The organism is Pseudoxanthomonas sp. F11 (assembly GCF_037046485.1).
Classification (GTDB): Bacteria; Pseudomonadota; Gammaproteobacteria; order Xanthomonadales; family Xanthomonadaceae; genus Pseudoxanthomonas_A.
Genome location: NZ_JBANLZ010000001.1, coordinates 1,014,785 through 1,199,560 on the forward strand (window position 1 = coordinate 1,014,785; position 184,776 = coordinate 1,199,560).

A 184,776-nucleotide genomic window follows, 5' to 3' on the forward strand; every position below is an offset into this window, starting at 1 on the left:
TCGCGTTCGTGTTCTCGGCCGAGCTGTCGCCGTCGCTGGCTACGCTGCCGGCCGGCTGGAGCTGTGCGGCACCGGAAGTCTCCGCGGGCACCACCCGCGTGGCCTGCACCGTGCCGTCGCTGGCGGTCGGTGACGAAGCGACGTTCGTGGTCGATGCCATCGTGCCTGCCAGCGCCGCGGGCGCCACGCTCGGCCTGGGCGTGTCGGCCAACTCCACCGTGCTCGACCCGGCCAACGGCGACAACACCGCTGCCGTCTCGGTGGCCGTGGCCACGCTGCCGCAGACCCGCGCCGACCTGTCGGTGCAGCTGCTCGGTGCCGCCCTGCCGCTGCGTCGCGGCACCATCGCCACGCTGCTGGTGCCGGTGCGCAACGCCGGGCCGGATGCGGCCGAGCAGGTGACGGTGCGACTGAGCAGCAACGTCGATGCCCGCTACGCTGCCGTCGCCGCGCCCCGCGGCTGGTCCTGCACCCGCGTGCAGGACACTCCGGAAGGCGCCGCCGCCGACTGCAGCCGCAGCGGTGCCATGCCGCGCGGCGTGCAGACGCTGGCCTTCGCGCTGGTGGTGCCGGGCAAGCCCAAGCGCGGTACCGCGCTGGAGTTCGACGCCACCGTCAGCAGCACGACGACGGACCCGAACCCGGCCAACAACCACGATCGGCTGGTCCAGCGCATCCGCTGAACTTTCCCGCCATCAGGAGGGTCGACAGGGGCGCGGGCAACCGCGCCCTTTGTCGTTTGCGCAGGCCGCGACGTGCATCACGTCCGTGCGCAGGCGGTCTGCCGCCGCACGACAGTCGCCCAAGCCGCTGTTTCAGCACCGGTTTCACCACGGGGCCCGCGCCATCCACCCCCGTCTTGTTGCATTGCACGACAGCTGCTGGACGCCCAGCTCCTAAAATTACATTTGAAACCAATTCCGCCGGCCGACGAGAACACCGTCCAGATGAGCATCGCCGCAAGCTTCGAGATCGAATACCTCCAGTACCTGGGCCCCGACGGCACCCTGGTACGCAACGACCTGCCCGAGGCCGGGCGCGACGTCGCCCGCCTGCGCGAGCTGTTCAAGCAGATGCTGTTCGTGCGCACCTTCGACACCAAGGCCATCGCCCTGCAGCGCACCGGCAAGCTGGGCACCTACGCCGCCTGCCTGGGCCACGAGGCCACCCACGTCGGCATCGGCGCCTCGATGCGCCCGGGCGATGTCTACGCACCCAGCTACCGCGAGTACGGCGCCATGTTCATGCGCGGGGTGAAGCCGCGCGACGTGCTGATGTACTGGGGCGGCGACGAGCGCGGCAGCGATTTCGACCGCGACAGCGATGCACGCAACGATTTCCCCTTCTGCGTGCCGATTTCCACGCAATGCCTGCATGCCGCCGGTGCGGCGCTGTCGTTCAAGCTGCGCAAGCAGCCGCACATCGCGGTGGCGACCTGCGGCGATGGCGGTTCGTCGAAGACCGACTTCTACGCCGCCCTGAATTCCGCCGGCGCCTACGAACTGCCGCTGGTGCTGGGCGTGATCAACAACGGCTGGGCGATCTCCGTGCCGCGCAGCGCGCAGACCGGTGCGCAGACGCTGGCGCAGAAAGGCCTGGCCGGCGGCCTGCACTGCCTGCAGGTGGACGGCAACGACCTGATCGCCGTGCTCGAAGGCATGCGCCGTGCCAGCGAGCGCGCCCGCAAGGGCCAGGGCGGCACGGTGATCGAGTTCGTCACCTACCGCCTGTCCGACCACACCACGGCCGATGATGCGCGCCGCTACCGTGACGACGCCGAAGTGAAGGCCGGCTGGGAACGCGAACCGATGACGCGCCTGCGCACCTGGCTGACCGCGCAGGGGGCCTGGAGCGAGGCCGACGAGGCCGCGTGGAAGGACGAGTGCGGTGCGCGCGTGGACGAGGAGGTCAACGCCTACCTCAACACGCCGGTGCAGCCGGTCGAGGCGATGTTCGACTACCTGTACGCCGATCCGCCGCCGGAACTGTTGCAGCAACGCGCCGCCGCGATCGCCGCGGAGGGCCGCCCATGAGCACTGTGATGAAGCCTGATAACAAGACTGTGGGAGCGACGTCGGTCGCGAAACACGACGCCGTGGCCACCCCCACCGCCATCACCCTGATCGAAGCCATTACCCAGGCGCTGGCCTGGGAGATCGCCCACGATGAGTCCGTGCTGGTGCTGGGCGAGGATGTGGGCGTGAACGGCGGCGTGTTCCGCGCCACCGCCGGCCTGCAGCAGAAGTTCGGCCCCGAACGCGTGCTCGACACGCCGCTGGACGAGACCACCATCGCCGGCCTGACCATCGGCCTCGCCGCGCAAGGCATGAAGCCCGTGGCCGAAGCGCAGTTCGACGGCTTCGTCTACCCGATGGTCGACCACATCATCTGCCACGCCGCCCGCCTGCGCACCCGCACGCGCGGCCGCCTGCACTGCCCGATGGTGCTGCGCGTGCCATGGGGCGGCGGCATCCGCGCGCCGGAGCACCACAGCGAGGCCAACGAGGCCATCTTCACCAACGTCCCCGGGCTGCGCGTGGTGATGCCGTCCTCGCCGCAGCGCGCCTACGGCCTGCTGCTGGCGGCGATCCGCGACCCGGACCCGGTCATCTACATGGAGCCCAAGCGCATCTACCGCCAGTACAAGGAAGTGGTCGCCGACGACGGCGAAGCGCTGCCGCTGGACGTGTGCTTCGTGCTGCGCGACGGCACCGACGTGACCCTGGTGACCTGGGGCGCTCAGGTCAAGGAGGCGCTGGAAGCCGCCGACAAGCTGGCCGGCGAAGGCATCAGCGCAGAAGTCATCGACGTGGCCACGCTGCGTCCGCTCGACTTCGACACCATCGCCGAATCGGTGGCCAAGACCGGCCGCTGCGTGATCGTGCACGAAGCGCCGCGCACCGCCGGCTTCGGCGCCGAGATCGCCGCCCGCCTGGCCGAGCACTCCATGTACGACCTGCTGGCCCCGGTCGAGCGCGTCACCGGCTACGACACCCACATTCCGCTGTTCCGCCTGGAAATGAAGTACCTGCCCAGCGTCGACAAGATCGTCGCCGCGGCCAAGCGGGCGATGGCGGCCGGCTGATGCGGGCCGGCGACACCGTCGCCCTCCAACACGAACTGGGCGACTGGTGGTGGTGCACGCATGCGGACGGCCGCAGCGGCTGGCTGCCGGCGCGCGACCTTGACCTGATCAACGATACGATTACCGAAGAGACATCCGAATGAGCGAGAGCAAGACCTTCCACCTTCCCGACCTGGGCGAAGGCCTCCCGGACGCGACCATCGTCGAGTGGTTCGTCAAGGAAGGCGACGTGATCCGCCTGGACGAACCGCTGGTGTCGATGGAGACCGCCAAGGCCGTGGTCGAAGTGCCGTCCCCGGTCTCCGGCAGGGTGGTAAAGCTGGCCGGTGCCGCGGGCGATGTCGTCGTCACCGGCAGCATGCTGGCCGTATTCGAGCCCGACGCCAACTTGCCGCAACGCGCGGAAGGCCAGGACACCGGCCATCACCACGGTCCGCCGAAGTCCACCGTGGGAGCGACGTCAGTCGCGAACCCTACGCCCGATGCAGCCTCTATCGCGACTGACGTCGCTCCCACGGATGCCGAAGCCGACGCCGGCACCGTGGTCGGTGCCATGCAGTCGTCCAATGCCGTGCACACCGAACAGGCGATCGCCGTCGGCGGCGTCAAGGCCATGCCGGCCGTGCGCGCGATGGCGAAGAAGCTGGGCGTGGATCTGTCGCGCGTGCGCGCCAGCGGCGCCGACGGCGCAGTGACGATGCAGGACGTGAAACAGGCCGCCGCAGACGGGTCCGCGCGCGGCGCCACGGCCGCCGCACCCGCACGCACCACCGCGCCGGTCGCCGCGGCGGCACCGGTCGCGAACCCGCAGCGCACTACACTGTCCGCCACCGGCAAGCCGATGCGCACGCAGCCGCCGGGCGTGTCCGTCAGCGGCCAGCCCGAACAGCTCAAGGGCGTGCGCCGGAACATGGCGCGCGTGATGGCCGATGCGCACGCCAAGGTCGTGCCGACCACGCTCAGCGACGACGCCGACATCCACGCCTGGACGCCCGGCAACGACATGACCGCCCGCCTGGTCCGCGCCATCGTGCGCGCCTGCAAGACAGTGCCGGCGATGAATGCGTGGTTCGACGGCGACAAGCTGACCCGCACGCTGCATCCGCACGTGGACATCGGCATCGCCGTGGACACCGACGACGGCCTGTTCGTGCCCGCGCTGCGCAATGCGGACCTGCTGGACGCGGGCAGCGTGCGCGAAAGCATCAACCGGCTGCGCGCGCAGGTGGAAGACCGCAGCATTCCGCCGTCCGAGCTGACCGGCTACACGATCTCGCTGAGCAACTTCGGCATGTTCGCCGGCCGCTACGCGACTCCGGTGGTGGTACCGCCGTGCGTGGCCATCGTCGCCGCCGGCCGCGCCCGCCACCAGGTCACCCCGGTGATGGGCGGCTTCGAATCGCACAAGGTCATCCCGCTGTCGGTGACCTTCGACCACCGCGCCTGCACGGGCGGCGAAGCCGCGCGCTTCCTGAAGGCGCTGATCGACGACCTGGCCTTGCCCAGCTGACCTTCGGCGAGGGTGCAGGATCCACCTCCCTTGTAGGAGCGCCCCATGGGCGCGAGGCTTTCGTCGCTGCGCCAAGGGTAGAAGCGTCGCCCCCATGGGGCGCTCCTACAAACGAACCATGACGATGGAGACTTCGCATGAGCCACCGCAGCCGTCTGGCCGGATTCATCATCGACAGCCAGGTCGACGACCTGCCCGCCGCCTCCGCGTTCTGGAGCGCCGCGCTCGGACTGAAGGTCACGCACCCGGATGACGGCGATCTTGGCATCTACGACAAGTTCGAACCCGGCCCGGGCGGCCTGCACATCGAAGTGCAGAAGGTGAAGCACGAGGCGCGCGTGCATCTGGACATCGAGACCGACGACATCGACGCCGAAGTCGCGAGGCTGGAGGCACTGGGCGCCAAGCGCGTGCAGCATGTGCGCAACCGCTGGTGGGTGATGGAAGCCCCCACCGGGCATCGGTTCTGCGTGGTGCCGATGGATGAGGACAGCACGCGAAGCGAGCCCAACCGCTGGCCCTGACCACCTTCAGTGCGCGAGCACGGCTTCTTCTTTCCAGAAGGCCAGCAGGCGCGTCAGACCCGAGGATGCAGCGGACTCGTCTTCCAGCCACGGAATCTCGCGACGCCAATGCGATTGGCTGAGCTGCTGCACCAGCGTCTGCGGTGCGGTGGCGAAGCCCATGTGCCAGCGCTGGAACAGGCGCTTTTCCACCCTGCCCTGCTCAAGGATCTCCAGCCGATGGTGCTGGCTGGCGCGCTCGATGCGGACGTAGATCTGCTCCACGTCCGCGCGCGTTCCTTCCAGGTACTGCACGAAGCGCTGACCGCCCTGCAGGAGTGCGCCGGTCACGTGGGCCAGCTCGTTCGCCACGCGCGCATCCAGCAGCAACCGGTCGAGATCATGCGCATCCAGCGGACGCGTGGCCTGGCTCTGATAGACCAGGGCGTGAAGAGGGGCCACAGACGTTCCGTTGTCGCGAAAGGAAGCGAAGCATAGCGCAGCGGATCACATGAACGGCGTGCGCCCGCGCCGCTATTTTCGTTCAGTCTCGCTGCGCTCGCGCACGGCCTTGAATTCTGAACCGTTCAGCCAGCGGGGCCATGCATCGCTGTCCGCGATCTCACGGCCAAGCGCGTACAGCAGCGCCACATCCTGCGCCTGGCCGCGGGCGTCCCACGACGATGTCCAGGCATCGCACGGCTGGTGATAACAGCGGGCGAAGTAGGCATCGCGCAGCGCCTTTCCGCCCGCGACACCGCCATCGATTCGGTCGAGTCCCGCGCCCACGGTGATCGCGGGAACACCGGCGCGCGCGAAGGCGAAGTGGTCCGCGCGGTAGAAGAAGCCGGCTTCCAGGTTGGGATCCGGTGAGTACGTGCGCCCGTGGGCTTCCGCCACGCGTTTCAGGTCGTTTTCCAGCGACACGCGACCGTGGCCCCAGGAGGCGATATCACGCGTAGGACCATCGGGGCTGAGCATTTCGATGTTCAGCACGGCCGCGGTCTTGGCCAGTGGCACGAGTGGATTCGCCGCGTAGAACGTCGCGCCCTGCAGACCCTTCTCTTCGGCCGTCAGCGCCATGAACAGTACGGTCCGCCGCGGCCGCGGCCCGGCGGCGAACACGCGGGCCAGTTCCATCACCGCCGCGACACCGGTGGCGTTGTCGACGGCGCCGTGGCGGACCGTATCGCCTGACCCGTCGGGCTCGCCGACGCCGAACGCATCCCAGTGCGCGGAATAGATGACGGCCTCATCGGGGCGCCGCGCCCCCTCCAGCCGGCCGATGACGTTCCGGGTGACCACCTGATCGCGCCCGACGTCGAACGCGGCGGACAATGTGGCGTCGCCGAGCGGCACAGGGGTGAACGCTTTGGTCTGCGCGCGACGCTTCTCCACTTCGAAGTCCAGCCCCGCACGCTTGAACAGCGACACGGCCAGATCGCGCTGCATCCAGCCCCGCAGCAACGTGTGGTACGTCGCCGCGTCGGGACGCGGGATGTCGAACACCGGCGACAGCCCCGAGGCGCGCACCGTCGCCCACCCGTAGGCGGCGGGCGCGGTCTCGTGCACGATCAGCACGCCCGCGGCGCCCTGGCGCGCGAGCTCCTCGTACTTGTAGGTCCAGCGTCCGTAGTAGGTCACGGCGCGCCCTTCGAACGCGCCCGGTGCGTCGGCCTCGAAATCGGGATCGTTGACCAGCACCACGGCGACCTTGCCTTTCAGGTCGGCGCCCTTGTAATCGTCCCAACCGCGTTCGGGTGCGGTGATGCCATAGCCGACGAACACCAGGGGCGCGTCCACCAGCGCGACACGATCGACCGGGCTCAGGCTCTGCAGCACCACGTCATCACCGTTGGTCAGCGTCTGCGTTTCGCCACCGATGCGCAGCGATGCGTTTACCGCGCCCTCCACCTGCGCACGCACCAGCGGCACGTCCTGGGTCCAGGTGCCCCGTTCGCCACCGGGCTGAACCCCGGCCTTCTTCAGCTCGTCCACCACGTAGGCGATCGTCTTCTCTTCACCGGGCGTGGCCGGTGCCCGGCCTTCGAACGCGTCCGAGGCCAGCACGCGCACATGCCGCGAGAGATGGTCGGGGTTGATGCCTCCACCCGGGATGTCGGCGGCGAAGGCGGGAAGGAAGCCCAGCGGCAGGAGCAGAAAAGGAACGGCGCGTTTCATGGACTCCACCTCATTCTATCAGCGCCCCGAGTCTAAAGGATCGCTGTAGACCCAGCGCCTCACGGCCGCCCACGATCCAGCCACACGCCCAGGCCTTGGGCATTGAGTTCGATGTCCATCGCAAGCAGGCGCAGTACGTCCTCGTCTGCCAGCGGCACCTGCTGGGCATGGGCGCGCTCGAGGTACAGCGCCGACAACGCGGCGGCGATGCAGCGATGGCGATCCGCGCGCCCGTCGCAGGCATCGGCAATGGCCACCATCGCATCGATCTGTTCGTACAGCGACTGCGCCAGGCGCGGCACATCGGATACGGGCCCGTAATGGGTCAGGTACATGGCCTCGGGCGCTCGATCGACCATGCGCGCAATGCTGGCCTTCAGCGCCTCGGGTTCGAACTGCACCGGTGTGGTCGTGGGCAGGATGAAGGCACCTTGCGGTCCGTCCAGCTCGCGATACGAGAGCCCGAACGTGTCCCCGGTGAACCAGCTGCGGCTGCGCGCGTCCCAGATGCAGTGATGGTGGCGCGCATGGCCCGGCGTATCGATGCACTCCAGCGCGCGACCCGCCAGCATCACCGTCTCCCCGTCCTCCACCACGCGCACGCGCGCCTCCGACACGGGTTGGAGGGTGCCGTAGCTGCGCTGCATCTCCTCTTCGCCATAGACGGCGGTGGCGCCGGCGATGAGCTTTTCCGGATCGATGAGGTGCGGCGCGGCGCGCGGATGCGCGACCAGGGTGGCGTTCGGCAGCTGCTGCATCAGCAAGCCGGCCCCGCCCGCATGGTCCAGGTGCACATGGGTGACGATGAGCAGGTCGACGTCCGCGGGCGTGATGCCCGCGTGCTGCACGGCCGCCAACAGGTGCGGGACCGAATGATTCGTGCCGCAATCGACGAATGCACCCCGCCCGTCCTCGACGATCAGGTAGGCGGCGTCGAAATGGTCCCGCTGGAACGCGGTGTCGATGGTGTGGATGCCGTGGAGGCTCATCCGCGGGCCTGTGTGGGGACGGATGGACCGATTCTAGTCCCGGCGTCGCGCTGGCACGACCCGCCTTTGGTGGAACACGCCGTCCTCGCGGCTCAGCCGCGCGACAGCCACCAGCCGCGTAGCGGTACCGCCAGTGTCAGCACGAACAGGAAAGCACCGTACGCCACCAGCGTGGCCAGCACCTGTTTCCAGATCGCGCCCGTGCCGACGTCGGACGCGCCCAGCGCATAACCCCACTGCATGCCGATGAAGCTGAGCACGAAGGCCACCGCCAGCGCCGCGAGATCGAAGCCCTTGCGGCGTGCGGTGCGCGGCTGGCGCGGGAACAGCCAGTACAACGATCCCAGCAACAGGAACCACGGCAGGAACAGGACGACCGCCAGGTACGGCATGACTCAGGCCTCCGCGGCGCGCAACGCGGCCAACGCCGCAAGCACGTCGCCGGCGGGGACCTGCAGCACGATCTCCGGCGTCTCCATCGCATCGGCCTGCTCGGCCTGCTTCAGCACGCCGATCAGCTTGCCGGCATCCTTCGGCGAATCGAAGCCGTTGCTCTGCACCAGCACGTTGCCCTCGGCGTCCGTGAGCTTGAAGTAGAAGCGGCCGTCGGTATCGCGATACTGCTTGAACGCCGGCAGCGCGGCTTTCGATGCCGTGGCCTTCGCCTCGACCACCGGTTGCTGCGAGAGGTCGCGCAGGCCCACCGCATGGCGCAGCTCGGCCAACAGCGGCGTGGCATAGCGCTCGCGCAGGCGACGGGCGCCATCGCGCAGGATGGCTTCGATGTCGGCCGGCTTGGCCATCAGCGCTTCGTACTTCTCGCGCAGCGGGGCGATTTCCGCATCGATGCGCTCGAACAGCTGCTGCTTGGCGTCGCCCCAGCTGATGCCGTCGGCGAACTTCTGCGCGAACGCGCGCGTTTCCTCGGCGCTGCCGAAGGCCTGGTACAGCTGGAACAGCGCCGAACCCTCGGTATCCTTCGGCTCGCCGGGGCCGCGCGAGTCGGTCAGGATGGAGAACACCAGCTTCTTCAGTTCCTCGCGCGGCGCGAACAGCGGGATGGTGTTGTGGTAGCTCTTGCTCATCTTGCGCCCGTCCAGGCCGGGCAGCGTGGCCACGTTGTCGTCCACCAGCGCCTCCGGCAGGGTGAAGTACGCCTTGCCGTACACATGGTTGAAGCGCTGGCCGAAGTCGCGCGCCATCTCGATGTGCTGGATCTGGTCGCGACCCACCGGCACCTGGTGCGCGTTGAAGATCAGGATGTCCGCGGCCATCAACACCGGGTACATGAACAGCCCGGCGGTCACGCCGGCATCGTCGTCCTCGCCCTCGGCGCGGTTCTTGTCCACCGCCGCCTTGTAGGCATGCGCGCGGTTGAGGATGCCCTTGCCCGCCACGCAGGTCAGGAACCAGGTCAACTCGGTGATTTCGGGCACGTCGCTCTGGCGGTAGAACCAGACCTTGTCCGGCTCCAGGCCACAGGCCAGCCAGGTCGCCGCGATCTCCAGCGTGGAGCGCTGGGTGCGCGCCGGGTCCTGGGCCTTGATCAGGCTGTGCAGGTCGGCCAGGAAGTAGAAGCTCTCCGTGTCCGCGGCACGGCTGGCGGCCACGGCGGGGCGCACCGCACCCACGTAGTTGCCCAGATGCGGGGTGCCCGAGGTGGTGATGCCGGTAAGAACGCGGGTGGTCATGTGCGAAGCGGGGGAATGCGGGAAAGCGGCCAGTTTACCGGCTGAGGCCAGGCGATGCCGGGAGCGGCCCTGCGACAAGGCGTCGCAGGCGCGGCCCACTGGCGGCTTAACCGGCGCAGGCATCGCCGTTCCAGGCAACCCCACTGCCACCGACGATCCGTTCCCAGCATCGTCCCCACCTGGAGAACGGACATGCTGCATCGTTTCCTTGCTTCCCTGGCCACGCTGGCGTTGCTCGCCGCGTGCGCTCCCGCCCACGCGCGCCCGCTGGTCGATGTCGCCGTGGTCGATCGCGACAGCGGCCAATGGCTGCAGCAGTATCCGCACCGGGGCGACCTCTGGGTCGCGGGTACGCCGGGCCACCGCTACGGTGTCCGCCTGACCAATACCACCGGCGAACGCGTGCTGGTGGTGCTGTCGGTCGATGGCGTCAACACGATCACCGGCCAGACAGCGCACCCGTCGCAGGCCGGCTACGTGCTGGAACCCTGGCAGACCGCGGAGATCACCGGCTGGCGCAAGTCATTGGACGATGTGGCGCAGTTCGTGTTCACCGATCTCCGCGACAGCTACGCCACGCGCACGGGACGGCCGCGGAATGTGGGCGTCATCGGCGTGGCCGCCTTCCGCGAGGCCCGCACCTACCAGTATCCGTCCCATGGAGCGCCCCCCATTGCCCGTGGCAGCAGGGAGAAGCGCGCGGAATCCGCTGCGCCCGCCGCGTCTGCAGGGAGCATCGTCGCGGACGAGTCCGTGCACCAGCAGAGCATCGGCACGGGTCACGGAAGCCGCGAGTGGTCCCCGACATCGCGCACCGGATTCGAACGCGCAACCCACCAGCCGGAGCAGATCAGCGAACTGCGCTACGACGAACGCCGCCGCCTGGTGGCGATGGGCATCCTGCCACATCGAAACAGCCCCGCCTGGCGCAGTGGTGCGCCGCGCGCATTCCCCGGCGGCTTCGTGGCCGATCCGCCAGGCCGGCACTGATCCGCACGAAGACGGGCCGCCCAAAGGCGGCCCGTCGGGCTCGGTCCGAGCCGCAAGCATCCGCTTGCGGCTTAGTGCTTGAACGTGTTGTCGGACCGCAGGGAGCGCTGGAAATCCTCGACTTCCGTATGCGCGCGATCACGGTCGTAGCCGTAGCGCTCCTGCAAGCGGCCCTCCAGATATTCGGCATTGCCTTGGGCCACCTTGAAATCGTCGTCGGTCAGATCGCCCCACTTGGCCTGGATCCTGCCCTTCAGCTGCTTCCAATTGCCGGCGATGATGTCCTGGTTCATGGCGTTTCCTCTTCGTGTTTCGCGGCAGGGGGTTGCCGCATGTGCAGAGTCGCAGGCCATGCGTTCCCATCCGATCAAGTGCGCGTCAACGCGCCATTAGAAGACGCTGAACGGTTCAGCAGCATGACGACGCGCGGGACGATGGACGCGCGCTGAAAAAAAACGGGCCGCGATGCGGCCCGTCGATTCGCGGGAAGCCGCGGGTCACTTGCCCGAAGATTCCTCGACCTTCTCGCCGACCTTCTGCACGTCCTTGCCGAACCCCTTGACGGTGTTGCAGCCGGACAGCACGGCGATGGAGAACAGGGACAACATCATCAACGCGACCAAACGCTTCATGGGCGACTCCTGTGGACGGTATTCACGGCCTGCGGCCGGCGGTCCGCACCGGACCGGCCGCGCAGTCTGATTCAACCATACTGGCTGGCGCCTGACCATGCAGGAACGAGGAAGGGCCGGGGTCACCCCCGGCCCTTCCTGAGGCTGGCGCGGATGAAGCGTCAGGCCGGCCGGATCAGCACTTGCCGTCCTTGCAGTCCTGCGCCTTGTCTTCGACCTTCTCGCCGACCTTCTGCACGTCCTTGCCGGCGCCGGCCACGGTGTTGCAACCGGATAGGACGGCCGTCGAGAACAGGGCCAGCATCAGCAGGGTCATCGCACGCTTCATGGGTCTTCTCCTTGGTGGATAGCGGTGCCGTCGCGGGTGCGTCCCACTCCGCGGCGGCGTGTGCGTCCACCTTCGACGCGGCGCCGTATAGGGCGCGTGAAGCCCGAAGCGACCCGTTCAGTCGCAGTTTTCCTGCCCCGCCCGCGTCAGTCGCGCATCAGCGTGGATTTGCCAAACAGGCTTTCCACCAGGTCCACCGTGAGCTTGGCCGTGCGGTTGCGCCGGTCCAGGACGGGATTGAGCTCGACGATGTCCAGCGAGCCCATCAGGCCGGTGTCGGCGATCATCTCCATCACCAGCTGCGCCTCGCGGTAGTTAGGACCGCCGGGTACCGTGGTGCCCACGCCCGGCGCGATGCTGGGGTCCAGGAAATCCACGTCGAAGCTGACGTGCAGGTGGGTGTCGGCGTCCACACCTTCCAGCGCCGCTTCCACGGTGCGCTTCATGCCGACCTCGTCGATGTAGCGCATGTCGTACACGTCGACCCTGTGGTCCTTGATCAGCTTCTTTTCTTCCGGATCGACCGAACGGATACCGATCTGCCGGACCATGGACGGGGTGATGGCCGGGGCGTCGCCGCCGAGTTTCGTCAACGCATCCGGGCCTATGCCGCACAGACAGGCCACGGGCATCCCGTGGATGTTGCCCGACGGGGTCACTTCGCTGGTGTTGAAGTCCGAGTGCGCGTCCAGCCAAAGCACGCGCAGCTTCCTGCCGGCCTGGCGGCAGTGCCGGGCCACGGCGGTGATCGACCCCATCGCCAGGCAGTGGTCGCCGCCCATCATGATCGGCAGGCGTCCACGTGCCAGTTCGGCCGCCGTCGCGTCCATGACGGCGCGGTTCCAGGCCACGACTTCATCCAGATGGCGATAGCCGTCCACCGGCCCGGTCCACGGATTGGCCGGCCCCTGCACGTTGCCGGTGTCGATCACGTCCACGCCGCGCGCCGCCAGCGCCTCGCCCAGACCGGCGATGCGCAGCGCGTCAGGTCCCATGCGCGCACCGCGATGACCGGCACCGACATCGGTGGGCACGCCGATCAGGGACACGGGAGGGAAGGCTCGACTCATGGACACGTCCTGCGGAAAACAGGCGCATAGTCTAAGCGGTAGGCGATGACGGCCCTGTGGCATCGCAGCACGCAGAGCGTGATGGGCAGGGAATGGTGCCGCTTATCCGAATCGAACGGATGACCTACCGCTTACAAGGCGGTTGCTCTACCAGCTGAGCTAAAGCGGCATGGGTGCCAATTCTAGCGCAGCGCGGCGCAGTCGAGCGGCTGGGGCGCGCCGCTGGACGCGCGCCGCGCCATTGCGGCGCCGTCCGCGCCCTCGGCCGCACCGGCATCGAGCCACCAGAGGCTGGTGCCTGCACGCCCGACCGGCTGCAGCAGGGCCGCGAAACCGCCGGCCTGCAGGTCGGCGACGCGACGCTCGGCCGCTTCACGACTGCGATAACGGCCGAGCGCGATGCCGTTGGCTTGTTCCCCCTGCCGCACGACCAGGAAGTCGTCGAATCCCGCCGCGCCGATACGGGCGGCGATGGCCTGCGCCTCTTCAAGCGAAGCGGCAGGCGGCATCACCACCTGGTAGCCGTTGGCGCTCGTAGCCGGCGCTTCGCGCAGTTGCGCACGCAGCAGCTGGGCGCCGAGCGTTTGGCGCGCCTGGTTGGCCGCAGCCTCGCTGGTGTAGGGCCCCAGGCTGAAGCACGTGCCCAGGGCGACGGGCGATACCGCATCGCGCGCTTGCGACACCGGCGCCTGCGTCGACATCGACGGGGCCTCATGCACCAGTTGCAGGCGGGCCACACCGGCGGGCAGTGCGGGCTCTGCTGGCGGCGTGGGCGCGGGACGGGTCAGCCACCAGGCGGCGGCTCCCAGGTTCAACACCACCAACAGGACGATCAGGGCGCGGATCAGCATGCCGCGATTCTAGCCGCGCTCAGCCGTCGGCACCGAGCCGTGCCCAGAGGGCCACGCCTTCCAGCACCAGCGAAGGCGCAAGCAGGGCGTGGTCCAGGCGCGAGGCCAGCTCCCCTGCGCCGCCGCCATGCAGCAGCAACGCGGGGCGCTCGCCCAGCCGCTGTTCGGCCTGCGCCAGGCTACGTTCGATCAATCCCAGCGCCGCCCCCTCGCAGCCGGACGCTAACGCATCGCGGGTGTCGGCGGCGAATTCCAGATAGTCGCCCCCGTGGGCCGGCAGCTGCGCCGCCGCCTGCTGCAGCGCCTCGCGCATCAGCCGGGGCGAGGGCGCGATGCGCCCCCCGTGATGAAGACCCTGCGCGTCCAGCAGGTCGATGGTCACCGCGGTGCCCACGCCGACCACCAGCCAGGCACGCGTGCCGCGCGCACGCGCAGCCAGCAAGGCCAGGAACCGGTCTACACCCAAGCGCGCGGGATCGGCATAGGCGATACGCACCCCCGCCAGCGTCGGCTGCGTACGCACGAGGGAGATGCAGCCGAAACGGCGGGTCAGCCAGTCCACCGCCGCCGCCGTGCGCGCTGGCGACGCGACGCTGGCCAGGATCGCGGAGGCCGCTTCGCCGGTGACCGCGGCGGGAACGGCGTCATCGAGTGCGGCGGCGACATCGTCGCCATAACCGAACGCCCGCACCTGGCCCAGCCGACCGCCCGCCTGCAGCGGCGCGCATTTCACCCGGGAGTTGCCCAGGTCGAATACCCACTGCGTCATGAGGCCCTCACGCTGACATCGCCCGCATGCACCCGGCGCAAGGCCTGCCCCATGCGCACACACAGCGCGCCATCCTCGCCGATGCCGTCGGCGATACCGTGCTCGTCGCCCTGCGCGCCATGCACGGTCACGGTGCGCCCCGCCAGCACATCGAGCGCGGCGTACCGCGCCAGGAAGGGCGACAGACCCGCGTCGTCGAACAGGTCCAGCGCCGGCAGCAAGGCATCCAGCAGGCAGGCGGCCAGCGCGTTGCGCGATGGCGCATCCACGCCCAGGCGCGCGAGATCGGTCCAGGCCTGGTCGATCGTGGCGGCGAAGTCGGGAGGCATGCGCACATTCAGGCCGACGCCGATCACCGCGCGCGCCGGCCCGGCATGCTCGCCCCCGCCTTCCACCAGGATGCCGCCCAGCTTGGCGCCACCGGCCAGCAGATCGTTGGGCCACTTCACGCCGACGCCGTCGTAGCCCGCCTGCCGGAGCGCTTCGGCGACGGCCACACCGACCACCAGACTCAGGCCGCCCAACCGTGCGAGGCCGCCGGAAAACTGCCGGGACACCGAGAGGTACAGGTTCGCCGCGATCGGCGATGCCCAGTGGCGGCCGCGGCGTCCGCGCCCGCCGGTCTGCTGTTCGGCCAGCAACACCGCCGCGCCCTGCGCGGGCGCCTTGCGGCGCAGGAGTTCGCTGTTGGTGGAGTCCAGCGACCATGCCACTTCGAGGGCCGACAACGAACCTGCCTGCCGCATCCGCGCAAGAATGCGTTCCGATTCCAGCAGTTCGACCGGCGCCGCGAGGGCGTAGCCCCGACCCGGCCGCGCATCGATGCGTACGCCACCCTCGCGCAGGGTTTCGATGCGCTTCCATACCGCTGCGCGCGTCTGCCCGACGGCACGTGCGAGCGCATCGCCGGAGACCGGTCCTTCTGCAAGACGCACCAGCAGGTCGCGCTCGCCGCTCATGCGCGACGGCGCCAGAAGCGCACGCGCTCGAAGCGCGACTCGGTGCCCGCACGCAGACGCTGCACGTTGGCGCGATGGGTGAACAGCACCAGCAGCGCCGCCACTGCCGCGAAGGCCTGCGTGGCGCCATCCGCTCTCAGCCACACGGCCAGCGGCAGCAGGCAGGCCGTGGCGATGATGGAGGCAAGCCCGACGTAACCGCTGGCGACCAGCACGCACACCCACACCAGGAACAACGGCAATAACGCGACCGGCCAGAGGACCGCCACACCGCCCAGCACCGTGCCCACGCCCTTGCCGCCGCGGAAGCCGTGCCAGATCGGCCACACGTGGCCCAGCGCGGCCGCCAGAACGGCCAGCCACGCGACCGCGCGCACGGGCAGCACGCCATCCACCGGCGCGAACCGCAGCGCGAGCCACGCCGCCAGCGCCCCCTTGCCGATGTCGATCAGCACCACACCCAGGGCGAACTTCGCGCCCTGGGTACGGAATGCATTGGTGCCACCCGCGTTGCCGCTGCCCTGCGTGCGGATGTCCACGCCACGCAGGCGGCCCAGCGTGAGGCTGCCGGATACCGAACCGAGCAGGTAGGCGAAGAGGATCAGGAGGGCGACGACGAGCATGACCTCCATTATGGGCTACGCGGGACGGATGGCTCAGTCGGCGGGCGCAGGCTGGACGGCCACGATCAGGGCCCCCCGACCGGCATGTGCGCCGATGGCCGCGCCGGTCTCCACCAGGCGATCCTCGCGGATATCCAGACGCGTGCGCAGTGCGACCAGCAGGCGCTCCGCCTCCGCTCGCGCATCGCAATGGCCCACGATCAGTCGCCAGCGCCGGCCGCCTGGCAATGCCCGTGCGACGCGCCGAGCGAACGCTTCCGGCGCGTTCGCTCGCGTCGGCAGCAGGCCGGCCACGACCATGCGGCCGTCCGTACTCATCTTCGCCATCGGGGTCAGCGCCGTCAGGCGTGCGATCGGCGCGGCCCAGCGCGGGATGCGGCCGCCACGCACCGCGTGCGAGATGTCCGGCGCGATCGCCCACATCCGCGTCAGCGGGCGCAGGCGCTCCAGTTCGGCCACCACCTCGCTCTCGCCCTGCCCCTGTGCGGCGAGTTCCGCCGCGCGCCAGACCAGCAACGCCTGCCCGCACGCGGCATTGACGGTATCGAAGACACGTACCCGGCCGGCCGGATCGCGGCCGGCCGCATGCTCGCCCGACTGCAGCGTGCCGGACAGCGCGCGCGACAGGCCCACGTACAACACGCGCGGGTGGTGCGCGAGCGCGAGTTCGAACTGCCGGCGGAAGTCGCCGGGCGGCGGCTGGCTGGTCCGGGGCAGTTGGCGCGACTGCGCCATGCGCCGGTAGAAATCCGCCGTGGAGAGCCCCACCTTGTCCAGGTAGTCGCGTCCGTCCAGGTCCACGCGCGCGGGCACCACGCCGATGGCGTAGCGCTCGGCGATGTCCTCCGGCAGGTCGGCCGCGCTGTCGGTGACGATCACCAGCGACTGGCGCAATGCCGCGGCGGCCTGCTGGCGGACCATGTCGTCGGCCTTCATGCCTTCGACCCGGCCCTGCGCCGCGCAGGCGTCGAACAATGCCTGCGGCGATCCCGTGTGCGCATGCACGCGCAACCGGGATGCGCCGCCTGCGATCACGATGGAGTCCGCGCCCACCGCTTCCAGTGAGGTGCGAAGACGTTCCCGGTCCAGGCTTTCGCCCAGCAGCAGGCATTCGGTGCACCAGCGACGCGCCGGATCGATGTCGTGGTCATGACCGAGCGGATCGGTGGCATCGTTCGCGGCCGGCGGAGCGCTGCCACGCATGCGCACGGCGCGGGGCCCTCCCTCGACGAACTCGGCGATGCCTTCCAGCAGGTCGACGAATCCCTGCGCACCCGCGTCCACCACGCCCGCCTTCTGCAGCAGCGCCATCTGCCGTGGGGTGTCGGCCAGCGCGCGGCGCGCACGGTCCAGCGCGCGTGCGAAGCCGCTGCGCGTATCGGCCGGGGCATCGACCTCGCCCGCGGCGGCCTCCAGTTCGTCGGCGAACGCCGAGATGACGCTGAGGATGGTGCCTTCCACCGGCTGCGCCAGGGCCTGACGGGCGCTCTGCGCGCCCTGGCGGACGGCCGCGGCGAGCGAGCGGCTGTCCAGCTCCGGCAGGGTCCGCACGCGCTCGGCCACCCCATACAGGAACTGCGCCAGGATCGCGCCGGAGTTGCCGCGCGCACCGTCGATGGCGTCGTTGCCGACGCGGCTGAGCAGGTCGCCGGCGTGCTGGCTGGGTCGGCTGAGCGCCCCGTTCAGCACGCTGCCCAGGGTCGATGCGAGGTTGTTGCCGGTGTCGCCGTCGGCCACGGGGAACACGTTGATGCGGTTCAGTCCGTCGCGCGCGGCGATGACCCGCCTGGCGCCGGCGATCAGCGCCAAGCGCAGGGCAGGTGCGGTGAGGGGGCGGTTCTGGGGTTCGGGCATGCGCGCAGTCTGCCGCAAGCGGTCCGACTCGGCTGCTGCGTCGCAGCAGCCGATACCGGCTTTTCCTCGATCCGTCGCCGCAGGCCCGCGTTTCGTCGCACGGCACGGGCCGATGGGTGCCGGCGGGTACCATTCAGGCTATAGTCGGCGGTGTTCTCTGGCCGCTGTCCCCGACCGACAGGAGTCCCTCCGATGCTTCGCGCCAGCCTTGCCCTGATGCTTCTCGGTGCCTCGGCGGCCGTGCTCGCCCAGAACGGCCGCGGCATCGCCAACGATGCATCCACCAGTTGCCAGGACCTCAGCGACCGCGCGGTCGCCGAGCGCACGGCAGACGCCATGCCGGCCGCGCCGGATGCGCGCCGGGCGCGTGCCGCGGCGGTCCGCAACAAATACGCCGCCCCTGCCGCCGTGCTGTCCCCGTCCCCGCGCGGAGGCGGCGACGACGAGACGCCGCTGCCACGCAGTCGTGGTTCGAAGTGGCACAGCTTCCTGCCGGGCATGTTCCGCTGACGCGGACGGCAACACCCGGTGATCGGCCTGCTGCGCCGCCTGCGGCGCCCCGCCCCGTCCGTTGACGAAACCCTCTGGCGCGCCCTGCGCGCCGGAACGCCCTGGGTGTCGGCGCTCGACGACGCCCGCGCCGATCGCCTGCGCGGGCTGGCCGCACGCTTCCTCCACCAGAAGACGATCACGCCACTGGCCGGGCTGGACCTGGACGACGCGCAGCGGCTGCAACTGGCGGCGCTGTGCTGCCTGCCCCTGCTGGAGTTCGGCGAAGCGGGACTGCGCGGCTGGTCGCAACTGATCGTCTACCCGGACGCCTTCCGCGTACGGCGCACGCACACCGATGCGGCCGGCGTCCTGCACGAATGGGAGGACGACCTGGCGGGCGAAGCCTGGGACCAGGGGCCGCTGATCCTGTCCTGGGCCGACGTGCAGGCCGATCTGGCCGAGCCCGATGCGGGCTTCTGCGTGGCCGTGCACGAGATGGCGCACAAGCTGGACGTGCTGGACGGCGAACTCGATGGCACGCCGCCGCTTCCCGACGCCTGGCACGGCCGATGGGCACGCGACTTCCAGCGCGCCTACGACGACTTCTGCATGCAGGTGGACCTGGGACGCGAGACCGCGATCGATCCGTATGCCGCCGAAGCGCCCGAGGAGTTCTTCGCGGTGGTCACCGAGTACCACTTCTCGGCCCCGGACGTGCTGGCCGCATCGATGCCGGACGTAGCCGCACACCTGCGCAGGTTCTACGGCCCTTCGCCGTTCGCCCGCTGATCGACGGCACCGCTCGGGCGATCGACTACAGGCCCGGCGGCAGCCGGACCTCGAAGCGGGCGCCGCCCAGTTCGTCCGAACGCTTCACCTGCAGTTCGCCGCGGTAGTCTCGGATCAGGTCCTGCACGATCGATAGGCCGATGCCGTGCCCCTGCACGCGTTCGTCGCCGCGCACGCCACGCTGAAGCACCTTGGCCACGTCCTCCTCGGCGATGCCGGGGCCGTCGTCGTCCACCGCCAGGAACAGGCCCGCACGCCGTTGCGGCGCGGTAGCACCCACCTCCACCGTCAGCAGCACCCGCGAGCGCGCCCACTTGAAGGCATTCTCCAGCAGGTTGCCGATCAGCTCCTGCAGGTCGCCGGTCTCGCCGTGGAAGCGCGCGCGCGGGTCGATCTCGAACTCGCAGATCACGCCCTTGGACGCGTAGACCTTCTCCAGGCCGCGCACGATCTCTTCGGCGTGGGGCTCGATCTCGACCGCCGCCGAGAACAGTTTGTGGCCACTGGAAGCCGCGCGCGCCAGCTGGTACGACACCAGGTTGTTCATCCGCTTGAGCTGCACATCCAGCTCCTGCCGCAACGCCTCCGGATCGGTGGTGTTGTCCAGCTGCGTGCGCAGCACCGCGATGGGCGTCTTCAGGCTGTGCGCCAGGTCGGCCAGGGTGTTGCGCTGGCGCTCCAGGTTCTCGCGCTCGCTCTCGATGAAGGCGTTGATGCTGTCGGTCAGCGGCTCCAGCTCGCGCGGATGGCTTTCGGTCATCCCGGACAGTTCGCCGCGCTGCACGCGGCTGAGTTCGAAGATCACGCGCCGCAGCGGACGCAGGCTCCAGCGCAGCACCAGCATCTGCAGCAGCAGCAGGATGACGCCTGCGCCGCCCAGATAGACCCACAGCGAGCCGCGGAACACGCGGATCTGCGCGCTCAGCGCCTGTGCGTCCTCCAGGATGTAGATGCTGTAGGGGATTTCGGCGTGCTGGTGGGTCGCCGGCCATGCGTAACCCACGCCGTACCGGTAGGCCTGGCTCTCGCTGCCGTCGGCGCGGCGGATCGGCAACGGCCCCTCGAACGATTCCTCCAGCGCGCCCAACAGCTGCGGCACCGGCAGCTCGGGGCCGAGCGTGGAATTGGATCCCCACGGCGGCACGCCCTGCAGCACCACCTGCGCATACATGCCGCTGTCGGGCATGTCGAAACGCGGATCGGGCGTGTTGTACGGCGGGATCAGCGTGCCGTTGCGGCCGAACTCCACCTTGTCGGTGTAGTACAGCGCGTAACTCTTCAGGCGCTGGCGCAGGTTGTCTTCGGCGGTGTCCACGAAGGCGCGGTCCAGCGCGTAACCGGCGAGGGCGAGGAACGCCAGCAGCGCCAGACTGGCCGCCAGCAACTGGCGTGCACGCAACGAGCGCGGCCGCCACCCGTCGAACCGGTCACGGCCGACGGGGGCGGAAGCTGCGGCGCCGGAGGGGGGCGCGGGCATCAAGTGCAGGCGATGCCGGCGCGGTGCATCAGCCTTCGCCGCTGCGCGGGATGGCGAAGCGGTAGCCGCGGCCGCGCACGGTCTCGATCGGCTTCAGTTCGCCGTCCGGGTCCAGCTTCTTGCGCAGGCGGCCGATGAAGACTTCCAGCACGTTGGAATCGCGGTCGAAGTCCTGCTGGTAGATGTGCTCGGTCAGGTCGGCTTTCGAGACCAGTTCGCCCGCATGCATCATCAGGTATTCGAGCACCTTGTACTCGTAGCTGGTCAGGTCCACGTTGCTGCCGTTGACGCTGACGGTCTGCGCCGCCAGATCGAGGGCGACCGGACCGCATTCCAGGGTGGGCTTGCTCCAACCGGCAGCGCGCCGCAACAGCGCGTTGACGCGGGCCAGCAGTTCCTCGACATGGAACGGCTTCACCAGATAGTCGTCGGCGCCCTGCTTCAAGCCTTCCACCTTGTCCTGCCAGCTGCTGCGCGCGGTCAGGATGAGCACCGGGAATTTCTTGCCCTCGTCGCGCAGGGCCTTGATCAGCTCCATGCCCGACATCTTCGGCAGGCCGAGGTCGATGATGCCCACGTCGAACGGCACTTCGCGACCCATGTACAGACCTTCCTCGCCGTCCTGGGCCGCGTCCACCGCGAAGCCTTCGCGCTTCAGGCGCGCGGCAAGGGTTTCACGCAGGGGGGCTTCGTCTTCGACCAGCAGGATACGCATGGACTCTCCTTGGAATGCGGCGCGGCGCCAGGCCGCGCGGGACGTGCTCGTGTGAGCCGTGATTCTACGTAAGACTACGGGCGCGGGGGGTTATCGCCGCGTGGAGGCGGGGTCATGTCACGCCGCGGATGCGTCGGCGCATCGGCACCGCGTCGGGCGGGGCCGGCATCGTCCATGACACGTACCCGTCCGCGGTCGTCCACGTACTTCACCCGGTTGATCTCGCGACCGTCGTACTGCATGCGTTCGACGCTCAGCACCTGCCCCCCGGTTTCGTTGCGTACGCGCCGCACCGAGTCGGACATCGACGAACGATGCGCGCGCTCTTCGGCCCGCGGGAACGCCCGCTCGCGCGAGGGCGGGCCACCCTGCTCATCCTGCGCCCACGCACTCGCGGCTCCAGCGACGGAAACCAGGGCGGCCAGGGCGACAGCGGCAAGAACGGGAGTACGAAAGCGCATAACGGAATCGTAACGGAACTGGGATCGCGAAACTGAACGAAGCCCGAAACCGCCTCTGTGGATATGGAGGCAGAGTCTTGGCGCCCGGCGGTGAATCCGTTCTGAATTTATCCACAGCCCGGAGGGCCCCATTCAGGCAGCTGAATGGTCAGAAAATCTCGGCCACACAACACCTTAGCGACCCGCCGCCGGCCTCGATCGCCTCCAGCGGTACGCTGCGGACCGCGAAGCCCGCGCCCTCTTCCAGCTGGCGGCGGGACGCCTCCGCGAGGCGGTGGTGGGCCCGCCGGCTCATCCACACCGACCGGTCCGTCAGGGCGATCGCATTACCGGCGAAGGCCGCCTGCTCGGCCGGCGACAACGCCACGACATGCGGCCCGTACAGCGCATGCAGGGCGCGGGAGACATCGCCCTGCAGCGCGTGCGGACACACCAGGGCCGCCCGGCCGGCCAGCACGGCGAGCAGCACGTTGGTGTGGTACTCGCCGGGCGCCAGGTCGAACATCAGCGTGACACGCAGCCCGAACGCCGCATGCATCAGCGCCGCACCGGCTTCGTCGCAGCGCTCGGACAGGCCGCAGAAGCCGATGCCGCGCGCGCGGTCGATGACCAGCGCACCGGTCAGCTCGCAGGGGTGCGGCTGGCCGGACAGGTCGGTCTCCGCATAGCCCAGCAGGTCGCGGAAGTAACCCCGGATGTCCGGCCGTACCGCTTCCCGCTGGCGTACGGGATGGCGCATGCGGCCGACGATCAGCCGTGGCTCGCCATCGACGCGCGCGGTGGCGAACACGTTGTTGGGGAACACCGCATCCGGCGTGGCCTCGCTGCCCGGGAAGCAGACCACGGGCAGTTCCTGCGACAGCGCGCGATGCAGCGCATGGTGCTCGCGCAACGCGGCGTCCGCGTCGAACGCCCCCGGGTCGGCCATGTAGCGGTTGTCCTGCGCCGACTGCTCCGCCCGGACGAAACCGTCCGGCGACACGAGGAACGCCGCCCGCGCCGTCGCGGGGCCAAAGTCCGGCTTCAACGTGCACGCAACGGCGATGAAAGCGTCGATGTCGCGCGTGATCATCGCTCAGGCCGCAGGCCGCAGTTCGCGTTGGGTCGCCGCCAGCGCCTGCTCCACCAGCGACCAGTCCGCACCAGGCTTGTGTGCGCCTTCGCTGAGGATCTGCCGGAACGCGCGACCGCCCGGTTGTGCATGGAACAGGCCCAGCACATGACGGGTCAGGTGCTTCAGTGCCACACCCTTCGCGAGTTGGGTTTCGACGTAGGGGCGCCATGCGCGCAGCAGGTCCGCGCGCGGCGCGGGCTCGCCACCGAACAGCGAAGCCTGCATCGCGTGCAGCACGTAGGGCTCGTGGTACGCCGCGCGGCCGATCATCACGCCATCGCTGTGCTGGAGGTGCTCGTGCACCTGCGCGGTCGTGGTGATGCCGCCGTTGATCGCCACCGTCAGTTCCGGTCGTTCGCGCTTGAGCCGGTAGGCCCAGTCGTAGCGCAGCGGCGGGATCTCGCGGTTCTCCTTCGGTGACAGGCCCTGCAACCAGGCCTTGCGCGCGTGCACGAAGAAGACGTTGCAGCCGGTGGCCGCCACGGTATCGATGAAGGCGAGGAAGAGGTCGTAGTCCTCCTGCTCGTCCACGCCCAAGCGGCACTTCACGGTGACAGGGATGTCGACGGCATCGATCATCGCCGCCACGCACTCGGCCACCAGCGCGGGCTCCTTCATCAGGCAGGCACCGAAACGCCCCGCCTGCACGCGGTCGGACGGACAGCCGACATTGAGGTTCACCTCATCGTAGCCCCAGTCCTGGGCGATGCGCGCGGCCTGCGCCAGGTGCGCCGGCTCGCTGCCGCCCAGCTGCACGGCGACGGGGTGCTCCACGGTATCGAAGGCCAGCAGCCGATCACGGTCGCCATGGATCACCGCCTGCGCGTGCACCATCTCGGTATACAGGCGCGCGTTCGGCGCCAGCAGCCGGTGGAACACGCGGCAATGCGTGTCCGTCCAGTCCATCATCGGGGCGACGGACAGGCGCAGGGCGTCGTGGGGAATCGGGGGGGACGTCATGTGCGCATTGTAGCGTGGGGCTCTCGACCCCTACTCCCGCCCAATGGATCTCCATGCCATCCCTGGCTAGGCCAAACACGATCCAAGGCAGCGTGGACGTGGCCGCGCGGGTGCTCGATGAAGGCACGCCGCTGATCCAGGCGGTGCGTTCGCGCAACCTGGACACGGTCGACGTCTTACTCAAGCTCGGCGCTGATCCCGATAGGGCATCCCTCGGCGAGGGTAATCCCCTGATCGTCGCACCCCGGCTGGGGCTGCAGCCGGAGGTTGAACGGCTGGTCGCGGCCGGCGCGGACGTGAATCGCGTCGTGACCTACGACGAAACACCGCTGATCAATGCCGCGCGGGCTGATCATCTGCCAACGGCCCACTATCTCGTACAGCACGGCGCCAACGTCAATCTGGGTGTGGAGGCGGACGGCTGGCTGGGGCGCTGGCGCCCGCCGTTGAATCAGGCGATGGATCCGGCGATAGGCGCGTATTTGGTTGAACAGGGCGCCACTGCTGCGCGGCATTGAGCGTGAGCTGCCGTTCGACCAGTCGGTGGCGCGCCCATGACCGAGCCGACGCCCACACCCGGGCCACGTTGTCGTCGGTCGTCTCACCCCGTTAGAAACACAGCCTCACCTGATGCTTCTACATGCAGTCCAGCGTGTTGGGGTGCGCAAGCTCACCCCAACCTATGGCCCTCTTTACCCGAAACCTATCGACTTGAGTTCGCCAGTGAGCCACGAGAGCCGCATCTACTATCCATATTCATGCCATTCCTGTATCTGAGCAGCAGCCTATCCTGTGCCGTCAACTTCGTGGCTGCCTCCTCGACCTTTGCGCCGCGCTCGACAAAACTCTTGATCTGGATTCCCACAAGTTTCTTTAGTTCTGAAGGCTGCTCATCGAGCGTCTCGAAGACCATTAGCTGTGCATTCGACCCAATGCTGTTTACAACGCTGATCGGAATGTCCCCGCAGTACACTTCCATGGGCCCAGTGAGATCATCGGCCACAAAGAACTTCAACCCAGCGATCTTCTCAGCTTTGGCCGCATCAACGACCTTTCTGTTGGTGATAGAAAGCTCACTTTCTTCTACGTCGCTCACTGTATATAGCGTAGCCGGGATGTTTGCAGAGGCAAGCAGCATATACAAGAATACACACATGAAAGCCGCAGCCGCTAACAACATGAATCCTCGTTTTCTCATTTTAGGGCTCTCGGATCAATATTTCCATTCTGGATGTGCGACGCCCCAACGACATTAGAATGCCACAGAGAGAAGTAGCCCCATCCTGATATGTAGTTGAAAACCTCCCACCCTTTGCTTCGGCTGTATCCAAACCCATGCGTAGTTAACCTGACCGCACTCCCATCCTGCCATAGCCGATTCACTACGGCCCCTGAGTGTAGCCAATGGTCAGATGTTGTGACGTTGATCATGTAGTAGGAGCCGTCTTTAGCGTAGAAGGACGAGTGATAAATTGGGTTATTAAATAGCAACACGGAGTACCCCTGCTCAACCCCGCCAATTCTCGGAGCGGAACCAGGCTCCGCTATGGATGCAAGGCTCGCCACATTGCAACCAGGGCCTGCCAAACAAGGTGTTGAGGTAATTTCATACTCGTGGAATGTGGGGTCATTCTTATCATAGTCATTTATATCTGGAGAGGCTCTAGGTCGATTCATCATCTGCTGGCGCGACGGCTGCTGCCCTTCCTTACCATCATCACTGCCGGACGGTTGATCATTGACTGGAATGACTGCCTTGCATCTCGCCCGATGTTTGTCACACAGCGAACCCGAGTTCTTGGATTGACGACCATCCGGATCCACAAACTTGTACGGATTGTCATTGGCGTAACGGTAACGATTGAACTGTCCAACAGGTGCGCCATAAGCAGTTACCGGGTCTACACTTAGAAAGGCCCCCACCTGCGGATCGTAATACCGCTGCTGCATGTACGTCAGGCCGGTAGCCCCATCCTGCACATGCCCCGTGTAGCCGATGCCCTGATAGGTCGGCTTGCCTATGATGGCGCCGTAAGGCTCGTAATCGTTGCGCTCGATGACCGTGCCGGCCTGGTTGGTGACCGCGACCGGGCTGCCTAGTGCGTCGGTGTGATGGAACTTTGTCGAGTACACGTTGGTGACGATGTGACGGTCCCGACTCGCGACAATGCTGCCGGCAAGATAGATGTGTTCGGTCGCCTTCTGAACATTCGGGCGATAGTTCTCCTCATACATCACCTGCCCTGCGTTGGAGTACATCGAGAGGATGCTCTGCGTGCTTGCCACTTCCCAGGCAAGCACCCGCCGACCATGGCCGTCATAGCGGTAGTTCTCCTTGTTGACGACCGAACGCAGGCGGTTGCCGTAGTCGAACTGGTAGGCCTGGCTGTTCTTGGTTGCTAGATTGCCCTGGGGGTCGTACTCCAAGCCAACAATGCTGGCGCCAGCACTATTCTTGATGTTGGTCAGACGGTTCTGCGTGTTGTACACGTACTGCGCGTAATCCTTCACGCCGCCCAGCTTCCAGGATGTCATGTTGTCCAGGGCGTTGTACGTGAATCGGTGCCAGTGGTCGCCACCAAACATGGCAGAACCTGCGGCGGCAAGGCGATCCAGACCGTCATATTCCATCAGCCGATACTTGGGAGCACTGCCCGGAATCATGTCGGGCACGTGATCGTAGATCTGGTTCACGTTGCCGTTGGCGTCATAGCGATAGCTGAAGTCCATCGCCAGACCGCTCGCCGTGACCCGGTCCGGAAGTTGCCGCGCATTTTGCGCCATCGAATGGATCAGACCGTTCGCGTAAGTGAACTGCTTGAGTGCCCCATTCGGGTAGTACGTGGCACCGTGCACATAGCTATAGCCAGTCTGATCACTGGCACGAGTCGCCTGCCCCAACGCGTTGGGGCCGTAGCTGATCACCAGACCTGTGGGGTAGGTCTGCGTGGACAGACTGCCATTGCTGTCGTAGCCGTAGCCTATTCCCCACGTATACCAGCCCAACTGGGTTGAACTTTCCCCGGTAAGCATCCTGCGCTTGTTGTAAGCGTAGGTGTTCTCCACGATGCCGGCATTCAGCCCATCATTGTGTGTGGTGATCTTGTAAGGCAAGCCGTCCGGCCAGTACTGCCACGTCTGGTTGCCGCTTCCACCGGGGAATGCCAGATCCTGCAAGCGATTGCGATTGTTGTAGACTCGATCACTCCGTCTGGCAGCCACGGCCGTCGTCGTGCCATTCGGCTCGCAAGCCTGACCTGTGGGGAGACCGGAGGAGGACCACTTCAGGTTGCCCGCCGTGTCGTACCCCATCAGCGTGGTGCCGGTCTCAGGCTCTTCGGAACGGCACAGCTCCTGGTAGTCGTTGTAGCCATAGTGCCGGTCGACGAACAGGCTGCCATCTGCATTGCGCTTGCGGATGCGCAGCGGCTTTCCGAACACATCCCGATGAATTTCAGTAACGCTGGTGTCCGCTCCCGCGGATTGAGTGACACCCGTCGGGCTGTCGTAGCTCGGCTGATCGTAAGCTTGGTATTCGGTGATCGTGGTGTAGTTGCGCGGATTGGTGACGTGGGTCTGGAACCCTGGCGCGTAGGTCGTGGTCGTGTTGAGCAAGCCGAGTTCGCTGTCTTGCGACGACACCTTTACGCGGCCCAGCGCGTCGTACGCGGTCCAGATCCCCGTGGTCAGCGCGTCGGTCGTGCCCGGATACGAGGCGAACGTCACCCGACCCTCGTGGTCGTACGTGAAGCGCTGGAAGCGTTTAGTCAGCGTCTCGGTCGTGCCGTTCGTGGCGTCCAACTCTTTCGTTACCGACGGTCGCCACAGCGCATCAAAGTATGTGATCTTCTGATGGTTGCCGGTGGTAACCGTCTGCCGCCAATGCCCTGCGGGGATGCCGTATTCGGCCGCCCCGACCTTTACGAACGACAACACGGTCTGATTCCACGCCGATGTATCGCAGACGCCGGGGTTCGTCTCCGATGTTTGGGTGACCAGATTCACGCGTCCCATCGTGTCGTAGCCGTAGCAGGTCTTGCCGCCCGCTGCGCTGGTGACCGAAATAACCCAGCCCTGGGCATTGACTGCCGCGCTCTCGACTGCGCCGTCGGCATACTGAATGGTGCGGGGAATGCCGCGATACCAGTCCGCCAGCGTGGTGACATTGTTGTTGCCGTCCTTGACCGTCGCCAATGTGCCATCGGCGTAGTAGGTCGCGCTCTGGGCAAGTTTGCCCGGTGTCGCCGCAGTTCCCGGCCCATACCTCCGTAGTGGCAGGGCGGTCGTCGTGTCGTAGTCCGTCCTGAACTCAACGACACCCGTATTGATATTCGTACTGGACACCTGTTGGCCCAGTACCCAGCTGCTCAGATTGTCGTGGTAGACGATCTGATCGGTACGGGTGTAGGTCTGTGCCAGCGCCGGATACGAGGTCGAGGCGGCAATCGCCAGCACCATCGCACCACCTACTGCTCTCGGCGTGGTTGCGGAATTCCTGGTAAAGATCAGCTTCACTGCATTGTCCTTGTGAAGACGCCAACGGACGGGATGAGCGTTTCATCGCGCGGGAACGGATGCGTCGAAACGCCCCGCTCGAGCAGATCAAGGTTCGAACCCGCCGCCCCCGGATCCGGAGATGCTCACGACCTTCTCTGCGGAGTAGGCACTGCAGACCTCAGGTGTGCAGGCCGCGATCCTGAAACGATGCGTGCCCGCAGTATGGGCGAGCACGTTCGTGCTCAGATTCGGGCCGTTGTAGTTGATGTTGATCGATGCCGTGCCCCATCTGCGCTCCAGCACGTAAGTCGTCGCCCCTGCGACCGCCGTCCAGCTCATCACGAAGGAAGTTCCTTTCTGAGCGATGGATGGGCCCGACAGGACGGGGATGGCGGGTGGCGTGGGCGGGACTGGCGGCGGAGGCGGCTCCGGGAACGGCGGCAGCGGCGTTTCGGGCCCCGTGAAGCGCGATACGTTCGTAGGCCGTGCGAAGGCATCGAACGCATTGACCTGATAGGTGAAACGGGTGGCTTGCTGGTCGATGGTCTTCTTGATCAGCGGACGAGGGAACGCCCCCTGGTATCCGTCCCCGTTCATCCTCCTGCTTGAACCGTGCCAGGCAGGGTATGCCTGGTCGGTGCCGCTGAGATCGTACGTATAGGCGACGCGTCTCAGGACGTTCTCCGGCGACGTGCCGGACTCCTCGCGCAGCAGCTTTCCTTCGTTGTAGAGATAGGTATTGCCGAAATAGTAACGGTGCCATTCGCCATTGGGTCCGGTGACCACGGTGACGCTTGGCGTCGCACAGCTGTCCGATGTACACGGCGGCAGCGAGCAATCGTAGTTGTCCCAGTCGCAGACCGGGTACATCCGGGTCGTCCCTGGATAGCGATACACGCTGACGTTGGGGGAGTAGGCATAGTTCCAGACGGCGGTATCGATCCCCGGACCAGACACCTGCTTCTGGACAAGCGTCAGACTGTTCGCCGAAATGGCAAAAAGGTTCAGATCGTCGTTCGTATTGTTGCCACTTCCGAGCGGCGCCCCCACCGGCGTCGTCGTCACTCGATGGCATGCCAAGGGAACATGGCTACGCCCATGTTCCTGAATGTTGACACTGAATTCACCCGTTGCACCTGAAGGGTGGATGATGGTTCCTGTGAAGGTCTGCGTGTAGTTGAGAGGTGTCTCTACAGCGCGACAGGACCTGAGCGGCTCGTCAAACGCGGCTTCGTTGTACTTGATTTCCGCGTCGGTGAAGGGCGCGAACTGGATGCTCCAGGCGCTCCCATCAGGCAAGGTGACCGCGCTGAGAGAGCGTCTCCCACTGGGTACGGTCACATAGCTGTAGCTCCATGTCCGAGCACCGTCCGTGATGCTTGAAATCGTGCTACCCGAATACGTCACGACGATCTGGCGGCCATCGCTGCCCGTGATACCGGTAAGCTTGGCGGGCGCATTCCACGCGTTGCCGTATGTGTAGGTGACATAGTTGCCGAAGCGGTCTTCCACGCGCGTCGCGTACAGCGCATTCCGCCTGCGCTGCTGTATCGCATACATCGGGCTCCCACCCGAGATGTTGACCTGGTTGCCCTTCATCGAGGTTTCGAAGAATTGGGCCATCCAGTCGTACCAGACTCGGGTGCCGTCCGGCAGGATGGCGAGGAACCCCTGCCCCGTGCCGTTCTTGATGCTGGTCAGGCAACTCAGGTGGACGGTGCCGCTCTCGGTGACCCACGGATAGGGGCCTCCCGTCGTTGGCCGGGTTATGCCGTCTCGTGCAGCGAGCAGGTCGCCCCCTCCTCCGCCCGGGAGTGCAATGCTCAGGCCCTGCCAGTAGTCGGAATAGATGTAGCCGTTGGGAGGAAGGGGAGGAAGGGCGGTGCTGGAACACCGGTTCCCAGGCGCTGCACCCGGAACGACCCAATCCGTCGTGAACACTCCCGAAATGTTGGGCAGGTTGACCTCCCAGTCGGCCAACATCTCATCCGTCGCGGTGTCCTTCCTGTTCTTGACGGAATAGCTTCGGGAGAACGCGACTTCGAGGCCGTTGTTACCCGGCAGACTAAGGTCAGTCGCATTGAACGACAGCGCGCCATTGGACAGGCTGACCGCGTCCCCGGCGAAGTTGGGTCCCAAGCCCGCGACACTCTGGGACGACTTCAGTCGGTCTTCGACCGTCTGCCATGAGAACCGTCCACTGGACTGCGCATATACGACTATCGGATGGGCGGCCACCAGCAGTAGGGTCGCGACGAAGATCCGTCTCATGATCCAGTCCTTAAAGTGAGTTGAGCAGCGGTCCACACACGCGCATCCGGCTGAGCCGGAGAAGCAAGCCCCAAGTCCCCAAATTCCCGGCCAGGTTTCGCCCGGCTTCGATACAGAGCCGATGGTGGTCCCCTACGGCGTCCGACGTTACGCGTTTGCTCGCGCCGCGTGAAGTCCTGCGCGCAGGTAAATGCATGAAGCGAAAACACTCCGCGTAGGCCAACCGCACTGGCCGCGTTATCCGCATCGATCGGACCAACCGCAACTTGCCGTACTGCATGGTGGTCTTCGCGCTCAACTCACCCGAAAGGATCAGTGGGAATGGCGATACGCCGCCATTGCAACGTGATCCACGCTCACTCCCGCACAACAAACCTCAATCCCACCCCCGGCTCCGTCGCGATATACCTTGGCGCCGTCGCGTCATCACCCAGCTTCTGGCGCAACTTGCCCACCAGGATGCGGAGGTAATGCGTGTCGTCCTGATGGTCCGGACCCCAGAGTTCGCGCAGCAGTTGCGGTTGGGTGACCACGCGGCCGGCGTGCTGCAGCAGCAGCGCGAGCAGGGCGAACTCCTTGCGACTCAGCGCCACCGGCTCGCCGTCCAGCGTCACTTCGCGGCGGCCGAGGTCGACGTGCAGGTGGCCGTCGTCGAACAGCGGCATCGCCGTATCCGCCGGGACGATGCGCGCGCGCAGCAGGCCGCGGATGCGCGCCATCAGTTCCTGCACGCCGAAAGGCTTGGTGACGTAGTCGTTGGCGCCACCGTCGAGTGCGGCGACCTTCTCGGCTTCGCCATCGCGCACCGTCAGCATGATGACCGGCACCTGCGACCACTGGCGCAACTCGCCCAGCACCTCGTGGCCGTCGAGGTCCGGCAGGCCGATGTCGAGAACGACCAGGTCGGCGCCGTGCGCCGCCAGCTCGGCCAGGCCGGCGCGCCCGCTTTCGGCCGTCGCCACCACGTAACCCTGCGCACGCAGGCTGATGTCGAGGAAGCGCCGGATCTGCGGCTCGTCGTCGATCACCAGGATGCGGGGCGGCGGTGCGGATGCGGGCGGTGGCGCGGTGTACGTCAAGCCGGTTCCTAGGCGGGGGTGAGCAACGGCAGGGTAATCCGGATCACCGTGCCGCGACCATCGGGCCCCGGCAACGCCTGCACGCTGCCGCCGTGTGCGCCCACCATGCCCTGGCAGATCGCGAGCCCCAGGCCGGTGCCCTGACGACCGCGGTCGCCGCGCTCCACGCTGTAGAACATGTCGAAGATGCGCGCGCGTTCGTCTTCCGGAATGCCTGGCCCACGGTCGCTCACGTCGATGCGCAGCACGCCGTCGATGAGCTTCGCATCGATCCGCACCGGTTCATCCGGCGGCGAGAACTTGGCGGCGTTCTCCAGCACGTTGAACACCGCCTGCTCGATCAGCGCCGGATGCACCCAGATCGCCGGCAGGTCCGGCGCCACCGTGGTCTGCACGCGCACCTCCGGCTGGTAGCGCTGCAGGCGCTGCACCGCCGAGCCCAGCAGTTCGTCCACGCCGATCCAGTCGCGGTTGAGCGTCAACCCGCTATGGCCGAGTCGCGTCATGTCGAGCAGGTTCTGGATGTAGCGGTCCAGCCGCTCGCCTTCCTGCTGGATGGTCTCCAGCAGAGCGCGCCGGTCGTCTCCGCCCATCGCGTCCCAATAACTGGCCAGGCTGCTGGCCGAGCCGATCATCGAGGCCAAGGGCGAACGCAGGTCGTGCGAGACCGACGACAGCAGCGCCGAACGCAGGCGTTCGGTCTCGCCACCGACGCGCGCGTCTTCCAGTTCGGCCACCAGGCGCGTGCGCACGACCGCCTGCGCAATGTCCTCGGCCATCGCCTCGGCCAGGCGGCGCTGTTCCGGCAGAAGGCGCGCCTCGTCGTCGAAGCGCAGTCCCAGCACGCCCAGGCTGCCGCGATCGCCGCGCAGCGGCAGGAACCAGCGCCCCGCGCCAGCCAGCGTGTCGGTATGGCGCCCGGTAGGCTGGCCATGCTGCTGCGCCCAGTCGGCGGCGGCGCGATCGATCTCGCTCAACGCGACGCCGTCCGGTTCCTCCCGCCCCTGCACCCGCAGCCACGCCTCGGCCGACAACGCGCGCGCCAGCGCCTTGCGACCCGCTGCCAACACCTGCCCCAGATCCGCTGCACCGGCCAGGTCGCGGCCCAGCGCTTGCAACGCAGTGGCCTGCGCATTGGCCGCGCGCAACGCCACCACCTGCATGCGCAGGCGCGAGGCCAGGCGCCCGGCGACCAGCGCCGCCACCAGGAACAGGAACACCGTGGTCACGCCCTGCCGCGCGCCGATGTTGAAAGTGAAGCGCGGCTCGATGAAGAAGAAGTTGTACGCCAGGAAGCTCAGAAGCGCGGCCACCACCGCCGCCGTCATGCGCGTGCGCGCCGCCACCAGCACCACCGCGACGATGAACACCATCGACAGATCGTCCAGGCCGACCCAGCGCTCCGCGACCGCCGCCACGCCGACCGCCAGCATCGACGCCATCAAGGCGAAGGCCAGATCGTGCCGGCCCAACAGGTCCCAGGGCCGCAGGCCTCCGCGGCGCGCGCGGGCCCGGGCCTCCGGCGTGCTGATGATGACCAGTTCGTAGTGCGCGCCACGCTGCAGCAGTTGCTGGGTCAGGGTGCGGTTGAACATGCGCGCCACGGGCCGCTCGCGCGTGCGCCCCAGCACCAGCGTGGAGGCGCCGTTCTGGGTGGCGTGGTCGAGCAGTGCGTCGGCGATACGCGTGCCGCGCAGCACGTCGGTCTCCGCGCCCAGCCGGCGCGCGAGCGCGAACGCCTGGTCGATTTCGCGCTGGCGTACCTCGTCCACCGTATCGGACACCTGGACCGTCACCACGCTCCACGGTGCGTCGCGACGCTCGGCGATGCGGCGTGCCGCGCGCACCAGGTACTCGGACTGGCCTAGACCGTCGATCGCCACCAGCACGCGCCGGCGCAGCGGCATGCCTGGCAGTCCGCGCGCCGCCTGGTCCTCGCGCAGGTCGGCGTCGACGCGGTCGGCCGCGGTCTGCATGGCCAACTCGCGCAACGCGATCAGGTTGGACGGCGAGAAGAACGCCTGCAGCGCCTGCGATGCCTGTTCCGGCAGGTAGACCTTGCCCTGGTGCAGCCGCTCGATCAGCTCACGCGGCGGCAAGTCCACCAGCACGATGTCGCGCAGGCGGTCGAACACGGCATCCGGCACGGTCTCGCTGACGCGCACGCCGGTGATGCGGTGTACGACGTCGTTGAGGCTCTCCAGGTGCTGGATGTTGATGGTGGTGTGGACGTCGATGCCGGCGTCCAGCAGTTCGATCACGTCCTGCCAGCGCCGCTCGTGACGACTGCCGGGCGCATTGCGGTGGGCCAGCTCGTCCACCAGCGCGATCTGCGGGCGGCGGGCGAGCAGCGCATCCAGGTCCATTTCCTCCAGCCAGCGGCCCTGGTAGGCGATGCGCCTGCGCGGCAGGATCTCCAGTCCCTCGGTCAGGGCGGCGGTCTCGCCCCGGCCGTGCGTTTCCACGATGCCCACCACCACGTCGCGGCCCTGGCGACGCAATTCGCGGGCACGCGAGAGCATGGTGTAGGTCTTGCCCACGCCCGGCGCGGCACCGAGGAAGATCGTCAGCCGCCCGCCCTGTTCCCGCTGCAGGTGGTCGATCAGGGCATCGGCCTGGCGTTCGCGGGCGTCGGTCATGGGCCTATTCTGCCTGTTGTCGTCAAGCGTCCACCGCGCGCCGCATCCGGTATGCGGTCAGCGCAGTGGCACATGGTGAGCCAGCGCCACGATCGCCGCGGCATAGCCGATGGCGACCATCAAGAGAACGGTCCGGAACGCCACCTCGCGGCGCCAGGCGCCGAGGCGTCGTTTATGGCCGGCCAGGCCCTTGGGACATCGGTCGTGGTCCATGGTGCATTACTCCGGCTTTCCGGTCCCATCCAGGGCCAGGTTGAGTTCCAGCACGTTGACACGCGGCGCGCCGAGCAGGCCGAACTGAGGCGCCGCGGTGTGCTCGGCGACCAGGCGCTCGACCTCGTCCACCTGCAGCCCGCGCGCGCGGGCGACACGGGCGATCTGGATCCGCACGGCGGCTGGGGAGAGATGCGGGTCGATGCCCCCGCCGGACTGGGTCACCAGGTCGCTGGGCACGGCGTCGGGCGCCACGCCCTCGCGTGCAGCGACCGCGGCCCGCGCTTCATCGATGCGACTGCGCAGGTCGGGGTTGGTACGGGCCTGGTTGCTGCCGGCCAGTGCCATCACATCGTAGCGGGCTGCGGACGGGCGAGACTGGAAATAGCGGTCGTCGGCGAACGGCTGGGCGACCAGCGAGGAGCCGATGACCTTGCCGTCGCGCTCGATCAGGCTGCCGCCGGCCTGGTGCGGGAACAGCACCGAACCCAGGCCGACGCCGGCCAGCGAGTACAGCAGACCGAACCCGAGCAGCGACACGCCCGCCAGCGCGAGAGCCGGGCGCCAGACCGGCGCGGCGGCGGTGGAAGAAGGGGAAGATATTGTCATGGGAAGTCCTCAGGCGCCGATGACGGCAGCCAGCAACAGGTCGATGAGCTTGATCGCGGCGAACGGCAGCAGCACGCCGCCCACACCGTAGACCAGCATGTTCCGGCGCAGCAGCACGGTGGCGCCGGACGGTCGGAAGCGCACGCCGCGCAGCGCCAGCGGGATCAGCAGCGGGATGATGAGGGCGTTGAAGATCAGCGCCGCCAGCACGGCATTGGTCGGGCTGGACAGCTGCATGACGTTCAACGCGGCCATCGACGGGATCGCCCCGGCGAACAGCGCCGGCAGGATGGCGAAGTACTTCGACACATCGTTGGCCAGCGAGAACGTGGTCAGCGCGCCGCGCGTGATCAGCTGCTGCTTGCCGACTTCGACGACTTCCAGCAACTTGGCCGGGTCGGAATCGAGGTCGACCATGTTGCCGGCCTCCTTCGCCGCCTGCGTGCCGGAGTTCATCGCCAGGCCGACGTCGGCCTGCGCCAGCGCGGGCGCGTCGTTGGTGCCGTCGCCGACCATGGCGACCAGGCGGCCACCGGCCTGTTCCTGGCGGATGCGCGCCAGCTTGTCCTCGGGGCGCGCCTCGGCGATGTAATCGTCCACGCCGGCTTCGGCGGCGATCGCGGCGGCGGTCAACGGGTTGTCGCCGGTGATCATCACCGTGCGGATGCCCATGGCGCGCATGTGGGCGAACTTCTCCTTGATGCCGTGCTTGACCACGTCGGACAGTTCGACCACGCCGAGCACGTGGCTGCCGTCGCTGACGACAAGCGGCGTGGCGCCGTTGCGGGCGACCTGCTCGACACGTGCGGCGAGTTCGGCCGGGGCAGCGCCACCATGGGCCTGCACGTGCTTGAGGATGGCGTCGGCTGCGCCCTTGCGGATGCGGCGTGCGCGGCCGGGGCCGTCACCCGCCAGGTCCACGCCGGACATGCGGGTCTGCGCGGTGAAAGCGACGAAGTTCGCGTGCGCCGGTTCCACGAGTGTGGCGCCCTGCTCGCGCGCCAGCTTCACGATCGACTTGCCTTCCGGCGTGGGGTCGGCCAGCGAGGACAGCATGGCGGCGTCGCGCAGCTGCTCGCGGTCGATGCCGGCCAGCGGATGGAACAGCGTGGCCTGGCGGTCGCCGTGGGTGATGGTGCCGGTCTTGTCGAGCAGCAGTACATCGACGTCGCCCGCGACTTCGACCGCCTTGCCCGACTTGGCCAGCACGTTGGCGGCCAGCGCACGGTTCATGCCGGCGATGCCGATGGCGGGCAGCAGGCCACCGATGGTGGTGGGGATCAAGCAGACCAGCAGCGCGACCAGCAGCAGCGGATCGAGCCTGGCGCCGACGAAGCCGGCAATGAAGGGCAGCGTGACGACGACGATCAGGAACGTCAGCGTCATCGTCAGCAGCAGCAGGCCCAGGGCGATCTCGTTCGGCGTCTTCTGCCGGTTGGCGCCTTCGACCAGCGAGATCATCCGATCCAGGAAACTGTGCCCGGGCTCGGCGGTGATCTTCACCACGATCTCGTCGGACAGCACCTTGGTGCCGCCGATCACGCCACTGCGGTCGGTGCCGGCTTCGCGCAGCACGGGGGCGGATTCGCCGGTGACGGCGGATTCGTTGATCGTGGCCAGGCCCTTGACGATTTCGCCATCGGCCGGGATCTGCTCGCCCGCGGAGACGATGACGTAGTCGCCCGGCTTCAGTTCGGCAGCCGGCAGTCGGCGTTCGGCGCCGCCCAGCGGCGTGTCGATGCGCCGCGCGACGAGGTCCTTGCGGGCGCGGCGCAGCGACGCCGCCTGGCCGCGGCCGCGCGCTTCGGCGACGGCTTCGGCGAAGTTGGCGAACAGTACGGTGACGAACAGCAGCGCGGTCACCGACCCGCCGATGCCCGGCGTGGTGGTGCCGGCCAGGGTGAGGCCGGCGGTCAGCAGCGTGCCCAGCCAGACCACGGCCATGACCGGGTTCTGGAAGGCGTGCTGCGGGGCCAGCTTGGTGAAGGAACCGATCACGGCGGCGCGGAAGCCCGCGCTGTCGAGCAGGGCCGGCGCCCGGCCGGCGTGGCGTGCGGAAGATGTGGAATGGGTCATGTCGGTGTTCTCAGAGCGCGCTCAGGGCCAGGTGGTCGGCGACGGGGCCGAGGACCAGCACGGGCATGAACTGCAGCAGGGTCAGGATGACGACCACGGCGACCAGGGTGAGCGCGAAGGTCGGGGTTTCCACCTGGAGGGTGCCGGGGCCTTCGGGGGTGGCGCGCTTGCGCGCCAGCGAACCGGCGATGGCCAGCGGGATGATCAGTGCAGGGTAACGACCCAGCGCCAGCATCAGCGAGGCGCTGAGGTTCCACCAGTACGTCGCGTCGCCCAGGCCTTCGAAGCCGGAACCGTTGTTGGCGAACGCCGAGACGTACTCGTAGAACACCTGGCTGATGCCGTGGAAGCCGGGGTTCGAGTTGCCGGTGATCGACGGCACCGCCAGCGTGATGGCGGTGAAGGCCAGCAGCGCCAGCGGCTGCAGCAGCACCAGTGCGGCGAGCAGCTTCACCTCATGCGCCTCGATCTTGCGCCCGAACAGTTCCGGCGTGCGGCCGATCATCAGGCCGGCGAGGAATACGCTGAGCAGCAGATAGACCAGGAACTGCTGCAGGCCGCAGCCGATGCCGCCCCAGATCGCGTTCACCAGCATGTTGCCGATCGTCACCAGGCCCGTCAGCGGCGCCAGCGAGTCGTGCATCGCATTGACCGAGCCGTTCGACGTCTGCGTCGTGAAGGCCGCCCACAGCGCGGACGGCGCGGCGCCGAATCGCACTTCCTTGCCCTCCATCCGCGCGATGTCGCTGGACGTGCCGGACAGGCTTTCGGACCACACGGCCGTGCCGGCGGAGACCAGCGACATCGTCAGCATGGTGCCGAACACCAGGGCGGTGAATTTCCTGCGCCCGGTGAAGCGGCCCACCATGAAGGCGATGCTGACGGGGATCAGGATCAGGGCCAGCGTTTCCAGCAGGTTGGAGAATGGCGTGGGGTTCTCCAGCGGTACGGCGCTGTTCGGGCCATACCAGCCGCCGCCATTGGTGCCCAGCTGCTTGATGGCCACCATCGGCGCGACCGGACCCAGCGGGATCTTCTGCTCCGCCATCTGCGCCGAAGCATCGATCGGCGTCGCCACCGGACCTCCCTGCAGCGTGGCCGGCACGCCCTGGCTGGTCAGCGCCAGCGACCAGACCAGGCACAGCGGCAGCAGGAAGCGCACAGCAGGACGGATCACGTCGGCCCAGTAGTTGCCGACATCGGCGTCGCCGCGGCCCTGCTTCGGCATGTCGCGCGACTGCCGTCCGTGGCGAGACAGTGCGTGTTCCGGAGCGTCCTGCCCGGCCATCCCTGGCCGGGCGCTCACGGTCGCGTCCGATGCCGACAGGGCATCGGACGAGCTTGCGCCCGCTCGCCCACCGAACAGCCCACGCAGCGTCGCCGCCACCAGCGCCAGGCCCATCATCGGCGTGACCACCTGCAGGCCGACGATCGCACTGGCGTGTGCCAGGTATGACAGCTGCGCTTGCCCGGAGTAGTGCTGCTGGTTGGTGTTGGTGAGGAACGACACCATCGTGTGCAGCGCCAGGTCCCAGCGCATGTTGGGGATGTCGTTGGGATTGAGCGGCAGCCAGGCCTGGGTCATCAGGACGACCCATACGATCACGCCCAGCACCAGGTTGCTGAGCAGGAAGGCCTTGGCGTAGCCCTTCCAGCCCATGCCGCGCGAAGGATCGACGCCGAGCAGCGCGTAGACGGGGCGTTCGATCAGGCCGAACAGCCGGTCGCCCCGCATCGGGGCACCGCGCATCACCGCGGCCAGGTAGCGGCCCAAAGGCCAGCCCAGTGCGATCGCAAGCGCGAAAACAAGGAGGAATTCAGTCATGGGAGTCATCCATCGGCGTGCGTGCGCGCCGCGTGATCAGCAGGAACAGAAGGCCGGCGCCGGCGAGCAAGCCCGCCAGCGCCAGCAACATGCAGAGAAAGGACGCGAGCACGGCCGCCGTCAGAACGACGCTTGCAGCGCCGCTTCGACGCGCGAGCCGGCCAGGGCCGGGAACAGCGTCTTCGCGCTGCTGTCGGTGGCGTGCGCAGTAACGCGTAGCTCGAACGGCGCCTTGAACGCCCACACGGCGCCCAGCTGTGCATGTGCGTAGCGGTCGTCGTAGGCGTCGTCCAGCCAGTAGTAACCGGCGGCGGCTTCCAGGCGGACCTGGCCGCTCAGCGGCAGCTTGGCGCCCAGCTGCGCGTAGGCACCCGCTTCGTCGGTGGCGAGCGCTTCGGTGGAGTAGCCCAGCTGTGCCCAGTAGTTCTGCTTCCAGGTCAGCGTGCCGATGGCCTCGGTCCAGTTGAGGTCGACCGTCGTGGACGGATACCGGTAGTGGGTCAGGTTGACGTCGAGCGCCCAGTCCTCGGACAGCGCACCGCCCCAGCCGACGGTGACGTCGATCTCACTGCTGGCCTTCGCTTCCGGGGCGAACTCGACGTTCGAGCCCCAGATCGCGCCGTACAGACCGTTGTCGGCCGTGGCCTTGAAGCCCGCCTGCACCGCGGGATCGCCCTGCGTCTGCGTGGTGCCGCGCCAGACGTAGTCGGTGGTGATGGCGCCGGAACCGGTGAAGGTGGCCGCCGTGGCGGATGAGGCGGCGGCCACCAGCAGACCGGCGGCGAGGGAAGAAACGACGAATGCAGGCACGCGCCTGCGTGAAGCCGAGGAAATGAAAGACATGCGTGCGATCCAGGCGGAAGACGTTCCGCCGACCGCGAAAGTCTGGTCCTGCACCGCGTAAAGCCGCCATGCGCTTCCCGCGCACCGCCGTAAATTCGGCGTAAAGCCGCCGCGCGCCCCGCGTCAGCCGGCCGTGCGCGCCTGCGGTGACGGCGTGCCCAGTACGTGCTCGGCATCCTGATCGAACGTGGGCGCCGCGAACGGCACCGGCCCGGGGGTGCGCCCGAAGGCGATCGGCCGGGTGACGCCGCGGTAACTGCCGACCACGGGATGCGCGATCTCCGCCACCATGTCCTCGGCCAGCACCTGCGGATGCTCGAACATGTCCTCGACGCGTCGCGCGGCCGCGCAGGGCACCTCGTCGCCGAAGTGGGTTTCCCACTCCATGGCCGTGCGGGCCTGCAGCGCGGCGTGCAGTTGGGGCACGATTTCGGCCGCACGCTCGGCCCGCTTGCGCACGCTGTCGTAGCGCGGATCGTCGGCCAGCACATCCAGGCCGGTCAGGCGGCACAGCGCCTTCCAGAAGCGCGGCGTGTTGGCGGACAGGTACAGGTAGCCCTCGCGCGCCGGATGGATGCCGGTGACGCCACCGGAACGCATGTCGCGGCCGATGTCGAGCGCCTCGCCCTCGGCCCAGATCATCCGCGCCGACTGCATGGTCAGCGCGCTGCGCAGCAGCGAGATGCCCACGAACTGCCCGCACCCGCTGCGCTCGCGTTCGTACAGCGCCGAGGACACGCCTGCGGCCAGCAGCGCGGCGGCGTAGTAGTCCACCACCGAGCCATAGATGATTTCCGGCGCGCCGCCACGCTTGCCCTGCAGTGTGCACATGCCGGTCATGGCCTGCAGCACCTGATCGTAACCGGCCTTGTCCTTCATCGGCCCGGTTTCGCCGTAGCCGGTCACCGCGCAGTAGATCAGGCGCGGATTGATCATCGACAGGCGGTCGAAGTCGATGCCCAGCCGCTTCGGCACGCTGGGACGGAAGTTGTGCACCAGCACGTCGGCCTCGCGCACCAGACGCAGCAGCGCCGCATGATCGGCCGGCTGCTTGAGATCCAGCGCGATGCCCTGCTTGCTGCGGTTCACGCCCAGGAACGCCCGGCTCTCGCGCTCCAGCGTGGACGGGTACTGGCGCAGGTTGTCGCCATCGGGCGGCTCGACCTTGATGACGTCGGCGCCCTGGTCGGCCAGCAGCGTGCAGCCGTACGGCCCGGCGATGTAGGCGCTCAGGTCCAGCACCTTGACCCCGGTCAGCGGACCGGCAGGGCCGGTGCGCAGACGGGAACGGAAGGGAGACGGATTGTCCATGGGAAAGAGGCTCCTTCAGCCGTCGCCGCAAGGGCGGTGGCCAGTCTGTGCCACGTGGCGGGCGCGATACAGCCCGCGGCCGTAACTTCTGCTGCCACAAATTCTTGCGAGCGCGCGGGCGGTCATGCCGGCGGCAGCGACAGCCAGGTCAGGCGCCACGCGCCATCATGCCGCCCACCTGCGCGGTAGTACGGCCAGAACATCAGCGGGGGCCGGCTGGCGGGCTGCAGCGAGATGGCCGGGCCCTCTTCATCGTCGGTCACCGGCAGCACCTGCAGCCAGTCGTCCTGCGGACCGTCCGGCAGACGGATGGTCTCGTCGGTCTTGAAGCCGTCGATCAGGCCGGTGGCATAGGCCAGCGGGCCACGCGTGAGGCCGACGTAGTGCAGGTCCAGTACCTGCTGCTGGACCTCCGAACCGTCCGGCGCGCGCGATTCCTGCACGTTGCGCAACACCTGCCGGTGCAGCACCGGCCGCAGCGGGAACGCCAGCTGCACATGGTCGTCGGAACGCCACAGGCGGCGCAGGACAAGAAAGCGGCCGGGGACGATCGCGGCATCCACGGGCTCGCCGTTGACCGATACCACGGCGCCTTCGGCCCAGGACGGGATGCGCAGGGACAGGTCGAAGGTCGCTGCGTGTTCAGGACGCACGTCCAGCGACACCTCGCCGTCGAACGGATAGCCGGTACGCTGGCGCACCACCAGTGTGCCCGCCTGCGGATGCGCCAGCCGGGCTTCGCCGGGGCCGTACAGCTGCACGCGGACCGCTTCGCCCTCCACGGCGTAGGCCAGCGCCGGCAGTTCCTCGAGCGCCATCGCGCCACTGGACTTGCAGCAGCGCCAATAGGTGGTATGCACGCGCCGCCCGTTCGGGAACGAGTAGTAGCACCAGTCCTCGCCATCCGGCGCCTGCGCGCCGAGCAGGTCGTTGTAGGCGGTGCGCTCGATCTCTTCGGCAAAGCGCGCCTCACCGGTCAGCCGCAGCAGCTCGCGGTTGAACTGGATCCACGACAGCAGCGAGCACGTCTCCACGTAGGCGTTCGGACTGAAGCTGCCACGCGCGTTGAACACTTCGCGCGAGCGGTGCGCCACGCCGCCCCAGGGACCACCACCCAGCGTCAGATGATGATCGCGGATGTTCTGCCAGATGCGCTCCAGCGTGTCGCGCAGGCCGACGTCGCCGGTGACGCGGCACAACTTCACCAGCGCCACCAGGTTCCACAGCAGTTGATAAGCCTTGCCGGTGGCGATCTCGGAGGCGTCGGCGCCGGCTTCCAGCGCGGGCAGCAGGCGCAGTGCGGGATGCGCGTTGGCCTGCTCCAGCACGCGTTGCGCGAGGGCGAGGAAGCGCGGCTCGCCGGTCTCCTCATGCAGCTCCAGCGCGGCATCCATCAGCACGGTGGCCGACATGCCGTGGTGGTTGCCCAGCGTGGTGATGTCGATGCCCGACGCCAGTGCCTGCGCGCACAGGTCGGCGATGCGTCCGGCGGCCCGCGTGTAGCGCACGTCCTGCAATGCGCGCGCGGTTTCGACCAGGCCGAGGATCAGGTAGGCATGCACCCAGATGTCCCACGTGCGCAGCGCCGGGGCGCCGTCCCAGCTCGGCGGCTTCGGCGGTTGTGGATGGGTGAAGCGGCGTGCTTCCGCGTACGTGCCCAGGTAGCCGTCGGCTTCCTGCACGGAGAGCAGGTAATCGGCGACCTTCCGCAGGTGGTCGCCCAGCGTGGCATCGCCGCTGCGGACGAACGCGCGGGCCGCGGCCGACAGCCACTTGCCGGCGTGCTCGCCGTACCAGTCGCCTTCGGTGTTGCGCGCACGGTGTTCCGGCGAGAACAGCGCGATGGCGGGGCTGTCTGGCGCGGTGATGAAGTGCGACAGGCGGCCGCGCAGGTTGGCGTCGAGCGCAGCGCCGAGGAGGCCGCCAAGCACGACCGACGACGACGCAGTGGCGGCGACCGTCGTCATGCGGCATCCACCACGCAGCGGAAGCCGATGCGACCGGAGCGGTCCTTGCCCGGCGCCATCAGCAGCAGCTTGCCGTGCTGGTCCAGCCGCCGGGCCTGCGGGAAATACCAGTGCGAGGTGCGCGGCTCGTAATCGCTGCCGCCGCGCACGATGGCCGCACGCGTGTGCTCGTCGTGGAATTCGTCCGTCCATTGCCAGACATGGCCGACAAGATCCTGCACCCCGAACGGGCTGGCCCCTGCGGGATGCATGCCCACATCGGCCGGCGGCGGCAACGTGCGGCCGCGGAACACCGGTGGCGCGGCATCCTCCCGCCACGTATCGCCCCAGGGATACAGGCGGCCGTCGGTCCCCTGCGCGGCATACTGCCATTCCCATCCATGCGGCAGGCGCTTGCCCGCCCAGGCAGCGTAGGCGCGCGCGTCCTCCAGCGACACCCAGGTGACCGGCTTGTTCTCCCAGCCGGTCTGCGGCGCACCGTCGCGCCAGTCGCGGAGGAAGTTCAGCGCATCGCGTGGCGCATACCCGGTGGCGTCGACGAACGCCTTGAACTGCGCGTTCGTCACCGGATGGCGATCGATGTGGAAGGCTGCCACCTGCATGCGGTGGCGATGGTGGCGGCGCGCGGTCGGCTCCCACGGGAACTGCACGTCGACGCCTTCCCACACCTGCCCTTCGATCTCGATGCCCTGCACGGCGAACAGGAATTCGCCCGCCGGGATCGTCACCATGCCGTCGGGCGCAACGGCCTGCGGCGCGGTCGGCGCGATCGCTTGCAGCGTCTGCGGCAGGGCTTTCCAGTGCGCCGACAACGAGGCCAGCGGCGTGGCCGCGTACTCCGCCATCTTCGCCAGCAATGCCTCCAGGTCGGCTTCCTCCACGCCTTCGCGCAGCGCCAGCAATGCGCCGAAGCCACGGCCTTCCAGCGTCGTCTCCAGGATCGCCCGGCCGTCGAGGATGCGTGGCTCCAGCACGGTGCCGTTCCACAGGTCGAAATAGCGCGTGCCCTCGACATGCGGCACGGCAAGCTGCTCGCCACCGATCACGTACTCGTGACGGTTGACCAGCGTCCACAGCGTGCGGCCCTCGCCCGGGAAACGACTGGCGAAGATGCCGGCCTGTAACGTGCGCTCGTAGGGGCGCCAGTCCAGGCTGACAAACAGCGAAGGAAACCGGCGGTAGATCGTGGCGATGCGGCGCAGCGACTCGGCATCGCGCGGGGTCAGCTGGTTCCACAGGCCCCACACGTTCTCCCACGCGTTGTAGCCCACGCCGTTGAAGAAGATGTACTGCAGGTCGTGGATGCGGTCGCGGCCCCAGCGGTTCTCGTAGTTGATCATGTGGCGCGGTTCCAGCCACTTGAACTTCGCCACCGGCGGCACGACTTCGTTCGGCGCCTTCTTGCCCCAGCTTTGCACGTTCCAGATCAGGTGCTCCTCGGCGCTGATCGTGGACTCGGGCTGCACCACCACGGGATGGCCCAGCGCATCGCAGGCATCGAAGAACGCGCGCGGCACGCCGTTGTAGGTGTCGCCGTTGATGCCGTCCGCGCCGACCGCCTTGACGATCTTCGCGATGGCCTGCCAGTCGGGCTCGCCTTCGTCGCGGGTGCCGTTGTCCCACGGCATGGTGGTGAGGAACACGCGCACGCCGCGGCGGTGGAAATCGTCGATCGCGCCGCGAAGGCCCTCCAGCCCGCCCGGCAGGCTGCGGGCCAGGTCGAACTGGTTGCGGTCGTCCACGCCGATGTTGGGGTACACGCACCACAGCAGCACGCTGTCCAGGCCGCCGTAGCGCGCTTCCAGATCATCGAGGTAGCGATCAACGGTGTAGCGGCCGGCGGCGGGATCGTAGAGATAGCGGTCTTCGACCATGACCTGTGCATGCACGAAGTTGCGCTGCGCCCACTGCAGTTCCGGCCGGCGGTAGTTGGCGTCGTCGTAGCCGATGCGGGTGAGGTGCTCGCGTCGCCAGTCCTTCAACTCGGCGACCCAGTCGTCGGCCGAGGCGTTGGCGTCGATCTTCCATTGGCCGATGTCGGCGAACGGCCAGCCCGGCGCCTTGCCCGGCGTGGGCAGATAGCGCTGGGTGGTGACGTGCGAGAACTTGTATTCGGTCTTCACCACGTGCGGCGTGTCGTCGCGCTCGGGCGCTGCGTGGGAACCGGGGGGAACGGGGGTGTTCATGAGTGAGGATCTTGATCGGGATCAGGAAAGGCCGCAGTAGGCCGCCAGGGCGGCCCGCCGCGCGGGTTCATCGGCATGCCCGGCCAGCCAGGCCTCGACCTCTGCGCGCATCGGGATGCTGGCCTGCGCGCCCAGGCGGGTGCAGGCCAGCGCGGACGCCGCACTGGCGAAGCGTAGCGCGTCCTCCAGCCCCGCATGCTCGGCCAGCCGCGCCGCCAGCGCGCCACAGAAGGTGTCGCCGGCCGCGGTGGTGTCGACGGCCTCGATGGGAAACGCCGGCTGCAGGAAGATTTCCGCGCCGCGCCGCGCGAAGCAACCGCGCGCGCCCAGGGTGACGACCACGCAGGGCACCGGCAGGCGCGCCGCCTGCGCCGCCACGCCGCCCTCGCCCGCCAGCGTGGCCAGTTCGCCTTCGTTGACGACCAGCACGTCGACGCTGTCCAGCAGGCCCGGCGGCAGCGCGGTGGCGGGCGCAGCATTCAGCACCACGCGCACGCCGGCCTCGCGGGCCAGTCGCGCATAGCTGGCTACGCTGTCCAGGGTTGTCTCCAGTTGCAGCAGCAGATAAGCGATGCCGCGCAACGACGGCAGGTGGTGCGGCCTCAGGCCCGTGTTGGCGCCGGGTGCCACCGTGATCGCGTTCTCCGCGTCGTCGGACAGGCAGATGAAGGCGGTGCCACTGGCGGCATCCGGCACGCGCACGATATGCAGCGCGACACCGGCATCGGCCAGCGCGGCTTCCAGCACCACGGCGTAAGGATCGTCGCCCAGGGCCAGCAGCATGCGCGTGGGCACGCCGCCGGCGCGCGCGCTGGCCACGGCCTGGTTGGCGCCCTTGCCGCCCGGGAACGTGGCGAAGTCGCGCCCGAGTACGGTCTCGCCCGGCGCCGGTACATGGCCGGCGCGAACGACGAAGTCGAGGTTGGCCGATCCCGCCACCAACACGCCTTCCTGCCCGCGGCTCATCGCGTCACCGCCGAATAGACGGCGCGATAGAACGGCGCGGCCAGCTTGGGCAGGGCCGGAGCAGCCTCGGTGGGCAGGTGCTGCGACATCAACAGGATCACCAGGCCCCGCTCCCGATCGATGGTGAAATAGGTGGAGGCCGCGCCGGACCAGCCGAACTGCCCATGCGATCCCGGCCGCGTGGCGACGGCCGGATCCGTGACGACGTAACCGCCCAGACCGAAGCCCTCGCCCGGCTCGGACGCGGGCACGGGCGGATCGAAGCGGCCCAGCTGGTCGGACATCATCATCGCCACGGTGTCCTCGCGCAGCAGGCGGACGCCCTCGAGCGCGCCCCCTTCCGCGAGCATGCGCGCGAAGCGCAGGTAGTCGGCGGCGGTGGAGTACAGACCGCCCGCTCCGCTGGTGTAGGCGCGCAGCCGGATGCCGGGTTCGCGTGCGGACGGCGTATCGGCCAGCACGCGCCGACCTTCGCCATCGCGCGTGGTCAGCGCCATGACGCGGCCACGTTGCGCGAGAGGCACTTCGAATCCGGTGTCGTGCATCCCCAGCGGCCGGAAGATGCGTGTACGCAGGAAGACATCGAACGGCTGCCCGCTGGCGACTTCGACCACGCGGGCGAGGACTTCGGTGTTGACGCCGTCGTAGCGGAAGCGCGTGCCCGGTTCGGTCGCCAGCGTCGCGCGTGCGACACGCTGCGCGTAGCCGGCCAGGTCCGTGGCATCTTCCGGCGCCTCGGCTTGCAGCAGGGCCGAGGCCACACGGATATCGTCGCCACCGGTGGCGAACCCGGCGGTGTGGGTCAGCAGGTGCCGCACGGTGAGCACGTGCTGCACCGGGACGAGTTCAGGCGCCTCGACGCTGCCGCCGGCGACGCGCTGCAGGCCGGCGAATGCCGGCAGGTAAGTGGCGACCGGAGCATCGAGCTGCAGCCTGCCCTCCTCCGCCAGCATCAGCGCCGCCACGGAGGTGACGGGCTTGCTCATCGAATAGAGGCGGAAGATCGCGTCTTCGCGCAGCGGCTGCCGGCCTTGCAGGTCGGCATGGCCGAACACACCGCGGTACACCACGGTGCCGCGCTCGGCGACCACGGCAACGGTGCCCAGGTAGCCCTCAGGGCCCACGGCATCCGCCAGCACCGCATCCATCGGCGCAGGCGGCAGCGCCTTCGGGGTCGGAGCGGCGGTCGCGCAGGCGGCGAGCGAGAGCATCAGGACCATCCAGAGCCCGCGCCGCCCTGGAGAGGGGACGGCGCGGGTGGATGCAACGTGGGAGAGTGCGGGCATCCGCGGATGGTGGATCAGAACGTGTACTCGTAGGTGAAGGAGTACATGCGGCCACGGCCGGCCCAGTAGTTGCGGAACCCCGGCACCTGCGACCAGGTCAGGATGTACTGCTTGTTGGTCAGGTTCTCGATGCCCAGCGAGAAGCGTCCCCACTTCTCCACCCGATAGTTCATGCCTAGATCGAACAGCGTGTAACCCGTCGTATGCTCTTCGTAGCTGAAGGTACGGTTGTCGAATTCGCGCACGTCGCTACCGGACAGGTCGCGGGAAAGCAGCGTGGTCGAGCCCAGGGTGACATCGCCGGCCTCGTTGAACTTCCAGCGCACGGACAGGCCAATCTTGTCCGGATTGATGTCCAGCGCGCCCATCGGCTTGTTGAGTCCACCCGCGCCGAACCGGCCGGCGGGATCCTCCGTCCAGAACGCGGTCTTGCCCCGAATGCGCGAGTACAGGCCACTGAGTTTCCAGGCCTCGTTGATGTTCCAGTCGCCGGAGAACTCGAACCCCTTGATCCGGGTCGGCGCACGGAACAGCACATAGTCGTTCGTGGCAGGATCTATGGCGAAGGAGGTGCCGTAGTCGGAACGCGAGTCGTAGTAAGACGCGCTGAAGGAGGTGGTATCGCCACGCCAGTTGACGCCGACCTCGCGGTTGTCGACCACGACCGCGGACAGCTCGCGGAACGTCGAATCGACCGAGACCGGCGGATCGCCGGGGCAGCCATCCGGCTTGGTGTCGTTGGGGTCGTCCGGGCAGGAGATGTTGCGCAGCGGAATGCCCACGTTGGGCAGGCCGAAGCCCTCGCCGTAGGCGCCGAACACGGACCACTGGTCGGTGATGCGCCAGATGGCGCCGAAGTTCACCAGGTTCTCCTGGTAGCTCAGCTTGCCGCCCTCGACGAAACGGCGGTCGCGGAACCAGGTGGTGGTGTAGTCGTCCACGCTCAGCTCGCCGTCTTCACGGCGCAGGCCGCCGCTCAGCGTCACCGGGCCGATGTCCCAGCTCAGTTGCGCGTAGGGCGCGATGCTTTCGTACTCCATCGGCGGTACCCACACCCGGTTGGTCAACGCCAGGCGCTGGTCCGCCTTGTCGCGCACCCAGTCCACGCCGGTGCGCAGTTCCAGGCCGGGCACGCCGAACAGCTCGCCGCGCACCCACGAAGGACGGAAGCCGACCTTGTCGGAATTGATCTCCGACTGGTCCCAGATCAGGCCGTCGGGGCCGTTCGGCGGGATCAGCGGATCCTGGCGGTCGCTGCCGTTCTCCGGCGGATAGCGCATGGCCTGGTCGGCCCAGTAGGCGTTGAGGTTCAGCGTGCCGCCGAGGAAGTCGCCATCGGTGTACTGCAGGTTGACCTGGCGGAAGTCGTTGAACTCGGCCTTGCTGCCGAAGATCTGGCCGCGTTCGGAGGTGTTCGGGCGCGGGTCCTCGCACCAGCCCGGCTCGTAGCGGCAGCCGTCGACCTGGATGTAGTTGCCGTTGCCTTCGATCTTGAAATGGCTGTAGCTCAGCTGCAGGCGCTTTTCCAGATCCTCGCCGAAATTGAAGCCACCCTTGACGAAGACATTGCGTGCCACCGAATCGTTGACCGAACCGCTGGTATTCATGCCCAGGCGCACGCCATCGGCGTCGTAGCCCATGCCGCGGTCGATCTGCGCCACGCCGGCGATGAGGTCGTAGTTGTCCTGCTTGTAGGCGTAGTTCAGGCCCAGCTTCCAGCCGGCGCTGTCGTCCTTGAACTGGGTGGAGTAGCGCGACAGGAAGCGGAACTCGCTGCCCTCCTTGGTCGGCACGGCGGAGATGTAGTTGATGATGCCGCCCGCCGCGCCGATGCCCTCGGACGCGGACGGGCCGTTGATCACTTCCACGCGACCCACGATGCCCATGTCGGTGAAGGTCGCGTTGCGGCTGCCGTCGCGCAGCGGCGAGCCCTGCGGCACGCCGTCGAACAGGCGCAGCGCCACGCGGCCGCGCAGCGTCTCGCCGCTGTTGCTCATGGCCTGCGAAGCCTCCGCATAACCCGGCACGGTGCGCGCCAGCACGGCGGTGGCATCCTCGGTGACCAGCAGCGTATGCGCGATCTCTTCCTTGCTGACCAGCGACACCGCGCCCGGGATCCTGTCCACGGCCTTCGGCGCGCGCACACCGGTGACGATCACCTGGTCCAGGTCGACGGCGTCCTTCGCCCGTTCTTCTTCATTCGCTGCGTCCTGCGGCGGCGGTGGAGTGTTCTGTTGGGCCTTGACGCTGGCGCTCACGGCGGCGGCCAGCAGGAAAACGCCGAACGCGGCGGGTACCTGTTTCATGATCGATTCTCGGAATGCTTCGGTGGACGGTGCGGCCACGCACCAGGCGCCCGCTCCGTTGACAAGGATGTGTGTGCGAGAAGGCCGCGACGACGGCCGGCGTGCCCAGCGTTCCTCCCAGACGCTCGAACCCGACGATGGCCACAGCCTAGGCAAGCGCGCGTCGCGGAGGAATCGCCCGCGGATATGTTCACAGGCTAGTTTTTGTAGCGTGCACTGCAACATCGCGACCGCGACGAAGACTCACGCGTGGCCGGTGGCGGCGCGGCTCTCCTGCAGCAGCACGGTGACCAGGCGGATGCGCACGGTCGAACGCGACCACACCATGCCGATCCGGCGTGGTTCGCTGGGCAGCGGCAGCGGGATGCGCACCAGGTCCAGGCCTTCCGGCCAGGGCTTGGCCCAGTCGGGCACCAGCGATACGCCCAGCCCACGGTCCACCATCACCGCGATGGCGTTGAGTCCGTTCAGTTCGAACCGCTCGCGCGGCACGATGCCGGCGCGGCGCAGGTAGTCGTCCGCCACGCGCCCGCCCCACTGGTTGCGGTCGTAGCGGATCAGGGGTTCGGTGCGCAGCAGTTCGTGCGGGTCGCGCCCGGCCAGGCGCGCCGGCGCGATCATCACCAGCGGCTCCTCGCGCAGCAGCTGCCAGTCGCAGGTCTTGGGCAGGTTGTACGGCGCCTGCAGCACCACGGCGGCATCCAGTTCGCCCGTTTCCACCGCGCGGTTGAGCTCGGCCGAGTAGCCCGGCCGGATGTAGACGTTGATCTGCGGGAAGGCATCCACCATCCGCGCCAGGATGTCCGGCAGCATGCCCGCCAGCGCGGTGGGGCAGGCACCCAGGCGGAGTTCGCCGGAGACTTCGCTGTCGTTGGCGACGCTGCGCATGTCGGCGACGTCGCGCAGCAGGTCGCGGGCGCGCTGCAGGATGCGCGAACCCTCTTCGGTCAGGCTGACGGTACGGCCGGCGCGCGCGATCAGCGGGGCGCCGAGTTCGCGCTCCAGCGTACGGATCTGCTGCGCCACCGCGGCCGGCGTGATGTTCAGCACGCGCGCGGCCGCGGCCATCGAGCCGCGGTCGGCCACCACCACGAAGGTATTCAGGAACTGGGTATCCACGCGTCTCCCCTGTCGCCCTCAGGCTACACGAGCCGACCGGTGGCGGCGACAGGACCGATGGCCCATGCGCTCACTCCAAGGCGGCCACCGCATCCTGGCGATGGATGGTCAGGCCCTGCAGCGATTGCGCGGGCGGCGGAAACAGCCAGCTGGCGGCGTAGCCGATGACGATGCACAGCAGGATGGAGATGCCCAGGTAGAAGTACGGGTGCACCAGGTCCATCGACCAGACCAGCAGGGTCAGCGTGATGCTGCCGCCGATGCCGATGGCCACACCCTGCGCGTTCGCACGGCGGGTGAACATGCCGAGCGTGTACGCGCCGGCGAAGCCGCCGCCCAGCAGGCCCGCCAGCTCGATCGACACGTCGAACAGGGAATGGATGTCGTAGCGCGACAGCAGCAGCGCGATGCCGATGCCCGCCAGACCGACCAGCACGCCCATGATTTCCGCGAACAGCACGCTCTTCTTCGGCGTCGGGTTGCGGGCCAGCTTCTCGTAGAAGTCGACCGAAGCCAGCGTCGACACGCTGTTGATGATGCTGGACAGCGTGGACATGGCGGCGGCGAAGATGCCGGCGATGATCAGGCCGGTGACGCCCATCGGCAGTTCCGCCGCGATGAACAGCGGGAACGTGGCGTCGATCGGCAGCAGCGGATTCATCCGCTCCGGGTGCGACTGGTAGTACACGTACAGCGCGGTGCCGATGGCGTAGAAGAAGAACCCGCCGGGAATCATGATGGCCGCGAAGGTCCAGATGGAACGGCCGGCCTCCTTGTCGGACTTGGTGGACAGCACCCGCTGCATCAGCACCTGGTCCTTCGGGAACGTCAGCACCACGTCGAACAGCACCAGGAAGATGAACCCCCAGACGGTCGCCTTGGTCAGGTCGAAGCTGAAATCGAAAAGCCGGGTCTTGTCCTCGGCCATCGCCACCTGGACGAACTCCGGTACGCCGCCGTTGAGGTGGTAGATGATGAAGCCGATGGCGAAGATCGCGCCGCCGAACATCACGAAGACCTGCACGAAGTCGGTCCAGATCACCGCCTTCATGCCGCCCAGCGTGGTGTAGAGGATGGTGAACACTCCCATGATGAGGATGCTCCACACCACGTCGATGCCGGTGATGGTGGCGATGGCCAGCGCCGGCAGGAACAGGATCACACTCATCCGGCTACCGATCTGCATGGCAATGCACAGCGCGCTGGCCAGCATGCGGATGGCCGGATGGAAGCGTTTCTCCAGGTAGGAGAACACCGACATCAGGTCCAGCCGGCGCAGCAGCGGCACGATCCACACCGCGACGAACATCAGGCCGAGCACCGCGATCAGGTTGTTGGTGAGGTACTGCCAGTTGGTCTCGAACGCCTTGGCCGGAATGGCGATGAAACTGATGGAACTGGTGTTGGTGGCGTACAGGCTGACGCCTGCGGCCCAGAACGGGATGCTGCGTCCGCCGACGAAGAAGTCCGCCGTGGAGGCCCGCTTCTCCTGCAGGTAGAAGTACAGGCCGATGCCGACCATGGCCGCCAGGTAGACCACGATGACCAGCCAGTCCAGCCACTTGAGCAGGTAGGTGCTGCCGACCAGCGCCACCGTGCGCAGGGCGCCGGTGCGGGCGTCCACGCCGGCCACACCGTCGCCCCACGCCGTCATCGAAGCGGGCAGTCCCCCATCGGGCGGATCCAGCTCGGCCCACGCGCCGGTGATGGTGTGGAAGGTGGCGAGGCGGGCCGCCGCCGGATCGTCGCGGGACTGCAACGCATACAGCACGTGCGCCTGGCCCACCGCGCGCGCGGGGCCGTCGGCGACCAACTTGCCCGGCACCGGCGGCAACATCCGCCAGCCGCCGTCGCGCGACCACCGCCACAGGACATCAGCCACCGCGCCGGACACGGTGGTCATCAGTTCGCCACGCTGCGCGACCAGCGAAGCGGGCACGCCCGTGCCGGGCCAAGGCGGCAATACCTCCCAGGGCGCCGAGTCCGTGGTCACCGCACGACGCAGGAACAGCACATGCCCGGCACCATCCTGGCCGGACACATACAGCGTGTCTCCGCCTTCGGCGACCTGCACGTGCCGCAGGTGCCGCGGGAAAGGAGGCAGCGCGCGCCAGACCAGCGTATCGCCGGTCCGCGATGCGCGCTCCAGGCCGGCCATGTCCGTACCGTCGCGCGTGCGCTGCAGTCGATAGAGGCGTCCCTGCGCGGCGTTGCGCCACGCGCCCTCGCCCGCGGACACGGGCGGCACCCGCAGCGGACGCCAGCGCGCGCTTGAGGGGTCCCACCGCGATACGCCGGCACCGCCCGCCGCCAGGAGGGTGCCGTCAAGCGTATACAGGCCCTGCACCGGTTCCGATGGCGCGGGCAATGTGGACGCGGTCAGCCGCGTCAGGCTCTCGGCGATCGCGGGATTGCATGCCGTCGCCAGCACGACCAGCATCAGCAGGCACACCGCATGCGACGCGCGCCACCCATGTCCTCGCTCCCGGGATCGGGCCGTTGCGCCCTGCATCAATGCTGCTCCCGGTCCAGTGTGGCCAGGATCGCCCGCGCGCGCGCCAGGAAGGGCGCATCCACCATCCGGCCATCGACGGCGAACGCGCTGCCGTCCGCCGTCGCCGCGCCGACGATGCGACGGGCGGCTTCGATCTCCTCTTCCGACGGCGAGAAGGCCGCATTGGCCCAGGCGACCTGGCGCGGATGCACGCAACTCTTGCCGGCGAAGCCCAGCGCACGCGCCGAGTGGGCCTCGGCCATGAAGCCCGCTTCGTCGTCCAGCCCGGGGAACGCGGCGTCGTAGGCGAACACGCCGGCTTCCGCGGCCGCCATTCGCAGCGCGTACTGTGCGGCGTGCACATTGCGCAGGTCGGCACGACGGATGCCGTGCGGTTCGAACAGGTCGCCCAGGCCCAGTTGCAGGCCGCGCACGCGCGGATGCGCCCGGCCGATCTGCGCGGCATGACGCAGGGCGCGCGGTGTCTCGATGTTGACCAGCAGGCCGACGGCGCGGCGCAGGCCCAGCTGCAGCTCGACCGCTTCGATCTCGCCGATCGCCTGGCGAAGCTGTTCCACCGATTCGATCTTGGGCAGGTTCAGCAGGTCGATCTCCAGCGGCAGGATCGCGCGCAGATCGTCTTCCCAGCCCGAGGTGTGCCAGGCATTCACCCGCACCACGACCTGCTTGTCCGCAGCGCGGTGCGGTACGCCGCGCAGGAAGGCGGCGACCTGCGTGCGCGCCGCGCCCTTGTCGTCGCCGGCCACGGCATCTTCCAGGTCGAAGGACAGCATCTCGGCCGCGCTCGCCAGTGCCTTGGCGAACAACGCGGGCCGGTTCCCGGGGACGAACAGCTTGCTACGCATGGACGGCACTCTTCATGCCGCGCAGTCTGCGGGAATCGTGCGGAGGGCAAAGCCCGTGCGGGCATTTTCAAACGATAGTTTTTCCTGCGTCCGAAGATGTCGCAACGCAGCATTCCCTGCATTCCGGACCGATCAGCGCTTCACGTCCAGCGCGTTCTCGCCCAGCAGCGCATGCACGTCGTCCGCACCCACCAGGTTGAAGTCGCCCGGCAGCGAGTGCTTGAGGCAGGCCGCCGCCACGCCGAAGTTCAGGGCTTCCTGCGCCGACAGGCCCGTCAGGCCGCCGTGCAGCACACCCGCTGCGAAGGCATCGCCGGTGCCGATGCGGTCGACGATCGGCGAGACGTCGCGCGCGGCCGTGGAATACAGCGCACCATCGCGCACGGCCGTGATGGCGGAGATGACATGGTGGTCCACGCTGCGCTGCACGCGCACGGTGGCCGCCATCTGGCGCAGGTGCGGAAATGCCTGGAAGGCCGCGGCCGCGCCGGCAGCGAAGCGCTCCTGCGGGGTCGCCTGCGGGAACTCCAGGCCCAACACCACCTGCAGGTCGCGATGGCTGGCGAACAGCAGGTCGGCCTCGGCCATCAGACCGCGCAGGATCGTGGGCGCGTCGCCCCCCCAGGCCTCCCACAACTTCGGCCTGAAATTGCCGTCGAACGAGACCTTCGCTCCGGCAGCGCGGGCCGCCCTGACCGCCGTCAACACGCCGTCCGCCGCCCGCTGGCCCAGCGCGGGCGTCACGCCGGAGACATGCAGCCAGTCCGCGTCCGCCAGCCGTGCAGGCCAGTCGTGTGTGCCGCCGCCCACGCGCGCGAACGCCGAGTCCGCGCGGTCGTAGAGCACCTCGCTCGGGCGCTGGATCGCCCCGGGCGTGAGGAAGTACAACCCCATGCGTCCCGCGGCCAGCTGCACGGCGCGCGTATCGACACGATGCCGGCGCAGTTCGCCGAGCGCGGCTTCGCCCAGTGCGTTGTCGGCGACCACGCCGACCATGCGCGCGTCATGGCCCAAGCGCGCCAACGACACGGCCACGTTCGCTTCCGCGCCACCGACGTGGACATCCAGCACCGGCGACTGCAACAGCATCTGGCGGCCGGGTGCGCCCAGCCGCAGCAACAGCTCACCAAAACAGACGATCGTTCCCATTTCCCCTCTCCTCCCGTACGTGGATGCCGCGTGCGCCCGTCGTCCGGCCTTGTCCATGGGACAAGATAAACCTGCTCACCTGACAGTTGTTGTTGCAGCGCACACTCTGTTAGCGTTGTTTTTGACCAGCGGTGTCATTTTATCAGCCGGCACGGTCTGGAAGGGAAGAAACAGCGGTTTTTGCCAACAAAACAGTCGCAGCACGCGGCCATGGTCCCTTGAGGAGGGGAGAACATGCCAGTCAGTCACCAGAACCGGAAGACACCGGTTACCTTGCTTGCCGTCTCCATCGGCCTGGCGTTGCAGATGAGCGCAGTCGCCCATGCCCAGGACGCGGCGCAGACCACGGGCTCCGGTCAGGCCACTCCGGCGGAAGGAACCGTCGACACGCTCGATACCGTCAGCGTCACCGGCTACCGCGCCAGCGTGGAGAAGGCCCTCGACATCAAGCGCGGCGAGGCCGGCGTGGTCGATGCCATCGTCGCCGAGGACATCGGCAAGTTCCCCGACCTCAACCTGGCCGAGTCGTTGCAGCGCATCCCGGGCGTGGTGATCACCCGCGAAGGCGGCGAAGGCCGGCAGATCTCTGTGCGCGGCCTGCCGCCCGACCTGACCCGCGTGCGCATCAACGGCATGGAGGCGTTGACGACCGTCGGCGCCACCGACCAGAACGGCGGCACCAACCGCAGCCGGGGCTTCGACTTCAACGTCTTCGCCTCCGATCTGTTCTCGCAGCTGATCGTGCGCAAGACGCCGTCGGCCGACGTGGAAGAAGGCTCGCTGGGCGCTACCGTAGACCTGCGTACCGCGCGACCGTTCGACTATGACGGCTTCACCTTCACCGCCAGCGGCCAGGCCAGCCATAACGACCTAGGCGGCAAGACCGACCCACGGATAGGCGCGCTGATGGCCAATACCTGGGCGGACGGCACGTTCGGTGCCCTGCTGTCGGTCGCCTACTCCGAGCGTCAGGCGCTGGAAGAGGGCTCCGGCACCGGCCGCTGGGCGCAAGGCACCAGCAATGGCAACTTCAGTGCCGCTTCACCGTTCGCGGCAGCGCGAAGCGCCGATGTCTACCATCCCCGCTTCCCCCGCTACACGTTGATGGAACACGACCAGAAGCGCACAGGCGTGGCGGCATCGCTGCAGTTCAAGCCGAGCGATCGCACCCAGTTCGCCCTGGATGCGCTGTATTCCAAGATCGATGCGGTGCGCGACGAGAAGTACATCGAAGCGATCTCGTTCAGCCGCAGCGGGACGGGCAAGCCGGAGACCGTCGTCCGTGACGGTGTCATCGAGAACGGCGCACTGGTCTACGGCCTGTTCGATGACGTCGATATTCGCTCCGAAAGCCGTCACGACGAGTGGAACACGGTGTACACCCAGCTCAACTTCGAAGGCGAGCACGAGTTCACCGACAATTTCAAGGTCACCGGCAAGATCGGCACCTCCAAGTCGGAGCACGAGAACCCGATCCAGACGACGATCATCATGGACAAGCTGAACGTCGACAACTACAGCTACGATTACCGCAACGATCCCTACAAGCCCGTCCTCAACTACGGCATCGACCCGACCGATCCGAACGGCTGGACACTCGCCGAGATCCGCATCCGTCCGCAGTATGTGACCAACGAGTTCGACAATGCGCAACTGGACTTCAACTGGAACATCAGCCCGGGCTTCCGCCTGAAGGGTGGCGTGCAGGCGAAGGACTACAGCTTCTCCACCCGCGAACTGCGCCGCTCGACCGAAAACGTGAACGCTGTGCCGTTCTTCCCCGACGGCACGCGTATCGTGCCTGCAGACCTGACCGAACAGGCCAGCCTGAGCGGCGTGAACGGCTCTCCTGGCACGTGGGTGATCCCCGACTACCGCGGCATCGCCGACTTCTACGACATCTACAGCAACAGCGGCCCGTTCGCGGTCAGCGAACGTGCGGTCAACACGCGAAGCGTCGAAGAAAAGGACCGGGGTGTCTACCTGATGGGCGAGTTCTCCGCCGATCTGGGCACCATCCCGCTGTCGGGCAACTTCGGTGTCCGCTACGTGCGTACGAAGCAGAGCTCAACCGGCATCGCGACCGCCAGCGGAACGCCCGTCGCCACGACCGTGAGCCGCGAGTACAGCGACACCCTGCCGTCGATGAACCTGGTGGCGGAGATAACGCCGGACTTCCTGATCCGCCTGGGTGCAGCGAAGGTGATGTCGCGCCCTGGTCTGGGGTCGCTGACGCCCGGTGTGACGGTCAACGTCAGCGGTGGTGCCCGCACGGTCAGCGGCGGCAACCCCAACCTGGATCCCGTGCGCGCCGAGACCGTCGATCTGGGCTTCGAGTGGTACTTCGACGAAGGGGCGATGTTGGGTCTTGGCCTTTTCTACAAGGACATCGACGGTTTCGTGCAGACCACGCGCGAGGTGCGCAGCTACGCCTCCAGCGGGCTGCCCGCCAGCCTGCTCGATGGAACAGGGGCGACTGTCAACGATGACTTCGTGTTCAGCGTGCCGGTGAATACGCCCGGCGGCAAGGTGAAGGGCCTGGAGGCCACGTTCATCCAGCCGTTCACGTTCCTGCCGGGCAAGTGGGCCAACTTCGGCACGCAGTTGAACTACACGTATGTCGACACCGAGATCCAATACGTCAACAGTGCCGGCGTCAATGTCCTGCAGGCGCCATGGACAGGCATGTCCAAGCACTCGTGGAACGCGACGCTCTACTACGAAGGCGAGCGTTTCTCCGGTCGCGTCTCGGCCACCAACCGCGATGATTACCTGCTGCAGGTCCCGGGCACCGAAGCTGGCTACAACTTCACTGGCGTGCACGGACAGACCGGCACCACCACCATCGACGCCGCACTGCGCTACAAGCTCAACGACCACTTGGAGTTGAGCCTGGAAGGCATCAACCTGACTGACGAAGCGCAGGAGTCTTGGGTAGAAAACGCCAACGGCCAGCTCCCGCTGGACTACAGCCAGACCGGCCGCCAGTACCTGCTGGGCCTGCGCTACAAGTTCTGATGCGTTGACGATCCTGCACCTCGCCAGGAGGTGCACTGAAGCCCGGCCGCCTCTCCCGGCCGGGCTTTTTTATGGCCGCAACCGCGATCACGGCGCGGAAGCGATTTCATCACCGGCCTGTCCGCAGGACATTTTTTCAATCGAATCAACCGCTTGTTGTTGCAGCGCACTCTCTGTTAGCGTTTTTGACTAGCGGTGTCATCTACGGGTGCCGCACAGGAATATCTGGGGAATTCCACGCCGTCCGCAATGCGACGGCCCATCACGCAAATCATCGACCGCCCTTGGGAGGGGATGTCATGACCCACTGTCCGAATCGTCGGAAGACACCGGTTACCGCACTCGCGTTCTCGATCGCCGTCGCACTGCACGCGCCTTCGTTTGCGCAGACGCAGGACACTCCCGCCACCGCCATGCCCGCCCCTACCGAGCTCGATCGCATCGAAGTGGTCGGCACGTTCCGCGCCAGCCTGGAAAAGGCACTGGAGGAGAAGCGCTACAGCGCCGAACAGATCGATGCCGTAGTCGCCGAAGACATCGGGAAGTTCCCGGACCTCAACCTCGCCGAAGCGCTGCAGCGCATTCCCGGCGTGGCGATCGATCGCGACGCCGGCGAAGGCCGTTCGATCACCGTGCGCGGGCTGGGCCAGGACTTCACCCGCGTGCGGATCAACGGCCTCGAAGCGCTGGCAACCACAGGGGGTACCGACAGTTCGGGCGGCGCCAACCGCGGCCGGGGCTTCGACTTCAACGTGTTCGCATCGGAACTCTTCAGCAAGCTGACGGTGCGCAAGACGCAGTCGGCGCAGGTGGACGAGGGGTCGCTGGGTGCGACCGTCGACCTGCGCGGCGCACGTCCGTTCGACTACGAGGGCTTCACCAGCACCGTGACCAGCCAGGTGGGTTACAACGACCTGTCGAAGCAATGGGACCCGCGCTTCTCCGCGCTGATCAGCAATACATGGGCCGACGGCAGGTTCGGCGCCCTGCTCTCCGCCGCTTACAGCGAGCGGAACCTGCTGGAGGAGGGCTACAGCGCGGTCCGCTGGGACAACGGCGCCTCGTCCAACGGCTTCTGCAGCCCGGTCGGCTACACGCCGCAGAACAACACCAACAACAGCGGACGCGGCACCACCGCGCTGAACTGCTCCACCGGCAACCCGCGTCCGGCCAACACCCAGGCCAACAACGATGCCTACCGACTGGCCTCTGCGACGACCACCTTCCATCCGCGCCTGCCGCGATACGGCCGCCTGACGCATGAGCAGGAGCGCCTCGGCGTCACCGCCGCACTGCAGTTCAAGCCCAGCGACAGCACCCTGCTGAGCTTCGATGCGCTGTACTCCAAGCTGGATGCAACGCGCCAGGAGGACTTCCTGGAGACGATTTCGTTCAGCCGCTCGAACGCGCAGGGCGGCAAGTACGAGACGCACGTGCTGCAGGCGGAAGTCGATGCGCGGGGCAACCTGGTCTATGGCGTGTTCGACAATGTGGACGTGCGTTCGGAATCGCGGTTCGACGAACTGTCCACGGAGTTCAGCCAGTACAGCCTGAGCCTGGAACAGGACATCACCGATCGGCTGACGCTCAATGCGATGGTCGGCACCTCGACGTCCGAGTTCAGGAATCCCGTGCAGACCACGGTGACCTTCGATATCCAGAACCTCGATGGCTACAGCTGGGACTATCGCGGCAACAGCCGCCTGCCGGTGATCACCTACGGCAACCTGGACGTGACCAGTCCCTCGGCCTGGCGCTGGATCAGCAGCCCCGCCGCGAATACCACCGGATCGGAGATCCGCATCCGCCCGCAGGGCGTGGACAACAGCTTCGACACCGGCAAGCTCGACCTGGACTTCGCCATCAACGAGACCTTCACGCTGCGTGGCGGCCTGTCGTACAAGAAGTTCCAGATGGACACCTGGGAGTTCCGTCGCGCCAGCGAGACTTCCGTGCCTGCGCTGCCCGCCGGCACGACACTGACCGATCTGTCCACGCTGGTCACCGGGTTCGGCCGCGGCCTGGACGGTCGCGGCCCGGGCGCCTGGCTCATTCCGGACCTGCGCGCGATCGCCGGCCTGTTCGACATCTACTGCAACTGCAACACCGGCGTACCCGGCGGCGACTTCACGCTCAGCAGCATCACCAATGGCAATGCGCGCGGCAACAACCGCAGCATCGGCGAAGAAGACGGTGGCGGCTACCTGCAACTGGACTTCAACACGGACCTGATCGGCCGCCCGCTGCGCGGAAACGTTGGCGTGCGCTATGCAACCACCGACATCGATGCCAGTGGTTATACGTCCGTCGGTGGCGGCAGTCCGGTCACCGTGAGCAACGACTACGAGGACTGGCTGCCCTCGCTGAACCTCGCCTGGGACGTCACCGACGAACTCGTGCTGCGCTTCGGCGCCGCCAAGGTGATGGCGCGGCCGCAGTTGGGCAATCTGTCGCCCGGCGCCGGTGTCACCACGACCGGCACGCCGAACATCCGCGTAGGCAACCCCTACCTGGACCCCTTCCGCGCGAAGACGTACGACATCAGCGCGGAGTGGTATTTCGCCGAGGATTCGGTGTTATCGCTGGCCGTGTTCTATAAGGACATCGAAACCTACATCCAGGAACTGCGCGAAAACATCGCCTACCGCGATACCGGCCTGCCGCTGGAGTGGGTGCCTTCGACATTCTGGGACGTGCAGTTCGACGTGCGCACGCCGATCAACACTCCCGGCGGGCCACTGAAAGGCTTCGAACTGAACTACCAGCAGCCGTTCTCGTTCTTGCCGGGCGGATTTCGCCACTTCGGCGTGCTACTCAACTACACGCACGTGGAATCGGACATCGACTATGCGGTGCCGGGCTCCTTCCCTGTGACCTACATCGCCAACGACCTGGTCAACTTGTCGCCCGACTCCTACAACGCGACGATCTACTACGACAACAACACGTTCAGCGCGCGTGTGTCGACCTCGTTCCGCGACGACTACCTGCAGCGCGTGCCCGGGCAGAACAACAACGACGTGGAAGGCAAGCGAAGCGCGCGCAGCGTGGACGTCTCGATGTCGTACAAGTGGAACAAGCGGTTCACGCTCACCTTCGAAGGTCTCAACCTGACGGATGAGTTCAACGACCAGTACGTGGATTCCGTAGGCGATCGCGCCTCGGTATACCACCACACGGGCCGGCAGTACTACGTGGGAGCGCGGTTCAGCTTCTGAAGCGCGCGGGCGGACGTCCGAGGGGACGTCCGCCGCGCCTCGGCGGCCCCGCGATGGCCTGGCTCCTGCGGAAACGCGCGACCGCGGCGCATGACCCGACGCTTTGACGCGACCCCACGCCCGCCACGCACGCGAACCGGCAAACAGAAGGCCCGCCGACAGGCAGGCCTCTCTGGCAGCCTGTGGCCTGCGCCGGAACCGTGCCCCTCAGCGGAGCGGCTCTCCCCGCGGATAGTGGCCGGAGGTCGGCTCCATGGTGTCGAGATTCCATTCGCTCTCCACGAACGGCTTGCGCGCCTCTTTGTACTGGGGATACCCGCCCACCTGCTCCTGGCTGTCGATGATCTCGCCCCGCCCTTCGATGACGTCGGCGACGATGCGTCGGTCGATCAGGTCGCGGTTCCAGGGCGTGGCGCCCACATTCTCGATTACGGCGTCCTGTACCTGCGCGGACGGCAGCAGCGTGACGCCGAACGGCAGCGCCGGCGCGGTCTTCGCGAGATTGATCTTCACCGGCGCCGTTGTGTAGCGGCCGGTTTCCTGGATGCTCTTGTTGCCGATGCGATCCACCACCAGGTTGTCCTGCGCATACAGGTCGAGGTCGCCCGAGCCCCCGATCATCAGGAAAGCGAGCGGCTCGGTCGATCTTCCGGCGCGCATGACATTGCCCCGCACCACCATCTGGCCTTTCGAATAGGGATGGCCCAACCATTCTTCCGCGATCAGGTTGTAGTGGATGGCGCGCTGGCCGGGGTTGTAGATCAGGTTGTTGATCACCTGGCCGCGCGCCCCGCCCTTGAACAACGGGCTGCGCTCATAGTTGTGCGCGTACAGGTTGCCGACGATCAGCACGTCGTTGACGTGGTCATGGATCAGCGAGCCTTTGGAGTGCTCGCCCTTGGGATGGGTGGCGTTGGCCAGGCCTTCGCTGACGATGTTGTTGCTGTAGGTGATCCGGCGCGACGCATTGGCCATCCATTCGGCCTCGTCCTCGCCGTGGAAACGCGTGCTGGAAGCGCTCAGGTTCTCATCCGTGGCCCAGGTGAGCGAGCAGTGGTCGACGATCACGTCGTGCGCGCCGCGCACGGTGGTGATCGCGTCGATGTCGCCGGAGCGCTTGGGCATGCCGCCGTCGCCCGGCCGGATGCGCAGGTGGCGGATGACGACGTCGTGGGTGGCGATGGTCAGGCCCCCCTTGATGATCGTCACGCCGGGATGCGGCGCGGTCTGGCCGGCGATGGTCAGGAACGGCTGGTCGATGCGCAGCTCCTTCATGCCCAGGTCGATCACGCCACCCACCTCGAATACCACGATGCGCGGCCCTTGGGTGCTGACCGCTTCCTTGAACGAGCCCGGGCCGTCAGCCGCCAGCGTGGTCACGCGCACGATCTTCCCGCCGCGTCCACCCGGCGTATGCGCCGCCGCGCCCTGGGCGCCGGGAAACGCGACCGGGCGGGTATCGGCGGCCTGCACCGGCGCCATGGCCAGTGCCAGCAACAGGGCCAGCCCGCGGCTCAGCCCGCGGGCACGTGCCCGCTTGGGGAAACGGTTGTGAAGCATTGGCTCCCTCCCAGGAGTGGATCGACGCATCGTGGCATCGGGATGGATTTTGCGGCAGTGCACATTGTCAATGACACCGGTTTACCATATACAGGCCGTCAACCTGCGCTGTCACTCGGCAGTGCAACAAAACCCAGCGGGGAGAGCCCACTTGAGTAACGACCCAAACGCCCTCGCCGACGCGCGTTCCGCGGCGCCCGCACTGGCTGCCATCGCGGACGGTTTCGTTGGCGCGCGCCGCCAGGGCCGGGCGTTGTCGGGATTTCCCGGCGACGTACCCGACGACCTGGTCACCGCGTATCGCGTGCAGGATCTGGCCATCGCGCAGTGGCCCGACCGCGTGGTCGGGTGGAAGGTGGGCTTCATCGCACCGGAGCGACGCGACAGGTCCGGCGACGAACGCCTGCTGGGCCCGATCTTCGCGCGCCAGTTGCAGATGACTACCGGTGGCCAGGCTGCGTTCGAAGTGTTCTCCGGCGGGTTCGGCGCGGTCGAAGCCGAATACGTCCTGCGTCTGGACACGGATGTGTCGACGGAAAAACACGACTGGACGCCCGAGGAAGCCGCCGCCGTGCCTTCTACGCTATTCATCGGCATGGAGGTGGCCAGCAGCCCGCTGGCGACGATCAACCAGCTCGGCCCGCGCGTGGTCGTGTCGGACTTCGGCAACAACAACGGCCTTGTGATGGGCGCCGAGATCCCGGGCTGGGCGAGTCGCAGCGATGCATCCCTGACCTGCACCACCTCGATCGACGGCCGCCAAGTCGGCCAAGGCGGCGCTAACACGCTGCCCGGCGGCCTGCGTGCGGCTTTCGCCTTCGCACTGGCGCGCTCTGCCCGCCGCGGCCGTCCGCTCAAGGCCGGCGACCTGATCGCCACCGGCAACGCGACCGGTATTCACGACATCCTGCCGGGGCAGCGTGCGCGCATCGAATTCGACGGGCATGGCAGCATCGAGGCACTTGCCGTGGCGGCGACCCCGAAGGACGAAGGAGACTGGCGCGCATGATGAATCGTCGTCGCTTTCTGGGCACCGGTCTGGGTGCTGCAGTCGCCTTGCCGCTGGCGGGCGGCCGCGCCTTCGCCGACGGTGGCCGGCACGTGCTGACGGCAACCGACGTGCACGTGAAGGACTACCCAACCGTCGAAGCGGTACGCTGGATCGGCGAGACGATGGCGCGCGAGACCGGTGGACGGGTGACGCTGCGCCAGTACCACTCCGGCCAGCTGGGCCGCGAGTCCGAGGCCATCGACATGGCACGCTTCGGCGCCATCGACATGACCCGCGTGTATGCCGGCGCACTGAACAACGCCTTCCCGCTGACCCAGGCCCTGTGCCTGCCCTACGTGTTCGACTCGGTACCGCACATGCGCCGGGCGATGGACGAGGGCGTCGGGAAAGCGGTGATGCAAGGCTTCGCCAAGCGCGGCCTGGTCGGCTTGGCCATCTACGACTCGGGTGCGCGCTGCTTCTACAACACCAAGCACGCCATCCGCGTCCCGGCGGACCTGCATGGACTGAAGATCCGCGTACCGGTGTCGGACATCTTCATCCGCATGCTGCGCCTGTTCGGCGCCAATCCGACGCCGCTGTCGCTGGGCGAAGTGTTTTCGGGGCTGGAGACGCGCATGATCGATGGCGCCGAGAACAACATCCGCAGCTTCCATTCCAGCCGGCATTTCGAGGCCGCGCAGTACTGGTCGCAGACCAACCATTCCTACGCACCGGACGTGCTGCTGGTGTCGCAGCGCACGCTGGATGGACTGCTGCCTCGCGACCGCGAACTGCTGATCGAAACCGCCCGCCAGTCGGTCGGAGTGATGCGCACACTGTGGGATGCATCCGAAGCGAAGGCGCGTGAAGCGGTCTTCTCCGCGGGCGTGCAGCACAACGAAGCGGAGCTTTCCGCCTTCGCGCGCGCCTCGCAGCCGCTGCTGTCCGAATACCGCAAGGACCCGGCGATCGACGCCCTGTACCGCCGCATCCGCGACCTGGCCTGAGACCCGATGATGTCCGAAGCAGACAACGCCTCCCCCCAAACGCCGCTGCAACGCGGCATGGACCTGCTGTCCAACATCGCCATCGGCGTGGCGGTGGCCGCCCTGCTTGGCCTGGTGGTCGTACAAGGCTGGCAGGTCGTCGCCCGCTACGTGATCAACGACTCGCCCAGCTGGACCGAGCCGGTGACTGTCCTGCTGCTCACGACGGCCATGAGCCTGGGTGCCGCCGCCGGTGTGCATACCCACCGCCACTTCGGCTTCTTTCTGCTGGCCGATGCGGCCGGTCCTCGCCTGAAGAAGGCGTTGCATGCGGCTTCGCCGCTGGTGATCGCCGTGATCGGCGCGGTGATGGCCTACTGGGGCGGGGTGCTGCTGCTGGACGGTCTGGACATCCGCATCGCCGGTGCGCCGATGCCGCAGAGCATCGGTTACCTGCCGCTGTCGATCGGCGGGCTGCTGATGGTGGTATTCGCCCTGTATCGACTGCTCCTGGTGCTGCGCGCGCCGCCGACCGACGAGGCCCGCTGACCCATGGCGATCACTCTGCTTTTCTCGATCTTCGCGATCCTGCTGCTGATTGGCGTACCCGTGGCCTACGCGCTGGCCGCCGCTTCATTGGCTACGCTGCTCTACCTGGACCTGCCCAGCATCGTGCTGGTGCAACAGATTTCGTCGGGTACCGGGTCCGCGTCGCTGATCGCCATTCCGCTTTTCATCTTCGCCGGCGAGATCATGCTGCGCGGGGGAATCTCCGAGCGCCTGATCAGCCTGGCGGCCTCGCTGGTGGGGCGCCTGCGCGGCGGCCTTGGCCAAGTGAGCATCCTGTCTTCGCTGTTCTTCGGTGGCGTATCGGGCTCGGCCATCGCCGACGTGTCGGCGGTGGGCGGGACGATGATCCCGCAGATGGTCAAGCGCGGCTACGACCGCGACTTCGCCGTCAACGTCAGCATCACCGCCGCATTGGTGGCGCTGCTGGTGCCGCCTTCGCACAACCTGATCCTGTTCTCGGCGGCGGCCGGCGGTGGCCTCTCCATCGCCGACCTGTTCGCGGCAGGTATCGTGCCGGCGCTGCTGATGACGGTGGTACTGATGTTCACCGGCTGGGCCGTCGCCCGCAGGCGCGGTTACGGCACGGAGCCGTTTCCCGGCATGCGGGCGGTCTTGCTGCGGCTGGTGGCGGCGCTGCCCGGTCTCGGTCTGGTGGGCCTGATCTTCTTCGGCATCCGCGCCGGCATCTTCACGGCGGTGGAGAGTGCGGCCATCGCGGTGGTGTACGCGCTCCTCGTCACCGGCGTGCTGTACCGCCAGCTGTCGCTCAAGGAGTTCTTCGCCACCGTGACGCATGCGGCACGCACCACCGGCGTGATCCTGTTCGTCATCGCCACCGCCGCGGTGTTCGGCTGGCTGCTGGCCTATCTGCAGGTGCCCGCGGCCGCGGTCGAGGCGTTGCAGTCGATCGCCCACAGCAAGTACACGGTGCTGCTGCTGATCGTATTGGTGCTGCTGGTGTTGGGTACGTTCATGGACCTGGCGCCAATGATCCTGATCTGCACGCCGATCTTCCTGCCGGTGGCGCGGGCCTACGGCATCGACCCGATCCACTTCGGCCTGGTCCTGGTGCTGACGGGTGGCATCGGCCTGGTGACACCACCGGTGGGATCGGTGCTGTTCATCGGCACCGCGATCGGCAAGATCAGCATCGCACAGAGCATGCGCACGATCTGGCCGTTCTGGCTGGCAGGGCTGGCGGTGCTGCTGGTGGTGGCCCTGTTCCCCGAACTGTCGCTGTGGCTGCCGAAGGCGCTGAAGGGATGAGATGCGTGCGCCTGCTCGTGGCAGGTCTGGCCTGCGTGCTGGCGCCGGTGGCGGGTGCCGGAGCCGTACCGGTGCCCTCGCTCGCCGGTTTCGAGGACGCCATCCATCATTGGCGCAACGTGCACGGCGATGCCTATCCACGTTACGCACCGGACCAGGTGGCGTCGATCGCCGACAACATCCTGCGCTACCAGCGGACCGATGGCGGGTGGGTCGAGAACCAGGATCCCGCCCGCATCCTCGACGATGCGGAAAAGGCGCGTGTCCAGGCCGAAGCGACGAAGTCGGGCGGCAGTTTCGACAACCGCAACATCTACACGCAGCTCGACTATCTGGCCACCGCGTATGCGATCACCGGCGACGCCCGCTATCGCGACGGCAGCCTCAAGGGCATTGCGTTCACACTGACCCAGCAGATCCCCGCCTGCGGCGGCTGGCCGCATACGGTGCCGGCCACGCAGTCCTACCACCCGCACATCACCATCGCCGACGACGTGACCGCTGGCGTGCTGGGAACGTTGCGCAAGATCGTGTCCGATACCCGCCGCTATGCGTTCGTCGATACGGCCCTGCGCGCCCGCGTGCAGGCGGCCATCGATGCCGGCGATGCCTGCCTGTTGCGCCTGCAGGTACGGCAGGGCGACACGCCCGCCGGCTGGGCGGGCCAGTACGACGCCCGAACCCTGCAACCCGCGCAGGGCCGCAGGTTCGAGCTTCCGTCGATCGCCGCCCAGGAAACCGTCGGCGTGGTCCGCTACCTGATGTCGATCCCGGATCCGTCCCCCGCCGTCGTGGCGGCCGTGGACGGCGCAGTGGACTGGCTGCGCCGCGTGGAGATCACCGGTTGGCGCATCGAGACCTTCCAGGCGCCGGCGGAACAGTTCCAGTACCACCGCAGTACCCAGGATCGTCGCCTGGTCGCTGATCCGTCCGCTACCGGCCTGTGGGCGCGCTTCTACGACGTGAAGGACAACAGCGTGGTGCTCGCGACGCGGGACAGTCGGCGCGTCGCACGCTATGAAGACATCCCTCGCGAGCGCCGCACCGGCTACGAGTGGTACGGCAGCTGGCCGAGGCGGCTGCTGTCGCAGGAATACCCGCAATGGAAGGCGTCGCGCCCGGCCACGCCCTGAGGAACTCCCGCATGTCGTTCACCCGATTCTTCGCCGCTGCCCTGTCCCTGTGCGTCGCCTTCGATGCGCTTGCGGCCGATGCCGCGCCCCCGGCCTGGAAGCGCGGCATCGAGCACCAGCGCCAGGCCGATCTCGGCGATGGTACCTTCCTCAATCCGGTGCTGGCGGGCGATCGTCCCGATCCGTCGGTGCTGAAGGATGGCGAGGATTACTACCTGACGCTGTCCTCGTTCACCGCGTATCCGGGACTGCCGCTGTGGCATTCGCGCGACCTGGTCAACTGGCAGCCGATCGGCCATGCCATCACCAAGAACGTCGGCTCGATCTGGGCGCCCGACCTGGTCAAGCACGCGGGGCGCTACTACATCTACTTCCCCGCACGCGTCGGTGGCACCGAGTCGCCACGACGCAGCAACTTCGTGGTGTGGGCGGACGACATCCGCGGACCGTGGAGCGAACCCATCGACATCGGACTGCCGGGCCACATCGACCCCGGCCATGCGGTGGGTGAGGACGGCAAGCGCTACCTGTTCCTCAGCGCCGGCGACTACGTGCAGCTGGCCGACGATGGGCTGAGCACCGTGGGCGAGGTGAAGCATGTCTACGACGGCTGGCGTTATCCGGAATCGTGGGACGTGGAGGGCTATGCGCAGGAAGGTCCGAAGATCACCTTCCGCAACGGCTGGTACTACATGATCACCGCGGTCGGCGGCACGGCGGGGCCGCCCACCGGACACATGGTGATCGTCGCTCGCTCGCGCTCCATCCACGGACCGTGGCAGAACGCGCCGAACAATCCTGTGGTGCGTACCACCTCGCGCGAGCAGTACTGGTGGTCGCGCGGGCATGCCACGCTGGTGGAAGACGCCGCCGGACAGTGGTGGATGATGTACCACGGCTACGAGCGCGACTTCTGGACGCTGGGCCGGCAGGCGCTGCTCGATCCCATCGAATGGACGGACGACGGCTGGTTCGTCGCCAGGGGCGGCGACCTGAGCCGGCCGTTGCGCAAGCCCGCGGGCAAGGCGCTGTCACCGCACGGGATGGCACTGTCGGACGATTTCCGCGGCGGCAGGCTGGGGCCGCAATGGGCGTTCTACGACCCCGCACCGGGGGAGTTCGCCCGCCTTGGCTTCGGGGATGGCGTGATGTCACTGCAGGGCAAGGGCACCTCGCCGCGCGACAGCTCGCCGCTGGGCATCATCGCCGGCGACCTGGCCTACCAGTTCGAGGTCGAGATGGAGGTGGAGCCCGGTGCCCAAGGCGGCGCGCTACTGTTCTACAACGATCGTCTGTATGCCGGCGTAGGCAGCAATGGCGAGCGATTCGTGATGCACCGCTACGGCCTGGAGCGTCCCGGCACACTGGCGCCGAGCGCCAAGGGCGGCAGGCTGTGGCTGCGGGTCAAGCATGATCGCCACATTCTCACGATCCATACCAGCGCAGACGGCAAGGCCTGGACCAAGTACCCCGTCCAGATGGAGGTCTCCGGCTACCACCACAACGTGGCGGGCGGCTTCCTGGCCCTCAAGCCATCCCTGTACGCCGCCGGGCAGGGCAAGGTGCACTTCCGTAATTTCCGCTACCGCGCGCTGGACTGACCCCCAGCCGCTAGAATCCCACCGACCGACGAACGGACCCGTACCCACGCCATGCCCGCGCGCAAGAAGCCCGAAAGCCCCGCCTCCCTGCCCACCGGTGGCAAGGCTGCGACCATCAACGACATCGCACGGCTCTCCGGCGTCTCGAAGAAGACGGTATCGCGGATCATCAACCACTCGCCGCTGGTGCGTAAGGACACGCGCGAGAAGGTCGAGGCGCTGATGCGCGAGGTCGGCTATTCCCCCGATCCGATGGCGCGCGGCCTGGCGTTCCGGCGCTCGTTCCTGATCGGCATGGTCTACGACAACCCCACCGCGCAGTACATCGTGAACATGCAGTACGGCGCGCTGGATGCCCTGCGCGACTCCGGCTTCGAGCTGGTGGTGCATCCCTGCGACAGCCGCAGCCCCGGCTACATCGACGGTGTGCGCCGTTTCGTGCAGCAGCAGAAGCTGCACGGCGTGATGCTGGTGCCGCGCGCCTCGGAAGACCAGGCGCTGGCCGACATGCTGGCGGAGATCGGCTGCCGCTACTCGCGCATTGCGTCGGTTTCGATGGACGAGCCCTCGCGCATGGTGGTCACCCACGACCGCGACGGCGCGGCCGAAGCGGCCGAGTACCTGCTCTCGCTCGGCCATACCGACATCGCACTGATCACCGGCCCCAGCGCGTACCGCTCTTCGATCGAGCGCACGGACGGCTTCATCCAGGCACTGGCCAAGCGGGGGCTGGAGATACCGAAGTCGCGCATCATCGAAGCGGGCTACACCTTCGAATCCGGTGTGGTCGCGGCCGAGAAGCTGCTGTCCGGCAAGAACCGCCCCACCGCCATCTTCACCGGCAACGACGAGATGGCCGCCGGCGTGTACAAGGTCGCCATGCGCGCGGGCATCAACATCCCGCGCCAGCTGTCGGTGGTGGGCTTCGACGACAGCCCGCTGGCCTCGCGCCTGTGGCCGTCGCTGACCTCTGTCCGCCGCAACACCCGCGACACCGGCCGCACCGCGGCCGCCATGCTGATCCAGCCCGAGGGCACACCGATGCTGGCCGCCGCCAGCATCCGGCCGCATCTGGTCATCCGGGATTCTTCGCAGCCGCCGGAGTAGCGCGGATAGAAGGCGGGGAACAGTGAATAGGGAATGATCGCTCCCTGAGACCTACGGTGCCCGGAGAGTCCCAGCGCGCGACGCCCTCCCCGCCCCACATCCCCCGATTCCGCACTCCCTGTTCCCCCTCCACCCCCTGCCGCACCGCAAAATGACACCGGTTACCAAAAGGCCGTAGAATCGCCCACGACCTATCCCGACGCCCCGCTCCACGGGCGTCCGCACCGACGGAGCCCCGCCCATGTTCTGCAAGACCTACCACGCCACCCACCCGGACATGATGGACGGCGCGAGCAACGACCAGCTGCGCGACCGCTACCTGATCGGCAACCTGTTCGTCGCCGACACGGTGCAGCTGAACTACTCGCACAACGAACGCTTCGTGATCGGCGGCGCCGCCCCGGTGTCGAAGAAGGTCGACCTGCCGCGCCAGACCGAGCCCGCCTCGGCCGCCGGCAAGCCGTTCCTGGAACGCCGCGAGCTGGGCGTCATCAACGTCGGCGGCGGCGCCGGCAAGGTCACCGTCGACGGCACGACCTACGCGCTGGGCCCGAAGGATGGCCTGTACGTGGCGATGGGCAGCACCGACGTGGCGTTCGAATCCGATGACGCGGCCAACCCCGCCAAGTTCTACCTGACCTCCACCCCGGCGCACGCGCGCTTCGAGACCAAGCAGCTCTCGATCAAGGACGCCGTCGCACTGGAGCGCGGCGCGCTGGAAACCAGCAACGAGCGCACCATCTACCAGTTCATCGTGCCGGCCACCTGCCAGTCCTCGCAGCTGCTGCTGGGTCTGACCGTGCTGAAGACCGGCAGCGTGTGGAACACCATGCCGCCGCACCTGCACGACCGCCGCAGCGAGGTCTATTTCTACTTCGACCTGGGCGAGAACGACCGCGTCTACCACTTCATGGGCGAACCGGACGCGCAGCGCCACATCGTCGTGCAGAACGACGAGGCCGTGGTCTCGCCGCCGTGGTCGATCCACATGGGCTCGGGCACCAGCAACTACGCCTTCATCTGGGCGATGGGTGGCGAGAACCTGGACTACACCGACATGCACGTGCTGGACATCTGCCAGCTGAAGTAAGCGACGTCGTGTAGAGCCGAGCTTGCTCGGCTGCACCGCCAACCGAATTCGACACCACGCGCAGCGGAGCACGCTCCGCTCCACCCGCAGCGCACCACACCGAGGGAATCCACGATGGCAAGCAATCCGTTCAGTCTCGAAGGCAAGATCGCGCTGGTCACTGGCGCCAATACCGGTTTGGGCCAGGGCATCGCCGTGGCATTGGCGGAAGCGGGCGCCGACATCGCCGCGGCCGGCATCGTCGAAGCGGCGGAGACGGGCGAGAAAGTACGTGCGCTCGGCCGCCGTTTCCTCAACCTGGAAGCCAACCTCATCAGCATCGACCCAGTCGAGCGCCTGGTGAAGGAAACCGTCGCCGGCCTGGGCGGACTGGACATCCTGGTCAACAACGCGGGCCTGATCCGCCGTGCCGATGCGGTGGACTTCAGCGAGAAGGACTGGGACGACGTGATGAACGTCAACATCAAGTCCGCGTTCTTCATGTCGCAGGCCGCGGGCCGCCACTTCATCGCGCAGGGCAGCGGCAAGATCATCAACATCGCCTCGATGCTGTCGTTCCAGGGCGGCATCCGCGTGCCGTCATACACGGCCAGCAAGTCCGGCATCGCCGGCATCACCCGCCTGCTCGCCAACGAATGGGGCGCCAAGGGCGTGAACATCAACGCCATCGCGCCGGGCTACATGGCGACCGACAACACCGCGCAGCTGCGCGCGGACGAAGACCGCAACAAGGCCATCCTGGACCGCATCCCCGCCGGTCGTTGGGGCGAGCCGTCCGATCTCGGCGGCACGGCGGTGTTTCTGGCTTCGCGCGCGTCGGACTACGTCAATGGCGCGGTCATCCCCGTCGATGGCGGATGGCTGGCGCGCTGACGCGCGCCTGCGCACGGGATGACGCAGGAGCGACGTCAGTCGCGAAATGAGCATCCCGATCCGTCGTCGCGACTGACGTCGCTCCCGCAGGGGCATGGAGAAGACTGCCGATGGTGCGCATGTTCATCTTCGTGGCGATTTTCGCCTGCTGTGCGCCGATGGCGGCCGGAACGCCGCCGCGCCAGGTCTTCATCGCTGGCGATTCCACGGCCAGCCACTATGGCCCCGAGCGCGCGCCCCGCGAGGGCTGGGGCCAGCAGCTTCAAGGCTTCCTCGACGACGACGCCTACGTGGTCCGCAACCATGCCCAGAGCGGACGCAGCTCACGCAGCTTCATCGCCGAGGGCTGGTTCGACGGCATGGCGAAGGACATGCGTTCCGGCGATGTGCTGCTGATCCAGTTCGGCCACAACGACGAGAAGATCGAAGACCCCAGCCGCTACAGCGAACCGCAGCGCGCGTTTCCCGAATGGCTGATGCGTTACGTGGAGCTCGCCCGAGCAAAGGGCGCCACACCGATCCTGGTAACGCCGGTCGCGCGCCGCAAGTTCGACCATGGGCAGCTGCTCGACACGCACGGGCTGTACGCGCAGGCCGTGCGTGATCTTGCGTCGCAGGAGAACGTGGGTCTGATCGACCTCACGGCGTTGAGCATGGACTGGTTGCGCGCGGCCGGCGACGAGGCCAGCAAGGCGTACTTCATGCATGTGCCGGAACAGGGCCAGCAGGACGACACCCATTTCCAGCGACGTGGCGCGGTGATGGTGGCGTGCCTGGTGATGCGAGGCTGGAAGCAGATCGATCCTGCGCTCGCGGCGCACGTGGTCCGCGATGCGGATTGTGGTGCACCGGCCACCGCGCTGGCCGACCGCAAGGCGCAGCCGAATCCATCCCTGGTCGTGCACGAACACGACATCGCCGTGCAGCAGCCCGGCCCGCACGGCGGCGCGGGAACCACCACGGCCTACCCGTTCTTCCGCGATGCGCCGGCGCTCGGCTTCGAGTTCCGCAAGCGGGTGCTGCACAAGGGCGCCGGCATTGGCCTGCACCAGCACCACAAGGACGAGATCTACTATGTGCTCGCCGGACGCGGCGTGTATGAGCTGGATGGCACCGCGCAAGCAGTGCAGGCCGGCGACGCCATGCTGACCCGTCCCGGCAGCACCCACGCCATCCGCCAGGACGGCGAAGAGGATCTGGTGCTGCTGATCATGTACGGGAAGAAGCAGGAATGAGTAGAGAGAAGTGAGGAGTGAGCAGAAACGCGACTCCTCACTCCTCACTCCTCACTCCTCTCCACTCACTCCTCGTCCTCAGGCGCCGGCCGGTCCCACCGACGGTAGGTCGCATCCAGCGCGCTGCGCAGTCGCCGGTACTGGGGACTGCCCGGCTCGGCCTGAAGACGACCCGCTACCGCCTTCCAGCCGCCCTCATGGTCGCGCGACCATTCGCGCACAACGGCACGGCACGGCTGGCCGACGATCTGCGCCAGCGCGCAGGCCATGAAGATGTCGCCGGCGGTCCAGTCGGGCTGCTGCTGCATCGCTTCCACGTACGCACGCGGTACGGCGTAGTAGCGCGCCATCTCGTCGGCGAAGGCGGCGGGGTAGCGCGCGGCGTACTCGTTGATGTCGGCGAGATGCCGATCCAGCGCGGCGTCGCCTGTCGCAGGCGCGTAGGCCACCGCGTCCTGCGCACCAGTGGGCACGATGGCGACCAGACAGGCCAGCAAGATCAGGACGGGCAGCGCGCGCTTCATGCCGCCATTGTGCCGCAGCGCCGTCGCGCACGCTTCATCGTCGTCAGGCGACGGGGGTGGCTTCGATCGCGGCCAGCGCGCCGGCCAGCTGGCCGGCGCTCTCCACCACGCGCAGTCGTGGCGCGTCGTGGGCGACACCGTGTTCGGCCTCCAGCGCCCACGTCACGTGGTACGGCATGTGGATGCCCCACCCGCCCAGGCCGAGCACGGGCTCGATGTCCGAACGCAGCGAGTTGCCGACCATCGCGAACGCGCCCGGCGCAACGTCGAGTTCACGCAGCACGCGCGCGTAGGTGGCCTCATCCTTTTCCGACACCACCTCGATGCGGTGGAACAGGTCGGCAAGACCGGACTGGGCGATCTTGGCTTCCTGGTGGAACAGATCGCCCTTAGTGATCAACACGATCTCGTGATCGGAGGCGATCTGCGCCACCGCTTCGCGGATGCCCGGCAGCAGTTCGACGGGATGCTGCAGCGTGGCCCGCCCGATCTCGATGACGCGATGCAGGTCGCGGGCGCTGATGCGTTCGTCGGTCAGCTGGATCGCCGTTTCCAGCATCGACAGGGTCATGCCCTTCACGCCGTAACCAAAGATCTTCAGGTTGCGACGCTCCACCTCCAGCAGGTGGCCATGCGTGCGGGGATCGGCCAGGTCGATGTATGCGGCGAGGATCGCTTCGAAGTCCGCTTCTGCCTGGCGGTAGTAATCCTCGCTCTTCCACAGCGTGTCGTCGCCGTCGAAGCCGACCCATTGGATGCGCGCCATGCGGAAGCCTGTCGTCGTTGCTGGAGGGGCGCGCAGGATAGCAGCCCGGACTTTTCGACGCCTCACGACGATGGCCGCCCGAAAGCGGCCATCGTGGTCGACGTTTGCAATCGCCGTGCGATGCGGGCTTACCCGCCGCTGGCGGGCTGCGTGGTGCTGTCGTCGGTCGGCGGCGGGGTGGTTTCCGGTGCGTTGGGATTCGCGGGCGGCGGCAGGTTCGGATCGCTGGGCGGAGCATTGGGATCCGTGGGCATGGTCGGATCGGTCGGTGCCGGGGGTGGCGGCGCAACGTCGGTCGGCGGAGTGGTTTCGACCGGTTCCGGCGCCGCAGCGGCGGGCATCTCTTCCGGCTTGGGACCACAGGCGGTCAGCAGGCCCGCGCCAAGCACGGCCGTGCCCAGAAGCAGCAGCGGTTTGTCGAGCAGTCGATGAATGCGCGTGTTCATAGTGTTCTCCAGAAAGGAAGGAATCAGGACCGGCCCTGCGCGTAGACCGCATATTCCTCGGGGGTCAGGCGACCATCGGCATCGGTATCCAGCGTACCGAAGGCCTGCGCGAGGGGCGGATCGACGGCGGCCTCATCCTTGCTGATCGCTCCGTCTCCGTTCGTGTCCAGGTCTTCGAACGGTTTGGGGGAAGAGGGCGCGGGTGCGGTACGCGGTGACGTGGCCTGCCCACCGTCAGTGACCTGGGGGGTGCGCTGCGCCTGTGCGTAAGACGGTGCCGCGATAGCCATCAACATGCAGGCGGTGGCCAACGGCAGGATACTGCGTGGTGTCGTGTGCGTCATGGAACCTCCTTGATCCGGCACGGCAACGTTCTCAGTGAGACCGGACCTGAAAATGAAGAGGCGGCGCGCGGCCGCCTCTTCGGCTTGCGTGGGGTGCCGGATCGCGCCGTCACGCCACCGGGCGGCGATGCTTACTTCTGCTCGCCGTAGTTCTTGCTGACGAACGCCTTGTACTCATCGGCGCTCAGCGAACCGTCGGCGTTGGCATCGGCCTGGTCGAACACCTGGCTGAGGCCGGCGTTGGCGGCGGCTTCCTGCTTGCTGATCGCGCCATCGCCATCGGTATCGACGTCGGCCCACCCCTGCTTGCCCTGCGTGGCCGACTGGGTGCTCTGGGTCGGGCTCTGCGTGGTGGAACCGGTCGCCTGCTCGGCGGTCGGTTCGCTCTGCTGGGTCTGCGCCTGTGCAGCGGCGTCCTCGGTCTTCTCCTGGGCGAATGCCAGCGGCATGGCCAGCGCGGCGCTCAGTGCGGCCAGGGCGATCAGCGGCTTGCGGGTGTTGTTCTTCATGGGTGTGCTCCGTTCCGTAGGGAGTGCGTCCGATTGCGCACGGCCCCACCTTGCAACCTGGCTTCTGAACGAAATTTGCGCGGCGAAATGAACGTGCACGCATGCTTAACCACGCCGGCACCGGCTTCGGCTAGCCCGGTGTTAGCGGCTCGTGATCGCGATGTGGGCCGCGCGTGGAATGCGTGACGGCGCGCAGGCTTCGGCGTTAGGGATCCGTTTTTTCAGCCCCACTGCGCGTGGGTCCCTCCGCCGATTTTTTCCTGAACCATTGCCAACCGATCACGACACCCGCCAGTGCACCGGCGACTTCCAGCACCACCCGTGCGCCCAAACCATCGGGATCGTGGATGCCTTTCAGGGCCAGGCGCGCATACAGGGGCGACTCCAGCCGGGAAATGCCCAGGTAGAACATGTTCCAGAGGTCCACGCCGGCACCGAGGATCACGGCCGATACGCAGGCCCAGCCGATGGCATGGCCCATCGCGGCGTTCGCCCTGTGGCAGACCGCGTTCCACAGCCAGAAGCACAGCACGCCGATGAGCAGCGCGATCAGGCCGGCTTCGAGCGCGCCCAGCACGCCGTAGTGGAGCGGAAGGTTCATCGCGCGATGACCGTGAAGGATTGCCTGCGGCAGGGCATGGAGGGGGCTCCAAGGCACCATGGCGGCGCCTGCCGGTACAGCGTAACCGATGGTATCGGGGGTCCGGCTGGCATCATGCACCGACCGACGTATCCGGAGCCCCTCATGAAACGTGTGTTGCTGGCCGGTGCGACCGGACTGGTGGGACAGGCGACGCTGCAACGGGCGCTCGCTTCGACGGCCGTCAGTGAGGTCGTGGCGCCGACACGGCGTCCACTGCCAACGCATCCGAAGCTGCTCAACCCGGTGGTCGATTTCGACGCCTTGCCGGGCGATGCCGCGTGGTGGCAGGTGGACGCGGTGGCCTGCGCGCTGGGGACGACGATCCGCGATGCAGGCTCGCGGGAGGCGTTCCGGCGCGTGGACCACGATTTCTGCCTGGCGATCGCGCGCCATGCCCATGCGCATGGCGCGCAGGCCTTCGCCCTGGTGTCGGCGCTGGGCGCGGATCCGGCATCACGCGTGTTCTATTCGCGCACCAAGGGTGAAGTGGAGCAGGCGCTGGGGCGGATCGGATTCGATTCGCTCACCCTCCTGCGACCGGGCCTGCTGGGAGGCCGGCGCAAGCAGCACCGTACGGGCGAACGCTGGGCGCAACGGTTTCTGGGCGTCTTCGGGCCCGCGCTGCCGGGCCGCTACCGTGTGGTTCCGCCGGAGTGCGTCGCGGCGGCCCTGCTGGAGGCGGTGGTGACAGCGCGCCCGGGGCTCCACATCGTGCCGTCGGAACAGCTGCTCGGCTGAGCGCCCGCTCAGGCGCCCGGATCGTCGGCCAGCACCTGTACCCCGTCGGCGAGGATGCGGTACTCGACGTCCGGCACCGGGGTGGGCGTGGAGGCTTCTTCGGCGGTGTGCGCACGCGCGGCAGGCGACAAGTTCTTGCGTGCCAGCACGCCGTGCACCTGGGCGGGGCCGCGTACATCCTTCGGTACGTAGAAGTCGTGGTCGCCCAGCAACACGCGCGCGCCCTGCCCCGCGTCCTCCAGCATCACCCAGCACCCCTTCTTCTGGCAGACATCGACCACGCGGCCGCTGAAGACGCGAGGCTGCCCCTCGTGCGCTGCGGGATCGGCCAACGCCTGTGAGAGCGGCACTACGGGCCCGGCAGGCACGTCGGCGCCGAACTTTTCCCAGGCATCGTCCTGTGCGCCCACGGCAGCCGTGCACACCATCAGGCCCGCCATCACCAGTCCACGACGCATCGCACGCGCTCCTTCCAGGAAAACCCGCATCATAGCCCTGCGCCGGCAGCGTGGTTCAGTGCAGCAACCCGTGATGGACCGGATGGAGACGCTGGGTACCGGTAGCGGTGATGGCATCGCTCGCCCGCTCCAGCAGGCGCTCGTCCTCGTCGTCGATCACGACCAGCACCTTGCCCGCTTCGATCTCGCTGCGGTAATCGCGGCGGACCTCACTGGGTACGGACGAACCGGCCAACGCCGCGGCCCAACCACCCACCAGCGCGCCTACCAGCGCGCACAGCGCGACGGCGGCCAGCGGAACGTCCACCGCAGGGATGGCCATCGCGAGGAGGCCGATCACCAGGCCCACCACGCCACCACCGATCAGGCCGCGCATGGCGGCCGGCAGAAAGTCGGTAGGAGAGCCTTCCTTCTCGTCGTCCGGCATCTGCGTCATCTCGATCTCCGGCCGTCCCACCAGGGCGGCGTGGCCCGGCTGTATGCCCAAGTGCAGGGCCCTGTGCAGCGCCGCTTCGGCGGCCTGCAGGTCCGGGGCGCTGAATACGCGTCGCGTCTTCATGGCGGTCTCCTGGCCGGCGCGTGGGTCCGACCGTGGAAACACGATAGGCCCGCGCGTGGGAGCACGGGGTGAAGAAAGCGCGGTGATGCTGCCCTAGATGTGATCTCTCAGTAGGTTGTTCATCCGGGGCATCTCTGGAAGATGGAGGTTGCGAAGCCAACCCAGCCCCCAGGAGCCCCGGATGAACCTACATAAACATGCCCGTTTGAGCCCGCGCGGTCGAGCCCTGCTCGTGGACCGCATCCTTGTTCAGGGCCTTCGCATCGAAGAAGCAGCGCATGCGGCCGGTGTCAGCGTCCGCACGGCCTACAAGTGGCTCAGGCGGTTTAAGGAGGAAGGTCCGTAAGGCTTGGTCGACCGGTCCTCTCGGCCACGTTCCTGCCCGCATGCCACGCCACAGGAGATGGTGCAGCACATCATCGAGCGGCGCCGCTCACGTCAGACGTATCGGCAGATCGCCGGGCAACTGCCTGTTGCCCCGAGCACCATCGCCCGGCTGCTGCGTCGCGCCGGCCTGCACAGGCTGGCGGAACTGGAGCCTGCAGCGCCGCAGCATCGCTACGAATACGCCCAGCCCGGCCAACTGCTGCATCTGGACATCAAGAAGCTGGCCCGATTCCGGCAACCCGGCCATCGGGTCACCGGCAATCGCCAGATCAACTCCGATGGCGCCGGCTGCGAATACGTGCACCTGGCCATCGACGACCACTCGCGTGTCGCGTTCGGCTGCATCGAGCCCGACGAGCGGGGGGCCAGCGCCTGCCGTGCCTTGATGCAGGCCGTGCGCTATTACCGCAGCCTCGGCGTCCGCTTCGAGCGCGTCCTGACCGACAACGGCGCGTGCTACAGATCACGTCGCTTCCGCCGCCTGGTTCGCCGGCTCGGCATGTGTCACCTGCGCACACGCCCCTACACCCCGCGCACCAATGGCAAGGCCGAACGCTTGGTGCAGACCAGCTTGCGCGAATGGGCCTACGCACGCGCCTACACCTGCTCGGAACAGCGTGCGTGCGCCTTCAAGGGCTGGCTACACCAGTACAACTGGCATCGACCTCACGCCAGCCTGGGTCACAAACCGCCCATCTCCCGCATACCGCTGAACAACGTACTGGGTTTACACACCTAGAGGGCGGGCCGCTCGGGCGCCTGCTTGCGTCCCAGTGCGCGCAGGTAGAGCTCGTACAAGGCAGTGACCTTAGACACGTATTCCTGCGTTTCCGCGTACGGGGGCACCCCGCCATAGCGCGACACGGTGCCGATGCCGGCGTTGTAGGCGGCCGCGACCAGCGTCAGGTCGCCCTTGTAGCGACGCATCAGCGCCCGCAGGTGGCGCGCGCCGGCATTGATCGATTCCGCGGAGGAGTAAGGGTCCGCGACGCCGTATTCCTTCGCCACCTCCGGCATCAGCTGCATCACCCCCATGGCGCCCTTGGGCGACAGCGCCTTCGCATCGAAATCGCTCTCGGCGTGCGCCACGGCGCGCAGCCAGGCATCGTCGACGCCGGTCTGGCGCGCGGCGGCCTTGAACTCGGACGGGTAGCGGTCCAGCCGGGGTTTGCCCACCTTGCCCAGGCCCGGGTGCGCGGGTTCGCCGGGCGGCGTCTGCACCGTGAATTTCAGGTAAGGCGTGGATCCCGGCAGGTTGCGGGTGGAATAGACCTTCTGGCCGTCCTGCTCGCGCTCGTACAGCGTGCCGCTGAACACGCCCATCGAGCCCCACAGGTTCGGCGTGCTGACGGCGTTGTCATCGATCTCCTTGGCCGTGCATTTCGAGCCGGGCTCCGGCGCGGTGGCCAGGCTGACCGTCCCACCCTGCACGCAGCGATACACCGTGCGCGCGCCGGCGTCGGCGCTGGCCAGGGCCAGCACCGCCAGGAAGAAGCCGGCGGCGCGTCGGAGAGGATGCATGGGCGGCGGATTCTAGAGCCCGGAAGCTGTAAGACAGCCTGAATCACGTGCCGGGCGCCGACGGCCGGCCAGTCCTGGCCCGGCCCTGCTGCGCCGCAGCAGCCAAGCGCGTAAAATGCCGGCCCTCACTCACCGCACCCCCTTCGGAGCACGCAATGGGCCTGGATCTGGTCACCGCCGGCAAGAACCCGCCGGACGAAATCAACGTCATCATCGAGATCCCGAAGGACGCCGAGCCGGTGAAGTACGAAGTGGACAAGGCCAGCGGCGCGATCTTCGTCGACCGCATCCTCTCCACCCCCATGCGCTATCCCTGCAACTACGGCTACGTGCCCCACACCCTGTGCGGCGACGGCGATCCTGCCGACGTGCTGGTGGTGCTGCCGCTGCCGCTGATCCCCGGCTCGGTGATCCGCTGCCGCCCGGTCGGTGTGCTGCGCATGAGCGACGAAGCTGGCAGCGACGAAAAGCTGCTGGCCGTGCCGGTGGACAAGGTGTTCGCCGGTTACAGCCACATCAGCGACATCGACCAGGTCAGCCCGCACTGGCTGGAGCGCATCGGCCACTTCTTCGAGCACTACAAGGACCTGGAGAAGGGCAAGTGGGTCAAGCTGGACGGCTGGGGCAACGCGGCCGAAGCCAAGGCCGTCCTGGTCGACGCCATCGCCCGTCAGGCCGCGCAGCCGGAAGACGAGAAGCACAAGTTCTGAGCGCGCCTGCGCATCAGTGCCGAAGGCCGCCCAAGGGGCGGCCTTTCTTTTGTTGCGTCGTCAGAGGCCGGCGGCGCGTGCCGCGCGATCGATCGTAGCGCGCCACTGCGCCAGGCGCGGCTCGATCTCGGCCGCATGTCGGCGCCATTTGTCGGCATCGGGCTGCGACAGCGTGTAGCGCGACAGCGGCAGCTCAGTCCCCAGTTCCCGGTCCCAGGCCCAACCGGCCCATGCGCTGAGGCGGAGGGCTTCGCCCTGGGGATCGGCGAGGAAGCGCCCATAGTCGACGGACGCCCAGTCGTCCGCGGGCAGCGTCTGCAGGTCATCCAGCATGATGCGCGTGGCGGTTTCCCATTGCCGCGCCACGATCTCGCCGAGCGGTTGCCCGTTCAGCGCCTGCCAGCCCGGCGTCAGCAGGAACGACCAGGTCGGCCCCTGCCATCCCGGCAGCGAATACATCCGGAACCGGCCCGACATCCATCCGTCGATCATGCTGCCCCAGACCTGCCGCGGGTCGCGGTGCAGGTAGATGAACTTCGCATCCGGGAACACCGCCTTGAGGAACGGGATGCGCAGTGCATTCTTGGGGGTCTTCTCAAGCATGCGGACCGCGGACTCGCGCTCCGGCACGCGGCCTTCGCGATCGCGCAGCGCATTTCGGAAACGACTCTGCAGTTCCTGTACAACCGCAAACCTCGCGTCGTCCGCACCCAGCTGGTTGGAATGGTAGTCGCGCTGCGCGGGCGAAAGCCCGTCCACGCCCTCGATCAGTTGGTGGCTCTCGTCGCCGATCGTGTAGACCTGCGGCGCTCCCGCGAGCGTTTCGAACAGCAGGGTGGACCCGGATCGGGGCGGGCTGACGATGAAGACCGGACGCTCCAGCGCCGGTCCGACACGTGAGGACGAGATCCCGCTGCGTGTGGGCGCGGTGGGTTCCGGCACCACCACGGCGCCCGCATGCACATCGGGTTGGCCATGGACATCGGTCTGGGCTGGTCGGCTCTCGTCGGACAGCGCCATGTCGAAGACATGCGAATTCAACGCATGCCAGAACCCCACGTCGTTGCGCAGGTCGATGCGGTCCGCACCGAGCCCGAGCAGCTCGCGCCTGGTCGCATCGAGCAACGCCTGGTAGCGGGGGCGGCCGGCGGCATCCTCGCCATGGCAGGCCCAGAGCGCCTGCCAACGGCGCGAAAAGCGCAGCAGCGCGGCCTGGATCGCGCCAAGCCGGGGATCCGCCACGCACTCTCCCAGCAGGAACACCATGTGCTCACGCACTTCCCAGGGCGACATGACTGCGGGGGCGTTGACCTGTTCGAAGTCGAGCTGCGCCCGCTTTCCGGCCACAGGTGGATGCAGACGTGGGCGCCACTCGCCGTGATACGCCTGGCCCGGCGCACGGCCTTCGGACAGCAGATCCCAGAAGCGCTCGCCACCTACGGTGTCTGCGACCAGGTGGATGCGCTGGGCACTCCCTTCGTTGAGCACCCTGTGCCTGCGCCACGTATCGAAGATCCAGCATTCGCCCGCGCCCATGTTGATTTCGGCATCCCCACACTGGAAGCGCACGCCCGGCGTGGTGACGATGGGGACATGAACGCGCATGCGCTCGCGCCAGTAGTAATTGATGTCCACGTGCGCCCTCACTTCCGCCTGGCCGTTGAGCCGCATCAGGCGCGCCCGACCCCAGGTGGCCCCGATCGTTTCAAGCACCTGGCCCAGGTAGGGGCACCGCTCGAGCCACGGCGTCGGCCGCATCCGGCCGGACAGCGCGTCGCTGGCAGGGTCGCCTTCCGTCGTGATCAGCGTCAGGGCGCTGTTACCGTCGTCCCTCGACGTCCGCCCCCGCCAAGCGCTTTCCTCGATCGCGGACACCTCGGCCAGCAACGCCGCGGCGTCGAACATGATGGGGAGCTGGATGAACGGGACCTGCAATTTCATGGGAGGGTGTCCAGGATCGAAGCAGCATGACCGCTGCCCTGGAATGATACCGGCACCGGCTCAGTCGCGAGGCGGCGCCGGCTTGACCCTGAGGATGGTCAGCCCGATCAGCCGCGATACCACGACGGCGATGTACATGACCCCTGCGAACTGCTCCAGCATCACCAGCGCGCGCGCCTGCGGCAGGATCGGCACCACGTCGCTCAGGCCCACGCCGGAGAGCAGGCTGAAACTCAGGAACAGCAGCTCCATCCAGCTGCGCGCCGAAGTCGGGTCGACCGCGGCGGTGAAGCTGCCCGGATACCACTGCTGGCACACCGAGAAGGCGAACGCGAACGCCCAGGCCAGCAGCGTGAAGGTGGCCCCGGCAGCGAACAGTTCGTCGCTGGTGACGGCATGGTCCTGCAGCATGTAGGCGATCAGGCTGCCGGCCGTGTAGAAGTACAGCGCGCTTTCCAGCAGGTGGGCGTAGATGCCCAGGGAGGGCTGGTCGAACAGCGCCGCCGACAGCGACAGCAGCACGGAAGGCACTGCCAGCGACCACGCGATCCAGTTGACGGCCGCGCTTCGGTTGACCACCCACAGCGCCAGCGACAGCACCAGGATGCCGAACGCGCCGAACAGCGCGCGGCCGGCCTGGGTGTCCTCCATCACCGGATACAGCAGGATGCCCGCCAGCTGCACGATGAGCAGGAACGCGGAAGGATGGCGGCGCATCGTCACCAGCCAGCGCAGCCAGGCGATCGGCATCGTCATGCGGCGCGCATCACTTGAAGTGGTAGACCAGCGCGTAATACACCACGTAGACCCATGACAGCACGCCATGGATCACCGCCCACAGCAGCGACTTGTTGGCGCTCCAGGAGATGGTGATCGCCAGGGCGGTCCCGAACCCGATGCCCGCCTTCGCGATGCCGCTGCCGCTACCCTTCACGGCGCCACCGCCGGCGTGCCGCCCCCCGCGCGATACGGGTAGCGCAGGAAGATGTCCGCGATGGCGGCATCGATCTTCGCGCCGCGCTCCTCGGGCTTGGTCCGCCCGACGCGGCCCACGGCAACGCCGGTCCACACCAGCCGGTTCTGCTTCGCATCCACCAGGTCCACGTTGAGGGTACCTTCGGTGTACTTGTACACGTCGGTGCGGTCGCGCCAGTAAGGCACGGCGACGTAACGCCGCGCGCGGTAGCTGTAGTAATAGTCGTAGTCCACTTCCGGGGTGCTGACGACGTCGGTCTTCTCCTGCATGTAGGCGTTCAGGTTGACCCACAGGTCCGGGGACTTCTCGTCGTACACGTAGCCGCGCGCCTCCATCTGCCGACGCGCCGCGTCCTTGGTACGCCCGCTGGTGAGGGTGGCATAGCCCTGGCTCTCGATCGCCAGCGGCGAGTAGAACGCGAACGTGCGGTACCGGGCGAAGTCGGCGGACGGGTCGACATCACTGGTGACGCGCGGGCCGGTGGCGCAGGCCGCCAGCACGAGCATGGCGGCCAGCAACAAACTGCGGCGGATCAGGCGGGCGATCAAGGTCATGGCAGCTCTCCGGCAAGTCGGCGCGGGCCGCCACCGATGGCAACCCGCTGTCTTCTTCTACGCAGTCCCGGGGGATTCCGTTGCACGGACCCGCATCCAGGTTCAGCTCTGACGATACACCCGCGCCCCCTGCGCCAGGAACTCCGCCGACTTCTCGGCCATACCGGCCTCCAGCGCCCGCACCTCGTCCACCCCGTGCTCGGCCGCGTAGTCGCGCACGTCCTGGGTGATCTTCATGCTGCAGAAGTGCGGGCCGCACATGCTGCAGAAATGCGCCAGCTTGTGCGCCTCCTTGGGCAGGGTCTCGTCGTGGAATTCCCTGGCCTTCTCCGGATCCAGGCCAAGGTGGAACTGGTCCTCCCAGCGGAACTCGAATCTCGCCTTGCTGAGTGCATTGTCGCGCACCTGCGCACCGGGATGGCCCTTGGCCAGGTCGGCGGCGTGGGCCGCGATCTTGTACGCCATGATGCCGTCGCGCACGTCCTGGCGGTTGGGCAGGCCCAGGTGTTCCTTCGGCGTGACGTAGCAGAGCATGGCCGTGCCGTACCAGCCGATCATCGCCGCGCCGATCGCACTGGTGATGTGGTCGTAGCCCGGCGCGATGTCGGTGGTCAGCGGCCCCAGCGTGTAGAACGGCGCCTCGCCGCACTCGCGCAGCTGCTTGTCCATGTTCTCCTTGATCAGCTGCATCGGCACGTGGCCGGGACCTTCGATCATGCACTGCACGTCGTGCTTCCATGCGATCTTGGTCAGCTCGCCCAGCGCCTCCAGCTCGCCGAACTGCGCCGCGTCGTTGGCGTCGGCGATGCAGCCCGGGCGCAGGCCATCGCCGAGGCTGAAGGCCACGTCGTAGGCCTTCATGATCTCGCAGATGTCCTCGAAGTGGGTGTAGAGGAAGTTCTCCTTGTGGTGCGCCAGGCACCACTTGGCCATGATCGAGCCTCCGCGCGAGACGATGCCGGTCACCCGCTTGGCCGTCAGCGGCACGTGGCGCAGCAGCACGCCGGCATGGATGGTGAAGTAGTCCACGCCCTGCTCGGCCTGTTCGATCAGCGTGTCGCGGAAGATCTCCCAGGTCAGCGCCTCGGCGCGGCCATCGACCTTCTCCAGCGCCTGGTAGATCGGCACCGTGCCGATCGGCACCGGCGAGTTGCGGATGATCCACTCGCGGGTCTCGTGGATGTGCTTGCCCGTAGACAGGTCCATCACCGTATCGCCGCCCCAGCGGATCGCCCACACCAGCTTTTCCACCTCCTCGGCGATGCCGGAGGACACGGCGCTGTTGCCGATGTTGGCGTTGATCTTGGTCAGGAAATTGCGGCCGATGATCATCGGCTCGCTTTCCGGGTGGTTGATGTTGTTCGGCAGGATGGCGCGACCGCGCGCGATTTCGTCGCGGACGAACTCCGGGGTGATGAACGTCTGGATGCTGGCGCCGAAGGCTTCGCCCGGGTGCTGCTTCAGCAGCATCGCATCGCGCACCGCGTCCAGCCGCTGGTTCTCGCGTATGGCGACGTATTCCATCTCCGGCGTGACGATGCCGCGCCTGGCGTAGTGCATCTGGCTGACGTTGGCGCCGGCCTTGGCACGGCGCGGCAGCACGCGGTTGGGGAAGCGCACGGCATCCAGCTTCGGATCGTGCTCGCGCGCGCGGCCGAAGGCCGAGCTCAGTCCTTGCAACGGCTCGGTATCGCCGCGCTCCTCGATCCACTTCGCGCGTAACGCGGGCAGGCCCGCGGCCAGATCGATGCGCGCTTCCGGATCGGTGTAGGGACCGGACGTGTCGTACACGGTGACGGGCGGATTTTCCTCGCCGCCGAAGACGGTCGGCGTCTGCGTCAGCGCGATCTCGCGCATGGGCACCTGGATGTCCGCCCGCGAGCCCTCGACGAAGATCTTCCGCGAACCCGGAATCGGGCGCGTCACGGATTCGGATAGCTGCCCGGTCTGCTGCAGCAGATCGGCGGCGGGCTTGGGAATGGCATTCATCGGCATCGTCCTTTCTGAATCCCCGCACGGGGATGTGCGGGCTCTTGCGAGGGATTCGCATCACGGGGACGAAGCGGCGGCGCGGCAGCGGACGGATGGCGGGCCCACGAGGGACGACACGGCAACACGGCGCAGCCTGCGAAGCTTCCCTACGCCGGTCTCAACCGGATCAGGTTCGAAGGGTCTATCTCAATCACCGGCCTGGCCGGCGATACCCCCGCTTCGGTGCGAATTAGACCACAACCCCGCACCGGGTGCCGCCCATGCCACACGTCCGGGCGACGACCGGGATATTCTTGGCGTCGGGGCCACGGGACGGAACAGGGACAAGGGGATGATGGGACTCAGGACGTGGGCCTTCGCAGCGGCCCTGCTGATCGTACATATCGCACCTGCAGACGCCGAGGCCCCCGTGCCGGTCGAAGCGTTCGCCGCCGCCAACAGGCTCCATTCGCCGCGGCTCTCTCCGGACGGCGCCCATCTCGCGATCACCGCCGACCTGGGCGACGGCCACCATGCGCTGGCGGTGCACCGTACCGACGACATGCAGCGCACCGCCCTGCTGCGGCTGCCGCGCTACGAACTTCCCACCCAGGTCGCATGGGTCAGCGACACCCGGCTGGTGCTGGCGAAAGGACGACAGGTGGGATCGCGGGAGGCGCCCCTCCCGACGGGCGACATCATCGCCACCGACGCCGACGGCAAGAACCAGAAGTACCTGTTCGGCTACCAGCAATCGCTGCGGACTGCCGGCATCGAAGCCGGCTTCGGCTACATCGAGGGCCTGCCCGCGACGCCCAACGGGCGCTTCTACATGCGCAGGCTGTCGCGCGACACGCAACGATCCCAGCTGTACGACGTGGACGCCGGCAACGCCACCGGAAGGCTGGTCGCCGACATCGACGTCAAGGATCTCCGTTTCACGCTGGACCGGCAGGGTGTGCCCCGGTTCGCTACGGGCGTCGACGACAACGACCGGCAGGTCCTGTTCGTCGCCGATGCGCAGGGCCGCCATTGGACACCCGTCGCCGCCGATGCCGCGGGCACCGTATGGACGCCCTACGCATTCAGCGTCGATGGCACGCAGGTATACGCACTGCAGTCGGTGAACGGCGGGCCTTCGAGACTGGTGGCGTCTTCGCCGGACGGCCGCGATCACCGGGTGCTGGCCCAGCACCCGGTGCGCAGCGTCTCCGACATCGAATGGGGCGCGGGGCTCCTTCAGCCCTTCGCCGCCGTGATCGCCGATGGAAAACCGCGCGCGATCTACTTCGACCCCCAGTCGCCGGATACGCAACTGCACGATGCACTGTCGAACAGCTTCCCCGACCACTATGTCGCCTACGTGGACCACAGCCGCGACGGCAACCGGTCGCTGCTGTACGCCTTCAGCGATCGCGACCCGGGGAGCTGGTACCTGTTCGATCGTGCGCAGGGCAAGGCCTCACTGCTGCTTTCGAGTCGCGAAGGCCTGGATGCCGCCCGGATGGGCGAGCGCCGCGCGATCCGCTTCCGCGCGAGCGACGGCATGGAGCTGGAAGGTTTCATGACCCTGCCGGCGGGGGTCACCACGCCTGCCGGCCTGCCGACGGTGATCGTGCCGCACGGCGGTCCCCATGCGGTCCGCGACGATTGGGCTTTCGACCAGGACGCCCAGTTCCTCGCCAGCCGCGGCTACCTGGTGCTGCAGGTGAACTACCGCGGCTCGGGCGGCCGTGGCCGTGCATTCGAAGAAGCCGGGTACCTGAAGTGGGGTACGCGGGTACAGGACGACTTGCTCGACGGACTGCGCTGGACCATCGCCCAGGGATACGCCGATGGACGCCGCGTCTGCGCCTATGGCGCCAGCTTCGGCGCCTATTCGGCCATGATGCTCGCGGCGCGGGCGCCCGACCTGATCAAGTGCACGGCCGGCCTGGCTGGCGTCTACGACCTGAAGATGCTGTACGCCAAGGGCGATATCCGCACCACGCAGGCGGGCAGCAATTACCTTGCCCGCGCCATCGGCCGCGACGAAGCCGCCTTGACGTCGGCTTCGCCGACCACGCTGGCCACGCGGATCACGGCGCCCGTGCTGCTGGTACACGGCGAACTGGACGAGCGCGCACCCATCGCCCAGGCCAAGGCCATGCAAGCGGCGCTGGAACGTGCCGGCCACGCGCCGGAGTGGATGGCGGTGCCGGGCGAAGGCCACGGATTCCATGCCGATGCGAACAACATCGCGTTCTATCGGAAGCTCGAGGCGTTCCTGGCACGGCACATCGGTCCGGCCGCGCGATGACCCCCGGCCGCCCGCGATCCTCGCCTAGGGTTCCACCTGCATCGTCGAGGCGTCCAGGAGGGGCCGCTCCGGCACCGTGAAGCGTTGCGCATCGCCGAACTCCGGCCAGCCCGCCCGCAGTGCGGCCATCACGGCCGGAGCCTCGTCGTGCGCTTCGAGCAGCCAGGCGGTGAACTGCTGGCAGGGTACGTCGGCGGCAGGACGGCACAGGAGCGGCCCGGGCGGGATCGGCTGCGAGCGCCACACTTCCACCACGCCGGTCGGTCGCGAGGCGTCGTAGACATCGGCCGCCAGCGCGGCCACGTCGGCGCGACCGCTCGCGACGGCCTCCAGGGCCGCCGCATGCGAGCCGGCGTAAACCAGATGGGCGAAGGCGGTCGTCGGTTCCAGGCCCCGGCGGCGCAGTTCACGCACCGGCACGAAGCCGCCCGAGGCCGAATCGCGACCGACCAGGGCCAGACGCAATGTCCGGGCCTGCCGTTCCAGTTCGCCCGGGGCTTCCAGCCCCTGTCGGCCGACCAGTACGGCGCGGTAACGGTCCGCCTGCAGTGCCGGTACCTGCGGCACGGGCAGGGTCGTCAGCGGTTCGCTGGCGCGGCGCGCCTGCAGGTAGCCGTGCAGGTTGGGTACGGCGACGTCCACTTCGCCACGACGCAACGCGTCGACCAGCGCGGTGGGCGAGTCGAACAGACGGACATGCACCGGATGCCGGGCACGTAGTCCCAGATAGTCCGCCAGCGGCTGGATGGCGGCGACGCGGTCGCGCTGCGGATACGCGTAGGTGGCGATCACCCAGGGGCGCGGCGACGCCTGCTGCGCGCCGGCCGGCAGGACGGTCAACCAGATCAGGACGACGACGAGCAGGGTGCGGATCATCCTGCTATCAGACACCATCCAGCAGTTGCTTGTCGCGTACCGCACCTTTGTCGGCGCTGGTCGCGAGCAGGGCGTACGCCTTGAGCGCGGTGCTGACCTTGCGCGCGCGCGGCTGTGCGGGCTTCCACCCCTTCGCATCCTGCGCGGCACGGCGCGATGCCAGTTCATCGTCGGGCACGAGCAGGCTGATCGAACGTTGCGGGATATCGATGCGGATGCGGTCGCCGTCGCGCACCAGGCCGATGGCGCCGCCCGCGGCCGCTTCCGGTGATGCGTGGCCGATCGACAGGCCCGAGGTGCCGCCGGAGAAACGCCCGTCGGTCAGCAGCGCACACTGCTTCCCCAGTCCCTTCGATTTCAGGTAGCTGGTCGGGTACAGCATTTCCTGCATGCCGGGCCCGCCCTTGGGACCCTCGTAGCGGATCACCACCACGTCGCCCACCCTCACCTCGTCGCCGAGGATGCCGGCCACCGCCGCGTCCTGGCTTTCGAAGACGCGCGCCGTGCCTTCGAACACATGGATCGACTCGTCCACGCCGGCCGTCTTCACCACACAACCGTCGACGGCGAGGTTGCCGTACAGCACGGCCAGCCCGCCTTCCTGCGAGTACGCATGCTCGACGCTGCGGATGCAGCCCTCGGCGCGATCGGTATCCAGCGATGGCCAGCGTGTGGCCTGGCTGAAGGCGACCTGGGTGGGGATGCCGGCAGGACCTGCCTTGTAGAAGGTCGTGACCGCATCGTCGTGGTTGGTCGCGACATCCCACTTCGCGATCGCCTCACCCAGCGTCTTCGCATGCACGGTGGGGACGTCGGTGTGCAGCAGGCCACCGCGCGCCAGTTCCCCGAGGATGGCCATGATGCCGCCGGCCCGGTGCACGTCCTCGATGTGGTACTTCTGCGTGTTGGGCGCCACCTTGCACAGCTGGGGCACGCGCCGCGACAGGCGGTCGATGTCGCGCATGTCGAACGCCACCTCCGCCTCCTGCGCCGCAGCCAGCAGATGCAGGATGGTGTTGGTGGAACCGCCCATCGCGATGTCCAGCGTCATCGCGTTCTCGAACGCCTGGAACGTGGCGATGCCGCGCGGCAATGCGGTCGCGTCCTCGCCGCCGTACCACCGATGGCACAACTCGACGGCCAAGACGCCGGCACGCCTGAACAGCTGCTCGCGATCGGCATGCGTGGCCACCACCGTGCCGTTGCCCGGCAGCGACAAGCCGAGCGCTTCGGTCAGGCAGTTCATCGAATTGGCGGTGAACATGCCGCTGCACGACCCGCAGGTCGGGCAGGCGCTGCGCTCGACCGCCGCGACCTCTTCGTCGGACACGTTCGGGTCGGCCGCCATCACCATCGCATCGACCAGGTCGAGCTTGCGATCGGCCAGGCGCGTCTTGCCGGCTTCCATCGGTCCGCCCGACACGAACACGGTAGGGATGTTGAGCCGCAATGCGGCCATCAGCATGCCGGGCGTGATCTTGTCGCAGTTGGAAATGCACACCAGAGCGTCGGCGCAGTGCGCGTTGACCATGTATTCGACGGAATCGGCGATGACCTCCCGCGACGGCAGCGAATACAGCATGCCGTCGTGGCCCATCGCGATGCCGTCGTCCACGGCGATGGTGTCGAATTCCTTGGCGACGCCGCCGACCCGCTCGATCTCGCGCGCCACCAGCTGGCCGAGGTCCTTGAGGTGCACATGGCCGGGGACGAACTGGGTGAAGGAGTTGGCCACCGCCACGATGGGCTTGTGGAAGTCGGCGTCCTTCATGCCGGTGGCGCGCCACAGCGCGCGGGCGCCGGCCATGTTGCGGCCGTGGGTGGAGGTCCTGGAACGGTACTCGGGCATGAAAACCAGCAGTGCGTCGATGACGTGGGAAGCCTTGATTCTGCTGCGTTTCCACGGTTTCAGTTGCAACCATATCGACTGAAATCATCCGATCGTCGCAATCGGCGCAAAAGCGCTTGACACGGTTTGGAGCGGCATGTTTCTCTTGCCGCATGTTGCAGCGCCACACGCCCACGACGACCGATCTCACCGCACCCGCTGCGGCGTCCGTCCTCGTACTCGTTCTTATTACCTCGCCCACAAGTGCGGGACGGACCGGCGTGTAAGCAGCAGAGACGCCAGATTCGCAAAACCCCGCACTGAGAAGTGCGGGGTTTTTTGTTTAAGCCCCTTCGATTTCCCCTCAACCTCAGGAAAACCGCGCCATGACCACCGCCAACGCTCTCCCGCACCCCAAGATCACCGTCGTCGGCTACGGCAGCCAGGGCCGCGCGCACGCGCTGAACCTGCGCGATTCCGGCTTCGACGTCACGGTGGGCCTGCGTCCGGGTGGCCCGACCGAAGCGAAGGCGCAGGCCGACGGCTTCGCGGTGAAGGCGGTCGCCGACGCGGTGAAGGACGCCGACCTGGTCGCCGTGCTGACGCCGGACATGGTGCAGAAGAAGCTCTACAACGAGGTGCTGGCGCCGAACATGAAGCAGGGCGCGGTGCTGCTGTTCGCGCACGGCCTGAACGTCCACTTCGGCATGATCGAACCGCGCGCCGACCTGGACGTGGTGCTGGTCGCGCCCAAGGGCCCGGGCGCGCTGGTGCGCCGCGAGTACGAGATCGGCCGTGGCGTGCCGTGCATCTACGCCGTGTACCAGGACAAGAGCGGCCAGGCCGAGCAGTTCGCGCTGGCCTACGCCGGTGGTCTGGGCGGCGCGCGCGCCAACATCATCAAGACCACCTTCAAGGAAGAGACCGAGACCGACCTGTTCGGCGAACAGGCCGTGCTGTGCGGCGGCGCGTCCTCGCTGGTGCAGGCCGGCTTCGAGACGCTGGTGGAAGCCGGCTACCAGCCCGAAATCGCGTATTACGAAGTCCTGCACGAACTGAAGCTGATCGTCGACCTGTTCTACGAAGGCGGCATCACCCGCATGCTGGAGTTCATCTCCGAGACCGCGCAGTACGGCGACTTCGTCAGCGGCCCGCGCGTCATCGACGCGTCGGTGAAGGCGCGCATGAAGGACGTGCTGACCGACATCCAGAACGGCACCTTCACCCGCAACTGGCAGGCCGAGTACGACGCCGGCCTGCCGAACTACAAGAAGTTCCAGCAGGCCGACAAAGACCACCCGATCGAGAAGGTCGGCAAGGAGCTGCGCGCGAAGATGGTGTGGCTGCAGGCCAACGCCGCGCAACCCGATACAGACGAGCAGGCCGCCGCATGAACGCCGCCGCGGCCACTGCCCCACGCAATGGCGCCCGCTGGCTGGCCCACGCCCTGGAAGCCGAGGGCGTGGACACGCTGTTCGGCTACCCGGGCGGCACCATCATGCCGTTCTACGACGCGCTGGTGGATTCCCACCTGAAGCACATCCTGGTGCGCCACGAGCAGGGCGCGGCGTTGGCGGCGAACGGCTATGCGCGCGCCAGCGGCAAGGTCGGCGTGTGCGTGGCCACCTCCGGCCCCGGCGCGTCGAACCTGGTGACCGGCATCGCCGACGCGATGCTGGATTCGGTGCCGATGGTCTGCCTGACCGGCCAGGTCGCCACCACGCTGATGGGCACCGATGCGTTCCAGGAACTGGACGTGTTCGGCCTGACCCTGCCGATCGTGAAGCACAGCTTCGTCGCGCGGCGCGTGGAAGACCTGCCGACCATGGTGCGCGAAGCCTTCCGCATCGCGCGCGAAGGCCGCCCCGGTCCCGTACTGATCGATCTGCCCAAGGACGTGCAGATGTCGGATGCCTCGCACCTGCCCGACCACGTGCCGGCGAGCGTCGATCCGGTACCCGCACCGGAAGATGCGAAGCTGGCCGAGGCACTGGCCGCCATCGCCGGCGCCGAGAAGCCGGTGATCTACGGCGGCGGCGGCATCGGCATCGCCGATGCGGTGGATGCCTTCCGCCAGTTCGTCGACGCGACCAAGATCCCCACCGTGCTGACCCTGCGCGGCCTGGGCGCCCTGCCCGCCGGCCACCCGCACTACCTGGGCATGCTGGGCATGCACGGCACGCGCGCGGCCAACATGGCGGTGCAGGAATGCGACCTGCTGATCGTGGTGGGCGCGCGCTTCGACGACCGCGCCACCGGCAAGCTGGCCGAGTTCGCGCCATTCGCCCGTGTGCTGCACGTGGACGCCGACGCCTACGAGATCGGCAAACTGCGCACGGCGGACATCGCGGTGCCCGGCGACGTCGCCACCAGCCTGAAGGCGCTGACGGCGGCGCGCAGCACCTGCGACGAGTGGCGCAAGCGCTGCGTGGGCAACCGCGAGCGCTTCGGCTTCCGCTACGACGCGCCCGGTACCGACATCTACGCGCCCGGCCTGCTGAAGCGGCTCAGCGAAGTGGCGCCGGCAGACGCCATCGTCGCCTGCGACGTGGGCCAGCACCAGATGTGGGTGGCGCAGCACTGCCGGTTCACCCACCCGCGCAACCACCTGACCAGCGGCGCGCTGGGCACGATGGGCTTCGGCCTGCCGGCGGCGATGGGTGCGCAGTTCGCCTGCCCCGACCGCACCGTCGTCCTGGTCAACGGCGACGGCGGCTTCATGATGAACGTCCAGGAGCTGGCCACCATCGCCCGCTGCAAGCTGCCGGTGAAGATCGTGCTGATCGACAACAGCGCGCTGGGCATGGTGCGGCAGTGGCAGGAACTGTTCTTCGCCGAGCGCTACAGCGAGATCGACCTGTCCGACAATCCGGACTTCGCCGCGCTGGCGCGCGTGTTCGGCATACCGGCCCGCCACATCAGCCGGCGCGACGAAGTCGAGGATGGCCTGGCCGACCTGCTGGCCCAGCCGGGCCCGGCGCTGCTGCACGTCACCATCGACATCAAAGCCAACGTCTGGCCGCTGGTGCCGCCGAACCATGCCAACAGCTCCATGCTGGATGCCAGTCCCGCAACACCATCCGCCGAGCCTGCCGTCGCGGCCGACGGCGCGGAGAAGAAGAATGCGTTACCGGCTTGAACTCAGGCTCAAACCTGCCGAGGGCGCCTTGCTGCGCGTGCTGGGCATGATCGAGCGTCGAGGCTTTCCGCCCCACGCGGTCCATGCCACCCACGACGGCGAAGGGTATTGGGCGCTGGCGCTGGTGATCGACAGCACCCGCGCGCCGGAGACACTGCGCCAGCAACTGCTGAAAATCTACGATGTGGAGGAACTGTCCTTCAGCGCCGTGCAGGAGCTGAGCCGGGATCGTCGCCACCAGGACCGCGCTGCATGAACGCCGCACCCGCCAACGCGGACGTTGCGGTCCGGAGGCGTCTTCTTCGAGATCAGCCGTTCGCGTGCCGCGATGCCTGATGCCGGCCGCGCCCCCGCCAGCAACGAACCGGACGTAGGCGACGTCGTCGTCACCGTGGCCGACGTGCTGGCGGCGCAGGCGCGGTTGCGCCGTTACCTGCCGCCCACGCCGATGCACCACGCCGAACGCTTTGGCGTGATGCTGAAACTGGAAAACCTGCAGCGCACCGGTTCGTACAAGGTGCGGGGTGCACTGAATGCCTTGCTGGCCGCGCGCGAGCGCGGCGATCGCCGCCCGGTGATCGCGGCCTCGGCGGGCAACCATGCGCAGGGCCTGGCCTGGGCCGCTTACCGGCTGGGCGTACAGGCCATCACCGTGATGCCGCACGGCGCACCGGCGACCAAGATCGCCGGGGTGGCGCACTGGGGTGCCACCGTGCGCCAGCACGGCGACAGCTACGACGAAGCCTTCGCCTTCGCCAGGGAACTGGCCGAACAGAACGGCTACCGCTTCCTGTCTGCCTTCGACGATCCGGACGTGATCGCCGGCCAGGGCACCGTGGGCATCGAGATCGCGCCCTACACGCCCGATGTCGTCATCGTGCCCATCGGCGGCGGCGGCCTGGCCTCGGGCGTCGCGCTGGCGCTGAAGTCGCAGGGCGTGCGCGTGGTCGGCGCCCAGGTAGAGGGCGTGGATTCGATGATCCGCGCAATGAAGGGCGACGTCACGCCGGTCAACCCGGTCGCTTCGCTGGCCGACGGCGTGCGGGTAAAGGTGCCCGGCTTCATCACCCGCCGCCTGTGCACGCAGCTGCTGGACGACGTGGTGACCGTGCGCGAAGCCGAGCTGCGCGAGACCTTGGTGCGGCTGGCGCTGGAAGAGCACCTGATCGCCGAGGGCGCCGGGGCGCTGGCGCTGGCCGCGGGCCGGCGCGTGGCCGGCAGGCGCAAGTGTGCGGTGGTATCCGGAGGCAACATCGACGCCACCGTGCTGGCGCAGCTGCTGTCCGACGTGCGCCCGCGTCCGCCGCGCAAGCCACGCCGCCGCAACGCCGAGGGCGAGCCCTCGCTTGCCAAGGGCCGCGCGCCGCGCGCGGCCGTCCTCCCCTCCCCCGCAAAGACCGGTGCGCGCCGATACGAGGCCCCCGCCATGGAAACAGAAGTACACGAGGAACCCATCTGGTGAACACGCCCACCCATCCGTCCCCCACGCATATCCGCATCTTCGACACCACCCTGCGCGATGGCGAGCAATCCCCCGGCTGCAGCATGACGCCGCAACAGAAGCTGGTCATGGCGCGGGGCCTGGCAGAGCTGGGCGTGGATGCCATCGAAACCGGCTTCCCCGCCAGCTCGCATTCCGACCGCGAAGCGCACGCGATGATCGCGCGCGAACTGCGCGAGACCACCCTGGTCGTGCTGTCGCGCTGCCTGGCGGCGGACATCGAGACGTCGCTGCGCACCGTGACCGCGGCCGCCAAGCCCCGCCTGCACCTGTTCCTGTCCACCAGCCCGCTGCACCGCGAACACAAGCTGCGCATGAGCCGCGAGCAGGTGCTGGAGTCCATCGACAGGCACGTGCGCCTGGCCCGGGGCCACATCGACGAAATCGAGTTCTCCGCCGAGGATGCCACCCGCACTGAGGAGGACTTCCTGCACCAGGCGATCGCCGCCGCCATCGCGGCCGGCGCGACCACCATCAACCTGCCGGACACGGTGGGCTTCACCACGCCGGAAGAGATCCGCGGCATGTTCGAGCGCGCGATCGCCCGCGTACCGGGCGCCGACAAGGTGGTGTTCAGCACGCACTGCCACAACGACCTGGGCCTGGCGGTGGCGAACTCGCTGGCCGCCATCGAAGGCGGTGCGCGCCAGGTGGAAGGCTCGATCAACGGCATCGGCGAGCGCGCCGGCAACTGCGCCATCGAGGAGCTGGTGATGGCGCTGAAGGTCCGTAACGCCTTCTACAACCTGGACACACGCATCGACACGCGCAGGATCGTACCGACCTCGCAGCTGCTGTCGCGCCTGGTCGGCATGCCTGTCCAGCGCAACAAGGCGATCGTCGGCGCCAACGCGTTCGCCCACGAATCCGGCATCCACCAGCACGGCATGCTGCGCCACCGCGGCACCTACGAGATCATGCAGCCTCAGGATGTGGGCTGGCCGTCGTCGCAGATGGTGCTGGGCCGCCACAGCGGGCGCGCCGCGGTGGAGCAGCGCCTGCGTGCGCTGGGCTACTGGCTGGAAGAGGACGAGCTGAAGCTGGTGTTCGAGCAGTTCAAGACGCTGTGCGAGAAGCAGCGTGTGATCGGCGACGCCGACCTGCAGGCGCTGATGCAGGATGCACCGGTCAGCGATGGTTACCGGCTGTCGTCGATGACGATCAGCGACGTCGGCAGCCGTGCCAACGCGCTGGTGGAACTGTCGGATCCGGACGGCAACCGCATTTCGGAAACCGCACAGGGCAACGGCCCGGTCGATGCGTTGTTCAGCGCACTGGCCGCCGCCACCGGCGTGCAGCTGCAGCTGGAGAGCTACCAGGTGCACAGCGTGGGCATCGGTGCCGATGCGCGCGGCGAAGCCAGCCTGTCGGTGCGCTGCGACGGCGAGGAATACGAAGGTACCGGCACCAGCAAGGACATCATCGAAGCCAGCGCGCTGGCGTGGCTGGACGTGGCGAACCGCTTGCTCCGCCAACGCCGTGTCGAGCAGCAGGAAGCCGCCGCCGCGTGACGGGCAGGAGTGAGGGGAGAGAAGTGAGGAGTGAGTAGAAGCACTGCCCTCGCTCACTCCTCACTTCTCTCCGCTCACTCCTCATCTCCAACGCATCACCGGACCCCCCGCATGACTCCACCCCGCACCCTGTTCGACAAACTCTGGGACGCCCACGTAGTCGTCCCCGAAACCGACGCCGCCCCCGCCGTGCTGTACATCGACCTGCACCTGATCCACGAGGTCACCTCGCCGCAGGCCTTCACCGAGCTGAAGGCACGCGGCCTGTCGCCGCGCCGTCCGGACCGCACCAAGGCGACGATGGACCATTCCACGCCCACGTTGCCCGCCGGCGCCGACGGCAAGCTGCCGTACTACACAAAGGCGGCCGAAACGCAGGTGGACACGCTGGCGCGCAACTGCGCCGACTACGGCATCGAGCTGTTCGACATGGCGTCGCCGAACCGCGGCATCGTCCATGTGATCGCGCCGGAGCAGGGCTTCACCCTGCCGGGCATGACCATCGTCTGCGGCGACAGCCACACCAGCACGCACGGTGCGTTCGGTGCGCTGGCCTTCGGCATCGGTACCAGCGAAGTCGGCCATGTGCTGGCCACGCAGTGCTTGCTGCAGCGCCGGCCCAAGACGATGGCCATCACCGTCGATGGCACGCTCGCCCCCGGCGTGGGCGCCAAGGACATCGTGCTGCACGTGATCGGCGCGATCGGCGTCAACGGCGGTACCGGCCATGTCATCGAGTTCCGCGGCAGCGCCATCGAGGCGCTGGACATGGAACAGCGCATGACCCTGTGCAACATGTCCATCGAAGCGGGCGCGCGCGCCGGCATGGTGGCGCCGGACCGGACCACGTTCGACTGGGTGGCGAAGACGCCCCGCGGCCCGAAGGGCGAGGCGTTCGACGCGGCCGTCGCCTACTGGAAGACGCTGCGCAGCGACGACGGCGCCGCGTTCGACGCCGAAGTGCGCATCGATGCCGCCGACATCCGCCCCACCCTGACCTGGGGCACGCATCCGGGCACCGCGATCGCGGTGGATGCGCCGATTCCGGTGCCCGCCAATGCCGCCGACCAGAAGGGGCTGGATTACATGCGCCTGAGCGCCGGCCAGGCGATAGCGGGCACGCCGGTGGACGTGGTGTTCGTCGGCTCGTGCACCAACGGCCGCCTGCGCGACATGCGCGAAGTGGCGCAGGTGCTGCGTGGCCGCAAGGTCGCTGCGGGCGTACGCATGCTGGTGGTGCCAGGTTCGGAGATCGTCAAGCGCGAAGCCGAGGCCGAAGGCATCGACCGCGTCGTGCGCGAGGCCGGCGCCGAATGGCGCGAGCCCGGCTGTTCGATGTGCATCGCCATGAACGGCGACCTGGTCGCGCCCGGCCAACTGGCCGTGAGCACCAGCAACCGCAATTTCGAAGGCCGCCAGGGACCCGGCGCCCGTACCCTGCTGGCCTCGCCGCTGACGGCGGCGTGGGCCGCGGTGAACGGGTGCGTCGGCGATCCGCGCGAACTGTTCGACGCACAGAAGGAGGTGGCGTGATGGCCGGGTTCCGCGAACTGCGCTCCAAGAGCGTGGTGTTGGCGCAGACCAACATCGACACCGACCAGATCATCCCCGCGCGCTTCCTGTCCACGACCGAGCGCGCGGGCCTGGGACGCAACGCCTTCAACGACTGGCGCTGGCAGGCCGACGGTTCGCCGAACCCGGCGTTCCCCTTCAACCAGCCGGAGAACCAGGGTCGCCGCATCCTGCTGGCCGGACGCAACTTCGGCTGCGGCTCCTCGCGCGAGCACGCGCCCTGGGCGTTGACCGATCTGGGCCTGCGCGCCATCGTCAGCAGCGAGATCGCCGACATCTTCCGCAGCAACAGCCTGAAGAACGGGCTGCTGCCCATCGTGCTGCCGGAAGAGATCGTGCAGTCGTTGATGGAACGGCCGGACGACGAACTGACCATCGACGTCGCCGCGCGCGAACTGCGTGCGCCCGACGGTTCGGTCTTCGGCTTCCCGCTGGACGCCTTCGCGCAGACCTGCCTGCTGGAGGGCGTGGACGAACTGGGCTACCTGCTGGCCCGCCACACCGACATCGAAACCTACGAGGCCACCCGCCATGCACGCTGACATCGCCGTACTGCCCGGGGACGGCATCGGTCCCGAAGTGACCGCCGCCGCCGTCACCGTCCTGCGCACACTGGCGCGCCGCCACGGCCACCGCTTCGACTTCCACGAATACGACATCGGCGGTATCGCCATCGACCGCCACGGCGAACCGCTGCCGCAGGCGACGCTGCAGGGCTGCCAGCAGGCGCACGCCGTGCTGCTGGGCGCGGTCGGCGGACCGAAATGGTCGGATCCGAACGCGAAGGTGCGCCCCGAGCAGGGCCTGCTGGCGCTGCGCAAGGGCCTGGGCCTGTTCGCCAACCTGCGTCCGGTGCGTCCGCACCCGGCCGCGCTGAACGCCTCGCCGATCAAGCCGCACCTGCTGACCGGCGTGGACATCGTAGTGGTACGCGAACTGACCGGCGGCATCTACTTCGGCGAGAAGACCCGCGATGCGCGCGGCGCCAGCGACCTGTGCAGCTATTCGGTCACCGAGATCGAGCGCGTGGTGCGCAGCGCCTTCAGGCTGGCACGCCAGCGCCGCAGCTATCTGGTGTCGGTGGACAAGGCCAACGTGCTGGAAACCTCACGCCTGTGGCGCGACGTGGCCACGCGCATCGGCCGCGAGGAATTCCCGGACGTGAAGCTGGAGCACCAGCTGGTCGATTCGATGGCAATGCACCTGCTGGCCAAGCCGCGCGAGTACGACGTGATCGTCACCGAGAACATGTTCGGCGACATCCTCACCGACGAGGCCTCGATGCTGGCCGGCTCGCTGGGCCTGCTGCCGTCCGCTTCGCTGGGCGACGGCAAGGTCGGGTTGTACGAGCCCATCCACGGCTCCGCGCCGGACATCGCCGGCAAGGGCATCGCCAACCCGTACGCCACCATCCTCAGCTGCGCGCTGCTGCTGCGCCACTCGCTGGGCTTGCACGAAGAAGCCGACTGCATCGAACGCGCGGTGGACGCCGCACTGAACGCGCAGGTGTTCACCAACGACCTGGCGACCGGCGGCCGCGGCGTGTCCACGCAGGTCGCAGCACAGGCGGTGATCGAACAGATGCAGGCGCACTGCTACGTGGCCGAACTGCGCGACTGATCGCCCGCCGCGGAGGGCGCGCTCAGCTCGATACCAGCCGGTTGCGTCCCTGCTGCTTGGCGCGGTACAGGCGCTCGTCGGCCTCGCGCAGCAGGTCGCGCAGCGCCTGGCCCGGCTGCAGGTCGGCCATGCCGATGCTGACGGTGCAGTGCAGCTGGCTGCCATCGGGCGCGTCGATGGGGGTTTGCGCGATGCCCTCGCGCAGCACTTCCAGCCGCGCGCGCGCAACCGTCCATGGGAGTTGCTGGCAGACCAGGAATTCCTCTCCACCGTAGCGCGCGATCAGTACGTCGTCGTGGCCGCCGGCCAGCCGTTCGGCCACGGCCGCCACCTGCGACAGCACCTCATCGCCGAAGGCATGGCCGTAGCGGTCGTTGACCGACTTGAAGTGGTCGATGTCCAGCAGCGCCACGCACAGTGGACGGCCCTCGCGGAGGCTGGCCTCGCGCGCCTCGGCCAGGAACGCGTCGCCGGCACGGCGGTTCGCCAGGCGGGTGAGCGGATCGTGGCGGGCCTGATAGGCCAACTGCTCCAGCAGGCGCGCGTGCGCCTCGCCGGCCTGCTCCAGTTGCGCGTTCTTCTCGCTCAGCTCGGACGTGCGCGCGTCCACCAGCGCTTCCAGGCGGCGCTGGCGCTGGCGCTGGCGGCGCATCAGCAGCATCAGCACGCCCCATCCCGCCAGCCCGAGCAGCCCCAGATAGGCGGCCATCGCCCAGGCGCGCATCCACCACGGTGCGGCCTTGTCGAAAGCCACCGTCTGCGTCGCCACGCCCTCCTTGCGGGTCCAGTCCGCGGGTGCGTTCATCGCCTGCACCTCGAAGTGCAGCTGGCCCGAGGGCAGGTTGGTGTACACCGCGTCGTGGGCGATGCCATTGTCGGTCTCGATCCAATCGCGGTCGAAGCCCACCATGCGGTAGCGGTAGCGCAGGCGCTCGGGGGCGCGCTGGTTGAGGCCGGTGAACCGAATGACCACGCGCCGCGTGTCGGCCGGCAGGGCATGGTGCGGCTGCAGGGCCAGCACGCGGCCATCGGCCTCGACGGCCTCCACCACCAGGGTGATGCCCTTGGCGCGCTGGCGGCGGGCATCGTCCGGATCGATCACGCCCACGCCATTGGCAGTGGCGAACCACAGCTTGCCATCACGCATGCGCCAGCCAGCCGGCGCACTGGCTCCATTGGCCTGGCTGCTGGGCAGGCCGTCGGCGTGGGTGAAGGCTTCCACCGGCAGCCGCGCCAGGTGGCCATTCTCCACCGCGGTCAGCGCCGGCCGTGAGATGCGGAACACGCCGCGATTGCTGGACGCCCAGAAGTCGCCGTTGTCGTCCTCCAGCAGCCGGAACAGGCGGTTGTTCGGCAGACCCTGGCGGTGGTCGAACTGCACAAAACGCCCCTCGCGCCAGTGCAGCAGGCCGCGGTCGGTGGCGATCCACAGGCTGCCGTCCGGGTCGGACAGGAAATCGAACGCCGCCACCGCCGGGAACCCCGTCTTCGGCTTCCACGTCCGCACCGTCCCGTCCCGGCGCATCACCGCCATGCCGTTGCTGGTGCCGACCCACAGCTCGCCGAGGCCGCTTTCGTGGAGCACGTACACGTTGCCGTCCGGCAACGCTTCGCCTGCGGCGTAATGGCGCGCAATGCGGCCCTCCCGATAGACAGTGACGCCTTCGTTGCTGCCGATCCACAAGGAACCGTCCGCACGTTCCAGCAGGGCCCGCACATGGTTGGAGGGCAGGCCGCGCGCCTCGTCGATGCGCCACGGAACGGCCTGCGCCGCGCCGGCCGCTGCCGGCAGGTGGATCACGCCCTGGTCGTACGTCCCCACCCACAGCCCGCCGTCGCGCGCATTGGCCAGCGACAGCACGGAGGGGTCGGCCTTGCCATCGAACGCCAGCGATACCGCCCTGGCCGTTCCGCCATCCCAGACATCGACCCCCATGGGATGACCGATCCAGACACCCTGCCCGGGCCGTTCGATGATGCTGCGCACGTAGATGTCGCGCAGGCCGCTGCTGCGGCCCAGCCCGAAGACGGGACCGTCCGACAACCGGAACAGGCCGTTGGTGGTCCCCACCCACAGCAGGCCGTCGCGGTCCTCGAACAGCGCCGGCGCCAGGCGCCCCATCAGGCCGTTGCGTTCGCCCAGCGTCTCGTAGCGCCCCTGGACGTATCGGCGCAGGCCGTCGAGGGTGGAGATCCACAGGTTGCCGTTGCGGTCTTCCAGCATGGCTTCGGCGCGCTCGGCGGTGATCTGCCGGGCGCGCCCATGCTCCAGCCGCCATACGCCGGCGCTGCCACCCACCAGCACACCGCCCCAGCGCGAGGCCTGGATCGCCAGCACGGACGTGGCCGGCAGGCCCTGCGCGCGTCCCCAGTCCTCGACGCGGCCTCCGGCGATCCGGAACAGGCCATGCCGGTTGCCCACCAGAGCCTGCCCGTCCGGCAACGGCAGGATGGCCTGCACGCGTTCGTTCGCCAATCCGGCATGCGTGCCGCCGACGTCGCGCAGCCGGCCATCACGCTGCAGGCTGAAGAGGGAGTGGTCCGTGCCGATCCACAACGTACCGTCCGGCCCGAACCTGAGCACGGACACGTCCGGCAGCGTGCCCGCCTCTCCGGGCAGGCGCTCCCAGCGACCTTCATGGACACGCACCAGCCCCGGCCCGATGCGACCCAGGCTCAGCACCATGCCGCCGCGCGGGTCGGGCACGATGGCGCGCACGCCCTCCACCTCCAGCCCCCGCACGGTGCCAGCGTCGTAAGGCGTGAAACGGCGGCCATCGAAACGCGCGGCGCCTTCCCAGGTGCCCGCCCACAGATAGCCCTCGGCGTCCTGGCTGATCGTATGCACCAGGTTGTGCGGCAGGCCGTCTTCCATCGTCCAGTGCGCGAGCGTGTACTCGTCCACCCTGCGCGCAGGATCGAGCGCCCACGCGGGCATCGCGGCGAGCAGCGCCAGCAGGCAAAGGCCGGGGATCGACAGGCGGCGCACGGGGGAACGGAGTCCGGAGGGCTTCAACCCTCCCAGTATCGGCTGCGGCGGGGGCCTTCTTGAATCCCCCGCCGCGTATGGGGACTAGCTGCGGGCACCTGCGTCCGGCTCAGGCTTGACCTTGAACCACGCCGCGTAGAGCGCCGGCAGGAAGAACAGGGTCAACACCGTGGCCACGGTCAGTCCGCCCATGATGGCGACGGCCATGGGTCCGAAGAACGCGCTGCGCGACAGCGGGATCATCGCCAGCACGGCGGCGAGCGCGGTCAGCACGATGGGACGGAAGCGCCGTACGGTCGCGTCGATGATGGCGTGCCAGCGATCGTGGCCGGCCCGGATGTCCTGGTCGATCTGGTCCACCAGGATCACCGAATTGCGCATGATCATGCCGGCCAGCGCGATGGTGCCCAGCATGGCGACGAAGCCGAACGGCACCCGGAACACCAGCAGCGCCAGCGTCACCCCGATCAGCCCCAGCGGTGCGGTCAGCAGCACCAGCGCCATCCGCGAGAAGCTGCGCAGCTGAAGCATCAGCAGCGTGGTCACGGCCAGCAGGAACAGCGGCATGCCGGCGGCGATGGACTTCTGACCGCGCGCCGAATCCTCCACGGTGCCGCCCGTCTCCAGCAGGTATCCCTGCGGCAGCGCGGAGCGGATCTCCTCCAGCGTGGGCAGGATCTGCGCCACCACGGTCGGCGCGGTCACCTCGTCGCTGTTGAGGTCGGCGCGCACAGTCACCGTCGGCAGGCGGTCGCGGTGCCAGATGATGCCGTCCTCGAAGGCGTACTCCAGGTCCGCGATCTGCGACAGCGGCACGCTGCCGCCGTTGCTGGTAGGTACCGCCAGGCTGCCCAGCAGGTCCAGTCGCGTGCGTTCCTCTTCCGGTCCGCGCAGCAGGATCTCGATCAGTTCGTTGCCTTCGCGGTAGGTGCTGACGCTCAGGCCGGACAGCGAGCCGGAGAGGAAGTGCGACACCTGCGCCGTGCTGACGCCGAGCGCACGCGCGCGATCCTGGTCGATCTGCAGGCGCACGATCTTGCTGGGCTCGCTCCAGTCCAGGTTGACGTTGGCGACATGCGGATTGGCGCGCACCTTCTCCGCCACCTGGCGCGCGATCGCCTGGACCCGGTCGGTGTGCTCGCCGGACACGCGGAACTGCAGCGGATAGCCGACCGGCGGCCCGTTCTCCAGCCGGGTCACGCGGAACTGCAGTTCGGGGAACTGCGGCGCGACCTCCTCGATCAGCCAGCGGCGGGTGGCCTCGCGCGCCCGGGTATCGTCGGTCAGCACCACGAACTGCGAGAAGTGCGCCTGCGGCAGCTGCTGGTCCAGCGGCAGGTAGAACCGCGGCGAGCCGGTACCGATGTAGGCCACGTAGTTCTGGATGCCTTTGCGCGTGGCCAGCAGCTTCTCCAGCTTGCGCGCCTGCGCATCGGTGGACTTCAGCGAACTGCCTTCGGCCAGTTCCAGATCCACCATCAGCTCGGGGCGCACCGAGTCCGGGAAGAACTGCTGCGGCACGAAGCGGAACAGCGCGATCGAGGCGACGAAGGCCGCCGCGGTCACGCCGATCACCAGCCAGCGACGCCGCAGGCAGAACGCCAGCCAGCGACGGAAGCGGTTGTAGAACGGCGTGTGGTAGGGATTGTGGTCGTCCGCGTCGTGCGCCTTCGGCGCGAGCATGCCGGCGTACTGCGGCCAACGATCCGCCAGCCGGGCGCGGACACCCTGCCAGCGCGCAGCGAGCGATCCCGCTTTCGGCGGTTGCGGATTGCCGAGGTCGGGCAGCATCTTGTCGCCCAGATAGGGAATGAACAGCACTGCGGCGATCCACGACACCACCAGCGCGATGGTCACCACCTGGAACAGCGAGCGCGTGTATTCACCGGTGCTGGAGGCCGCGGTCGCGATCGGCAGGAAGCCCGCCGCCGTCACCAGCGTGCCGGTGAGCATGGGGAACGCCGTGGATTCGTAGGCGAAGCTGGCCGCCTTCAAGCGGTCGAAGCCCTGCTCCATCTTGATGGCCATCATCTCCACCGCGATGATCGCGTCGTCGACCAGCAGGCCCAGCGCCAGCACCAGCGCGCCCAGCGATATCTTGTGCAGGCCGATGCCGAAGTAGTGCATCACCGCGAACGTCATCGCCAGCACCAGCGGGATCGACACCGCCACCACCAGTCCCGTGCGCAGTCCCAGCGAGAAGAAGCTGACCAGCAGCACGATGACCACGGCTTCGGCCAGCACGCGCACGAACTCGCCCACCGACGCCTCCACCGCGGCCGGCTGGTCGGATACCTTGCGCAGCTCCATGCCCAGCGGCAGGGTCTTCTGCAGCCGGTGGAACTCCGCCTCCAGCGTCGAGCCCAGCTTGAGGATGTCGCCGCCGTCCTTCATCGCCACCGCGATGCCGATGCCGGGCTGGCCCATGAAGCGCATGCGCGGCGCGGCCGGATCGGCAAACCCGCGCTTGATCTGCGCGATGTCGCCCAGCTTGACCGTGCGCCCGCCGGCACGGATCGGGAACTCGCGGATCTCGTCCACCGAGGTGAACTCGCCGCTCACCCGCAGCTGCACGCGGTCGCTGGCGGTCTCGAAGAAACCGGCCGGCGTCACCGCGTTCTGTTCCTCCAGCGCCTGCTGCACGGCATTCAGCGGAATCCCGAGCGTGGCCAACTTGGTGTTGGACAGCTCGATCCAGACCTTCTCGTCCTGCAGGCCGACCAGTTCCACCTTGCCGACATCGTCCACCCGCTGCAGTTCCAGCTGGATGCGGTCGGCGTAGTCCTTCATCACCGCGTAGTCGAAGCCTTCGCCGGTCAGCGCGTAGATGTTGCCGAACGTGTCGCCGAACTCGTCGTTGAAGAACGGACCGACCACGCCGGCCGGCAGGGTCGCCCGGATGTCGCCGACCTTCTTGCGCACCTGGTACCAGAGCTGCGGCATGTCGCGCGAGCGCAGGCTGTCGCGCGCGGCGAAGATCACCTGCGACTCGCCCGGCCGCGAGTACGAGCGGATGTATTCGTAGTTGCCGGTGGTCATCACCGCCTTCTCGATCCGCTCGGTGACCTGCTGCGCGACCTCGTCGGCCGTCGCGCCCGGCCACACCGTGCGCACGACCATCGCCTTGAAGGTGAAGGGCGGATCCTCGGACTGGCCCAGATGCCGGTACGACCATGCGCCGATGATGCCCAGCAGGATCATCGCGAACAGCACCAGGCTGCGGTTGGTCAGCGCCCACTCGGAGAGGTTGAAGCGGCGCATGCCGTTACTCCGCCCGCGAGGCGATGTTGGCCGCGCCACCGCCGGCCGCGGGCTTCAGCGGCCGGTTGTTGCGGTCCACCGGCGCCACGACCTGGCCCTCGCGCAGCAGGTGGCCGCCGGCGGCGACCACCCAGTCGCTGGCCTTCAGGCCACCGAGTACGGGCACCGAGGATTCGCCATAGCGGCCCAGCTGCACGGACTGGGCGCGCACCTTGCCGGTGGCCGGATCGACGATCCAGACGGAGGTCTTGCCGTCCTCGCCGCGCTGCACGGCGGACAATGGCAGCTTCAGGGCCGCCTTGGTTCCGCTTTCCTGCACGTAGACGCGCGCGCTCTGGCCCAATTCGACCTGTTGCTGCGCCTCGCCGACCAGGCTGACGCGCGCGGCATAGGTGCGCGTCTGTGCGTCGGCCGCCGGCGCGATTTCCCGGATCGTGCCGGGCAGGCGCTGCCCCGGCGCGTTCCATAGCTCGATCATCACCGGCTGGCCCACGCTGAACTCGCGGATGCGGTTTTCCGGCAGGCCGATGGCCACTTCGCGGCCGCCATCGGCGGCCAGGGTGAAGATGGTCTGGCCGGCGGCGACCACCTGCCCCGCTTCGGCCTGGCGACTGGCGATGACGCCGTCGCGCGGCGCGCGCAGCTGCGAATAGCCTTCCTGGTTGCGCATGACGTCCATCTGCGCGCGCGCGGCGCGCGCCTGGCCCTCGGCCGCCTTGTAGGCGGCGACCTGCGCGTCGTAGGCGGACCGGCTGATCAGTTGGTCGCCGACCAGCTTGGCGTAGCGGTCGCGGTCGCCGCGCGCGCGGGCCAGGTCGGCTTCGGCCGCGGCCAGCTGGGCCTGCGCGGCCTGCGCCTGCAGCGCGAAGTCGCCCGGGTCCAGCAGCGCCAGCACCTCGCCCTTCTGCACGCGGGCACCGGCGTCCACGTTGCGGCGGATCAGGTTGCCGCCCACGCGGAAGGACAGCGGGCTCTCCTCACGGGCGCGCACCTCGCCCGCGTACGCCGACAACGCCGCGTCCGCGCCACCGCCGGGCTGCACCACCAGAGCCGGCCTCGGCGATTCGGCAGGCTTGTCCGCACTGCAGGCGGTCAGGCCGGCCATCAGGACGACGAACACTCCGTTCCAGCGCGTCTGGCGCATGACAGCTCCCGTTGCGGCATCAATTAATGGACTTGGCGGTATAGTATAAATATCGAACCGGGTAGTCTAGTATTGCGCCATGGCCAGTCCGCCTCCTTCTCCGTCCCGTCGCAAGTCCCCCGCCAAGCCCGCCGCCAGCGGCCCCGGCCGGCCCAAGGACCTGGGCAAGCGTGCCGCCATCCTGGAGGCCGCCAAGCAGCTGTTCGCCCGCGAGGGCTTCAACGGCGTCAGCATGGACCAGATCGCCGCCGAGGCGGGGGTGTCCAAGCTGACGGTCTACAGCCACTTCGGCGACAAGGACGCGCTGTTCGCGGCGGCCGTGCAGGCCAAGTGTGCGGAAATGCTGCCCGATGCCCTGTTCGAGATCGAACTGACCGGCAGCGTGCGCGACCAGCTCAAGGCGATCGGCGAGGCCTTCTTCGCACTGATCACCAGCGAGGAAGCCATCAGCACGCACCGCATGATGATGGTGCCGGGCAACATCGACGACAGGCTTAAGCAGACCTTCTGGGAAGCCGGCCCGCAGCGCACCCACGATGCGTTCGCCGCGCTGCTGCAGGCCCTGGTGGCCAAGGGCGAACTGGACGTTCCCGACGTGGCCATCGCCTCGGTGCAGTTCTTCACCCTGATCAAGGGCGAAGTGCATGCGCGCATGACCTGCGGCCTGTGCAGCCAGCCCGGTCCGCTCGACCGACGCCGGCACATCGACGCCACGGTGGACATGTTCCTGAGGGCGTATGGCCGCCGTTGAAACTGAAGCGTGTCCCCCGGCGACGGAGGTCGCGGTGACTTCCGGCACTGCGCCCGTCGGCGTGGCTGCCCCGATCCTTGCCCAGCGCGGAGGCAGCCGGCCCGGTAAAATGCCCGGCCCAGCCTCCCGCGTCGGATGACCACCCCCATGACGATCAACTACACCCAGGCCCGCGAAAACATGGTCGAGCAGCAGGTACGTCCCTGGGACGTGCTGGATGCGCGCGTGCTGGAGACGCTGGCTACCTTGCCGCGCGAAGCCTTCGTAGCCGAGACGCACCGTGCCCTGGCATACGCGGACTTGGAACTGCCGCTGGGCCATGGCCAGTCGATGATGAAGCCCGTCGTCGAAGGCCGCACCCTGCAGGCGCTGAAGCCGCAGGCAGGCGAGGACGTGCTGGAGATCGGCACCGGCAGCGGCTACCTGACCGCCTGCCTGGGCAACCTGGCACGCGAGGTGGTCAGCCTGGAGATCCATCCCGAACTTGCCGCCGCCGCGCGCGCGCGCCTGGACGCGACCGGCCTGGGCAGCAATGTCCGCATCGACACCGCCGACGCGCTGGCCTGGGACACCGACCGCCGCTTCGACGTGGTGTGCGTGACCGGCGCCGTCGCTGTCGTGCCGGCCCGTTTCCTGCAGTGGCTGCGTCCCGGTGGCCGCCTGTTCGTGGTGCGCGGCGCTTCGCCCGTGATGGAAGCCGTGCTGCAGGTCAACGATGTCAACGGTCCGCGCATCGAATCGTTGTTCGAGACCGACCTCCCCTACCTGGTCGGCGCCGCGCCGGCGCCCCAGTTCGTCTTCTGAAGATTCAAAAAAGGAACCCGCATGAGCCGTCGCCCCCTCGCACTTGCGCTCGCCCTGGCCCTGCCGTCCGCGGCCAATGCCACCGACCTGATGCAGACCTATGAGCTGGCGCGCGCCGGCGACACCACCTTGTCCATCGCCGAATCCACCCGGCTGATCGACAAGGAAGGCGCCGTGCAGGCCCGCGCCGCGCTGCTGCCGCAGATCACCGGCAGCGTTGGTTACGACCTGGAGCACAACAGCCGGCCGGGCGACCCGCTGGGCGACGGCAAGAGCCGCAGCTACGGCGCCAGGGTGAGCCAGACGATCTTCGACTGGAGCCGCATCGCCAACCTGCGCGGCCAGAAGGCGCTCAGCCAGGCGGCCGACTACGACCTGGCCTCGGCGAACAACGACCTGATCACCCGCACCTCGGCCGCCTACTTCAACGTGCTGATCGGCATCGAGTCGCTGGCCGCGGCCGAGACCAACGAGGCGGCGTCCAAGAAGCAGTTCGACTACGCGCAGAAGCGCCTGGACGTGGGCCTGGCCCCGATCACCGACGTGCACGAAGCCCGTGCGCAGTACGACAGCGCGCGCGCCAACACCATCCTGGCCCGTAATGCGCTGGACGACAGCTACCGCGCGCTGGCCGAGCTCACCGGCCAGCCCATCAGCGGCCTGAAGGGCCTGCCGGACGACTTCCGCCCGGAACTGCCGCCGGAGCAGAACGCGCAGGCGTGGGTGGATCGTGCGCTGGAGCAGAACCCGGACCTGAAGGCCGCCCAGTACACGCTGGAATCGGCGCAGCATGGCGTCTCCAGCGCGCGCGCCGGCCACTACCCCACGCTCGACTTCAGCGGCGGCTACTCCAACGGCACCAGCTGGGACAGCGTGCCCGGCACGCTGTCGCGCGACGGCGAGGGCTACAACTGGGGCGTGACCCTGACCGTGCCGATCTTCTCCGGTGGCGCCACCCAGTCGGGCGTGCGTCAGGCGCTGGCCCAGCGCGACCGCGCCTCGGACGGTCTGGAACAGACGCGCCGCGCGCTGATCCGCAACACCAGCAACGCCTACCAGGCGCTGGTGGCCGGCGTCAGCGAAGTGGAGGCCCGCCGCCTGGCCGTGGTCTCCGCGCAGAGCGCGCTGGACGCCTCGCAGGTCGGCCTGGAAGTGGGTACCCGCACCGTGCTGGACGTGCTGCAGAACCAGCGCACGCTGTTCCAGGCGCAGGTCGACTATTCGGAGGCGAAGTATCGCTTCCTGCAGAACCGCCTGCTGCTGGAACAGGCCGCGGGCACGCTGGACGGCACCGACGTGCAGGACATCAACCGCCTGCTGACCGCCGACGCCGAGTCGCGCCTGTCGTCGCAGCCGGTTTCGCAGTAAGCCTTCGCGCATCGCGAGCGATCACGACGGCGGGCTTCGGCCCGCCGTTGTCGTTTCTGGACTCGGGCGTCCTGTAGGAGCGACGTGAGTCGCGACCGCACACCCGAACGATTCCGTTATCTGGCTGGAGACGGAAGGTTTCCGGTCGCGACTTACGTCGTTCCTACAGTCAGTACTCAGATCGCGCCGCGCGCACGCAGCACCGCGATTTCGTCACCCCCGTATCCCGCCTCACGCAATACCTCATCGGTGTGCTCGCCCAGCATCGGCGGCGCGCATGGCGGTTGTACCGGTGTGACCGACAGCTTGATCGGACTACCCACCAGCGGCAACGCGCCGGCATGCGGATGGGAAGCGTCGACGATCATGCCGCGCGCCCGCACCTGCGGATCGGCGAACACCTCGGCCAGATCGTTGACCGGCCCGCATGGAATGCCCGCCGCCTCCAGCGAGGCCAGGCACGCATGCCGGTCGCGCGCGCGGAACGCCTGTTGCAGGACCGGGATCAACGCATCGCGGTGACGTACGCGTCCCGCGTTCGTCGCAAAGCGTGCGTCCTGCCCGAGCGCTGCGAGACCGAGCAGTTCGCACAGCCGGGCGAACTGCCGGTCGTTGCCGACCGCGACGATGATGTGGCCATCGGCGACCGCGAAGACCTGATACGGCACGATGTTGGCGTGCGCGTTGCCCTGGCGCGCAGGAACTTCGCCACCCACCAGGTAATGGCTGCCCAGATTGGCCAGCATCGCGACCTGCGCATCCAGCAGCGCCATGTCGATCGCCTGCCCCTCGCCGGTCGCATCGCGATGGCGCAGCGCGGCAAGGATCGCCACGGTGGCGTACATGCCGGTGAACAGGTCGGCCACCGCCACGCCGACTTTCTGTGGCTCGCCGTCGGCGGCCCCGGTGACGCTCATCAGGCCGCCCAGCCCCTGCACCGCGAAGTCGTAGCCGGCGCGTTGCGCATACGGGCCGTCCTGGCCGAAACCGGTGATCGAGCAGTACACCAGCCGCGGATGGGCGGCCCGCAGCGTGGCGGCGTCCAGGCCGTGGCGGGCCATGTCGCCGACCTTGAAGTTCTCCACCAGCACGTCGCTGCGCATCGCCAGCCGCCGGATGACGGCCTGGCCCTCGGCGGTGGAGAGATCCACCGTCAGCGAGCGCTTGTTGCGGTTCGCGCACAGGTAATACGCCGATTCCGGGGTTTCGTTGCCCTCGCCATCCTTCAGGAAGGGCGGTCCCCAGCCGCGCGTATCGTCGCCGCTGCCCGGCCGCTCCACCTTGATCACGTCCGCGCCCAGATCGGCGAGCACCTGCGTGCACCACGGACCGGCCAGCACGCGCGTCAGGTCCAGCACACGCACGCCGGCCAGCGACTGCGGCCCCCTCCCGCTCATGCCACCGGCGCCGGCAGGTGCGGCGCGATCATCGCCAGGGTGCGGGCCAGCGCGCCACGCCCGTGCTCGACCAGCGCGCGGCCGCGGTCGGCCATCTGCTGCCGGCGCGCATCGTCGGCCAGCAGGGTCTCGATCGCATCGCCCACACCCGCCGCGTCGGGTGCGATCACCAGCGCATCGGCCTCCTTCAGGCGGCGGGATATCTCGCTGAAGTTGTGCAGATGCGGACCCGTGACCGCAGGCGTCCCCACCGCGGCCGGCTCCAGCATGTTGTGGCCGCCGATCGCCTGCAGGCTGCCACCGACGAAGGCTACGTCCGCGCAGGCGTAGAACGCCATCAGTTCGCCCAGGGTGTCGAGCACGAACACATCATCGCCCGCGGAAGGCCAGCGATCGGCGCGCCGCGTGCCGACCGTCCAGCCCGTCTCGCGCGCGGCAGCCGCCGCACGCGGGAACCGTTCCGGGTGGCGCGGCGCCCACAGCAGCAGCAGGTCGGGCCAGCGGCGGCGCAGGCGCGCGTGCAGGGCCAGCACCGGCGCTTCTTCGTCCTCATGCGTGCTGGCGGCGATCCACACGCGCCGGCCACCGCTCAGATGCTGGCGGAACCCCTGCATCACCTCGCGCACGTTGTCCGGCACCGGGATGTCGAACTTGAGGTTGCCGACATCACGCACCTGGGTCGGCCGCGCGCCGAGCTGCACGAAGCGGGCGGCGTCGTCGCCGGACTGCGCCGCGACCTTGCGCACCGTGCGCAGGGTGCGCGCGATCAGTGGGCGCAGCACGCTGTAGCCCCGCAGCGAGCGCGCCGACAGCCGCGCATTGAGGATGTAGACCGGCACCTTGCGGTCGTGACAGCCGAACAGCAGGCTGGGCCACAGCTCGGTTTCCATGATCAGCGCCAGGCGCGGCGGGTAGTGGTCGAGGAAGCGCGCCACCGCGCCGGGCAGGTCGTAGGGCGAATACACGTGCAGCACGCGCTCGCCCCACAGCGCCTGGACGCGCTGCGACCCGGTCGGCGTGATGGTGGTGACGAGCACGCGCAGGCCGCGATGCCGCTTCAACAGCGCATCGACCACCGGTGCGGCCGCATTGACTTCGCCCACCGACACCGCGTGCAGCCAGACATCGACCGCGCCGCCGGGCGTGCCGTAGCTGCCGTAGCGTTCGTTCCAGCGCTGGAAGTATTCCGGATAGCGGAAACCGCGCCAGATCAGGTGGTAGACGGTGATCGGCGTCAGTACGTAAAGCACCGCCGAATACAGGGCGCGCAGCAGGCGTTCGGCGGTGCGGTCGGACATGGGCCACAAGGATAACCGGGGGCGCCGCTACAATGGGCCATGGCCGAACCCGAGAAGCGATCCTCCGACGCCGGTGAGCGTCCGCCCATGGCGCCGCGGCAATGGCCCGCGTGGCTGGGCATCGGCTTGGCCTGGCTGGCCGCGCGCATCCCGTGGCGCCTGCAGCGCCCGCTGGGCCGCGCCATCGGCGCCCTGCTGTACCGGCTGCTGCGCGACCGCCGGCACGTGGCCCGGCGCAACATCGCCCTGTGCTTCCCCGAGCTGGACGCGTCGCGCCAGGAGGCGCTGGCGCGCGCCAACTTCGGCGAACTCGGCATCGGCCTGTTCGAGTTCGCACGCGCCTGGTGGGGCAGCGTGGCGCCGATGCGCGGCGGCGTCCGGGTGGAGGGACTGGAACACCTGAAGGCGGCGCAGGCCGGCGGGCGCGGCGTGATCGTCGTGTCGGGCCACTTCACCACGCTGGAGATCTCGGCCCGCCTGATGTGCGACTACGCGCCGCTGGCCGGCATGTACCGCCCGCACGACCAGGGCGCGATGGAGTGGGCGGTGAAGCGCGGCCGCCAGCGCTACGCCAGCGCCATGTTCACCCGCGACGAGCTGCGCCCGGCGCTGAAGCACCTCAAGCAGGGCGGGCTGCTGTGGTTCGCGCCCGACCAGGACACGCGCCGCGGCGAAAGCGTGTTCGTGCCGTTCTTCGGCCATCCCGCCTACAGCCTGACCTCCACCCACCAGCTGGCGCGCCTGTCCGGCGCGGCGGTGATCGCGTTTTCGCACGTGCGGCGCGCGGATGGTGGCTACACGCTGAAGCTGTCGCCGGCGTTCGAGGACTTCCCCTCGAGCGACGCCACTGCGGACACCGCGCGCGTGATCGCCGCGATCGAAGCCATGGTGCGCGAAGCGCCCGCGCAGTACCTCTGGATCCATCGCCGCTTCAAGCGGCAGCCGGACGGGCGCGGCGAGCTCTACCGGTAGAGGTCCGGCTCGCCCGGCGGCCGTGTCTTGAAGCGCCGGTGCACCCACAGGTACTGCTCGGGATGCTGGCGCACCACCGCCTCGAGCTCGGCCATGTAGCGCGCAGCGTCCTGCGCAGGATCGCCGCTGGGCCAGCCGTCCCAGGTGGGCTCCACGCGCAGCCGGTACCGTCCGGCCGCGTCGCGATGGAACCAGAACGGCAGCACCGCGGCGTTGCCGCGCCGTGCCAGGTCGGGCGTGGCCGTCAGCGTGGCGGCGGGGATGCCGAAGAACGGCACGAAAGCATTCTGGTAGTTGAAGTCCTGGTCGGCGGAGTACGCCACGATGCCGCCGCGCGAGAGCGTGCGCAGCAGCCCGCGCACGTCCTTCTTGCCGATCACGTCGGCAAACGCGCGACGCCGCGCGCCATCCAGCCAGCGCTCGACGCAGGGATCGTTGTTGTGGCGCGCCACGATGGCCAGGCGCTCGCCCAGCGCTTCGCCCAACAGGCGGGCGCACAGTTCCGAGTGCGGGAAGTGGCCGCCGAACAGCAGGACGCCCTGCCCGCGCGCGCGCGCGGCGCGCAGGTGTTCAAGGCCCTCCACCTCGGCCAGCCCCTGCAGCCGGTGCGACGAGGCGAACCAGCCGCGCACGAGCTCCAGCAGGCCCGTCACCGTCGCACGCAGATTGGCGCGCAGCAACCGCCCCTGCGCCGCGGCGTCCAGTTCGGGAAAGCACAGGGCGATGTTGGTGGCCGCGTAGCGACGCCGCTTGCCCAGCGCCGGCCACAGCAGCCAGGTCGCCATCGCGCCCAGCGCCAGCAGCAGGCGCTGCGGCAGGGCCGCGATCACGCTCCCTAGCAGGTTCGCGGGCGCGACGAACGCGCAGCGCGGCACACGCCGCGGCTCAGTCGTCATCGCGCGCCAGCAGGCTGCCGGCGTACAGCGCCGCCAGCATCAGCGTCAGCCCGCCCCAGAACGTGGAGTAGAACGCCAGGTGGGTGTTGAACGGGAAGACGGTCACCGCCAGCGCCAGCATCGCCGGCCGCGCACGCTCCTTCGCCTGCGGCGTGGCATAACGCCACGCCCGCCATGCCAGCGCGGCGCCTGCCAGCCACAGCAGCAGCCCGATGATGCCGGTCTCGCTGAGCACCTCCAGCACCAGTTGGTGTGCGTGCAGTGCAGGTCCTTCGCCCCAGGCGGGACGTTCCCCCGGGTTCGCATCGCACTCCGGGTAAGCCTCGCGAAAACCGCGCGCGCCGACGCCGTTGACCGGATGCGCCGCGATCATGCAGGCCGCGGCGGACCAGATCTGCGCGCGGCCGGACAGCGCGGTATCCACGCCGGCTTCATTCGCGGTGAGGGCCTGGGTGGTGCGCACGATGCGGTCGCGGAACTGCACGGACGATACGGCCAGCAGGCCCAGGACCAGGCCGCCGGCCGCAAACACGCCCAACAGCCGACGCGGACCCAGCAGCCGCCAGCCGGACGCCAGCAGCACGAGCGCGTAGGTGATCCAGCCCGCCCGGGCGCCGGCCAGCAGCACGACCAGGCCGATCGCACCGGCCGCCAGGCACCATCCCAGCGTATCCAGCCGGCGCGCCGCCGCGAACAACAGGAATGGGGACAGACTGGCCATCACCAGGCCCAGCTTGAGATTGCAGGGGCCGAGGAAACCACTGAGCCGGTCGACGCTGGCCACCTCTTCCATCGTACACATCGACCGCCCGCTGATGAGCTGCTTCAGCTGGTCCAGGCCCCAGAACAACGGACTGGTGCCGAACACGACCTGCGCCAGCGCATCCAGCGTCCATATCGCCACGATGAGGGCCAGGCCGTTGAACGTGGTGCGCCGCGCGTCGCGGTTGGCCACAGCCGCGGCCACCAGCCACAGGAACGGCAGGTAGCGAAGATCCACCGCCGCCTCGCGCAGCGCGCGGCCCACATCGACGGCATCGACGGCCGAGATGGCTTGCGGCAGCCAGTAGGCCGCGAACAGCGCGCTGGTCAGCGCCCAGGCGGGCCCGCTCAGCAGCCGCGTGCCCCCGCGGAACCGGTCCAGCAGCAGGCGCACGATGGCGGCCAGCGCACCCAGCACCATCACGGCCTCGGCATAGCCGGGCGCCGGCCACAGCGCGACGAACGTCAGCACCCACGCGGGCGCCCAGCGCCATCCGTGGGTGCGCCGCTGGCCTTGCGTGTCAGGGAGCGATGGCGTGTCGGCGGTCATCGGCGAGATCGTGGTAAAGGGCGAGCGTGGCGTCCTGCATGGCGCGCAGGGTGTAGGCGTGCATCGTAGCCAATGGCGGCGGCGGATGGGCGAGCATCGTCCGCGTCGTGTCGAACAGGTGGGTTTCGTCGAACGCCGGTACGACACCCTGCGGTTGCAGTTCCGCCAGCAACTCGCCCACGCCGCCATGCGCCCAACCGACCACCGGGCGGCCCACCGACAAGCTTTCGATGACGGTACGCCCGAAGGCTTCAGGCTTGCGCGACAGCTGCAGTACCAGGTCGCTGGCGGCATAGGCGCGCGCGATGTCCGCGGTGGGTGGCGTGATCGCGATCGCATGCGCGCAGCCCGCGCGTCGCGCTTCGGCTTCGAGCTCCAGAACGTATGGCTCGCGCCCCGGTTCGCGCGTACCCGGCATCCACAGGCATGCCTCGATGCCGGCCCCGCGCAGGCGCACGAGCAGGGCGATGGCATCGTGATGGCCCTTCAGGCGCGTACCGCGCCCGGGCAACAGCAACAGCGGGCCCGCACCGGCGAGCGCGGGATGTTGCGCGGCCGCCCACGCCCGCGCGGCGGGATCGGGCAACGGCGCACGCGGGAACTGCGCCGGATCGATGCCGCGCGGGATCACCACCAGCCTGTCCGGATCCGTGCGCGGATAGTGCTGCAGCAGGTAGCGGCGCACGGTGTCCGACACGCAGATCACCCGTTCGCCGCGCGTCATCACCGCGCTGTAGCGCCCGGGCGAGTTCAACCCATGCATGGTGGTGACGAAACGCGGGCGCGATGGTGCCGGCATGCCGCGCAGCGCCCTCAGTCCGATCCATGCAGGAAGCCGCGAACGCGCATGCACGATGTCGGCCCCGACGTCGGCCAACAGCCGCCGCAGCGCGGGCACGTGGCGCAGCGTCAGCAGCGACTTGCGACCGATGTCCAGCGTGATGTGTTCTGCGCCCGATGCCTGCAGTGTCGGCACGAGGCGACCGCCGGCCGAGACCACGACGGCGCGATGCCCGGCGCGCACAAGCGCGTCGGCGATCTCGAGAGTGGAGCGTTCGACGCCGCCGGATTCCAGCGCCGGCAGCAGCTGGACGACGGTCAGCCGGCGCATGGTCGATCGTCGATGCGGCGTGACCGCATCCGCCGGTCAGTCGGCCAGGACGAAGTGCGAACCGCAGTAGGGGCACTGCACCTCGCCACCCGGGGCATCCTCGATGGGCAGGTAGACGCGCGGGTGCGAATTCCACAGCGCCATCGACGGCAGCGGGCAGCTCAGCGGCAGGTCCGCGCGACTCACGGTGTAGCGCTTCTCGGCGTTGGCGGGCGCGGTGGCGGTCTGGCTCATGGCGGTGCGGGCGGTGGTGGAACAAGGTCGCCAGTCTACCAGCCGGGGCCACCGGCGCCCAACGAACGGGCGGGCAAAAAAACGCCGCCCGGCATCAGCGGGGCGGCGCGTCCTTCATGGCGATGCCGGCGGAGGGAGGCGCGCCGGACCGCAAGGAATCACTTCGCGGCGTCGGCGGTCGCTTCGGTGGTGATCTTCAGCGTCACCTCGTCGCTGACCATGGGGGCGTAGGCTCCCACGCCGAAGTCGCTGCGCTTGACGGTGGCGGTGGCGTCGAAGCCGATCGCCGGCACCTTCTTCATCGGATGCTCGCCGGCCTTGTTCAGGGTCACGTCCAGCACCACCGGCTTGGTGATGCCCTTGATGGTCAGGTCGCCGGTGACCTTCAGCTTGCCCGCGCCCACGGCCTCGACCTTGGTGCTCTTGAAGGTGGCGGCGGGGTACTTGGCGGCGTCGAACCACTTGTCGCTGGTCAGATGGTCGTAGAACTGGTCGGCCAGCGCGCTCAGACCGGTGAGCGGCAGGGTGACCTGCACGCTGGAGGCAGAGACCTGGTCGGCGTCGTACACCAAGGTGCCGTCGGCCTGGCCGAAGTTGGCGCTCGGGTTGGAGAAGCCGAAGTGGTTCCAGCTGGCCAGCACGTTGGTGTGGCCAGGATCGATCTTGTAGGTCACCGGCGCGGCGAAGGCGGCGCCGGCAAAGGCGAACAGGGCGGCAGCGATCAGGGTCTTGCGCATGGGGAATCTCCGGGTGGTGGGGATATCAGAGGATGCGTGCGGCTTCGTCGAAGCCCAGTCGCGGGGAACGCGGGAAGATGCTGGCCGGGTCGCCATGGCCCAGGTTGACCAGGATGTCCGACTTGATGGCGGTGCCGGCGAAGAAGGCCTCATCGACCTTGGCGGCGTTGAAGCCGGTCATCGGGCCGGCATCCAGGCCCAGCGCGCGCGCGGCGATGATCAGGTAGGCGGCCTGCAGGCTGGCATTGCGCAGCGCGGGCTTGAAGCGGTTCTCGCGCGGCCCCTCGAACCAGGCCTTGGCGTCGGTATGCGGGAACAGGAACGGCAGCTTCTCGTGGAAGTCCTCGTCGCGGCCGATGATCACGGTGACCGGCGCCGCCATCGTCTTGGCGTAGTTGCCCTCGTCCAGCGCCGGACCCAGCTTGGCCTTGGCCTCGGCCGACTTCACGAACACGAAGCGTGCCGGGGTGGTGTTGGCCTGGGTGGGGCCGAACTTCAGCAGGTCGTACAGCTGGCGCAGGGTGTCGTCGCTGACCTCGCCGGTGAAGGCGTTGTAGGTGCGGGCGGTGCGGAACAACTGATCGAGCGAGGCGGCGTCGAGTGCGTGGTGCATGGGTTACCTGTCGCGAGGTGGAAAACAGCCGCGGTGCAGGGCCGGCGGCGCGAAACGGCAGTGTAGAGTGTCCTGACTATGGCAACATCCAACCGCCCCGGAACGGATTGTTTTAACCAGTGGAACGAACAGACCTCGCCATGGCCGATTCCCGCGGCCTCTGCACACTGACAGATGGCCACGCCGGCAACGTACGCCAGGCGCAGTCGTTGGCGCGTGCACTCGGCGGCGAGGCGCGCGAGGCGGTGCTCGCGCCACGTGCGCCGTGGCGTTGGGTCGCGCCCCGCCTGCTGCCGGGCGCAGCGCATGCCTTCGGTACGGCCTTCCATCACCTGCAGATGCAGCCACCCGCGCTGGCAATCGGCTGCGGCCGGCAGGCAGCGCTGGCGACGCGCCTGCTGCGCCTACGCGGCAGCCGCGCCATCCAGATCCTCGATCCGCGAATCGACCCGTCACACTGGGATCTCGTCATCGCACCCGAGCACGATGGCCTCATCGGACCGAACGTCCTCACCCTGCTGGGGAGCCTGAATCCGGTCGACGACGCCTGGCTGGCGGACGCGCGCGCCGCGTTTGCCTCGTTCGCTGCCCTGCCCTCGCCGCGCATCGCGGTGCTGCTGGGCGGCGACAGCGCGCACTACCGGTTCGATGCCGCGGCGTTGGGGCGACTGGCGAGCCTTCTCGACACCGCATCTGCCACGCAGAGCCTGATGGTCACCACGTCGCGTCGCACGCCGCCCGGGGTGGTCGATGCGCTGCGCCAGCGATGGTCGGCACGCGCAAACACCCTGCTCTGGTGCGGCGCCCCCGACGGCCCGAATCCCTATGCGGGCCTGTTGGCCTGGGCCGACCGCATCGTCTGCACGCCGGACTCGGTCAACATGCTGTCCGAAGCCTGCGGTACGCGCGTGCCCGTGCAGGTATTCGAACCCGACCGCGTCAGCGGACGCCCCCGCCGCTTCATCGATGCGCTGCTGCGACGTGGTCGCGTCCGCGATCTCGCCGACGGGCAGGCACCGTTCGGTGGCGAACCCCTGCGCGAGACCGCGCGCATCGCTGCCGACGTACGCGCGCGCCTGCACCTTCCTGACCGCTAGCATGGGCGCCCCCGCAAGGCTGCGAAACGCTCGTTTGTAGGAGATGACAGCGAGCAGCACCCACCCGCGCCTAGGGCGTGTCGAACGGAAGTCCGTGCGCGAGGGTCGTCCTCATCACCACCGCGCGCGCCGTGGCCAGCGCTGCGTTCTCCATCACCAGCCGCGGGCGCCGGTCCAGCGTGCAGGCCAGGCCCTCGGCAACGAACGTGGCATGGACCGCATCCAGCGCGCTTGCTTCCTCCGCGGACAATGCGCCTTCGGTCGCCAGCGCGGCGATCAGGCCCGGCGTGGCGCGTGGCTGCAGCAGCGCCGGCTGCGCTCCCGCATCGCGCAGCACCAGGTACTGCAGCAGGAACTCCAGGTCGACCAGGCCACCCGCGCCCTGCTTCAAGTCGAAGCGCGCGACGTCGCTGCGGTCGAGCTCGGTACGCATGCGCATCCGCATCTTCACCACCTCGTCGCGCAACACACCGCCCTCGCGCGAACGCGCCAGCGTCGCCGTGCGGATGTCCTCGAACGCCTGCAGCAGCGTGGCGTCGCCGGCCACGCCGCGCGCGCGCACCAGCGCCTGGTGTTCCCATGTCCATGCGCGCTCGCGCTGGTACTCGCTGAAGCTGGCCAGCGACGAGACCAGCAGACCCTTGGCGCCATCCGGGCGCAGGCGCACGTCCACGTCGTACAGCCGGCCCGCCGCGGTTACCGCGCCGAGCAGCGCGACGATCTTCTGCGCCAGCCGCGCATACCAGCGACCGGCTTCCATCGGGCGTGCGCCGTCGGATTCCGCCCCCGGCGGTGCATCGAACAGGAAGACGAGATCCAGGTCCGAACCGAAGCCGAGTTCCTCGCCGCCCAGGCTGCCGTAGCCGATCACCGCGAACCGCCCGCCGGCGACAAGGCCATGGACAGACGCGACATCGCGCGTGGCGACCTGCACGACCACGCGGACCACTTCGTCGGCCAGCCACGCCAACTGGCGCACGCTGTCGCGCGCCGCCTGGCGACCGTCGAGCGCGGCCAGCGCCACGCGGAAGCTCAGCGCGAGCCGCCGTTCGTTCAGTACCCGCAGGCAGGTTTCCGGGTCGTCTTCCACCAGCGCCGCCTCGCATTCGATGCGCAGCTCGTCGCGGTCGGGCATCGGGCCGGAGACGCGGGTGTCCAGCAGCTCGTCCAGCAGCAAGGGATACTGCGCCAACCGCTCGGACAGCAGCGCACTACGCGCCAGCACGTCGACCAGCCGCCCCAGCGCACTGGGTTGTTCGTCCAGCAGCGCCAGGTAGCTGGCGCGGCGCAGGATCGCCTGCAGCAGCGACAGTACGCGCCGCAATGCCGCATCCGGTTGCGACGACCGTGCGCAGGCATCGAGCAGGGCCGGCAGCACGCGGTCGAGCCGCGCACGCGACGCATCCGACAGCGCGCGCACGCCGCTGAACTGGGCGAACTCGCGCAGCGCACCATCGGCGCCGCCCGCATCGGCGAATCCTGACGCGGCCAGCGTTTCCACATCGCCGCCATCGGGCAGCGCCCGCCAGTACAGCGCCAACGCATCCGGCGCGGCATCGCGCTGGCGAGGCGCGAGCAGTTCGGCGAACTCGGCCGACACCCGCGCGCGCTGCAGGTCCAATGCCACGCGAAGGCTGTCCCAGTCGGGATGATCCAGGCCGCGCGCGATGCGATGGCGGTCCAGCGCGTCTTCCGGCAGCGCATGCGTCTGCGCGTCGCGCAACATCTGCAGGCGGTTCTCCAGCCGGCGCAGGAACCGGTAGGCCTGCGCCAGCGCATCGCCCTCCTCTTCCGACATCTGCCGCGCAGCGACCAGCGCGGGCAAGGCCATGCGCAGCCTCCGCTCGCGCAGCGCGGCTTCGCGCCCGCCGCGGATCAGCTGCAGGGCCTGCACCAGGAATTCGATTTCGCGGATGCCGCCGGGCCCGCGCTTGATGTCGTCGGCCAGCTCGCGGCGCGCGACCTCCGCGGCGATGGCGGCCTTCATCTCGCGCAGGCCGTCCAGCGCGGTGTAGTCCAGGTAGCGGCGGTAGACGAACGGCCGCAGCGACTCCAGCCAGCGCTCGCCCGCGTCGATGTCGCCGGCCACGGCACGTGCCTTCAGCCAGGCATAACGTTCCCAGTCGCGTCCTTCACGCTGGAAGTACTGGTCCATGCCGGCGAACGAAAGCGCCACCCGTCCGGCGTTGCCGAACGGGCGCAGGCGCAGGTCGACACGATGGCAGAAGCCATCGACGGTGGGCTCGTCCAGCAGCTTCGCCAGCCGCTGGCCCAGCCGCATGAAGTAGTCCTCGGCGGCGAGCGATCGCGCGCCGTCCGACTCTCCGCCCTGCGGATACGCGTAGACCAGGTCGATGTCGGAGGAGAAGTTCAGTTCGCCGCCGCCCAGCTTGCCCAGGCCGAACACCACCAGGCGCTGCACACTGCCATCGGTCGCGCGCACCACGCCATGGCGTTGCGCGAACTCGGCTTCCAGCGCGTCGAGTGCGGTCTGCAGGCAGACTTCCGCCAGGCGCGTGGTGCCCGCCAGCGTGTCGTCGACCGTGTCCAGGCCATGCACGTCGCGCCATACCAGGCGCGTGGATTCGGCCGCGCGATAGCGACGAAGCAGCTCAGGCCATTGCGCGGCGTTGTCCGCGACAAACGCGGGCATTGGCCAGGGCGCAGCGCCATCGTCGTGGAGCAGGGCTGCGAGAAGTTCGGGCTGCCGGCGCAATGTTTCCAGCGCGAAATCGCTGGTGGCGATCACGCGCGAAACACGTTCGATGGCGTGCGCGTCGGCCAGCATCGCATCCACGTCCACCGACGCGGCTCGCAAGCGCGCCAATCCGCGTTCGGTCAGTGCTTCAAACTCTGCATCGAGGGAGAGGGTCGCGTCGTTCATCGCGGCCGATTGTGGCATGGGCCAACGGCTTTTGTAGGAGCGACGTCAGTCGCGACCGCGGACCACGACTCGGCATTGAACCGTGGTCAGGACGCTGTTGTCAGGGTGCATGCATTTGCATTCCCTCCACACGCGCTAGCAGGCCGGCCGTGCGGTCGCGACTGACGTCGCTCCTACGACACGCTGGATCACGCCGCCTTCGATAGGTCCGGCAATGCGGCCTCGTGCCGCAACGACAGCCCGAACTGCTCGGCCATGTGCTTCAGCAATACCGGCTTCACCTGGTCCATGCCGGTGGGGCCGCCGAGGTCTGCCAGCGAGACCACCTGCAGGCCCTGGTAGCCGCAGGGGTTGATGCGATGGAAGGGCTCCAGGTCCATGGCGATGTTGAAGGCCAGCCCATGGAACGTGCAGCCGCGACGCACGCGGATGCCCAGCGCGCCGATCTTGGCACCGGCCACGTACACACCGGGGGCGCCGTCCTTGCGTTCGGCATGGATGTTCCACTCGTCCAGCGTGTCGATCATCGCCTGCTCGATCCTGCAGACGTAGTCGCGCACGCCCACCTTCAGGCGCTTCAGGTCGAACAGCGGGTACGCCACGATCTGGCCCGGGCCGTGATAGGTCACCTGCCCGCCGCGGTCGACGTGCACCACCGGGATGTCGCCCGGCGCCAGCACGTGCTCGTCCTTGCCGGCCTGGCCCAGGGTGAACACCGGATCGTGCTCGACCAGCCACAGCTCGTCGACGGTGGCGTCGGTGCGCGCGTCGGTGAAGCGCTGCATGGCGCGCCACACCGGCTCATACGGCTGGCGACCGAGTTCGCGGACGATGCAGGGCGCGCTCACAGCGTCCACTTCACTTCCGGGTGGTCGCGCAGCGACTGGTGGGCGGCGTCGTACTGGGCACGGTCGTCGGCGCGGAAGCGGATGCGCACCGACACGTACTTGCCGTTGGCCGAGTGCTTCCAGGTGATGTCCTCGTGCAGGACCTCCACGCCGGACGATTCCAGCAAGCGCGGCAGTTCGGTCTCCAGTCCGGTGCCGGCGGTGCCCATCGCGCTGAGCTCGAAGGTGCCGGGGAACTGGAAGCCGTGTTCGGGGTTGTCGGATTTGATTTCCATGCGGGAATTATTGGGACGCCCGGCGCGAAAGCCAAGCCGCGGGCATCCCGGAACGACGAAGGGCCGCTTTCGCGGCCCTTCGTGTCCTTGCGACAGGTGGCTCAGCGCGCCAGCTGCACCAGGTTGGACGAGACCCAGCCCTTGTTGCCCAGTTCGTCCTCGACCTCCCACATGACGCCCTCCTTGTTGCCGGTGGGGTACAGCATCATGCCGGGGTCCAGGTCGCGCACGGCCTTGCCGGTGCCCTTGGGGTTGGCGAACAGGCGGCCGGGCTTGGTCATCTCCACCGCCTGCTGAGCGTTGGAGGCCGACGCATTGCCGGACAGGCCGCCCAGTTCGCTCACCAGGTTGGTGTAGGCCTGCAGATAGGCCAGCGTGATGACCTGGCCGATCTCGGTGTTGGCATAGCCGCTGGCGCCGCCGCCGCCCCAGTGGCTGCCGGTGAACAGGCTGCCGCTCGCACCCCAGCCGATGTCGGTCTTCTTGGCGCTGCCTTCGGCCATGGCGACCTGTTCGGACGAACGCACGTCGGTGACCGTCAGCACCACGTCAGCGGTCTTCTTCTTGAAGTCCAGCCCGCCGACCACGCGACCGACGTTGCCGCCCATCAGCCCGCCCAGCAGGCCGCTGATGGCGTTGCCGCCCGCGTTGCTGTTCTGCGAGATCAGGTCGGGCACCAGCACGTAGTCCGCCGCACGGATCTGGCCTTTGCCGATGTTGGAGCGGTTGCGCAGCTCGCCGCTGGCGGCCAGGTCGCGCTCGGCCATTGCCGCACCCATGCCCACGCCACGGTCCACCAGCGTGAAGCAGCGCGACTTGTTGACGAAGACCTTGATCAGCTTCGACGGTGCCGGCAACTGCTGGCCGCTCCACCAGTTCACGCCGTCCTCCGGCTCGATCACCGAGATCGTGCCCAGCGGCTTGCTGCAGGTCGGGATTTCGGCCATCTGCTGCTTGCGCTGGTCCTGCGCGCTCTGGCGCTGGGCAAACGCGGGCAACGTGGCCACGAGCGCCAGCATGCCAGCGGTGATACGTACGGTCTTGTTCATTCCCCTGCTCACTGAAGTCACTCCTTGAAAGGTTGTCGCTCCCGAAGCGGAAGCGTTCCATCGGCACGGGCGACCGCGGCGCAGATGCCGGTGTCCCCGTGCGGATGATAGGCCATGGCGGCGGCCATGCTGGCAAGCACGGGAAATTTGAAACCAACAGGCCATCAGCCGCGTCCTCCTGGCAATAAGGCCACCGCCGGTTGCGCGATAATTGCCCGCTCCCGTGTCGAGCCGTGCCGTGGCCTACCTGCTCATCAGCGTCGCCTGCAGCGTGATGGTCTCCGTGCTGCTCAAACTGATGCAGCGGCGCGGGATCGACACAGCCCAGGGCATCACCTGGAACTATCTGGCCGCCTCGCTGCTGTGCTTCGGCCTGCTGGACCCGCCCCTGGCGTCCCTCGGCCACGCCCGCACGCCCTGGGCCGAACTGGTGCTGCTGGCCATGCTGCTGCCGGGCATCTTCCTGGCGCTGTCGGCCTCGGTGCGCGCCGCCGGCATCGTGCGCACCGACATCGCGCAACGGATGTCGCTGGTGCTGTCGCTGCTGGCCGCCTTCCTGTGGTTCGGCGAACAGGCAAACGCACTGCGCATCGCCGGACTGGTGCTTGGCGTCATCGCGATCGCCTGTCTGGTGACGCGACCTGAGCGCGGACCACGCCGTGACGGCTGGCAGGCCTGGGCGCTGCCGCTGGTGGTGCTGGTCGGCTACGCGAGCGTGGACATACTCCTCAAGCGGCTGGCCGCCGCCGGCACGCCCTTCGCCGCCTCGCTGCAGGTGGCGTTCGTGGCCGCGTTCACGGTGATGCTGTGCTTGCAGGGCGCGCGCGCCTGGCACAGGCGGGTCGCGTTCACGGGCGCCGCGCTCGGCGCCGGCCTGCTGCTGGGCACGCTGAACTTCGCCAACATCCTGTTCTACGTGAAAGCCCATCGTGCATTGCCGGACCATCCGGCGGTGGTGTTCTCGATGATGAACATCGGGGTGGTGGTGCTGGGCACGCTGGTGGGCGTGCTCGGTTTCGGCGAGCGTCTGGGCCGGCTCAACCTGCTGGCCATTCCGCTGGCCATCATCGCCATCGGCCTGATCGCCGCCGGCATCGGCTGACGCGCGAAACGAAGAAGCCGGCATGCGCCGGCTTCCTCGTCTGCACCCTCATGGAACAGGGCGGATCACTCCGACTCCCACCACATCCAGAACGCATCCCACAGGCGCTTGAAGAAGCCGGCCTCCTCGATGGCGGTGATCGCCACCAGCGGCGACTCCGCCACGACCTTGCCGTCCAGCGTGACCTTCACCGTGCCGATGGCCTGGCCGGCAGTGATCGGCGCCACCAGCGTCTTGGGCACGTCCATGGTCGGCTTCAGGTCGTCGTAGCGGCCGCGCGGCACGCTGACCAGCATCGGCTGCGCGACGCCCAGTTGGACTTCCTTGGCCTTGCCCTTCCACACGCGCTGGGCGGCGATGGCCTTGCCCGGTTCGTACAGGCGGTGCGTTTCGTAGAAGCGGAAGCCCCAGTTGAGCAGCGCCAGGCTGTCGTCGGCGCGCTGCTTCTCGGAGGTGGAGCCCATCACCACCGCGATCAGGCGCTGGTCGCCACGCTTGGCCGAGCTCATCAGGCAGTAGCCCGCGGCGGAGTGGTGGCCGGTCTTGATGCCATCCACGCTGGCGTCGCGCCACAGCAGGAGGTTGCGGTTGGGCTGGGTGATGGCGCCGACCGTGAATTCCTTGATCTTGTTGTAGGCGTACTGCTCGGGATAGTCGCGGATGAAAGCCCGGCCCAGCAGCGCCAGGTCGTACGCCGTGGAGTAATGCTCCGGCGCGGACAAGCCGTGCGCGTTGACGAAGTGCGAGCCCTTCATGCCGATCTGCGCGGCGTAGTTGTTCATAAGCGACGCGAAGGCTTCCTGGCTGCCCGCGGCATGTTCCGCCAGCGCGATGGCGGCGTCGTTGCCCGACTGCACGGCCATGCCCTTTTCCATGTCGATCAACGGCGCGGTCTTGTTGACGGCGAAGCCGCTGTAGCTGCCGTCGGTGCCGGCGCCGCCCTCGCGCCAGGCGCGCTCGCTCATCATCACCTGGTCGTCGGGCTTGATCTTGCCGTTCTTCTGCTCGGCCGCCAGTACGTACGAGGTCATGACCTTGGTGATGCTGGCCGGCTCGACGCGCTGGGTGTAGTTCTCGCCCGCCAGCACCTGGCCGGTGATGTAGTCCATCAGCACCCACGCCGTGGCGGTGGGCTTGGGCGGGGGCGGGATCTCGACGGCGGGGGCCGCCGGCGCGGCGGGCGCGGGGGTCGGCGCGGGCGTCTGGGCAATGGCCAGGCCCATGGCGGTGGTCGCGAGCGCGGCGAGAGCGAAACGGAACTTCATCGGCGGAAAACTCCTGGCAAGGCCGTGTGGGCCTGACGGTTCAAGGCGGATATTGTAGGGAGGCCGGCCGTGGCTGGGGTTGGAAAGACGTAAAAAAGGCCGGGAATATGCTGCGATCGGCTTATTCGCGGACGATCTGCGGACGACCGAAGCCCAGGCTGGCGATCCTGCCTGCCAGTGCTTCCGCCGAGGCCGCATCGGCCGCGCCCACCCGCAGGCGCCACAGCGGACGCGCCGCGCCGGGCACATCGCTGAGGCGAGCTTCGGCGATGCCCGCGGCGACCAGTCGCGCAAGCGCGCGATCGGCGTTGTCGCGGCTGGAGAAGCTGGCGACCTGCAGCTGCAGGGCCGACGGCAGGGGCAGGGACGCCGGGGCTGGCGCGGTCTCCCGTACCGGCGTGACCGGTGCGGGCGGGACGGCACTGGCGGTGGAGGACGCCATGGGCGTTGCCGGCCTGCCCGACGCCACGCGCACGCCGTTGGCCTTCATCCAGGCCTCGAACCCGTCTGCGCTGGGCGTGTCGCCCGCCTTGGCCGGCACGTGGTACCGCGCCGCATCCTTCGGCAACGCGCCGACCAGCTGATCCATTGCCGACGGCGCGACGGGCGCGGATACGGGGGCCGGCGCCGCCGCCAGCGAGGCGCCGTCAGGGGTCAGCGCGCGCACTTCCACCCGGCCGGTACCGCGCTGGGTGATGCCCAGCTTGACCGCGGCGGCGTAACTGAGGTCGATCACGCGCCCCTCGTGGAAAGGACCGCGGTCGTTCACGCGCACCACGACCGACTTGCCGTTGTCCAGATTGGTGACCCGCGCGAAGCTGGGCAGCGGCAGCGACTTGTGCGCCGCGCTGTAGGCGTACATGTCGTACACCTCCTGGTTGGACGTGCGACGGCCATGGAACTTGTTGCCGTAGTACGACGCGGTACCCTGCTCTACGTAACCGTCGACGCGGTCCAGTACGCGGTACTGTTTGCCCAGCACCGAGTACGGCGACTTGTTGCCCACGCGCGAGCGCGGCTCGGCGGTGACCTGGGGCTCGCGGATGCAGTCCAGGTCCGGCACGTGGTCGGGCGTGCTGTCCGACACGCCGGGCTTGTACAGGCCGCCAGCGGTGTAATGGCCGCGCGTGCTCGGGTCTTCCTGTGCCGGCGCGTAGCGCGAACAGTCCTTGCCGGGTGTCGCGCCGGAGGATGCGGTCGGCGACGAAGCGGGGCCGCCGGTCGGTGGCGGCGGAGATTTCTTCGGCGCCGTGCTGCATGCGGCCAGCGCCATCGCCAGCAGCGGCAGGGCCAGCCGCTTCATGCCGGCGGGATCTCGCGGCCGGCGATGGCCTGCGACAGCTGGTGCACCGCCATCGCGTACATCTTCGAATTGTTGTAACGGGTGATGGCGTAGTAGTTCTGGAAGCCCAGCCAGTACTGTTTGCCGTCGGCGCCGTCCAGCTGCACCAGCGTGGCCGTGGCATCGGGCGCCACCGGCTCGAGCGGGCGATAGCCCTTCTCGGCCAGCTGCGCCAGCGTGTAGTCGGGCGTCCACGTTTCCGGATTGAATTCGGCGAAGCCGTCCTGCAGTTGCGCGCGCGCGACCACCGCACCGCCCGGCACCCAGCCGCCGCGCTCGCCGCCCTTCTTGCGGAAGTAGTTGGCGATCGAGGCGAAGATGTCCGGGTACGTGGCGAACAGATCGCGGCGGCCGTCGCCGTTGCCATCCACCGCGAACTCGCGGTAGCTCGAGGGCATGAACTGGCCCAACCCCATCGCCCCGGCATAGCTGCCGGTCAGGGTCGCGATGTCGAGCTTCTCTTCGCGACCCAATGCGAACAGCTGCGCCAGTTCATCGCGGAAGAACTGCTCCCGGCGGTACTCGTAGGCGGCGCGCTCGGGATTGCCGCTGCGCGGATAGCGGAAGGCCAGCGTATACAGCGCGTCCAGCACCTTGTGCCGACCCGTGAAGCCGCCGTAGTTGGTCTCCACGCCGATGATCGACACGATCACTTCGGCGGGCACGCCGTACTGCTGCTCGACGCGGGCGAGTTCGTCGCGGTGCTCGGCGATGAACTTGCGGCCACCCTCGATGCGCGCCTGGGTGAGGAAGCCCACGCGGTACTCGCTCCAGGGCTTCACGCGCTCGGCCGGGCGCGACATCGCCGCCACCACGCTGTCGAGGAACTGCGCCTTGGCCAGCGTCGCTTCGATCTCGGCCGGGGCGATGCCGTACTTCGCCGCGGTGTCGCGCACGAACTGCGCACGCGCCGTGGGGAAGTCGACCGGCGCCAGCGCCTCGGGCGGCACCTCGGCGACACGCTCCACCGAGGTCTCGGCGGGCGTTGTCGTTGCGGCGGCGGAAGGCGTCGCCGAGGAAGCCGGCGGCGGTTGCGGAGTGGCGCAGGACGCAAGGGCCAGCACCAGCAGACAGGGAAGTACGCGTCGCATCATCGGCGCGAGGGTAGCACGCAGGCTATGGGAAATCGTGAACATAGGGGCAGGAGTGAATGAAGAGGAGTGAGGAGTGAGCGGAAGCGGGCGTCGCTCTTCCTCACTCCTCACTCCTCACTCCTCACTCCTCACTCCTCTCCCCTCACTCCTCAATACCCATGCACCGGCCGGTGCGCACGCACCGCCATCACCAGGCCCAGGCCCGCCAGCAGCGACACCGCGGACGTGCCGCCGTAGCTGAGCAGCGGCATCGGCACGCCCACCACCGGCAGCAGGCCGGACACCATGCCGCCGTTGACGATCACGTAGACGAACAGCGCCATCCCCAATGTGCCCGCAAGCAGGCGCGAGTAGGTGTCGCGCGCATCCATCGCGATCCACAGGCAGCGTCCCACCACGAACAGGTACAGCAGCAACACGACGGCCACGCCTACCCAGCCGAACTCCTCCGACAGCACCGAGAAGATGAAGTCGGTGGTGTGTTCGGGCAGGTAGTCCAGGTGCGACTGCGAGCCCTGTCCCCAGCCCTTGCCGGTCCAGCCGCCGCCGCCGATGGCGATCTTCGATTGCAGGATGTTCCAGCCGGCGCCGAGCGGATCGTTCTCCGGATCGCGGAAGGTCAGGATGCGATTCTGCTGGTATTCCCGCAGGAACGAGAACCACGAGATCGGCGCGAACATCACCAGGCCCACCGCCGTGCCGCCGAGCACGCCGGCGGTGATGAACCACCACCACGACAGGCCGGCCAGATACAGGCCGAACACGCCGCTGGCCGCCACCAGCATGGCGGTACCGAAATCCGGCTGCAGCAGGATCAGCCCGGTCGGCAGGCCGATCAGCAGCGCCGCCACGATCGTCGTGCGCCAGCCCGGTGGCAGCGGCTCGCGGTGCAGGTACCAGGCCAGCATCATCGGCAGCGCGATCTTCAGCAGTTCCGAGGGCTGCAGGTAGAAGAACTTCAGGTCGATCCAGTGCGCGCCGTGCTTGCCGGTGCCGATGAACAGCACCAGCACCAGCGGCACCAGCGCCACGGCGAACACGCCGGGCGTCCATGCCCGCAGGCGCACCGGGGTGACCCGCGACAGCGCCCACATCGCCACCAGCCCCACGCCGAAGCGCACGCCCTGCGCGAGCACCAGCCGCGAGCCCAGCGCCTCGCCACCGGCGCTGTACAGCACGGCCAGCCCGATCGCCATCAGCGCCAGCAGCGCACCCAGCAACGGCCAGTCCAGCGTGCGCAGCAGGTGGCGCAGCAGATCGACGCCCCAGCGCAGGAGTTCGGTCATGCCGACCCCCTCGACGCAGAGGCGGCTTCAAGCCCCTCTCCCTGCGGCGACCGAAGGAAGTCCCCGTGGGAGAGAGGGGTGGGGGTGGGGGTGAGGGTCGGGACAGGCACGATCGCCGGCATGTTCGAGCGAAAAGGCACGAGCGCGGCCACGCCATGAACGCCTCCGCCCATCCCCTCTCCGTCGCCCCTCACCCCAACCGCTCTCCCGGCAGGAGAGCGGCTCGGAACCTGGTTCGGAACCTGGCCCGGGCTCGGATTCGCATTCGTCGGCTGCGCCGGCGCCGGTGTGGGCGATGCCGGCGGTATCGCGGGCGCCGTGCCCGAAGGAACCCCTTCTTCGCCCTCCTTCTCCGGCATCTTCCCCAGCAGATACGCATCGAAGATCTTGCGCGCCATCGGGCCGGCGGTGCTGCCTCCGTAACCGCCGCCTTCCACCGCGATGGCGATGGCGATGGTCGGGTTGTCTGCCGGGGCGAAGCCGACGAACAGCGAACGGTGGCGCAGGTGCATCGGCAGGCTGCGCGGATCGACGGCGGCGGTGCCGCGCCGGCTGATCACCTGCGCGGTGCCGGTCTTGCCCGCCATCTGGTAGGGCGCGCCCAGCGCCACGCGCCAGCCGGTGCCGCCCGGCCGCATGGTGTCCTGCATGCCCTGGCGCACCACTTCGACGTTCGCCGGGTTGGGACTGATGGGAACCGGTGGCGGCTGCGGTACCGGCTCCCACGGGCGATCGAAGCCCACGCGCGTCTGCGCCACCAGGTGCGGGCGGCGCAGCTGCCCGTCAGCCAGGCCGGCCGTGGCGCGCACCAGCTGCAAGGGCGTGACCTTCCAATCGCCCTGGCCGATGGCGGCGTTGACGGTGTCGCCGGGATACCAGCGCTCCTTGCGGGACTTCAGCTTGGCCTGCGGTGAGGGCAGGATGCCGCCGATCTCGCCACGCAGGTCGATGCCGGTGGGCTGGCCGAAACCGTAGTGCGCCATGTACTCGTCGAACTGCGCGATGCCCAGGTCCAGCGCCAGTCGGTAGTAATAGGTGTTCACCGACTGCGAGATCGACTTGCGCAGGTCGGTCACGCCGTGGCCACGCCGGCTGGCATCGCCCCAGCCGCGGCGGGTGCCGGGCAGGTAGAACATGCCGGTGGACACCACCGTGTCCTCGGGCCTGCGCTTGCCGCTGTCCAGGCCCGCCAGCGCGATCAGCGGCTTCAGCGTCGACCCCGGCGCCACGCCGCCCAGCACCAGCCGGTTGAACTGCGGCCGCGAGGGGTTTTCGTTGAGTATCCGGAAATCCCTGCTGGAGATGCCGTTGACGAACAGGTTGGGGTCGTAGCTGGGCAGGCTGACCATCGCGAGGATTTCGCCGGTACGCGGATCCACCGCGATCGCCGAGCCTTCCAGCTCGCCGAAGGCGTCGACGATGGCCTGCTGCAGCGTGGCGTCCACGCTCAGCCGCAGGTCGGTGCCGGCCTGGGCGGGCACTCGGCCGACCACGCGCAGCGCGCGGCCTTCCACGTTGGTCTCGACCTTCTCGTAGCCGATCCTGCCGCGCAGCTGTTCGTCGTAGTAGCGCTCCAGCCCCGTCTTGCCGATGTGGGTCAGGGCGCTGTTGATCTCGCCCAGCTGCTCCAGGTCCTTTTCGTCCACGCGGCCCACGTAGCCGACGATGTGCGCGAACAGGTCGCCGTAGGGATAGCGCCGGGTCAGGTAGGGCACCAGTTCCACGCCAGGATAGCGCCAGCGGTCCACCGCGAAGCGCGCCATTTCCTCCTCGGACACGCGCAGCTTCAGCGTGATCGGGCGGAAACCCCGCGAGGTCTTGCGCGTGGCCTCGAAGCGCTCGATGTCCTCGGGCGAGAGCGCGATGATCCTGCCCAGGTCGGCGACCAGCTTCGCCGGGTCCTTCACCTTGTCGGGGGTGACGTCCAGCCGGAACGCGGGCACGTTCTCCGCCAGCAGCCTGCCGTTGCGGTCGTAGATCGTGCCGCGGCCCGGCACCACCGGGCGTGGCCGGATGCGATTGGCTTCCGAACGCGTGGCGTAGTCGTCGTGGTCGATCACCTGCAGCTTGAAGTACCAGGCCGCCAGTGCGACCAGGCAGGCGCCGACCACGGCGAAGCCGATCACCGCGCGACGACGGAACTGGTCCGCCTCCGCATGTGGATTCTTGCCGCGCCGGCGCAGGCCCGCCATCGCTCAGCTCCGCTTGCGGCGGCCGAGCCGCAGCGCATCCATCAACACGAACAGCGGGGGCCAGAACAGCATGCCCAGCACCGGCGCCCACCAGTAAGGCCAGGGCAGCGTCGGCTCGCCCAGCGCCAGATGCACCACCGTGGTCACGATGCGGTCGTTGAGCAGCAGGCCGCCGATGGCCAGTGCCTGCTGCGAGATCGGAAAGAAGCGCAGGCGTGCGCGGAAGCGCTGCACGATGAAGGCCATGATCAGCAGCCGCAGCGCCTGTTCGCCCAGCAGCGTGCCGAACATCAGGTCGGCCACCAGCCCCACGATCACCGCCAGGCCCAGCCCGGCGTTGTCCGGCGCCTCGATCACCCAGTACGCCAGCACTAGCGCCAGCCAGTAAGGGCGCAGCGGCTGCAGCAGGTCGGGCAACGGCAGCAGCCCCAGCAGCAGCGCGACGATGAAGCTGAGCGGCATCAGCCAGCCGGTGCGAGCGCGGCTCATCGCTGGGGCTCCTGCGGCGGGGGTTCATTGCTTCGCGGGCGCCCGCTGAGCCTATCTCCCGCCGGGAGAGGGGTCGGGGCGTTCGCGGGGCGCGAGGCTTGCGGAGCAGCTGTCGCGGGCGCGGACACGGCGTTGGTCGCACCAGCATTACTGCCTTCGTTGCCCCTCACCCCAACCCCTCTCTCCCACGGGGACTTCCTTCGGTCGCCGGTGGGAGAGGGGCTTTGGGTCGCGGACGCGGCCGGTCCCGTTTCCGACGGCCCGACGGAGCCTGCCGCTGGCGAAGCCGTCTCAGGCAAAAAGCGCGACGGATCCGCCGGCGGGAGCGGCTGCGGCGGCGCGGACTTCAGCAGCAGGACGTCGCGGCCGCGGTCCAGGCGCGCGGCCGGGGTCACGTCGCCGACGAGGAAGGCATGGCTGTCGTCGGGCCGCAGCGCGGCCACCTTGCCGACCGGGAAGCCGGCCGGAAACCGCCCGCCCAGGCCCGAGGTCACCAGCATGTCGCCGACCTGCACACCACTGTTGAGCGGCACGTCGGCCAGCTCCAGCAGGTCGCTGCGCCCGCGCCCATAGACGATCAGGCGCACGCCGTTGCGCGCCACCACCACGGGCACGGCATGGTCGGGGTCGGTGAGCAGCAGGACAGTGGCATGGGCCGGAGTGGTCTCGATGATCTGGCCCATCAGGCCACCGGCATCGATCACCGCCTGTCCGATCGTGGCGCCGGCGCGGCTGCCCGCATCCAGCACCAGGCGCTGGCGGCCCGGCGCCAGGTCGATGTCCAGGATGGGCGCAAGCTGCACGTCCAGGCCGCGCGCGGTCTTCACCCCCAGCAGGGCGCGGAGCTGGGCATTATCCGCCGCCGCGGTCTGCAGACGGGCCAGCCGCGCATTGGCCACCAGCATCTCGTTGCGCAGGCGCCTGTTTTCCTCGATCAGCCCGGTGCGGGTGGCGGCATCATCCTGCACGCGCGTGGTCAGCCGTCCGGGCAGGCCGGCCAGCCACCACAGGGGCTGCGCCACCACGTTGGCCTGCGCACGCACCTGCGAGAGCCAGCCACCGCGATGATCCAGGATCACCAGGGCGATGGTCAGCGCCAGATAGGCCAGCAGCCGCAAGGTGCTGGCGACTTCGCCGGGGCGGGAGGCAACGGGAGGGCCGGCGTAGGAGGGCACGGAGGGCTAGGAGCGCGTGGAGAGGAACGAGAAGTGGGGCGTGAGGGGTGCGACACAGGCCATGGCAGGGGAGTCGCTCCGACTCACTTCTCACTCCTCCCCACTCGTCCCTGCCTCGTCATTCCGGCGCGAAGAACTCGTTGCCGTGCATGTCGACCAGTTCCAGCGCACGGCCACCACCACGCGCCACGCAGGTCAGCGGATCGTCGGCGACCTGCACGTGCAGGCCGGTTTCCTCGCTGATCAGTCGGTCCAGGTCGCGCAGCAGCGCGCCGCCGCCGGTCAGCACGATGCCGCGCTCGGCGACGTCGGCGCACAGCTCCGGCGGGGTCTGTTCCAGGGCCAGCTTGACTGCGCTGACGATGCCGGACAGCGGTTCGTGCAGGGCTTCCAGCACTTCATTGGAATTGATCTTGATCATCTTCGGCACGCCCTCGGCGAGGTTGCGACCGGAGATTTCCATCTCCTGCACCTCGGCCTGCGGGTAGGCGCAGCCGATCTCCAGCTTGATGCGCTCGGCGGTGGCCTCGCCGATCAGCATGCCGTGGTTGCGGCGCACGTAGTTGGTGATGAACTCGTCGAAGCGGTCGCCGCCGATGCGGACCGACTGCGAGTAGACGATGCCGTTCAGCGAGATCACCGCCACCTCGGTCGTGCCGCCGCCGATGTCGATGACCATCGAACCGCGCGCCTCCGTCACCGGCATGCCGGCGCCGATGGCGGCCGCCATGGGCTCCTCGATCAGGTAGACGTCGCGGGCGCCGGCCTCCTCGGCCGATTCCTTGATGGCGCGGCGCTCGACTTGGGTGGAGCCGGCCGGCACGCACACCAGCACGCGCGGGCTGGGACGCAGGAAGCGCGACTTGTGCACCTTCTTGATGAAGTACTTCAGCATCGCCTCGGTGTAGGTGAAGTCGGCGATCACACCGTCCTTCATCGGGCGGATGGTGGTGATGTGGCCCGGGGTGCGGCCCAGCATCTGCTTGGCCTCCGCGCCGACCGCCGCGACCGAGCGCGAACCGCCGATGGCGCGATCCTGGCGCACCGCCACCACCGAGGGCTCGTTCAGCACGATCCCCTGCCCGCGCACGTAGATCAGGGTATTGGCCGTGCCCAGGTCGATGGACAGGTCGTTGGAGAACATGCCGCGGAGCTTCTTGAACATCGGGGGACGGGTTCCTGCTGGGGGCGGAAATCGCGCGGAGTGGCGATTTTTTGGGCAAAAAACGAAGTCGGCTAGCCTAACAATCCGGCATGGTGCGGGCAAGGAAAAATCTCGTGAATCCCGGGCAAAAACCGCTGTCCACCTCGCGTGTCCGCGCGCATGCCCCCGGCGATCCCGCGACCGCCACCGCCCGGACAAGGCTGGTCGGCATCGGCCCCAGCCGGTAACCTTCGCACCGGCGCGCCGGGAATGGGGCGCACGTCCCGATTTTCCTGCGGCCCGGGGCGGCCGCACCCGCCTCCAGCCGAGTCTGCCGATGTCCGCACTGATCTGTGGTTCCCTTGCCTACGACACCATCATGGTGTTCCCGGACCAGTTCAAGAACCACATCCTGCCGGACAAGGTGCACATCCTGAACGTGTCGTTCCTGGTGCCGCGCATGCGCCGCGAGTTCGGCGGCTGCGCCGGCAACATCGCCTACAACCTCAAGCTGCTGGGCGGCGACCCGGTCCCGATGGCCACGGTGGGCCAGGATTTCGGCCCCTACCGCGAGCACTTCGTCGAACAGGGCATCAACCTGTCCCAGGTGAAGGTGATCGACGAACTGTTCACCCCCCAGGCCTTCATCACCACCGACCACGACAACAACCAGATCACCGCCTTCCACCCGGGCGCGATGATGCGCAGCTACGAAAACCACGTGAAGGACGTGCCCGGCGTCACCTTCGGCATCGTCAGCCCCGACGGGCGCGAGGGCATGCTGCAGAACGCGGCCGAGTTCGCCGAGGCGGGGATCCCCTTCATCTTCGATCCGGGCCAGGCCATGCCGCTGTTCAACGGCGAGGAGCTGCGCCACTTCATCGAGCTGACCGACTACGTGACGGTCAACGACTACGAGTCGAACCTGCTGCAGGAGCGCACCGGCTGGAGCGAGGCCGACATCGTCGAGCGGGTGAAGGCCTACATCACCACGCGCGGCCCGCACGGCTCGCAGATCCACACCCCCGAGAAGACCTACGACATCCCGCCGGCGCACGAGCGCCGCGTGACCGACCCCACCGGCTGCGGCGACGCCTTCCGCGCAGGCCTGATCTACGGCATCGAGAAGGGCTACGACTGGCTGACCATCGGCCGCATGGGCAACCTGATGGGCGCGCTGAAGGTCGAGCATCCGGGCACGCAGAACCAGCGCTTCGATTTCGACGAGTTCAACGAACAGTTCAAGCAGCAGTTCGGCTACGCACTGTAAATGTGAGTCGAAAGGTGCGGCCGGCGATGTCCTGTCCGGCCGCCGTTTGGCGAGCGCCCTCCGTTCCTCTTTGTGACGTAAGGTAGCTCCGGGGGATCGGCCCGGAGGCCTGCCCCGCGCAGTCGGCAACGGGCAGGGGCAACATGGTCGCGCAGCATCCGCAATACACTCCACCGGACATCCGCGCGTCCAGCCTCGCGACCGCACGCCAACTCCTCCTGCAGACGCTGTTCGTGGCGGGCGTGGTGTTCCTGGCCAGCGGGCTGGGCATCCTGACCCGTCCCGAATCCCAGCTGGCCACGTTCTGGCCCACCAATGCGCTGCTGCTGGGCCTGTTCGCGCGCCGCCCCGCCCTGGCCTCACCGGCCGGCTGGGCCGCGGCCGCGCTGGGCTACGTTGCCGCCGACCTGCTGACAGGCACCTCGCTCCCCACCACGCTGCGGCTGACGGCCGCCAACCTGGCCGGCGTGCTGGCCGGCTACCTGGTGTTCCGGCGGCTGCGCGAGGAAGATCGCCGCCTGCTGCACCCGCTGTCGATGCTGTGGGTCCTGGCGGCATCGGCCGCCGCGGCGGTCTGCGCCAGCGCGGTCGGCAGCCTGACCGCGCATGCGTTGATGGGGATGGACTGGCTGACCGCCAGCGGTTTCTGGTTCTCCGCCGAACTGGTCAGTTACGTGACCCTGTTGCCCGTGGTACTGCTGGCGCCGTCGCCCACCCGGGCCGCACGCGCGCTGCGGCACCGGTTGGGGCGCATCCGCCAGCGGCCCATGCTGCTGGCGCCGTTGCTGGCGCTCGTGCTGGCGGCCCTGCTGGGCGTGGCCATCGGCGGGCCGGGCGCGATCGCGTTCCCGGTACCGGCCCTGCTGTGGTGCGCACTGGCCTATCGGCTGTTCACCACGGCGGTGGTGTCGGCGCTGCTGTGCATGTGGACGCTGATCGCCATCGCGCACGGCATCATCGACCTGCAGTTGCCGGATCAGAGCGCGCATCCGGTGATCTCCCTGCGGATCGGCATGGCGCTGCTGGCCGTGGCGCCGCTTACCGTGGCCAGCGTGAACGCCGCGCGCAACCAGCTGCTGGCCACGCTCAACCATGCCGCCGACCACGACGCACTGACCGGCGTCCTCAACCGCAGCGCGTTCCTGCGGCGAGGGCTGCAGCTGGCGGAACACATGCAGCGGACCGGCGGCACGGTGGTGGCGATGATGCTGGACATCGACCACTTCAAATCGGTCAACGACCGTCACGGCCACGCCGCAGGGGATGAGGTGCTGACGACGTTCGCCGCCCGGATGCGCGATCACCTGCGTGAGGACGGCCTGTTCGGGCGATTCGGCGGCGAAGAGTTCGCCGTGCTGCTGCCAGGCGTGGATGCCGCGGCCGCCCTTGCCGTCGCGGAACGGTTGCGCCTGCTGGCCAGCGCACCCATCCCCCGCGACGAGGGCCGCCCGTTGGACATCACCGTCAGCGTCGGCGTGGCGTCGGCACCCGCCCGGGTGGTGGGGCTGGAGCAGTTGCTCAGCCAGGCCGATGTGGCGCTGTACCGCGCGAAGGCGATGGGGCGGAACCGGGTGATCGGCGGATGAGCTGACCGGCGCCGTGCGCGCTCAGGGCTGCGCCATCGCACGCAGCAGCGCCGCAGTGACCGGGTCGGCCGGGAAGAAGGATTCGATCGCCAGTTCGGACAGGGTCACGTCGTTGGGCGTGCCGAATACCGTGGTCGTACCCAGCAGCGAGAGCACCTGGCCTCCGGGACCGCGCAACTGCAAGGGCACGATGATCGCCTCCGCCGCGCCGGGGTCCTCGGCCTCGCCACCCGGGTACCCCGCCAGTTCCTCGCGCAGGGCTTGCAGCACGGGATCCTGGGTTGCCTCGTGCTGGTGCCGCAGACGCTCGAGGATGTGCGCGCGCCACTGCGGCAGGTTGGCGATGCGCGGGGACAAGCCATCCGGATGCAGGCTCGCACGCAGGACGTTCGGTACAGGCGCGAGCAGCGCCTCCGGCAGGCCTGCCATCAGCCGCTGCGCGGCGGCGTTGGCCGTCACCAGGTTCCAATGGCGGTCGATCGCCAGCGCCGGGTACGGCTCGTGTGCCGCCAGCAGGCGCTCGATGGCCTCGCGCGCGACCTGGAGTGCCTGCTCGTCCCAGCGGTGCTCGCGGTACATCGGCGCGAAACCCGCCGACACCAGCATGCGGTTGCGCTCGCGCAGCGGCATGTCCAGCACGGCTCCCAGCCGCATCAGCAGCGCGCGGCTTGGCAGCGAACGATGGGTTTCCAGAAAGCTCAGGTGCCGCGTTGAGACGCCTGCCGCATCGGCGAGGTCGAGCTGCGTCAGGCGGCGGCGCTGGCGCCAGTCGCGCAGCAGGTGGCCGAAGGGCGTGGCGGGGTCCATGCAGCGACCTTAGCACCCGCCCTTTACTGCCTGCTTTACCCACCGGGTAATCGACGGCATGCAGATGCATGCCGACCATGACGCCCACCCTGACGACACGAGGCACCACCATGAACCCGCATCCAGCCCCCGACACCCGCCTGCGTACGCTCATCCGCTGGGATGCCGCCATGACCCTGCCCGTCGGCCTTGCGATGGCCCTGCTGGCGGCGCCGCTGGCCGCCGTCACCGGCGTACCCGAGATGCTGCTGCGCAGCGTCGGCCTGGCGTTGCTGCCTTACGTGGCGTGGCTGCTCTGGCTGGCGCGCAGGCCGCCCGTCACGCGTGGCGCAGCCTGGACGATGGTGGCGATCAATGCGCTCTACGCGATCGAATGCGTGCTGTTGCCGCTGCTGGGCTGGATCGCGCCGAATGCCCTGGGATGGGCCTTCCTGCTGGTGCAGGCGGTGGTGGTGGGCAGCTTCGCCCTGCTCGGCACGCGCGTCCTGCGCGCGCCGGTGCAGCGTGCCGCCATGCGCTGATCCCGACGCGTCGCACCCTCACCGTGGCCGGGTCACCACCCGGCCATCTGCTTGCCATCCAACCCGCCCGTCTCGAACACGGCCTTGCGCATGCTGCCGTCCTTCACCGGGAACTCGATCTCCAGCACCTTGCTCTCGCGCGCCAGGCGCCAGAGCGACTTGTGGTCGTCGATGAACATCGCGGTAGCCTCGTCGGTATCCGGCCGGTTGGCCGACATCCGCTTCGGCGTACCGCCATCGGCGATCACCGTCACCTGGCAGCGGCGGTAGCACGCCTTCGCGAAGTCGCTGGCCTGCAGCACCAGATAGCTGCTGCGCTTCCACCTGGGATGATCGCGGAACACCAGCTGCACCGGCTTGGCGCCGGTGCCGTCCACGTCCACGGGGTCCTTGCTGAGGATCGCGGCCGAGCGCTGCGTGCCGCCGTCGGCGGAAACCTGGGCATAGTCCCACAGCGATTCCATCCGGCGCTGCTCGCGCGCCGCCTCGGCCTTGGCCTTGACCTCCTGCAGCCCGGGCCCGATGCGTCGGGCGGCGGTACTGTCCGGGTACTGGTCGAGCAGGGCGACGCCGTGGATGCGCGCCAGGTCCCAGTCGTGGGAGGCCAGCGCACTGTCGTACTTCTTCGCCACTTCGTCGGCCTGCTGCTCGATGGCAGCGGCCTCGGCGGCGGCCTGCGCCGCGCGCTCGGCCTCGCGGTCGCCGCAGGCGGCGACCGCCACGGCGCAGGCGAAGGCGAGCAGTAGGGGCTTGATCGTGTGCTTCATCGGGATGTGCCTCGCTGGATCAACAGGGCGACCGCGGCCGCCACGTCGTCGGGTTTTTCCATGATGGACATGTGGCCGCATCCCTCCAGTGAAACCTGGATCGACTGCGGCATCTGCCGGGCGTACAGCGCCATCGCACTGGGATCGATCACGCGGTCCTGCCGGCACCACAGCAGCAGTGCCGGCTGCCGGATCGCGGCGGCCATCTCGCCGGGTAGGAAACGCTCCCCGCCACGACCGATGCGGTCCAGCACCTGCTGCTCGAACGGCGCCTGCGCGATGCGCCAGTCGATCACCGCCCGCGAGGCGGGCCAGGGGATGGCGGGCTGCACGCTGCGGTCGTGGAAGACGGTATCCAGATACCGCTGCAGCGAAGCCGCGTCGTTCACCGCGAACGGGTTCTTCCCGGCCAGCACGTCGATGCCGAAACGGTTGTCGCGGAAGCGCACGCCCGCGGCATCGATCAGGCCCACGCGCGCCACCAGGTGGGGATGCCGCGCCGCCGCGACCGCGGCGATGCCGCCTCCCATCGAATGGCCCAGCAGGACGATGGGGCTGCCCTCGCGGCGGACGCGCTGCAGGAACTGCGCCAGGCGGTCGGCCTGTGCGCCGAAGCCGTAGTCGGCGCCCTCGATGCGCTCGCTTTCGCCCCAGCCCGGCAGGTCGGGGATCACCAGCCGGTAATGCCCCCCCAGCCGCTCGGCCAGCGGGTACCAGTTCTCCTTGCTGCCGGTGAAGCCGTGCACCATCACCACGGTGGGCGCCGCGGGATCGGCGGCCTCGCGCTCGTCGTAGACCCATCGGTGGTCTCCGACCACCAGGCGTTGCTCCCACAGCCCGATCCACCATCCCTGCAGCGCCATGCCCGCGCGCACCGGCGCCATCGGCTCGCGCCAGATCCACGCGGCGATCGCGCAGACAAGAACGGCCGCCACCAGGGCGACCGTCCTTGCGCGGGTCAGGCGGACCGCCATGCCTTACTGGCCCGCCGACGCCTTGGCCAGCACGGCCTCGACCGAACCGGTCGTGATCGGGTGGTAACCGGGCTTGGCGCGGGCGAAGGTTTCCTGCGCGAAGGCCAGGCCGTCCGGCGTCTTCACCAGTTCCTCGTAGATCGGCATGATCAGCTTGCGACGGCCGACGCGCTCGATGAACTTCGCGATCTCCGGCCGCGCGTCCACGTAACCGCTGCGGATGGTCAGCGGATACCAGCGCATGGCGATCTCGCCATTGGCGGTGCCGGTGAAGTGGTAGGCGTCATCCAGCTGCTTGACCTGTTCGACGGTCAGCTTGTCGCCCATGCCTTCGATGAAATGCACCCACTGCTGGGTGATCCAGGCATCGGTCAGCTGCGGGTTGGGCAGCTGGCCGCTGCCCTGCCACGCGATGCGTGCGGTATCGGTGTTGGAGAAACCGCGCGACTGTACCTGCGGCGCACCGGCGGGAATACCCGGCGCGTAGATCCATTCCTGGATCTCCGCGTCGCTGACCAGGTTGGGGTGCTTGTCGAACAGGTTTTTCTTGGCGTACGCCAGGAACTGCTCGGTGGTGATGCTCTGGAAGGCGAAGTGGTCGAAGTACCCGCGCAGGAAGGCGTCGAACTCCTGCCGGCCGAAGCGTTCCTCCAGCATCTGCAGGAACCAGGCGCCCTTGTCGTAGGACACGGCGCTGAGCGCGTCGTCGGCATCCAGCTTCGTGCCCGGCTTCACCGCCAGGGCCTGGGTGGCCTCCGGCATGGTGGCGATTTCCTTCTTCAGCGCGTTGCGCGCGATCGCGTACTCCATGCTGGCCTGTTCCTTGCCATACAGGGATTCGACGATGCGGTTCTCGACGTAGCTGGTGAAGCCTTCATTGAGCCAGCCGTGCTTGGCGCTGGAGAAGGTCACCAGGTTGCCCGACCAGCTGTGCGCCAGCTCATGCGCGATCAGCGAGACCAGCGTCTTGTCGCCGACGATCACGGTGGGCGTGATGAAGCTCAGGCGCGGGTTCTCCATGCCGCCGTACGGGAACGACGGCGGCAGCACCAGCATGTCGTAGCGGTCCCAGCGGTAGGGGCCGTACAGCTGCTCGGTGGTGGCGATCATCTTCTCGGTGTCTTCGAACTCCTTGGTGGCCCTGTCGACCATCGCCGGCTCGGCCCATACGCCGCTGCGCGCGGAGATCGGCTTGAAGACCAGGTCGCCGGCGGCGATCGCCATCAGATACGACGGGATCTTCTGCGGCATCTTGAAGCTGTAGTCGCCGTCGCGCGCCGCGGCCGGGTCGTTGTCGGCGCTCATCAGCACCATCACGTCCGGGCGCGAGGTCACGTGCGCGGTGTAGGTGTAGCGCACCTGCGGCGTGTCCTGCAGCGGCACCCAGCTGCGCGCGTGGATCTGCTGCGACTGGCTGAACATGAAGGGCAGCTGCTTGCCTTCGGTCATCTCCGGCGTCAGCCACTGCAGGCCCGAGGCCTCCGGCGAACTCGTGTAGGTGACGCGAACCTTGGCGTTGCGGGCAGGCGTCTCGATGGTCAGCTTGCTGCCCAGCACCGGGTCTTTGGTGGCCAGCGCGTACTGCAGCGGCGCCCAGGCGCCGTTGGCCTCGCCTTCCACCTTGGAGATGGTCAGGTCGCGGGTGTCCAGCACCAGCTGGGTGGCGGCCTTGTCCTTCCAGTCCAGGGCGTAGGTCGCGGTGCCGCCGATGGTCTTGGCGTCGAAATCGACCGCGATGTCCAGCGCCAGGTCGGCGATGGCGACTTTCTGCGGCTCGGCGTAGGAATGCTCGTCGTGGTCGGCGACCTGGGCGACGGCGGGTTTCTTGGGCGCGGCCACGGGGGTGGACTCGGGTTCCTTGGAGCACCCCGCCGCCAGCACGGCGGCGCAGGACAACAGCAAAGCCAGTGAACGCATCAGGGGACTTCCAGCGATCGGGGGAAGCGCACAGTTTACCCCGCCGGGCGGAGGCTGCCTTGCCCGCGTCCGTCCGCTGCGCGTTCCAGGTGCGCCTGCAGGAGCGGGCCATGCCCGCGATGCTCGTGCCGGTCGTGAGGAAAAGCATCGCGCCCATGGGGCGCTCCTACAGGGCGCTGGACGCCCTTTTCAGACCTTGTAGCCGGTGTGGATGGCCACGATGCCCGCGGACAGGTTGCGGAAACCGGTGCGGGCGAAGCCGGCGGCATCCATCATCCCCTGCAGTTCGGCCTGCGGCGGGTGCTTGCGGATGCTTTCGGCCAGGTACTGGTAGCTGCCGGCGTCCTGGGCGAACAGCTGGCCCAGCTTCGGCAGCACCTTGAACGAATGGAAATCGTAGACCGGCTTGAACCAGTCCACGGTCACTTCCGAGAATTCCAGCACCCGCGCCTGGCCACCGACCTTCAGCACGCGATGCATCTCGCGCAGCGCGGCGTCCTTGTCGGTGACGTTGCGCAGGCCGAAGGCGATGGTGACCAGGTCGAAACTGGCGTCCGGGAAAGGCAGCGCCTCGGCGTTGCACTGCACGTACTCCAGCCCCTGCACCAGCCCGCGGTCGGTCATGCGGTCGCGGCCCACCGACAGCATGCCGGCGTTGATGTCGCCCAGCACGATCTGCCCGGCGTCGCCCACGCGGTCCTTCAGCAGCGCGGCGATATCGCCGGTGCCGCCTGCGAGATCCAGTACGCGGTCGCCGCGCTTCACCTGGCAGGTGCCGACGAAATAGCGCTTCCAGACCCGATGGATGCCCAGGCTCATCAGGTCGTTCATCAGGTCGTACTTGCCGGCTACCGAGGTGAAGACCTCGCCGACCAGCTTCTGCTTGTCCTTGGCGGCGACGTCGCGGAAGCCGAAGTGGGTGGTACCGCGTTCGTAGGGGGATTCGCTCATGGCCGGATTATCGCACTCCCGGCGCCCCGGTCGCATGCCGGGGCCGAACGCGTCTGCCGGCGGTCAGCGCTCCATCAACATGCACAGTGCACGGACACGCAGGATCTCGGGCAGCACGCGGCAGCCCGTCCTTGCCGCGGCCTGCGGCGCCGTCCGCGGCGCCGGCACGCGCGGCGCCGGCGCGGAGGACGAGGAAGCCGCGACCGTGGCCGGGCGCTCCAGGACCGGGGCCGGCGAACTCATCGAGCGCGGCCGCGGCCCCACGCGCACCACGAAGCCGGTCGCGGTGGCGGATACCACTTCCACCCAGTGCCGCTCGTCGGGGGTGTTCCAGCGTCCGCCCACCTTCAACATCGAGCCCTCATTGTTGGACACGTTGGCGGCCGGCACATCCCGGTCGACGCTGTAGGCGATGCCGTAATCCTCCAGCTTGTGGATGATCACCGCGTCGCCGGCGAGCTTGGCCTCGTACGTTCCCGTGCGTCGCCGCGCCTCCAGCGTGTAGATGACGGTCTTGTAGGGATCGGCCTGCGCCGGCATCGCCAGTACCGCCAGCTGCACCTGCGTGCTGCCCACCAGGCTGCCGGCGTCGAGGACGAATTCCTGCGTGTCGCGGTTGTCGGCCGCGATCACGCGCTTGCGCGCAGCGGGCAGCCAGCCCAGGCGTTCGCGCTGGTACATGTTGAGGTGCTTGGGCAGCGTGCCGAGCGCGGCATCGCTGGCGGCGTTGCGCCAGGCGTCGCTCATCAGGTCCCAGGGATTGTCGTAGGTGTCGCCGTCGCCATCGCTGTTGTTGGAATGCGGCAGCCCGTAGCCGTGCCCCATTTCATGGGCGAGCGGCGCCAGGTTGATGAACGACCACGGCGGGCTCCATGTCACCCGCGTGCAGGCATAGCTGCCGTCGAGCGTGGCGCAGGCACCGCCGCCCCAGGCATTGCCGTCCAGTTCGCCATTGAACATCAGATTGACGCCCTGGATGCCGCTGAAGTCGACCTCGGCATCGGCGGCGGCCGCGCAGTCGGCGAAGAGCGTCGACAGCTGCGCCTTCTCCTTGCCGTTGACCGTGGCCATGTACGCGGCGCGAGGCTGCGGCAAGGTGTACCAGCCGTGCGCGGAACTTCCGGCCAGACTGACCTGGCCGTAGGACACTTCCGACCAGTAGTGGCCCAGTTGGCCGGGCGCATTGCCGTACTGCGCCTGGAAGTACTCGCGCGGCTTCTGCTCGGTCGCGATATCGGCGAACTTGCACATCAGGGTGATCCAGCGCGTGGCACCCAATACCGGCGCCGACGCCATCACGCGACCGTCCGCACCGGCAGCCAGCGCGCGCTGCGGCAGCCGATCGGTGGGCACGATGGCCTGGATGACCTGCGCGGGCTGCGATGCGGCCATCACCTTGGAGGACGACGCCACGTTGGCCTGCGCGCCGTAAGAGACCGCCACGCGCCGGTTCGCCAGTGCATACAGATCGCCAGCGGCACGCCGTGCCTGGTTGACGTCCAGCGCGATGCGCCGGCCCGGCCCGATCTCCAGCCAGGCATCGAGCTGCGGCGCCTTCTGCACGCGACCCGGCAGCGCGCGCGGGGGATCCGCCCACTGCAGCTGCAGCACGCCCTGGACCACGGTCTCCGCCTTCGAAGGCAGGACCGGGATCATGCACGCCAGCACGAACAGACAACCGACGAAGAACGTCCGGACGTCCATGCGCCACGCACCGAATGTTCGTTGCTCGAACACGCAACACCCCACTCCAGGTGGCGGGTCGGGATGACATCGCCTCGCCCTTCGTGTCGGCCGGCACGCGCGCGTCTTGAGCGGATTCGGGCGTCAGAAGCCGCATTCGCGTTGCGGATGTTCCGAACTGCGATGCAGGTCGGGATTCGCCGCCGATCCCGTCACGTCTCCCGCAAGTGCACGACCCGCGCAGAGGATCGGGGCCACCCTCACGCCGTCGGGAGAACCCCTACGCGTCAGCGCTCGCGCACGGTGCACCGTGCCGATGCTCCGCCACGGGGATCGCCGCATCGCGGCGGTGGCGGGCGCGCACCCACGGGGATCGTCGGCGCGGAGCGTATCGAAGATGAGGAGGACGAAGACGCAGACACCTGCGCGGGCCGCACCAAGGCCGGCAGCGGGCGGCTCATCGCGCGCGCCGGTCCGACGGTCAACACGAATCCGCTCGCCGTCTGCGCGTTCACGGTGACGGCGTGCGAGCCCTCCGGGGTAAGCCAGCGCTCGCCGACCTTGAACATGGAGCCCTCGTTGTTCGCGCGATTGGCCGGCGGCACGTCGGCATCCATGCTGTAGGCGGCGCCCGAGGTTTGCACCCTGTGGATGATCACCGCGTCGCCGGCCAGCGCGCCTTCGTAGGCGCCCTCCCGCTTGCGGGCTTCCAGCGTATACACCACGGTGGCATAGGGGTCGGCCTGCGGCGAGAGCGACAGCACCAGCATCTGCACATTGCCGGATGAGGCCAGGTGCGCATAGTCGAGCGCGATCTCGCGCGTGGTCAGGTCGCCGAGCACGATGACCTGCTGGCGCGCGCCGTCCACCCAGCCGAGCCGGTATCGCTGGAAGATGTTGATGTGCTTGGGGCGGACGCCGTAGGCGGCGTCGGACACCGCGTTGTACCAGGCATCGCTCATCACGTCCCAGGGGTTGTCGTAGGTGTCGCCATCGCCATCGGAGTTGTCCGAATGCGGCAACCCGTAGCCGTGTCCCATCTCGTGCGCGAGCGGCGCCAGGTTGTTGAACGACCAGGGAGGATTCCAGGTCGCACGCGTGCAGAAGTTGTTCTGCCCTTCCAGCGGCGCGCAGGTACCGCCGCCCCACGCATAACCGTCCAGGTCGCCGTTGAACATCATGTTGACGCCCTCCACCGTGGTGAAGTCGACCGTGGCATCGGCCGCGCCTGCGCAGTCGGCGAACAGCTTCTTCAGATCCGCCTTGTCCCCGCCGTCCTTCTGGCTGATGTAGTAGCTGCGCGGCTGCGGCAGGGTGAACCAGCCGTGCGCGCTGCTGCCGGTCAGGTTGATCTTGTTGTAGGACACCTCGCGCCAGTAGTGACCGAGCTGGCCGACACTGTCGCCGTACTGCGACTGGAAGAACGCCTGGGTCTTCTGCTCCGTCCCGATGTCGCTGAACTTGCACATCAGCGTGACCCAGCGCGTCGAGCCCCCTACCGGCGCTCCCGCCATCACGCGCGCGCCCGGCGCCTGCACGGGCGCCGAGCGCGTGGTCGGGTCGACCGGCACGATGGCGTCGATCCCCCGCGCCGTCGACTTGGCCGCATCCGGTGCCGCAAAAGCCACGGCCACGCGTCGATGGGCGAGCATGTACAGATCGCCCGCCGCGCGTCGGGCCTGCACCGGATCCAGCACCGTGCGGGAACCATCGTCCTTCACCAGGTATGCATTGAAGCGCGGTGCCAGCCGGGCGCGACCCGGGGCCGGCCGCGCGGGGTCGCCCCATTCCAGTTGCAGGATGCCCTGTTCGATGCTTTGCGCCTGCGCTGCCCCGGCATCGGCCCATCCAAACGCAGCGCATGCGAGCAATGCCGGCGCATGCAGCCTGTTCGCCCTCGTCTCCATGCGACACCTCGCCCCTTCATCGTGGGATGCGCTCGGCCTGCGCCACGTGCGTTGTAGAGAAGGGATGAAGGTGTTGTCGTGAATGACATCACACTCGGAAGAATGTGATAATCGGTTCCTTGAGCCACGTCACGTTGCCGGCGACGCACAGTGAATCTTCCTGACTATCGCGCCCTGCTTGAGACCGCCATTGCCGAAGCGCGCCAAGGCCTGGCCGAAGGTGGCATCCCCATCGGCGCGGCGCTCTATCACCAGGATGGACGCCTGCTGGGCTGTGGCCACAATCGCCGCGTGCAGGAAGGCGATCCGTCCGTACACGGCGAAACCGATGCCTTCCGCAAGGCCGGCCGGCAACGTCGTTATCGCGACACGATCATGGTCACCACGCTGGCGCCCTGCTGGTACTGCAGCGGACTGGTGCGCCAGTTCAACATCGGCACGGTGGTGGTGGGCGAATCGGTGACGTTCCAGGGCGGCATCGACTGGCTGCGCGAATCCGGCGTGGAGGTCATCGATCTGCAGAGCGAGGAATGCATCACGATGCTCGGCGACTACATCCGCGCCAATCCCGAGGTGTGGAACGAGGATATCGGCGAGGATTGAGCCACGATCTCGCGGTTCAGGCCTTGCGCACGAACTCCGACTTCAGGCCCATCGCGCCGATGCCGTCGATCTTGCAGTCGATGTCGTGGTCGCCGTCGACCAGACGGATGTTGCGGACCTTGGTGCCGACCTTGACCACCAGTGACGAGCCCTTGATCTTCAGGTCCTTGATGACGGTGACGCTGTCGCCGTCCTGCAACACGTTGCCGTTGGCGTCCTTGACCACGCGCGGGCCCTCATCGGTGGCAGCCGGGGCCTCGGCCGACCACTCGTGCCCGCATTCCGGGCAGACCAGCTGCTCGCCGTCCTCGTAAGTGTACTCGGACTGACATTGCGGGCAGGGCGGCAGCGTGCTCATGGACGAGGGGTCGTGCGGAACGGGAACGGGCCTCAATTGTAACCGACGCCCCTGCCTCTCCATCCCATGAAGGGAGAACCCGCCTTGCAGCGGGTTCGTTACCTCAGAGGATGTAGCGGCTCAGATCCGGATCCTGGACCAGTTCGCCCAGGTGCGCATCGACGTAGGCGCGGTCGATGGTGACGCTCTGTCCGTCGCGGTCGGGCGCTTCGTAGCTCAGCGTGTCCAGCAGGCGCTCGAGCACCGTATGCAGCCGGCGCGCACCGATGTTCTCCTGCCGTTCGTTGACCAGCGCGGCGATTTCGGCAACGCGATCCACGGCATCGTCGGCGAAACGCAGCGCCACGCCTTCGGTCTTCATCAACTCCACGTACTGCCGGGTCAATGCGGCCTTGGGCTCGGTGAGGATGCGGATGAAGTCCTCCTTGCTCAGCGCCGACAGCTCGACGCGGATCGGGAAGCGGCCCTGCAGCTCGGGGATCAGGTCGCTGGGCTTGGCCAGGTGGAACGCGCCGGACGCGATGAACAGGATATGGTCGGTCTTCACCGTGCCGTACTTGGTCGACACGTTGCTGCCCTCCACCAGCGGCAACAGGTCGCGCTGCACGCCTTCGCGGCTGACATCGGCACCGCTCATGTTGCCGCTGCGCTTGGCGACCTTGTCGATCTCGTCGATGAAGACGATGCCATGCTGCTCGCACGCCTCGATGGCGGCGGCGCGGATGTCGTCCTCGTTGACCAGCTTCGCGGCCTCTTCCTCGATCAGCTGCGGGCGCGCGGCCTTGATGGTCACCGTGCGCTTGTGGGTCTTCTGCCCGCCCAGGCTGGAGAACATCTGCCGCAGCTGCTGGCCCATCTCCTCCATGCCGGGCGGCGTCATGATGTCCACGCCGACGTTGGCCGACAACTCCAGTTCGATCTCGCGGTCATCCAGATCGCCGTTGCGCAGCTGCCGGCGCAGCTTCTGCCGCGTCTCGGATTCCTTCGAGGAGGGCTCCGCACCGATGTCGACGGTGGTGGTGTTCGCGCCGAAGCCGAACCCACCGCCTGCACCCTCGCGACGCGGCAGCAGGGCGTCGAGGATGCGGTCTTCCGCACGCTCCTCGGCCTGCGTCCGCATGCGCGCCTTGGCCTGCTCGCGGTACATCTTCACCGCGGTGTCGGCCAGGTCGCGGACGATCTGCTCGACATCCTTGCCCACGTAGCCGACCTCGGTGAACCGCGTGGCCTCGACCTTCACGAACGGCGCGTTGGCCAGCGTCGCCAGGCGGCGTGCGATCTCGGTCTTGCCCACACCGGTCGGACCGATCAGCAGGATGTTCTTCGGCATCACTTCGTTGCGCAGGCCGTCGTCGAGCTGCATGCGGCGCCAGCGGTTGCGCAGCGCGATGGCGACCGCGCGCTTGGCGGCCTGCTGGCCGACGATGTGGCGGTCCAGTTCCTGCACGATCTCGCGCGGGGTCATGGTGGAAGAGCCGGGATTCGTCATAAGAGATTCGGGATTCGTGAGAGCGGATTCAGGGAAGCTGGGAGGTTTCGGCTTGGCGTTCGCTTTTGCGAATCACGAATCGCCAATCACGGCTCCTCTCACAGCTCTTCGACCACCACGTTGCGATTGGTGTAGATGCAGATGTCGCCGGCGATGTTCAGCGACTCGACGGCGATGGACTTCGCATCCAGCTCGGTATGCGCCAGCAGTGCGCGCGCGGCGGACAGCGCGTAGGAGCCGCCGGACCCAATGGCGATAATGCCGTCCTCCGGCTCGATCACGTCGCCGGTACCGCTGATGATCAGCGACGTTTCCTTGTCGGCGACGGCGAGCAGCGCCTCGAGCTTGCCCAGGCGGCGCTCGGTGCGCCAGTCCTTGGCCAGTTCAACGGCGGCGCGCGTCAGCTGGCCATGCTTCTCCAGCTTGGCTTCGAACAGTTCGAACAGAGTGAACGCATCGGCCGCCGCGCCCGCGAAGCCGGCCAGCACCTGGCCATCGCGGCCGAGTCGGCGCACCTTGCGGGCATTGCCCTTCATGACCGTGTGGCCCAGCGTCACCTGGCCATCGCCGGCGACGGCGACGCGGCCGTTGCGCCGCACGGACAGGATGGTGGTGGCATGGAAGACGTTGGGATTCTGGCTGGGGTCCATGGAGGCCTCCGGGGTGTTCCCACAGAGGTGGGGATGGGGGTGGCGAGTTCAAGAGTCAGGAGTGAGGGGAGAGGAGTGAGGAGTGAGTGACAGCAAACGCAAGGCCGCTCCGTTCTTACTCACTCCTCACTCCTCCCCCCCTCACTTCTCGCTCTTCCGCTTCGCCCGCGGATGCGCCGCGTCGTAGACCTTGGCCAGGTGCTGGAAGTCCAGGTGCGTGTAGATCTGGGTGGTGGCGATGTCGGCGTGGCCCAGCAGCTCCTGCACACCACGCAGGTCGCCCGAGGATTCGAGGATGTGGCTGGCGAAACTGTGCCGCAGCATGTGCGGGTGGACGTGCTTGAACAGCCCCTGCCGCTGCGCCAGCTGCTTGATGCGGATCTGCACCGCCCGTTGCGAGATCGGCCCGTCGCCGCGGCCCGGGAACACGAAGGCCTCGTTGCCGGCAGGCCGCTCCTGCCGCCATTCGGTCAGCGCGTTGCGTGCATGCGAGCCGACCGGCACCTTGCGCTCCTTGCTGCCCTTGCCCAGCACCGTGACCATGCCACCGGCCATGTCCAGGTCGCGCCACCGCAAGGCGCACAGCTCGCTAAGGCGCAGGCCGGAGGAATAGAACAGCTCGAGCAGCGCGCGGTCGCGCTTGCCCAATGGCGCATCGGTCGGCACCTCGACGAGCCGGACGGCCTCGTCGGCATCCAGCACCTGAGGCAGCTTGCGCGGGGCCTTGGGCGCACGCAACGCCGCTGCGGGACTGGCCGCGATGCGGCCATGCTTGAGCAGCCACTGGTAGAAGCTGCGACAGGCCGACAGGCGCCGCTGCAGGCTCTTGGGCGAAAGGCCGCGGCGATGCTCGGCGGCGACGAAGCCGCGCAACGCTTCGGATTGCACATCCGCCAGCTCGGTGATGCCGTGCGCCTGCGCCCACTCCGTCAGCGCGGCGAGATCGCGGCGGTAGGCATCCAGTGTGTGTGCGGAGACTCTGCGCTCGACTTCGAGGTACGCGAGGAAGCCGGTGACGGACACGATCCTTCCCTCCCCGTCATGCCGGCGAACGCCGGACTCCGGGCGGCCTGTGCGCTTGCCTCAGGCCACCCACCAGGGCAAGAGCGCGATGGATTCCGGCATTCGCCGGAATGACGGCATGAGGCGCGCGCCTCGCCTCAACCATCGAAGCGCTTCAACGCCGTCGCCAACGTCTCGCCCATCATGCGCAGGAACAGCGTGCCCATGCCCGGATAGAAGCGGTTGCCGTCGCGGCTGCCCACGGCCACCAGGCCGATGCCAGGCAACGGCAGCAGCGCCGACGAGGCGACCTCGTCCGCGCGCGCGCCGTACAGCAGCACATGCTTCTCCGGCTGCAGGCGGCCGCAGATCGGCTCGCCATCGCGCAGGCAGTCGCGGAATGGGGCCAGGTGCGGATTGTCGGCCGGCACCACCTGCAGCCAGTCGTTCTCCTCCAGCCCGGGGACCGGCTGCAGCAGGACGATGCTGACCCGGTCGCCGTTGAAATCCTCGGCCAGCGACGCCGCCATCGCGCGCACCGTATCCGCGGCGCTGCCCTGCTTCATCAGGGTGAGCGCCAGCTGGTGGGTGCGCACCGCCAGGCGCTCGTTCTCCTGCGCATTGGCGAACAGGTCGCCCAACCGCTTGGACAGCTCGCGGTTCTTGTCGCGCAGGACCTCGAGCTGGTAGCTGGCCAACGAGGCTGTGGGGCCTTCGTCGCGCGGCACCACCAGGCTCAGGGCCAGGTCGGGGAACTGCTTCAGGAACGTCGGGTGCCGCCGCAGCCAGGCCGCGACTTCGTGGGCGCCCAGCTTCTCTTGCGTGTCGCTCATGCTTTCCATTCCCCTTCGAATACGAATGCCGCCGGCCCGGACATGATGACCGGCGCGTCGTCGGACGGCCAGCGGATGCGCAGTTCGCCGCCCGGCAGCGCGATGGCCACCTCGCGGTCCACCCGGCCGCGCCGCATCAGCACGGCAGCGGCCGCGCATGCGCCGCTGCCGCAGGCCAGTGTTTCGCCCACGCCGCGTTCGTAGACGCGCAAGCGTACGCGGTCGCGCGCGATCACCTCGGCGAAGCCGACGTTGACCGACTCCGGGAAGTGCGGCGACCGCTGCAACAGTGGACCGTAGTGCTGTACGGGCGCGGCGTCGACCGACGGCACTTCGATCACGGCATGCGGGTTGCCCATCGATACGGCACCGAACCGCAACCTCACGCCCTCGTCCACGTCCGCGTCGTACTCCGCGCGCGGCGCGTCGAATCCCTGCAGTGGGATGCGCGCGGGCATGAACTCCGGTACGCCCATGGCGACGGCATAGCGGTCGTCGCCCAGGCGTTCCACCAGGTGCGTCGCCAGCGGACTGTCCACCTCGAAGGAGCTTCCCTTCGCGGCACCGTCCCTCACCAGCCACGCCGCGACGCAGCGTGCGCCGTTGCCGCACTGTTGCGAGGGCGAGCCGTCCGAGTTCCAGATGCGGTAGCCCGCTACCGCAGCAGCGCTGCGCGGCGCTTCGATGGTCAGGATCTGGTCGCAGCCCACGCCGCGGTGGCGATCCGCCAGCGCCGCGGCCAGCGCGGCATCCGGTGGCGGCAGGCCATCGCGCAGGTCCAGCACGACGAAGTCGTTGCCGGCCCCATGCATCTTGGTGAAACGCATCGCCGTGGCCCGCGGGTACGGGGACTCAGCCATTCCCGTCGGTGGCGGGCACCGTGGCGGGATCGATCGGCGGTTCGGCGGGCACGGCGTCGGCCGCAGGCGGCGCGGCATCGGCAGGCGTCACGGGCGCCTCTTCGACCGGCTTCTCCGGCATGAACAGCGGGCCCTTGGCACCGCAGGCGGACAGGGCCGCCATCAGAGCGGCGGCAAGGAAAAGACGTGCGTTCCGGTTCATGGCGAGAGTATAGCCACAGCCCGATGAACGCGACGGCCGCTCAGTGGCTGCGCGGCGGTTCCGGGCGCATCCACAGCCAGGCACCCACCACGGTCATGCAGGCCATCGGCAAGGCGACCATCCACCAGCGGTGCGAGCCGGTCCACCGCATCACCGCGAGCAGGATCACGGCGCTGAAGAGCATCGTCCACGTAGCCGCCCACTTCGCGCGCCGCGACACCGCGCGGTGCAGATGCCAGTCGTGGATCATGGGGCCGAAGCGCGGATGCGTGACCAGGTGGCGATGCAGCCGCTCCGAGCCGCGCGACGCGGCATATGCGGCGACCAGGATGAACACCGTGGTCGGCAGCCCGGGGACGAACACCCCCACGATGCCCACCCCCAGGCTGGCGTAAGCCAGCAGCCACCAGGCCCAGCGGAAGCGCGCCGGCCTCGGCTCGGGAATTTCGCGCGGTGGCGGCGACGTATCGTGCACGGCGACCTTGTACCCCAAATCGACAGCCGATGGCGCGAACAGCCGACGCCCGACGCGGATCACCGCACCCCGCCCCGCCATGTCCCGCCTCCGTCGCCAACCTCACCCCCATGGTTATCGGCGGAGGCCAGCGGCGCTGGAGTACCCCTTCGGCAGGCACCTGGAACGAAGAAAGCCGGGTTTCCCCGGCTTTCTTCCTGTCCCGCAGTGCCGCCTACTTCGAGGCGACGCCCAGCTGGTCCAGCATGAAGGCGAACATCTCGGCGCGCTCGCGGTACTGGCGGAACCGGCCGGACTTGCCGCCGTGGCCGGCTTCCATGTTGGTACGGAACACCACCGGGCCCTTGCCGGTGTTGAGGTCGCGCAGGCGGGCGACGTACTTGGCCGGCTCCCAGTACTGCACCTGCGAGTCCCACAGGCCCGTGCCGACGAACATCGCCGGATAGGCCTTGGCCTGCAGGTTGTCGTAGGGCGAATAGGTCAGGATGTAGTCGTAGTAGCCCTTCTCTTCCGGGTTGCCCCACTCGTCGTACTCGTTGGTGGTCAGCGGAATGGTGGGGTCGAGCATCGTGGTGACGACATCGACGAACGGCACCAGGGTCAGGATGACCTTGTACTTCTCCGGCGCCATGTTCGACACCGCGCCCATCAGCAGGCCACCGGCGCTGCCGCCCATCGCCGCCACGCGGTCCTTGGCCGCGTAGCCTTCCTTCACCAGGTAATCGGTCACGTCGATGAAGTCGGTGAAGGTGTTGATCTTGTTGTAGAGCTTGCCGTCGTCGTACCACGCGCGACCCATTTCCTGGCCACCGCGGATGTGGGCCAGTGCGTACACCACGCCGCGGTCCAGCAGGCTGACGTTGGTGATGCTGAAGTTCGGATCCATCGACGCACCGTAGCTGCCGTAGGCGTACTGCAGCATCGGCGCCTTGCCGTCCCGCGCCACATCCTTGCGGTACACCAGCGTCACCGGGATCTTCGTCTTGCCATCCCGCGCCGGCGCCCACACGCGCTCGGTGACGTACTTCGACGCGTCGTAGCCTGGCACCGGCTGCTGCTTCAGCAGGCGGCGTTCGCCCGTCTTCGTGTTGAGCTCGTAGGTGGTGGCCGGCGTGGTCATCGAGGTGTAGCTGTAGCGCAGCCAGTCGGTACCGGTTTCCGGATTGGCCGACAGGCCCATCGAGTACGCCGGCTCGTCGGCATTGACGTAGTCGCTGCTGCCGTCGGCCTTGATCACGCGCAGGCTTTCCAGCGCATTGGCGCGCTCGGCCACCACGCTGAAGCCGTCGAACAGTTCGAAACCCTCGACGAACACGTCGTCGCGATGCGGCACCCAGTCCTTCCAGTCCTTGCGCGAGACCGAGTCGGTCGGCGCGGTCACGATCTTGAAGTTGGTGGCGCCATCGGCGTTGGTCCGGATCACCCAGCGATCGCCCAGGTGGTCGGCCTGGTACTCCACGTCACGCTCGCGCGGGGCCAGCACGGTGAACACGCCGGGACTGGCGGCCGGCGTGCAGCGCATTTCGGAGGACACGGTGCTCTCGACGCTGATGCAGATGAACTTGTCGTCGCGGCTGCGGCCGATGCCCATGTAGAAGCTGTCGTCTTCCTCTTCGTAGACCAGCCTGTCCTGGCTGGCCGGCGTGCCCAGCACGTGCGCCTTCACCCGCTTGCTGAGCAGGGTCTCCGGATCCTTGTCCACGTAGAACAGCGTGCGGCCGTCGTCGGACCAGACCAGGTTCGGCTCGGCATTGGTCACCGTGTCCGGCAGCATCTCGCCGGTATCCAGGTTCTTGAAACGGATGGTGTACTGGCGACGGCCATTGGTGTCGTCGGCATAGGCCAGCAGGCGGTTGTCCTGGCTGACCTCATAGTCGCCGACGTTGTAGTAGTCCTTGCCCTCGCCCAGCGCATTGACGTCCAGAAGCACCTGCTCGCCGGCGAAGTCGCCGGCGGCATTAGCGGCCTGGATCGACACGGCATCCACACCCGGGCCGTCCTTGCGGCGCGCATGCACCGGATAGTCCTTGCCGGTGACGAAGCGCGCGTAGTACCACCAGCCGCGCTCGCGGTACGGCACGCTGGCGTCGTCCTGCTTGATGCGCGCGACGACTTCCTCGTACAGCTTGTCCTCCAGCGGCTTCAGCGGCGCCATCACCGCATCGGTGTAGGCGTTCTCGGCGTTGAGGTAGGCCAGCATCTCCTTGTTCTCGCGCTTGTCGTCGCGCAGCCAGTAGTACTCGTCGTTGCGTTCGGCGCCATGGGGCGCCTTCACCACGTGCGGCTTCTTCGCCACGTCGGGCGGGGTGGCACTGGCGGCCAGGGCGGAGGAAATCGGAGTGCTCATCAGGACGGTGGCGGCAAGCAGAAGGGAAGTCGGCTTCATGGATGGGGTCCGGGGACGCGGGATGCAATGGCGACGCCCCTCCGGAGAGGGGCGCCGGACGCTTACTTGCTCAGTCGCTGCCAGAGGAAGGTGTAGGCCAGCGCGCTCATGTGTGCGGCCTGGGCGTTGTTGGCCGCACCGCCGTGGCCGCCTTCGATGTTCTCGTAGTAGCGCACGTCCTTGCCCGCCTCCAGCATCTTCGCGGCCATCTTGCGGGCATGGCCCGGATGGACACGGTCATCGCGCGTGGAGGTCATGAACAGCGTCGGCGGATAGTCCTTCTCCGCATCGAACAGGTGGTACGGCGAGAAGGTCTGGATGAACTCCCAGTCGGCGGTATCGGGGTTGCCGTACTCGGCCATCCACGAGGCACCCGCCAGCAGATGGCTGTAGCGCTTCATGTCCAGCAGCGGCACCTGCACGACGACGGCGCCGAACAGCTCCGGGTACTGCGTCAGCATGTTGCCCGTCAGCAGGCCGCCGTTGCTGCCGCCCTGGATGCCCAGGTGCTTCGGCGAGGTGATCTTGCGGGCGATCAGGTCCTGCGCGACCGCGGCGAAGTCCTCGTACGCCTTGTGGCGGTTGGCCTTCAGCGCCGCCTGGTGCCAGCGCGGGCCGTACTCGCCGCCACCGCGGATGTTGGCGACGGCATAGACGCCCCCCTTCTCCAGCCAGCCCTTGCCCACGCCGCCGGAATAGCCGGGGGTCAGCGAGATTTCGAAGCCGCCGTAGCCGTACAGCAGGGTCGGCGTGCGGCCGTCGTACTTCAGGCCTTCGGGGCGGACCAGGAAGTACGGCACCTTGGTGCCGTCCTTGGAGGTGGCGAAGTGCTGTTCGATCTTCTTGCCCGAAGCGTCGAAGAACGCCGGCATCGACTTCAGCTGCTCAGGCGGCTGGCCGATCTCGGCCAGCGACAGCGTGGTCGGGGTCAGGTAGTCGGTGACGGTCAGCCATACCGCATCGCTGTCGTCGCTGTCCACGTCGCTGACGCCGACCGTGCCGAAGGACGGTGCGCCGACAAAGGCGCTGGTGGTCCAGCCCGAGGCCGACGGCGTCAGCACGCTCAGGCGGTTCTTCACGTCCTCCAGCACGTTGAGCACCAGATGGCTCTTCGTCCAGGTGAAGCCGGCCAGCGAGGTCTTGGCGGTCGGCGCGAACAGCACATCGAAGTCGCGCTTGCCGGCCATGAAGTCGTCGAACCTGGCCGCCAGCAGGCTGCCGGCCGCATAGGTCTTGCCGCCGACCGTCCACGGCTCGCGCAGCTCCAGGGTCAGCCATTCCTTGTGCACGCCCTTGTTGGCCGAGTTGGGCGCATCGATCTTGGCCAGCGTGCCGTCGGTGCGGCGCAGGTACAGCTCGTCGTTGTAGAACGCCAGCGTGCGGCTGACGAAATCGCGCTGGAAGCCCGGCGTGTCGTCATGGAACGCCGCGATGTACATGTCGTCGGGCTTGCCTTCGTAGACGACGGTGGCGCTCTCCAGCGGCGTGCCGCGCTTCCACTCCTTGGCGATGCGCGGATAGCCCGAGCTGGTCATGCTGCCGTCGCCGAAGTCGGTGTAGACGTAGACGGTATCGGCGTCCTTCCAGCCCAGGCCGCCCTTCGCCTCGGGGCGGTAGAACCCGTCGGCGAGGAACTTCTTGTTGACCAGGTCGAACTCGCGGGTCTCGTCGGCGTCGGCGCCGCCGCGCGACAGCGCGATCAGGCAGCGGGTGTAGTCGGGCTTGCGGCAGTCGGCGCCGTGCCAGACCCAGTTCTTGCCCTCGGCCTTGTTCAGCGCGTCCAGGTCCAGCACGGTCTCCCACCGCGGCTGTGCCTTGCGGTACTCGACCAGCGTGGTGCGGCGCCAGACACCGCGTTCGTGCTGCTTGTCCTTCCAGAAGTTGTAGTAGTAGTCGCCGATCTTCTGCACACCCGGGATCTTGGCGTCGGAATCGAGGATGGCGCGGATGTCCGACTCCAGCTGCTTGAACGCCGGCGTGGCCGCGATCTCGGCCTCGGCCTTGGCGTTGACGCCCCTCACCCAGTCCAGCTGCTTCTGGCCTTCGACCTCCTCCAGCCACGCGTACGGGTCGTTGGACACGTCAGCCTCCTTCGCATGGACAGGGACGGACAGGGCGCCCGCAACGGCAAGGCCGGCGGCCAGGCAGGCGTGGGTAAGTCTGGGCATCGGGAGTGGCTCCGGAGGTGCAGTTCATGAACATGCCACGCTAGCACAAGGCCCGGAGGTCACCCCCTGCCGAAGGTCAGGCCGCCCGGGCGAGACCTGTGCCGCGGGCGCGCAACCGCCGGGCCTGCGGCGCACGACGGCGGACGGCCGCGGGGCGGATCCGGCGCAATACCGTCGGCAGGCGGAACCGGTGCAGCGCCCACCAGGCCGCCACCGGCATGCCCACCAGCCACAGCGGCAGCCATCCGAGGGCGTCGGTGCTGGCCCGGGCCAGCGGCACCAGCAACACCAGTGCCAGGCCCGCAAGTACGACCCTGCGCAACGCACGGTCCAGGCCGGCGTCGGGACGATCCTGGGAAGCGGGGGACGAAAAGTCGAACGATGCGGCGGACATGGCGGCGGACTCCCGTGGGTTGATGGCGGTACGCCGTCACACTCGCGCACGCGCATCTCACGGATTGCGACATCCCCGGTTAACATCGCCGTCGCATCCTGATGACGAGCGTGTCCGTATGAAGGGAAGGAAAAATCCGACATGCCCATGGCGTTGATCCACCGCGCGGTCCGTTTCGCCCTCTTTGCCTGCCTGCTGGTGGCCGCTGCCGGCTGCGCCAGCCGCGGCGAGGTGCCGCAAGGTCCGGCGGCCGTGGACCTGCCCCGCTTCATGGGCACCTGGCACGTGGTGGCGCACATTCCCTACTTCGCCGAACGCGGGCACGTGGCGGCACGTTACGAATACGCCTTCCGCGACCGCGACAAGGTCGGCGTTGCGTACCACTATCGCGAAGGGTTCGACCAGCCCGAACAGGTGCGCGAAGCGCGCGCATCGGTGAAGGAAGCATCCGGCAACCGTGAATGGACCTTGTGGTTCGTCGGCGTGGTGCCGGCCAAGTGGCGCATCGTCGAGGTGGCCCCCGACTATTCCTGGGCGCTGGCCGACTATCCGGGCCGCGACATGGGCTGGATCCTGGCCCGCGACCCCATCATGGACGACTCGCTTTACCAGGACTTGGTGAAGCGCGCGCGCGACCATGGCATCAATGCCCGCCAGCTCGTGCGGATACCGCAGGCGCCGGAACAGGTGGGGAAGCCGGGGTTCGGGGAGACGAAGGCGCCGTGACAGGCCATCGACACAGGCGGGGAGCGTGTGGGAGCGACGTCAGTCGCGCTGGCAGCAGAGGCGAACCGCGAAACTTCGCGACTCACGTCGTTCCCACCACCGCACTGGCATCACTTCACTTCTTCTCGTAGTTCGACAGCGCCAGCTCCAGCAGCGCCTTGGCCTGTTCGCGCAGCACGGCCGGCTCGACGATTTCCGCGTCGGCGCCGTAGTGCAGGATATCCATCAGCAGCTCGCGCGAGACGCTGTACGGGATCTTCAGCTCGTAGCGGCCATCGGGCAGGTGGCGGCCCTGCTGTTTGGAATGCCACTGTTCGTCGGCGACCCAGCGCGCGGCCTTGGCGCTGAAGACGATCGTCGCCCAGCCCTTGGGCTCGCCGGAGAAGATGCCGTAACTCGAGGCCAGGTGCTGGTTGAGCTCCTCGTTGGGCAGGTCGCGCGCAGGCTCCTCGCTCAGCCGTGCATTGCCGATGCGGTCCACGGCGAAGCTGCGCAGGGCGTTGCGCTCGTGGTCCCACGCGTCCAGGTACCAGTTGTCGCGATAGTGGGTGATGCGCTGCGGCGACACCGTGCGGCGCGTCCGCTCGTCGGTGGAACGCGCCCGGTATTCGAACTGCAGCTGCTTGCGTTCCAGCACGGCCGAGGCGACGGTGCGGAAGCTGGCCTCGTCCAGCTTGCGGCCGCGATGCGGGATGACACGCACCCGGTCGACCGGCCACTGCGACACGCCGGCGTGGTCGGCCAGCAGGCCCTCGATCCGCTTCTGCAACGGTGCCAGCGCGCCCGACAGCACGCCACCGCCGGTGCGCACCAGCAGCTGCTGCGCAGCGAGCAGCGCATAGAGTTCTTCCGAACTCAGCCACAGGCCGGGCAGTTCGAAACGCTCGCTCTCCATGGCGTGGTAGCGGAAGCCGGCTTCGCCATCGCCCTCGATGGGCGCCATCAGCGCATCGCGCAGATAGGCCAGGTCGCGGTAGACCGTCGCGCGCGAACAACCCAGTTCCTCCTGCAGCCGCTTCACGGTGACCGGATAGCGAGCGGCCTTCAGGATGCGGTGCAGGGCGGTGATGCGTTCGATCTTGTCCATGGGCGGCACGGCAGGGGGCGTGTCCGGATTATCGCCGAGGCATGGCCGTTTTCACCGGCTGCCCGCCGTTGGAGGCATTACAGGGGGCGCTGCATCGGCGGCGCCTGGGGCCCGTGCGGTGCCCGGCGTCACGGCGTGTCCACGCCGCCGCAACGCCCTCAACGCACGGACCCGAGGCGCTGACCTGCATCTGCCGGACCTCGCACCCAGGCACGACGGCCGTGGGGGCGATCCTGTGCTGCCGCACCCACCGGCACGCGAGGCATCGCTCCGCTCCACAAGACCAGGCCGGCATGGCCGATCGGGGCCTGCGGGGCGTTGCAGCCACCCTACGGCGCGGCCGACCGTGACGACGTTCCTGAATCGCCGGCTCACCCATGGCAGAATGCATGGCGCAAACCTGAATCGGAACAAGCACTTGGGTTGTTGCGGCGACGGCCGCTGTCTACCATGTAATCGCTTACACCCCCCGAGACCGACCATGCCCCGCCCGACCACCGCTTTCCTGCTCGCACCCGCTTTGCTGGCGGCCGGCTTGGGCTCCACCCAGGCCACCGAGGTGCTGCTGCCACGCAACGACAAGGTGGAGGCCCCGCACGCAGGCAAGGGCTTCGGCAAGGAAGGCAGTACCGCCTTGCCGGTGGTGGCGATGGCCGTGCGACCCGTGCCGGAACCCGCCCCCGAACCCACGCCGCCTGCCCCCACGTTCACCGGAGGCGGCGAACTGGGTTTCGCCGCGGCCAGCGGCAACAGCAATACCGAAAGTTTCAACGGGCGCCTGGACCTGACCTACACCGACGGCGGCGCCTGGCGGCACAGCGCCAGCCTGTTCGGCCTGCATTCGCGTTCGGAGTACCTGCGGACCCACGATGACGGCAGCAAGGTGCGCGATACGCGCACCACCGCCAACCGCTACACCGTCACCGCCAACAGCGCCTACCTGATGGACGATCGCGGCACCTTGAACACGTCGCTGCGCCACGAGGAGGACGATTTCGGCACCTACAGCCGCCAGCAGTCGCTCAGCCTGAGCTACGGCAACCGGGTGATCGAGAACGAGCGCGCGCACCTGGACCTGCAGGTGGGGCCCGGCTATCGGCGCGCCTACGACACGCTCGATGGCCGCACCGAAGCCAGCCTGATCGGCCGCGGGCTGATCGACCTGCGTTACGCGCTGAGCGAGAACACCGAGATCGTCAACAAACTGCTGGTGGAGTCGGGCGAATACAACACGTTCGCGCAGAACGACCTGGGCGTGTCGGTGACGATGAACTCGCACCTGGCCCTGAAGGCCGGCTGGCAGGCGCGCCACAACAGCGACGTGGCGCCCGACATCAAGAAGACCGACACCCTGACCACCATGAACGTGGTTTACCGCTTCAAGTAGGCTCGCGCGCCGCTCAGGCGAGGAACGCGCCCGCGCCCTGTTCCAGCAGGCGCGCGGCGACCGAACGGCCCAGACCCTCGGGATCGTCCAGCGGGCCCCTGCCATCGGCCCGGATCACCTGCCCCTCCGCCGCCGAGCCCACCAGGCCCGACAGCACCAGCGCATCGGCGTGGCGTTGCGCGAACGCCGCCACCGGTACGTGGCAGCTGCCGTGCAGCGCCCGGTTCATCGCACGCTCGGCCTCCACGCAGATGCGGGTGGCGGCATCGTCCAGCGCCGCGAACAATGCGTGCATGGCGGGATCCTCCGCACGGCATTCCACCGCCACCGCGCCCTGCGCCGGCGCCGGCAACCAGTGAGGTGCATCCAGGCGCGCGCGGATGCGGGCCGCGAAACCCAGCCGCTGCAGGCCCGCGCAGGCCAGGACGATGGCGTCGTAGTCGCCGGCATCCAGCTTGGCCAGACGCGTATTGACGTTGCCGCGCAGGTCCAGCAGCTGCAGGTCCGGGCGCAGTGCGCGCAGCTGCGCCTGACGGCGCAGCGAGGACGTGCCCACCCGCGCGCCATGCGGCAGCGAGGCGATGCCGTCGTAGTGATTGGACACGAAAGCGTCGGCGGGATCGGCGCGGGTCAGGATGGCCGGCAGCGCGAACGGGCCCTCCAGTTCCATCGGCACGTCCTTCAGCGAATGCACCGCGCAATCGGCCTCGCCGCGCAGCATGGCCAGTTCCAGCTCCTTGAGGAACAGGCCCTTGCCGCCGATCGCGGCCAGTGAGCGGTCCAGCACTTCGTCGCCGCGCGTGCTCATCGGCACCAGTTCCACGGCCAGGCCGGGATGCGCCTCGCGCAGGCGTGCAGCGACGTGTTCGCTCTGCCAGAGGGCGAGCGGGCTCTTGCGGGTGGCGATGCGCAGCGTGGTCATGCGGGCATTATCCCGCATGCCACGACTCCCGCGCAGGTCAGAGCGCCTTGACCGTCTCGCGCAGGCCCGCCACGCAGCGCCGGCTGACTTCCAGCGGGGCTTTACCGTGGCGCAGGATGGCCTGCACGTGGCCGTCCCCGACGCGCTTGATCTCGACCAGTTCGTGTCGCGCCACCAGGCAGTTGCGGTGGATGCGCACGAAGCGCCCGCCGAATTCCTCCTCCAGCGACTTCAGCGACTCCTCGATCAGGTCCTCGCCGCGCGCATGATGCACGACCACGTACTTCTCCTCGGCCTGCAGGTAATGCACCTCGTCGACCGGAATCAGACGCAGGCTGCCGCGCAGGCGCGCGCACAGGTGCGTGCGCGGCTGGTGGCTCGACGTCGCCGGCGCGTGCGTCTCGCGCCCGGCGATGAAGGTGCGCGCGCGTTCCAGCGCGGCGGCCAGGCGCTCGGAACGGATCGGCTTCATCAGGTAGTCGATCGCGGCGGCCTCGAACGCAGACAGCGCGTGTTCGTCGTACGCCGTGCAGAACACCACGGCGGGCCGCGGATCGAAGGCTGCCAGGTGGCGGGCGGCCTCCAGGCCATCCACGCCGGGCATGGCGATGTCCAGCAGCACCATGTCGGGACGGTGCTGCGAACAGGCCTGCAGCGCATCCAGCCCGTTTTCGGCCTCGGCGACCACGTCGATGCCGGGATGTTCGGCGAGCAGCGCGCGCAGGCGTTCGCGTGCGAGGGGTTCGTCGTCGGCGATGACCACTTTCACGGCAAAGGCGTCCTCGATGAACGTTGGCGTGATCCCCCGCTGCCTAGGTTACCGATGGCAGCGCCCTGCGTCACCCGTCGGGGACGCACGGCCATTACAACGCAAACCGCCGGCCCATCCAGTCACCCAGGTCACGGATTTCCTCCGCACAGACCTGGTGGGCCATCGGATAGCGGTGCCATTCGACATCGAAGCCCAGTTCGCCGAGCGCTTGCGCGCTCCGTTCGGCGTGGACCAACGGAATCACCGGGTCGCCCGTGCCGTGGGCCATGAACACCGGCTGCGCAGTCGCTGCCGCGACCCGAAACTGGGCCGCCTGTGCCGCGCCCGGCAGGTAGGTCGACAAGGCGATCAGGCCGGCGAGCGGGACCTGCCGGCGCAGGCCGGCCGCCAGCGTGATGGCGCCGCCCTGCGAGAATCCGGCCAGCAGCAGCCGCTCCGGCGCGATGCCGCGCGCCTGCTCGCGCGCGATCAGCGCATCCACCTGCGCCAGCGACTCCTCTATCCCGGCGCTGTCCGCCCGGGTGGGGAAGTCCATGCCCACGATGTCGTACCACGCGCGCATGCGCACGCCGTTGTTGATCGTCACTGCGCGCACGGGCGCGTGCGGGAACACGAACCGCAGCGCGGGCCAGTCCGGACGCACCAGTTCCGGGACGAGCGGTGCGAAGTCATGGCCGTCGGCGCCCAGCCCGTGCAGCCACAGCACGGACCATTGCGGCGATGCGCCGGTTTCGTGTTCGACGGTGTCGAGGAGCGGAGTGTCGGTCGTGAGGGTCATGCGGCCATTGTCGCCGCAGACGCCGATGGACACCAATCAGCCATCGCGGGCGCCCGCGGACGGCAGGCGGAAGCGCACCGTGCGGCTGGAGTCATGCGCGCGCCCCGTGGCCTCGAACCGCCAGCGCTGCGCCACGGCCAGCGCCGAGGCCTCGAACATGCCGGGCGGCGTCGACGACAGCAACCGTGCGTTGCGCACGCTGCCGTCGGGCTGGATGGTGAAGGCCACCTGCGCTTCCCCCTCGATGCGCGCGCGCAGCGCCGGCAATGGATATCGCGGTTGTGCGTCCTGCAGCAGACGGGGCGCGCGCGCCTCCGCCTCGGGGGAGGCCGGTGGCGGGGGCAGAGAGGAACGGGGCGGCGCCTGCACGACGGCGGCGGCGGCCGCAGGCGGCGGCTCCGGCACACGTGCGGGCGATATCACCGACTCGGTCGCGGTCGTCGCGGCGACGATGCGCTCCGCCACGGCGGCCGATGAGCGCCCAGCGGGCGACGGCATGGCGGCGGCCCCTTCCGCATCACGCACCTCCTGTTTGCGCACGAGTGAGTGCAGGCCGGCGCGCAGCCGCGGCAGCGCGGGGGCGCCGGGATCGATGCGGGCGATCAGCGCCTGTAGGCGCGCCGCTTCACGACCGTCGCCCCGCGCGATCGCCTGCTCGGCGGCGATCAGCACGTACGGCTGCAGTTCGGTCAGCGCCGCCTGGGCGCGGACACGTTCGGAAGCCTGGGCGCGCGCATCCAGATAGTGGTCGATGGCATTGTCGCCGGCCGGTGCCACCATCCGGCCCTCTGCCAGCGCGCGCTCGGCACGCATGTAGGGCGTGCCCGGGGCGACGGCGTACGCCGTTCCATCCACAGGCGACATGTCCCCCTCCACCCCGGCAGGACGGGGCGCCTCCCCGCACGCCACCAGGCCGAACACCACACCGACCCCCCCAACCTTCCACCTCGCTTTCATGGCCACCCCTTTGATGCGGCGGCAAGGCTAGGACGCCTTCATGACGACGGTGCGTCAGGGATGCGGCGACACGACGCGCACGCGTATCCCGCCCATTGCAGGTGCTGGCGGCCAGGCCCGGGCGGCGACGTGCGGCCGCCGCAATGGAAACGTTTGCAGCCAACGGCGTCTCCTCGCGCGGGCGGCAGCTTCAGGTAAAGTGCGGCGATCGGGGGCCGATAGCGTCCCATACAGCCCCGTTTCGGGGGCGGCCGAGCAGAGAACGCCGTGGCGAACCCGGACCATCCGACAGAAACCGTTCTTGGGGAAGAACCGACTGTGAGGCCGACTGCGATCGCCACGCCGTCGCATCTCGTCGATGGCGGCCGCGACGTGTCCTGGGTCATCGACCACAGCGACAATGCGGTCGTCGTCTGCGACGATGCGGCCCGCGTCACTTGGATCAACCAGGGCTTCACGCGCATGCTGGGCTATACGCTGGAGGAGGCTGCCGGCCGCAGGCCCAGCGACTTCCTGGCCGGCCCGCATACCGACCCGGAAACGGTCGAATGGGTGCGCGGGCAGCTGGACACGCGGCAGGGCTACCGGACCGAGCTGCTGGTCTACGCCAAGAACGGGGTACCGCTGTGGATCTCGGCGGTGGTCAACCCGGTGTACGACCCCGACCGCAATGTCCGCTACCTGCTGGGCGTCTATACCGACATCACCCATAGCAAGCTGCACGAAGAGCTGCACCGCAAGGTCCTGGGCGCGATCATCCGCGAACAGCCGCTGCAGGACGTGCTGACCCTGGTCTGCCGCGAAGTGGAGAAGGTGATGCCCGAGGCGGTGGCCTCGGTGATCGGGCTGGACGACTACGGTCGCCTGCGTCCGCTGGCGGCCCCCAGCCTGCCCGACCAGATCGCCGCCATCATCGACGGCGAGCTGGCCGGCCCCATGGTCGGCGCATGCGGATCGGCGGCCTGGAGCGGGCAACCGGTCGAATGCAGCGACATCGAACGCGACCCGCGCTGGCAGGCCTACAACGCGCCTTTCCTGGCGTTGGGGATCCGCGCCTGCTGGTCCAATCCGGTGAAGGGCCACGACGGGCGCGTGCTGGGCACGTTCGCCCTCTACTACTGGGAGAACCGCGCGCCGGACGAGTTCCACCAGCGCGTGGTCGATGTCTGCCTGCACCTGTGCGCCCTGGCCATCGAGCGCGACCGCGCACGCGCGCGCATGCACCAGTTGTCGTTCTTCGACACCCTGACCGGCCTGCCCAATCGGGCGCTGTTCAACAGCAAGGTGGAACAGATGCTGCTGGGCGCCGCGCGCCGCGACAGCGCGGTGGCCCTGCTGTTCGTGGATATCGACCGCTTCAAGATCGTCAACGACACCCAAGGCCACTCCGCCGGCGACACGCTGCTGCGCGAACTGGCCAAGCGGCTCGGCGGCGAGCTGCGCGAAGGCGACGTGGTGGCGCGGCTGGCCGGCGACGAGTTCGTGCTGGCCGTGCCGGACCGCAGCGCGGAAGAAGCCGCCAACCTCGCCGACCGGCTGATGGCGCGGCTGGCCGAACCGGTCATCGCCGGCCGGATGATGCTGGCGCCGCAGGCCAGCATCGGCGTGGCCATGTTTCCGGCCGACGGCTGGGACGTCGACTCGCTGGTGCGCCACGCCGACATCGCGATGTACCGCGCCAAGTCCGAGGGCGGCGCGCGCATCGTGTTCTACAGCCTGGAGATGAACCAGGCCATGCAGGAGCGCCTGGCGCTGGAGAATGCCCTGCGCGAGGCCGTGCGCAGCGGGCAGCTGCGCCTGCATTACCAGCCGCAGGTGGTGCTGGACGACGACGCCCGCCTGCATGGCGTGGAGGCGCTGCTGCGCTGGCGGCATCCGGAAATCGGGGAGATCTCGCCCGCCACCTTCGTACCGATGGCCGAGGAGTGCGGCCTGATCGACGAGCTGGGCCGCTGGACGCTGGAGGAGGCCTGCACGCAGATGGCCGACTGGCGCCGTCGCGGCGTGCCGGTGCCGCGGGTGTCGGTGAACCTGTCGGCGATCAACTTCGAGCAGCAGGACCTGCCCGCCTTCATCGGCAACGTGCTGGGCAAGTGCGGGCTGGCGCCGCACGAGCTGATGGTGGAGGTGACCGAGAGCGTGATGCTGGCGCAGAAGCCGGAGGTGCTGGCCAACATCGACGCGATCCACCGGATGGGCGTCAGTCTCTCGATCGACGACTTCGGCACCGGCTACTCCAGCCTGAGCCACCTGCACCGCCTGCCGATCAGCGAACTGAAACTGGACATGAGCTTCGTCCGCGACCTGGAGCACAGCGAATCGGCGCGCGCACTGACCACCTCCATCCTGCGCATCGGCGAGAGCCTGTCGCTGAAGGTGGTGGCCGAAGGCGTGGAGAACGCGGCGCAGCGCGCCGTGCTGGCCTCGCTGGACTGCGACCTGCTGCAGGGCTACTACGTCTCGCGCCCGCTGTCGCCGCACTCGCTGGAACGCTGGATCAGCCTGCAGCCGCCGCCGGCGGCGTGACGGGCGCCGGCACGTCGGCACCGAGCAGAAAGCGCAGCGCGTCCCCGCACGGCGCCGCCATCCGGAACCGCAGCAGGTCCTCTGCCCGGGTGCGGCCCAGGTTGACGGCGGCCACCGGGATCTGCGCACGCACCGCCGCGTGCACGAACCGCAGGCCGGAATAGACCATCAGCGAGGAACCCACCACCAGCATGGCGTCGGCCTGCGCGAGTTGCGCCATCGCGGCGTCGACCCGGATGCGCGGCACGTTCTCGCCGAAGAACACCACGTCCGGCTTCAGCATGCCGCCGCAGGCGTCGCACGCAGGAACCTGGAACGTGGCGAAATCGCGATCGTCCAGGTCCGCATCGCCGTCGGGTGCGGCACCTGCCGCCAGCCCGGCCCAGGCCGGGTTCGCTTCCACCAGCCGCCGCTGGACGTCCGCGCGCGACGACGATGCACCGCACCCGAGGCAGACCACCGCATCCAGACGGCCGTGCAGGTCGATCACGGCACGGCTTCCCGCGGCCTGGTGCAGGCCATCGACATTCTGCGTCAGCAATTGGCTGCAGCGCCCCTGTGCTTCCAACGCCGCCAATGCGCGATGCGCCGCATTCGGCTGCGCCTGGGCGATGCGCGGCCAGCCGACCAGGCTGCGTGCCCAGTAGCGCCGACGGGTGATCCCGTCGCCGACGAAGGCCTGGTAGGTCACCGGCGGCGTGCGCTTCCACGCCCCATGCTCGTCCCGGTAGTCGGGGATGCCCGACCCCGTGCTGCAGCCGGCACCGGTCAGCACGAACAGGCGCCTGTGCGCCGCGATGAAGTTCTCGAGCCGGGAGTCGCTCATGACCGCAGCATAGGCCATGCCGGCCCCGGCGTGGCCGCGGCCTGCGCCGTCGTCGGGGGCTTCAGTGCCTGACGGGCGGCTGCGTCGATTCCCGGAACAGCACCTCGTGTTCGACATGCACCATGCCGCCGGCGTCCGCCGCGCGGATGCGCGCCAGCAGCTGCAGCGTGGCCAGGCGCCCCATGTCGGAGGTGGGCTGGCGCACCGTGGTCAGCGCCGGATAGATGTGGCGCGCGATCGGCGTGTCGTCGAACCCGCAGACGGAGATGTCGCGTGGCACCGCCAAGCCGCGCTCGCACGCGGCGCGGATGACGCCGGCCGCCATGTCGTCGTTGGCGGCGAAGATCGCGGTGGGCGGCCGCTCCAGGTCCAGCAGGCGATTGCCGGACTCGATGCCGGACTCGAACGAGAACGCGCCCTGCACAACCAGGTCCTCGTCGTACTCGATCCCGGCCCCGCGCAGCGCTTCGCGATAGCCCTTGAAGCGCCATTGGCATGCGCCGTGCGCGGGCGGGCCCTTGATGTGGCCGATGCGGCGGTGGCCCTGCGCCACCAGGCCCGCGATCAGCTCACGCACGGCCGCGGTTTCGTCCATCATCACGCCGATGCGGCCGCCCGGATGCTTGGGTGCGATGCAGGCGAAGGCCACGTCGTGCGCTTCGAGGAACTCCAGCACCACCGGATCGTCCGTCAGAGGCGGGATCAGCACCACGCCGTCAGGCGCGAAGTGCTCGAACACCACCTTCAGGTCGTCCACCTTGCGCTGGCGCGAGGCGCCTACCGGCGCCAGCACCAGGTTGTAGTGGTTGTCGCGGCAGGCTTCCAGCATGCCGTTCTGGATTTCCATCAGGTAGTTGCGCGACGGGTTGTTGTAGACCAGCGCGATCACGTAGGAGCGCTGCCCCGCCAGGCTGCGCGCGGACAGGTTGGGGCGGTACTGCAGCTTCTCCACGGCCGCCATCACCCGCTGCCGCATTTCGTCCCGCACGTTGGGCTCGTTGTTCAGCACCCGCGACACGGTCTTCATCGACACGCCAGCGGCAGCGGCGACATCTTCGATCCGACTACGCATGCGCTCCCGCTCCATTCCCGACCACTCTCCCGGCACGACGCCGGATTCTGACAGCCCCGGCCGCCCCTTGGATACCGCGATCGGGCGCTCCGCGACGTCATGCCGATCCTGCTGCAGGGCAACACGCCCGCGCTTCCTGTCCGCCCTGGGCAGGCAGGGCGTCACACTGTCGCGCCACCGGGCGCGCGCTCCATTGACAGCCACAAGTAGCAGCGGTATGACAGCGCTGTCAACCATAACGTGGCGCACCCGGCTTTCCTGGCCGCTCCGCGCACTTGCTCACGAGGCACATCGATGCATTCCCACCGCTTGTTCACCGCCGTCGCGCTGGGCGCGACGATGGCCGCCGGCCTGACGCACGCAGAGGCCGCACCACCCCAGGAGCGCCCCATGCCGACATCGGCCACCGTGACGATCTACACCACCGCGCAGGACACCGGGCAACGCCTCAGCCAGGCCGGGACCGTCACCCTGAAAGGCGGCCACGCGCTCACCGAAGTGGAGAACTCGGTGTTCATCGATCCCACGCGGCGCTTCCAGTCGCTGCTGGGCATCGGCGGCGCGATCACCGACTCCACCGCGGAGGTCTACACCACACTCGCACCGGACAAGCGCGCCGAGTTCATGCGCGCCTATTACGACAGGGAGGCCGGCATCGGGTATTCACTGGCCCGCACCACGATCCACAGTTCCGACTTCAGCTCGGCCAGCTACACCTACGTGAAGGAGGGCGACAAGGCGCTGGCCTCGTTCTCCATCGACCACGACCGGCGGGCCCGCCTGCCGATGATCAAGCAGGCCATCGCGGCCGCGGGTGGCGAGCTGCCATTGTTCGCCAGCCCGTGGAGCGCGCCGGCCTTCATGAAGACCACGGGCAACATGCTGCGCGGTGGCGCGCTGCTGCCCGAGTACCGGCAGGCATGGGCGAACTACTTCGTCAGGTTCATCCAGGCCTACGAAAAGGAAGGCGTGCCGATCTGGGGCATCACCGTGCAGAACGAACCGATGGCCACCCAGACCTGGGAGTCGATGCTGTACACGGCCGAGGAGGAACGCGACTTCCTCAAGGACTACCTCGGCCCGACGATGCATGCCGCCGGCTACGCCGACAAGAAGATCATCGTGTGGGACCACAACCGCGACATGATGCTGTACCGCGCGCAGGTGATCCTGGGCGACCCGGAAGCCGCCAAGTACGCATGGGGACTGGGCTTCCACTGGTACGAAACCTGGGCCGGCTTCGACCCCATGTTCCGCAACGTCGCGGCCGTGACCGAGGCCTTTCCCGACAAGCCCGTGCTGCTGACCGAGGCGGCGGTGGAGAAGTTCGACCCGGCGCGCTACCAGCACTGGCCCAACGCCGAACGCTACGGCACCTCGATGATCCACGACCTCAACAATGGCGCCGTGGGCTGGACCGACTGGAACATGCTGCTGGACGAGAAGGGCGGCCCCAACCATGTGGGCAACTACTGCTTCGCGCCGCTGCATGCCGACACGCGCACCGGCGAGCTGATCTACACGCCCAGCTACTACTACATCGGCCACTTCTCGAAGTTCATCCGGCCCCAGGCGCGCCGCGTCAGTACCGCCACCAGCCGCAGCACCCTGCTGGCCACGTCCTTCGTCAATCCGGACGGACGCCTGGCGACGGTGGTGATGAATCCCACCGACAAGGAGATCGCCTACAACTTCTACGTGGGCCAGGCCTCGGCCGTGGTCACCATCCCGGCGCGCGCGATCCAGACGCTGGTGAACTGAGCCGGGGGGCGCGTCGTTCCCGCCTGGAAACGTGGCGTCAGGCGTCGACTTAGGGCGCCTCCCAGAGCCAACGGGCGCCCACGGTGAAAGCGCGCCCTGCGCCGGGTTCGTAGAACCGCCCATTGCCTTCGTTGACGATCACCGAGCCGATGTGGAACCGGTCCAGCGCGTTGTCGATGCGGGCGAACGCCTGCAGGCGGCCGCTCGCCCACGACCAGTCACGGCCTGCTTCCAGGTGCAGCAGCCCGTAGCCAGGCGCACGCTCGCTGCCGGTGTCGTTGACGGTGACATCGCCCACGCCCACCAGGTGCGCCGCCGCGTGCCACCGCTCGCCCTGCCAACGCAGCCGCAGTGACGCTTGCTGGCGCGCGATGCCGGGAATGCGCGTACCCGCGGCGACCCGCACGCCGGGCGTGGTGCAACCGGCGGCGGTGCAGATGGGGAAGCTGTCGCGGAACATCGCGTCCAGCCAGGTGTACGCGAACTGCACGCGCCACGCCTCGCCGAGCGGCACATCGGATTGCAGCTCGAAGCCCTGCCGGCGCGCGGCGCCGACGTTGCGGTAGCTGCTGCGTCCGCCGACATTGCGCGCCACGGCGAGTTCGTCATCGGTATCGGCACGGAACACGGCCGCCTCCAGTCCCGTCCCGTCCGAAACCCGCCACTTCGTACCCAGCTCGACATTGCGGCTGACGGCCGGACGCAGGTCGAACGCCAGGCCGGCGGCGCCATCGGCGCGGTAACCCAGTTCGTTGAAGGTCGGCGTCTCGAAGCCACGCCCCCAGGAAGCGTACAGGCGCCACGCCTCGCTCGGCGAGAACACCAGTCCTGCGACCGGCAGGCTGCGATCGTAGGTGACGCGTCCACTGTCGTCGGGATTGGTCGCGGTGATGTACGCATCCCGCGACGCGAAGGTGATGCGGCTGCGGCGCGCACCCGCCAGCAGCGACCAGCGCGGCGCGAACCGCCACCATGCCTGCAGGTACTGGTCCCCGTTCTGCACCGTGTTGCGCTCGTCGCGCCGCAAACTGCCGCGCACGCCCAGTGCAGGACCGACGAAGTTCTCGTAACCGCGGCGATGCTGCCGCTGCCGATCCGCATTCAGGCCGGCCGCGAGTTCGACAGGCCGCTCACCGAGGCGTCCCGTCCACGACCAGCGCAGGTCGGCGCCGCCATAGGTGTTGTCCAGGTCGATCACGCCGCCCGCGTTGAGAGGATTGGCCTGCGCACCGACAGGCAGCGCAAGGAACTGCTCGACATCGCGCCGGCCACCATAGCCCATCACCCGCATCTGGTGCCCGTCGCCGAATGGCAGCGCATACACCGCACCCATCTGGTCCTGGCCCACCGACTTGCGCGTGTTGAATGTCGTGGCCACCGGCGAAGCCTGGCGGGGCGACGGCCAGGCCTGCGCCCGCGTCAGGCCAAGCGGATCCTGCGCATCGGGCGCATCGAAATGATTGGCGACCAGGTCCAGCGTGCCGGCCCCTGGGCGAACGCGCAGCAGGATGTTCAACGACTCGCGCCGCGCGGCCGCATGGTCGCGATAGCCCCGCGTATCGAACACGGACGCCGCGACGTTGTAACCCACCCCATCGCCGGCGCCACGCAGGCGCGCGCCCAGCACGAACGTGTCGTGACTGGCGAGGCTCGCTTGCAGCCGGGCGTCTTGGCCTTCGTCCGGGATATCGCTCCATGCCTGGATCACGCCACCGGAGGAATTGCCATGCAGGGCCGAGAACGGGCCCCGCAACACCTCCACGCGGTCCGCGCCCAGCATGCTGAAGTGCGATACCTGTCCCTGACCGTCGGGCATGGTCGCCGGCACGCCGTCGGCGTACAGCCGCACACCCCGCACGCCGAAGGTGGACCGTGCGCCGAAGCCGCGGATCGACAACTGGGTGTCCTGCGCGAAGTTCTGCCGTTCGCGCGCCTGCACGCCCGGCACGCCGTCCAGCACCTCCGACAGCGCCGCCTGCGTGCGTGCACCCCCGTCCCCCATCGGGATCACGCTGATCGAGGCGGGCGTATCGAACGCGGTGACCGCTTCCAGCCGCGTCGCGGTCACCACCACGCGGTCCAGGGTCTCGGCCGCGCGGGATGTGCCGGCTTCTTCGGCCAGGGCCGGAGGCGCCAGCATGGCGCCACTCACCATCCAACAGAATCGCGAGATCGCATGCATGCAGATAACCGGTCGCCGGGACGCCTGCGCAACCCGCGACCGCGCACATGCGACGACGTCGCATCGCACCGGTCGGTTGTCGCCGGGCGCCGACGTTGAGCCCGAAAGGAAGAAGTGGAACGTGGCCGGCAGCATATACCACGCGCGGATTCCGCCATCCCCTCAGCCGGCGAGTCCTGCGCGACGGCATTCCGACCGCTCCGGTGGCGGCGAACGCTCATCCGGCGCCTTCGTGGCGGTGCGCTCAGTCCACGCCGCAAAGTGGCGTTTCACCGGACCGCAGGGTCAACACACGCACGCCGGTGCGGGTGACCGCGATGGTGTGCTCGAACTGGGCCGACAGCTTGCCGTCGCGGGTGTACACCGGCCACGCGTCCGGATGCGCGCGGATCGCGGCCTTCCCCTGGTTGAGCATCGGCTCGATGGTGAACACCATGCCTTCCTCCAGCACCAGGCCGGTGCCGGGACGGCCGTAATGGAGCACCTGGGGCGCTTCGTGCATGTCCCGACCGATGCCGTGCCCGCAGTACTCCTTCACCACGCTGTAGCCCTGGGCATGGGCGTAGTGCGCGATCGCATGGCCGATGTCGCCCAGTCGCGCGCCCGGGCGGACTGCCGCAATCCCCTTCCACATCGCCCGGTACGTCGCCTCCACCAGCCGGCGTGCGGGGTAAGCCACCTCGCCCACCAGGTAGGTCGTGCTTGAGTCGGCGATATAGCCGTCCTTTTCGAGCGTGATGTCGAGATTGACGATCTGGCCGCTGCGGAGCACATCGTCCGATGACGGCACCCCGTGGCAGACGACGTTGTCGATGGAGGCGTTCAGCACGTAGGGGAAGCCGTACTGGCCCTTGCTGGCGGGCCGCGCATGCAGGTCGTCCACGATCATGCGTTCCACCAGGTCGTTGATCTCCAGCGTGCTCCGGCCCTCCAGCCGGAGGCCTCCCAGCGCATCGAACACCTGGGCCAGAAGCGCGCCGGCCCGGGCCATCAGGGCGATTTCGGCGGCGCTCTTGATCACGCGCGCCCCGGCCGCAAGGGATGTGGCCGCACTCCCGCCGCCCGCAACTCGTTGGCGACGATCTGTTGGAAGCTCAGGTCGGGATTCATCTCGCACAGCATGCCGACCTTGATCCAGAAGTTGGCCTGCGCGTTGATCGATCGGCTGGAGACGGTACAGGCGCGCCGGATCTGATCGTGCAGATCGTCGTCGATGTTCACTATGCCCATGGGTGCCTCGTGTCGGGGAATATACGAATCATATATGATTCGCATATCCCCTGCATCCCGCGTCGCGGGAGGGTCGACCGCCATCCGGGACACGACTGCAACCTTTCGGCACCCGCCGGCATCTGCAGCAACGCCCTCCCCCGAGTATCGCCATGATCCGACCGCTCCTGCTGCTGGCCTGCCTCTGCGCATGCCCCACGCTGTCCGCCCGGTCCACAGCGACAGCCGCGCCAGCGACGGCGACCGACGCCCGCCAGGCGCTGGACGCGTGGCTCGCGGCCTTCAACAAAGGCGATCGCGCGACATGGGAGGCGTTCCGCCAGCGCTACGGGTCGGCGATGAACATCGACAACCTGCTCGAGTTCCGCGACAGTATCGGCGGCTTCGTGCTGGCACGGCGTGAGCCCGCCGAGGGCGACACCGCGGCGGCGCTGCTGCGCGAAAGGGAATCCGACCAGCATGCACGGCTGCGGGTCACGCTGGCGCCGGGGCCGACGGCGCGCATCGATCTTGCCGGCGTGCCCACCCCACCGGACCTGAAGCCTGCCCGCCTGGATGCGCAAGCGGCGCTCGACGACGTGGCCGCCTTCGCCGATGCCGCGTCGACCAAGGACGCCTTCGCCGGCGCCCTGTTGATCGCGCAGGGCGACCAGGTCCTGCTGCAGGGCGCCTGGGGCCTGGCAGACCGCACCACGGGAGCCCGCAACACGCTCGACACCCGCTTCCGGCTGGGGTCGATGAACAAGATGCTCACTTCGGTGGCGATCCTGCAGCTGGTGCAGGCCGGGAAGGTGTCGCTGGACGGCACGCTGGGCGACTATCTGACGGCCTACCCCAACGCCGACATGCGCCGGGCGACGGTGCGGCAGCTGCTATCGCATCGTGCCGGCGCGGGCGACATCTTCGGTCCGGAGTTCGATCGCGAACGCGAGCGCCTGCGCACGCATGCGGATTACCTGGCACTGTTTGGCACGCGTGCGCCCGCCCATCCCCCCGGGTCGCGCCACGACTACGCCAACTACGGTTTCGTGCTGCTGGGTGCGATCATCGAAGCGGTGTCGGGTCAGGACTACTACGCATACGTCGAGGAACACATCCTGATCCCGGCCGGCATGCGCGACACCGGTTCGCTGCCCGAGTCCGACGACATGCCCCGGCGCGCGCGCGCCTACATGCGCACCCGCGGCCAATGGCGGGACGCGGCGCACACGCTGCCGTGGCGCGGAACCGCCGCCGGCGGCGGCTACAGCACGGTCGGCGACCTGCTGCGCTTCGCGCGCGCACTGCAGGGCGGACGCCTGGTGGACCCGACCCTGCTGGCCATCGCCACGCGCCCGGACGATGCCGGTTATGGTCTGGGATTCACCGCAGACGAACTCGAAGGCCTGCCGTGGTACGGCCATGGGGGCGGCGCCGCCGGAATGAACACCGAATTCCGCGTGTTCCCGACGCTGGACCGGGTGGTGATCAGCCTTGCGAACGTCGACCCGCCCGTGGCGCAGCGGCTGGTGGACCGCTACTTGGCGCGCATGCCGCTGGAGTAGCGCACCGCACCGGGCTCCCGGCGGATCAGCGCGGCGCTTCGCGCAGCCGTTCTTTCAGCGCCTTCCTGTAGCGCCGGCTGCAGGGGATCACCGCGCCGGCCCGGAGGTGCAGCCGCGCCTCGCCGGCATCGAGCGACTCGATGCGCTCGATGCATCCCACGTTGACGATGACGCCGCGATGCACGCGCATGAACACGGCCGGGTCGAGTTGCTGCTCCAGCAGGGCGATCGTGGTGCGCAGCGGGTACTCCTTGCCCCGCACATGCAGGTTCACGTAGTTGCCTGCCGCCACGGCATGCTCGATCTCGCCGGCCGGCACCAGGAACTCGCGGCCCAGCTTGCGCACCAGGAACGGCGCCGAGGCCGGCATGGGGGCGGGATCGCTGGCCGGCACATCCTCCCGTGGCGCCAGCAGATGCGCTTCGCCCCGACTGCGCCGGGACCAGACGCCGGCGAAATGGAAGGCCAGCAGCAACAGCAGGTAGACGCGGCCGTCCTTGAGGTATTCGTAGAGCAGTTCGCGCGGCCAGTCGCCGAAGCGGTAGTCGCGCCCGTGCAGGGCGTAGACGAACTCCCTCAGCAGGACCATGCCCGCCACGTGCGCCAGCGAGAACAGCACGCTGGCCACGGCATGGAGGCCCAGCCTGCGCCCCACATGGCCCCAGGCCAGCGGTACCCGCCGTTCCATCCACGCCACGCCCGGCAGGAGCAGGACGAACAGGAGCGCGCTGCTCCACTCCCACGTGGCGATCTGCCAGGGCGCCGTTTCCCGTCCCTGGCGCAGGTGCTCCAGCTGGATCACGGCGGTATTGATCAGGGCGTTGGCGATGAACACCACACCCAGGCCCAGCCACAAGACCACCGTCGTGTGGCGCTGGAACCAGGCCGTCCCCTTCGCCCAGAAGCCCGGGGTGTTGCTGGCGGTGGCGGGCGGGGACAGGGTCATGCGCACAGTCTAGGCATGCGCGCGGGACCCCTCCAGTCGTCCCCGATGTCCGCCATCCGCCTCCGCTCGCTCCACCGGTCGCGGACGGAGCCCGCCCGTCATCCCCTTGTGCTGGAAGGCCGCCGGGGTCGCCGCGAGCATGCACGGCACCCCGATGAGGTCATGCCCATGAACACTGTTGCCTCGCCTTCCTCCCTTCGTCGCTACGACGTCGATGCCCTGCGCGTCATCGTCTTCGGCGGCCTGATCGCCTACCACCTGGCCATGGCCTATGTGGCCGACTGGGGCTGGCACGTGAAGAGTGCCTACCAGGCCGAATGGCTGCAGGTGCCGATGATGGCCATCAACCGCTGGCGCATGCCGCTGCTGTTCCTGCTGTCGGGCCTGGCCATCGGCCTGTTCCAGCCGGCGAGGAACCCCTGGCGGTTCCTGAAGGACCGGACGGTGCGACTGCTGCTGCCGCTGGCGTTCGGCATGGCGGTGATCGTCCCCGTCCAGGCGTACTGCCAGGGAGTGTCGAACGGCAAGGTGGCGCCCGGCTTCGTCGCGTTCCTGGCGGACTACTTCAGCTTCCAGCCCTGGCCTGCGGGCGCCTTCGATGGTTCGGACGTGGGCATCACCTGGAACCACCTGTGGTACCTGCCCTATCTGTGGGTCTACACCCTGCTGCTGGGTGGCCTGCTGCCCCTGCTGGAATCGCGGGCCGGCCGCGCCGTGATGGCCCGCGTGGCGTCCCTGGCCTGGCCGTCCAAGCTCCTGCTGCTCGCCCTGTGGATCTGGGGCGCCATGATGCTGCTGGCACGCGACTGGCCGCAGGCCAACAACCTGTTCGCCGACTGGTACCAGCATGCGGTGTTCTTCGTGGTGTTCCTGAGCGGCTATGCGATGGCGCGCGGCGGCAGCGATCCGGACCGCCTGGCGCGCGCACGCCGCCCGCTGCTGTGGGTGGCCGTGGTGCTGGGTGCGATCCACGTGGCGTTCGCAATGGCCGCGCCCGATGGCCTGCAGGGCGTTCCGCTCGCGACGCTGCGGCTGTCCCGCGCGCTGTACACCGCGGCGGCGATGCTGGCGGCACTGGCCTGGGCACGCGCCTTGCTCAACCGTCCCTGGCGCTGGCTGCCGTATGCCACCGAAGCCGTGTTTCCCTGGTACATGCTGCACCAGAGCCTGATCGTCGTCCTGGTGTTCGTGCTGGCGCCGATGGAGCTGGGGCCTGTCGCCGAACCTCTGCTGGTCCTGCTGGGCACGGTGGTGGGATGCGGCCTGCTGCATCACGCGCTGATCCGCCGCTCGCCGGTCCTGCGGCCCCTGTTCGGCCTGAAGCCGCTCCGCACGCCAGCGCGCACTCCGGCCGCGACCGCCCCTACCCACGCCTGATCCGGACAGACGCCGATGCCGCACGTCATGCTGCAGTACTCCTCCTCGCTGGAAGGCTTCCAGGCCACCGATGCGCTGCTGGCGCTGAACACCACCCTGGTCGATACCGGCCGCTTCCATGCCGTCGACATCAAGAGCCGCGCGCTTCCCTGCGACACGGTGTGCATCGGTCTGGGGTCACCGCAGGATGCGTTCGTGCACGTGGACCTGCGTGTCATGGAGGGCCGGGAGAATACGTTTCTCCGCCACCTGCCGATGCGGCTGCTGGGCGTGCTGAAAGAACAGCTTCCCCCGGCGCATCGGGGGACGGTCCACTGCAGTGTCGAGCTCTCCGAACTCTATGAAGGACTCTATGCCAAGCGACTCCACCGCCCCGGAATCCTGCAGGGCATACCCCGCGGGCTCTGGCGTTGAATCACCCGCCGATCGACGGAGCACCTCCTTGAACACCCCTTCAAGCATCCTGATCCTGTTGCGGCTGGAGGGCGTCGCACTGCTTGCCGCGGCGATCCTCCTGCATGTCCATGCCGGGGGGAGCTGGGGCATGGCGGCGGCGCTGTTCCTCGTCCCGGACCTCAGCCTGCTGGCGTTCCTCTGGGGTCCGCGTGCCGGCGTGCTGGCCTACAACGCCGCCCATTCCACCGTGGGCGGCCTGAGCCTGGCGATGGGCGGCGCACTCCTCGGCAATCCGCTGTTCCTGGGCCTGGCCGCTATCTGGTTGGGACACGTGGGCTTCGACCGCATGCTGGGCTACGGACTCAAGCACGCTGCGAGCTTCCACCACACCCATCTCGGCGTCATCGGAAAGGCACGAAGGACCTCAGTCGCAGTCCCTGCCCAAGGAGGAGAACCATGACGACGCTGCGCATTGCGCGGCCCGTTTCCGATCTGGACCGCGCGACCCGGATGTACAGCGCGGGCCTCGGACTGGTCCGCCTGGGAAGCTTCGACGACCACGCCGGATTCGACGGCGTGATGCTGGGCAGGCCGGAGTTGCCCTGGCACCTGGAATTCACCCGTTGCCGGCACCACGCCGTCGCTCCGACGCCCACCGTGGACGATCTGCTGGTGCTCTATCTGCCCGAGCCAGCGACATGGTCTGCGGCGTGCGAGCGCATGCAGCGCACCGGCTTCGAACGTACGGCGTCATTCAATCCCTACTGGGATGCGTGCGGGCGGACCTTCGTGGACATGGACGGCTACCGTACCGTCCTCTGCGCGACGGCCTGGCATCCGGCGGCCTCGGAGATGGCGCAGGGTTGATCGCCCTTTCGGACCGATCATTGATCGCGGTCAACCCCGGCGCACAGGGGCGGAGGCACGCTGGCGACCGAGTTGTTCGACGACCCCGTTGCGGGAGGCCCGGATCGCCATGGACAGACTGCTCGGCAAGACCTGCATCATCACCGGAGCGTCGCGCGGCATCGGCCGCGCCTGTGCGACCTGCATGGCGCAGGAAGGTGCGCGCGTCGCCCTCTTCGACGTGCTGGACGAAGAAGGTCGCACGCTCGCCCACCAGCTTTCCTCTGCCGGACACGCGGCCCGCTACTGGCATGTGGACGTCGCCCGCGAGTCCGACGTACGCCGCGCCATCCACGACGTCGTCGCCACGTTCGGCCGCGTCGATGTGCTGGTCAACAATGCCGGCATCGCAGGGGTCGACAAGCCTACGCACGAACTCTCCGAGGCCGAGTGGGACAGGGTGCAGGCGATCAACGTGAAGGGGGTGTTCTTCTGCACGAAGCATGCGATCCCCGCGATGCGCCGCGCGGGCGGGGGCAGCGTCATCAACCTCTCCTCCATCTACGGCCTGGTGGGTGCCGCGGACGTACCGCCGTACCATGCCTCCAAGGGCGCCGTCAGGCTCATGAGCAAGACCGACGCCCTGTTCTACGCCCCGGATCGCATCCGGGTGAACTCCGTCCATCCCGGCTACATCCGCACGCCCATGGTCGAAGGACACGTGCTTGCGGGCGGCGCCGAAGACCTCGAGGCCGCCCTGGAGAAACTGGGCCAGCTGCATCCGCTGGGCAGGCTGGGTGATCCGCTGGACGTGGCGTGGGGCGTGGTCTACCTCCTCATGTCATCGGCCCCATGTCCGGGCCGCGCAGGGAAGATGCGTCCGCCGTGGCGGTGCGGTGTTGATCCTGGTCAACAAAACGGCCGCGGGTTCCCCTGTCCCGGCCACCCAGAGCGGCGACAGGGCGTCTACCCGGTCAGAGGCCGACTCAGGATGCTCCAGCACTGCTTTGGACGTCCCGATGCGTCAGCGACTCCGCTGCGCATCCTGCGAGCGGCAGATGTCGGAACCGATGCGGTCCACGCATTGCGCTTGTTCCGATCTTTTCGGCGACTGATGACCTGTCTTGCGACCGGCCCCTAGCCCTGCAGCCCTGATGAGGCGATCGGCGAGCGCCTCGGCGATGTCGTGGCCGGGCGGCAGCGATGCAACCACAATATCGAGCTGCAGGGCGTCGGCCTCGTGCAGTCGCTGATAGAGACTTGCGGCCTGCTGGTCCAATGTCGGCGGAAGCGGTAGCCACCACACCCCCGGATGGCGCGGCGGTGCAACAGCCAGATGTCCTACCCGGGCCCCCCTCGCCGCCAGGCAGGCCGCGGTCGCTTCCGCCTGTTCGGCAGCGGCCAGCACGACGCGGGCTTCGGGTGCGTAGTGCGAAGGCTTCTGGCCCGAGGAAGGCGTGCCATGGGGATTCGCATGGGAGAGGGATGATCCCAGGACATGTTCGAGCATGGCACGAGTGATCGCGCCAGGGCGCAGCAACCGTGGCGTTCCATCCGAGAGATCGACGATGGTCGACTCCAGGCCTATCTCGCACGGTCCACCATCCAGGATCAGATCCACCGCGCTTCCGAGCGCCTCGGCCACATGGCTGGCCCGGGTCGGACTGACGCGGCCATAGCGATTGGCCGAAGGTGCGGCAATGCCGTCACCGAAGTGGCG

The 184,776-nt window shown here is 68.4% G+C and carries 159 protein-coding genes, 1 tRNA gene, 4 pseudogenes and 1 riboswitch (1 of these 165 running past the window's edge); of the genes and pseudogenes, 54 read left to right on the plus strand and 110 right to left on the minus strand.

Annotated elements, in window-relative coordinates; genetic code table 11:
* The 6 genes from V8246_RS04945 to V8246_RS04970 form a co-directional block, all read left to right on the plus strand.
* A protein-coding gene (locus V8246_RS04945; RefSeq protein ID WP_336188161.1) for a lamin tail domain-containing protein crosses the window boundary here: on the plus strand, positions 1-683 show its 3' end. 2,563 nt of this gene lie to the left of the window's left edge; the window shows 683 of its 3,246 coding nt (coding positions 2,564-3,246); its start codon lies off the left edge, out of view; its stop codon occupies positions 681-683.
* A gap of 264 nt (positions 684-947) precedes the next feature.
* The gene (gene pdhA, locus V8246_RS04950; RefSeq protein WP_336188162.1) at positions 948-2,033 is read left to right on the plus strand and encodes a pyruvate dehydrogenase (acetyl-transferring) E1 component subunit alpha; all 1,086 of its coding nucleotides are present in this window, start codon (positions 948-950) and stop codon (positions 2,031-2,033) included.
* An 8-nt stretch (positions 2,034-2,041) separates the two neighbouring features.
* Positions 2,042-3,085: an alpha-ketoacid dehydrogenase subunit beta gene (locus V8246_RS04955; protein ID WP_336188338.1), complete on the plus strand. Its 1,044-nt coding sequence runs from the start codon at positions 2,042-2,044 to the stop codon at positions 3,083-3,085.
* The gene (locus tag V8246_RS04960) at positions 3,085-3,228 is read left to right on the plus strand and encodes an SH3 domain-containing protein (RefSeq protein ID WP_336188163.1); all 144 of its coding nucleotides are present in this window, start codon (positions 3,085-3,087) and stop codon (positions 3,226-3,228) included. The genes V8246_RS04955 and V8246_RS04960 overlap by 1 nt, the downstream gene beginning before the upstream one ends.
* Positions 3,225-4,595, plus strand: coding sequence for a dihydrolipoamide acetyltransferase family protein (locus V8246_RS04965; protein ID WP_336188164.1), 1,371 nt, complete (start codon positions 3,225-3,227; stop codon positions 4,593-4,595). The genes V8246_RS04960 and V8246_RS04965 overlap by 4 nt, the downstream gene beginning before the upstream one ends.
* Positions 4,596-4,732: 137 nt before the next feature.
* A complete protein-coding gene (locus V8246_RS04970) occupies positions 4,733-5,119 on the plus strand; it encodes a VOC family protein (RefSeq protein WP_336188165.1) in 387 nt (128 codons plus the stop codon).
* Positions 5,120-5,125: 6 nt separating this feature from the next.
* Here V8246_RS04970 and V8246_RS04975 read toward each other — a convergent pair whose 3' ends face one another.
* The 5 genes from V8246_RS04975 to V8246_RS04995 form a co-directional block, all read right to left on the minus strand.
* Positions 5,126-5,560, minus strand: a complete 435-nt coding sequence (locus V8246_RS04975; RefSeq protein ID WP_336188166.1) for a BLUF domain-containing protein — start codon at positions 5,558-5,560, stop codon at positions 5,126-5,128.
* Positions 5,561-5,632: 72 nt separating this feature from the next.
* On the minus strand, positions 5,633-7,279 hold the full coding sequence (locus V8246_RS04980) for a M28 family metallopeptidase (RefSeq protein WP_336188167.1): 1,647 nt from the start codon (positions 7,277-7,279) through the stop codon (positions 5,633-5,635).
* A 59-nt stretch (positions 7,280-7,338) separates the two neighbouring features.
* A complete protein-coding gene (locus V8246_RS04985) occupies positions 7,339-8,268 on the minus strand; it encodes an MBL fold metallo-hydrolase (protein ID WP_336188168.1) in 930 nt (309 codons plus the stop codon).
* 92 nt (positions 8,269-8,360) lie between these two features.
* Positions 8,361-8,660, minus strand: a complete 300-nt coding sequence (locus V8246_RS04990; protein WP_336188169.1) for a hypothetical protein — start codon at positions 8,658-8,660, stop codon at positions 8,361-8,363.
* A gap of 3 nt (positions 8,661-8,663) precedes the next feature.
* Positions 8,664-9,959: a tryptophan--tRNA ligase gene (locus V8246_RS04995; RefSeq protein WP_336188170.1), complete on the minus strand. Its 1,296-nt coding sequence runs from the start codon at positions 9,957-9,959 to the stop codon at positions 8,664-8,666.
* A gap of 192 nt (positions 9,960-10,151) precedes the next feature.
* Between V8246_RS04995 and V8246_RS05000 the strand changes: the two genes are divergently transcribed.
* A complete protein-coding gene (locus tag V8246_RS05000; protein ID WP_336188171.1) occupies positions 10,152-10,949 on the plus strand; it encodes a hypothetical protein in 798 nt (265 codons plus the stop codon).
* Positions 10,950-11,020: 71 nt separating this feature from the next.
* On the opposite strand, the gene V8246_RS05005 is transcribed toward V8246_RS05000, so the two are convergent.
* The 10 genes from V8246_RS05005 to V8246_RS05050 all read right to left on the minus strand — a co-directional run bounded on the left by V8246_RS05005 (position 11,021) and on the right by V8246_RS05050 (position 18,035).
* Positions 11,021-11,242 (minus strand): CsbD family protein, encoded by a 222-nt coding sequence (locus tag V8246_RS05005; RefSeq protein WP_336188172.1) that lies wholly within the window; start codon positions 11,240-11,242, stop codon positions 11,021-11,023.
* A gap of 204 nt (positions 11,243-11,446) precedes the next feature.
* Entirely contained in the window at positions 11,447-11,581 is a 135-nt protein-coding gene (locus V8246_RS05010) for an entericidin A/B family lipoprotein (RefSeq protein WP_336188173.1), read from the minus strand.
* Positions 11,582-11,756: 175 nt separating this feature from the next.
* Complete coding sequence (locus tag V8246_RS05015) at positions 11,757-11,909, minus strand: entericidin A/B family lipoprotein (RefSeq protein ID WP_336188174.1); 153 nt, start codon at positions 11,907-11,909, stop codon at positions 11,757-11,759.
* Between the two features lie 146 nt (positions 11,910-12,055).
* Entirely contained in the window at positions 12,056-12,979 is a 924-nt protein-coding gene (gene rocF, locus V8246_RS05020) for an arginase (protein WP_336188175.1), read from the minus strand.
* A gap of 93 nt (positions 12,980-13,072) precedes the next feature.
* A tRNA-Thr gene (locus V8246_RS05025) sits at positions 13,073-13,148 on the minus strand.
* A gap of 13 nt (positions 13,149-13,161) precedes the next feature.
* Entirely contained in the window at positions 13,162-13,830 is a 669-nt protein-coding gene (locus V8246_RS05030) for an SPOR domain-containing protein (protein ID WP_336188176.1), read from the minus strand.
* 19 nt (positions 13,831-13,849) lie between these two features.
* On the minus strand, positions 13,850-14,599 hold the full coding sequence (locus V8246_RS05035) for a type III pantothenate kinase (protein ID WP_336188177.1): 750 nt from the start codon (positions 14,597-14,599) through the stop codon (positions 13,850-13,852).
* Positions 14,596-15,558 carry a bifunctional biotin--[acetyl-CoA-carboxylase] ligase/biotin operon repressor BirA gene (gene birA / locus V8246_RS05040; protein ID WP_336188178.1) on the minus strand — a complete coding sequence of 321 codons (963 nt, stop codon included), beginning with the start codon at positions 15,556-15,558 and terminating at the stop codon, positions 14,596-14,598. Before birA ends, V8246_RS05035 begins: the two co-directional genes overlap by 4 nt.
* The gene (gene plsY, locus V8246_RS05045) at positions 15,555-16,181 is read right to left on the minus strand and encodes a glycerol-3-phosphate 1-O-acyltransferase PlsY (protein WP_336188179.1); all 627 of its coding nucleotides are present in this window, start codon (positions 16,179-16,181) and stop codon (positions 15,555-15,557) included. Before plsY ends, birA begins: the two co-directional genes overlap by 4 nt.
* A gap of 33 nt (positions 16,182-16,214) precedes the next feature.
* Entirely contained in the window at positions 16,215-18,035 is a 1,821-nt protein-coding gene (locus tag V8246_RS05050) for a DegV family protein (RefSeq protein ID WP_336188180.1), read from the minus strand.
* 192 nt (positions 18,036-18,227) lie between these two features.
* On the opposite strand from V8246_RS05050, the gene V8246_RS05055 reads away from it, so the two are divergent.
* On the plus strand, positions 18,228-18,545 hold the full coding sequence (locus V8246_RS05055) for a hypothetical protein (RefSeq protein WP_336188181.1): 318 nt from the start codon (positions 18,228-18,230) through the stop codon (positions 18,543-18,545).
* Positions 18,512-19,316 (plus strand): annotated as a pseudogene (locus V8246_RS05060) (M90 family metallopeptidase). The gene V8246_RS05055 and the pseudogene V8246_RS05060 overlap by 34 nt, the downstream one beginning before the upstream one ends.
* Positions 19,317-19,341: 25 nt before the next feature.
* Here V8246_RS05060 and V8246_RS05065 read toward each other — a convergent pair.
* The 5 genes from V8246_RS05065 to dusA form a co-directional block, all read right to left on the minus strand.
* Positions 19,342-20,793: a sensor histidine kinase gene (locus V8246_RS05065; protein WP_336188182.1), complete on the minus strand. Its 1,452-nt coding sequence runs from the start codon at positions 20,791-20,793 to the stop codon at positions 19,342-19,344.
* Between the two features lie 28 nt (positions 20,794-20,821).
* Entirely contained in the window at positions 20,822-21,508 is a 687-nt protein-coding gene (locus V8246_RS05070; RefSeq protein ID WP_055937106.1) for a response regulator transcription factor, read from the minus strand.
* A gap of 74 nt (positions 21,509-21,582) precedes the next feature.
* Entirely contained in the window at positions 21,583-21,969 is a 387-nt protein-coding gene (locus tag V8246_RS05075; RefSeq protein WP_336188183.1) for a hypothetical protein, read from the minus strand.
* Between the two features lie 148 nt (positions 21,970-22,117).
* Positions 22,118-23,041 carry an arginine deiminase-related protein gene (locus tag V8246_RS05080; protein ID WP_336188184.1) on the minus strand — a complete coding sequence of 308 codons (924 nt, stop codon included), beginning with the start codon at positions 23,039-23,041 and terminating at the stop codon, positions 22,118-22,120.
* A 3-nt stretch (positions 23,042-23,044) separates the two neighbouring features.
* Positions 23,045-24,043: a tRNA dihydrouridine(20/20a) synthase DusA gene (gene dusA, locus V8246_RS05085; RefSeq protein WP_336188185.1), complete on the minus strand. Its 999-nt coding sequence runs from the start codon at positions 24,041-24,043 to the stop codon at positions 23,045-23,047.
* A 53-nt stretch (positions 24,044-24,096) separates the two neighbouring features.
* Between dusA and V8246_RS05090 the strand changes: the two genes are divergently transcribed.
* Positions 24,097-24,561, plus strand: a complete 465-nt coding sequence (locus V8246_RS05090; RefSeq protein ID WP_336188186.1) for an ankyrin repeat domain-containing protein — start codon at positions 24,097-24,099, stop codon at positions 24,559-24,561.
* A 185-nt stretch (positions 24,562-24,746) separates the two neighbouring features.
* Here V8246_RS05090 and V8246_RS05095 read toward each other — a convergent pair whose 3' ends face one another.
* The 20 genes from V8246_RS05095 to V8246_RS05190 all read right to left on the minus strand — a co-directional run bounded on the left by V8246_RS05095 (position 24,747) and on the right by V8246_RS05190 (position 55,745).
* Positions 24,747-25,181, minus strand: a complete 435-nt coding sequence (locus tag V8246_RS05095) for a hypothetical protein (RefSeq protein WP_336188187.1) — start codon at positions 25,179-25,181, stop codon at positions 24,747-24,749.
* A 56-nt stretch (positions 25,182-25,237) separates the two neighbouring features.
* Positions 25,238-28,558 (minus strand): RHS repeat-associated core domain-containing protein, encoded by a 3,321-nt coding sequence (locus V8246_RS05100; RefSeq protein WP_336188188.1) that lies wholly within the window; start codon positions 28,556-28,558, stop codon positions 25,238-25,240.
* 87 nt (positions 28,559-28,645) lie between these two features.
* Positions 28,646-30,811, minus strand: coding sequence for a hypothetical protein (locus V8246_RS05105; RefSeq protein WP_336188189.1), 2,166 nt, complete (start codon positions 30,809-30,811; stop codon positions 28,646-28,648).
* A gap of 356 nt (positions 30,812-31,167) precedes the next feature.
* On the minus strand, positions 31,168-31,890 hold the full coding sequence (locus tag V8246_RS05110; RefSeq protein WP_336188190.1) for a response regulator transcription factor: 723 nt from the start codon (positions 31,888-31,890) through the stop codon (positions 31,168-31,170).
* A gap of 8 nt (positions 31,891-31,898) precedes the next feature.
* Complete coding sequence (locus tag V8246_RS05115; RefSeq protein ID WP_336188191.1) at positions 31,899-34,529, minus strand: sensor histidine kinase KdpD; 2,631 nt, start codon at positions 34,527-34,529, stop codon at positions 31,899-31,901.
* A gap of 57 nt (positions 34,530-34,586) precedes the next feature.
* The gene (locus V8246_RS05120; protein WP_313220530.1) at positions 34,587-34,742 is read right to left on the minus strand and encodes a hypothetical protein; all 156 of its coding nucleotides are present in this window, start codon (positions 34,740-34,742) and stop codon (positions 34,587-34,589) included.
* Between the two features lie 6 nt (positions 34,743-34,748).
* Entirely contained in the window at positions 34,749-35,351 is a 603-nt protein-coding gene (gene kdpC, locus V8246_RS05125; protein WP_336188192.1) for a potassium-transporting ATPase subunit KdpC, read from the minus strand.
* Positions 35,352-35,360: 9 nt separating this feature from the next.
* Positions 35,361-37,427: a potassium-transporting ATPase subunit KdpB gene (kdpB, locus tag V8246_RS05130; protein ID WP_336188193.1), complete on the minus strand. Its 2,067-nt coding sequence runs from the start codon at positions 37,425-37,427 to the stop codon at positions 35,361-35,363.
* Positions 37,428-37,437: 10 nt separating this feature from the next.
* Positions 37,438-39,252, minus strand: coding sequence for a potassium-transporting ATPase subunit KdpA (gene kdpA / locus V8246_RS05135; protein ID WP_336188194.1), 1,815 nt, complete (start codon positions 39,250-39,252; stop codon positions 37,438-37,440).
* Positions 39,253-39,372: 120 nt separating this feature from the next.
* Positions 39,373-40,095 (minus strand): TorF family putative porin, encoded by a 723-nt coding sequence (locus tag V8246_RS05140; protein WP_336188195.1) that lies wholly within the window; start codon positions 40,093-40,095, stop codon positions 39,373-39,375.
* A gap of 123 nt (positions 40,096-40,218) precedes the next feature.
* Positions 40,219-41,406 carry a CoA transferase gene (locus V8246_RS05145; RefSeq protein WP_336188196.1) on the minus strand — a complete coding sequence of 396 codons (1,188 nt, stop codon included), beginning with the start codon at positions 41,404-41,406 and terminating at the stop codon, positions 40,219-40,221.
* A 122-nt stretch (positions 41,407-41,528) separates the two neighbouring features.
* Positions 41,529-43,373, minus strand: a complete 1,845-nt coding sequence (locus tag V8246_RS05150; protein ID WP_336188197.1) for a beta-L-arabinofuranosidase domain-containing protein — start codon at positions 43,371-43,373, stop codon at positions 41,529-41,531.
* Entirely contained in the window at positions 43,370-45,559 is a 2,190-nt protein-coding gene (locus tag V8246_RS05155; RefSeq protein ID WP_336188198.1) for an SUMF1/EgtB/PvdO family nonheme iron enzyme, read from the minus strand. The genes V8246_RS05150 and V8246_RS05155 overlap by 4 nt, the downstream gene beginning before the upstream one ends.
* Positions 45,560-45,580: 21 nt before the next feature.
* Positions 45,581-46,525, minus strand: a complete 945-nt coding sequence (locus V8246_RS05160) for a ribokinase (RefSeq protein WP_336188199.1) — start codon at positions 46,523-46,525, stop codon at positions 45,581-45,583.
* Positions 46,522-47,736 (minus strand): serine hydrolase domain-containing protein, encoded by a 1,215-nt coding sequence (locus tag V8246_RS05165; RefSeq protein ID WP_336188200.1) that lies wholly within the window; start codon positions 47,734-47,736, stop codon positions 46,522-46,524. The genes V8246_RS05160 and V8246_RS05165 overlap by 4 nt, the downstream gene beginning before the upstream one ends.
* 89 nt (positions 47,737-47,825) lie before the next feature.
* Positions 47,826-50,117, minus strand: a complete 2,292-nt coding sequence (locus V8246_RS05170) for a TonB-dependent receptor (protein WP_336188201.1) — start codon at positions 50,115-50,117, stop codon at positions 47,826-47,828.
* Positions 50,118-50,360: 243 nt separating this feature from the next.
* Positions 50,361-51,236, minus strand: coding sequence for a LysR family transcriptional regulator (locus V8246_RS05175; protein ID WP_336188202.1), 876 nt, complete (start codon positions 51,234-51,236; stop codon positions 50,361-50,363).
* Positions 51,237-51,306: 70 nt separating this feature from the next.
* The gene (locus V8246_RS05180; protein WP_336188203.1) at positions 51,307-53,676 is read right to left on the minus strand and encodes a sodium:solute symporter; all 2,370 of its coding nucleotides are present in this window, start codon (positions 53,674-53,676) and stop codon (positions 51,307-51,309) included.
* 71 nt (positions 53,677-53,747) lie between these two features.
* Entirely contained in the window at positions 53,748-54,596 is an 849-nt protein-coding gene (locus V8246_RS05185) for a CoA ester lyase (RefSeq protein ID WP_336188204.1), read from the minus strand.
* A 132-nt stretch (positions 54,597-54,728) separates the two neighbouring features.
* A complete protein-coding gene (locus V8246_RS05190) occupies positions 54,729-55,745 on the minus strand; it encodes a sugar kinase (RefSeq protein WP_336188205.1) in 1,017 nt (338 codons plus the stop codon).
* Between the two features lie 234 nt (positions 55,746-55,979).
* Here V8246_RS05190 and V8246_RS05195 point away from each other — a divergent pair, with 234 nt between their 5' ends.
* Positions 55,980-58,763: a TonB-dependent receptor gene (locus tag V8246_RS05195; RefSeq protein WP_336188206.1), complete on the plus strand. Its 2,784-nt coding sequence runs from the start codon at positions 55,980-55,982 to the stop codon at positions 58,761-58,763.
* Between the two features lie 299 nt (positions 58,764-59,062).
* Positions 59,063-61,981: a TonB-dependent receptor gene (locus V8246_RS05200; RefSeq protein WP_336188207.1), complete on the plus strand. Its 2,919-nt coding sequence runs from the start codon at positions 59,063-59,065 to the stop codon at positions 61,979-61,981.
* Positions 61,982-62,188: 207 nt separating this feature from the next.
* Here the strand turns inward: V8246_RS05200 and V8246_RS05205 are convergent, their stop codons facing one another.
* Positions 62,189-63,541, minus strand: a complete 1,353-nt coding sequence (locus V8246_RS05205; RefSeq protein WP_336188208.1) for a hypothetical protein — start codon at positions 63,539-63,541, stop codon at positions 62,189-62,191.
* Positions 63,542-63,692: 151 nt separating this feature from the next.
* On the opposite strand from V8246_RS05205, the gene V8246_RS05210 reads away from it, so the two are divergent.
* The 10 genes and pseudogenes from V8246_RS05210 to V8246_RS05255 all read left to right on the plus strand — a co-directional run bounded on the left by V8246_RS05210 (position 63,693) and on the right by V8246_RS05255 (position 74,396).
* Positions 63,693-64,550 (plus strand): 2-keto-4-pentenoate hydratase, encoded by an 858-nt coding sequence (locus tag V8246_RS05210; RefSeq protein WP_336188209.1) that lies wholly within the window; start codon positions 63,693-63,695, stop codon positions 64,548-64,550.
* Positions 64,547-65,542: a TRAP transporter substrate-binding protein gene (locus V8246_RS05215; RefSeq protein ID WP_336188210.1), complete on the plus strand. Its 996-nt coding sequence runs from the start codon at positions 64,547-64,549 to the stop codon at positions 65,540-65,542. Before V8246_RS05210 ends, V8246_RS05215 begins: the two co-directional genes overlap by 4 nt.
* Before the next feature lie 9 nt (positions 65,543-65,551).
* Complete coding sequence (locus tag V8246_RS05220; protein ID WP_336188211.1) at positions 65,552-66,070, plus strand: TRAP transporter small permease; 519 nt, start codon at positions 65,552-65,554, stop codon at positions 66,068-66,070.
* 3 nt (positions 66,071-66,073) lie between these two features.
* Positions 66,074-67,357, plus strand: a complete 1,284-nt coding sequence (locus V8246_RS05225) for a TRAP transporter large permease (protein ID WP_336188212.1) — start codon at positions 66,074-66,076, stop codon at positions 67,355-67,357.
* A 5-nt stretch (positions 67,358-67,362) separates the two neighbouring features.
* Positions 67,363-68,490, plus strand: a complete 1,128-nt coding sequence (gene pelA / locus V8246_RS05230; protein ID WP_336188213.1) for a pectate lyase — start codon at positions 67,363-67,365, stop codon at positions 68,488-68,490.
* Positions 68,491-68,585: 95 nt separating this feature from the next.
* Positions 68,586-70,091 (plus strand): annotated as a pseudogene (locus V8246_RS05235) (family 43 glycosylhydrolase); the annotation flags it as partial.
* 51 nt (positions 70,092-70,142) lie between these two features.
* Positions 70,143-71,198 (plus strand): LacI family DNA-binding transcriptional regulator, encoded by a 1,056-nt coding sequence (locus tag V8246_RS05240; RefSeq protein WP_271250692.1) that lies wholly within the window; start codon positions 70,143-70,145, stop codon positions 71,196-71,198.
* A 241-nt stretch (positions 71,199-71,439) separates the two neighbouring features.
* Complete coding sequence (gene kduI / locus V8246_RS05245; protein ID WP_313220496.1) at positions 71,440-72,288, plus strand: 5-dehydro-4-deoxy-D-glucuronate isomerase; 849 nt, start codon at positions 71,440-71,442, stop codon at positions 72,286-72,288.
* Between the two features lie 114 nt (positions 72,289-72,402).
* Complete coding sequence (gene kduD, locus V8246_RS05250; RefSeq protein WP_162108084.1) at positions 72,403-73,161, plus strand: 2-dehydro-3-deoxy-D-gluconate 5-dehydrogenase KduD; 759 nt, start codon at positions 72,403-72,405, stop codon at positions 73,159-73,161.
* Between the two features lie 119 nt (positions 73,162-73,280).
* On the plus strand, positions 73,281-74,396 hold the full coding sequence (locus tag V8246_RS05255) for a cupin domain-containing protein (RefSeq protein WP_336188339.1): 1,116 nt from the start codon (positions 73,281-73,283) through the stop codon (positions 74,394-74,396).
* A 65-nt stretch (positions 74,397-74,461) separates the two neighbouring features.
* Here the strand turns inward: V8246_RS05255 and V8246_RS05260 are convergent, their stop codons facing one another.
* The 6 genes from V8246_RS05260 to V8246_RS05285 form a co-directional block, all read right to left on the minus strand.
* Positions 74,462-74,920, minus strand: coding sequence for a hypothetical protein (locus V8246_RS05260; protein ID WP_336188214.1), 459 nt, complete (start codon positions 74,918-74,920; stop codon positions 74,462-74,464).
* A 43-nt stretch (positions 74,921-74,963) separates the two neighbouring features.
* Positions 74,964-75,686, minus strand: coding sequence for an HAD family hydrolase (locus V8246_RS05265; protein ID WP_336188215.1), 723 nt, complete (start codon positions 75,684-75,686; stop codon positions 74,964-74,966).
* Positions 75,687-75,814: 128 nt separating this feature from the next.
* Positions 75,815-76,132 carry a hypothetical protein gene (locus V8246_RS05270; protein WP_245120953.1) on the minus strand — a complete coding sequence of 106 codons (318 nt, stop codon included), beginning with the start codon at positions 76,130-76,132 and terminating at the stop codon, positions 75,815-75,817.
* 23 nt (positions 76,133-76,155) lie between these two features.
* Positions 76,156-76,476, minus strand: coding sequence for an EF-hand domain-containing protein (locus V8246_RS05275; protein ID WP_336188216.1), 321 nt, complete (start codon positions 76,474-76,476; stop codon positions 76,156-76,158).
* A 131-nt stretch (positions 76,477-76,607) separates the two neighbouring features.
* Entirely contained in the window at positions 76,608-76,985 is a 378-nt protein-coding gene (locus V8246_RS05280) for an EF-hand domain-containing protein (RefSeq protein ID WP_313220487.1), read from the minus strand.
* A 205-nt stretch (positions 76,986-77,190) separates the two neighbouring features.
* Positions 77,191-77,586, minus strand: a complete 396-nt coding sequence (locus V8246_RS05285) for a hypothetical protein (RefSeq protein ID WP_336188217.1) — start codon at positions 77,584-77,586, stop codon at positions 77,191-77,193.
* Between the two features lie 144 nt (positions 77,587-77,730).
* Here V8246_RS05285 and V8246_RS05290 point away from each other — a divergent pair, with 144 nt between their 5' ends.
* Positions 77,731-78,366, plus strand: coding sequence for an NAD(P)H-binding protein (locus V8246_RS05290; RefSeq protein ID WP_336188218.1), 636 nt, complete (start codon positions 77,731-77,733; stop codon positions 78,364-78,366).
* Positions 78,367-78,374: 8 nt separating this feature from the next.
* Here V8246_RS05290 and V8246_RS05295 read toward each other — a convergent pair whose 3' ends face one another.
* Positions 78,375-78,824: a DUF4920 domain-containing protein gene (locus V8246_RS05295; RefSeq protein WP_336188219.1), complete on the minus strand. Its 450-nt coding sequence runs from the start codon at positions 78,822-78,824 to the stop codon at positions 78,375-78,377.
* Positions 78,825-78,879: 55 nt separating this feature from the next.
* Positions 78,880-79,383 carry a hypothetical protein gene (locus V8246_RS05300; protein ID WP_336188220.1) on the minus strand — a complete coding sequence of 168 codons (504 nt, stop codon included), beginning with the start codon at positions 79,381-79,383 and terminating at the stop codon, positions 78,880-78,882.
* A 181-nt stretch (positions 79,384-79,564) separates the two neighbouring features.
* On the opposite strand from V8246_RS05300, the pseudogene V8246_RS05305 reads away from it, so the two are divergent.
* Positions 79,565-80,509: pseudogene (locus tag V8246_RS05305) on the plus strand (IS481 family transposase).
* Here the strand turns inward: V8246_RS05305 and V8246_RS05310 are convergent.
* Complete coding sequence (locus V8246_RS05310; RefSeq protein ID WP_336188221.1) at positions 80,506-81,291, minus strand: lytic transglycosylase domain-containing protein; 786 nt, start codon at positions 81,289-81,291, stop codon at positions 80,506-80,508. The pseudogene V8246_RS05305 and the gene V8246_RS05310 overlap by 4 nt on opposite strands.
* Before the next feature lie 155 nt (positions 81,292-81,446).
* Here V8246_RS05310 and ppa point away from each other — a divergent pair, with 155 nt between their 5' ends.
* Positions 81,447-82,001: an inorganic diphosphatase gene (ppa, locus tag V8246_RS05315; RefSeq protein ID WP_093295280.1), complete on the plus strand. Its 555-nt coding sequence runs from the start codon at positions 81,447-81,449 to the stop codon at positions 81,999-82,001.
* A gap of 60 nt (positions 82,002-82,061) precedes the next feature.
* Here ppa and V8246_RS05320 read toward each other — a convergent pair whose 3' ends face one another.
* The 5 genes from V8246_RS05320 to thiC all read right to left on the minus strand — a co-directional run bounded on the left by V8246_RS05320 (position 82,062) and on the right by thiC (position 87,461).
* Positions 82,062-83,942 carry a sulfotransferase gene (locus tag V8246_RS05320; protein ID WP_336188222.1) on the minus strand — a complete coding sequence of 627 codons (1,881 nt, stop codon included), beginning with the start codon at positions 83,940-83,942 and terminating at the stop codon, positions 82,062-82,064.
* A gap of 60 nt (positions 83,943-84,002) precedes the next feature.
* Entirely contained in the window at positions 84,003-84,692 is a 690-nt protein-coding gene (locus tag V8246_RS05325) for an ion channel (RefSeq protein ID WP_336188340.1), read from the minus strand.
* A gap of 16 nt (positions 84,693-84,708) precedes the next feature.
* Positions 84,709-84,876, minus strand: coding sequence for a hypothetical protein (locus V8246_RS05330; protein WP_175502053.1), 168 nt, complete (start codon positions 84,874-84,876; stop codon positions 84,709-84,711).
* Complete coding sequence (locus tag V8246_RS05335; RefSeq protein WP_336188223.1) at positions 84,873-85,472, minus strand: DUF4136 domain-containing protein; 600 nt, start codon at positions 85,470-85,472, stop codon at positions 84,873-84,875. The genes V8246_RS05330 and V8246_RS05335 overlap by 4 nt, the downstream gene beginning before the upstream one ends.
* A 102-nt stretch (positions 85,473-85,574) precedes the next feature.
* Positions 85,575-87,461 carry a phosphomethylpyrimidine synthase ThiC gene (gene thiC, locus V8246_RS05340; protein ID WP_336188224.1) on the minus strand — a complete coding sequence of 629 codons (1,887 nt, stop codon included), beginning with the start codon at positions 87,459-87,461 and terminating at the stop codon, positions 85,575-85,577.
* A gap of 128 nt (positions 87,462-87,589) precedes the next feature.
* Positions 87,590-87,690: riboswitch (TPP riboswitch) on the minus strand.
* A 105-nt stretch (positions 87,691-87,795) separates the two neighbouring features.
* Between thiC and V8246_RS05345 the strand changes: the two genes are divergently transcribed.
* The gene (locus V8246_RS05345; protein WP_336188225.1) at positions 87,796-89,742 is read left to right on the plus strand and encodes a S9 family peptidase; all 1,947 of its coding nucleotides are present in this window, start codon (positions 87,796-87,798) and stop codon (positions 89,740-89,742) included.
* A gap of 24 nt (positions 89,743-89,766) precedes the next feature.
* Here V8246_RS05345 and V8246_RS05350 read toward each other — a convergent pair whose 3' ends face one another.
* Together V8246_RS05350 and ilvD are read right to left on the minus strand one after the other, a co-directional pair.
* On the minus strand, positions 89,767-90,618 hold the full coding sequence (locus V8246_RS05350; protein WP_336188226.1) for a PhnD/SsuA/transferrin family substrate-binding protein: 852 nt from the start codon (positions 90,616-90,618) through the stop codon (positions 89,767-89,769).
* 7 nt (positions 90,619-90,625) lie between these two features.
* Entirely contained in the window at positions 90,626-92,467 is a 1,842-nt protein-coding gene (ilvD, locus tag V8246_RS05355) for a dihydroxy-acid dehydratase (RefSeq protein ID WP_336188227.1), read from the minus strand.
* Positions 92,468-92,832: 365 nt separating this feature from the next.
* On the opposite strand from ilvD, the gene ilvC reads away from it, so the two are divergent.
* From ilvC to leuB, 8 genes are all read left to right on the plus strand, one after another.
* Positions 92,833-93,840 (plus strand): ketol-acid reductoisomerase, encoded by a 1,008-nt coding sequence (gene ilvC, locus V8246_RS05360; RefSeq protein WP_162108068.1) that lies wholly within the window; start codon positions 92,833-92,835, stop codon positions 93,838-93,840.
* Entirely contained in the window at positions 93,837-95,585 is a 1,749-nt protein-coding gene (gene ilvG / locus V8246_RS05365; protein ID WP_336188228.1) for an acetolactate synthase 2 catalytic subunit, read from the plus strand. The genes ilvC and ilvG overlap by 4 nt, the downstream gene beginning before the upstream one ends.
* Positions 95,569-95,841 (plus strand): ACT domain-containing protein, encoded by a 273-nt coding sequence (locus tag V8246_RS05370; RefSeq protein WP_245088950.1) that lies wholly within the window; start codon positions 95,569-95,571, stop codon positions 95,839-95,841. Before ilvG ends, V8246_RS05370 begins: the two co-directional genes overlap by 17 nt.
* Before the next feature lie 72 nt (positions 95,842-95,913).
* Positions 95,914-97,047, plus strand: a complete 1,134-nt coding sequence (locus tag V8246_RS05375) for a threonine dehydratase (RefSeq protein WP_336188229.1) — start codon at positions 95,914-95,916, stop codon at positions 97,045-97,047.
* Positions 97,044-98,597: a 2-isopropylmalate synthase gene (locus tag V8246_RS05380; RefSeq protein WP_336188230.1), complete on the plus strand. Its 1,554-nt coding sequence runs from the start codon at positions 97,044-97,046 to the stop codon at positions 98,595-98,597. The genes V8246_RS05375 and V8246_RS05380 overlap by 4 nt, the downstream gene beginning before the upstream one ends.
* Before the next feature lie 111 nt (positions 98,598-98,708).
* Positions 98,709-100,130: a 3-isopropylmalate dehydratase large subunit gene (gene leuC / locus V8246_RS05385; protein WP_336188231.1), complete on the plus strand. Its 1,422-nt coding sequence runs from the start codon at positions 98,709-98,711 to the stop codon at positions 100,128-100,130.
* Positions 100,130-100,711: a 3-isopropylmalate dehydratase small subunit gene (gene leuD / locus V8246_RS05390; protein WP_336188232.1), complete on the plus strand. Its 582-nt coding sequence runs from the start codon at positions 100,130-100,132 to the stop codon at positions 100,709-100,711. Before leuC ends, leuD begins: the two co-directional genes overlap by 1 nt.
* Positions 100,701-101,789: a 3-isopropylmalate dehydrogenase gene (leuB, locus tag V8246_RS05395; protein ID WP_336188233.1), complete on the plus strand. Its 1,089-nt coding sequence runs from the start codon at positions 100,701-100,703 to the stop codon at positions 101,787-101,789. The genes leuD and leuB overlap by 11 nt, the downstream gene beginning before the upstream one ends.
* 22 nt (positions 101,790-101,811) lie before the next feature.
* On the opposite strand, the gene V8246_RS05400 is transcribed toward leuB, so the two are convergent.
* From V8246_RS05400 to V8246_RS05410, 3 genes are all read right to left on the minus strand, one after another.
* Entirely contained in the window at positions 101,812-104,778 is a 2,967-nt protein-coding gene (locus V8246_RS05400) for a two-component regulator propeller domain-containing protein (protein WP_336188234.1), read from the minus strand.
* Positions 104,779-104,862: 84 nt separating this feature from the next.
* Positions 104,863-108,039 (minus strand): efflux RND transporter permease subunit, encoded by a 3,177-nt coding sequence (locus V8246_RS05405; RefSeq protein WP_336188235.1) that lies wholly within the window; start codon positions 108,037-108,039, stop codon positions 104,863-104,865.
* A gap of 4 nt (positions 108,040-108,043) precedes the next feature.
* Positions 108,044-109,183, minus strand: coding sequence for an efflux RND transporter periplasmic adaptor subunit (locus V8246_RS05410; RefSeq protein ID WP_245120918.1), 1,140 nt, complete (start codon positions 109,181-109,183; stop codon positions 108,044-108,046).
* A 79-nt stretch (positions 109,184-109,262) separates the two neighbouring features.
* Here V8246_RS05410 and V8246_RS05415 point away from each other — a divergent pair, with 79 nt between their 5' ends.
* The 3 genes from V8246_RS05415 (at position 109,263) to V8246_RS05425 (ending at position 112,106) form a co-directional block, all read left to right on the plus strand.
* Positions 109,263-109,934, plus strand: a complete 672-nt coding sequence (locus tag V8246_RS05415; protein ID WP_185895064.1) for a TetR/AcrR family transcriptional regulator — start codon at positions 109,263-109,265, stop codon at positions 109,932-109,934.
* A 147-nt stretch (positions 109,935-110,081) separates the two neighbouring features.
* Complete coding sequence (locus V8246_RS05420) at positions 110,082-110,738, plus strand: protein-L-isoaspartate O-methyltransferase (protein ID WP_253461799.1); 657 nt, start codon at positions 110,082-110,084, stop codon at positions 110,736-110,738.
* A 21-nt stretch (positions 110,739-110,759) separates the two neighbouring features.
* Complete coding sequence (locus tag V8246_RS05425; RefSeq protein ID WP_313220457.1) at positions 110,760-112,106, plus strand: TolC family outer membrane protein; 1,347 nt, start codon at positions 110,760-110,762, stop codon at positions 112,104-112,106.
* Between the two features lie 176 nt (positions 112,107-112,282).
* On the opposite strand, the gene V8246_RS05430 is transcribed toward V8246_RS05425, so the two are convergent.
* Together V8246_RS05430 and waaA are read right to left on the minus strand one after the other, a co-directional pair.
* Positions 112,283-113,503 (minus strand): CaiB/BaiF CoA-transferase family protein, encoded by a 1,221-nt coding sequence (locus V8246_RS05430; RefSeq protein WP_336188236.1) that lies wholly within the window; start codon positions 113,501-113,503, stop codon positions 112,283-112,285.
* Positions 113,500-114,801 carry a lipid IV(A) 3-deoxy-D-manno-octulosonic acid transferase gene (gene waaA, locus V8246_RS05435; RefSeq protein WP_336188237.1) on the minus strand — a complete coding sequence of 434 codons (1,302 nt, stop codon included), beginning with the start codon at positions 114,799-114,801 and terminating at the stop codon, positions 113,500-113,502. Before waaA ends, V8246_RS05430 begins: the two co-directional genes overlap by 4 nt.
* 39 nt (positions 114,802-114,840) lie before the next feature.
* On the opposite strand from waaA, the gene lpxL reads away from it, so the two are divergent.
* A complete protein-coding gene (gene lpxL, locus V8246_RS05440) occupies positions 114,841-115,773 on the plus strand; it encodes an LpxL/LpxP family Kdo(2)-lipid IV(A) lauroyl/palmitoleoyl acyltransferase (RefSeq protein WP_336188238.1) in 933 nt (310 codons plus the stop codon).
* On the opposite strand, the gene V8246_RS05445 is transcribed toward lpxL, so the two are convergent.
* The 6 genes from V8246_RS05445 to V8246_RS05470 all read right to left on the minus strand — a co-directional run bounded on the left by V8246_RS05445 (position 115,764) and on the right by V8246_RS05470 (position 120,676).
* The gene (locus V8246_RS05445; protein WP_336188239.1) at positions 115,764-116,669 is read right to left on the minus strand and encodes a lysophospholipid acyltransferase family protein; all 906 of its coding nucleotides are present in this window, start codon (positions 116,667-116,669) and stop codon (positions 115,764-115,766) included. The genes lpxL and V8246_RS05445 overlap by 10 nt on opposite strands.
* Positions 116,659-117,981 carry an O-antigen ligase gene (locus V8246_RS05450; protein WP_336188240.1) on the minus strand — a complete coding sequence of 441 codons (1,323 nt, stop codon included), beginning with the start codon at positions 117,979-117,981 and terminating at the stop codon, positions 116,659-116,661. The genes V8246_RS05445 and V8246_RS05450 overlap by 11 nt, the downstream gene beginning before the upstream one ends.
* Positions 117,953-119,092: a glycosyltransferase gene (locus V8246_RS05455; protein ID WP_336188241.1), complete on the minus strand. Its 1,140-nt coding sequence runs from the start codon at positions 119,090-119,092 to the stop codon at positions 117,953-117,955. The genes V8246_RS05450 and V8246_RS05455 overlap by 29 nt, the downstream gene beginning before the upstream one ends.
* Before the next feature lie 36 nt (positions 119,093-119,128).
* On the minus strand, positions 119,129-119,326 hold the full coding sequence (locus tag V8246_RS05460; protein ID WP_162108052.1) for a zinc-finger domain-containing protein: 198 nt from the start codon (positions 119,324-119,326) through the stop codon (positions 119,129-119,131).
* 158 nt (positions 119,327-119,484) lie between these two features.
* The gene (locus V8246_RS05465) at positions 119,485-120,063 is read right to left on the minus strand and encodes a YceI family protein (protein WP_336188242.1); all 579 of its coding nucleotides are present in this window, start codon (positions 120,061-120,063) and stop codon (positions 119,485-119,487) included.
* 25 nt (positions 120,064-120,088) lie between these two features.
* Positions 120,089-120,676: a malonic semialdehyde reductase gene (locus V8246_RS05470; protein ID WP_253461814.1), complete on the minus strand. Its 588-nt coding sequence runs from the start codon at positions 120,674-120,676 to the stop codon at positions 120,089-120,091.
* Between the two features lie 140 nt (positions 120,677-120,816).
* Here V8246_RS05470 and V8246_RS05475 point away from each other — a divergent pair, with 140 nt between their 5' ends.
* The gene (locus V8246_RS05475; RefSeq protein ID WP_336188243.1) at positions 120,817-121,773 is read left to right on the plus strand and encodes a mitochondrial fission ELM1 family protein; all 957 of its coding nucleotides are present in this window, start codon (positions 120,817-120,819) and stop codon (positions 121,771-121,773) included.
* A gap of 70 nt (positions 121,774-121,843) precedes the next feature.
* On the opposite strand, the gene glnE is transcribed toward V8246_RS05475, so the two are convergent.
* From glnE to V8246_RS05495, 4 genes are all read right to left on the minus strand, one after another.
* Positions 121,844-124,657 (minus strand): bifunctional [glutamate--ammonia ligase]-adenylyl-L-tyrosine phosphorylase/[glutamate--ammonia-ligase] adenylyltransferase, encoded by a 2,814-nt coding sequence (gene glnE, locus V8246_RS05480; protein WP_336188244.1) that lies wholly within the window; start codon positions 124,655-124,657, stop codon positions 121,844-121,846.
* A gap of 188 nt (positions 124,658-124,845) precedes the next feature.
* The gene (lipB, locus tag V8246_RS05485; protein WP_336188245.1) at positions 124,846-125,514 is read right to left on the minus strand and encodes a lipoyl(octanoyl) transferase LipB; all 669 of its coding nucleotides are present in this window, start codon (positions 125,512-125,514) and stop codon (positions 124,846-124,848) included.
* Positions 125,502-125,780, minus strand: a complete 279-nt coding sequence (locus V8246_RS05490; protein ID WP_336188246.1) for a DUF493 family protein — start codon at positions 125,778-125,780, stop codon at positions 125,502-125,504. The genes lipB and V8246_RS05490 overlap by 13 nt, the downstream gene beginning before the upstream one ends.
* A gap of 101 nt (positions 125,781-125,881) precedes the next feature.
* Positions 125,882-126,829, minus strand: coding sequence for a CsgG/HfaB family protein (locus V8246_RS05495; RefSeq protein WP_336188247.1), 948 nt, complete (start codon positions 126,827-126,829; stop codon positions 125,882-125,884).
* A gap of 238 nt (positions 126,830-127,067) precedes the next feature.
* Here V8246_RS05495 and V8246_RS05500 point away from each other — a divergent pair, with 238 nt between their 5' ends.
* Positions 127,068-127,931 (plus strand): EamA/RhaT family transporter, encoded by an 864-nt coding sequence (locus V8246_RS05500; RefSeq protein ID WP_336188248.1) that lies wholly within the window; start codon positions 127,068-127,070, stop codon positions 127,929-127,931.
* A 65-nt stretch (positions 127,932-127,996) separates the two neighbouring features.
* Here V8246_RS05500 and V8246_RS05505 read toward each other — a convergent pair whose 3' ends face one another.
* The 8 genes and pseudogenes from V8246_RS05505 to V8246_RS05540 form a co-directional block, all read right to left on the minus strand.
* Complete coding sequence (locus V8246_RS05505; RefSeq protein WP_336188249.1) at positions 127,997-129,196, minus strand: D-alanyl-D-alanine carboxypeptidase family protein; 1,200 nt, start codon at positions 129,194-129,196, stop codon at positions 127,997-127,999.
* A gap of 121 nt (positions 129,197-129,317) precedes the next feature.
* Complete coding sequence (locus V8246_RS05510) at positions 129,318-130,499, minus strand: septal ring lytic transglycosylase RlpA family protein (protein ID WP_336188250.1); 1,182 nt, start codon at positions 130,497-130,499, stop codon at positions 129,318-129,320.
* Positions 130,496-131,632, minus strand: coding sequence for a lytic murein transglycosylase B (gene mltB, locus V8246_RS05515; protein ID WP_336188251.1), 1,137 nt, complete (start codon positions 131,630-131,632; stop codon positions 130,496-130,498). The genes V8246_RS05510 and mltB overlap by 4 nt, the downstream gene beginning before the upstream one ends.
* Positions 131,633-131,781: 149 nt before the next feature.
* Positions 131,782-132,918, minus strand: a complete 1,137-nt coding sequence (gene rodA / locus V8246_RS05520) for a rod shape-determining protein RodA (RefSeq protein ID WP_336188252.1) — start codon at positions 132,916-132,918, stop codon at positions 131,782-131,784.
* A gap of 353 nt (positions 132,919-133,271) precedes the next feature.
* Positions 133,272-135,110, minus strand: a pseudogene (mrdA, locus tag V8246_RS05525) (penicillin-binding protein 2); the annotation flags it as partial.
* A gap of 3 nt (positions 135,111-135,113) precedes the next feature.
* Positions 135,114-135,599 (minus strand): rod shape-determining protein MreD, encoded by a 486-nt coding sequence (gene mreD / locus V8246_RS05530; protein ID WP_336188253.1) that lies wholly within the window; start codon positions 135,597-135,599, stop codon positions 135,114-135,116.
* The gene (gene mreC / locus V8246_RS05535; protein ID WP_336188254.1) at positions 135,596-136,774 is read right to left on the minus strand and encodes a rod shape-determining protein MreC; all 1,179 of its coding nucleotides are present in this window, start codon (positions 136,772-136,774) and stop codon (positions 135,596-135,598) included. The genes mreD and mreC overlap by 4 nt, the downstream gene beginning before the upstream one ends.
* Before the next feature lie 118 nt (positions 136,775-136,892).
* Positions 136,893-137,939 (minus strand): rod shape-determining protein, encoded by a 1,047-nt coding sequence (locus V8246_RS05540; protein WP_055937350.1) that lies wholly within the window; start codon positions 137,937-137,939, stop codon positions 136,893-136,895.
* A 316-nt stretch (positions 137,940-138,255) separates the two neighbouring features.
* Here V8246_RS05540 and V8246_RS05545 point away from each other — a divergent pair, with 316 nt between their 5' ends.
* Together V8246_RS05545 and V8246_RS05550 are read left to right on the plus strand one after the other, a co-directional pair.
* A complete protein-coding gene (locus V8246_RS05545; protein ID WP_336188255.1) occupies positions 138,256-139,188 on the plus strand; it encodes a carbohydrate kinase family protein in 933 nt (310 codons plus the stop codon).
* A gap of 143 nt (positions 139,189-139,331) precedes the next feature.
* Entirely contained in the window at positions 139,332-140,774 is a 1,443-nt protein-coding gene (locus V8246_RS05550; RefSeq protein WP_336188256.1) for a diguanylate cyclase, read from the plus strand.
* Positions 140,775-140,795: 21 nt separating this feature from the next.
* Here V8246_RS05550 and V8246_RS05555 read toward each other — a convergent pair whose 3' ends face one another.
* Positions 140,796-141,581: a helix-turn-helix transcriptional regulator gene (locus V8246_RS05555; RefSeq protein ID WP_336188257.1), complete on the minus strand. Its 786-nt coding sequence runs from the start codon at positions 141,579-141,581 to the stop codon at positions 140,796-140,798.
* Between the two features lie 110 nt (positions 141,582-141,691).
* Here V8246_RS05555 and V8246_RS05560 point away from each other — a divergent pair, with 110 nt between their 5' ends.
* The gene (locus V8246_RS05560) at positions 141,692-142,102 is read left to right on the plus strand and encodes a hypothetical protein (protein ID WP_336188258.1); all 411 of its coding nucleotides are present in this window, start codon (positions 141,692-141,694) and stop codon (positions 142,100-142,102) included.
* Between the two features lie 32 nt (positions 142,103-142,134).
* Here V8246_RS05560 and V8246_RS05565 read toward each other — a convergent pair whose 3' ends face one another.
* The 6 genes from V8246_RS05565 to V8246_RS05590 all read right to left on the minus strand — a co-directional run bounded on the left by V8246_RS05565 (position 142,135) and on the right by V8246_RS05590 (position 150,301).
* Positions 142,135-142,869, minus strand: a complete 735-nt coding sequence (locus V8246_RS05565) for a hypothetical protein (protein ID WP_336188259.1) — start codon at positions 142,867-142,869, stop codon at positions 142,135-142,137.
* Complete coding sequence (locus V8246_RS05570; RefSeq protein WP_336188260.1) at positions 142,866-143,843, minus strand: alpha/beta hydrolase; 978 nt, start codon at positions 143,841-143,843, stop codon at positions 142,866-142,868. Before V8246_RS05570 ends, V8246_RS05565 begins: the two co-directional genes overlap by 4 nt.
* Positions 143,844-143,846: 3 nt before the next feature.
* On the minus strand, positions 143,847-145,760 hold the full coding sequence (locus V8246_RS05575; protein WP_336188261.1) for a M1 family metallopeptidase: 1,914 nt from the start codon (positions 145,758-145,760) through the stop codon (positions 143,847-143,849).
* A gap of 189 nt (positions 145,761-145,949) precedes the next feature.
* A complete protein-coding gene (ubiE, locus tag V8246_RS05580; RefSeq protein ID WP_185895036.1) occupies positions 145,950-146,711 on the minus strand; it encodes a bifunctional demethylmenaquinone methyltransferase/2-methoxy-6-polyprenyl-1,4-benzoquinol methylase UbiE in 762 nt (253 codons plus the stop codon).
* 63 nt (positions 146,712-146,774) lie between these two features.
* Positions 146,775-148,415 carry a hypothetical protein gene (locus V8246_RS05585; protein ID WP_336188262.1) on the minus strand — a complete coding sequence of 547 codons (1,641 nt, stop codon included), beginning with the start codon at positions 148,413-148,415 and terminating at the stop codon, positions 146,775-146,777.
* 266 nt (positions 148,416-148,681) lie between these two features.
* The gene (locus V8246_RS05590; RefSeq protein WP_336188263.1) at positions 148,682-150,301 is read right to left on the minus strand and encodes a hypothetical protein; all 1,620 of its coding nucleotides are present in this window, start codon (positions 150,299-150,301) and stop codon (positions 148,682-148,684) included.
* 150 nt (positions 150,302-150,451) lie between these two features.
* Between V8246_RS05590 and V8246_RS05595 the strand changes: the two genes are divergently transcribed.
* The gene (locus tag V8246_RS05595) at positions 150,452-150,904 is read left to right on the plus strand and encodes a nucleoside deaminase (RefSeq protein ID WP_336188264.1); all 453 of its coding nucleotides are present in this window, start codon (positions 150,452-150,454) and stop codon (positions 150,902-150,904) included.
* Between the two features lie 16 nt (positions 150,905-150,920).
* On the opposite strand, the gene V8246_RS05600 is transcribed toward V8246_RS05595, so the two are convergent.
* From V8246_RS05600 to V8246_RS05650, 11 genes are all read right to left on the minus strand, one after another.
* Positions 150,921-151,262 carry a zinc ribbon domain-containing protein YjdM gene (locus V8246_RS05600; protein ID WP_336188265.1) on the minus strand — a complete coding sequence of 114 codons (342 nt, stop codon included), beginning with the start codon at positions 151,260-151,262 and terminating at the stop codon, positions 150,921-150,923.
* Between the two features lie 103 nt (positions 151,263-151,365).
* Positions 151,366-152,751 carry an ATP-dependent protease ATPase subunit HslU gene (hslU, locus tag V8246_RS05605; protein ID WP_336188266.1) on the minus strand — a complete coding sequence of 462 codons (1,386 nt, stop codon included), beginning with the start codon at positions 152,749-152,751 and terminating at the stop codon, positions 151,366-151,368.
* A gap of 98 nt (positions 152,752-152,849) precedes the next feature.
* Entirely contained in the window at positions 152,850-153,401 is a 552-nt protein-coding gene (gene hslV, locus V8246_RS05610; RefSeq protein ID WP_336188267.1) for an ATP-dependent protease subunit HslV, read from the minus strand.
* Between the two features lie 141 nt (positions 153,402-153,542).
* On the minus strand, positions 153,543-154,427 hold the full coding sequence (gene xerC, locus V8246_RS05615) for a tyrosine recombinase XerC (RefSeq protein WP_336188341.1): 885 nt from the start codon (positions 154,425-154,427) through the stop codon (positions 153,543-153,545).
* Positions 154,428-154,561: 134 nt separating this feature from the next.
* Positions 154,562-155,236 (minus strand): DUF484 family protein, encoded by a 675-nt coding sequence (locus tag V8246_RS05620; RefSeq protein WP_336188268.1) that lies wholly within the window; start codon positions 155,234-155,236, stop codon positions 154,562-154,564.
* Positions 155,233-156,063 (minus strand): diaminopimelate epimerase, encoded by an 831-nt coding sequence (gene dapF, locus V8246_RS05625; protein WP_336188342.1) that lies wholly within the window; start codon positions 156,061-156,063, stop codon positions 155,233-155,235. Before dapF ends, V8246_RS05620 begins: the two co-directional genes overlap by 4 nt.
* 25 nt (positions 156,064-156,088) lie before the next feature.
* Positions 156,089-156,298, minus strand: coding sequence for a lipoprotein (locus V8246_RS05630; RefSeq protein WP_336188269.1), 210 nt, complete (start codon positions 156,296-156,298; stop codon positions 156,089-156,091).
* A 40-nt stretch (positions 156,299-156,338) separates the two neighbouring features.
* Positions 156,339-156,743: a YbaN family protein gene (locus V8246_RS05635; RefSeq protein WP_336188343.1), complete on the minus strand. Its 405-nt coding sequence runs from the start codon at positions 156,741-156,743 to the stop codon at positions 156,339-156,341.
* A 244-nt stretch (positions 156,744-156,987) separates the two neighbouring features.
* A complete protein-coding gene (locus V8246_RS05640) occupies positions 156,988-159,159 on the minus strand; it encodes a S9 family peptidase (protein WP_336188270.1) in 2,172 nt (723 codons plus the stop codon).
* A 62-nt stretch (positions 159,160-159,221) separates the two neighbouring features.
* Complete coding sequence (locus V8246_RS05645) at positions 159,222-161,327, minus strand: prolyl oligopeptidase family serine peptidase (RefSeq protein ID WP_336188271.1); 2,106 nt, start codon at positions 161,325-161,327, stop codon at positions 159,222-159,224.
* Between the two features lie 76 nt (positions 161,328-161,403).
* Positions 161,404-161,721: a hypothetical protein gene (locus V8246_RS05650; RefSeq protein ID WP_336188272.1), complete on the minus strand. Its 318-nt coding sequence runs from the start codon at positions 161,719-161,721 to the stop codon at positions 161,404-161,406.
* Between the two features lie 141 nt (positions 161,722-161,862).
* On the opposite strand from V8246_RS05650, the gene V8246_RS05655 reads away from it, so the two are divergent.
* Positions 161,863-162,447, plus strand: a complete 585-nt coding sequence (locus V8246_RS05655) for a lipocalin family protein (protein WP_336188273.1) — start codon at positions 161,863-161,865, stop codon at positions 162,445-162,447.
* A gap of 115 nt (positions 162,448-162,562) precedes the next feature.
* Here the strand turns inward: V8246_RS05655 and V8246_RS05660 are convergent, their stop codons facing one another.
* Positions 162,563-163,534 (minus strand): YafY family protein, encoded by a 972-nt coding sequence (locus V8246_RS05660; protein ID WP_336188274.1) that lies wholly within the window; start codon positions 163,532-163,534, stop codon positions 162,563-162,565.
* 481 nt (positions 163,535-164,015) lie between these two features.
* On the opposite strand from V8246_RS05660, the gene V8246_RS05665 reads away from it, so the two are divergent.
* Entirely contained in the window at positions 164,016-164,921 is a 906-nt protein-coding gene (locus V8246_RS05665) for a DUF481 domain-containing protein (RefSeq protein ID WP_336188275.1), read from the plus strand.
* A gap of 13 nt (positions 164,922-164,934) precedes the next feature.
* Here the strand turns inward: V8246_RS05665 and hemC are convergent, their stop codons facing one another.
* The 4 genes from hemC to V8246_RS05685 form a co-directional block, all read right to left on the minus strand.
* Complete coding sequence (hemC, locus tag V8246_RS05670) at positions 164,935-165,843, minus strand: hydroxymethylbilane synthase (RefSeq protein ID WP_336188276.1); 909 nt, start codon at positions 165,841-165,843, stop codon at positions 164,935-164,937.
* A 37-nt stretch (positions 165,844-165,880) separates the two neighbouring features.
* Positions 165,881-166,612, minus strand: coding sequence for a LytTR family DNA-binding domain-containing protein (locus V8246_RS05675; protein WP_336188277.1), 732 nt, complete (start codon positions 166,610-166,612; stop codon positions 165,881-165,883).
* 94 nt (positions 166,613-166,706) lie between these two features.
* Positions 166,707-167,393 carry an alpha/beta hydrolase gene (locus tag V8246_RS05680; protein WP_336188278.1) on the minus strand — a complete coding sequence of 229 codons (687 nt, stop codon included), beginning with the start codon at positions 167,391-167,393 and terminating at the stop codon, positions 166,707-166,709.
* 36 nt (positions 167,394-167,429) lie between these two features.
* Positions 167,430-168,257, minus strand: a complete 828-nt coding sequence (locus V8246_RS05685) for an energy transducer TonB (protein ID WP_336188279.1) — start codon at positions 168,255-168,257, stop codon at positions 167,430-167,432.
* A gap of 411 nt (positions 168,258-168,668) precedes the next feature.
* On the opposite strand from V8246_RS05685, the gene V8246_RS05690 reads away from it, so the two are divergent.
* Entirely contained in the window at positions 168,669-170,876 is a 2,208-nt protein-coding gene (locus V8246_RS05690; protein WP_336188280.1) for an EAL domain-containing protein, read from the plus strand.
* On the opposite strand, the gene V8246_RS05695 is transcribed toward V8246_RS05690, so the two are convergent.
* Positions 170,848-171,702, minus strand: a complete 855-nt coding sequence (locus V8246_RS05695) for an NAD-dependent protein deacetylase (RefSeq protein ID WP_336188281.1) — start codon at positions 171,700-171,702, stop codon at positions 170,848-170,850. The two genes, V8246_RS05690 and V8246_RS05695, sit on opposite strands and share 29 nt — an antisense overlap.
* Before the next feature lie 61 nt (positions 171,703-171,763).
* Positions 171,764-172,774, minus strand: a complete 1,011-nt coding sequence (locus V8246_RS05700) for a LacI family DNA-binding transcriptional regulator (RefSeq protein ID WP_336188282.1) — start codon at positions 172,772-172,774, stop codon at positions 171,764-171,766.
* A 390-nt stretch (positions 172,775-173,164) separates the two neighbouring features.
* Here V8246_RS05700 and V8246_RS05705 point away from each other — a divergent pair, with 390 nt between their 5' ends.
* Positions 173,165-174,535, plus strand: coding sequence for a glycoside hydrolase family 30 protein (locus V8246_RS05705; RefSeq protein WP_336188344.1), 1,371 nt, complete (start codon positions 173,165-173,167; stop codon positions 174,533-174,535).
* A 49-nt stretch (positions 174,536-174,584) separates the two neighbouring features.
* On the opposite strand, the gene V8246_RS05710 is transcribed toward V8246_RS05705, so the two are convergent.
* From V8246_RS05710 to V8246_RS05720, 3 genes are all read right to left on the minus strand, one after another.
* Positions 174,585-176,675 carry a TonB-dependent receptor gene (locus tag V8246_RS05710; protein ID WP_336188283.1) on the minus strand — a complete coding sequence of 697 codons (2,091 nt, stop codon included), beginning with the start codon at positions 176,673-176,675 and terminating at the stop codon, positions 174,585-174,587.
* Between the two features lie 286 nt (positions 176,676-176,961).
* Entirely contained in the window at positions 176,962-177,738 is a 777-nt protein-coding gene (gene map / locus V8246_RS05715) for a type I methionyl aminopeptidase (protein ID WP_336188284.1), read from the minus strand.
* Positions 177,735-177,947: a ParD-like family protein gene (locus V8246_RS05720; RefSeq protein ID WP_336188285.1), complete on the minus strand. Its 213-nt coding sequence runs from the start codon at positions 177,945-177,947 to the stop codon at positions 177,735-177,737. Before V8246_RS05720 ends, map begins: the two co-directional genes overlap by 4 nt.
* 152 nt (positions 177,948-178,099) lie before the next feature.
* Here V8246_RS05720 and V8246_RS05725 point away from each other — a divergent pair, with 152 nt between their 5' ends.
* The gene (locus tag V8246_RS05725) at positions 178,100-179,491 is read left to right on the plus strand and encodes a serine hydrolase domain-containing protein (RefSeq protein WP_336188286.1); all 1,392 of its coding nucleotides are present in this window, start codon (positions 178,100-178,102) and stop codon (positions 179,489-179,491) included.
* Positions 179,492-179,516: 25 nt separating this feature from the next.
* On the opposite strand, the gene V8246_RS05730 is transcribed toward V8246_RS05725, so the two are convergent.
* A complete protein-coding gene (locus V8246_RS05730; protein WP_336188287.1) occupies positions 179,517-180,437 on the minus strand; it encodes a LytTR family DNA-binding domain-containing protein in 921 nt (306 codons plus the stop codon).
* Positions 180,438-180,605: 168 nt separating this feature from the next.
* On the opposite strand from V8246_RS05730, the gene V8246_RS05735 reads away from it, so the two are divergent.
* The 5 genes from V8246_RS05735 (at position 180,606) to V8246_RS05755 (ending at position 184,197) form a co-directional block, all read left to right on the plus strand.
* On the plus strand, positions 180,606-181,814 hold the full coding sequence (locus V8246_RS05735) for an acyltransferase family protein (protein ID WP_336188288.1): 1,209 nt from the start codon (positions 180,606-180,608) through the stop codon (positions 181,812-181,814).
* 27 nt (positions 181,815-181,841) lie between these two features.
* Positions 181,842-182,228, plus strand: coding sequence for a hypothetical protein (locus V8246_RS05740; protein ID WP_336188289.1), 387 nt, complete (start codon positions 181,842-181,844; stop codon positions 182,226-182,228).
* Positions 182,229-182,256: 28 nt separating this feature from the next.
* Positions 182,257-182,670 (plus strand): DUF4260 domain-containing protein, encoded by a 414-nt coding sequence (locus V8246_RS05745; protein ID WP_336188290.1) that lies wholly within the window; start codon positions 182,257-182,259, stop codon positions 182,668-182,670.
* Positions 182,667-183,077: a VOC family protein gene (locus V8246_RS05750; protein WP_336188291.1), complete on the plus strand. Its 411-nt coding sequence runs from the start codon at positions 182,667-182,669 to the stop codon at positions 183,075-183,077. The genes V8246_RS05745 and V8246_RS05750 overlap by 4 nt, the downstream gene beginning before the upstream one ends.
* Before the next feature lie 109 nt (positions 183,078-183,186).
* Positions 183,187-184,197, plus strand: coding sequence for a glucose 1-dehydrogenase (locus tag V8246_RS05755; RefSeq protein WP_336188292.1), 1,011 nt, complete (start codon positions 183,187-183,189; stop codon positions 184,195-184,197).
* Here V8246_RS05755 and V8246_RS05760 read toward each other — a convergent pair.
* The coding region (locus V8246_RS05760; protein WP_336188293.1) for a Sua5 family C-terminal domain-containing protein at positions 184,081-184,776 on the minus strand (696 nt) is incomplete at its 5' end. The two genes, V8246_RS05755 and V8246_RS05760, sit on opposite strands and share 117 nt — an antisense overlap.

Excerpts from the sequence above, each read along its gene's own strand:
- V8246_RS05495 (WP_336188247.1), bottom strand. The coding sequence starts at position 126,829 with ATGAACAAGACCGTACGTATCACCGCTGGCATGCTGGCGCTCGTGGCC.
- V8246_RS05550 (WP_336188256.1), top strand. The coding sequence starts at position 139,332 with ATGGTCGCGCAGCATCCGCAATACACTCCACCGGACATCCGCGCGTCC.
- V8246_RS05055 (WP_336188181.1), top strand. The coding sequence starts at position 18,228 with ATGCTTCGCGCCAGCCTTGCCCTGATGCTTCTCGGTGCCTCGGCGGCC.
- dusA (WP_336188185.1), bottom strand. The coding sequence starts at position 24,043 with ATGACGTCCCCCCCGATTCCCCACGACGCCCTGCGCCTGTCCGTCGCC.
- V8246_RS04970 (WP_336188165.1), top strand. The coding sequence starts at position 4,733 with ATGAGCCACCGCAGCCGTCTGGCCGGATTCATCATCGACAGCCAGGTC.
- V8246_RS05540 (WP_055937350.1), bottom strand. The coding sequence starts at position 137,939 with ATGTTCAAGAAGCTCCGCGGCATGTTCTCCAACGACCTGTCCATCGAC.
- V8246_RS05560 (WP_336188258.1), top strand. The coding sequence starts at position 141,692 with ATGAACCCGCATCCAGCCCCCGACACCCGCCTGCGTACGCTCATCCGC.
- rodA (WP_336188252.1), bottom strand. The coding sequence starts at position 132,918 with ATGACCGAACTCCTGCGCTGGGGCGTCGATCTGCTGCGCCACCTGCTG.
- V8246_RS05640 (WP_336188270.1), bottom strand. The coding sequence starts at position 159,159 with ATGAAGCCGACTTCCCTTCTGCTTGCCGCCACCGTCCTGATGAGCACT.
- V8246_RS05260 (WP_336188214.1), bottom strand. The coding sequence starts at position 74,920 with ATGAAGCGCGCGCTGCCCGTCCTGATCTTGCTGGCCTGTCTGGTCGCC.
- V8246_RS05325 (WP_336188340.1), bottom strand. The coding sequence starts at position 84,692 with ATGCCGATCGCCTGGCTGCGCTGGCTGGTGACGATGCGCCGCCATCCT.
- V8246_RS05220 (WP_336188211.1), top strand. The coding sequence starts at position 65,552 with ATGTCCGAAGCAGACAACGCCTCCCCCCAAACGCCGCTGCAACGCGGC.
- V8246_RS05215 (WP_336188210.1), top strand. The coding sequence starts at position 64,547 with ATGATGAATCGTCGTCGCTTTCTGGGCACCGGTCTGGGTGCTGCAGTC.
- V8246_RS05705 (WP_336188344.1), top strand. The coding sequence starts at position 173,165 with ATGCCGACATCGGCCACCGTGACGATCTACACCACCGCGCAGGACACC.
- V8246_RS05185 (WP_336188204.1), bottom strand. The coding sequence starts at position 54,596 with ATGCGTAGCAAGCTGTTCGTCCCCGGGAACCGGCCCGCGTTGTTCGCC.
- V8246_RS04990 (WP_336188169.1), bottom strand. The coding sequence starts at position 8,660 with ATGCCGTACCTGGCGGTCGTCCTGTTCCTGCCGTGGTTCCTGTTGCTG.
- V8246_RS04985 (WP_336188168.1), bottom strand. The coding sequence starts at position 8,268 with ATGAGCCTCCACGGCATCCACACCATCGACACCGCGTTCCAGCGGGAC.
- kdpA (WP_336188194.1), bottom strand. The coding sequence starts at position 39,252 with ATGACTGAATTCCTCCTTGTTTTCGCGCTTGCGATCGCACTGGGCTGG.
- V8246_RS05450 (WP_336188240.1), bottom strand. The coding sequence starts at position 117,981 with ATGACCGCCGACACGCCATCGCTCCCTGACACGCAAGGCCAGCGGCGC.
- V8246_RS05270 (WP_245120953.1), bottom strand. The coding sequence starts at position 76,132 with ATGAACACGCGCATTCATCGACTGCTCGACAAACCGCTGCTGCTTCTG.
- V8246_RS05310 (WP_336188221.1), bottom strand. The coding sequence starts at position 81,291 with ATGCATCCTCTCCGACGCGCCGCCGGCTTCTTCCTGGCGGTGCTGGCC.
- birA (WP_336188178.1), bottom strand. The coding sequence starts at position 15,558 with ATGAGCGGCGAGCGCGACCTGCTGGTGCGTCTTGCAGAAGGACCGGTC.
- V8246_RS05370 (WP_245088950.1), top strand. The coding sequence starts at position 95,569 with ATGCGTTACCGGCTTGAACTCAGGCTCAAACCTGCCGAGGGCGCCTTG.
- pdhA (WP_336188162.1), top strand. The coding sequence starts at position 948 with ATGAGCATCGCCGCAAGCTTCGAGATCGAATACCTCCAGTACCTGGGC.
- V8246_RS05420 (WP_253461799.1), top strand. The coding sequence starts at position 110,082 with ATGACGATCAACTACACCCAGGCCCGCGAAAACATGGTCGAGCAGCAG.
- V8246_RS05710 (WP_336188283.1), bottom strand. The coding sequence starts at position 176,675 with ATGCTGGCGCCTCCGGCCCTGGCCGAAGAAGCCGGCACATCCCGCGCG.
- V8246_RS05750 (WP_336188291.1), top strand. The coding sequence starts at position 182,667 with ATGACGACGCTGCGCATTGCGCGGCCCGTTTCCGATCTGGACCGCGCG.
- V8246_RS05240 (WP_271250692.1), top strand. The coding sequence starts at position 70,143 with ATGCCCGCGCGCAAGAAGCCCGAAAGCCCCGCCTCCCTGCCCACCGGT.
- V8246_RS05695 (WP_336188281.1), bottom strand. The coding sequence starts at position 171,702 with ATGAGCGACTCCCGGCTCGAGAACTTCATCGCGGCGCACAGGCGCCTG.
- V8246_RS05565 (WP_336188259.1), bottom strand. The coding sequence starts at position 142,869 with ATGAAGCACACGATCAAGCCCCTACTGCTCGCCTTCGCCTGCGCCGTG.
- V8246_RS05735 (WP_336188288.1), top strand. The coding sequence starts at position 180,606 with ATGAACACTGTTGCCTCGCCTTCCTCCCTTCGTCGCTACGACGTCGAT.
- V8246_RS05225 (WP_336188212.1), top strand. The coding sequence starts at position 66,074 with ATGGCGATCACTCTGCTTTTCTCGATCTTCGCGATCCTGCTGCTGATT.
- V8246_RS05150 (WP_336188197.1), bottom strand. The coding sequence starts at position 43,373 with ATGACGACGGTCGCCGCCACTGCGTCGTCGTCGGTCGTGCTTGGCGGC.
- hslU (WP_336188266.1), bottom strand. The coding sequence starts at position 152,751 with ATGACGAATCCCGGCTCTTCCACCATGACCCCGCGCGAGATCGTGCAG.
- V8246_RS05290 (WP_336188218.1), top strand. The coding sequence starts at position 77,731 with ATGAAACGTGTGTTGCTGGCCGGTGCGACCGGACTGGTGGGACAGGCG.
- hemC (WP_336188276.1), bottom strand. The coding sequence starts at position 165,843 with ATGACCACGCTGCGCATCGCCACCCGCAAGAGCCCGCTCGCCCTCTGG.
- V8246_RS05685 (WP_336188279.1), bottom strand. The coding sequence starts at position 168,257 with ATGTCGCCTGTGGATGGAACGGCGTACGCCGTCGCCCCGGGCACGCCC.
- V8246_RS05680 (WP_336188278.1), bottom strand. The coding sequence starts at position 167,393 with ATGACCCTCACGACCGACACTCCGCTCCTCGACACCGTCGAACACGAA.
- V8246_RS05010 (WP_336188173.1), bottom strand. The coding sequence starts at position 11,581 with ATGAAGCGTTTGGTCGCGTTGATGATGTTGTCCCTGTTCTCCATCGCC.
- ppa (WP_093295280.1), top strand. The coding sequence starts at position 81,447 with ATGGGCCTGGATCTGGTCACCGCCGGCAAGAACCCGCCGGACGAAATC.
- V8246_RS05740 (WP_336188289.1), top strand. The coding sequence starts at position 181,842 with ATGCTGCAGTACTCCTCCTCGCTGGAAGGCTTCCAGGCCACCGATGCG.
- V8246_RS05095 (WP_336188187.1), bottom strand. The coding sequence starts at position 25,181 with ATGCTGCTTGCCTCTGCAAACATCCCGGCTACGCTATATACAGTGAGC.
- V8246_RS05655 (WP_336188273.1), top strand. The coding sequence starts at position 161,863 with ATGCCCATGGCGTTGATCCACCGCGCGGTCCGTTTCGCCCTCTTTGCC.
- V8246_RS05170 (WP_336188201.1), bottom strand. The coding sequence starts at position 50,117 with ATGAAACAGGTACCCGCCGCGTTCGGCGTTTTCCTGCTGGCCGCCGCC.
- V8246_RS05445 (WP_336188239.1), bottom strand. The coding sequence starts at position 116,669 with ATGACGACTGAGCCGCGGCGTGTGCCGCGCTGCGCGTTCGTCGCGCCC.
- V8246_RS05725 (WP_336188286.1), top strand. The coding sequence starts at position 178,100 with ATGATCCGACCGCTCCTGCTGCTGGCCTGCCTCTGCGCATGCCCCACG.
- V8246_RS05285 (WP_336188217.1), bottom strand. The coding sequence starts at position 77,586 with ATGAACCTTCCGCTCCACTACGGCGTGCTGGGCGCGCTCGAAGCCGGC.
- V8246_RS05720 (WP_336188285.1), bottom strand. The coding sequence starts at position 177,947 with ATGGGCATAGTGAACATCGACGACGATCTGCACGATCAGATCCGGCGC.
- V8246_RS05600 (WP_336188265.1), bottom strand. The coding sequence starts at position 151,262 with ATGAGCACGCTGCCGCCCTGCCCGCAATGTCAGTCCGAGTACACTTAC.
- V8246_RS05555 (WP_336188257.1), bottom strand. The coding sequence starts at position 141,581 with ATGGACCCCGCCACGCCCTTCGGCCACCTGCTGCGCGACTGGCGCCAG.
- V8246_RS05180 (WP_336188203.1), bottom strand. The coding sequence starts at position 53,676 with ATGCTGGTCGTGCTGGCGACGGCATGCAATCCCGCGATCGCCGAGAGC.
- V8246_RS05090 (WP_336188186.1), top strand. The coding sequence starts at position 24,097 with ATGCCATCCCTGGCTAGGCCAAACACGATCCAAGGCAGCGTGGACGTG.
- V8246_RS05475 (WP_336188243.1), top strand. The coding sequence starts at position 120,817 with ATGGCCGATTCCCGCGGCCTCTGCACACTGACAGATGGCCACGCCGGC.
- V8246_RS05295 (WP_336188219.1), bottom strand. The coding sequence starts at position 78,824 with ATGCGTCGTGGACTGGTGATGGCGGGCCTGATGGTGTGCACGGCTGCC.
- V8246_RS05415 (WP_185895064.1), top strand. The coding sequence starts at position 109,263 with ATGGCCAGTCCGCCTCCTTCTCCGTCCCGTCGCAAGTCCCCCGCCAAG.
- V8246_RS04980 (WP_336188167.1), bottom strand. The coding sequence starts at position 7,279 with ATGAAACGCGCCGTTCCTTTTCTGCTCCTGCCGCTGGGCTTCCTTCCC.
- ilvC (WP_162108068.1), top strand. The coding sequence starts at position 92,833 with ATGACCACCGCCAACGCTCTCCCGCACCCCAAGATCACCGTCGTCGGC.
- V8246_RS05455 (WP_336188241.1), bottom strand. The coding sequence starts at position 119,092 with ATGCGCCGGCTGACCGTCGTCCAGCTGCTGCCGGCGCTGGAATCCGGC.
- V8246_RS05470 (WP_253461814.1), bottom strand. The coding sequence starts at position 120,676 with ATGCACCACGCACTCGACGCCGCCTCGCTCGATCAGTTGTTCCGCACC.
- waaA (WP_336188237.1), bottom strand. The coding sequence starts at position 114,801 with ATGTCCGACCGCACCGCCGAACGCCTGCTGCGCGCCCTGTATTCGGCG.
- V8246_RS05015 (WP_336188174.1), bottom strand. The coding sequence starts at position 11,909 with ATGAAGCGTGCGATGACCCTGCTGATGCTGGCCCTGTTCTCGACGGCC.
- leuB (WP_336188233.1), top strand. The coding sequence starts at position 100,701 with ATGCACGCTGACATCGCCGTACTGCCCGGGGACGGCATCGGTCCCGAA.
- V8246_RS05570 (WP_336188260.1), bottom strand. The coding sequence starts at position 143,843 with ATGGCGGTCCGCCTGACCCGCGCAAGGACGGTCGCCCTGGTGGCGGCC.
- leuC (WP_336188231.1), top strand. The coding sequence starts at position 98,709 with ATGACTCCACCCCGCACCCTGTTCGACAAACTCTGGGACGCCCACGTA.
- dapF (WP_336188342.1), bottom strand. The coding sequence starts at position 156,063 with ATGCGTTTCACCAAGATGCATGGGGCCGGCAACGACTTCGTCGTGCTG.
- V8246_RS05665 (WP_336188275.1), top strand. The coding sequence starts at position 164,016 with ATGCCCCGCCCGACCACCGCTTTCCTGCTCGCACCCGCTTTGCTGGCG.
- V8246_RS05320 (WP_336188222.1), bottom strand. The coding sequence starts at position 83,942 with ATGAAATTGCAGGTCCCGTTCATCCAGCTCCCCATCATGTTCGACGCC.
- V8246_RS05505 (WP_336188249.1), bottom strand. The coding sequence starts at position 129,196 with ATGAAGTTCCGTTTCGCTCTCGCCGCGCTCGCGACCACCGCCATGGGC.
- V8246_RS05275 (WP_336188216.1), bottom strand. The coding sequence starts at position 76,476 with ATGACGCACACGACACCACGCAGTATCCTGCCGTTGGCCACCGCCTGC.
- kduD (WP_162108084.1), top strand. The coding sequence starts at position 72,403 with ATGGCAAGCAATCCGTTCAGTCTCGAAGGCAAGATCGCGCTGGTCACT.
- V8246_RS04965 (WP_336188164.1), top strand. The coding sequence starts at position 3,225 with ATGAGCGAGAGCAAGACCTTCCACCTTCCCGACCTGGGCGAAGGCCTC.
- V8246_RS05080 (WP_336188184.1), bottom strand. The coding sequence starts at position 23,041 with ATGATCACGCGCGACATCGACGCTTTCATCGCCGTTGCGTGCACGTTG.
- V8246_RS05280 (WP_313220487.1), bottom strand. The coding sequence starts at position 76,985 with ATGAAGAACAACACCCGCAAGCCGCTGATCGCCCTGGCCGCACTGAGC.
- V8246_RS05120 (WP_313220530.1), bottom strand. The coding sequence starts at position 34,742 with ATGGACCACGACCGATGTCCCAAGGGCCTGGCCGGCCATAAACGACGC.
- V8246_RS05630 (WP_336188269.1), bottom strand. The coding sequence starts at position 156,298 with ATGAACCGGAACGCACGTCTTTTCCTTGCCGCCGCTCTGATGGCGGCC.
- V8246_RS05005 (WP_336188172.1), bottom strand. The coding sequence starts at position 11,242 with ATGAACCAGGACATCATCGCCGGCAATTGGAAGCAGCTGAAGGGCAGG.
- kduI (WP_313220496.1), top strand. The coding sequence starts at position 71,440 with ATGTTCTGCAAGACCTACCACGCCACCCACCCGGACATGATGGACGGC.
- kdpC (WP_336188192.1), bottom strand. The coding sequence starts at position 35,351 with ATGACAATATCTTCCCCTTCTTCCACCGCCGCCGCGCCGGTCTGGCGC.
- V8246_RS05425 (WP_313220457.1), top strand. The coding sequence starts at position 110,760 with ATGAGCCGTCGCCCCCTCGCACTTGCGCTCGCCCTGGCCCTGCCGTCC.
- V8246_RS05430 (WP_336188236.1), bottom strand. The coding sequence starts at position 113,503 with ATGAGCGGGAGGGGGCCGCAGTCGCTGGCCGGCGTGCGTGTGCTGGAC.
- V8246_RS05335 (WP_336188223.1), bottom strand. The coding sequence starts at position 85,472 with ATGACCTTGATCGCCCGCCTGATCCGCCGCAGTTTGTTGCTGGCCGCC.
- V8246_RS05460 (WP_162108052.1), bottom strand. The coding sequence starts at position 119,326 with ATGAGCCAGACCGCCACCGCGCCCGCCAACGCCGAGAAGCGCTACACC.
- V8246_RS05155 (WP_336188198.1), bottom strand. The coding sequence starts at position 45,559 with ATGAACACCCCCGTTCCCCCCGGTTCCCACGCAGCGCCCGAGCGCGAC.
- V8246_RS05510 (WP_336188250.1), bottom strand. The coding sequence starts at position 130,499 with ATGAAGCGGCTGGCCCTGCCGCTGCTGGCGATGGCGCTGGCCGCATGC.
- glnE (WP_336188244.1), bottom strand. The coding sequence starts at position 124,657 with ATGAACGACGCGACCCTCTCCCTCGATGCAGAGTTTGAAGCACTGACC.
- V8246_RS05195 (WP_336188206.1), top strand. The coding sequence starts at position 55,980 with ATGCCAGTCAGTCACCAGAACCGGAAGACACCGGTTACCTTGCTTGCC.
- V8246_RS05140 (WP_336188195.1), bottom strand. The coding sequence starts at position 40,095 with ATGTCTTTCATTTCCTCGGCTTCACGCAGGCGCGTGCCTGCATTCGTC.
- V8246_RS05160 (WP_336188199.1), bottom strand. The coding sequence starts at position 46,525 with ATGAGCCGCGGGCAGGAAGGCGTGTTGGTGGCGGGATCGGCCAACCTC.
- V8246_RS05065 (WP_336188182.1), bottom strand. The coding sequence starts at position 20,793 with ATGCCCGCGCCCCCCTCCGGCGCCGCAGCTTCCGCCCCCGTCGGCCGT.
- ubiE (WP_185895036.1), bottom strand. The coding sequence starts at position 146,711 with ATGAGCGAATCCCCCTACGAACGCGGTACCACCCACTTCGGCTTCCGC.
- V8246_RS05465 (WP_336188242.1), bottom strand. The coding sequence starts at position 120,063 with ATGCGCAAGACCCTGATCGCTGCCGCCCTGTTCGCCTTTGCCGGCGCC.
- V8246_RS05490 (WP_336188246.1), bottom strand. The coding sequence starts at position 125,780 with ATGGAAATCAAATCCGACAACCCCGAACACGGCTTCCAGTTCCCCGGC.
- V8246_RS05620 (WP_336188268.1), bottom strand. The coding sequence starts at position 155,236 with ATGAGCGACACGCAAGAGAAGCTGGGCGCCCACGAAGTCGCGGCCTGG.
- V8246_RS05350 (WP_336188226.1), bottom strand. The coding sequence starts at position 90,618 with ATGATCCGCACCCTGCTCGTCGTCGTCCTGATCTGGTTGACCGTCCTG.
- V8246_RS05205 (WP_336188208.1), bottom strand. The coding sequence starts at position 63,541 with ATGCTTCACAACCGTTTCCCCAAGCGGGCACGTGCCCGCGGGCTGAGC.
- V8246_RS04955 (WP_336188338.1), top strand. The coding sequence starts at position 2,042 with ATGAAGCCTGATAACAAGACTGTGGGAGCGACGTCGGTCGCGAAACAC.
- V8246_RS05660 (WP_336188274.1), bottom strand. The coding sequence starts at position 163,534 with ATGGACAAGATCGAACGCATCACCGCCCTGCACCGCATCCTGAAGGCC.
- V8246_RS05700 (WP_336188282.1), bottom strand. The coding sequence starts at position 172,774 with ATGCGTAGTCGGATCGAAGATGTCGCCGCTGCCGCTGGCGTGTCGATG.
- V8246_RS05650 (WP_336188272.1), bottom strand. The coding sequence starts at position 161,721 with ATGTCCGCCGCATCGTTCGACTTTTCGTCCCCCGCTTCCCAGGATCGT.
- V8246_RS05410 (WP_245120918.1), bottom strand. The coding sequence starts at position 109,183 with ATGCGCCAGACGCGCTGGAACGGAGTGTTCGTCGTCCTGATGGCCGGC.
- V8246_RS05730 (WP_336188287.1), bottom strand. The coding sequence starts at position 180,437 with ATGACCCTGTCCCCGCCCGCCACCGCCAGCAACACCCCGGGCTTCTGG.
- rocF (WP_336188175.1), bottom strand. The coding sequence starts at position 12,979 with ATGAGTCGAGCCTTCCCTCCCGTGTCCCTGATCGGCGTGCCCACCGAT.
- leuD (WP_336188232.1), top strand. The coding sequence starts at position 100,130 with ATGGCCGGGTTCCGCGAACTGCGCTCCAAGAGCGTGGTGTTGGCGCAG.
- V8246_RS05105 (WP_336188189.1), bottom strand. The coding sequence starts at position 30,811 with ATGAGACGGATCTTCGTCGCGACCCTACTGCTGGTGGCCGCCCATCCG.
- V8246_RS05145 (WP_336188196.1), bottom strand. The coding sequence starts at position 41,406 with ATGGACAATCCGTCTCCCTTCCGTTCCCGTCTGCGCACCGGCCCTGCC.
- kdpB (WP_336188193.1), bottom strand. The coding sequence starts at position 37,427 with ATGACCCATTCCACATCTTCCGCACGCCACGCCGGCCGGGCGCCGGCC.
- V8246_RS05645 (WP_336188271.1), bottom strand. The coding sequence starts at position 161,327 with ATGCCCAGACTTACCCACGCCTGCCTGGCCGCCGGCCTTGCCGTTGCG.
- thiC (WP_336188224.1), bottom strand. The coding sequence starts at position 87,461 with ATGAATGCCATTCCCAAGCCCGCCGCCGATCTGCTGCAGCAGACCGGG.
- V8246_RS04995 (WP_336188170.1), bottom strand. The coding sequence starts at position 9,959 with ATGACCACCCGCGTTCTTACCGGCATCACCACCTCGGGCACCCCGCAT.
- ilvG (WP_336188228.1), top strand. The coding sequence starts at position 93,837 with ATGAACGCCGCCGCGGCCACTGCCCCACGCAATGGCGCCCGCTGGCTG.
- V8246_RS05300 (WP_336188220.1), bottom strand. The coding sequence starts at position 79,383 with ATGAAGACGCGACGCGTATTCAGCGCCCCGGACCTGCAGGCCGCCGAA.
- V8246_RS05115 (WP_336188191.1), bottom strand. The coding sequence starts at position 34,529 with ATGACCGACGCCCGCGAACGCCAGGCCGATGCCCTGATCGACCACCTG.
- V8246_RS05265 (WP_336188215.1), bottom strand. The coding sequence starts at position 75,686 with ATGGCGCGCATCCAATGGGTCGGCTTCGACGGCGACGACACGCTGTGG.
- V8246_RS05345 (WP_336188225.1), top strand. The coding sequence starts at position 87,796 with ATGATGGGACTCAGGACGTGGGCCTTCGCAGCGGCCCTGCTGATCGTA.
- mltB (WP_336188251.1), bottom strand. The coding sequence starts at position 131,632 with ATGATGCGACGCGTACTTCCCTGTCTGCTGGTGCTGGCCCTTGCGTCC.
- V8246_RS05000 (WP_336188171.1), top strand. The coding sequence starts at position 10,152 with ATGCTGCATCGTTTCCTTGCTTCCCTGGCCACGCTGGCGTTGCTCGCC.
- V8246_RS05165 (WP_336188200.1), bottom strand. The coding sequence starts at position 47,736 with ATGCTCTCGCTCGCCGCCTGCGCGACCGCCGCTCCGACCCCGAAGGCG.
- plsY (WP_336188179.1), bottom strand. The coding sequence starts at position 16,181 with ATGCTCGTCGTCGCCCTCCTGATCCTCTTCGCCTACCTGCTCGGTTCG.
- V8246_RS05545 (WP_336188255.1), top strand. The coding sequence starts at position 138,256 with ATGTCCGCACTGATCTGTGGTTCCCTTGCCTACGACACCATCATGGTG.
- V8246_RS05200 (WP_336188207.1), top strand. The coding sequence starts at position 59,063 with ATGACCCACTGTCCGAATCGTCGGAAGACACCGGTTACCGCACTCGCG.
- V8246_RS05755 (WP_336188292.1), top strand. The coding sequence starts at position 183,187 with ATGGACAGACTGCTCGGCAAGACCTGCATCATCACCGGAGCGTCGCGC.
- mreD (WP_336188253.1), bottom strand. The coding sequence starts at position 135,599 with ATGAGCCGCGCTCGCACCGGCTGGCTGATGCCGCTCAGCTTCATCGTC.
- V8246_RS05070 (WP_055937106.1), bottom strand. The coding sequence starts at position 21,508 with ATGCGTATCCTGCTGGTCGAAGACGAAGCCCCCCTGCGTGAAACCCTT.
- V8246_RS05075 (WP_336188183.1), bottom strand. The coding sequence starts at position 21,969 with ATGCGCTTTCGTACTCCCGTTCTTGCCGCTGTCGCCCTGGCCGCCCTG.
- lpxL (WP_336188238.1), top strand. The coding sequence starts at position 114,841 with ATGGCCGAACCCGAGAAGCGATCCTCCGACGCCGGTGAGCGTCCGCCC.
- V8246_RS05590 (WP_336188263.1), bottom strand. The coding sequence starts at position 150,301 with ATGGAGACGAGGGCGAACAGGCTGCATGCGCCGGCATTGCTCGCATGC.
- V8246_RS05375 (WP_336188229.1), top strand. The coding sequence starts at position 95,914 with ATGCCTGATGCCGGCCGCGCCCCCGCCAGCAACGAACCGGACGTAGGC.
- V8246_RS04960 (WP_336188163.1), top strand. The coding sequence starts at position 3,085 with ATGCGGGCCGGCGACACCGTCGCCCTCCAACACGAACTGGGCGACTGG.
- ilvD (WP_336188227.1), bottom strand. The coding sequence starts at position 92,467 with ATGCCCGAGTACCGTTCCAGGACCTCCACCCACGGCCGCAACATGGCC.
- V8246_RS05575 (WP_336188261.1), bottom strand. The coding sequence starts at position 145,760 with ATGCGTTCACTGGCTTTGCTGTTGTCCTGCGCCGCCGTGCTGGCGGCG.
- V8246_RS05585 (WP_336188262.1), bottom strand. The coding sequence starts at position 148,415 with ATGGACGTCCGGACGTTCTTCGTCGGTTGTCTGTTCGTGCTGGCGTGC.
- V8246_RS05405 (WP_336188235.1), bottom strand. The coding sequence starts at position 108,039 with ATGCGCCGCTTCAACCTCTCCGAGTGGGCGCTGACCAACCGCAGCCTG.
- hslV (WP_336188267.1), bottom strand. The coding sequence starts at position 153,401 with ATGGACCCCAGCCAGAATCCCAACGTCTTCCATGCCACCACCATCCTG.
- V8246_RS05255 (WP_336188339.1), top strand. The coding sequence starts at position 73,281 with ATGTTCATCTTCGTGGCGATTTTCGCCTGCTGTGCGCCGATGGCGGCC.
- V8246_RS05050 (WP_336188180.1), bottom strand. The coding sequence starts at position 18,035 with ATGCCCGAACCCCAGAACCGCCCCCTCACCGCACCTGCCCTGCGCTTG.
- V8246_RS05190 (WP_336188205.1), bottom strand. The coding sequence starts at position 55,745 with ATGGGAACGATCGTCTGTTTTGGTGAGCTGTTGCTGCGGCTGGGCGCA.
- V8246_RS05030 (WP_336188176.1), bottom strand. The coding sequence starts at position 13,830 with ATGCTGATCCGCGCCCTGATCGTCCTGTTGGTGGTGTTGAACCTGGGA.
- V8246_RS05035 (WP_336188177.1), bottom strand. The coding sequence starts at position 14,599 with ATGACGCAGTGGGTATTCGACCTGGGCAACTCCCGGGTGAAATGCGCG.